Origin of the sequence: Actinomycetospora aurantiaca, assembly GCF_037401875.1 — a bacterium.
GTDB lineage: Bacteria > Actinomycetota > Actinomycetes > Mycobacteriales > Pseudonocardiaceae > Actinomycetospora > Actinomycetospora aurantiaca.
Window position 1 is genome coordinate 1 of record NZ_JBBEGN010000005.1, and the last position, 228065, is coordinate 228065.

A 228065-nucleotide genomic window follows, 5' to 3' on the forward strand; every position below is an offset into this window, starting at 1 on the left:
CCGCGGGGGCGGTGCGGTGGCGTCCGGGCGGCCGGTCCGTCGAGGTCGCGGTGGTGCACCGCCCGCACCACGGCGACTGGAGCCTGCCCAAGGGCAAGGTCGACGACGGGGAGTCGCGGGCGCGGACCGCGGGGCGCGAGATCGCGGCGGAGTCCGGGTTCGCCGCCGTGGGGGGGGGGGGGGGGGGGGGGGGCCCGGGGGCCCCCCCCCGGGGGGGGGGGGGGGGGCGGGGGCCCGGGGGGGGGGGGGGGGGGGGGGGGGCCCCCCCCCCCCCCCCCCCCGCCCCGACCCGTCGTCGGGAACTCCCTAGGGCTGGCCGACCTCGAAGCGGGCGAAGGTGCGGACCTCGACGCCCGCGTCCTTCAGCACCGCGCCGACCGACTTCTTGTCGACCGACACCGAGTCCTGCTCCAGCAGGACGGTGTCCTTGTAGTAGCTGCCCAGGCGACCCTCGACGATCTTGTCGATGATCTTCTCCGGCTTGCCCTCCTCGCGCGCGGTGGCCTCGGCGACGCGGCGCTCCCCGTCGAGGACGTCCGCCGGCACCTCCTCGCGCGTGGTGTAGAGCGGGCGGGCGGCGGCGACCTGCATGGCCGCGCCGCGGGCCGCGTCCTCGTCGGACCCGGTGTAGGCCACCACGACACCGATCGCCGGCGGCAGGTCGGAGCTGCGGCGGTGCAGGTAGGTCGCGGTCGGGCCCTCGAGGGTGACCACGCGGCGGAGCTCGAGCTTCTCGCCGATCCGCGCGGAGAGCGCCTGCACGGCGTCCTCGACGGTGCCGTCACCGAGCTTCGCCGCCTTGAGGGCGTCGATGTCGTTGATCTTCCCGTCGATCGCGACCGCGAGGACGTCGTCACCGAGCTGGACGAAGTCCGCGTTCTTGGCGACGAAGTCGGTCTCGGAGTTCAGCTCGATCATCGAGCCGTCGCGGGCGGCGACGATGCCGTTGGCGGTCGCGCGACCGGCGCGCTTGCCGACGTCCTTGGCGCCCTTGATCCGCAGCGCCTCGATGGCCTTGTCGAAGTCGCCCTCGTTCTCCTCGAGCGCCTTCTTGCAGTCCATCATCCCGGAGCCGGTGGCCTCACGGAGCTTCTTCACGTCGGCGGCGGTGTAGTTCGCCATCGTGTTCCTGTTCCTCAGACGTGGGTGGACGGTTCCCGACGGCGGGTGGGTGGCCCCAGCCGCCGTCGGGAAGGGGGTCAGCGGCTGGCCTGGCCGTTCTCGGGCGTCCGCCCGGCGGACGGCGCGGCGTCGATCGCGTTGTCGTCCTCGCCGCCCGGGGTCTCGGCGACGCCCGCGGTGCGCTCCGGCCGGTCGGGCCCGCCCGGGCTGCGGTTCTGCGTGCCCTGCGTCGACTCGTGCGCGTCGAGGTGCGTCTCGGCCTCCGGGGCGGCGACCGGCGCGTCGCCGGGGGCGTCCGTGGCGGCGTTCGAGGGCAGGCTCTCCGGCGCCGAGGCACCGTCGCCGCCGACCGCGGTGAACTCGCGCTCGACCGCCGCGTCCGCCGCGGGCTCCTCCTCGGTGCCGCTCTGGCGCTGGCCACGGGCGCGGAAGCCCTCGGCGCACGCCTCGGCGACGACCTTGGTGAGCAGGGCGGCGGAGCGGATCGCGTCGTCGTTGCCCGGGATCGGGTAGTCGACCTCGTCCGGGTCGCAGTTCGTGTCGAGGATCGCGACGACCGGGATGTTCAGCTTGCGCGCCTCGCCGACGGCGATGTGCTCCTTCTTGGTGTCCACGATCCACACCGCGCTCGGGACGCGGGCCATGTCGCGGATACCGCCGAGGGTCTTCTCGAGCTTCTCGTGCTCACGGGTGAGCATGAGGATCTCCTTCTTGGTGCGACCCTCGAACCCCCCGCTCTGCTCCATCGCCTCGAGCTCCTTGAGGCGGGTCAGACGCTTGTGCACCGTCTGGAAGTTCGTGAGCATGCCGCCCAGCCAGCGCTGGTTGACGTAGGGCATCCCGACGCGGTCGGCCTGCTCGGAGATGGCCTCCTGGGCCTGCTTCTTCGTGCCGACGAAGAGCACCGTGCCGCCGTGGGCGACGGTCTGCTTCACGAAGTCGTAGGCGCGGTCCACGTAGGACAGCGTCTGCTGCAGGTCGATGATGTAGATGCCGTTGCGCTCGGTGAAGATGAAGCGACGCATCTTGGGGTTCCAGCGCCGGGTCTGGTGTCCGAAGTGGACGCCGGAGTCCAGCAGCTGTCGCATGGTGACGACGGCCATGGTGGCGGTACTACCTCTGTCCTCGTTGCGGTTGCCGCACCGGTCCGGGGTGGATCGGTGCCCTGGTGCCCCGGCCGGCGACCGACTCCCCCGGAGGGGACCGCTCGGTGCACGGGGTGGTGGCTCGCCGCTGGGGCGGGCTCGTCGGGGCACGCGAAGTCGACCCGTCGTCGACGGGCCGCTGGGGGCGAGTCTACGCCGGAGCCCGAAACGGCTGCTCACCGGTGCACCTGCCGGTCCGGGGGACGTCAGCACTGCGGCCATGCTGACACTGGACGTCACAATCGAGCCCCATACGGAATCGGCGGGAGCCGATCGCGCCCGCCGTGCGTCGGTCTCCGTGTGAGAGTCCTCTTCCTGACGGCGGCCCTGCTCCTGCTGACGGTCCCGGCCGTCGCCCGTGCCGAACCGCCCGAGCTGCCGGTGATCCCGGTGGGGGTGTACGGCTGGCCCGTGGCGGGCCTGGAGCGCGGGGCCCCGGCGACCGGTGGGCTGGCGCGACGGTTCGAGGCGCCGCCGACGCCCTACGGCCGGGGCCATCGGGGAGCGGACCTCGCCGCGGAGCCGGGGACACCCGTCGTCGCGGCCGGCCCGGGGACCGTGGTGCACGCCGGGGTGCTCGCCGGGCGGGGCGTGGTGTCGGTGGTGCACGCCGGGGGGCTGCGCACCACGTACGAGCCGGTCACCGCCCGGGTGGCGGTCGGCGAGGTGGTGGCGCGGGGCGCCGTGCTCGGCGTGCTCGATGCCGGGCACGCCGGCTGCGCGGCGACGGCGTGCCTGCACTGGGGTCTGCGGTGGGCCCACCCGCCGGGCGCCGCCCGCGAGCAGTACCTCGACCCGCTGCTCCTGGTCGGGCTGGGCCGCACCCGCCTGTGGCCGACCCGGTGAGGGCCTCGCTCCCGTCCGGCGAGTGCGACGAGGGGCAGGTCCCGAACGCTCGGAACCTGCGCCACGTCGCACTCGGCGCGGGAAGGGCCTACTCGGCGTGCGTCTCCGCCAGGCGGCCCCGCAGGCGCAGCACCGCGCGGGTGTGGAGCTGGCAGACCCGGGACTCGGTGACCCCGAGGACCTTGCCGATCTCGGCGAGCGTCAGGTTCTCGAAGTAGTACAGGCCCACGATCGTCCGGTCCCGCTCGGCGAGCCCGCCGATCGCGTCGGCCAGCAGACGGCGGGTCTCCCGGGTCTCCATGGCCGCGACCGGGTCCTCGGCGTCGGCATCGGGCAGCGAGTCGGCCAGCGACGGCGCACCGGTGCCGGTGCCCCCGCCGGAGGCCTGCGAGCGGCCGGCCGAGACCAGCTCGTCGAGGGCGGCGACGCTCGTCATGGCGATCTGTCCGTACGTCGCCCGGAGCTCGGTGGTCTCCATCCCGAGCTCGTCGGCGATCTCGGAGTCGCTGCAGCTGCGCTGCTCGCGGGTCTCCCGGCGCTCGATCGCCCGCTCGATCTCGCGGGCCCGGGAGCGCACCGAGCGCGGCACCCAGTCCTGGGAGCGCAGCTCGTCGAGGATCGCGCCGCGGATCCGCTGCATCGCGTAGACCTCGAACTTGCGGCCGCGGTCGGGCTCGAAGCGCTCGATCGCGTCCACCAGACCGAAGATGCCGCACTGCACCAGGTCGGCCACGTCGACGTGGCTCGGCAGCCCGGTCCCGACACGGCCGGCGACGTACTTCACCAGCGGCGCGTAGTGCAGCACCAGGCGGTCGCGGACCTCCCGGTCGTCCGGGGTGGCGGCGTAGTCGGCCCACATCTCGGCGATACCGGCCTCGACCAGCGCCTCCTCGTCGCGCACCGACCCGTCGGGCGCCGCGCCGGGGTGGATCGTGGTCGGGCGGGCGCGCACCGCCACGTCGCGGGAGGGGCGGGGAGCGGTGAACACGGACCCGGGGACGGCGCGCGCGGCGGCGCCGACCGTGGCGGCGGCCGGCCGCACCGGCTCAGGCTCGGGGATGCGCGGCGTCATGAACGGCCCTCAGACGGTCGGCGGTCACGTGGGTGTACAGCTGCGTGGTCGCCGGTGAGGCGTGGCCCAGCAGCTCCTGGACGCTTCTCAGGTCCGCTCCCCCTTCGAGCAGGTGGGTCGCGGCCGAGTGGCGCAACCCGTGCGGTGCGATGTCCGGCGCCCCCGGCACCGAGCCCGCCGCGTCGTGGACGACGGCCCGGGCGATCCGCGGGTCGAGACGACCCCCGCGGGCCCCGAGCAGCAGGGCGGGCGGCGAGCCCGCGACGGCGAGGAGCGGGCGCCCGTCCGTGCGCCACGCGTCGAGCGCGGCCACGGCCGGGGTCCCGTAGACGACGGTGCGTTCCTTCGCGCCCTTGCCGAGCACCCGCAGGGTCCGGCGGGCGTCGTCGACGTCGTCGACGTCCAGGCCGCACAGCTCGGAGACCCGGATGCCGGTCGCGTACAGCAGCTCGAGCAGGAGGTGGTCGCGCAGGGCGATCGGGTCCCGCTCGGCCGCGCCGCGCGCCGCGTTGTCCAGCGCGGCCGCGGCCTGGTCGGCGCGGAGGACGGCGGGCAGGGACCGGTGCGCCCGCGGGGACGCGAGGCGGGCACCCGCGTCCGTGGGTGCGTGCCCGGTGCGGGCGGCCCAGGCGGTGAAGGCCCGGACCGACGCCGCGCGTCGCGCGACCGTGGTCCGCCGCGCGGGCCGTCGACCCACGTCGCGGCGAGCGGTGTCCCCGCCGCCGGAGGCAGGTCCGCCGGAGGCAGGTCCGCCGGAGCCGCCCGCCGCCAGCCAGGACCGGAGGGCGGTGAGATCGAGGTCGACGAGCGTGGCGTCCGCGTCCCGGCGGGCGGCGACCCGCGCGACCAGGTGGTGCAGGGCCGCGGTCACGTCGCCGGTGTAGGCGCGCACGGTGTGCTCGGACAGACCGCGCTCGTACCGCAGGTGGGCGGTGAACGCCTCGACGGCACGGGCGAGCGCGGTGGGCAGCTCGCCCGTGTCGCCACCAGCGGAGATCTCGGTTTTCGACACGCTGTGTGACGGATCGTCCGACCCCGCGCCGGGCGCGGAGAGGGCGTCGAGGGCCGCGTCGGGCGGTGCCCCACCGGTCCCCTGGCCCGCGCCCTGGGACGAGAATCTGCCGGTCATCGCGGTCGAGCCTCCGGGTCGACGGGGGGAGCGTCAAGCACCGCCGCGCCCGCGTCGGTGACCGTGCGGGCCGAGCGGGCAACGGTCACACTCGTCGCGCTGTGCAACCGTTCGTCGCACGCTCCGCATCGTCAGACGGCCCGGCTCCACCCCCGGTCGCCGTCCCGCGCGACGAGTCCCGCGGCGAGCAGCTCGGCCAGTGCCGCCGGGACCGCGGACGGCGCGACCCCCGACTCCCGCGCGAGCACCCCGGCCCCGAGCGGCGCGTGCCCGCGCAGCGCTCCGTGCACCCGCACCGCCGCGGCCGAGAGCCCGTCGACCGGGCCGCGCGGGTGGGGCGGCTCGGCCATGGTCCCGCCCGGCCCGTCGGGCCCGTCGGGCCCGTCCGGCCCGTCGGTGATCGGCGCGAGGTCGGCCAGCACGTCGCGGACCGAGCCGACCACGGTCGAGTAGCCGTCCCGGGCGAGGGCGTGGTTGCCCACCGAGAGCGCCGAGGTCACCGGTCCCGGCACCACCAGCACGGGCCGCCCCAGCTCCCGGGCCGCCTTGGCGGTGCGCGCCGCGCCGCTGCGGCGCCCGGACTCCACCAGCAGCGTACCGGTGGCCAGGGCCGCGATCAGGCGGTTGCGCACCAGGAAGCGGTGCCGCGCCGGGACGGCCCCGACCGGGTACTCGCTCACCACCAGCCCGCGATCGGCGATCGCCTCGAGGAGCCGGGCGTGCGCGGCCGGGTAGGCACGCTCGATCCCGCACGCCAGGACGGCCACCGTGACGCCGTCGGCCGCGAGCGCGCCCCGGTGGGCCTCCCCGTCGATACCCAGGGCCGCCCCGGACACGACGGCGAGCCCGGCGTCGACCAGGGAGGCCGACCAGTCGCGGGCGACCCACTGCCCATAGCCGCTCGCCGCGCGGGAGCCCACCACGGCGACGCTGCGCCGGCCCTCCCCCACCAGGTCCGCGGCCGGAGCCGGTCCGCGCACCCACAGCGCGAGCGGCGCCACCCACTCGGCGTGTCCGGGCAGGGCGGCGAAGGCGGCCATCGCCTCGGTCGGCCAGTCCGCGTCCTCCGGGACCAGCAGCCGCCCGCCGAGAGCACGCACGGCCGCCAGGTCGGCGGCGGCGCGGTCGTCGTCGCGGCGTGCGGCGACCTCGGCCCCCACGTGCGGGCCCAGGTCGGCCCCGCGACGGATGCGGGTCGCGGCCTCGACGGGGCCGAGCAGTTCCACCAGGTGCGCGACCGCGGGAGCGGGCGGCTCGGCGACCCGGACGAGGTAGGCCCGCGCGTCCCGGACCTCCTCGGTGACCCCGGGGACCCCGGCGACCCCGGTGGACTCGGTGCTCATGCCACCGCCCCCAGCGCCTTGAGCTCGATCGCGGCGTGCACGTCGGCGTCGTCGGGCCGGTCCCCGCCGCGCAGGTCGCACAGCGTCCACGCCACCCGCAACGCCCGGTCCAGCCCGCGGGCGGTGAGCAGACCCAGGCGCAGCAGGTTGTCCAGCTCGAGCGTCGCCCGGGCCGGCAGCGGCGCGATCCGGCGCAGCGCCGGGCCGGGGACCTCGGCGTTGCTGCGCCACCCCGTGCCCGCCCACCGGGTCCGGGCGCGCTCGCGGGCGGCGAGGACCCGTGCCCGCACGGTCGCGGTGTCCTCGGGCCGCTCGTCGTCCTCCCGGTGCAGGGAGGAGACCGGCTCGAGGGTGACCTGCAGGTCGGTCCGGTCGAGCATCGGCCCGGACAGGCGGCTCTTGTAGCGGTTCACCACCGGTGGCGGACAGGTGCACTGCTCCGACCGGGGCGGGGCACACGGACACGGGTTGCTCGCCATCACCAGCTGGAAGCGCGACGGGTAGCGCACGACGCCGTCCTTGCGCGCCAGCCGGACCTCGCCCTCCTCCAACGGGGTACGAAGGCCGTCGATCAGGTGCGGGCCGAACTCCAGCACCTCGTCCAGGAACAGGACGCCGCGGTGGGCCAGCGACACCGCACCCGGCCGGGCCAGCCCGGAGCCCCCGCCCACCAGGGCCGCGGCGGAGACCCCGTGGTGCGGGGCGACGAACGGCGGCGTCACCGCGAGGTCGCCCTCCGGCGGCAGCGCCCCGGCCAGCGAGCGCACCGCGGCCACCTCCATCGCCTCCGGCACCGACAGGTCCGGCAGCAGCCCGACCAGGCGGCGGGCCAGCATCGTCTTGCCCGACCCCGGCGGACCGACGTAGAGCAGGTGGTGCCCGCCCGCGGCCGCGATCTCCGCGGCCCAGCGCGCCGGGCGCTGCCCCACCACGTCCCCCAGGTCCTCGTACGCCCGCGGACGGTGCAGGGCCTGCCTCCCGGACGGCGTGCGCAGCGGCCGCTCACCGCGCAGCCACGCAAGCACGTCGGCGAGGTGCGCGGCCCCGAAGAGCTCGATCCCCTCGACCAGCGACGCCTCCTCCAGGCAGTCGTCCGGGACGACCGCCCGCCGCACCCCCGCCCGCCGGGCGGCGAGGACGCACGGCAGCACCCCGCGCACGTCGCGGATGCGCCCGTCGAGGGCGAGCTCGCCGAGCAGCACGACGTCCTCGAGCGCCGCCGCCCGCAACCGGCCGTCGGCCGCGAGGACCCCGCACGCCAGGGCGACGTCGTAGCTGGAGCCCTGCTTCGGCAGGGTCGCCGGCGAGAGGGCCAGGGTGATCTTGCGACCCGGCCACCGCTCGCCGCTGTTGACCACCGCGGCCCGCACCCGGTCCCGCGCCTCGGCCAGGGCCGCGTCGGGCAGGCCGACCAGCGACAGCCCCGGCAGCCCGGGCCCGAGGTCGGCCTCGATCTCCACCAGGTCGCCCTCGATCCCGTGCAGTCCGATCGACCACACCCGCGCGAGCCCCATCAGAAGGCTCCCTCGTAGTGCTCGATCCGCGGCTCGTGGCCCGCGACGACCAGCACGGACACCACGTCGAAGCGCACCTCGCACCACCGGGCCCGCGACTCGGCGAGCCACTGGTGGGCCAGCCGCCGGATCCGCGCCGCCTTGGCTCGGCTGACCGCCTCGACCGGCCGGCCGTACCCGGTGCCCGACCGCGTCTTCACCTCGCAGACGACCAACCGGTCGCCGTCGGTGGCGACCACGTCGAGCTCACCCTCGCGCCGCCGCCAGTTCCGCGCGAGCACCACCAGCCCGCGCGCCGTCAGGTGCTCGACCGCGAGGTCCTCCCCCGCCCGTCCGAGCTCGTCCTTCGCCGCCACCGCGCCCGCCCTCCCACCGCATCGCCCCACGACGACCACGGTGGCGACGGCGGGTGGGGCGCGCGAACAGCGAGCGGTGCTCTGGGGACGGCGGACGAGGCTGTGGACGGCCGACTGCGCCGCCCGCCGTCAGCGACGTGGCGGACGGCGCAGGGTCAGCCGCTGAAGGGACCGTCGTCGAGGCGCAGGTCGGGCTTGTCGAGCTCCTCGACGTTGACGTCCTTGAACGTCACCACCCGCACGTTCTTGACGAACCGCGCCGGCCGGTACATGTCCCACACCCACGCGTCGGACATCCGCACCTCGAAGTAGACCTCGCCGTCGGCGTTGCGCACGGCGACGTCCACCGAGTTCGCCAGGTAGAAGCGGCGCTCGGTCTCCACGACGTAGGAGAACTGGCTGACGATGTCGCGGTACTCGCGGTAGAGCGACAGCTCCATGTCGGTCTCGTACTTCTCGAGATCCTCCGCGCTCACGGTGCCTCTCCCCCCTCCGCCTCCGGGTGCTCCTCGAGCACCTCATTCTGACCCACCGTCGACGCGACTGTGAGTCTGCCGTCCGGCACGCCGACGAGGCGAGCCGCCCCGGCGACGTTCACGAAGCTGTAGCGATGATCGGGACTCGGTCCGTGCTCGGCCAGGGCCGCCGTGTGCGTCGGCGTGCAGTAGCCCTTGTGGAGGTCGAAGCCGTACTCCGGCCGCCGCTCGTGCAGCTCGGCCATGAGGTGGTCCCGGGTGGTCTTGGCCAGGATCGACGCCGCGGCGACGCACGCCGCGGCCAGGTCGCCCTTCGGCACCGCGAGGCTCGGGATCCCGAACCCGGTCACCGGGAAGCCGTCGGTGAGCACGTACCCGGGCCGGACGTCCAGGTGGGCGACGGCCCGGCGCATGCCGTCGATGTTCGCCGCGTGCACCCCGCGCCGGTCGACCTCGACCGGGTCGACGAGCACCACGTGGAAGTCCACGGCCCGCCGCCGGATCACGGCCGCGAGCCGCTCCCGCTCGGCCGCGGGCAGCAGCTTGGAGTCCGTGAGCCCCTCGAACCGCTTCGCATCGTTCGGGCGCAGGATGCACGCCGCGACCGCCAGCGGTCCGGCGCAGGCGCCGCGCCCGGCCTCGTCGACCCCGACGACCGGTCCGAGGCCGTGCCGTTCGAGCGCGGACTGCAGCGCCCAGGCCTCGCTCGAGCGCCGCACGATCGCCCGGGGCGGCTGGATGCCGGTGCGGGGTGGGAGGGGCTTGCGCACGCGGCGGGGCGGACGTCCCCCGGAGGGCTGGCCCGTGCTCCGGGAGAGCCCGTCCCCACCGCGGCGGGGACGGGCGGTCGTCACTGCGGTGTCGCCCCGTCCCGCGCGCCGCCGGGATCGGGTCCCGGGCGCGGCGGGGCCGCACTCGTGACGGCGGGTGCGGCTCGTCGCAGGCGGCGTGCGCTGCGGGCCAGCGGCACCGCGAGCAGCGCCCCGGCGACGGCCGCGCCGCCCTCGGGCAGGCCGGTCGGCGACCCGAGCGCCGTGGTCGTCGCCTGCGGGTCGATCGCCGGGACCGTGCGCCACCGGGTGATCGGCAGGACGACGACCCGGGCCTTCCCGATGATGTCGCTCGTCGGCACCGGGCCGTGGAAGCGGGCGTCCGCGGAGTTGTTCCGGTTGTCGCCCATCACCCAGAGCTGGCCCTGCGGGACCTGCACCGGGTCGAACGTGGCCTGCTGGGCGCCGAGGCCGTCCTGGTAGTACAGGTAGGGCTCGTCCAGCGGCCGGCCGTCGACCAGGACGCGGTTCTGCGGGTCGCAGCACGCGACGGTCTGGCCGCCGACGGCGATGACGCGCTTGACGAAGTCCTTCTCGTTCGGCGCGGCCAGCCCCACCAGCGAGAGAGCCTCCTGGAACCCGCGCACCAGCGGGTTGCCCGACGGCTCGGTCTGGCCGACCTCGTCGTTGTCCAGCCAGGCCGGCGGCCCGCGGAACACCACGACGTCGCCGGGGGCGGGATCGGTGAAGCGGTAGCTGACCTTGTCGACGGCCACGCGGTCGTTCGCGCACCCGGTGCAGCCGTGCAGGGTCTGCTCCATCGACGCGGACGGGATGACGTAGATCCGCGCGATGAAGGTCTGGATGACGAACGTCAGCACGATCGCGACGACGACGAGCAGCGGCAGCTCGCGCCAGAACGACCCCTTGCGCTTCTTCTTGCCCGAGGCCTTCCCGGTGTCCTTGTCGCGGCGGCGGCCCGGACCCGACCGGTCGTCCGCGTCCTCGTCGCGCCCGGGGCCGGACGTCGCGCCGGCCCCGCCACGGCGGTGCTTGCCGGTGTTCGGGCCGAGCCCGGTGGTCTCGGTGACCGCGGACTCCGCGTCGGGGTCTGCCGTGGTCGGCGACTCGCCGGTCCGCCCGGGCGGCGGGGTCCCGCCGGCGAGCAGCGGCACGTCCGCGCGGGCGGACGGCTCCTCGGCCACCGGCGGCTGCGTGGCGGTGGGGGTCGGACGCCCGGGGTGCTGCTCGGGCACCGCACCGAAGCGTCCGGACGGCGTGTGGCCGTTCGCGGGCGGCCCGGCCGGTCGCGGGGCGCCGTACCCGTTGGCGACCTGCCCGTTGGCCGGCGGCTGACCGTACGGCGGCGACGGCGGCCGCTGCCCGTACGGCGGGGACGGCGGGTGGGGCCGGGACTGCCCGTGGGGCGGCGACGGCGGGGCCTGCCCGGGCCCGCGACCGAAGGTCGGCGTCGGGCCGGGGTGCCGTCCGTCCCGCGGCGGCCCGGACGGCAGCGCGGTCGGCGGCGGCCACTCGCTGGCCGGCCGTCGGCCGTCGGCCGCGTCCGGGGCGTCGTGGCCGTGGCGGCCCCAGGCCGGGGCACGACGGGCGTCGTCGGGCCGGTCCGTCCGCTCGTCGGCCGCGCCGTGCCGGCCGCCGGCCCGGACCCGCTCCCCCGTCGGCTCGCCGTACGGGTCGTCGCCGGGGTCGGCCTCGGACGGACCGCCCCACCGCGGGTCGACCCCGCCGTGGCGGGGTGCGCGGTACCGGCGACCGGGCTCGTCCGTGGGAGGCACGACGTCAGGTTAGGAGACGGCGCGTCGGCTCAGGACGCCGACGTCGTCTCGCGCTTCTCGCGGATCTTCGCGGCCTTGCCCCGCAGCTCGCGGAGGTAGTAGAGCTTCGCGCGCCGGACGTCACCGCGGGTGACGACCTCGATGTGGTCGATGTTCGGGGTGTGCACCGGGAAGGTGCGCTCGACCCCCACGCCGAAGGAGACCTTACGGACGGTGAACGTCTCGCGGAGGCCGCCGCCGTGCCGCCGGATCACGACGCCCTGGAAGACCTGTACACGAGAGCGTGAACCCTCGATGACCTTGACGTGCACCTTGACGGTGTCACCCGGGCGGAAGTCCGGGATGTCGGAGCGCAGCGAGCGCGCGTCGAGCTCGTCCAGGGCGTTCATGGTCTGTCGTCCTCGCCTGTCGCGGGTCGGCTCCCGGGCACGCGCGATCCCGCGGACGGGAAACGGCGGGCGGGCCCGGGGCGACCGGATGGGTGTCGTCCCTGCCACGGGGCGCCGTCAGCGAAGACGGTCCACGATCCGCGGCAACTCCCCCAGTCTGCCAGACGCTCCCCCGACGCCCCGGAGCCGGGCCTACGTCCCCGGGACCTCGTAGCCCGCGGCCGCCAGCACCTCCCGGTCCCGGCGGTCGAACGCGGCCGCGCCCAGTCGGTCGAGCAGGTCCGGCCGCACCGCCGCGGTCCGCTCCAGCGAGCGGTCCCGCCGCCACCGCGCGACGGCGCCGTGGTCCCCGGAGCGCAGCACCGGCGGGACGTCCAGGTCCCGCCAGGTCTCCGGACGGGTGTAGGCGGGCGCCTCGAGCAGGCCGTCGGAGAACGAGTCCAGCTCGGCCGAGGCCGGGTTGCCCAGCACGCCCGGCACCAGCCGGGACACCGCCTCCACCGCGGCCAGCGCCGCGACCTCCCCGCCCGCCAGCACGTAGTCGCCCAGCGAGAACTCCTCCACGGGCCCGTGCCGCGCCGCGTCGACCGTCACCCGGCCGTCGATGCCCTCGTAGCGCCCGCAGGCGATCGTCAGGCGTGTCGCCGTGGCCCAGCCCGCCACCCGGCGCTGGGTCATCGGCGCACCCGCGGGCGTCGGGACCAGCAGCACCCCCGGATCGTCGGGAACGGCCTCCCGGACCGCGTCGAGCGCCTCCCCCCACACCGTCGGCGTCATGACCATGCCCGGGCCCCCGCCGTACGGGGAGTCGTCGACGGCCTGGTGCACGCCGGTGGCCCAGGCCCGCAGGTCGTGGACGTACAGGTCGATCAGCCCGGCGCGCCGGGCACGTCCCACGATCGCGTCGTCGAGCGGGGCGAGGTGGTCGGGGAAGATCGTGACGACGTCGATGCGCACCCGGGGGATCCTGCCGGTCGGGGCGCGAGGGGGTGGACGGCGGTGTTCTGGACGACGGGTCTCGGCGGACAGCTGGGCGTGCTCGCGCCCCTGGCGATCGCGCTGGTGTTCTCCACGGCGATCGGGATCGAGCGCGAGCTGGCCGCGAAGAGCGCCGGGCTGCGCACCCACGCCCTGGTCGGTGTCGGCTCCGCGGCCTTCATGCTGGTGTCCAAGTACGGGTTCGACGACCTGCTGGCCCTCGACGACGTCTCGCTCGACCCGTCGCGGGTCGCCGCGCAGATCGTCTCCGGCATCGGTTTCATCGGCGGCGGGCTGATCTTCGTGCGTCGCGACGCGGTGCGCGGGCTGACGACGGCGGCCACGGTCTGGGTGGTCTCGGCCGTCGGCATGGCGTGCGGCGCGGGCCTGCCGCTGCTCGGCGCCGGCGGGGTGGCGGCGCACTACCTGGTGACCCGCGGGTTCCGGCCCCTGGCCCGGCTGCTGTCCCGCACCTCGTCGGCCCCGCGCCCGGTCCACGTCGTCTACGCCGACAAGCAGGGAGTGCTCCGCCAGGTCCTCACCACCGCGACCGAGCGGGGCTTCGCCGTCGCGGGCATGACGATCGACCGGGAGGGGACCGACGACGGTTCCGCCGCGGTGACGCTCTCGCTGCTCGGCCGGATCCCGCTGCACCCGCTGACCGGCGAGCTCGCCGAGATCCCCGGGGTGCGCGTGGTGCGTCTGCCCGAGGAGGAGGAACCGGCGGACTGAACGGGTACACGGCGGGCCACCACGATCACGGGAGGCCACCACCATGCCGGAGTCCGTCGCCCGGAAGCTGATCTCCACCCATCTCGTCGACGGGGACATGACCCCCGGCGAGGAGGTGGCGATCCGGATCGACCAGACCCTCACCCAGGACGCGACCGGCACGCTCGTCATGCAGGAGCTGGAGGCCTTCGGCCTCGACCGGGCGCAGACCGAGGTCTCGGTGCAGTACGTCGACCACAACCTGCTGCAGACCGACGAGAAGAACGCCGAGGACCACGCCTACCTGCACTCGGCGTGTCAGCGGTTCGGACTCTGGTACTCCAAGCCCGGCAACGGCGTCTCGCACCCGACGCACATGCAGCGGTTCGGGATCCCGGGGAAGACGATGATCGGCTCGGACTCGCACACGCCGGCCGGCGGGTCGCTGGGGATGCTCGCGATCGGCGTCGGGGGTCTCGAGGTGGCGCTGGCGATCGCGGGCCGACCACTGACGATCCGGATGCCGGAGATCTGGGGCGTGGAGCTCACCGGCGAGCTCCCGCCGTGGTGCTCGGCCAAGGACGTGATCCTGGAGATGCTGCGCCGCCACGGGACCAAGGGCGGCACCAACCGCATCATCGAGTACCACGGCCCCGGCCTGGAGCACCTCAGCGCGATGGACCGGCACGTCATCGCCAACATGGGCGCCGAGCTGGGCGCGACGACGACGGTGTTCCCGGCCGACGACGCCGTCCGCGACTTCCTGCGCGCCGAGGACCGCGAGGACGACTTCGTCGAGCTCCTCCCCGACGACGGGTGCACCTACGACGTCACCGAGTCGATCGACCTCTCCGGGATCGTCCCGCTGATCGCGAAGCCCTCGTCGCCCGGCAACGTCGTCCCCGTCGCCGAGGTCGCCGGCGAGACCGTCGGCCAGGTGGTCATCGGCTCGTCGGCGAACCCCGGCCTGCGCGACTTCGCGATCGCCGCCCGCATGGTCGACGGGCGGCAGACCCACGACGGCGTCAGCTTCGACGTCAACCCGTCGTCACGGGAGATCCTCACCGACCTGACGAAGTGGGGCGGGCTCTTCTCGCTGATCGCGGCGGGCGCCCGCATCCACCAGGCCGGGTGCATGGGGTGCATCGGCATGGGTCAGGCGCCCGCGCCCGGCACGAACTCGCTGCGCACCTTCCCCCGCAACTTCCCGGGCCGCTCCGGCGGCGGCGCCGACGACCACGTCTGGCTCTGCTCGCCCGAGACCGCGGCAGCGAGCGCGCTGACCGGGGTCATCACCGACCCGCGGGAGCTCGCCGAGAAGTTCGGCCTCGAGTGGGGCGACCTCGGGCTCCCGGAGACGGCGTCGGTCAACACCGCGATGCTCACCGAGCCGCCGTCGCCCGAGGACGCCCGGGAGGTCGAGCTGGTCAAGGGGCCGAACATCTCCGGCCTGCCCGAGTTCGACCGGTTCCCCGACTCCTTTGAGGTCCCGGTCCTGCTCAAGGTCGGCGACGACATCTCCACCGACGACATCTCCCCCGCCGGCGCCGCGGCCCTGCCCTTCCGCTCGAACATCCCCGAGCTCGCGCGGTTCGCGTTCGTCCGGATCGACGAGGACTACCCGGACGACGCCGAGGCCGGGAAGGAGACCGGCCACGCGATCGTCGGCGGCGACAACTACGGCCAGGGCTCCTCGCGCGAGCACGCCGCGATCTGCCCGCGCTACCTCGGCCTGCGGGTGGTGATCGCCAAGTCGTTCGCCCGCATCCACTGGCAGAACCTGGCGAACTTCGGGATCCTCGCGCTCGAGTGCGACGACGACACCTACGACGTGATCGACCGGAGCGCCACGCTGTCCTTCTCGGACGTGCACGCGCAGCTGCAGGGCGGCGACGAGGTCCGCGGCGAGGCCGACGGCACCGAGTACACGTTCCGCCACCAGCTCTCGCCGCGGCAGGTCTCGATGGTGCTCGCGGGCGGTCTGATCCGGCAGGTCGCCGAGGAGGAGGCCTGACGGTTCACTCCGGGTCGAGCAGGCCCTCGGGCGGGTCGAGGACGACGCGGCCACCCGCGATGTCGACGGTCGGCACGATCGCGCGGACGAACGGGACCAGCAGCTCACCGTCGGCGCGGTCGATCACGAGCAGCTCGCCGCCCGCCCCGTGGTCGACGGCGGTCACGGTCCCGACGACGGTGCCGTCGGTCAGCTCGGCGCGCAGGCCCTCGAGCTGGTGGTCGTGGAACTCCTCGGGGTCCTCCGGCGTGGACTCGGACGGCGGAGCGGAGAGCACCGCGCGGCGCAGCGCCTCCGCGGCGTCCCGGTCGGCGACCTCCTCGGCCGCCACCAGCAGCCGCCCGGAGTGCCAGCGGGCAGCCCGGACCGTCAGCGACCCGCCCTCGGGAAGGCGGAGGACGGACCCGGGCGCGAAGCGCGCCTCGACGTCGTCGGTGGACGGCTCGACGACGAGCTCGCCGCGCAGCCCGTGCACCTTGACGACCCGTCCGACCACGCGCAGGTCGGACGGGTCGGGAGGAGACGCCATCTAGCGGTCGGTGTCGACGACGTCGACGCGGACCCCGCGCCCGCCCACCCCGCTGATCACGGTGCGCAGGGCGGTCGCGGTGCGGCCGCCGCGGCCGATGACCTTGCCCAGGTCGTCGGGGTGCACCCGCACCTCGAGGGTGCGGCCGCGGCGGTTGGTCACGAGGTCGACGGAGACCTCGTCGGGGTGCGTGACGATGCCGCGCACCAGGTGCTCGAGAGCCTCGGCGAGGTCACTCACCGCCGGCTCACTCAGCCGCTGCGTTGTTGCTGACCTTGGCCAGCTCCTCGTTGAAGCGGGCCTGCTTGTCGACCTTCTCCGGGCGCGCCGCGAGGCGGCTCTCGGTGTGCGGCAGGCCCTTGAACTTCTGCCAGTCGCCGGTCAGCTTCAGCAGGGTGTGCACCGGCTCGGTCGGCTGCGCGCCCACACCCAGCCAGTACTGCGCCCGCTCCGAGTCGATCGAGATCGTGCTCGGGTTGTCCTTCGGGTGGTACTCGCCGATCGTCTCGATGACGCGCCCGTCGCGGCGGTTGCGGGCATCGGCGATCACCACGCGGTAGTGGGGCTCGCGGATCTTGCCCATGCGGGCGAGCTTGATCTTGACGGCCACGGGTCCGGTGTACTCCTCGTTCGCGGTACTGCTCGAGTGCTCGACGTCCCCGCGCGGCGTGGGGTGCCGCGCGTGCGCCGGAGGTCCGACGGTCACGGCCCAGGGAGAGGGTGGCCGTGACGCAACTCCCCGATTCTGCCATGACTGGCGGCGTCGCCGGTCAACGGGTCAGCGCCGCGCGCACCGCCCGCGCGTTCTCGACAGCCTCCGGGGTGTCGCCGTGCAGGCACAGCGAGTCGGCGTGCACCGCGAGCTCGGTGCCGTCGACCGCCACGATCACGCCGTCACGGGCGAGGCGGACCGCCCGCTCGACGACGGCGTCCGTGTCCGGCAGGAGCGCACCGGGCTCGGAACGCGGCACCAGGGTGCCCTCCGGGGTGTAGCCGCGGTCGGCGAAGGCCTCGGCGATCGTCGTCAGGCCCGCCTCCCGGGCGAGCTCCAGCAGCCGTCCGCCGGGCAGCGCCATCACCGGCAGGTCCCCGGCCGCCCGCGCGGCCTCGACCACCGCGCGGGCCTGCGCCTCGTGGTGGACGACGGTGTTGTAGAGCGCCCCGTGCGGCTTGACGTACTCCACCGACCCGAACGCCCGGAGCGCCCCGATCTGGTAGAGGATCTCCGCGGTCAGGGTCTCCGGGTCGACGTCGACGAACCGGCGCCCGAACCCGGCGAGGTCGCGGTAGGAGACCTGCGCCCCGATCCGCACGCCGCGCTCGGCCGCCCGGGCGCACACCCGGCGCATCGTCGGCGCGTCGCCGGCGTGGAACCCGCACGCGACGTTGGCGGAGGTCACGACCTCCAGCAGCGCGTCGTCGTCGGTCAGCGACCACTGCCCGAAGCCCTCGGCGAGGTCGGCGTTGAGGTCCAGCATGCCTAGAGCCTCCTCCCCCGGCGCAGCACCGCCACGGGCCGGCGGAGCGCGCTGGTGTCCGTCCGCGGGTCCTCCGGCACGACGACGACGTCGGCCGGGGCACCGTCCTCGAGCCCGGGCCGCCCCAGCCACGCCCGGGCCGCGCTCGACGCCGCCGCCAGCGCCCGCTCCGTGCCCAGCCCCACCTCGGCGAGCGCCGCGATCTCGTCGACGATCCGGCCGTGGCGGATCCCGCCGCCGGCGTCGGTGCCCGCGTAGACCGGGATCCCGGCGTCGATCGCGGCCGCCACCGTCTCCCGCGAGCGGGCGTACAGCTCCCGCATGTGCGCCCCGTACGCCGGGAACTTCTCGCCGGCGGCGTCGGCGAACGACGGGAAGTTCTCGACGTTGATCAGCGTCGGCACCAGGGCGGTGCCGTGGGAGACCATCATCGCGATCGTCTCGTCGGTCAGCCCGGTCCCGTGCTCGATGCAGTCGATGCCCGCGCCGATCAGCCCGGGCAGGGCGTGCTCGCCGAAGACGTGGGCGGTGACGCGGGCGCCGTGGGCGTGGGCCGCGTCCATGGCCTCGCGCAGCACCTCGTCGGGCCACAGCGGGGTCAGGTCGCCCGCGTCGCGGTCGATCCAGTCGCCGACGAGCTTGACCCACGGGTTGACGGCGGCCTGCTCGGCGACGAGACGGGGCAGCTCGGCGGGGTCCTCGGCGTCGATCGGCAGCCCGCGGATGTAGCGCTTCGGCCGGGCGAGGTGGCGGCCCGCGCGGACGATCTCGGGCATCGCCGGGTCGTCGTCGAGCGGGCGGGTGTCGACCGGCGACCCGCAGTCGCGCACGAGCAGCGCCCCGGACGCCGCGTCGGTGTGCCCCTGGGAACGCGCCTCCTCCAGCTCGACCGGGCCGTCCGGCCCGATCCCGACGTGGCAGTGCGCGTCGACCAGCCCCGGCAGGATCCAGCCGTCGATCCGGTCGGCGTCCGCGACCGGCTCGAGGCCGATCAGGCCGTCCGCGGTGACGTACAGGTCGCGCGGCTCGTCGTCGCCGCTGCCGTCGAGGACCGGTCCGTGGAGGTGGAGGGGCACGCGGCGGAGCCTAGGAGACGCCACCCCGCGTGAGGGGAACCCTCAGGAGGTCGGAGCATCCCGATCCTCCCCTCACGACGGCGCCCGACGACCGGTCGCGCGCTACCGTCGCGCCGTGCATCCGCCGGCCGAGGTGATCGCGACGGCGCTCGAGGCGCAGGCCCCGGCCGACCTCGTCGTCGCGCGCGCGGTGCCGGTGCACTTCCCGGGCGGGCTGGTCCGCACCCCGGCCGTGCTGGTCGCCCGGGCGGCCCAGGAGTCGTACGCACCGGGCACCGTGCTGCTGGCCGTCGAGGTGGAGCCCACCGCCGACGACCGCGCGAGCTCCCCCGCGGTCTACGGCGAGCACGGCGTCCCGCACGTCTGGCGCGTCACCGCGGAGCCGCCGACGATCCGGGTGTTCGCGCTCCGCGACGGCGTCCACCAGCAGGTCGCGGCCTCGGCGCACGTCATCGCGCACGCCCCGTTCCGGTTGGCGGTCGACGTGACGGCGCGCTGAGCCGCCCTACTTGCGGCGCTTCTTCTTGTTGCCCTTCGGGCCCCCGCCGCCGGTCTTCGTGCCCGGGAAGGAGAGCGACGACGGGTCGAAATCCGCCGGCAGGTCGTTCATCCCCGCGAGTCCGGGCGGGAGCTGGTTGAGCCCCGGTGTCTCGTAGGAGCCGACCTGGCGCTGGCCGCCGCTCTCCGTCGCGATGCCCGCGATCGCCGGCATCTGCTTCGGACCGCGCTGGGGCTTGGCGCCGCGGCGCGCCTTCCGGGCGGCGCCCCGCCCGGCCGAGCCGGGCAGCCCGAACTGACCCGCCATCTTCGTCATCATCTTCTTGGCGTCGAAGAAGCGGTCCACGAGCTGGTTGACGTCGGTGACGCCGACGCCGGAGCCGTTCGCGATGCGCAGCCGCCGGGACCCGTTGATCATCTTCGGGTCGGCCCGCTCGGCCGGCGTCATGCCGCGGATGATCGCCTGGATGCGGTCGAGGTGCTTCTCGTCGACCTGGCCGAGCTGGTCCTTCATGTTCGCCGCGCCCGGCAGCATGCCGAGGATGTTGGCGATCGGGCCCATCTTGCGGACCGCCTGCATCTGCTCCAGGAAGTCCTCGAGGGTGAACTCGCCCTCGGACATCTTCTGGGCGGCCTTCTCGGCCTGCCCGGCCTCGAAGGCGGACTCCGCCTGCTCGATGAGCGAGAGGACGTCGCCCATGCCGAGGATGCGCGAGGCCATCCGGTCGGGGTGGAAGACGTCGAACTCGTCCAGGCCCTCGCCGTTGGAGGCGAAGAGGATCGGCTGCCCGGTGACCTCGCGGACCGACAGCGCGGCACCGCCCCGGGCGTCGCCGTCGAGCTTCGTCAGCACCACACCGGAGAAGCCGACGCCGTCGCGGAACGCCTCGGCGGTGTTCACCGCGTCCTGGCCGACCATGGCGTCCAGGACGAAGAGGACCTCGTCCGGCGTCACGGCGTCGCGGATGTCCGCGGCCTGGCGCATCAGCTCCTCGTCGACACCGAGGCGGCCCGCGGTGTCGACCACGAGGACGTCGTACTGGCGGCCCTTCGCGTCCGCGACCGCGCGCCGCGCCACGTCGACCGGGTCGCCCACGCCGTTGCCCGGCTCCGGGGCGAACACCTCGACCCCGGCGCGCTGCCCGACGATCTGCAGCTGGTTGACCGCGTTCGGGCGCTGCAGGTCGCAGGCCGCGAGCATCGGCGTGTGGCCCTGGTTCTTCAGCCAGCGGGCCAGCTTGCCGGCCAGGGTCGTCTTGCCCGAACCCTGCAGACCGGCCAGCATGATCACCGTCGGCGGGTTCTTCGCGAACCGCACCCGCCGCGTCTCGCCGCCGAGGATGCCGACGAGCTCCTCGTTGACGATCTTGACGACCTGCTGGGCCGGGTTGAGCGCCTCGGAGACCTCCGCGCCCTTGGCACGGTCCTTGACCTGCTTGACGAACGCCCGGACCACCGGCAGCGCGACGTCGGCCTCGAGCAGCGCGATGCGGATCTCGCGGCACGTGGTGTCGATGTCGGTCTCGGAGAGCCGGCCCTTGCCGCGCAGGTCCTGCAGGACCGATGTCAGGCGATCGGAGAGGCTGTCGAACACGGCGGGCGTACTCCCGGGGTCTGGCTGGTCGGACCGTCGCGACTCGACGCGCGGGACGGCCCCCGACGAACCTCCAGCCTAACCGGGAGCCCGCCGCCGCTCAGGAACGGACCTGCTCCACGAGGTCCGCGGCGCGGCGCGCCCCGCCCGCCGCGGCCAGCTCGTCGGCCGCCTCCCGGCAGCGGGCCCGGACCGCGTCGGTGTCCAGCGACGCCGCGGCCGCGCGCAGGGCCCCGACGGTGACGGCGTCCCGGTCGACGGTGACCCCGACCCCGGCGGCCTCGAGCTGCTCGGCGTTGCCGAACTGGTCCACCGCCTGCGGGATCGCGATCATCGGGGTCGCCGTGGCGAGACCCTCCGAGCACCCGCCCATCCCGGCGTGGGTGACGAACAGCGACGTGCGCCGCAGGACCGCGAGCTGCGGGATCCAGGCGTGCGCGGTGACACCGTCCGGCAGCTCCCCCAGCTCCGCGGGGTCGATGCGCCGGCCGATCGCGAGCACGGTCCGACGGCCGGCGAAGGCCTCGGCCACGGTGCGCCAGAACGCCGGGTCGGCGGTGTAGGCCGACCCGAGCGACACCAGCACGTCGACGTCGTCGTCCCAGTCGCCCTGGTGCTCGCGGGCGTCCAGGCAGGGACCGACGAACGTGTAGCGGTCCGGGTCGACCTTCTCCGCGTGCGGCTGCAGCAGGCGCGGGATCAGCACGATGGACGAGTCCGGGATCCCCATGAAGGTCTCCGGGGCGAGGTCGACGCCCTCCGCGGCGAGCCAGTCGGCGAAGTCCGCGCGGAACGCCGCGCCCTCCGGCGTCCCGAGGAGGCCTGCCATGCCGGTGTCGTGCTCGAAGCCCTCCCACGCCACCATCGCCGGGGAGAGCTGCACGCACGGGACGCCCCAGCGCCGGCCCAGCACCCGCGCGGCGTAGCCGCCGATGTCGGCCAGGAACACGTCCGGCCGGTCGTGCTCGAGCGCGGCCTCGAGCTGCGGCGTCACGTGCCGGCCCTCGTCCAGGAAGAGCTGCATCCCGACGACGGGGTCGTCCGGCCAGGCCTCGTCGCGGGTCTCGTCGGGCAGCACGGACGTGTGCCGCAGGGGGGTCGCCCCGGAGGACGCGACGAGTTCGGCGAACGGCGCCGGGATCGCGTAATGCACGCGGTGGCCACGGGCGACCAGCTCCGCGATGACGGGCAGGTTCGGGTTGATGTGGCCGTGCGCGCCGGCCCCGACCATGACGATGTGCACGACGCGGCACCGTGCCAGCCCGGGCGGTGCGGTTCGACCGGTTTTCACGGCCGACGCCTCGACCCGTCGAGTGCGACACGGCGCAGGTTCCGGGGCGGCCGGAGCTGCCCCACGTCGCACTCGCCAGTCAGCCGACGTGGAGCAGGCCGTCCAGCATCGTGCGCAGCGGCCCGTCGTCGCCGGCCAGCGAGAGTCGCGACGCGGCGACGTTCTCCTCGGCGTCCATGTCGCGCCACCGGAGGTCGTACCCGGCGTCGCGGGCGAGCTGGGCGACGAACAGCCGCACCGTCCGCCCGTTGCCCTCGCGGAAAGGATGGAGGGCGTTCAGGTTCCCGACGAGGTCCGTGAGGCCGTCGAGGAACTCCCCTCGTCCGCGTCCGCGGAGGTACCCGGCCGCGGCGAGCCGACGGAACACGTCGTGCGCGAACGACTCCAGGTGCTCCGGGGGACAGAACGGCACGCCCTTGTCGATCCCGACGGTCCGCAGCTCCCCCGCCCAGGGGTACACGTCGCCGAAGACCCGGGCGTGGAACGCCCGGAGGTGGGCGAGGTCGTACTCCCCGGGCAGGTGGCCGATGAGCGCGGCGCGGACCGCGGTGTAGTCGGCCTCGGCCTCGTCCAGGGCCGCCTGGTCGTCGATGCCCAACCGGTTGCGCAGGACCCCGGACGCGGGATCGACGTACGGATCGCGCGTCACCGCCGATGGCGGTGGTCGAGCGCCGCGATCGCCTCGTCCTCGCCCATCTCCTCGGTGGCCACCGACTCGAGGACGGCCATCCCTTCCGCGCTCGGCTCCAGGCCCTCCGCCCGCACCGAGGCGACCGCCTCCTCCACCGCCACCCACCGTGGGACCTGCGGCCGGCGCGCGACCCCCCGCAACTCGTCGTACTGCTCGATCGACATCAGCACCGCCTCCGCCCGACGATGCGAGCCGACGAAGACCGGCCCCTCCTCGCGCACGGTCCGGATGGCCTCCGCCAGGCCGGCCCGGAACTCCCGCACGCTCAGGACCTCGGCTCGCTCCATCCCTCGAGCGTACACCGACGTGTACACGTTCGCCGTCAGGACGGGTCCGGGGCGGTGGCCGCGAGAACCGCGGCCTCGATGTCCCGACGGCGGGTCGGGTCGAGCGGGACGACCTGGCCCGTCCCGGGGCTGCCGTGCTCGCCCTCCTCCCCCTCGGGCGAGGCCTCCAGGCAGAACGCGTCGACCACGGACGAGCCCAGCGTCGAGACCCGCGCCCACCGGACGTCCACCGCCTGCGCCTCCAGTGCCGCGGCCACGCGGTGCAGCAGGCCGATCCGGTCCGCGGTGCGCAGCTCCAGCACCACCGCGCCGGTGGCCTCGTCGTCGAACCACAGCACGCGGGTCGCGGCGGAGGAGACCGACCCGGCGCGCGGCGAGTAGTCGCGCTCCTTGGCCGCGAGGCGGGCGGGGAGGTCGAGGGACCCGTTCAGCACCCGCACCAGGTCCTCGCGCAGCAGCGACGCCTCCGGCAGCCGCCCGAAGCGCGGGGAGACCGTGAAGCTGTCCACGGCCACACCGTCGTGCTCGACCAGCACGGCCGCGTGCACCTGCAGCGAGTGCAGCGCCAGCACGCCCGCGGCCCGGCTGAGCAGTCCCGGCCGGTCCGGCGCGGCCACCGTCATGGTGACCGTCGTCAGCTCGGCGGCCGCCTCGACCGACACCTCCGGACGACCGGTCGCAGCGACGCTGCGGGCCAGCTCCAGGCGGTCGTCGGACAGGGGCTCGGGCCCGGGCATGCCATCGCCCGCCATCACCTGCCGGCAGCGGCGGACGAGGTCGCCGAGCAGGGTCGCCCGCCAGGACGTCCAGACCCCGGGCCCGGTGCCGAGCGCGTCGGCCTCGGCCAGGGCGTGCAGGAGCTCGAGCAGCACCGGGTCGGCGTCGAGGGTGTCGACGACGCGCTGGACGGTGGCCGGGTCCTCGGGGTCGCGCCGCTGCGCGGTGTGCGGCAGCAGGAGGTGGTGGCGGACCATCGCGGAGAGGATCGCCACGTCGTTCGGCCACAGGCCCAGGCGCCGCCCGATGTGCCGGGCGAGCTCGGCCCCGACGACCGAGTGGTCGTCGTCGCGACCCTTGCCGATGTCGTGCACCAGCGCGCCGATCAGCAGCAGGTCCGGCCGGGAGACGCGGGTGGTCAGCTCCGCGGCGCGGCGGGTGACCTCGACGAGGTGGCGGTCGACGGTCCAGACGTGCGTGCGGTCGCGCGGCGGCAGGTCGCGCACCGCGCCCCACTCCGGGAACAGCCGTCCCCACAGCCCGGTGCGGTCCAGGGCCTCGATGACGTCGACCATGCCCTCGCCGGAGCCGAGCAGGGCGAGCAGCTCCTCGCGGGCGGCGCGGGGCCAGGGTTCGCGCAGCTCCGGGGCGGCGTCGGCCAGCCGCCGCAGCGTGCCCGCGGCGATCGGGAGCCCGGTGCGGGCGGCGGTCGCGGCCAGGCGCAGGACCAGGGCGGGGTCCCGCGCGACCTGCGCCTCCCGGGCGAGCACCACCTCGCCGCCGTGCTCGACCACGCCCTCGTCGAGCGGGCGGCGGGCGGGGGTGCGCCGCAGCGCCGCGAGGCCGCGCCGCGGGAGGGCCGCCCGGGCCGAGCGCAGGGCCACGTCGGTGGCGTAGACGACGGTGCGGGCGGCGCCGGACAGCGAGCGGGCGAGGTCGTAGCGGTCGGTGACGCCGAGGTCGGGGACCCCGGCGAGCTCGTGCGCGTCCTCGGCCTGCAGCACGTCGCGGGCGCGGCCGGCGCGGCGGTGCAGCTCGGTGCGCAGGTCGAGCATCAGGCCGCGCGCCGAGCGGACGTCGACGGCGGGGCGGTCGACGACCTGGGCGGCAGCCAGGGCGTCGAGGAGCTGGACGTCCCGCAGGCCGCCGCGGCCGTTCTTGAGGTCCGGTTCGACGCGGTGGGCGACCTCGCCGGAGCGCTGCCACCGGGCGCGGGTGGTGTCGACGAGGTCGTCGAAGCGGCCGCGGATGCCGGCCCGCCACGCCTGGCGGGCGGACGACGACAGGCGTTCGGCCAGCTCGGGGTCGCCCGCGATGAGCCGGACCTCGAGCAGCCCGAGCGCGACGCGGAGGTCCTCGGTCGCCACGCCGACCGCCTCGCCCACGGTGCGCACGGAGTGGTCGAGCCCGATCCCGGCGTCCCAGAGCGGGTACCAGAGGGCGTCGGCCAGGCGGGCGACCTCGTCGGCCCGCCCGCGGCCGCGCCCCGTGCCGTCGTGCACGAGGACCAGGTCGAGGTCGGACCACGGGGCGAGCTCGCGGCGCCCGAGGGCGCCGACCGCGACGAGCGCGGTGCCGTTCCCGATCCCGACCGCCGCAGCCCGCGTGGCCAGCCAGAAGTCGTGCAGCTCGACCAGCGCCTCGCGCAGCGCCGTCGGTCCCAGACGGCGGGCGCCGGGCGGCGGGGAGAGCAGGGCGGTGCGGGCGCGGACCAGGTCGACCGCCGCACCCTCGTCGGACTCCCCGGACACCACCAGCGGTGCCTCGTCGTCCCGGCCCGACCCGATTGCGACCATGCCCGTCCTCTCCGGGATCGGTGTCGACCTTGCTCGGATCCGGCGAGCACCGGGCCCGCCGTCCCCGCGGGGACGGCGGGCCCGGTGCCGGACGCCGGACCGGGGGGCTAGAGCGCGTCCGCTCCGCGCTCACCGGTGCGCACGCGCACCACGGTCTCGACCGGGGTCACCCAGACCTTGCCGTCACCGATCTTGCCGGTGCGGGCGGTCTCGGCGATCGCGTCGAGGACCTTCTCCGCGGTGGAGTCGTCCGTGACGACCTCGATGCGGACCTTCGGCACGAAGTCCACCGAGTACTCCGCCCCGCGGTAGACCTCGGTGTGGCCCTTCTGGCGGCCGTAGCCCTGGACCTCACTGACCGTCATACCCAGCACACCCAGCTGCTCGAGCGCGCCCTTCACGTCCTCCAGGACGAACGGCTTGATGATCGCCGTCACCATCTTCACGGGTCAGCCCTCCTGACCGGCCGAGGCCGGCACCTTCGACGTCGCGGCGTCGAGAATCGAACCGTGGCCACCGCTCGAGCGCAGGCCGGAGTAGTCGTAGCTCGACTCCGCGTGCTGCGACTCGTCGATGCCGCTCGACTCGTCCTCGTCGCTCACACGGAACCCGATCGTCGCCTTGATGGCCAGGGCGATGATGGCGGTGACGACGAAGGAGTAGACGAGGACCGCGAGCGCCGCCACCACCTGGATGCCCAGCTGCCCGAAGCCGCCGCCGTAGAACAGGCCGTCCGCGCTCGCCTCGTTGAGCGAGGTGGTGCCGAAGAGGCCGATCAGGATCGTGCCGATCAGACCACCCACCAGGTGCACCGCGACGACGTCGAGCGAGTCGTCGAAGCCGAAGCGGAACTTCAGCCCGACACACAGGGCGCACACCGCGCCGGCGATGACACCGATCGCGAGGCCGCCGAGCGGGTTGACGAAGGCGGCGGCGGGGGTGATGGCGACGAGGCCGGCGACCGCACCCGAGGCGGCGCCGAGGGTGGTCGGCTTCCCGTCGCGGAACTGCTCGACCACGAGCCAGCCGATGACGGCCGCGGCGGTCGCGAGGGTGGTCGTCGTGAACGCGATCGCGGCGTTCTGGTTGGCGCCCAGCGCGGAGCCGGCGTTGAAGCCGTACCAGCCGAACCACAGCAGGCTGGCGCCGAGGAGCACGAAGGGCAGCGAGTGCGGGCGGCCCGGGTCACGCGGCCAGCCGCGGCGCTTGCCGAGCACGATCGCGAGCGCGAGGCCCGCCGCACCGGCGTTGATGTGGACCGCGGTCCCGCCGGCGAAGTCGAGGGCGCCCAGCGTGTTGGCGATCCAGCCGCCGGTCTCGGCGGTCGTGCCGTCGAAGGCGAACACCCAGTGCGCGACCGGGAAGTACACGATCGTCGACCACAGCACGACGAACAGGCCCCAGCTCCAGAACTTCGTCCGCTCCGGCACAGCGCCCGAGATCAGGGCCGGCGTGATGATCGCGAACATCAGCTGGAACATCGCGAACGCGAGGATCGGGATGAAGTCGGGCTCGGTCCCGATCGGCTCGGTGGGCAGGCCGCCCAGTCCGGCGAACTCGAGGCCGCCGAGCAGACCGCCGCCGAGGTCGTTGCCGAACGCCAGCGAGAAGCCGTACAGGCACCACAGCACCGGCACGATCGCCAGGCACATGAAGTTCATCATGAGCATGTTCAGGACGCTCCTCGAGCGGACCATGCCGCCGTAGAAGAACGCGAGCCCTGGGGTCATCAGCATCACCAGCGCGGCGCTGACGAGCACCCACGTGGTACTTCCGGCATTCAACACGGTCCTTCGTCCCTCCTGAGGTCCGCCGTCTCCGGGTGGCGGTCACTGGGAGGAGAGAATGCTGAGGGCGTGTTTCGGGCGGCGTCGCACGGTGTTTCTCCGCAGTTAACAGCACCCCGGACCATGTGACCTTCATGTTGCCGAAGCAGACACCGGCGCCCTCCGTGGCGCCGATCACCCGCCACCGGTGACGTCCGGTGATCGGGGGTCACCGAACCGTGACGCTCCTCGTCACCCGGACGGCCGCGCTCGGGCCTCACTCATCGAGTGCTGCACCAGGCACGTTCCGGAGCGGCCGGACCTGCGTGGTGTCGCACTCGTCCGGCGCGGGGGCCGCATGGTCAGCGCAGCAGGGCGTCCACGAAGGCCCCGGGCTCGAAGGGCGCGAGGTCGTCCGGGCCCTCGCCGAGCCCGACGAGCTTCACCGGCACCCCGAGCTCGCGCTGCACCTGGAAGACGATGCCGCCCTTCGCGGTGCCGTCGAGCTTGGTGAGCACCACACCGGTCACGTCCACGACCTCGCCGAACACCCGGGCCTGCGTCAGCCCGTTCTGGCCGGTCGTGGCGTCCAGGACGAGGAGGACCTCGTCGACCTCCGCCTGCCGGGACACCACGCGCTTGACCTTGCCCAGCTCGTCCATCAGGCCGGTCTTGGTGTGCAGGCGGCCGGCGGTGTCGAGCAGGACCGCGTCGACCCCGGCGTCCGCCCCCCGCTTCACGGCGTCGAACGCGACGCTGGCCGGGTCGGCGCCCTCCGCGCCGCGGACGACCTTCGCACCCGCCCGCTCGCCCCACGTCTGCAGCTGCTCGGCCGCGGCGGCCCGGAACGTGTCGGCGGCGCCGAGCACGATGTCGTGGCCGCCCCCGACGAGCACCCGGGCGAGCTTGCCCGTCGTCGTGGTCTTCCCGGTGCCGTTGACGCCGACGACGAGCACGACGGCGGGGCGGCCGTCGTGGGCCAGCGCGCGCACCGACCGCTCCATGTCCGGCCCGAGCGCCTCGACGAGCACCTCGTGGAGCAGCTCCCGGACCTGCTCGGACGTCCGCACCCCGCGCGACGCGATCCGCTCGCGCAGCTTCCCGACGACCTCCTGGGTGGTCGCCGACCCCAGGTCCGCCATCAGCAGCTGGTCCTCGACCTCCTCCCACGAGTCCTCGTCCAGGTCACCCGCGCCGAGCAGGCCCAGCAGGCCGGTCCCCAGCGTCGACCGGCTCCGGCCCAACCGCCCGCGGAGCCGCTCCAGGCGGCCCTCGGCGGGCGCGATCGGCTCGGCGGGCGCCTCGGGGCCCGTGAGGGCGGCGTCCGGCAGCGTGTCGGTGCTCGACGGCTCGGCGGGCGCCGGCTCGGCGGAGGGCGCCTCGACCGGAGCCGGCGTCAGGGCCTCGGGTGTCTCCGTGGTCTCCGTGGGCGGCTCGGTGACCGGCGGCTCGGTGACCGGGGCTTCCGTGACCGGGGCCTCCGGGGCCTCCGGGGCCTCCGGGGCCTCCGGGGCCTCCGGGGCCTCCGGGGCCTCCGGGGCCTCCGGGGCCTCCGGCTCGCGCGGCTCCGGGGTCGTCGGGGGCGTCGGGGTCGTCGGGGCCGTCGGGCGGGGCGGGGCCTCCGTGCTCGACGGCTCGGCCGGTGCGGGCTCCGCGGACGGCGTCTCGATCGTCGGCGGGGTCGGACCGACCTCCGGGCGCTCCTGCGTCGCCGTGCCACTGCCAGCAGAGAAGGCGAACCCCCCGCCCGCGGCGTAGGTGCCCTTCGACGGCTTCGGCGCCTCGGCCTCCTGCTCGGCCTCCTCCCGCAGGGAGATGCGGCGGCGGCGGGCGAGGACGAGCCCCACGATCAGGACGACCAGGAGCACCACCACGACGACCGCGACGATGATCCCGGTGAGCACCCCCGGGGAGAGCCCGGCGGCGGGCGCCTGGGCGAGCAGGTCCCGGGTCGAGGGGTCGAGGGTGGTCAGCGGCGAACTCACGGCTCCCATCCTGTCAGCCGTGACGGGCCCGGCAGCCCGAGCGGGGCGGATCCCTGACGTCCGGCGTCAGTCGTGTGCCACCGCTGACACCGCCGGGCCGACCACCCGCCCGGGTCGGGGCCTCAGAACAGCAGCGCGAGCAGCGCGGTGACGCCGACCCCGACGACCGCCAGCAGCAGGAGGAGGCCGGCGAGGAGGGCGACCACCCCGCGGGTCGGCTGCGGCACCGGGCCGAGCGTGCCCGCCCCGGGGAGGACGGGGGCGCGGTAGAAGACGTCCACGGTGTGCCCGGCGGCCACCGGCACCGCCTCGACGACCCGGCCCCACCCGGCGCCCCGGTCGACGGCGATCTCCACGCGGTGCCGGCCGGGCGGGAGGGCGATGTCGGTGCGGCCCCATCGCACGGTCAGGGGCAGGTCGTCGACGAGGACCTGCACGGAGCACGTCGCCAGGTGCGGGGCGAGCGCGCTGTGGGAGGTGTCGAGGGCCAGGTGACCGACGACCGGCACCGGCGACGAGGAGGGGCGGCGGGGGCCCCGGGACGGCGCCGCGCGCTGCAGGTGCACGTAGCGCCCGGGCTGGAGCACCGTCATGACCCACCCTCCCCCGGGGGACCGACGTCCCCCTGCCCGACGAGTCGACGGTAGGCCCGGGCGCACCTGGACGGCATTCCCCGAGCGCGTCGTTCGTCGATCACCGACGCGTGACGAGACGATCACACAGTGCGATCATATCGCGACACAGCGTCACGACACGGGCGAGGGGTCCGCACCGGCGAGTGGTCCTGGCGCGTCGGCGCCCCGGAGCCGCTGGGAGACGACCGCCGTGATGCCGTCGCCTCGCATGCTCACGCCGTAGAGCGCGTCCGCGATCTCCATCGTCGGCTTCTGGTGGGTGATGATCACCAGCTGCGAGGAGCGTCGCAGGTCGTCGAGCAGCCCGATCAGCCGCCGGAGGTTCGCGTCGTCCAGCGCGGCCTCGACCTCGTCCATGACGTAGAACGGCGAGGGGCGCGCCCGGAAGATCGCGACCAGCATCGCGACCGCCGTCAGCGACTTCTCCCCGCCGGAGAGCAGCGAGAGCCGCTTGACCTTCTTGCCCGGCGGCCGGGCCTCCACCTCGACCCCGGTGGTCAGCAGGTCGTCCGGGTCGGTGAGCACCAGGCGGCCGTCGCCGCCCGGGAACAGCACCGGGAAGACGACCTCGAACTCCCGCGCCACGTCGGCGAACGCCTCGGCGAACACGTCGAGGATGCGCTGGTCGACGTCGGCCACCACGGAGAGCAGGTCGCGCTTCGAGGCCTTCACGTCCTCGAGCTGGGTCGACAGGAACCGGTACCGCTCCTCGAGGGCCGCGTACTCCTCGAGCGCGAGCGGGTTGACCTTCCCGAGCGTGCCCAGTTCCTTCTCCGCACGGGCCGCGCGGCGCTGCTGCTCGGCGCGGTCGTAGGGCATCGGCGGCGGCATCGACACCTGCTCGCCCCGCTCGCGCGCCGCGGTCACCTCCGCGACCTCCGCCTCGCTGGGCGGGATGCCGGCCTCCGGGCCGTACTCGCGCACCAGGTCGTCGAGGCCCATCCCGAACCGCTCGACGATCGACTCCTCGAGCTGCGCCAGCCGCGTCCGCTGCTCGGCGCGCAGGACCTCGTCGCGGTGCACCGCGTCGGTCAGCCGCTCCAGGGTCTGCTGCAGGCCCCGCATCCGCTCGCGCGCCGCGTCGAACTCGGCCGAGCGCGCCTGCCGGGCCGCCGCGAGACGGTCGCGCGCGGCCGCCGCCGCGGCCACCGACGCGGCGATGCGCTCCACCCCGGCGCGGCCGTGCTCGAGGATCTCCGCCAGCAACCCGGCCTGCCGTTCCCGGTCCCGACGACGGGTCTCGGCCCGCTCCCGCTGCTCGCGCTCGGCCCGCGCGCGGTGGCGCAGCGCCTCCGCCCGGCCGGTCACCGCCCGCGCCCGTTCCTCCGCCGTCCGCAGCGCGAGCCGACCCTCGATCTCGGCGGCGCGGGCGGCCTCCAGGACGGAGGCGGCGGTGTCGCGGGCCGCGACGTCGGACCCGTCGGCATCCTCGGCGGCGTCGGACTCCGCCTGGTCCTCCGCCATCGCCAGGCGCTCGACCAGGTCGTCCAGCTCGGCCCGCCGGTCGTCGCGGGCGGTCTCCACCGTCGCCCGGCGCTCGGTGAGGCGGGCGAGCTCCGCCTCCGCGCCCCGCACCGTCTCCGCGAGCCGCCCGAGCCGGCGGGCGTGCTCGGACCGGCGCGCCTCGTCCTGCGCGCGCCGCGCGTCGGCGGCCCGGCGCCGCTCGGTGTCCGCGCGTCGGGCGTCGTCGCGCACCTGGCGGGCCACCCCGACCTCGGCCCGGGCGGCCGACTCGTTCTGCCGGGCGGCCTCCACCGCCGCCGCCGTCGTCCGCTCCGCGCGCTCCGCTCCCGCGAGCCGGTCCCCCGCCTCGTCGGCCGCGGACTGCATCTCCAGGATCGACCGGTTGCCCGACGGACCGCCGACCGCCCACGCCCCGCCGAGCACGTCGCCGCCGCGCGTGGCCACCTGCAGCTCCGGGTGGTCCGCCAGCACCGCGCGGGCCGCCGCGAGGTCGTCCACGACGACCACACCGGCGAGCAGCCGGGCCACCGCCCCGGCGACCGCGTCGGGCGCCCGCACCAGGTCGGCCGCCCACACCGCGCCGGCCGGCGCCGGCCCGCGCGCATCCACCCGCCCGGCACCCGCCACGACCAGCCCCGCCCGCCCGGCGTCGCTGGCGTGCAGGTGCTCCAGGGCGTCCGCGGCCGCGTCGACCCCGCTGACGACGACCGCGTCCGCGGCGGGCCCGAGGGCCGCGGTGACCGCGGCCTCGTCCCCCGCGCCCACCCGCAGCAGCGCCGCGACCGACCCGAGGACGCCCTCCCGGGTCCCCGCCAGCAGCTCGCCCGCGCCGTCGCGGCGGGTCAGGGTGAGCTCGAGGGCCTCCACCCGCGCCTTCCAGTGCGCGCGGTCGCGCTCGGCGTCGCGGTGCGCCGCGGCCGCCCGGTCGACCTCCGCACGGACCTGCTCGTGGCGCTCGGTGGCGGCGTCGAAGGCGGCCTCCGGGTCGGGCGCGTCGTCCGGGACGGCCCCGCCCGCGACCTCGGCCTCCTCGGGGTCGGCTCCCCCGGCGTCGGGGGCCGCCGCCTCCTCGTCCGCGAGCTCCGCGCGCGCCGCGGCCGCCCGCGCGCTCGTCTCACCGATCGAGGACGCCAGCGTCTCCAGTTCCTCGACCGCGGCCGCGACCCGGCCCCGCTGCGTCTCGACCTGCCCGGAGAGGCGCGCCAGGCCCTCCCGCCGGTCGGCCGCCGCGCGGGAGGCCGCGGCGACGCGACGCTCCGCGGTGCCGAGCGCCTCCTCGGCGTCCTCGCGGCGTGCGGCCGCGTCCTCCAGGGTCTCGCGGGCGAGCGCGACCTCCTCGCCCAGCGCCGCCTCGTGCTCCGCGGCCGCGGCCGCCTGGCGCTCCAGCTCGTCGGGGTCGGGGCCGGCCGTGCGCTCCTCGGCGTCGGTGAGGTGCCGGTGCCGCTCGGCGGCCAGGGCGACCGTGCCGCGCAGTCGCTCGGCGAGCGAGGACAACCGGTGATGGGCCTCCCGGGCCTGCTCGTAGGCGGGCGCATCGGCCTCCAGCGCGGCCTCGAGCCCGGCCACGGCCTCCGACTCGACCGCCAGCGCGCGCTCGGTCTCGTCGCGGCGCCGCCGGGCCTGGTCCTCGTCCGCAGCGTCCCGCGCGATCGTGCCGCGCAGGGTCACCAGGTCGTCCGCGGCGATCCGCAGCCGGGCGTCCCGCAGGTCGGCCTGGATGGTCTGGGCGCGCCGCGCGATCTCCGCCTGGCGGCCGAGGGGCTTGAGCTGGCGCCGCAGCTCGGAGGTGAGATCGCCGAGGCGGGCCAGGTTGGCCTCCATCGCCTCGAGCTTGCGCAGCGCCTTCTCCTTGCGCTTGCGGTGCTTGAGGACGCCGGCCGCCTCCTCGATGAAGGCGCGGCGCTCCTCGGGGCGCGACTGCAGGATCGTGTCCAGCTGCCCCTGCCCGACCAGCACGTGCAGCTCGCGGCCGATCCCGGAGTCGGAGAGCAGCTCCTGGACGTCGAGCAGGCGGCAGGAGCTGCCGTTGATCTCGTACTCCCCGGCGCCGGACCGGAAGACCCGCCGGGTGATCGACACCTCGGTGTAGGAGATCGGCAGGGCCCCGTCGGCGTTGTCGATCGTCAGGGTCACCTCGGCGCGCCCCAGCGGCGCCCGCCCGGAGGTGCCGGCGAAGATGACGTCCTCCATCTTCCCGCCGCGCAGCGCCTTCGCGCCCTGCTCCCCCAGCACCCAGCTGATGGCGTCGACGACGTTGGACTTGCCGGAGCCGTTCGGGCCGACCACGCACGTGATGCCGGGCTCGAAGCGCAGGGTGGTCGACGACGCGAACGACTTGAAGCCCTTCAGCGTCAGGCTCTTCAGGTGCATCGCGAGCCCCTCCCCTCCGACGGGTCGGACGCTACGCGAAGCCCCCGACAACTCGTTTCGAGGGACGGCAGAACCGGACACCCGCGCGCATGGCAACCGCAACGCACTACCTCGAGGTCAACGCTCCGGCCGCGCAGTGCTACCAGTGGTGGCGGCCGCTGACCCACCTCCCGCAGATCATGGACGACGTGCGCTCGGTCGAGCCGAAGAGCGGGTCCGCGGACGTGACCCACTGGGTCGTCGACGGGCCGCTCGGCAAGCAGATCGAGTGGGACGCGAAGATCATCGACGAGGAGACCGACCGCAAGATCGCCTGGAAGTCGCTCGAGGAGAGCAACAACTCGGTCGACACCGGCGGCGCGGTCCGCTTCGACAACCACGGCGACACCACCGGCGTCGAGGTCAGCCTCCACGTCGAGACGCCGGCCGGCGCGCTGGGCGACCTGGGCGCGAAGCTCTTCGCCGACCCGCAGAAGAAGATCGAGAAGGCCCTCCAGGAGTTCAAGCAGCTCATGGAGACCAACTCCGGGCGCTGAGCCTCCCGACGCCGGTCCGTCCCCGCGCGAGGACGGACCGGCGTCGTCCTCCCCGGCCCGCGGGCCCACCCGGTTCGGCGCGTACCGCGGACGGGGGACGGGCATGCGGAGCCCTCACCTCACACCGATCTCACCCCAGGAGACCGAGATGATTGCTCTGCCCACCCAGGCCGCACCCTCGGGCGGCGGCGGCTTCGACGCCCTGCAGTCCCTGCAGAACGCGTTCACGACCCTGCTGAACTACGTCCCGAACGTCATCGGGGCCCTGCTGGTCCTGCTGATCGGCTACATCATCGCCCGGCTCATCCGCGCCGGGATCACGAAGCTCCTCCAGCGCGTCCGCCTGGACCAGCGCCTCACGCACGGCTCCGGCGGCGAGTACGTCGCCCGCTTCAGCCCGGACCAGAGCCCCGCGAAGCTCGTCGGGCTCGTCGTGCAGTGGGTGCTGCTGGTCTTCGTGATCGTCTCGGCCGTCGGGACGCTGAACATCCCCGCCGTCACCGGGTTCGTGAACCTGGTGCTCTCCTACCTGCCGAACGTGCTCGCCGCGCTGCTCATCTTCCTGGTGGCCGCCGCGATCGCCGCCGCCGTCGGCGGGCTGGTGCACCGCACCATGGGCGACACCCCGACCGGGCGGGTCGCCCGCTCCGCCGCGCCGACGCTCGTCATGATCATCGCGGTCTTCATGATCCTGAACCAGCTCGGCATCGCCGAGGTGATCGTGAACGCCACGTTCATCGCCCTCATCGGCGCGCTCGCCCTCGGCGCCGCGCTGGCCTTCGGGCTCGGCGGGCGCGAGGCCGCCGCGGACCTGATCAACTCCGGGTACCGCAAGGCCCAGGAGAACCGCGACCAGGTTCGTGCCGACCTCGACACCGGCTACCGGCGCGGGCAGGCCGACGCCGCCCGGGTCGCCGAGCAGCAGGGGCACACCACCACCGCCCCGGACCCGCAGGCGCCGACGGTCGCGATCACCCCGCAGACCGACGGCAGCCGGTAGGCGCCCGTCCGACGAGCCCGTCGGGAGCCCCAGCGGCTCCCGGCGGGCTCACGCGCGTCGGGGCACCCGCTGGCAGGTCGGGCACCAGAACGACGAGCGGTTCATGAACGCGGACCGCCGGATCGCGGTCCCGCACCGCGGGCACGGCTCGTCCTCGCGGCCGTAGACCGCCAGCGAGCGCTCGAAGTACCCGGACTCCCCGTGCACGTCCACGTAGAGCGCGTCGAACGACGTCCCGCCCTGGGCCAACGCCTCCGTCATGACCTCCGAGGCGGCCAGGAGGACCTTCCGGACGTCGGGTCGGGTCAGGCGCGCGGTCGGGCGCAGCGAGTGCAGGCGGGCGCGCCACAACGCCTCGTCGGCGTAGATGTTGCCGATCCCGGACACGACCGTCTGGTCGAGCAGCGCCCGCTTCAGCTCGGTGCGACGGCGGCGGTACGCCCCGACCGCGGCCTCGAGGTCGAAGGACGGGTCGAGCGGGTCGCGCCCGATGTGCACGACCGGCACGGGCACCCGCTCCCCGTCGCTGTCCGCCGTGTCCACGGCGGTGAGCCCCCCGAAGGTGCGCTGGTCGACGAACCGCAGCTCGGACCGGTCGTCACCGAATCGCAGGCGCACCCGGAGGTGCTTCTCGTCCGGCCGGTCGCCGGGCTGGACGAGCAACTGGCCGCTCATGCCGAGGTGGGCGAGCAGCGCGGTCCCGTCGTCGAGGTCGACCCACAGGAACTTGCCGCGTCGGCGGGCCGCCACGAGCGTGCGGCCGGCGAGCCGCGCGGCCAGTTCGGCGGCTCCCCCGGGCTGGCGGCGCACCGCGCGCGGATGCAACACCTCGACGGAGGTGACGGTGCGTCCCACCGCGTGGTCGGCGACCCCGCGCCGGACCACCTCGACCTCGGGGAGCTCGGGCACTCAGGGTCCGACGGGGCCGTTCAGCGCCTCGTAGGCCGCCTGCGCGGCCTTCTGCTCCGCGTCCTTCTTCGTGCGCCCGGTGCCGACGCCGAGGCCCTCACCGGTGACCACGGCGGTCGCGGTGAACTCCTTGGCGTGGTCCGGACCCTCCTCGGTGATGCGGTACTCCGGGACGCCGCGGCCGGCCGCGGCCGTGAGCTCCTGCAGGCTGGTCTTCCAGTCCAGGCCGGCACCGAGACGCGGGGCCTGGTGGAGCAGGTCGCCGAACAGGCGGGCGACCAGGTCGCGGGCGACGTCGATGCCGTGCTCGAGGTGCACCGCGCCCAGGATCGCCTCGACCGCGTCGCCCAGGATCGAGTCCTTGTCGCGGCCCCCGGTCATCTCCTCGCCGCGGCCCAGGTACATCAGCTCGCCCAGGCCGAGGGTCCGGGCGACGCTCGCCAGCGCGTGCATGTTGACCACGCTCGCGCGCAGCTTCGCGAGCTGGCCCTCGGGCAGCTCCGGGTGCTCGCGGTAGAGCCGCTCGGTGACCGCGATCCCGAGGACCGAGTCCCCGAGGAACTCCAGGCGCTCGTTGGTCGGCAGCCCGCCCTTCTCGTAGGCGTACGAGCGATGCGTCAGGGCGAGGCCGAGGAGCTCGGGATCGACCTCGATCCCGAGCACCCGGCTGAGCCGCTGCGCCGGCGACCCGTCCTGCTCCGTGGCGCCGGCCGCGCTGGCGGCCACCGCGGTCAGGCCGGGGTGACGGCCCGGCGGCCGGCGTACTGGCCGCAGGTGGGGCAGGCGACGTGCGGCGGCTTGGGCTGGCCGCAGGCCTTGTTCTGGCAGGCCACGAGGGTCGGCACGGACGCCTTCCACTGCGAGCGGCGGGCGTGGGTGTTGGCGCGCGACATCCGGCGCTTCGGGACGGCCACGGTAGGTCTCTCTCCTCAGTCTTCTGTGCTGCCGCCGGCGAAACGTTCCTGCAGGGCGGCCCAGCGAGGGTCAATCCTCTCACGCGCACTCCCGGCGGGCACGAAGGCCCATGCCTCCTCGTCCGGCGAGGGCACTCCGGGGCAGTCGTCGCTGCACAGCGGCGCGTTCGGGAGCTCCAGCAGCACGGCGTCGCGGACCGCGGGCTCGAGGTCGATCTTCTCGTCGACGATCCGCGCGACGTCCTCGGCGTCGGTCGTCTCGTCGGTGACCGAGTCGGGGTAGGCGTAGAGCTCGGCGACGTCGACCTCGACGTCGTCGGTGACCTCGCCCAGGCAGCGCGAGCACTCGCCGACCACGTGCGCGCTGACCGTGCCGCTCGCGAGGACGCCCTCGACCACGGACTCGAGGCGCAGGTCGAGGTGGATCGGGTCGCCCGCGGGCACACCGATCACCTCCAGCCCGAAGTCGGCGGGGGCGGGCACGTCGCGGACCCAGGGCTTCATGGTGCCGGGCCGGCGCGAGATCTCGCGCAGGACGTCGACGACCCACGGGCTGGTCGCGTCGGGGACGGGGGTGTGCTTCTCAGTCATCTCATCCGGACCAACGTGCTGCGCGCCGGGACGTGTTCCCGACGACGGGTCTGGCCCGGTCGACCAGCCTACGCGCTGGCCCGCTCGCTCTCCTCACGCGCCGCCGCGCCGACCTGGCCGGTCCGCAGCTGGTGGCGGTGCCGGCCGACGGTGTCGAGCACCGACTCCAGGGTCTCGGTGAACTCGGCGAGCGCGGTGTCGACGTAGTGGTCGCAGTCGGTGCGCGCCCGGTGCGCGTCCTCGGCGGCCCGGTCGAGGATGCGGCCGGCCTCGTCGCGGGCCGCGAGCGTCACCTCGTGCTCGGACACCAGGCGCTGCTGCTCGGTCCGGCCGTCGGTGACCGCGCGGTCGTAGCTCTGGCGCCCCGCCTCGGTCATCCGGTCGGCCTCGGCCGCGGCCCGGTCGGTGAGGTCGGCGTACTCGCGACGACCCCGGGAGACGACGCGCTCGGCCTCGTGCTCGGCCTCGGCGATCATCTGCTGGGCCTGCTCGCGGGCCTCGGTGAGGATGCGGTCGGCCTCGGTCCGCGCCTCCTCCGTCGCGCGCGTGGCCTCCTCGGTCGCGTCGTCGACCAGCTTGTCGCGGTGGTCGAGGACGTCCTGGGCGTCGTCGAGCTCCCCGGGGATGGCCTCGCGGATGTCGTCGAGCAGTTCCAGGACGTCGCCCCGGGGCACGACGCAGCTCGTCGTCATCGGGAGCCCGCGCGCCTCCTCGCAGATCGTCACGAGCTCGTCGAGCGCCTCGAACACCCGGTACACGCCGATCCACCTCCCGCGTCGAAGACCGCCCGCCAGTGTGCGGCGGCCGCTCGCCCGTTCCGCGCATTGCGGCGTGTCGCGGCGTGTCGGGTCGGCCCCCGTCAGCGGGAGCCGAGGCGCTCCTGCAGCGCCGCGTGCACGCTCGCCGTCAGGAAGGCCGAGACGTCCCCACCGCCCCGGGCGACCTCCTTGACCAGCGAGCTGGAGACGAAGGTGTGCTCCGGCGAGGCGGAGAGGAACACCGTGTCGACCCCGGTGAGGTGGCGGTTCATCTGCGCCATCGGGAGCTCGTAGGCGTAGTCGGTGTCCGAGCGCAGGCCCTTCGCGATGACCCCGACGCCCTGGCTGCGGCACCAGTCGACCAGCAGGCCGGAGAAGGCCGCCGTCGAGACGTTCGGCAGGTCGGCGAAGGTGTCCGCCAGCAGCCCGCGGCGCTCGTCGATGGTGAACAGGCCCTGCTTGTTCGGGTTGATCGCCACCGCGACCACCACCTCGTCGAACATCGCCGCCGCCCGGCGCACCACGTCGACGTGGCCGAGGGTGACGGGGTCGAACGAACCGGGGCAGACGGCCTTCATGGTCGAGCTCCGCTTCGCTCCGTCTCCTGCCTCATGATCAGCCGTTATAGCAGGATCCGCCCGTGGACTACGTGCGCGACGACCTGACCGCGCTGTACCCCTGGTTCGGCCTGCGGGTGGCGCACGCCGGCCTCGTCCTGACCCCACCCACCGACGTCGAGCTGCTCGAGCTGGCCGCGCTCGTCGGCGAACCCGGCGGGGTCCTGGCCCCGGGCCAGGAGCACTTCGTCACCTGGCGGACCGGGGACGCGGACGCGGCCCGCGCCTGGCTGGAGCGGTCCTGGGCCTGGCGGCGCGCTCCCGACGACGGGTGGCTGGTCCCGTTCGCGGCCCTGGAGGCCGGGCGGGTGGTCGGGCACGCGACGCTCGGGCGCGGTGCGGGCCCGGGCGAGGCGTGGACGACGTCGTGGGTGGGGCGCGCCGACCAGGGCCGGGGCCTCGGACGGCGGGTGCGGCTGATGCTGCTGGAGCTCGCGTTCGGCCCGCTCGGGGTGACGCGCGCCGTCACCTCCGCCGCCGAGGACAACGGGGCGTCGCTGTGGGTCTCGCAGCGCTGCGGCTACCGCGAGACCGAGCGGCGCCGCCATCCCGACGGGACGCCCGAGGTGCACCTGGCCGTCACGCCCGGCGCGTGGCGGCGGCGCCGGCTCGACGGGGTGGTGGTCGAGGGCGTCGAACCCTTCCTCGCGGCGATCAGCCCAGGGTCGCGGTGATCGAGGGAGGGGCGCCCGGGACGCCGGCGGCGACGCCCCCGTGGTCGTCGGTGCGGTCCGCGACCACCCGGGCCCCGGCGAACGCGGGCCGGGAGAGCCGGTACTCGAACGAGCGCACCTCCCGCCCCTGCCGCCGCGGGACCTCCAGGCACATCAGGGCGAGCAGCGGCCCGTGCACGACGAGTCCGGGGTAGCCCTCGACCCCGGTGACGTACGGGTGGTCGTAGTGGATGCGGTGGGTGTTGTAGGTCAGCGCGGAGAACCGGAAGAGCAGGCGCTCGTCCGGGACGAGGGCGACGGCCTCGTCCGAGGGCGCCGGAGCCTCGCCCGGCTCGTCGAGCGCGATGCCCCGCGCCCGGCCGGGCGGCTGCGAGCGGTACACGACGTCGGACTCCTCGGTGACCAGCACGTCGTCGCCGTCGAAGAACTCGGTGCGCACCGTGACCAGCAGCATGTCGCCCGACCGGCCGTGCTTGGCCTGCGCGCCGACCAGCGACGACCGCCGGGTGTAGGTCCCGCCCACCCGCATCGGCTCCCCGATCCGCAGCCGGCCTCCGGCGACCATGCGGCGCCGGTCCGGGATCGGCGGGAGGAAGTGTCCGTGCAGCGGGTGCCCGTCGTCGCCGAGCTCGTCGGACCGCGGGTGCTCCAGGAAGCCGAACCAGTGCCACATCGGCGGCAGCGGCTCCCCGTCGGCGGCCACGGGGTCGAGGTCGAACATCCCGCTGACCGCCGCCACGGTCCAGGCGGAGGTCCCGCCGGTCGTCGTGATCGGCTCCGGGGCCCATCCCTGCGTCGCGTCGGCGAGGTCCACGGTCGCCGATCATGGCGGCACGGTCCCCGTGCCAGCAATGCGTCACTGCTGTCGCCCAGTGCCAGGGAATCCGGCACCGTCGGCTCAGCGCTTCGGTGCCTTCCCCCGCCACGCGAGCGACTGCGCGTCCAGCGCGCGGACCGTCTCGTCGCCCTCGCGCAGCATCCGCTCCCCCTGCTCGACGGCGTGCGCGAGCTGGTCGGCGTCGAGCTTCCGGAACGCGGCGCCGCGTCCCCGGCCGAGGACGTCGTACCAGCACCCGCCGACCGCATCGTCGAGCAGCACGCGGCCGAAGCAGTGGTCCTCCCGGATCACCCAGCCGTCCCGCCGGGCCGCGGCCGGGAGCTCGTCGCGCACCAGCTCCAGGTACCGGTCCTCGAGGTCGCTCACCCCGACGGCGTACCCAGGTGCAGCGTCGTCTCCCCGTAGACCCGCGGCTCCTCGGGCTCGAGCCCCTCCGGCCAGGTCGGCACCCGTGTCCGGGAGTCCCGTTCCAGCACCACCAGCGCGTCCGGCGCCAGCCACGGCACGAGCAGCGCCAGCACCGTGTCCACCTCGTCCTCGGTGCCGGCGTAGGGCGGATCGACGAACACCAGGTCGACGGTGTCCGTGGGCCGCTTCAGGAAGGTCGGCACGGACGCCCGCCGCACCGCGCCGCCGGTGAGTCCCGTCGCCCGGACGTTGGTCTGGATGAAGCCGCACGCCCGCGGGTCGCGCTCCACGAGCGTGGCGATCAGCGCCCCGCGCGACAGGGCCTCCAGCCCGAGCGCGCCCGACCCCGCGTACAGGTCCAGCACCACCGCGTCCTCCAGGACGCCCCGCGCCGCGAGCAGGGAGAACAGCGCCTCGCGCACCCGGTCCGACGTCGGCCGCACACCGTGCGGCGGCACCTGGATCCGCTGCCCGCCGGCCGTCCCCGCCACGATGCGACTCATCGGGCGATCAGCCTAGGTCTCGAAGCACTGCACCTCGACCGCACCCGGGACGATCACCGCGGACCGGTACACGATGCCGCCCCCGGGCCGCTGGACCCGCTCCCGGGCCACCACGGGCGTGCCCGCGGGCAGGTCCGGCCCGAACGCGAGGTCCACGACCTCCGCCGACGGTGCCGCCGGGGGCATCCCACCCGCGACGAGCCAGTCGGCGGCCGGGGCGCCGGTCGCCCGGAACACCACGAGCCCGTCGATGCCCTGCTCGCGGCGCAGCGGCCCCATCGTCACGTCGGCGGGGACGGCGGGCAGCGCGCAGAAGGACGCCGCCGCGGCCGCCTCCGCCGCCGTCGGGACCGCGCTCACGCCCCGGTCGAGCTCGACGTCCCGCGCGACGAACCGGCCGGCGACGACCGCCGCCGCGACCGTCAGCGCCAGCGCGACCACCCCCGCCGCCACCACGAGGGCCACGACGCTCCGTCTACGCAAGCACCACGACCAGGTCGCCGCCCTCCACCTGCTGCACCGAGCCGATCGCGAGGCGTTGCACCGTTCCCGACGACGGGGCGGTGATGGCCGCCTCCATCTTCATCGCCTCGATGGTGGCCAGGGTGTCGCCCGCCGACACCTGGTCTCCCTCGCCGACCTGCAGGGTCACCACCCCGGCGAACGGCGCGGCCACGTGCGACGGGTCGGAGCGGTCGGCCTTCTCGGCGACCTTGACGTCGGTGTCCACGGCGCGGTCGCGGACCTGGACCGGGCGCAGCTGCCCGTTGAGCGACATCAGCACGGTCCGCATCCCGCGGGCGTCCGGCTCCGAGATCGCCTCCAGCTCGATGAGCAGCTGCACCCCGGGCTCGAGGTCGACCGCGTACTCGGTCTCGGACCGCAGCCCGTAGAAGAACTCCTGGCTGCGCAGCACCGAGGTGTCGCCGTAGGCCGTGCGGTGCTCGCGGAACTCCGCCGTGGGGCCGGGGAAGAGCAGCTCGTTCAGCGTCCCGGCGCGCTCGGCCTCCAGCCCCTTGCGCTGGTCGTCGGTGAGCTCCGCGAGGCCCGGCCGCTCGGTGCGGCCCTCCAGGGCGCGCGTGCGCAGCGGCTCCGGCCACCCACCGGGCGGATCGCCGAGCTCCCCGCGCAGGAAGCCGATCACGGAGTCCGGGATGTCGTAGCGCGACGGGTCCGCCTCGAAGTCGGCCGGGTCGACCCCCGCGCCCACGAAGTGCAGCGCCAGGTCGCCGACCACCTTCGACGACGGGGTGACCTTGACCAGGTGCCCCAGCATCCGGTCGGCCGCGGCGTAGGCGTCCTCGACCTGCTCGAACCGGTCGCCGAGCCCGAGCGCGACCGCCTGCGTGCGCAGGTTCGACAGCTGCCCGCCCGGGATCTCGTGGGTGTAGACCCGGCCGGTCGGCGACGCCAGCCCGGACTCGAACGGCCGGTACACCTTCCGGACGAGCTCCCAGTAGGGCTCGAGCGCGTTGACCGCGTCCAGCGAGAGCCCGGTCTCCCGCGCGCTGTGGTCGGTCGCCGCGACCAGCGCCGACAGCGAGGGCTGCGAGGTGGTCCCGGCCATCGACGCGACCGCGGCGTCCACCGCGTCCACCCCGGCGTCGATCGCGGCCAGCAGCGTCGCGAGCTGCCCGCCGGCCGTGTCGTGGGTGTGGAGGTGGACCGGCAGGTCGAACCGCTCGCGCAGGGCGGTGACCAGCGTGCGCGCCGCCGGCGGGCGCAGCAGGCCCGCCATGTCCTTGATCGCCAGCACGTGCGCCCCCGCCTCGACGATCTGCTCGGCGAGGCGCAGGTAGTAGTCCAGCGTGTACAGCGTCTCCGACGGGTCGGACAGGTCGCTGGTGTAGCAGAGGGCGACCTCGGCGAGCGCCCCGCCGGACCCGCGCACCGCCTCGATCGCGGGCCGCATCTGGGACACGTCGTTCAGCGCGTCGAAGATCCGGAAGACGTCGATCCCCGTGCGGGCGGCCTCGGCGACGAAGGCGTCGGTCACCTCGGTCGGGTACGGCGTGTAGCCCACCGTGTTCCGCCCGCGCAGCAGCATCTGCAGGCACAGGTTCGGCATCGCCTCGCGCAGCCGGGCCAGCCGCTCCCACGGGTCCTCGGCCAGGAACCGCAGCGCCACGTCGTAGGTGGCCCCGCCCCAGCACTCCACCGACAGCAGCTCCGGGGTGGTGCGCGCGACGTGCGGGGCGATCTCCAGCAGGTCCCGGGTCCGCACCCGCGTCGCCAGCAGCGACTGGTGGGCGTCCCGGAAGGTGGTGTCGGTGACCGGCACGGTGGTCTGCTCGCGCAGCCACGCCGCGAACCCCTCCGGGCCCAGCTCGCCGAGACGCTGGCGCGAGCCGTCCGGCGGCGCCACCGTCAGGTCGGCCGCGGGCAGCTTCTCGCGCGGGTCGGCCAGGTCCGGGGGCGTGCCGTGCGGCTTGTTCACCGTCACGTCGGCCAGGTAGGTCATCAGCCGCGTGCCGCGGTCGGCGGGCGCGCGGGCGGCGAGCAGCTCCGGGTGCTCGGCGATGAAGCTCGTGGTGACCCGGCCCTCGCGGAAGTCCGGCTCGTCGAGCAGGGCCATGAGGAACGGGATGTTCGTCGCGACGCCGCGCACCCGGAACTCGGCCAGGGCCCGCCGGGACCGCCGGACCGCCGTCGTGAAGTCCCGTCCGCGACAGGTCACCTTGACCAGCAGCGAGTCGAAGTGCGCGCTGATCTGCGCGCCGGCGAACGCGGTGCCGCCGTCGAGGCGCACGCCCGACCCGGACGCCGAGCGGTACGCCGAGATCATCCCGATGTCCGGCCGGAACTCGTTGGCCGGATCCTCGGTGGTGATCCGGCACTGCAGCGCGAACCCGTGCAGCGCGACCGCGTCCTGCGAGAGCCCGAGGTCGGCCAGGGTCTCCCCCGAGGCGATGCGCATCTGGGCGGCGACGAGGTCGACGTCCGCGACCTCCTCGGTGACCGTGTGCTCCACCTGGATGCGCGGGTTCATCTCGATGAAGTGGTGGTTCCCGTCGGCGTCGAGCAGGAACTCGACCGTCCCGGCGTTCACGTAGCCGATCGCCGTCGCGAACCTGACCGCGTCCGCGCAGATCCGCTCGCGCAGCTCCGGCGACAGGTTCGGGGCCGGCGCGATCTCGACGACCTTCTGGTGCCGCCGCTGCACCGAGCAGTCGCGCTCGAACAGGTGCATGACGTGGCCCTGCGCATCGGCGAGGATCTGCACCTCGATGTGCCGCGGGTCGATCACCGCCTGCTCGAGGATCACCGTCGCGTCCCCGAACGCCGACGACGCCTCGTTCATCGCCGCGGTCAGCGCGTCGCGCAGCGACCGCTCCTCGCGCACCAGCCGCATGCCCCGGCCACCGCCGCCCGCGACCGCCTTGACGAACAGCGGGAACGTCATCCCCGACGCGGCCGCCAGCAGCGTCTCGACGTCGTCGGACGGGTCCGACGAGTCGAGCACCGGCACCCCGGCCTCGCGTGCCGCCGCGACCGCCCGGTGCTTGTTCCCGGCCATCGCCAGCACCCGGGCCGGCGGGCCGATGAAGGTGATGCCGGCGTCGGCGCACGCCGTCGCCAGCTTGGGGTTCTCCGAGAGGAAGCCGTAGCCGGGGTAGATCGCGTCCGCACCGGCCTTCTGCGCGGCCCGGATCATCTCCTCGATCGAGAGGTACGCCCGGACCGGGTGGCCCTCCTCGCCGATCTGGTACGCCTCGTCGGCCTTGAGCCGGTGCTCGGACTGGCGGTCCTCCACCGGGAACACGGCCACCGTCGCCGCGCCCAGCTCGTACGCGGCCCGGAACCCCCGGATCGCGATCTCCCCGCGGTTCGCCACGAGCACCTTGCGGAACATCGACCCGCCCTCCCGATCGCCGCCCCCGGGCGGGTGCGAGCGGGCGCACGCTACCGCGGGGGACCGACGGGCGGCGTGGAACTCGGGCGCGGGCTCCGGTACCAAGGAGAGGAGCGATCCGGCGTTCGACGTGGCGGGAGGTCCCGATGGCAGGCTCCAGCTCCCCACTGCGCCGGTCGGCCGTGCCCTGGCTCTATGCCCTCGCGGTCCTGCTGACCGTGATCTCCCCGCTGGTCTTCCTCGCGGTCTGGGTCGGCGACGGGACGATCGAGGGCCTCGGTCCGGCCGTGGTGGCCACCGTGGCCGACCTCGTGGCCGCCGCGTTCGCGGCGGTCGTCGCCACCGTGCTCGCGGCGCAGCGCGGCGTGCGCCGGGTGCGCTCGGTCGTGCTCGGTCATCCCGACGGCAGGTCCGGGCGGCTGCACGAGCACCGCTCGGCCCGCTGGAGCCTCGCCCGCGACCGCTTCGCCGCCCTCCAGCGCGACTACGCGGCCTTCGAGTCCGACCGCTCGGCCGTCGCCGCCCGCCCGGCGTTGGTCGACGTCTCCGTCCCGGCGACCGCCCGGTTCGTCGAGGCCCTGGGCGACGCGCAGGTGCTGGCGACGCCGACCGAGCCGGGCAGCCCCCGCCGCGAGGAGTTCACCGCGGCCGTCGACACCGCGGTGGCGGCGTGGGACGAGGCCCGCCGGGTGGCCGACGAGCTCGCCGGGCAGCACCCGCATCCCGCCGTGGGCCCGGCCCCGGGCCCGACCCGGCCGCCCCGCGCCGCGGCACCGGTCGACGAGTACGCCGCGGTCGCGGACGCCGTGAAGCAGGCCGCGGCCCGCGGCATGCGGGACCTGCGGGGTCGCCTGAAGGCCTGACGTCCGCGGGCGGCCCGTCGCCCGGACGTCAGCGGTGGCACACGGCTGCCATCGGACGTCAGCGGTGGCACACGGCTGCCATCGGACGTCAGCGATGGCACACGGCTGCCGCCCGGCGAGCTCACGGGCGGGCACCGATCTCCCGGATCGCCGCCGCAGTCTCCCGCGGCCGGTCCTCCTGCAGGTAGTGCCCGGCCCCGGGGACCACGACGACGTCGGCCCCGGGCAGCGTCGCCGCGCTGATGCCGGGCGCGCCGCCCTCGAGGGCGGTCGCGGACACGGCGAGCGGGCGCGGGTCGGCGCGGGTGCGGGCGGCGTCGCGGGCGAGGGCGCGATAACGGCCCATCGCCGCGTCGTAGCGGCCGGGCGCGGAGTAGGCGCGCACGGCGTCGTCGAGGGAGCCGGACGCCTCGACGGCGGGATCGGAGACGAAGGCGGCGAGCACCGCACGCTGCCGGCCCGCCACCGCGGCCGCGAGCTCGCCCCGCGGCGCCGCCGCGAACGCCGCCACGTGGGGCGGGGCCAGCGCCTCCAGCCCGCGCCCGGGTACCCCGCCGCCGGAGAGCACCAGGCGCCGCACCTGGTCGGGGCGCGCCCGCGCCCACGCGTGGGCCGGCATCGCCCCCATGTCGTGCCCGACGACGACGGCGGGCCCCACCCCGAGCGCGTCCACCAGCCCGGCCAGGTCCCCCGCGAGCGTCGCCGCCTCGGGGTCCGGCTCGGGGCCCGGGTCGGAACAGCCGGCCCCGCGGAGGTCGGGGACGACGACGCGGTGGTCCGCGGCGAGATCGAGGGCCACGGCGCGCCAGGTCCGCCACGTCTCCGGGAAGCCGTGCAGCAGCACGACGGCCGGCGCACCGGGCGGACCCCCGACCACCGCGTGCAGGCGCACGACGCCGGTGTCCACCGTGGTGCGGGTCAGCCCGGGGACGTCGCGGCCGCACCGGTCCGCGTCCGCGGACGGGACCGGCACGAGGACGGCGGCCAGGAGCAGCGCGACGACACCGTGACGGATGGGGCCCACGGGACGGGGTGACCGCCGATCGGGCCGTTGACCCACCACCGGCTGCAGCGAGGACACTGCGGGGAGTCACGATGTGATCCGCGTCATTTCACTCGATCGAACCCGAGTGGGGATCCGTTGCGCGGGACACCCTATGCGTGACGGGATCGACCGTCACGAGAGACCTTCGGTGCTCGGAGCTGGGGAGCGTCCGTCCACCGAATCAGGCCCGGGGTTCCCTTTCGGGGAGGGGACCCCGGGCCATTCTCGTCAGTGGGTCAGGTCGCGCCGGGTGGGATCAGACGACGCGCCGCGCGCCGGTCGCCTTGTCCTCGACCTTCGACAGCGACGTGATCTTCACGTCCTCGCCGCTGTTCGGCGCCTCGATCACCTTGCCGTCGCCGACGTACATGACGACGTGGCTGACCGGGCTGTACATGAAGATGAGGTCGCCGGGCTGCAGGTCGTCCATCGAGACCTTCTCGCCGACCTTGGACTGCGCGGCCGAGGTCCGCGGCAGGTCCTTGCCCGCCTTCTCGAACGCGTACTGCATCAGCCCGGAGCAGTCGAAGGAGTTCGGGCCGGTGGCGCCCCACACGTAGGGCTTGCCCAGCCGCGACTTCGCCGCGGAGATCGCGTCCTGCGCCATCTGCTGGCCCGCGGAGAGCTGCGGCTTCGCGGGCGCCGGGGCGGCGGCCGCCGCCTGCCGGGCGCTCGCGGCCACCGTCTTGTACTGCGGGGCCGCGACGGGCGCGGCGGCCGGGGCGACCACCGGCATGACCTGCGTGATCGCGGCGGAGGCCTGGTGGACCGAGGGGACGCTCATGGCGCTCGCGGCCAGGTTCGTCGGGATCGCGACGTCGCCCGTGGCGGGCGGCTCGTCGGCCGACGGGAGCAGGCCGTGCGCGGCGGCGCCGCCGGCGCCGGCGAGGGCGCCGAGCGCGGCCAGCGAGAACCCGGCCGTCCGCGCGGCCCGGGACAGCGGGGCGTGGGGGGCGGCGCGACGGCCGCCGTGCTGGTCTCCGCGGGGTCCGGCGGGGCGGGCTGGCGCGCCGTGGGCGTCGCGGCCGGCCATGGTCCGCGGGATGGGCCCGAGCGAGCCGGTGGTCGCGGCGTCCGGGGCGCGGTGGCGCCCGTCGCGGGCGGCACCGACGGACCCGACCGGCGGGAGAACAGCGGTCATGCGTCGTCTCCACGCCCGACGGTGACCTGTCCGGGGCCTCGCGGCGCGAGTCCCGCTCGGTCGGCCTGCCGCTGGGGAGTGCGGTGGCCGACGATCTCCGTCCCGTCCTGGACGTCGTGCGCTCCGGGGAGGCCGCCGGACGAGAACCGGGCGAAGCGGCCGAGCGCATCGGCACGCTGGTGCGGACCGACCACCGGACCGTAACCGAACCGTGACCCCCGCCGTCCCTGCGGGACGTGCGTGTCGCGCCCGGAGGTCGACCGCGCGCGCCGATCGGTGACCCGTCGGTAGCCGGGCGGTCACCGCGCGGGACCCCGACGAGCGGTCGTCACAGCTTGTCCAGGAACCGTGCTCCCTCGTCCCCGACCACGGCACGCACGAGGCCCGCCAGACGCGGGTGGTGCGCGAGCGTGGGGTCGTCCGCGAGCACGGACCGCGCCACGTCGCGGGCCTCCGTGATCTCCGCGAGGTGGCGGCGGACCGACAGGAAGCGCAACGTCCGGCGGCGGCCGGCCTGCTCGGTGCCCAGCACGTCGCCCTCGCTGCGCAGCTCGAGGTCGAGGTCGGCCATGGCGAAGCCGTCGTGGATCTCCGCGATCCGCTGCAACCGCTCCATCGGCGGGCCCTCGTACTCGGTGACCAGGAAGCACGAGGACGCCGTGTCGCCCCGCCCGACCCGGCCCCGCAGCTGGTGCAGCTGCGAGACGCCGAACCGCTCCGCGTCCAGCACGACGATCACGGTGGCGTTGCCGACGTCCACGCCGACCTCGATCACCGTGGTGGACACCAGCACGTCGACGTCCCCCGCGGCGAAGCGCCGCATCACGTCGTCCTTCTCCTCCGCGGGCAGCCGGCCGTGCAGCACCTCCAGGCGCAGCCCCGCCAGCGGGCCCGCCGCGAGCAGCTCGGCGACCTCGAGCGCGGCGAGCGGCGGGCGGCGCTCGTCGCCGGACGGGCCGGCGTCGGGCTCCTCGTCGTCGGGCGGCCCGTCGTCGCCGATGCGGGGGCAGACGACGTAGGCCTGGTGGCCCGCCTCGACGTCCTCGCGCACCCGCTCCCACACGCGCGCGAGCCACTTCGGCCGGTTGCCGGGCACCGCGTGGGTCGCGATCGGCTTCCGGCCGGCGGGCAGCTCGTCGAGCACGGAGTTCTCGAGGTCGCCGTAGACGGTCAGCGCCACGGTCCGCGGGATCGGGGTCGCCGTCATCACCAGCAGGTGGGGGGCGGTGGGCCCGGGACGGGAGCGCAGCTCGTCGCGCTGGCGGACCCCGAAGCGGTGCTGCTCGTCGACCACGAGCAGCCCGAGGTCGGCGAACCCCACCTCGGCCTGGATCACCGCGTGGGTCCCGACGACGATCCCGGCGGCGCCGGACTGCACGTCGAGCAGCGCCTGCCGACGCTCCTTCGCGCCGAGCGACCCGGTGAGCAGCACGATCCTCGTCGCCTGCTCGCTGGTGTCGAGCTCGACGGGCTCGTCGGCACCCTCGGGGCCGGCACCGAACAGGCCCGCCGGCTCCCCCGCCCGCCCCAGCGGCCCGAGCATCGCGCGCAGCGACCGGGCGTGCTGCGCCGCGAGGACCTCGGTGGGGGCGAGCAGCACCGCCTGCCGCCCGGCGTCGACGACCTGGAGCATCGCCCGCAGCGCGACCACGGTCTTGCCCGAGCCCACGTCGCCCTGCAGCAGCCGGTTGAGCGGCCGGGTGCCGGCGAGGACCTCGGCCAGCTCGTCGCCGACCCGGCGCTGGCCGGCGGTCAGCTCGAACGGCAGGCGGGCGTCGAAGGCGGCCGCGAGCCCGTCGTCGGTGCGCGGGCAGGCCGGGGCGGGGCGGACGGTCGCGTTCGCCCGCTCGCCCTGGAGCGCCAGCTGCAGGCCGAACGCCTCGTCCCACGTGAGCCGGCGCATCGCGGGCTTCGTGTCCTCGAGGTGGGCCGGGAGGTGGATGTCGCGCAGCGCCCGGCCGAGGTCGATCAGCCCGTGCCGCGTGCGGACCTCCTCCGGGATGGGGTCGACCGGGTCGTCGAACACCTCGAGCACCTGGCGCACGGCGGCGAGCAGCTCCCAGGTCTGCACGTCCTTCGTCGCCGGGTACACGGGCGTGATCGGCGGCAGCTTGACCACCTCGTCGTCGACGTCGGCCTCGTCGTCGGGCCCCGCGATGCGCATGGCCCGCGGCGACCCGAGCTGCCAGCGGTCGCGGAACTTCTCGAGCTTCCCGGCGAAGAACGCCCGGCTCCCGGCCGGCATGGTGCGCGCCCGCCACGGCTGGTTGAAGAAGGTCACGGAGAGCTCGAGGCCGCCCGCGGTGACCTCCATCGACGTGATGTGGATCTGCTTGCCGCCGCCGCGCCGGAACTTCCGCTCGCCCCGCGCCGACCGGACCTGCGCGATCACGTTGACGTACTCGCCGACCGTGAGGTCGTCCGGGCCGCGGCTCGCGAGATCCGCGACCGACTCGTAGCGGCGCGGCAGGTGCCGCAGGAGGTCGCCGACGGTGTCCATCTCCAGGTGCTTGCGCAGCACCGCGGCCGAGCGCCCCCCGATGGCCTCGGCGAGGGGGGAGTCCATGTGCACCACGGCCTCAGCGTGCCACCCGGGTCCGACAGTGCCCTCCGGGCTCGGCTACCCTGGAGCCCTGCCACGCGGTGAGGTCGTTCCCGCGTGCTCTGTGTCGGCGAAGTCGAGAGGTGTTCGAAGTGGCTGCGGTCTGCGACGTGTGCGCGAAGGGCCCCGGGTTCGGGAAGTCGGTCTCGCACTCCCACCGCCGGACCAACCGCCGGTGGAACCCGAACGTGCAGACGGTGCACGCCCGCATCGGCGGCGGCAACCGCCAGCGGCTGAACGTCTGCACCTCCTGCCTGAAGGCGGGCAAGGTCAGCCGCGCCTGACGGCTCTCCCCAGGTCTCCCGGGCCCGGTACGCCTCGTGGCGTGCCGGGCCCGACCCGTCTCAGCCGGCGAGGTCGTCGAACTCGCCGTCCCGCACCCCGCGCACGAACGCGTCGACCTCGGCGCGGGTGTAGTGCAGGACCGGGCCCTCCCGGTCGTCGAGGGCCCGCACGAGGAGCCCGCCGTCGGGGTGGCGGGCCGTCTCGAGCCCCGCGACGGACGCGGTCCACCCGCCGTCGTGCGCCGGTTCGGTCATGGGGAGCCCCTCCCGGATCGGGACGAGGGAGCGGACCCGGCGCGGGATCCGCCTCACGCACATGCGTCCGTCCTTGCGTCTGCACCGTACGTAGGTGAAGATCGAACGGTCATCAGGGACGACGACGTGCGACGAGCGGGGGTCACGGTGAGCCGACCGGACTCCACGAGCTCGGGGGCGGCGGAGCCCCGCCTGCCGCGGGCGCCCCGCACCGTCCACCGCCGGGCCGCCGCCGTGCCGATCCGCGTGGTCTCCCGCCGGCTGTCCGCCGACGAGCTCGCGGTGGCCCCGGCCGAGGTCCCCTCGCCGCGCCCGGTCCCCGCGTCGTCCGGGCCGGTGCCGACCGCGAGCGCGGGCGTCCCCGCCACGGGTGCGGTCGCCGTGCTCCAGGATACGCCGCTGCCGTCCCCGGACGTCGTCGGCCTCCCGGTCCCCGCCGGGCGCGAGCTGCCGGTGCTCCGACGGCCGCGACGTCGGACGTTCGCCCAGCTGATGGCCCTGGTCCGGGGCCGTCGGCGCGCCGGGGCCGGGCGGCACCGTCCCGACACGATCCCGAGCCGGGGGTGGAGCATGTTCGCCCCGCACCGCCGGGCCCGCCGCCGCTTCGGCGGCCGTCGCTGACCCGTCAGGGCAGGCGCCAGTCGACGGGCTCGTCGCCCAGCTCCTCGAGGTAGGCGTTCACCCGGCTGAACGGGCGCGAGCCGAAGAAGCCGCCCGCCGCGGACATCGGGCTGGGGTGGGCGGACTCGACCGTCGGCACGTCCTCGCCGAGCAACGGGGTCAACGACCGCGCGTCACGTCCCCAGAGGATCGCGACCAGCGGCTGGTCGATTCGGTCGACCAGGGCGCTGATGGCCTGCTCGGTGACCTTCTCCCAGCCCTTGGTGCGGTGCGAGCCGGGCGCCCCCGGGGCGACCGTGAGGACGCGGTTGAGCAGCAGGACGCCCTGCTCGGTCCACGGCGTCAGGTCCCCGGAGCTCGGCGCGGGGAACCCGAGGTCCTCGCCGTACTCGCGGAAGATGTTCTGCAGGCTCTTCGGCAGCGGGCGCACGTCCGGCGCCACCGAGAACGAGAGGCCCACCGCGTGCCCGGGGGTCGGGTACGGGTCCTGCCCGACGACGAGCACCCGGACCTGGTCGAACGGCTGCTGGAACGCCCGCAGCACGTTCTTGCCGGCCGGCAGGTACGTCCGGCCCTCCGCGACCTCCGCGCGCAGGAAGTCGCCCATGGCGGCCACCGTGTCGGCGACGGGCTCGAGGGCCTGCGCCCACCCGGCCTCCATCGTCTCGGACAGCGGGCGGGCCATCAGGCGTTCCTCCTCGGCACGTCGGCCACGCTAACCGCGCGCGGTCCCGCCACCCGCGTCGGGTCCCGACCCCTCGATGCTCTGCGGAACTTGTCTTCCGCGATACGGAATGATGGGGTGGGCGGCGTGCGGCGGCCGGTCGGGGTGTGCTGGGACGTCGACGGCACCCTGCTCCACGGCGGGCGCGTCGGCGGCGACGTGCTGCGCGACGCGTTCCTCGCCGTCACCGGGCACGAGCCGCCCCGGGTGGCCATGGGCGGCATGACCGACCACCTGGTCGCCGAGGCCTACCGCGACGGCCTGCCCGCGGAGCACGCCGCGGCGCTCCACGACCGGGGCACCGAGTACACCGAGGCCATGGTCGCGGCGATCGCGGACCAGTGGCGGGGCCGGTCCGCGGCCCTCGAGCGGGTCCTGACGGTGCTGCCCGGCGTCCGGGAGGCGGTGGACCGGTTGGCCGCGGAGCCGGGCGTGGACCAGATCGTGCTGACCGGCAACGTCCGGGTGGGCGCCGAGCTGAAGCTGACCGCGGCGGGCCTGCACCCGGGCGCGTTCGACCTCGACCAGGGCGTCTACGGACACCTCCCCGGCCCGCGTGCGGCGCTCGTCCACGCCGCCCGGGAGGCCCTCGAACGCCGCCACGGCCGACCGGTCGGCCTCGTCGTCGTCGGCGACACCCCGCGCGACGTCGAGGCCGCGCACGCGGCGGGCGCCGTCGCGGTCGGCGTCGCCACCGGGTCGTCGTCCGAGGCGGACCTGGCGGCCGCGGGAGCCGACCACGTCCTGACCGACCTGTCCGACCCGGCTCCTCTGGTGGCGGTCGTCCGGGCCACGGGTGAGGATCGCGGAACCACCTCGAGGGAGCGCGTGACGCCATGACAGCCACCACCACCACCGCACCCGTCCTGGCGCGGGAGTTCGCCGCCGTCCTGCCGGAGCACTGCGTGATCACCGACGAGGTCGGCCTGCGCAGCTACGAGTGCGACGGGCTGACCGGGTTCCGCCAGGTCCCCGCCGTCGTGGTGCTGCCGCGCGACACCGACGAGGTCGCGGCGTGCGTGCGGATCTGCGCCCGGCACGGCGTCCCCTTCGTCGCCCGCGGCGCCGGCACCGGCCTGTCCGGGGGCGCGCTCCCGGTCGCGGACGGCGTCGTGATCTCCCTGCAGAAGCTGCGGCGCATCCTCGAGATCGACGTCGAGAACCGCCGCGCGGTCCTCGAGCCGGGCGTGTTCAACCTCGACATCTCGCGGGCCGCGGGACCGCACGGGCTGTACTACGCGCCCGACCCGTCCAGCCAGCAGGTGTGCACCATCGGCGGCAACGTCGCGGAGAACTCCGGCGGCGCGCACTGCCTGAAGTACGGGTTCACCACCAACCACGTCCTCGAGATGGAGGTCGTCCTCGCCGACGGCAGCGTCGTCACCCTCGGCGGGCCGACCGCCGAGCAGGCGGGGCCCGACCTGCGGGGCCTCTTCCTGGGCTCCGAGGGCACGCTCGGCATCTGCACGAAGGTGACCGTGCGGCTGCTGCGCAAGCCCGAGGCGGTGCGCACCGTGCTCGCGGACTTCCCGTCGATCGAGGCCGCCGGGGAGACCGTCGGGGCCATCGTCGAGGCGGCGATCGTGCCCGCGGCGGTGGAGATGATGGACTCGCTGGCGATGGAGGCGGCCGAGGCCGCGGTGGGCGCCGGCTACACCGTCTCCTCGCCCTCGGCGCTGATCATCGAGCTCGACGGCCCCGCCGAGGAGTGCGACGAGCAGTTCGCCGAGATCACGCGGATCTGCGAGGAGCGCGGGGCGACCCGCATCCACGTGGCCGACAGCACCGACGAGCGCGCCCGCGTGTGGAAGGGCCGCAAGGCCGCGTTCGCCGCCGTCGGGCGGATCAGCCCGGACTACATCGTCCAGGACGGCGTCGTCCCGCGGACCCGGCTCGCCGAGGTGCTGTCCCAGATCGCCGCGATGGGCTCCGAGGTCGGGCTGCGGGTGGCGAACGTCTTCCACGCCGGCGACGGCAACCTGCACCCGCTGGTCCTGTACTCGGAGTCCGCGGGCGAGCACGACACCGCCGAGGACCTGTCGAGCCGGATCGCGGAGCTGTGCGTCGAGCTCGGCGGGTCGCTCTCCGGCGAGCACGGCATCGGGGCCGACAAGGCCTGCTCGATGGGCCGCATGTTCACCGACGACGACCTCGCGGTGATGCAGCGCGTGCGCGCCGGCTTCGACCCGGACGGCCTCTGCAACCCGGGCAAGGTGTTCCCGACCCCGCGGCTCTGCGGTGAGCGTCCCGGGCCGTTCCGCCCGCACCCCCTCGAGGAGGCCGGAGTGATCAGCCGACTGTGAGCACCGTGAGCACCGCACCCACCACCCTGCTCGAGCTGCGCGACGCCGTCCGCGACCTCCGCGGTCCCGTCGTCGCCACCGGGGCAGGCACCGCGGCCGACTGGGCCGGGACCGTCGCCGCCGACGCCACCCCGGTGTCCGTCGCCGGTCTGTCCGGCGTGATCACGCACAACCCCGGCGACATGACCGTCGCCGTCGGGGCGGGGACCCCGCTGGCGGACCTGCAGGCCGCGGTCGGCGCCTCCGGGCAGCGGGTCGCCTTCGACGCGCCCCGCGCCGCGCGCGGCGCCACCGTCGGCGGCCTGTTCGCGACGGCGGACGCGGGGCCGCTGGCGCTCGGGTTTGGCTCGCTGCGCGACCTGGTGATCGGCGTGACCGTGGTGCTCGCGGACGGCACGGTCGCGCGGGCCGGGGGCCACGTCATCAAGAACGTCGCGGGCTACGACCTGGCGAAGCTGCTCCACGGGGCGCAGGGCACGTTCGGGGTGCTCGCGGAGATCGTGCTGCGCCTGCACCCGGTGCCGGCGGCGGCGCGGACGGTCGCGCTGCGGGTGCCCGACGTGGCCGGGCTCCCCGCGGCGGGCCGGGCCGTCACCGACACCCCCGTCGAGGCCGCCGCCCTCGAGTGGCACGACGGCCGACTGCTGGCCCTGCTCGAGGGCACCGAGGCCGGGGTGGCCGGGCGCGCGGACCGGCTGGTCGACCTGCTCGGCGACGGCGCCGAGGTGCTCTCCCCGGCGGACGCCGACGCCGCGTGGGCCGCGCACCGCGCCGCGGTCGACGTCCGCCCGGCCGACCGCGCGGTCGTCCGGATCGGGGTCGCCCCGACCCTGCTCGGCGGGCTGCTCACCGACCTGGCCGCCGACGCCGGCGCCGCCGGGATCACCGCGGCGCCCGCGACCGGCGTCGCGACGCTGACGGTCCCGGCCGAGCCGGCGGCCGTCGACGCGGTGCACGCCCGGGTCGCGGCCGCCCGCGGCACGTCGACCCTGCGGGCCCGCCCCGGGGGCGCCGACCTGCCCGCCTGGGGTCCGGCCCCGTCGAGCGCGGTCCTGCTCCGGGCCGTCGCCGCGTCCCTCGACCCCGACCACCGCCTCGGGCGCGGCCGGCTCGCCCCCTGGCTCTCCCCCACCACAGGAGTGTCCGCGTGACCAGTACGCCCACCACCGGCCCCACGGGTCCCGGACCCGACTTCACCTCCCAGCGCGGCGAGAACGCGCCGGGCCCGGAGCGGACCGACGCCCTGGCCGCCGCGACGCACGGCAGCTTCGACGACCACCACCCGCCGGCGCAGGAACTGCTCGACGACTGCGTGCACTGCGGGTTCTGCCTGCCCACGTGCCCCACGTACGCGCTGTGGGGCGAGGAGATGGACTCGCCGCGCGGGCGCATCTACCTCATGGAGATGGCCGAGAAGGGCGAGATCCCGCTCGAGGGCGCGTTCACCACCCACATCGACCGCTGCCTCGGGTGCATGGCGTGCGTGACCGCCTGCCCGTCCGGGGTGCAGTACGACCGCCTGCTGGAGGCCACCCGGCCGCAGATCGAGCGGAACGTGCCGCGCAGCCGCGCGGACCGGCTGTTCCGCGAGGCGATCTTCACGCTGTTCCCGTACCGCCGGCGGCTCCGGGCCGCGTCGCTCGGAGGCGCGCTCTACCAGAAGCTGCGGCCCCGCTCGATGGACCGGCTGCTGGCGAAGCTCCCCCGCCGGTTCGAGCGCCTCGTCGCGATGGAGTCGCTCCTCCCGCCGGTCAGCGTCCGCGACGCGTTCGCCCGCACGCCCGCCGTCACCCCCGCCGTCGGGACCCGGCGGGGGCGGGTCGGGATGCTGGTCGGCTGCGTGCAGGACGTGTTCTTCCACCAGGTCAACCTGGCCACCACCCGGGTCCTCGCCGCCGAGGGCTACGAGGTCGTCGCGCCGCGCGAGCAGGGCTGCTGCGGGGCGCTCGGCCTGCACGCGGGCCGCGAGGAGGAGTCGGTCGCGCGGGCGAAGGCCCTGATCGCGGTGTTCGAGCGGGCCGAGGTCGACGTGATCGCGGTCAACGTCGCCGGCTGCGGCTCGTCGATGAAGGAGTACGGCGAGCTGCTCGCGGACGACCCGGAGTGGAAGGGGCGCGCCGAGGCCTTCTCGGCCAAGGTGCGCGACGTCTCCGAGGTGCTCGCGGACGCCCTCGCCGACTCGCGCGCCCCGCGCCACCGGGTCGACGCGTCCGTCGTCTACCACGACGCCTGCCACCTCGGGCACGCCCAGAAGATCCGGGCGCAGCCGCGGGACGTGCTGCGCTCGATCCCGGGCGTGGAACTCGCCGAGCTCCCGGAGGCCGAGATCTGCTGCGGGTCGGCCGGGATCTACAACATGCTCCAGCCCGAGGCCGCCGGCGACCTGGGGCGGCGCAAGGCCGACAACATCCGCGGGACGGGCGCCGACCTGCTGGTCACCGCCAACCCCGGCTGCCTGCTGCAGATCCGCAAGTACCTCGAGGGCGACCTGCCGATGCTGCACCCGGTGCAGCTGCTGGACGCCTCGATCCGGGGGGTGCGCCCGCCGGGGCTGTAGGCCGCCTCAGCGCCAGTGCCGCCAGCCGGGGTCGCCGGCGCCGCCCCACCGGTCGGCGTCGACGCTCACCCCGGTGCCGAGCAGGCAGGTGCCGAACACGGTCCAGCCCTCCGGGACGACCGACTCGTCCGGGAAGGTCGCCACGAGGGAGTGGTCCTCCCCGCCGGTGAGTGCCCAGCGCAGCGCGTCCCCGCCGAGCGCGGAGGCGACGTCGCGCAGCTTGTCGGCCACCGGCACGAGCGCCGAGCGGACGTCGATGCGGACGCGGGACGCCGCGGCGACGTGTCCGAGGTCGGCGAGCAGGCCGTCGGAGGTGTCGATCATCGCGGTGGCCCCGGCCCGGGCGGCGACGGGTCCCTCGCCGATCGGCGGGCGGGGGGTGCGGTGGGCCGCGACCATCGCGACCGGGGACCGGAAGCCCCGGCGGAGCACCTCCATGCCGGCCGCGGACCAGCCGAGCACCCCCCGGACCGCCACCACGTCGCCGACCCGCGCGCCCGACCGCCGCACCGGGGCCCGGCCCTCGAGGTCGCCCAGGGCGGTGATGGTCACCACGATCTGGTCGGCGGAGACCGTGTCGCCGCCCACGACGCCCACGCCGGCCTCGGACGCCGCGTCCCAGATGCCGGCCGCGAGCCCGTCGACGACCTCGGTCGGGGTGGTCGCGGGGCACGCCAGCGAGAGCAGCAGGCCGGTGGGGACCGCGCCCATGGCGGCCACGTCCGCGAGGTTCGCCGCGACCGCCTTGCGCCCGACCTGCTCGGGCGCCGACCAGTCGAGGCGGAAGTGCACGCCCTGGACCAGGGTGTCCACGGTGGCCACCACCCGACCGTCCGGGGCCGCCACCACGGCCGCGTCGTCGCCCGGGCCGAGCAGCGTCCCCTCCGGCTGCGGACGACCGGCCGTGATGCGGTCGATGACCCCGAACTCACCGAGGTCGGCGACCCGCCCGTCCGCGACGTCAGCTCCGTCTCCCGACCGCTTCACCCGTCTGCTCCCTGCGGTACGTTCCCAGCCGTCGTGTCACCCGTGTGCCCCCACTCGCCTCCCGAGCGGGCACGCCCGCTCCCCGAGGAGGCCCGTTCGTGGTCCAGGCCTACATCCTGATCCAGACCGAGGTGGGCCGCGCCGCCGCGGTCGCGTCGGAGGTGGCCGGGATCGACGGCGTCACGCGCGCGGAGGACGTGACGGGGCCGTACGACGTGATCGTGCACGTGGACCGCAACGACGACGCCGACCTCACGGACGCGGTCACCGCGGTGCAGAAGGTCCCCGGCATCACCCGTACGTTGACCTGCCCGGTCGTCGGCGCCCCCGCCTGACCCGCCGGTGGCCCGCACCCGAGCACCGGAGCTCGACCGCCGCCTCCCCCGCATCCTGCTGGGTGTCGCCCTCGCGCTGCCGGTGCTGCTCGTCGTCGGCGTCCTCGTCGCCTCGCAGGTCCTCGGGCGGCAGACCGACCCCGACCCGGACACCGGTCCCCTGGCGCTCGCGGCCGTGCCCGTGCCCGCGGCCGCGTCGGCCGACTGCGCCCGGCTGCTCTCCGGCCTGCCGCAGGAGATCAACACCGGCGACGGGCTGCTGCCCCGGCGGGTGCTCGCGAGCCCGGTCCCGGCGGGCACCGTCGCCTGGGGCGGGGAGCGGTCGGCATCCGGGCGGGCCGAGGACCAGGCCGTCGTGCTGCGCTGCGGGCTGGCCGCGCCGGTCGAGCTCGGCCCGACCACGCCGCTGCTCGACGTCGACGGCGTCGACTGGCTGCGCATCCCGGGCGCCGGCGCGACGACCTGGGTGACCGCCGACCGCGCGGTCTTCGTCGGGCTCACCCTCCCGGACGGGATCGGCAGCGGCGCGATCCAGGACGTGTCCCGGGGCGTGAAGATCACGCTGGTCAGCCGCGACACGACCCCGGCCCCGACGCCGACCCGCTGAGCCGGGCCGATCAGCGGACCCCGGTGCCGCCGGCGAGCGCGGTCTCGACGAGCGTGGTCAGCAGGGCGGGGTAGTCGACCCCCGTCGTCGCCCACATCCGCGGGTACAGCGACGTCGCGGTGAACCCGGGCATCGTGTTCAGCTCGTTGACCAGCACCCGGCCGTCCTCGGTGACGAAGAAGTCCACCCGCGCGAGGCCGGCGCAGTCCATCGTCCGGAAGACCCGGACCGCCGCGTCGCGGACCGCCTCGGCGAGCGCGTCGTCCAGCTTGGCCGGGACGTCGAGCTCGCAGGTGTCGTCGAGGTACTTGGTGTCGAAGTCGTACCAGCCGGCGTCGCCGGTCAGCCGGATCTCGGCCGGCACGCTCGCCTCGACGCGGCCGTCCGGGAACTGCAGCACCCCGCACTCGACCTCGCGGCCGGCGATCCCGGCCTCGACGAGGACCTTGGGGTCGCTCTCGCGGGCGAACGCGACGGCGGCGGGCACGTCCTCCCAGGCCGTGACCCGGGAGATCCCCACGGACGACCCGGCCCGCGACGGCTTGACGAACACCGGCAGGCCCAGGCGCTCGCGGTCGGCCGGGTCCAGGTCCGCGGCCGTGCGGTCGAGGGCGACCGCGTCGCCCGTCGCCAGCCCGGCGTCGCGCAGGATCCGCTTCGTGACGACCTTGTCCATGGACGCCGCGCTCGCGCACACCCCGGCGCCCACGTAGGGGATCCCGGCGGTCTCCAGGAGCCCCTGGATCTCGCCGTCCTCGCCGGCCGGGCCGTGCAGCACCGGGAAGACCACGTCGACCGTCGCCACCGTCTCGCCGCGGCGGCCGTCGGCGAGGCTGATCAGCTCGCGGCGGGTCGGGTCGGGCAGCAGCGCGACCGGGTCGCCCGCAGCCGCCGTCACACGGGGCAGCTCGCGGCCGTGCAGGCGCCACGGCGTGGTGTCGTCACCGACGGCGAGCCACTGGCCGTCCTCGGTGATCCCGACCGCCACGACGTCGAAGCGCTCGCGGTCGAGGTTGTCCAGCACGCTCCCCGCGGAGACGCAGGAGACGGAGTGCTCCCCGGACCGGCCGCCGAACAGGACCAGCAAGGTCGGTCGGGATCCCATGGCGGCGGAGCCTACGCGGGCGTGACGGGCGCCTCGCCGAGGACGCCCCGGAGCCGGTCGAGGGCGACCTGGAGCCCGGCCCGCGTCGGGGCGGCCCACCCGACGAGGACGCCGTGGCGGGCGGCGGAGGACGGATCGAGGTGGTGGGCGGCCAGCCCGTCCACCCGCACCCCGACCTCGGCCGCCGCGTGTACCGCCGCCCGCTCGGCCGACGCGGACGGCAGCGGCACCACCAGGTGCGCTCCCGCACGGTCGCCGAGCACGTCGTGGTCGGCCGCCCGCACCGCGTCCACCACGAGCGTGCGGCGGACCGCGAGCTCGCGGCGCAGCCGCGTGAGGTGCCGGCCCCACCCGCCGTCGTGGACCCATTCCGCGAGGACCTGCTGTCCGGCCGGGGCGGGTCGCGTGCCCGTGGCGGCGCGCCGGTCGAGCAGGTCCGCGGCGAGCGCGGGCGGGGCGACGAGCCACCCGACGCCGAGCGTCGGCGTCGCGATCTTCCCCGCGGTGCCCAGGTGCACCACGACGTCCGGCGCCAGCGCGGCGAGCAACGGCAGCGGGGCGACGTCGTAGCGCAGCTCGCCGTCGTAGTCGTCCTCGACCACCAGGAACCCCTCGGCCCGGGCGCGCTCGACGAGCGCCGCCCGCCGCGCCGCCAGCAGCCGGCCGCCGAGCGGGTACTGGTGCGCCGGGGTCACGTAGACCAGGTCCAGGCCGGTCGGGAGGCTCCCGACGACGAGTCCGTCCGCGTCCACCGCGAGGCCGGTCACCTCGGCGCCCGCCGCGCGCAGCACGCCGGCGGCGCGCCGGTAGCCCGGGTCCTCGATGCCGGCGCGGACGGGACGCCCGAGCCGCCGCGCGAGGACGGCGACGACCTCGGCGAACCCGCTCGTCGTGCCGGCCGTGGCGAGGACGTCGGCGCCGACGAGCCCGCGGTGGCGCAGCAGGTGCTCGGCGACCGCCTCCCGGAACCTCGACACCCCGGCGTACTCGGGACGCCCCGCCGGGACCAGGTCGCCGGCCCGGCGCCACGCCCGCCGCCAGGACGCCGCGTCGAGGACCTCCAGGCACGGGGCGCCGGGGCGCAGGTCGGTCGACGATGTGGCGTCCCTGTCGTCCGGTGCCAGCAGTGACGCACTGCCGGCACCGGGAGGTGCACTCGGCGCCGCGAGCACGAACGTCCCCGACCCGTGGCGGGCACCGAGCCAGCCCTCGGCGACGAGCTGGTCGTACGCCGCCGCGGCGACGGTCCGGCTCACGCCCAGCTCGCGGGCGAGCGTCCGCGTCGCGGGGACCCGGTCGCCCGCCCGCAACCGGCCGTCCAGGGCGGCCGACCGCATCCCGGCCGCGACCTGGGCCGCCAGCGGCGTGGGCGACTCCCGGTCGATCGCGACGAACACGAGTGGCCTCTCACAACGGCTCGGAAGTGGCTCTCGCAGGATGCCACTCCCGTCGTCATGCTTTCCGCATGCTCTCCCCGACCCCGCGGACCCAGCTGCGTCGCAAGCGCGACCGGCAGCAGACCGACCCCACGAGCCTGCACGCGATCCTGGACGAGGCGCTGGTGTGCCACCTGGGGCTGGTCGACGCGGACGGGGCGCCGCTCGTCCTCCCGACCATGCACGCGCGGGTCGGCGACGTCGTCTACGTCCACGGCTCCAGCGGCGCGGCGAGCCTGGCCGCCGACCGGGAGGTGTGTCTCACGGTCACCCTGCTCGACGGCCTCGTCCTCGCCCGCTCGGTGTTCAGCCACTCGGCCAACTACCGCAGCGCGGTGATCCGCGGGCGGGTCAGGCGCGTCACGGACCCGGACGAGCAGCTCAGCGCGCTGGAGGCGGTCGTCGAGCACCTCACCCCGGGCCAGTGGGACCACGCGCGGCGACCCGACCGGAAGGAGACCGCCGCGACCGCCGTGCTCGCGCTGGACCTGCACGAGGCGAGCGTGAAGGTGCGACAGGGCCCGCCGGGCGACCCCGAACTCGTGGCCGAGGGGGACCGGCGCTGGGCCGGCGTCGTGCCGGTGACGACGGTGCTCGGCGCGCCGGAGACCTGCCCCGCGCTCCCGGCCGACGTCGCGGTGCCGGAGCACGTGCGGGCGTGGAGCGCGTGACGAGCCTCGCTAGCGCGAGACCCGGCTCCGCATCTGCACCGTCGTGCCGTCCGTCCCGCACAGCACGGTGGCGCGGGTGAGGGTGTGCATCAGCGGCAGGCCCCGCCCACGCCAACCGCGCCCGGTGGAGCGGCGCCAGGACCCGTCGTCGGAGACCGTGACCACGAGCTCGCGGCCGCCGGCGAGGGGCGGCGACACCGCGGCCCACAGCCGCATCTGGCCCCGACCGCCCGTCGCGGTGTAGGCGTGGTCGACGACGTTCGCGAGGGCCTCGTACACCGCGAGCGCGAGGTCGTCGGCCGTGTCCGGGTCCGCCCACACGCCGAGCCAGGCGCGGAAGTCGCGGCGCAACGCCGAGGCGTCCGTCCGGCCGGCGGGCGCGCTGCGCTCCAGGAACACCGCCGGGCGGTCGGCGGTCACGCGGGGCGGCGGCCCCATGCGCTGCAGCACGTCCACGGGCTCCGGAGTTCCCGGCCGGGTCGGTGTGAAACCCGTGTCGCCGTCACTCCGGCTTGCGCTCCCGGTTGATCAGCTCGTCGCCGACCTCGCGCGCCGAGACCGACCCGGCGCACACCCGGCGGACCGCGTCCACGATCGGGGTGTCCACGCCGTGGCGGCGGGCCAGCTCCGCGATCGCCTCGCACGACTTCACGCCCTCGGCGACCTGCCCGTGGTTGGCCCGTTCGGCCTCGGCCACCGACAGGCCGTGGCCCAGCGACTCGCCGAAGCGCCGGTTGCGCGAGAGCGGCGAGGAGCAGGTCGCCACCAGGTCGCCCATCCCCGCCAGGCCGGCGAGCGTGATCGCCTGCCCGCCGAGGGCCACCGTCAGGCGGGAGATCTCCGCGAGCCCGCGGGTGATCAGCGACGCGGTCGTGTTGTCGCCGTAGCCCTGCCCGGCGGCCACCCCGCAGGCCAGGGCGATGACGTTCTTGCACGCCCCGCCGAGCTCGCAGCCGATCACGTCGACGTTGGTGTAGGGCTTGAAGTAGCGGGTGGAGCACTCGTGCTGGACCGCGACCGCGCGGTCGTGGTCGGTGCACGCCACGACCGTGGCGGTCGGTTGCTCGGCGGCGATCTCGCCGGCCAGGTTCGGCCCGGAGAGGACCGCGATCCGCTCCGGGTCCACCCGGCCGGCGTCGGCGATCACCTCGCTCATCCGCTTCAGGGTGCCCATCTCGACGCCCTTGGCGAGGCTCACGACGGTCGCGCCGCGCGGGAGCGACCCGGCCCAGTCCTCGAGGTGGCCGCGCAGCTTCTGCGCCGGGATCGCGAGGACGACCGTGGTGACCCCGTCGAGCGCCGCCTGCGCGTCGTGGGTGGCGCGCAGGGCCGCGGGCAGCTTGACGTCGGGCAGGTACTCCGGGTTGACGTGGTCGGTGACGATCGCGTCCGCCACCTCCTCGCGGCGCGCCCAGAGGACGACGTCGGTGCCCGCGTCCGCCAGCACCTTCGCGAAGGTCGTGCCCCACGATCCCGCGCCGAGCACCGCGTAGCGGCTCACCCCGCCTCCTCCGACGGCCGGGCCTCACCCCGGACGTCGGACAGCAACGCGGTGACCGCGTCCATCAGCCGGTCCGTGGTCTCCTTCATCAGCCGGGCGCCGGGTGCGCGGTCACCCGCCCGCGCCCGCAGGTCGTCCAGCTCCACCGGCGAGCCCGCCCGCACCGTGATCGACCGCCCCAGCGGCGAGGGCCGGAACCGCTTGCCGTAGTGGTCGTAGACCTGCAGGGTCCCCCAGTGCACGACCGGGATCACCGGGACGCCGTGCGTCAGCGCCAGCCGCGCCGCACCGGAGCGGGCCGCCATGGGCCAGCCGTCCGGGTCGCGGGTGATCGTCCCCTCCGGGTAGATCACCACCACGCCGTCGTCGTCGAACGCGGCCTCCGCCGCGGCCAGGCTCGACCCGGCGTCGCGCGAGCCGCGGGCGACCGGGATCTGGCGGCTGCCGGCCATGATCCGGCCGAACACCGGCACCCGCCACAGCGAGTCCTTGGCCAGGAACCGCGGGGTGCGCCGCGCCCGGTGCACGAACACCGCGGTGTAGACGGGGTCGAGGTAGGAGACGTGGTTGCACACCAGGAGCGCGGGGCCGGTCGCGGGGACGTTCTCCAGCCCCACCATCCGGCGCCGCGCCAGGAACCACGTCATCGGGTAGAACGCCACCGCCGCGAGGAACACCGCGAGCCCGCCCGGCTCCCGCCGCCGACGCGCCACCTCACGCGGCAGGGGCACCCGCCGCGTCCCGGCTCCGTCCGCGATCGCCACCCGGGCCTCCCTGTCCGCCGTGCCGCACTAGCGGACGCGATCATCCCGCCGGAGATGATCGTCGTCCAGACGATGCGTGGAGCACCGGCCGCCCCAGGGCGCAGGATGGGGGTCATGGCTGATCGCGACGACGGGACCGACCTCGTCGTCCCCGTCAAGGAGCTGCGGCGCGCGAAGACCCGGCTCGCCGCCGCGAGCGCCCGCGCCGCGGACACCGAGCGCGGCCGCCGGGCCGCCCACGCGGACCTGGCCCTCGCCCTGGCCGCCGACACGCTGGCCGCCGTCCTCGCGTCCTCGGTCCGCCGCCTCGTCGTCGTCACCTCCGAGCCGCGCTGGCACGACGACGTCCCGCCCGTCGTCGCCGATCCGCGGCTGGAGCTGGTGGCCGACCCCGGACGCGGGCTGAACGCGGCCGTCCGTGCGGGCGTCGGGCACCTGGACGGCCCGGCGCCGGTGGGCGTGCTGCTCGCGGACCTGCCCGCGCTGCGGCCCGCCGAGCTCGACGAGGCCCTCGCCGCCGGCCGGGCGGCCCTGGAGCGCGCGCCCGCGGCCTTCGTCGCCGACCACACCGGGGAGGGCACGTCGCTGCTGGTCCTGACGCCGGGTTTCGCGCCCCGGTTCGGCCGCGGGTCGGCCGCCGCGCACGCCGCCGCCGGCGCCGAGCCCCTCCGCGGGGCGTGGCCCGGGCTGCGCCACGACGTGGACGTCCCCGCCGACCTCGACGAGGTGCGGGCCCTCGGCGTCGGGTCGGCCACCCGCGCCTGGCCGGGGGTGCCGGGGCTGCCGGCGCTGGCCGGCGGGTGTCGCTGACCGCACGCCGGCACACTCGCCGTCGGCCCGCCCCGCCGTCAGAATGGGCCGGGTGAGCGAATCGTCGGACACCACGCGCGAGGAGGACGGCCCGATCTCGGAGCCGGGCCCTCCCCCACCCGCGCCCGCGCTGCCCGCACGGCCCGGTGACGGCCGGGTGCGCATGCCCCAGGCCCCCGCCGCGGCGACGCCCGCGACCGACGACGACCCCGCGGATCTGCCCGACGACCGCTACGACAACCGCGAGCTGAGCTGGCTGGAGTTCAACGCCCGGGTGCTGGCGCTGGCCGAGGACACCAGCCAGCCACTGCTCGAACGGGCGAAGTTCCTGGCGATCTTCGCCTCGAACCTCGACGAGTTCTACATGGTGCGGGTGGCCGGCCTGAAGCGCCGCGAGGAGACCGGGCTCGCGGTGCGCAGCGCGGACGGGCTGACCCCGCGCGAGCAGCTGGCCCGCATCGCCGCCCGCAACCAGGAGCTCGCGGAGAAGCACGCCAAGATCTGGCAGACCGACGTGGGCCCGGCGCTCGAGGGCGCCGGCGTCCACGTGATCGGGTGGGACCGGGTCAGCCCGGAGGCCCGCGAGCGGCTCTCGGCGTGGTTCGACGCGCAGGTGTTCCCGGTGCTCACGCCGCTGGCCGTCGACCCGGCGCACCCGTTCCCGTACATCTCCAACCAGTCGTTGAACCTCGCGGTCGCGGTCCGCGACCCGCACACCGGCACCGAGCACTTCGCGCGGGTCAAGGTGCCGAACAACGTGCCCCGCCTGGTCCGCGTCGGCCCCGAGCCCGGCGAGGGCGACGACGACGCCTCGGACACGCGGATGGACCAGCGGTGCTGGTTCCTGCCCATCGAGGACCTGATCGCCGAGCACCTCGACCACCTCTTCGAGGGCATGCAGGTCGCCGAGCACCACGTCTTCCGGGTCACCCGCAACGCCGACCTGGACGTCGAGGAGGACCGCGACGAGGACCTGCTCCAGGCCCTGGAGCGGGAGCTGGCGCGCCGCCGGTTCGGCCCGCCGGTGCGCCTGGAGATCACCGGCACGATGAGCGAGCACATGCTCGAACTGCTGCTGCGCGAGCTCGACGTGGACCCGCACGACGTCGTGCAGGTGCCCGGCCTGCTGGACCTGTCGTGCCTGATGGAGCTCCTGGGGCTCGCCCGCCCCGAGCTCAAGGACCCGGTGTTCGTCCCCGCGACGCACCCGGCGTTCTCCGAGGGCGAGACCCCCAAGAGCGTCTTCGCGACCCTGCGCGAGGGCGACGTGATGGTGCACCACCCCTACGACTCGTTCTCGACGAGCGTGCACCGCTTCATCGAGCAGGCCGCGAACGACCCGAAGGTCCTCGCGATCAAGCAGACGCTCTACCGCACCTCGGGCGACTCCCCGATCGTCGAGGCGCTGATCGAGGCGGCCGAGGCGGGCAAGCAGGTCGTGGCCGTCGTCGAGATCAAGGCCCGGTTCGACGAGCGCGCCAACATCAACTGGGCGCGCGCGCTGGAGCGGGCCGGGGTGCACGTGGTGTACGGGCTGGTCGGCCTCAAGACCCACTGCAAGGCCGCGCTCGTGGTCCGCCAGGAGGGCTCCACGATCAAGCGGTACTGCCACCTGGGGACCGGCAACTACAACCCGAAGACCGCGCGGCTCTACGAGGACATCGGGGTGTTCACCGCCGACGAGACGATCGGCGCGGACCTCACGGACCTGTTCAACGTGCTGACCGGCTACGCGCGGCGGCGCAAGTACCGCAAGCTGCTGGTGGCGCCGTACGGGGTGCGTCGCGGCCTGATCGAGCGGATCGACCACGAGCGCAAGCGCGCCCAGAAGGGCAAGAGCGCCGGGATCCGGATCAAGGTCAACGGGCTCGTCGACGAGCAGGTCATCGACGCCCTCTACCGCGCCTCGCTGGCGGGCGTGCCGGTCGACCTCGTCGTGCGCGGCATCTGCGCGCTGCGGGCCGGGGTGCCGGGGCTGTCGGAGAACATCCGGGTGCGTTCGATCCTCGGCCGCTTCCTGGAGCACTCGCGGATCTTCCACTTCGTGGGGGCGGGCGAGTACTACATCGGCAGTGCCGACATCATGCACCGCAACCTCGACCGCCGGGTCGAGGTGCTGGCGCCGGTCACCGACCCGCGGCTGGTCGCCCAGCTCGACGACATCCTCGACTCGGCCACGGCGCCGTCCACGCGGTGCTGGAGCCTCGAGGAGGACGGCTCCTGGACGCCCTGGCCGGTGGCGGCCGGGGAGGGCACCGAGGGGATGCAGGTGTGCGACCACCAGAGCCAGCTGCTGCTGCGCCGGGAGGCCAAGGCGTGACCTCGTCGGTCACCGACGACGAGGCGGTGCCGGTCTCGGTGCACGCCGCGGGGGCGGTGCTGTGGCGTCCGGGCGGCCGGTCCGTCGAGGTCGCGGTGGTGCACCGCCCGCACCACGGCGACTGGAGCCTGCCCAAGGGCAAGGTCGACGACGGGGAGTCGCGGGCGCGCACCGCGGTGCGCGAGATCGCGGAGGAGACCGGGTTCGCCGCCGTGCTGGGGCGGCACCTCACCACGGTGCGCTATCCCGTGGGAGCGGACCGCAAGGTCGTCGACTACTGGGAGGCCCGGGCGGGTTCGGGGTCGTTCACCCCCAACGGCGAGACCGACGAGCTGCGCTGGCTCGCCCCCGACGCGGCCGCGCCGCTACTGACCTACGACTCCGACCGCGAGGTCCTGGGCCGCTTCACCGAGGCGCCGTTCCCGCTGACGACGCTGCTGCTGGTGCGCCACGCGAAGGCGGGCTCGCGGGGCAGCCACGCCGACGACGACCAGCGGCCCCTGGTCGACGAGGGCCGGGAGCAGGCCCGCCGCGTCGGGGACCTGCTCGCCGCCCACGGGGTGACCCGCCTGCACGCGGTCGGGCGAACGCGCTGCGTGCAGACCCTCGAGCCCGCCTCGCACCGGCTCGGCGTCGGGATCGTCACCGACGACGCCTTCGCCGACGAGGCCGTCGCGGCCGACCCGCACCGCGCGCGGGAGCACCTGCTCGACCTCGCCGACCGCGAGGGGGTCACCGCCGTCTGTGCCCAGGGCTACGGCATCCCGGCGCTGGTCCGCGACCTCGCCGCCGACCCCGATTCCGACGCCGGGCCCCGCCCGGACGTGCGCAGCAACCGCCGTCTGGCCGACCCGCCGTCGCGCAAGGGCAGCGTGTGGGTGCTGTCGTTCCACGGCGAGCGCCTGGTGGCCGCGGACTACGTCCGCGACGCGTCCGTCTGAGCGGGTGAATCCGGCCGGATCACTCGTCCGGCCCCGTCGTCAGGTCACGAATCCGTCTCGGTTAGCGTGAGCTACGGCCGTCACCGGATCGGCCCCGCCCTGCGCTCCCCCGTCGACAGGCCCGATCCGGTTCGCTGACCGTGGAGAGTGGGCTTGCGCGCGAAGACACGTCGGTACCGGCAGATCGCCCTCGTGGTCGTGGCTGCTGCCGTGCTGCTCGGCGTCAACGTGCCCCCGGCGTTCTCCTACGTCCAGGAGTGGCAGCACGAACGGCTGATCAACAGCCCCGAGTACAAGGCGCAGTACGGGCACTGGGACACCATCGAGGTCCCGCCCGACAACCGCGTCAACGCGATCCACGCGGTGCTGCTCAACAGCGGCAAGGTCCTCCTCATCGCCGGCTCCGGCAACAAGGAGGACATGTTCGCCACGCGGGCCCTCAAGAGCCTGCTCTACGACCCGACGACGGGTCAGTCGCGGATGATCCCGGTGCCCGACGACATGTTCTGCGGCGGCCAGACCGTGCTGCCCGACGGCCGGGTCCTGTTCGCGGGCGGCACTCAGCGCTACGAGAAGCTCGACGGCGCGGTGACGAACGCCGCGGGCGCGATGCGCGTCAAGAACGAGAACCCGAACGCGCCGCGCCTGATCCCCGCCGGCACCGAGTTCGTCTCCCCCACCGGGCAGAAGTACAAGTCCGAGTACGACGTCAACCTGCCGCCGGCCGCGAAGACCGGCGTCGGCCGGCGGACCCAGGTGACCGCCTCCGAGGAGAAGGTCTTCGTCGAGTCCGAGACCGCGGGTCCGCAGGCGGTCAACGGCAACCGCGACAAGTACACCGTCACCGGCCTCTCGGCCGCGGACTCGAAGAACATCTACGGCATCGGCGAGCCGATGACGCTGGACAAGCAGGACTACCAGGGCACGAACAAGGCGTACACGTTCGACCCGCGCACCGAGGTCTGGACCGAGCTGCCGGACATGAACCAGCCCCGCTGGTACCCGACGCTCACCCCGCTCTCCGACGGCAACGTGCTCACCGTCGCCGGCCTGGACGGCGTCGGGCAGGTGCTCAACGGGCTCTCCGAGGAGTTCAACCCGCGCACCAACACCTGGATCGACCGCCGCGAGGTCCTCAAGCAGTACTTCCCCACCTACCCGGCGCTGTTCGAGACCGAGATCCCGCGGCGGATGGTCTACACCGGCTCGAACGCCGGCTACGGGCCCGCGCAGGAGGGCCGCGTGCCGGGCTTCTGGGACATCGACACCGGGGCGTTCACCCCGATCCCGGGGCTGCGCGAACCGGACCTGATGGAGACCTCCGGCTCGGCGTTCATCGGGCCGGTGCAGGACCAGCGGCTCGTCGTCGTCGGCGGCGGCGGGGTCGGCGAGAGCCCGGTGTCCTCGGCGCGCATCGACTTCCTGGACCTGAAGAACCCGAACCCGAGCTTCACCCCGGGCCCGAACCTCGCCCAGCCGACCCGGTACCCGAACCTGGTCAACCTGCCCGACGACACCACGTTGATCACGAACGGCTCGCTGGACTACCGGGGCAAGGGCGCCACCAACAACCACCTCGCCTACACCCTCGACCCGGCCACGAACGAGCTCCGGCCGATGGCCGACCCGCGGATCGGGCGCGACTACCACACCGAGGCGCTCCTGCTCCCCGACGGCCGGGTGCTCGTGGCCGGCTCGGACCCGCTGTTCGACGACGAGAAGAACACGATCCCGGGCACGTTCGAGCAGCGCATCGAGATCTTCACGCCGCCCTACCTGCAGTCCGGCACGCCGCGCCCGACGATCTCCTCGGCGCCCGGGACGATGACCCGCGGCTCCACGGTGACGATCCCGACGCCGGACGTCGGGCGCATCCAGAAGGCGCGCCTGATGCGCACGGCCTCGGCGACGCACGTGACCACGAGCGACATGCGCGAGGTCGCGCTGGACATGCAGAAGACCCCGGACGGCGTCACCGTGACGGTGCCGCCGCAGGCGACCATCGTGCCGCCCGGGCCCTACATGCTGTTCCTGGTGGACGACCAGGGCGTGCCGAGCGAGGCGAAGATCGTCGATGTGCCGTAGGCATGTAACACTTTCGGGGGCCATGGCACCCGAAAGTGCTCACACGGCTAGGCCACCGTCGGCTTGTACGACGGCCGCGCGCTCTCGTAGGCGTCGATGTCGGCCTCGTGGCGCAGGGTGAGGCCGATGTCGTCGAGGCCCTCGAGCAGGCGCCAGCGGGTGTAGTCGTCGACGGAGAACGGGACGACGAGGTCCTCGGCCGCCACCGTCTTCGCGTGCAGGTCGACCGTGAGCTCCAGGCCCGGCCGGGACTCGATCTTCTTCCACAGCAGCTCGACGTCGGACTGCTCGACGGTGGCCGCGAGCAGGCCGGCCTTCGACGAGTTGCCCTTGAAGATCTCCCCGAACCGGGACGAGATGACGACGCGGAAGCCGTAGTCCATCAGGGCCCACACCGCGTGCTCGCGGGACGACCCGGTGCCGAAGTCCGAGCCCGCGACCAGCACGGAGCCGCGGTCGTACGGCTCCTGGTTGAGCACGAAGGTCGGGTCGGACCGCCAGGAGGCGAACAGCCCGTCCTCGAAGCCCGTGCGGGTGACGCGCTTGAGGTAGACCGCCGGGATGATCTGGTCGGTGTCGACGTTCGACACCCGCAGCGGGGTGCCGATGCCGGTGTGGGTCGAGAACTTCTCCATCGCGATCTCCCTCAGGCCGTCGTCAGGACGGTGGGCGTCAGGTCCTCGGGGGAACTCAGCGTCCCCCGCACGGCGGTGGCGGCGGCCACCAGCGGCGACACCAGGTGGGTGCGGCCGCCCTTGCCCTGCCGGCCCTCGAAGTTGCGGTTCGACGTCGAGGCGCAGCGCTGACCCGGCGAGAGCTGGTCGGGGTTCATGCCGAGACACATCGAGCACCCGGCGTTGCGCCATTCGGCGCCCGCCTCGGTGAACACCACGTCCAGGCCCTCCTCCTCGGCCTGCGCCTTCACCGCCATCGATCCCGGCACGACGAGCATCTGCACCGAGTCGGCGATCCTGTTGCCGCGCAGGACGTCGGCCGCGGCCCGGAAGTCCTCGATGCGGGCGTTGGTGCACGACCCCAGGAACACGACGTCGACCGCGATGTCGCGCAGCTTCGTACCCGGCGTCAGGTCCATGTACTGCAGCGCCTTGCGGGTGGCGGCCGCGTCGTCGTCGTCCATGGTCGCCGGGTCCGGGACCGACTCGCCGAGCGGCAGCCCCTGCCCGGGGTTGGTGCCCCAGGTGACGAACGGGGTCAGCGCGTCCGCGTCGATGTGGACGACCGCGTCGAACTCGGCGTCGTCGTCGGTGCGCAGCTCGCGCCACGCCTGGACCGCCGCGTCCCACTCGGCGCCCTGCGGGGCGTGCGGGCGGCCCTCCAGGTAGGCGAACGTCGTCTCGTCCGGCGCGATCATCCCGGCGCGGCCGCCCGCCTCGATGGACATGTTGCACATCGTCATGCGCGCTTCCATCGACATGTTCCGGACGGCCTCGCCCCGGTACTCGAGCACGTAGCCCGCGCCGCCGCCCGTCCCGATCTGCGAGATGACCTTGAGGATGACGTCCTTGCTGGTCACGCCCGGACGCAGCTCGCCGGAGATCTCGATCGCCATCGTCCGGAACGGCCGCAGCGGCAGCGTCTGGGTGGCCATCACGTGCTCGACCTCGGACGTGCCGATGCCGAACGCGAGCGCACCGAACGCGCCGTGGGTGGACGTGTGCGAGTCGCCGCAGACCACCGTCGTCCCGGGCTGGGTGAGGCCGAGCTCGGGGCCGATCATATGCACGATGCCCTGGTTCGCGTCGCCCATCGGGAAGAGCCGGACACCGAACTCCTCGACGTTCCGCCGCAGCGTCGCCACCTGCGTGGCCGACACCTCGTCGGCGATCGGGGCGAGGATGTCGAGCGTCGGGACGTTGTGGTCCTCGGTGGCGATCGTGAGGTCCGGGCGGCGGAGCGTGCGGCCGTGCAACCGGAGCCCGTCGAACGCCTGCGGGCTGGTCACCTCGTGGACGAGGTGCAGGTCGATGTAGAGCAGGTCGGGCTCCTGACCCTCCCCGTGCCTCACGACGTGCTGGTCCCAGACCTTCTCGGCGAGTGTGCGTCCCATCGATCCCTGCCCGCGGTGGTGGTGTCGTCCCACATCGTGGGACTAAGATGTCGCTCTGTGGGACAGAGTAGCGGAATCGGCGTGCTCGACAAGGCGGTGGGTGTGCTGCGGGCCGCGGCGGTCGCCCCGTGCGGGCTGGGCGAGCTGGTCGAGCGCACCGGCCTGCCCCGGGCCACCGCGCACCGCCTCGCCGTCGGGCTGGAGACCCTCCGGCTGCTCGAGCGCGATCCGGACGGCCGGTGGCGTCCCGGCCCGGCGCTCGCGGAGATGGCCCACGGCCACCACGACCCGTTGCTCACCGCCGCCGAGGAGGTCCTCCCGACGCTGCGCGACCTGACCGGCGAGTCCGTCCAGCTCTACCGCCGCGAGGGCGACTCCCGGGTGTGCGTGGCCGCCGCCGAGCCGGCGTCCGGGCTGCGCGACACGGTGCCTGTGGGGGTACGGCTGCCCCTGAGCGCGGGGTCGGGGGCGAAGGTGCTGATCGCGTGGTCGCCGGAGGCCCCCGGAGCCTTCGACCCGGACCTGCTCGCCGAGGTCCGCCGGCGCGGCTGGGCGCAGAGCGTCGCCGAGCGCGAGGTCGGGGTGGCGAGCGTGTCCGCGCCGGTGCGGGGTCCCGACGGTTCCGTGGTCGCCGCGGTGTCGGTGTCCGGTCCCGTCGACCGCATCGGGCGCAAGCCGGGCTCCCGCTGGGCGAACGACCTGCTCGCCGCCGCTCGGGCGCTGGAGAAGGCGTTGCGCTGACCCCTACCGTGAGGTGGTGAGCGAGCAGATCACGTCGGTGGAGCAGCTCCGTGAGGTCGTCGGGGAGCCGGTGCGGCGCGCCGTCGTCAAGCAGCGGGACCGCCTGGACGAGACCGACCGGGCGTTCATCGCCCGCAGTCCGTTCCAGATGATCGCGACGTCGGACGCGGCCGGCCGCGTGGACGTCTCGCCGAAGGGCGACCCGGCCGGCTCGGTGCACGTCCTGGACGACCGCACGCTCGCGATCCCCGACCGGCCCGGCAACCGACGTGTCGACGGGTTCACGAACATCCTCGAGAACCCGCACGTCGGGCTGATCTTCCTGGTCCCGCGCCGGCACGACACGCTGCGCGTCAACGGCACCGCCCGGCTGGTGCTCGACCCGCCCTACGCCGGGGAGATGCGCCACCGCGGCCACGTGCCGCGGATCGTGCTGGAGGTCGCCGTCGAGGAGGTCTTCACGCACTGCGCGAAGGCGTTCCTGCGCTCGGATCTCTGGAAGCCCGAGGCCTGGCCGGACGACGACCTCCCGAGCATCGCCGAGATGGCGGCCCGCACCACGGACGACATGACCCTCCCCAAGATGGAGGCCTACTACTCCGAGGAGAACACCCGCTCGATCATGTACGGGACGACGCCACCCTGACCCGGCCCCGCCCGCCGGTCAGGAAGACGGCGAGCGCCCGGGCCTCCTCGCCGACGGCCGTGCGGTCGGCCCGGGTGAAGCGACGCAGCGGGATCACCGACAGCACCCCGTCGGCCACGGTCCACGTCGCCGCGACCCGCCCGTCGAGCAGCACGAACCTCGTCCCGGCCACGGAGAGCCCGCGGTGAGCGTCGTCGATGATCCGGCTGCGGTCGTCGTAGCCGAGCACGGCGTTGTCGAACGCCGGCAGGAAGCGCACCGGCGCCGGGGTGTCCGGGTCCGGCCGCGGCGCGTCGGGGAGGTCGAGCAGCTCGCGGCCACGCGCGTCGCGGAAGCTCACGAGCTCGTCGCGCACCGCGTCGACCTCGCCGGGCAGTCCGGCCAGCCCGCTCCAGGCGCGGATGTCCGCCGTCGCGGCGGGCCCGTGAGCCGCCAGATAGCGGCGGACGAGATCCCCCGTTCCCGACGGCGGGTGCGGCTCGGCCCCGAGCCAGCGTGCAAGCGGGGTGAAGAGGGCACCGCCGGTTCGGCCCCACAGGCCGCGGGGCGGCACCTGGACCACCGGCAGCTCCGTGAGGGCCGCGTCGCCGAGCGTCCGCGGGGACGGCCCGGGCCAGCGCTCGGCGAGGGCCTTCCCGACCTCGCCCGCCGTCCGGGGCTCGCCGTCGGCCAGGAGGTCCGCGACGGCGTCCGCGAGCTCGCCGAGGTCGACCTCCGCCAGCTCGCGCCGGTACACGCCGAGCATCCGCTGGGTGAGCATCGCCTGGTGGCGGCCCCGCCAGGCCAGCGCGTCCGTCGCCGTCACCAGGTGCACGGTGCGGCGCATCAGGTGCATGCGCACGACCCGCCGAGCGGTCAGCAGGGCGTCCAGCGTCGCCGGGTCGGCCTCGCGCAACCGTGACCACAGCCCGACGAACGGCTCCTGCGGCTCCTGGGCCTGCAGCCCGCCGAGGTGGGCGACGGCGTCGAGCACGCCGAGGTCGGCGCGCTCGAGGAGGTGCTGGCGCGCGAGCGTCGCCCGGTTCAGCGCCCGGGTGTCGAGGACGGTCACGTCGCCGAGCATCCCGCACGAGGCGGACGGGACGTGACCGCCTCGTCGAGCGGGCCCTCATCGGTCCCCCGACCCGTCGTCGGGATCGATGGGGGTCCGCTCGTCGGTCAGCCGCCCCAGGTGACCTGACGCAGGCCGTGACGGTCCGGCGGGCCGGGCTCGGCGGCACCGGACGGGTCGACCGGGGAGCCGTGGCTCGTCCCGCCCGTCTCCGGGTGCACGTCCTGACCGCCCGACGACGGTTCGGCGCCCTGCTCGAGCTGCTCGCGCCGCGCCCGCATGACCTCGAGGACCGGCAGGCGGTTCCCCATCGACTGCTCGTGGGCGATGAGCTGGTCGAGCTGGTCGAGGTCCAGGGCGCGGATGCGGTCGGCCACCGACCCCAGGGGCAGGTGGTCGAAGTCCGGGATCGGCAGGCTCACGGCGAACTCCTCTCGCGGGAGCCACCGGGGAACCCGCTCGACCCGTCGTCGGAAACGCACATGTGGGCGGAGCCCAGGTGAGCACTTCTCCGTGCTCTGGCACGGAGAAGTGCACACCTGGGCTCCGCTCACATGCCAGGATCGCCCCGTGACCGCCGCCGGGCCCGCCGTCGACGCCCTGACCGCCCGGTTCGTGGCCGCGCTGGGCCGACGCGGGGCGATGGCGGAAGTCATGGCGGTGGCGAGCCTCGGTGGGGCGCCGCAGCTGGTCGACACTGCGCCCGACCTCCCCGTGCTCACCCACCTCGACGACGCCCTCGCGCGGGTCGGCGAGGAGGTCGACGAGCAGCTCCGGGACGCGCTGACCGTCGTCACGCGGCGCGTCGCCTGGACCCGGACCGCCTCCTACGCCGACGACGAGGCCCTGTTCGCGGGCTACGCCCACGCCGCGCTGCGCACCGACGACGACGTGGTGCTCGGGCTCGTCGTCCTCGGCCCGGACGTGCACTACCGGGCCCACCACCACCCCGCCGAGGAGTACTACCTGCCGCTGGGGACGATCGGCTGGGACCACGGCGAGGGGTGGGTCGACGAGCCGGCGGGCGAGCTCGTGCACCACGCGCCGTGGCAACCGCACGCGATGCGCACCGGCGAGCGGCCGGTGCTGCTCGCCTACCTGTGGTTCGACGAGGTCGACACCCCGTCGGCGTTCGTGGAGCCCTGAACGACGAAGCGCCCCGGCCCGCAGGCCGAGGCGCTCTCGTGTGTAGCCCCGAGGGGATTCGAACCCCCGCTACCGCCTTGAGAGGGCGGCGTCCTAGGCCGCTAGACGACGGGGCCCTAGGAGGAACAGCGGCTGGAACTCTACTTGATCGCCCACTCGCTGCTCGCAGCTGGGGTACCAGGACTCGAACCTAGAACAACTGAACCAGAATCAGCCGTGTTGCCAATTACACCATACCCCATGGCTGTCACCCACCGTGACCATCGGTCCCGTTGGCGACGCCCGATACTGTACCGACCGCGTCGACGTGGTTCGAGCACCCCCCACCCGTCCCGGTGTCCGAGCAGGCCGTCATCGGCGGCTGGGTAGGCTGGAGCGGTTCGCACGCCCCCTCCGACGGCTAGGGAAAGCACCACCCGTGAGCGCCCCAGAACACCATTTCGCCCCGCTGTCCTCGAGTGTCGACCTGCCGGCCGTCGAGCAGGAGATTCTCGAGCGGTGGGACAAGCGTGACGTGTTCCGCCGGTCGCTGGAGCAGACCGCGCAGGGCGAGCCGTGGATCTTCTACGAGGGCCCGCCCACCGCGAACGGCACGCCCGGCACCCACCACGTCGAGGCACGCGCGTTCAAGGACCTGTTCCCGCGGTTCCGGACGATGCGCGGCTACCACGTCCCGCGCCGCGCCGGCTGGGACTGCCACGGCCTGCCCGTGGAGCTCGCCGTCGAGAAGGAGCTCGGGTTCACGAGCAAGGGCGACATCGAGCGCTACGGCATCGCCGAGTTCAACGCGGCCTGCCGCGAGTCAGCGCTGCGCAACGTCTCGGCCTTCGCCGCGATGACCGAGCGCATGGGCTACTGGGTGGACCTCGACGAGGCCTACCTGACGATGGCCCCGCGCTACGTCGAGAGCGTCTGGTGGTCGCTCAAGACGATCTTCGACAAGGGCCTGCTCGTCGAGGACCACCGGGTCACGCCGTACTGCCCGCGCGACGAGACGCCGCTCTCCGACCACGAGGTCGCGCTGGGCTACGAGGACGACGTCGACCCGAGCGTCTACGTCCGCTTCCCGTTGACCGACGGCCCGTGGGCGGGCGCGAACCTCCTGGTCTGGACGACGACGCCGTGGACCCTGCCGTCGAACACGGCCGTCGCGGTCGAGCGGTCCGTGGTCTACGTGCGGGTGCGCCACGGGAACGAGGACCTGGTGCTCGCCGAGGACCTCGTCGGCCACGTCCTCGGTGACGACGTCGAGGTGACCGCCCGTCTCACCGGCGCCGAGCTGATCGGCTCGCACTACACGCGGCCGTTCGAACTGCTCGAGGCCGGCCGCTTCGGCGACGCGTTCCGCATCGTCCACGGCGACCACGTCACCACCGACGCCGGGACCGGGCTGGTGCACATGGCGCCCGCGTTCGGCGCGGAGGACCACCATGTCGCGCGCGCCGAGGGCCTGGAGATGGTCAACCCGATCGGTTCGAACGGGCACTTCTACGACGACGTGCCCCTGGTCGGCGGGATGTTCTTCAAGGCGGCCGACCCGACGCTGGTGGCCGACCTCGAGGCCCGCGGCGTGATGTTCCGGGCGGAGCAGTACGAACACTCGTATCCACACTGCTGGCGCTGCCACACGCCGCTGATCTACTACGCACTGCCCAGCTGGTTCATCCGCACGACGGCGGTCCGCGAGCGCCTGCTCGAGGAGAACGAGGCCACGAGCTGGTACCCGCCGCACATCAAGCACGGCCGGTACGGCGCGTGGCTGGAGAACAACGTCGACTGGGCGCTGTCGCGCAAGCGCTACTGGGGCACGCCGCTGCCGATCTGGCGCAACGACGCCGACCCGGCCGAGGTCGTCGTCGTCGGGTCGCTCGCGGAGCTGGGGAGCTGGGCCGGCGAGGACCTGAGCGCGCTCGACCCGCACCGCCCCTACGTCGACGACGTCACCTTCCCCGCCCCGAGCGGGACCGGGACGATGCGGCGCGTGCCCGACGTCATCGACGTCTGGTACGACTCCGGCGCGATGCCGTTCGCCCAGTGGGGCGCGCCGCACCACCACGAGGCCGACTTCGCGCAGGCCTACCCCGCGCAGTACATCTGCGAGGCGATCGACCAGACCCGCGGGTGGTTCTACTCGCTGATGGCGGTCGGGACGCTGGTGTTCGACCGGTCGTCGTACGAGAACGTGGTCTGCCTGGGGCTGCTGCTCGACGAGCAGGGCCGCAAGATGTCCAAGCACCTCGGCAACATCCTCGACCCGTTCGAGCTGTTCGCCACCCACGGCGCCGACGCGGTGCGCTGGCTGATGCTGGCCCAGGGCAACCCGTGGGTCGACCGGCGCGTGGGGCACGAGACGCTGCGCGAGATCGTCCGGAAGGTCCTGCTGACCTACTGGAACACCGCGTCGTTCCTGGTCACCTACGCCAACGCGGCCGGGTGGTCGCCGTCGGCGCCGCGGCCGGAGACCCGCCACGTCATGGACCGGTGGGCGCTCGGCGAGCTGCGGGCGTGCGTCACCGAGGTCACCGCGGCGCTCGAGGACTTCGACTCCTCCCGGGCCGGCCGGGCGATCGTCGCGTTCGTCGACGACCTGTCGAACTGGTACGTGCGCCGCTCGCGCCGCCGCTTCTGGGACGGCGACCCGGCCGCGCTCGCGACGCTGCACGAGTGCGTCGAGACGGTCAGCCGTCTCATGGCCCCGTTCACGCCCTTCGCGACGGACTACCTGTGGACCCTGCTGCAGGGCGAGGGCGGCTCCGGCCTGGCCGAGGGCACGCCGGACTCGGTCCACCTCGCGAGCTGGCCGGTCGTCTCGGGCGTTCCCGACGGCGGGCTCCGGTCGGAGATGGAGCTCGTCCGGCGCGTGGTGGAGCTGGGCCGGTCGACCCGGGCTGCCAGCGGAGTGCGCACCCGCCAGCCGCTCTCGCGCGCCGTCGTCTCCGCCCCGGGCTTCGCCGACCTCGACCCGGACCTGCTCGCCGAGATCGCCGACGAGCTCAACGTGGCGAAGGTCGAGACGGCCGGCTCGGAGCTGGTCGAGCTCGACGTGAAGCCGAACTACCGGGCTTTGGGCAAGCGGTTCGGCAAGCAGACGCCGGCCGTCGCCGACGCCGTGAAGGCCTCGACGGACGCCCCCGTCGATGGAGTCCTGACGGTCGTCGTGGACGGCGAGCCGGTGGCGTTGCAGGGCGACGAGATCGTCGTCAGCGAGACCCCGCGCGAGGGCTGGGCGGTGCGCTCCGAGGGCGGCCTGTCGGTCGGCCTCGACACCGAGCTGACCGACGACCTGCGCGAGGCGGGCCTGCTCCGCGACGTGCTGCGCTTCGTGCAGGACGCCCGCAAGAAGCTCGACTTCGAGGTCTCGGACCGCATCGACCTGTGGTGGACCGCGACGCGGGCCGACACGGCGACGGCCATCCGCCACGGCGCCGACACCGTGGGCACCGAGTGCCTGGCGGTGTCGGTGACCGAGGCCGGCGGCCCCGCGGAGCTGGAGCCGCAGTCCTCCGCGGAGCTCGGCCTCACGGTCTGGGCCCGCGTGGCCTGACGCCGCTCCCACCCGGCCGCCCGTTCCGTACGAACGGGCCGTTCGTCACCTTCTACCGTGACGGACGGCCCGGTCACGTCGGCCGGCGAAGCCCGTCCACGACCGCCCGCACGTAGCCCGCCGCGTCCGCCTCCGTCGGCGCGTCCCCGAGGTGCAGCAGGTGGTGGTAGAGCGGACCGAGCGCGCCGACGAGGACCCGCCGTGGGTCGACCGACCCGTCGACCTCCCCCCGCGCCACGGCCCGTTCGACCACGACCGCGCTGCGCCGGTAGCGGTCGTCCAGGAACCGGTGCAGCGCCTCGCTAGCGCGGGGGAACCGCTCGGCCGCACCCATCAGGGCGCGCACCGACGACTCCGGCGGGCCCACGTACTCCAGCACCTCCCGGGCCAACGCCTCGAGGTCGGCGCGCAGCGAGCCGTGGTCGGGCGGGGTCCAGGCGTCGGCCGCGGCGGCGTCGAAGGTGTCGGCGAGCAGCCCGCCGACGTCGCCCCAGCGCCGGAACACCGTCGCGCGGTGCACGCCCGACCGCGCCGCCACCCCGTCGACCCCCAGTCCCTCGAGCCCGTTCACGGCCAGCTCCTCGACGACGGCCGCCAGGACCTGCTCCCGCACCCGGGCGGTCCGCCCGCCGGGCCTTGACGTCCCACTCGCCACGACGGCACTCTATCGCGACATCAGTCGTATTTGGAGGCCGCATGCCGCGCCGCATCTCCGTCGGTGGGCCCGACGACGGGCCCTACGCCCTGGGCCTCGACGCGACCGGCGCCGTCTGGGCGTCCCTCGTGTACTCCGGCCGCCTGGCGCGCCTCGAGGACGGCACGTCGACGATCGTGGACCTGTACGCGCCCGACTCCCGCCCCTCCCGCTTCGCCACGACGCCCGACGGCAGCCTCTGGTGCACCCGCACCGGCGACCACCGCGTCGACCGTCTCGTCGACGGCACCTGGCACGGCGTGGACACCGGCGCCGGCACCGGGCCCTACGACGTCACCGCCGGGCCCGACGGTGCGGTGTGGTTCACCGCGATCGGGGCCGAGGCGATCGGCCGGATCGACCCGGTGACCGAGGAGGTGGCACTGCACCCGCTCCCGGTCGCCGGCATGCCCGCGATGATCACGACCGGCCCCGACGGCGCCCTGTGGTGCACGCTCAACCGGGTCGGCGCGCTGGCGCGCCTCGACCCGGCGTCGGGAACGATCGATCTCCACCACCTTCCCGACGCCGGGTGCGGCCCGGTCGGGATCGCGGGCGACGCCGGCGGGCTGTGGTTCGTCGAGATCCTCGCCGGACGCGTGCGCCGCCTGACCGCCGACGGCACGCTCACCGAGTACGACCTGCCCGATCGCACCTCCAAGCCGCACGCGGTCGTCACGGCCGGGGGCGGATGCTGGGTCTCGCTGTGGGGATCGAGCGGCCTCGCGCACGTCGCGGACGACGGGACCGTCACCGTGCACGACGTCCTGGAGGCCGACGACCACCCGCACGGGCTCCTCGTGCGCGAGGGCGAGCTGTGGGTCGCGTGCGACAGCGGAAGCGTGATGGTCCTGAATCAGGACTGGTGTGTTGCACGTTCGGAGCGACGTGTGTCACGGTGAGGTCATGAGCCTCCCGCAGATCACCGACCGCGAGACCTGGCTGAAGGCCCGCCGCGAGCTGCTCGTGGCCGAGAAGGAGCACACGCGGGCCCGCGACGCCCTGAACACCCGGCGTCGGGAACTCCCGATGGTGGAGATCACCGAGCAGTACCGCTTCACCGGCGCCGACGGCGAGGTGTCGCTGGCCGACCTGTTCGGCGGGTACCGCCAGCTCACGGTCAACCACGTCATGTTCGACCCGGCCTGGGACGAGATGTGCCCGAGCTGCTCGGCCGGCATCCGCGAGTGGACGCCCGGGGTGCGCGAGCACCTGCGTTCGCGCGACACCGAGCAGGTCTTCGTATCCCGCGCGCCGTACGAGAAGCTCGCCGCCTGGAAGGAGCGCCAGGGCTGGACCATCCCCTGGTACTCGTCGTACGGGTCGAGCTTCAACGCCGACTTCGGCGTCACCGTCGACGTCTCCGGCCCGACGATGTCCTTCAACTACCGCGACGACCCCACCTGGGAGGGCGCCGAGGGCACGCAGGAGATGCCGGGCTTCAGCGCGTTCCTGCGCGTCGACGACCGGATCTTCCACACCTACTCGTCCTACGCCCGGGCCGCGGAGTGGTTCGGCGGCTCGTACGCCTACCTCGACCTCACCGCCCTCGGGCGCCAGGAGGACTGGGAGGAGCCGAAGGGCCGGGCGGACTCGGTGCGCGCGGGAGTCCCGGTGTTCGACTGATGTGCGCTCCGCGCAGGTGAGCACTTGTCCGGGTCCAGGCACGGAGAAGTGCTCACGGGGCGAAGCCACCTACGCGCTGCCCCTGACCACCAACCGCGGCGCGAGTGTCCGGTGCTCGGCCGGGTGGCCGTCGAGCCGGCGGCCCAGCACCTCGACGAGCGTGCGGCCCAGCTCGTACTTGTCGGTGTGCACGGTCGTGAGCGGCGGGTCGACCAGGGCGGCCATCGTGATGTCGTCGTAGCCGACGACGGCGACGTCGCCCGGTACCTGCCGTCCGGCCGCCTTCACCGCCCGCAGCGCGCCGATCGCGAGCAGGTCGTTGAACGCGAAGACGCCCGTGACGTCCGCGTGGCGCCCCAGGAGCTCGCGCAGGCCCGCCGTCCCGCCGGCGACCGTGGGCGGTGCGGTGACCACGGGTCCGCCGGCGGCCTCGAGGAACGCGCGGCGACGCTCCGGCTTGTTCTCGACGGCGCCGTCGAGCATCCCGAGCCGGACGTGCCCGCGCGACGCCAGGTGGTCGGTGGCCAGCCGGGTCCCGGTCAGGAAGTCGGTCCGCACGGTGGCCACGGAGGCATCGGGCGCGGGCCGGTCCGCGACGACCAGGGGCAGCCGCCGGCCCAACGCGGCGAGGGCGGCGTCGTCGAGGGCCTCGAAGAAGCCGATCGCCCCGGCGGCACCGGCGTCGACGATCGCGCGGCCGGCCTCGGCCTCGGCGCCCGCGTCCGCGTCGGTGTTGTGCACGACGACGGCGAGCCCGCGGGCGGCGGCGGCGTCGAAGACCCCGCGGGCGACGGCCGGGAAGAACGGGTTCGCGATGTCGGGCAGCACCAGCGCGACCGTCCCGGCCCGCTGGGTGCGCATGCCGCGGGCGAACGCGGACGGGCGGTAGTCCAGCTCCTCGATGGTGGCGAGGACCTTTCGCCGGGTCGCCTCGCTGATGTCGCCCTTGCCGTTCATCGCGCGGGAGACGGTCTGGCGCGAGACGCCGGCGGCCTTCGCGACGTCGTCGATCGTCACCCGCACCGACCGGGACGCCTCCATGATCACGGAGCCTAGGCGAGGCGAGCGGAGCGACGGGACATCTCAGGCGTCCCGGCGGGCACCGGCGGACGGCGCGACCTCGCGCACGGTCGGCTCCGGCCGCAGTCCCCGGCAGGCCTCCGACACGGGACCGACACGCGTCGAGGGCACCAGCGCGATCACCGACCCGCCGAAGCCGCCGCCCATGATGCGCGCGCCGAGCGCCCCGGCCCCGACGGCCGCGTCGACGATCGCGTCCACCTCGGGCACGGACACCTCGTAGTCGTCGCGCAGCGAGGCGTGCGACGCGGACAGCACCGGCCCGACCTCCTCCGGACGCCCGGCCCGCACCAGGCCGACGACCTCGTGCACCCGCGCCTGCTCGGTGACGACGTGCCGCGCCCGCTTCTTCGGGGCGCCCTCCGGGAGGTTCTCGACGGCGGGCAGGGTCGCGTCGCGCAGGGCTGGCACGCCCAGCGCCTCGGCCGCCGCGACGCACCCCGCTCGGCGGTCGGCGTACCCGCCGTCGGCGAGGTCGTGGCGGACGCGCGAGTCGATCACCAGCACGGCCAGACCGGCCTCCTCGAAGCCCAGCGCGACGTCCTCGGTCGCCATCGACCGGCAGTCCAGCAGCAGCGCCGAGCCCTCCCGGCACAGCAGCGACGCCGCCTGGTCCATGATCCCGACCGGCGCGCCCACCACCTCGTTCTCCGCCCGCCGCCCCGCCTCGGCGAGGGCGACGCGGTCGAGGTCCCGACCGGTCAGCTCGGCGACGGCCAGCGCCACCGCGCTCTCCAGCGCCGCCGAGCTCGACAGCCCGGCACCGAGCGGGACCTCCCCGTGCACCACGAGGTCCCACCCCTGCCCGACGCCGAGCGCCCACAGCGTCCCCACCGGATAGGCGCTCCACCCGGTCGCGGACGCGAGGTCGGCGACGGCGAGCTCGACCGGCTCGGTGCCCGGGTCGTCGGAACGGACGGCCACGCGGTCGTCGTCGCGCCGGGCGGCCGCGACGTACGTCCGCCGGTCGACGGCGAAGGGCAGGACGTGGCCCTCGTTGTGGTCGGTGTGCTCGCCGATGAGGTTGACCCGGCCCGGCGCGGAGAACACGCCCTCGGGGTCGCGGCCGTGAGCTGCGCGGAAGGCCTCGACGGCGCGGTCGGTGCTCACGCCGGCACCGTCGCGCGCTCGGCCGCGTCGCGCAGGCGGGGCCCGGCGACCTCCGGCGCGACGTCGGTCAGGAACGTCCCGCCGAACGTCTCCGAGCCCGCCAGGTACTTGAGCTTCCCACCACCACGGTGCGGCGGGCAGATCTCCAGGTGCAGGTGGCCGAGCGCACGCTCGTCGTCGGGACCGCTCACGGGCGCCGAGTGGACGCCGAGCAGGTAGGACGTCGCGAAGCCGAAGTACTCGTCGTAACCGGCCAGCACGCGGGCGAGGACCCGGGCGAGGTCGTCGCGCGCCTCGCGGTCGAGCTCGGGCAGCGTCCCGACGTGGTCGCGGGCCCAGAGGTCGACCTCGTAGGGGAACCGCGCCCACGGCGGCACGCCGGCGAGGAAGTGCGTGCCCTCGACCACGACCCGCGGGCCACCCTGCTCCTGGTCGACGACGTCGCAGAACACGCACCGCCCGGTGCGGTCGCGGTGCTGCCGGGCTGCGCGCTGCTCGCGGGCGGGGCGCGGCGGGACGTCGGGGTAGGCGTAGATCTGGCCGTGCGGGTGGTGCAGCGTCACCCCGACCGCCTCGCCCTTGTTCTCGAACGGCAGCACGTAGCCGATCTTCTCGTCGGCGGCCAGCGCGGCGAAACGGTGTGCCCACGCGTCGACCAGCAGCCGCACGCGGCGCTCCCCCACCGAGGCGAGCGTCGCCTCGTGGTCGTCGGTGAACACGACCACCTCGCAGTGCCCGTACGCGGGCTCGACCGGCACAAGGTCGGTGCCCTCGAGGTCCGGCGGCGGCGGGTCCGTCGACAGCGACGGGAACCGGTTGTCGAAGACCGCGATCTCGAAGTGCTCGCGCGGGACCTCGGTCGGAGCGCCGCCGGGGTGCGTCGGGCACAGCGGGCAATCGGCCGTGGCCGGCTTGTAGGTCCGGTCCTGACGATGCGTGGCGAAGGTGACCCACTCGTCGTGCGTGGGGTCGTAGCGGCGCTCGCTCACTCCGGACCCGCCGAGAAGTAGGTGATCGACCGGCCGTCGGGAAGGGTCTCCGGCTCGACGACGAGCCCGGGCATGTCGCCGCCACCGGTGTCAGCAATGGTCCGTTGCTGACGTCCAGCGTCAGCAACGGACCATTGCTGACCGTCCTCGCCCGTCATCCGCGGCCGTCCCTTCATGCCCTCTTGACGCCCGACCCGTGCCGGGCCCATGGTGTGCGCCAGCTGACGATAACGTTCACGGGAACCTTCACGGAACCCCGAGACCCGTCCGAGAGGTCGCGATGCTGCGCCTGAACCCGGGATGGCTGGACTACACGCTCCTGGCGCTCTACTTCGTCGTCGTGCTGGGCATCGGCGTGGTCGCGCGCCGCGCCGTGGGCACCAGCGCCGACTTCCTGCTCGCCGGCCGGTCGCTGCCCGCTTGGGTCACCGGCCTGGCGTTCGTCGCCGCCAACCTGGGCGCGACCGAGATCATCGGCATGGCCGCGAACGGCGCCGAGTACGGCGTCGCGACGGTGCACTACTACTGGATCGGCGCCGTCCCGGCCATGGTCTTCCTGGGCATCGTCATGATGCCCTTCTACTACCGCTCGAAGGTCCGGTCGGTGCCGGAGTTCCTGCGGCTGCGCTTCGGCAACTACACGCACGTGCTCAACGCGGTCGTCTTCGCGGTCGCGTCCGTGCTGATCGCGGGGGTGAACCTCTACGCCCTCGCGATCGTGCTGAACGCCCTGCTCGGCTGGCCGGAGTTCCTGGGCATCGTCGTGTCGGCGGCGGTGGTCCTGGTCTACATCGGCTTCGGCGGGCTGGGGTCGGCGATCTACGGCGAGGTGCTGCAGTTCTTCGTCATCCTCGCCGGCCTGATCCCGCTCGCGATCGTCGCCGTGCGCTCCGTCGGCGGCTTCTCCGCGCTGGCCGACCGGGTCACCGCCTCCGCCCTCGGCGAGGAGGGCCTGCACGCCTGGCAGGGCACCGGGGTCGGCGACGTCACGAACCCGATCGGCGCCAACTGGGTCTCGATCGTCCTGGGCCTCGGCTTCGTCCTCTCCTTCGGCTACTGGACGACGAACTTCGCCGAGATCCAGCGTGCGCTCTCGGCCAAGGACCGCAGCGCCTCCCAGCGCACCCCGCTGATCGCGGCCTTCCCGAAGATCCTGATCCCGGCCGTGACGATCATCCCGGGCCTCGTCGCGCTCATCGCCATCCCGAACTTCGGCAACGACGCCGCGGGCGGCCTCGAGTACAACGACGCCATCCCCGCCCTCATCGGCCAGCTGCTCCCCGAGGGCGTCCTCGGCATCGCATTGACCGGCCTGTTCGCCTCGTTCATGGCGGGCGTCGCGGCGAACGTGTCGAGCCTGAACACGGTGGTCACCTACGACCTGCTCCAGCCCTACCTCGCGAAGGGCCGCAGCGACCGGTACTACCTCAACGCGGGCCGCTGGGTCACCGCGGGCGGCGTCGTCATCGCGATCTTCACCGCGCTGCTCGCCGCGGACTTCAACAACATCATGACCTACCTGCAGTCGCTGTTCGGGATCTTCAACGCCCCGATCTTCGCGACGTTCATCCTCGGCATGTTCTGGAAGCGCACCAGCGGCTGGGGCGGGTTCGCGGGCCTGCTCTCCGGTGTCCTCGCCGGCGCGCTGGTGTTCGTCCTCGCCGAGGCGGGCGCGGTCGACTTCGGCTCCGGCATCGCGACGAGCTTCTACCAGGCCGGAGCGGCGTTCCTGGTCGACGTGGTCATCACCGTCGCCGTCTCGCTCGCCACCGCGAAGCCCGAGCCGGAGCGCCTCGCGGGCATCGTCTACGGCGTGCCCGGGGCGGACGGCGTCGTCCCGACGCTGCGCCAGCCCAAGGAGCGCGTCTGGTACCGCAAGCCGGTGCTGCTCGGCGGCCTCGCCCTCGCCCTGACCGTCGTCCTCAACATCGTCTTCGCCTGAGAACCGGAGCCATCGTGAGCGAGCCCATCCAGCCCGGTCGACCGCAGACCGAGGTCGAGACCGGCAGCCGCATGCAGCGACTGTTCGACCTCCGCTACGTCATCGGCGCCCTGCTCGGCGTCTACGGCGTCATCCTCGTCGTCCGCGGGCTGCTCGACGGCCCGGAGGAGCTGGCCCGCGCGGCCGGCCTCTCGATCAACCTCTGGACCGGCGTCGGCCTGCTCGTCGTCGCCGCGATCTTCCTGGCCTGGGGCCTGACCCGGCCCCTGGGCATCGACGTCGAGGAGAACATCGACTGAGCCCCGTTCGGAGACGGCGGGCCCTGCCGCGGCCGCGGCGCGGCGGCCGCGGCAGGACCGGCCGTCGGGAAGATCACCGGGCCCTCATCGGTCGCGGGACATCCCGTCGACCCCGACGGGGGTCCGCTCGTCAGACCTGCGGGCCGACGTCGGGCACCGGGTCCATGCGGGGCGTGCGGCCGTCGAGGTAGGTGATCGGCGGGAGCAGCGTGCGCACGGGACCGTTCGGCGTGCCCACCTCCACGAACCTCCCGCGCTCCTCGTGCTGGGGGTGGCGGAGCACCTCGTCGAGCGTGCGACGGCGGGCGTTGGCGATGCCCGCCTGCTCGAGCCGCTCGACGAACCCGTCGCCGGTGAGGTCACGGAGCACGCCGTCGATCACCGCGTGCAGGTCCGGCCGGTGCTCGATGCGGTCGGAGTTGGTGACGAAGCGGGGGTCGTCGGCGATCGCGGCGTCGCCCAGGACCACCTCGCAGAAGCGCCGCCACTCCCGGTCGTTCTGGATCGAGAGCACGACCTCCTGACCGTCCCCGGTGGCGAACGCGCCGTACGGGGCGATCGCGGCGTGGCTGGTCCCGGCGCGGACCGGCGCCTTCCCGCTGCCCGCGGCGTAGTGCAGCGGGAAGCCCATCCACTCGCTGAGGGCGTCGAACAGGCTGACCTCGAAGGTCGTGCCCTCCCCCGTGCGCTCGCGGTCGTAGAGCGCGGCGAGGATGCCGGAGAACGCGTACATGCCGGCCCCGATGTCGGCGGCCGGGATACCGGCCTTGGCCGGCTGCTCCTCGGTGCCGGTGACCGAGACCAGCCCGGTCTCGGCCTGGATCAGCGCGTCGTAGGCCTTCGCGTCGCGGTAGGGCCCGGTCGAGCCGTACCCCGAGATGCTGCAGTGGATCAGCTCCGGGTGGTCCCGACGGAGGTCCGCGGCGCCCAGCCCGAGACGCTCGGCGGCGCCGGGGGCGAAGTTCTGGACGAAGACGTCCGCGCTCGCGATCAGTTCCCTGACCCGGGTGAGCTGCCCGTCGTCCTTGAGGTCCGCCGTGACCGACTCCTTCGACCGATTCAGCCACACGAAGTGGCTCGACAGCCCGTTGACGGTGGTGTCGTAGTCGCGGGCGAAGTCGCCCCGGCCCGGCCGCTCGACCTTGACGACGCGCGCGCCGAGGTCCGCGAGGTGCCGCGTGGCCAGGGGGGCGGCCACCGCCTGCTCGCAGCTCACGACGAGGATGCCGGCCAACGGGAGCGCGCGGGTCTCGACCATGGGTCCCGATCGTGCCCGTCCCGCCCGGCGTTGTCCCGATCACGCAGTGATCCCGCGTCACGTGAACCGGCCCGACTCGTTCCACGAACGAGTGACACCTGTTCGGACGAGTAGACCGGGAGTCGACGGGATGAAGGGCGCGAGCACGGCCACCGCGCTGGCGGTGGTGTCCACCCTCGGCATCGGCGTCGCACTCTGTTCGCAGGCACCGCCGCCGACCGTCCTCGCCGCGGGTCCGCACCTCGTCGTCGCGGGCGAGGACCACTCGGGTTCCGACGACGGCTCGGGGGACTCCGGCGGGCTGTCCGGGCTGGTCCGCGGGCTGACGGGGCCGTCCTCGGACTCGGACGACTCGTCGGAGTCGCAGGACTCGTCGTCGGAGGATTCGTCGTCGGAGGACTCGGAGAAGTCTGACGACTCGCCGTCGTCGGCGAGCTCGCGGGATTCATCCTCATCGTCGTCGGACTCCCCAGCACGCTCGTCCGGGAAGGTCCTGCGCGAACTCACCGTCACCCCACCGGTGGAGCGCAGTAGCCGGTCGTCGTCCTCCCTGCTCGACACCCCGACCGTCGAGCTGCCGGCGGTCTCGGTGCCGTCGGTCCCGCTCGGCCCGGTCGGCACCCCGCCGGTGACGGTCGGCTCGGCGAGCCTGCCCTCGGTGCGGGTGGCGCCGCAGCAGCCGGCGCCGGTCGACGTCGGCACCCTGCGTCTCCCGGCGGTGTCCGCGGGGTCGACGCAGCTCGGGCCGGTCTCCACGCCCTCGCTGGACGTCGGCGCGACCACGCTCGCGGCGCCGGGCGGGGCCCCGGAGGTCGGCCTGCCCTCGGTCGGTGTCGGGCCGACGCAGGTGGGCCCGGTCTCCGCCCCCTCCGTCGCCCTCGACCCGACCACGCTCTCGACGGCGGGCGCCGCCCCGGCGGTCGGCCTGCCCTCGGTGTCGGTGGGCTCGTCGACGGTGGGCCCCGTGTCGGTGCCGCCGGTCGCCCTCGCCGCGCCGACCCTCCCCCTGCGGCCGGTCTCGCCCCTGACCGCGGCCGTCACGGCCCCGCCCCGGGCGCTGGTCGCCCTCGCCGTGACGTCGGCACCGTCCCTGCTCCCGACCCAGCTGACCGCGCCGCCGTCCGGTGACCAGGGTGTCCTGCGGGTCGCCCACCTGTCCCCGTCGACGGGGGCGGTCGACATGTACGTCAGCGGACCGGATCTCCCGTCGACCAAGGTGGCCTCGGACGTCACCTACCGGACCCTGTCGAACTACCTCACCGCCTCCCCCGGCATCTACACGCTCGCCGCGCGCCCGGCCGGCGCGGACCCGGCGTCCCCGCCCGCGTTGAGCGCGAACGTGGAGGTCGGGGTCCGGAGCGCCCAGACCGCGGCCTTCGTCGACATCGGCCCGAACTCGACCCCGCAGGCCGAGGTCCTCGACGACGGGACCCAACTCGCGAACCCCGGCCGGGCCTACGTCCGCGTCGTCTCCGCCGCGTCCGGGGTCGGCCCGCTGAACGTCACCGCCGAGGGCGGCGGCACGCTGGCCAGCGGCGTCTTCTACGGGACCAGCTCGCCCTACGCCGAGGTCGACGCCCGCTCCTGGACGATGGACGTCACGACGACGTCGGGCGAGACCGCCCGGACCACCCTGCCGGTCACGAGCACGTCGGTGAACACCGTGGTGGTGGCCCGGGACCCGCAGGGCGCGCTCACCGTCACCGCCGTGCCCGATGCGGCACCGCTGTTCGCCCCGGCCGCCGCTCAGTCCCCGGCGCCGGCCGTTCCGGCCGCACCGCAGTCCCCGGCTCCCGCCGCACCGCAGTCCCCGGCACCCGCCGCACCCGCTCCTGCGGCACCCGCCGCTCCGGCTCAGCCGAGTGCCCCGTCGAGCACGCCGACGCCGTCGACCACCACCCCGGCGCCCGCCCCGACACCGAAACCGGCTCCCGCACCCTCCACCCGTCCGACCCCGCAGGGCGGCGTGCCGGCCGGGTTCGGCGGGATGTCGGGCGCGGTCGTCGACCTCCCCGCCCGCCCGGCGGCCCCCACCGAGCCGGAACTCCCGACCTGGGGCGCGCCGACGAGCCCCGTCCGGCCCGCCGGTCTTCTCGTGCCGGACGCGAAGATCGATGCACCCGCCGTCGGGAACCTCGGCCTGGACCGCGACGGCGAGCTGCAGGCGCCGGCCACCCCGCACGACGTCGGGTGGTTCGGGTCGACGCCGGGTGACGCCGGGCCGGCCGTGCTGGTCGGGCACGTCGACTCGTGGCGCGGCCCGGGCGTGTTCTGGAACCTGAAGGATCTCGAGGCAGGCGACCCGATCGACGTGCCGCGCAGCGACGGCACGGTCGCGCGGTTCGCGGTGGACCGGGTGCAGACCGTCGACAAGGACACGTTCCCGACGGAGGCCGTCTACGGCGCCACCGCGGGCCCCTCGCTGCGGCTGATCACCTGTGGCGGCGCGTTCGACCGGTCCGCGCGCTCCTACGAGGACAACGTGATCGTCTACGCGTCCCCGCGCTGACGAGCGAGCACCCTCGGCGGTCCGACACCGCGCCGCACAGCCGGGAGTGCTCGTTGATCACAGGCGTGGCCCACACCGCGCCCGCCCGACTCGCCGAGCGAGCACCCTCGGCGGTCTGACACCGCACTGCACCGCCGAGGGTGCTCGCTGATCAGGGCTGCTCCTAGGGGTGGCCCCCGGGAACTTCGGGGGTTGTCCCCCTCGTTGACCCTTCGTGTTCGCGGCGAGAATGATCTCCGTCGAGGACCTCGGCAGCAATCACCACGAGTGATCAGGAGACCGCCGTGCGCAGCAACCTCTTCGCCCCCGAGAACCAGGAGCAGGAGTCGGCCCAGCCCGGACTGCGCCTGCAGAACTCGAAGATGCTCAAGATCGAGCTCAACGGCGAGGCCATGGCCCGGCAGGGGTCGATGGTGGCCTACCAGGGCGACGTGCGCTTCGAGGCGATGGGCGCCGGCGGCATCGGGAACTTCTTCAAGCAGAAGCTCACCGGCGAGGGCGTCCCGCTGATGAAGGTCAGCGGCCGCGGCGACGTCTTCCTCGCGAACGCCGCCTCCGACGTGCACATCATCGACCTCGAGGGCCCGCAGGACGCGCTGACGATCAACGGCAGGAACGTCCTGGCCTTCGACGCGAGCCTGTCCTACGACATCCAGATGGTCTCCGGCGCGGGGTCCATGGGCGGCGCGGGCCTGTTCAACTGCGTGTTCCGCGGCCAGGGCCGCCTCGCCATCACCTGCAAGGGCTCGCCGGTCGTGCTCACCGTCGACGCGCCGACCTACGCCGACCCCCAGGCCGCGATCGCCTGGTCGGCGGGCCTGCAGGTGGGGGCGCACCGCGCCGAGCAGTTCGGGCTGAAGACGCTCATGGGCCGGACCACCGGTGAGGCCTTCACGTTGGCCTTCGGCGGTCGGGGCTTCGTCATCGTGCAGCCGTCGGAGGAGGTCCCGCTCGACATGCTCGCGGGCGGCGGCAGCGGCCAGGAGGCGGGCGTCGGCGGTGGCGTCGGCGGCGTGCTGAACAACTTCCTGAGGTGAGGCGGAGCCACCTCTTGACCTCAACCTTCCTCGAGGTCGCACCGTCGTCGGCATGACGACCACACGACCACGAACGGACACCGCCGAGCTGTCCCGGCTGGTGTCGCTGATGACCGGCGACGAGAAGCACACCGCCGCGGCCGAGTCGACCCTCGACGTGCTGGCGGTCCTCTACGACCGCGTGCTCCGCGTGGACCCGCGGTACCCCGACGACCCGGTCCGTGACCGGTTCCTGCTCTCCAAGGGCCACGGGCCGATGGCCTTCTACGCGGTGCTCGCCGCGCACGGGTTCCTCGACGAGGCCGAGCTCGCGGGCTGGGCGCGGCCCGGTTCGCGGCTCGGCCTGCACCCCGACCGGGTGCTGGTGCCCGGCGTGGAGATCGGGTCCGGGTCGCTCGGGCACGGCCTGCCGCTCGCCGTCGGGACCGCCCTCGGCCTGCGCATCCGTGGGCAGGAGACGCAGCGCAGCGGAGCTCGACCATCGATGCCGACGACGCCCCGGGTGTTCGTCCTGGTCGGCGACGCCGAGCTCGACGAGGGCTCGAACCACGAGGCCATCGCCTACGCCGGGCGCTCGGGCATGGCGAACCTGACCGCCGTCGTCGTCGACAACGCCTCCGCCACGCACCGCGGGGAGCTCGCCGAGCTGTTCCTCGCCGAGGGCTGGCGCGCGATCACGGTCGACGGCCGCGACCACGACGTCCTCGAGACCGCACTGACCGCCGCCCACGACGACCGGCCGCTCGCGGTCGTCGCCGTCGTGGAGTCGAAGGGATGACCATCATGACGACGGGAATCGCCGCCCCCACCATGCGCGAGGCCTTCCTGCAGGCCGCCGCTGACGCGATCGACGCCGACGACCGCGTCGCCCTGGTCCTCGCCGACATCTCCGCCGGCGCCGGGCCGATCCCGGACCTCGCCGCGCGCCGTCCGCACCAGGTCCTCAACGTCGGCATCCGCGAGCAGCTGATGCTCGGCGTCGCCGGGGGCCTGGCGCTCACCGGGATCCGACCGGTCGTGCACTCCTACGCACCGTTCCTGGTCGAACGCCCCTACGAGCAGCTCAAGCTCGACCTCGGCCACCAGGACGTCGGGGCGGTCCTGGTCTCGATCGGTGGGTCCTACGACCAGCCGGGCATCGGCCGCACGCACGAGGCGCCCGAGGACGTCGCCGTGATCGACACGCTGCCCGGCTGGACGGTGCACGTCCCCGGGCACCCCGAGGAGGCCGACCGACTGTGCGGGAGGCGATCGCCGACGACGGGCGCGTCTACGTGCGGCTCTCGGACGAGACCAACGCCGAGCCGCACCACGGCGACGGGCTGCAGACCGTCCGCGAGGGACCGGGCGGCGTGGTCGTCGCGGTGGGCCCGACGCTGGACCGGGTCCTCGCCGCCGACCGCTTCCGCGACGCGACCGTCCTCTACACCTCGACGGTGCGGCCGTTCGACGCCGCGGGACTGCGCCGCGCCGTCGGCGACGACCCGGCCCCGACGGTGACGATGGTCGAGCCCTACCTGGAGGGCACCTCGACCCGGGTGATCGCCGAGGCGCTGGCCGACCGGCCGCACCGGACGGTCATGATCGGCCACCCGCGCGAGGAGTCACACCGGTACGGCGACCACGAGCTCAGGCTGTGACGAGCGAGCGCACCGTGTCCGGGCCGGCCGCGAGCAGCAGCGTGGGCAGGCGCGGACCGGTGTCCGACCCGACGAGCAGCCGGTAGAGCAGCACGAAGAACCGTCGCTGCGCGGCCTTGAGCTCGTCGGTCGGCGTCGTGTCCAGCGGCAGGCCGGCCTGCAGCTTCGGGACGCCGTAGACCAGCGAGGTGAGGCCGTCGAGCGACCAGTCCTGCTCCAGGCCGTCGAGCAGCAGCCGCAGCGACGCGCGGTCGGTGTCGTCCAACGACGCCAGCAACGCCGTGTCCGGGGCCGCGAGCAGCCGCGTGTGCGCCTCCTCCGGCATGTAGTGCTCCACCCACGCCTCGGCGCGGTCGAGCCGGGGACGCAGGTCGTCGAGCGTGACGGGCTCCTCCGGGTCGCTCGCGACGAGGCCGGTGAGGATCCGGCCCAGCTGCTCGGCGTTCCCGGTGGTCACGTCGACGACGGAGGTGAGGGTGCGGAACGCGACCGGCTGCGGCGTCGTCGGGAGCGCTCGCTCCGCCGTCGCCACCGAGCGGGCGTGCCCGAGCGCCTCGATGGGCGGCGCGGTGCCGCCCGCGACCTTGCGGGACAGCGCGTCCCACTCGTCGTAGAGCCGGGAGAGCTCGGCGTCGAACGCGACCTTGATGGCCTGGTTCGGACGACGGCGGGCGTAGAGCCAGCGCAGCAGCGGCGCCTCGAAGACCTCGAGCGCCGACGACGGCGTGGGCACGCCCCCCTTGGACGACGACATCTTCGCCTGCCCGGAGATGCCGACGAAGGCGTACATCGGCCCGATCGGCTGCCGCCCATCGAAGATCTCGGAGACGAGCAGACCGCCGACCTCGTACGACGAGCCCGGCGAGGAGTGGTCGACCCCGCTCGGCTCGAAGTCGACGCCCTCGTAGGCCCAGCGCATCGGCCAGTCGACCTTCCACACCAGCTTGCCGTGGGTGAACTCGTCGAGCCGCACGGTCTCCGACGACCCGCACGCGCAGGTGAAGGTCATCTCGGTGGTGTCGTCGTCGTAGGCGAGGATCGTGGTGTCGTCCTTGCCGCACGTCGAGCAGAACGGCTTGTAGGGGAAGTACTCCCCGGTCGCGGAGCCCACCGCCTCGTCGTCGGGACCCTCCCTATCGGCGTGCTCCCCTGAATCGTCCGTCGCGGTCTTCCTCGTCCGGAACCGACCGAGCACGGCGTCGATCCGCGAGCGCTCCCGCATCGCGAGCAGCGTCCGGTCGACGTAGGCGCCGGAGGTGTACATCTGCGTCTGCGAGATGCCGCGGAACGGCACGCCGAGCTCGTCGAGCGCGGCGGTCATCGGGGCCTTGAAGTGCTCGGCCCAGTTCTCGTGGGCGCTGCCGCGCGGCGCGGGCACGGCCGTCAGCGGCTTGCCGATGTGCTCGGCCCACGAGTCGTCGATGCCCTCGACACCCTTCGGCACCCGGCGAAAGCGGTCGAAGTCGTCCCACGAGATCAGGTGCTCGCACGGGATCCCGCGGCGGCGGATCTCGTCCGCGACCAGGTGCGGGGTGAGCACCTCGCGCAGGTTGCCCAGGTGGATCGGGCCGGACGGGCTCAGGCCGGACGCACAGACGATCGTCCGTCCGGGCTCGGCCTTGGCGACCACGTCGTCGGCGAGCGTCGCCACCCAGTCCTGGGAGGTCGACTCGGCGGCGTCACCGCCACGCTTGCGGGCCATCAGCGCCGTTCCCCGTCGCTGCGCTCGCCCGTCATCGGTCCCGCACCGGGTTCGTCAGCGTCCCGATCCCCTCGACGGTCACGGACACGGTCTGCCCGTCGACCATGGGCCCGACACCGGCCGGGGTGCCGGTGAGGATCGTGTCGCCGGGCAGCAGCGTCATGACGCGGCTGATGTAGGCGATCTGCTTCTCGATGCCGTGGATCAGCATGCTGGTGCGTGACTTCTGCACGGACGCGCCGTCGAGCGTCGTCTCGATCGCCAGGTCGGACGGGTCGAGCTGCGTCTCGATCCACGGGCCGAGCGGGCAGAACGAGTCGTAGCCCTTCGCGCGCGTCCACTGGCCGTCGCTCGACTGCAGGTCGCGGGCGGTGACGTCGTTGGCGACGGTGTAGCCGAGCACGACGTCCTTCGCGCGCGCCTCGGGCACGTCCCGGCAGGGCTGGCCGATGACGACGGCGAGCTCGCCCTCGTAGTCCACCCGCTGCGAGTCCGCGGGGCGCTGGATCGGCAGGCCCGGCCCGATCACGCTGGTGGAGGGCTTCATGAAGATCAACGGGTTCGCGGGTGCCTCGCCGCCGCCCATCTCCGCGACGTGCTCGGCGTAGTTCTTGCCGATGCAGACCACCTTCGACGGCAGGATCGGCGCGAGCAGCCGGACGTCGGCGAGCGGCCAGGTCTTCCCGGTGAAGGTCGGGTCGCCGAAGGGGTGCTCGGCGATCTCGGCGCACACGTCGCCGCCCTCCGGGCTGCCCCCCGCCGTGGTGGGCGACTGGAGGGCGACGAAGGAGACACCGTCGGGATGGGCGATCCGGGCGAGACGCACGCGACCAGCCTAGTCGCGGGGGACGACGACCTCTCCGGCCGCCACCGGCTCCTCGTCGGCGACGAGCGTCCAGCCCCCGGCCCGCCCGAGCTCGGCGTCGAGGGCCGCCACGCCGCCGCGCGGCACGCCGAGCCACGCGCCCTGGTCCGACCACACCCAGCCCAGCCCGACCTCCGGCAGGGCGCGCGCGACCGCGACGTGCAGCACCGTCGAGAGGTACTTCACGTGGCTCGCCCACCCGAGGTCGAGGGTGGTCCGCCCGACGAGCGTCAGCCGCATCGCCACGCGGGTGTCGCTGACGCGCAGGTCCTCGACGACGATCTCGGTGCCCGTCAGCCGGGCCAGGTCGTCGACGTGCTCGCGCAGGGTGTCCTCGAGCTGCTCGACGTGGCTCTCGTGGAAGGCGAGGGCGCCGAGGTGGTCGTCGGTGTCGAAGTCCTCGTGGTAGTACCCGCCCTCCCACAGGGCGGAGAGGGTGGTGTAGCTCGTCACCGGCTCGCCCGCGTCGGCCACGGCCTCCATCAGGTCGACCGGGCGCGGGGTGCGGGGCCGGAAAAGCCCGGCGCGGTCGAGGATCCCGACGACGCGGGCGAGTTCCGCGCGGCCCTCGGGCGAGAGTTCGGGTGGCGGCCGGACCGGCTGCTGCTGCGGCGTCGGCACGTCGCTCGTGACGGGCGCCCGCCCCGGGACGTAGCCGCCGACCGGCCCGGACTCCTCGGCCTCCCGGGCCCGCCGCGCCGCGCGGTGGTGGCGCACGGCCACCGTCGTGAACCCGATCAGGGCCACGGCGGCGAGCCCGACCAGCGGCCAGGGGTCGTCGAGGCTGCCCGGACCGAACGCGAGGTAGAGGAAGTAGCCCGCGACGACGAGGCCCCCGACGCCCCAGAGCAGGGCGAGGAGGTCGTCCAGCGACCAGCGGCGCACGTCAGGCCGAGGTGCGGGTCCCCGCGGCGCTGGAGACGAGCGCGGCGAGCCGGTCGCCGACGGCGCTCGTCCCGCCCGGGTTCTGGTGGTCGCGCGTGGCGAGGTCGAACGCCACGGCGGCCTCGACGCGGCGGGCCAGTTCGGGCTCGCCGAGGTGGTCGAGCAGCAGCGCGACGGAGAGGACCGCCGCCGTCGGGTCGGCGATGCCCTTGCCGGCGATGTCGGGCGCGCTGCCGTGGACCGGCTCGAACATGCTCGGGTTGGCGCGGCTGACGTCCAGGTTGCCCGACGCCGCGAGCCCGATCCCGCCGGTGACCGCGGCCGCGAGGTCGGTGAGGATGTCGCCGAAGAGGTTGTCGGTGACGATCACGTCGTAGCGCGACGGGTCGGTGACCAGGTGGATCGTCGTCGAGTCCACGTGCTGGTAGTCGACCGAGACCTCGGGGTGCTCGAGCGAGACCTCCTCGACCACGCGGGACCACAGCGAACCGGCGTGCGTGAGGACGTTGGTCTTGTGCACCAGGGTCAGCTTGCGGCGGGGCCGGTTGCTGGCCCGGGTGAACGCGTCGCGCACCACCCGCTCCACGCCGAACGCGGTGTTGATGCTGACCTCGGTCGCGATCTCCTGCGGCGTGTCCTTGCGCAGCAGGCCGCCGGTCCCGGCGTACGGACCCTCGGTGCCCTCGCGGACGACGACGAGGTCGATCTCCGGCTGGGCCGACAGCGGCCCGCGGACGCCCGGGTAGAGCCGCGCCGGGCGCAGGTTGACGTGGTGGTCGAGCTCGAAGCGCAGGCGCAGCAGCAGACCGCGCTCGAGGATGCCGCTCGGGACCGACGGGTCGCCGACCGCGCCGAGCAGGATCGCGTCGTGCTCGCGCAGCTCGGTCAGCACCGACTCCGGGAGCAGCTCGCCGGTCGAGTGCCAGCGGGCGGCGCCGAGGTCGTACTGGGTCGACTCGATCTGCGGCGCGACCTCGGACAGGACCTTCAGGGCCTCGTTGACGACCTCGGGACCGATGCCGTCACCGGGAACCACCGCGAGTCGCATGTCCAGCCTTCCTCCCCCGACGGGCCGACCTCGATGGTGCGACCGACCTCACCTGCGGTGGAGGCTACCGCGCGTGTCGGTCGGACTCCGCACCGGATCACTCCATGGGATGCGTCCGGGGCCCGCGTGCCCTCTTCAGGGGTCAGCCGAACGGGATCGATCGGGTGGTCCGGGCGTCCAGCGCCTGCCCGATCGGGGCGAGCACCTCGGCCGGGACCGCCCGGTCGACGCGCAGCAGCATGACCGAGGAGCCCCGGTCGCGGGTCTGCGAGAGCTGGGCGGCCTCGATGTTGACGTCCGCCTCGCCCAGGCGGGTGCCGACCAGTCCCATCGCGCCGGGCCGGTCGGTGTACTCGAAGAGCAGCACGTGGCCCTCGGCGCGCAGGTCGAACGACCGCCCGTTGATCTCGACGAGCTTCTCCACCTGGTCGGTGCCGGTGAGGGTGCCGGAGACCGTGGTGCGCCCGGCCCGCAGCGTCACCACGCTGCGGTGGTTGGGGCTCTCCGACGCGGTCTCCGTCGTGACGCGCAGACCCCGGTCGGCGGCCAGCGACGGGGCGTTGACGAACGTGACCGGCTCCTCGACGACCTCGCCGAACACCCCGCGCAGCGCCGCGAGCTGGAGGACCGCGACGTCCTCGTGGGCGAGCTCGCCGCGCACCTCCACGGTGACCGCGTCCGGCTGTCCGACGAGCGTGGACAGCAGGGTCCCGAGCTTCTGCGTGATCCCCAGCCACGGCCGGACCTCCTCGCCGACCGCCCCGCCCTGCACGTTGACCGCGTCCGGGACGAAGTCGCCCTGGAGCGCCTTGAGCACCGAGTGGGCCACGTCGGTGCCGGCCCGGTCCTGCGCCTCGGCGGTGGAGGCGCCGAGGTGCGGGGTGGCGGTGACCTGCTCGAGCTCGAACAGCGGGCTCTGCGTCGTCGGCTCGGTGACGTACACGTCGACCCCTGCCCCGGCGACGTGCCCGGAGCGGATCGCCTCGGCGAGGGCCTCCTCATCGACCAGCCCGCCCCGGGCCGCGTTCACGACGATGACGCCGGGCTTGGTCCGGGCCAGCGCCTCCTTGCCGATCAATCCCTGGGTCTCGGGCGTCTTCGGTAGGTGGATCGTCATCATGTCGGCGCGGGCGAGCAGCTCGTCGAGGTCGACCAGCTCGATACCGAGCTGGGCGGCGCGGCTCGCCGGGAGGTACGGGTCGTAGGCGATCACGGTGGTGTCGAACGCCCCGATCCGGGCGGCGACGAGCTGGCCGATCTTCCCCAGCCCGATCACCCCGACCGTCTTGCCCTGGATCTCGACGCCGGAGTACCTGCTGCGGGCCCACTCGCCGCGTCGGAGGCTCGCGTCGGCGGCGGGGATGTGGCGGGCCGTCGCCAGCAGCAGGGCGAGCGCGTGCTCTGCGGCCGAGACGATGTTGCTCGTCGGCGCGTTGACGACCATCACGCCCGCCGCCGTCGCGGCCGGCACGTCGACGTTGTCCAGCCCGACCCCGGCGCGCCCCACGACGGTGAGGTGCCGCTGCGCGGAGAACACCTCGGCGTCGACCTGCGTGGCGCTGCGGACGAGGAGCGCGTCGGCGTCGCGGACGGCCTCGAGCAGGGCGGGGCGGTCCGTCCCGTCGACGTGCCGGACCTCGACCTCGTCCCCGAACACCTCCAGCGCCGACGCGGCGAGCTTCTCGGCCATGAGCACGACGGGCTTCGACATCGGTCTCCCCGGGGTCGGCGGCGCTGCGGACGATCAGTCATCGTGCCCCAGACCACACCGGGACCCAAGGGGCGTCGCCTCCTGACGTCAGCGGTGGCACACGGTTGACGTCCAGTGTCAGCAGGTCGCCACGACGGCTCGCCAGCCCCGTCGTACCGTGCCGCGCCGCGTGTCAGCCGTGGCCCACGGCTGACGTCCAGTGTCAGCAGGTCGCCACGACGATGCGGCCGCACGCAGGATCAGGCCGGGCGCGCGAGGTCCGGGACCCACAGCACCGGCGGAGTCGGCAGTTGCCGCGCGACGGCGATCGCGTCCAGGACGTCGAGCAGCAGCCCGGGCGAGTCGCCACGCATGCGACCGGGCCGCACCCCGTACACGTGCAACCCGGCCGAGCGGTAGGCCCGGTGCTGCCGTTCTGTCTCCACGACCTGGTCGGACGTCATGAAGTGCTGCTCCACCGAGTCGATCGGCAGGACCAGACCGAGTTCGGGCAGGAAGCCGTCGGCGATCCCGAGCAGCGTGCCTTCCGCGCTGATGCGGACGTTCAGCACGATGGTGTGTTCGCGCAGCTGCGGGTGACTGTTCCACCAGCGGACGAAGTCGAACTCGGACGCCGACCGGGCGCCCGCGGACACCGCCCGCAGCACGGTCCGCGGGACTGAACTGCCCTTCCTGCACCCCGCGTCCAGTTCCTCGACCAGGGCCTCGGGCAGGACGAGGCGCCGCTGCACCGGCTCGCTGAGGATGGCGGCCACGTCGGACTCGTCGGTCATGGTGCGCGCCACGTCGAGCAGGCATCGCTCGATCGGCGCGACCGGGAGGCCGTCACGGACCCGCGGCGGCGTCGGGAGCCGGCGGGTGCGCTCGATGCGCACCCTCGGAACGGCGTGGACGCGCATCTCGAACGGGATGAGCACGTGCACGGCGTCCGGGAGCTCGCCGCGCCGGAGGCGGTGCGCACGGGCGGCGTCGAGCCCGGTGAGCACGGCCCGCGCCCCGGCGTAGATCAACGCGGCACGCACGAGCTCCCGGCGCGTCGGCGTCCCGGTGCCGAGCCGAACCGTCGCCGGGGCCATCAGCGTCCACGGTCCGCCCGGTCGGCACCGTCGGTAGATCGTGCCCTCCGGGATACCGAGCTTCATCAGCTCGTGCACGTGGGCGGTGTTGTCGATCGCCACGCTCCGGATCAGCTCCGGATCGATGGCCCAGAAACCTCGTCGCATGGGGCGACTGTCCGGCGGCGGGGAGCCGCCGTGGGAAAGTCGATCGCGGGCTGTGGAGATCCACGGGGCGTATTGCCGGTCGGGACGACTCGCTGCTCCGCCTGCCACGAGCGACGATGGCGGGCGCACCAGTCGGTACGCCCGCCATCGACCGTGGCGACCTGCTGACACTCGACGTCAGCCGTGTGCCACCGCTGACATTCAGGCGGCGACCCTCAGAGGGCCTGCTTCGGGATGAACGGCATGAGGTCGCGGAGCTTCGCGCCGACCTGCTCGATCTGGTGGGCCTTGCCCTCGTCCTCGAGCTTGGTGAAGTTCGGGCGGCCGTTGTCGTCCTCGGCGATCCACTCGCGGGCGAAGGACCCGTCCTGGATCTCGGTGAGCACGCGGCGCATCTCGTCCTTGACCGCGGAGTTGATGATCCGCGGACCCCGGGTGAGGTCGCCGTACTCGGCAGTGTCCGAGCAGGAGTACCGCTGGCCGTAGATGCCCTTCTCCCACATGAGGTCCACGATCAGCTTGAGCTCGTGGAGGCACTCGAAGTAGGCGATCTCGGGCTGGTAGCCGGCCTCGACCAGCGTCTCGAACCCGGCCTGCACCAGCGCCGACGTCCCGCCGCAGAGCACGGCCTGCTCACCGAACAGGTCGGTCTCGGTCTCCTCGGTGAACGTCGTCTTGATGACGCCCGCACGCCCGCCACCGATCGCGCACGCGTACGACAGCGCCAGCGCCTCCGCCGACCCGGACGCGTCCTGCTCCACCGCGATCAGACACGGCACGCCCTTGCCGTCGACGAACTGACGGCGGACGAGGTGGCCCGGGCCCTTCGGGGCGACCATGGCGACGTCGACGTCCGACGGCGGCTTGATCAGGTCGTAGCGGATGTTGAACCCGTGCCCGAAGAAGATCGCGTCGCCGGAGTTCAGGTTCGGCGCGATGTCGTCGGCGTAGATCTGGCGCTGCTTGGTGTCCGGCGCCAGGATCATGATCAGGTCGGCCTCGGCGGCGGCCTCGGACGGCGTGACCACCCGCAGCCCCTCCTCCTCGGCCTTGGCGCGCGACTTCGAGGACTCGGGGAGCCCGATGCGCACGTCGACGCCCGAGTCGCGCAGCGACAGCGAGTGGGCGTGGCCCTGGCTGCCGTACCCGATCACGGCGACCTTGCGGCCCTGGATGATCGAGAGATCGGCATCGGCGTCGTAGAAGATCTCGACACTCATGGGAACTGCGGTTCCTTCCTGACTGACGTACTGAGAAAGACGTACTAGCGGTTCGCGGCGATCGCGCGCGGCCCGCGGGCCAGCGCGACCATCCCCGACTGGACGATCTCGCGGATGCCGTAGGGCTCGAGCATCCGCCGCAGCGCCGAGAGCTTGTCGGCGGTGCCGGTGGCCTCGACGGTGACGGCGTCGGGAGCGACGTCGACCACCTTCGCCCGGAACATCTGCGTCACCTCGAGCACCTGTGAGCGCACGGTGGCGTCGGCACGCACCTTGAGCATGACCAGTTCGCGCTGGACCGAGGTCGTCGGCTCCAGTTCGACGATCTTGATGACGTTCACCAGCTTGTTGAGCTGCTTGGTCACCTGCTCGAGGGGGAACTCGTCGACGCTCACGCAGATGGTCATCCGCGAGATGCCGGCCTCCTCGGTCGGTCCGACGGCGAGCGACTGGATGTTGTAGCCGCGCCGGGAGAACAGACCCGAGATGCGGGCCAGGACACCGGGCTTGTCCTCGACGAGGACCGACAGCGTGTGCGTGCTCATCACTGCTCCCGCTCGATGTCCGTGACGACCTCGTCCGCTCCACCCGACTCGGGGTCGTCGAACAGGGGCCGGATGTCGCGGGCCGCCATGATCTGGTCGTTGCTCGTGCCCGAGGCGATCATCGGCCACACCTGTGCGTCGGCGCCGACGGTGAAGTCGATGACGACGGGGCGGTCGGTGATCTCCATGGCCTGGTTGATCACCCGGTCGACGTCGTCCTTGGACTCGCAGCGCAGGCCCTCGCAGCCCAGCGCCTCGGCGAGCATGACGAAGTCGGGCACGCGGTGCTTGTGCGTGCCGAGCTCGGTGTTGGAGTAGCGCTCCCCGTAGAACAGGGTCTGCCACTGCCGGACCATGCCGAGGTTGCCGTTGTTGATGACGGCGACCTTGATCGGGATGCCCTCGATCGCGCAGGTGGCGAGCTCCTGGTTGGTCATCTGGAAGCAGCCGTCGCCGTCGATGCACCAGACGGTGGTGTCGGGCTGACCGACCTTCGCACCCATCGCCGCGGGCACGCCGTAGCCCATCGTCCCGGCGCCGCCGGAGTTCAGCCAGGTGCGCGGGTTCTCGTAGCGGACGAACTGCGCGGCCCACATCTGGTGCTGGCCGACGCCGGCCGCGTAGATCGCCTCCGGCCCGGCGATCGCCCCGATGCGCTCGATGACGTACTCCGGGGAGAGCGTGCCGTCGGCCGGGTCGTCGTAGCCCAGCGGGAACGTCTCCCGCCAGGAGTTGAGCTGGTTCCACCAGGCCGTGAGGTCCGGGGAGCCGTCCTGCCCGCGCAGCGCGGCGGTCAGCTCGCCGATCACCTCGCGGGCGTCGCCGACGATCGGCACGTCGGCGACCCGGTTCTTGCCGATCTCGGCCGGGTCGATGTCGGCGTGCACGATCTTCGCGCCCGGCGCGAACGTCGAGAGATCGCCGGTCACGCGGTCGTCGAAGCGTGCGCCGAGGGCGACGAGGAGGTCCGCCTTCTGCATGGCCGCGACCGCCGCCACGGTGCCGTGCATGCCCGGCATGCCGAGGTTCTGCGGGTGCGAGTCGGGGAAGGCACCGCGCGCCATCAGGGTCGTGACGACGGGTGCGCCGGTCTCGCGGGCGAGCTCCATCAGCTCCGCGGACGCCTCGGCCTTGATGACGCCGCCACCGACGTAGAGGACCGGGCGCTCCGCCGCGGCGATCAGCCGGGCGGCCTCGCGGATCTGCTTGCCGTGCGGCTTCGTCGTCGGACGGTAGCCGGGCAGGGCCATGTCGACCGGCCACGAGAACGTGGTCTGGGCCTGCAGGACGTCCTTCGGGAGGTCGACCAGCACCGGGCCGGGACGGCCGGTCGAGGCGATGTGGAAGGCCTCGGTGATCGCCCGCGGGATGTCGGCCGGGTCGGTCACCAGCATGTTGTGCTTGGTGATCGGCAGCGTGATGCCGCAGATGTCGGCTTCCTGGAAGGCGTCCGTGCCGATCAGCTTGCGGCCGACCTGGCCCGTGATCGCCACGATCGGCACCGAGTCCAGCATCGCGTCGGCCAGCGGCGTCACTAGGTTGGTGGCCCCGGGACCCGACGTCGCCATGCAGACCCCGACGCGACCGGTCGCCTGCGCGTACCCCGTGGCCGCGTGCCCGGCGCCCTGCTCGTGGCGCACCAGGATGTGGCGCACCAGCGTGGAGTCGTAGAGCGGGTCGTACGCCGGGAGGACGGCGCCGCCGGGAATCCCGAAGACGACCTCGCAGCCCACGGCCTCGAGGGCGCGCACGAGGGACTGCGCCCCGGTCGCGGGGGTCGGCTCGACGCGGGACGGACGGGCCGCGCGGGCCGACGGGGTCGCCTGGCTCGCCGTGTCCTGCTGCTCGCTCGGCGCGCCGGTGCGCGGCGCCGGGCGCGGTCTGGCGGTGGTCATCGGTGATCAGCCTCTGTGGGTGGTCGGACTCCGGACACGAAAAAGCCCTCGCCGCCGAGGGGCGGAGAGGGCAGGCGCGTCAGGTTCTCTATGCGGCGAGCACGACGCTCGTCAGACGCTGACGCGCCCGGCGAGTACGAGAATTCGCTGCATGGCGCAGACGGTAGCACGCGCCCGCCGGGGGTCGGGACCGCCTCCTCGATCACACCCGGCCGCTGTCGGACCCTCCTGGCACCATCGCGGACGTGGCTGACGTGTCCGACGAGAAGCAGGCCCCGGTGTCCGCGCCGCCGGCTCCGGCGACCTTCCGCGCGGTGCCCACGGTCGCCCTCGTGGCCGCCGCCTTCCTCGCGCTGTGCCTCTCGCCGATCGCGTTCCAGGGCGGGGCGTGGTTCCTGCTGTTCGCGATCCCGCTGGCCCTGGCGGTGTGGATCGTGCGCTCCCGCACCCGCGTCGACACCGAGGGGCTGCACGTCCACGGGGTCCTGGGGCGCCGGACGGTCCGGTGGTCGGAGGTGTCGACGCTGCGCCTGCCCGGCAAGGGCTGGGTGCGGGCGGTGCCCACCGAGGGCGCCGAGCTCGAGCTGCGCGGCGTGCGGGTCCGCGATCTCGGCCGGGTCGGCGAGGCCAGCGGCGGCCGCATCTCCGCGCCCACCCCCGCCGAGGCCGAGGCCGCCGCCGAGCACGCCCGGGAGCTGGAGGCCGCCCGCATGCGGATCGCGAGACTGCGCGAGAAGCAGGAGGAGCAGGCCGAGGAACCGACCGACGAGCCGGCACAGGAGCAGGCGGACGAGCAGGCACAGGAGCCGGAAGCCGACCAGCCGGGCGGCCCGGCGCCCCGGGCGTAGCCTCCGGGGGACCCCACCCCGACCTGGAGGACCCCGTGCCGCCGCTCCGTTCCCGCGTCACCACCCAGGGTCGCAACGCCGCCGGCGCCCGCGCCCTGTGGCGGGCCACCGGCATGACCGACGACGACTTCGGCAAGCCGCTGATCGCGATCGCGAACTCCTACACCCAGTTCGTGCCCGGGCACGTGCACCTCAAGGAGATGGGCGAGCTCGTCGCGGGAGCGGTGCGCGAGGCGGGCGGGATCGCGCGCGAGTTCCACACCATCGCCGTCGACGACGGCATCGCCATGGGGCACGGCGGGATGCTGCACTCGCTGCCCAGCCGCGAGGTCATCGCCGACGGCGTCGAGCACATGGTCCAGGGCCACGCGGTCGACGCGCTGGTCTGCATCTCGAACTGCGACAAGATCACGCCGGGCATGCTCAACGCCGCGATGCGGCTGAACATCCCGACCGTCTTCGTCTCCGGCGGGCCGATGGAGGCAGGCAAGGCGGTCGTCGTCGGGGGCGTCGCGCAGGCCCCGACCGACCTCATCACCGCCATCTCGGCCAGCGCCAGCAGCGAGGTCACCGACGAGGGTCTCACCGAGGTCGAGCGCTCGGCCTGCCCGACGTGCGGCTCCTGCTCGGGCATGTTCACCGCGAACTCGATGAACTGCCTGACCGAGGCCCTCGGGCTGAGCCTCCCCGGCAACGGCTCCACGCTCGCCACGCACGCCGCCCGCCGGGACCTCTTCCTGACGGCGGGTCGCACGGTCGTCGAGCTCGCGCGCCGGTTCTACGAGCACGACGACGAGTCGGTCCTGCCGCGGAACGTCGCGAACAAGCACGCGTTCGAGAACGCGATGGCGCTCGACGTCGCGATGGGCGGCTCGACCAACACGGTCCTGCACATCCTCGCCGCCGCCCACGAGGCCGGCCTGGACTTCACCCTCGCCGACATCGACGCCGTCAGCCGTCGCGTGCCGTGCGTCTCCAAGGTCGCCCCGAACTCGAGCTTCCACATGGAGGACGTGCACCGCGCCGGCGGCATCCCCGCGATCCTCGGCGAGCTCGACCGGGGCGGGATGCTCCACCGGGACGTCCACGCGGTGCACGCCGACTCGCTCGAGACGTGGCTCGCCCGCTGGGACGTCCGCGGGGCGCAGCCCGCCCAGGAGGCCGTCGAGCTGTTCCACGCCGCGCCCGGCGGCGTCCGCACCGTCGAGCCGTTCTCGACGACGAACCGCTGGTCCTCGTTGGACACCGACGCCGCGGGCGGCTGCATCCGCGACGTCGCCCACGCCTTCTCCGCCGACGGCGGGCTCGCGGTGCTCACCGGCAACCTCTCCACCGAGGGCGCCGTGATCAAGAGCGCCGGACTCCCCGAGGACGGGCGGCACTTCCAGGGCCCGGCGCGCGTCGTCGACTCCCAGGAGGAGGCCGTCTCGATCATCCTCGCCCGGGAGGTGCAGCCGGGCGACGTCGTCGTCGTGCGCTACGAGGGCCCGGCCGGCGGCCCGGGGATGCAGGAGATGCTGCACCCCACGGCCTTCCTCAAGGGCGCGGGCCTCGGCGCGGTCTGCGCGCTGATCACCGACGGCCGCTTCTCCGGCGGGTCGTCGGGCATCAGCGTCGGGCACATCTCCCCCGAGGCCGCCGCCGGCGGCACGATCGCGCTGATCGAGCAGGGCGACCAGATCCTCATCGACGTCGACACGCGGCGGATCGAGCTGCTCGTCGACGACGACGTCCTCGCCGAGCGCCGCGCGAAGATGGACGCGTCGGAGCGGCCGTGGCAGCCGCGCACCGACCGCGGCCGGAACCTCACCTCGGCGCTGCGGGCGTACGCGAAGCTCGTGACGTCGGGGGCGACCGGCGCGGTCCGCGACCTCTGACCCTCCCCGACAACGGGCCGCGCGGCCCGTCGTCGGGAAAGAGTGTCCACGGTCGGGTGGTCCGACTGTCGCCGGCGACGATCAATGGCGCACGATTCGATCGTGTCCCTCGTGCCGCTCCTCGTCCGGGCCCGCCGCAGCCGCCTCGCGCCGGTGCGCCGGGTCGCCCTGGAGCTCCTCGCCCTCTACGGGATCGACTGGCCGGGCACGGTCGAGGTGGGCCCCGGACTCCGCCTGCGGCACCGGGCGCTCGGCACCGTGGTCCACCCGCACGTGCGCCTCGGCGCCGACGTCACCGTGTTCCACCGCGTCACCCTGGGCCAGCGGACTCCCTGGGAGCCGCAGGCCGCGGACCACCGGCCGCGCGTGATCGTCGAGGACGGGGCGGTGCTGTGCGCCGGGGCCGTGGTGCTCGGGAGCCCGGGCCGCCCGACCGTCGTCGGACGCGACACCGTGGTGGGCGCCAACGCCGTCCTGACCCGGTCCACCGGCGTTGGGGAGATCTGGGCGGGCAACCCCGCCCGGCGGATCGGTCGCCGGGACGAGGCCACGACCGGGTCACCGCCCGGCCGCGATCGGACCGGGGCGCCCGTCCCGATCGGGTGATCCACCCGACGTCGGGTGCACGGTGATCGCAGGATCCCCCGCATGTCCGTCGTCCACCGTCTGATCCGCGCCCGACGCAGCCGCTCGCGGCTGATCCGTCGGGCCGCGCTGGAACTGCTCGCGCTCTACGGCATCGACTGGCACCACTCCATCCAGGTCGGGCCGAACCTGTCGCTGCAGCACCGGGCGATCGGGACGATGGTGCACCCGCACACACGGATCGGCGCCGACGTCACGCTCTACCAGGGCGTGATGCTGGGGCGGGACGTGCCGTGGCTACACCAGCACGACGAGCGCCCGTGCGTGATCGTCGAGGACGGCGCGGTGATCTGCACCGGAGCGGTCGTCGCGGGCAGCCCGGACCGGCCGGTCGTCGTCGGGCGGGACACCGTCGTCGGGGCGAACGCGGTCCTCACCCGCTCGACCGGCGTCGGCGAGGTGTGGGCCGGCAACCCGGCCCGCTGCGTCGCCCGGCGCGACGAGGTCGAGGCCCGGGCGCTGAGCGTCGTCGTCGATCCCCCGCGCACCGCGCGGGCCTGATCAGGCGCGCATCGCGAGCAGCACGGTCAGGGCCGTCCCGACGCCGATGATCGCGCACGCGATCCCGACCGGGGTCTGCGCGCGGTACCAGGGACGCTCGGCGTCGCCGCTGATCCGGCCGGGCCCGGCGAGGACGACGACGGCGGCCAGGGCCGCCCCGAACAGCGGCGCCTCGACCGGTCCGACGGTGCCGGAGATCCACGCGGTTGGCACGGTGACGACGACCGCGACCAGCGCGATCGCGAGCAGCGCCGAGGCCGCGAACGAGGCAAACATCCCGAGCGCCACGAGCAGCCCGGCGACGAGCTGGGCCCAGCCGAGGGCGGTCGCGAGCTCGGCGGGCGGCGCGAAGCCGAGCCCGGCGAGCAGGGTCTGTGTGTGGGCGGTGCCGTCGCCATGACCGCGGGGCAGGTCGAACAGCGTCCGCGCGCCTCCGAGCACCGCGGTGATCCCGAGGACGACCCGCGCGACCAGCAGCCCGACCTCGGTGCCCCACGGACGGACCGCGAGCACCGTCGTCGTCGGCACCGGCTCGTCGACCGTGGACGCGCCCCGCTCCTCGCGCCACGGGAACACCGCGGTGTCGCTCGGGGCGCCCTCGAAGCCGAGGAAGGCCACGTCGCCGCCTTCGACCCGGTCCCGCCGCCACAGACTCACGACGGAGCAGCCTAGGTCGGCCCGTTCGGGTGATCGTGGCGCCGCGCGGAGGGTGCCGCGAGATCCGCGCGGCCGACGCTGGGACAGCGCGAGGCACGAGCGCTGTCGTAGCGAACGGCTCGTCGCGAAAACTCAGTACTGGCCCACGACGAGGTTCGGCGGGTCCTCCCCCGCCACGACCGCCTCGATCTGCGGCACGACCACCCGGTAGGCCCGGTCGAGGTGGCCCGGGACGCTGCCGCCGACGTGCGGGGTGATCAGGAGGTTCGGCGCGCGCCAGAGCGGGTGGTCGGCCGGGAGCGGCTCCGGATCGGTGACGTCGACGGCGGCGCGCAGCCGCTGCGCGGTCAGCTCCGCGAGCAGGGCGTCGGTGTCGACGACGGGCCCGCGGGCGGCGTTGACGAGCAGGGCGCCGTCGGGCATCGCGGCGAGGAAGTCGGCGTCGACCAGCCCGCGCGTGGCGTCGGTGAGCGGGACGAGGAGCACCGTGATGTCGAACCGCCCGAGCAGGTCGGGGAGCTCGTCGACGCCGTGCACACCCTCACGCGCCCGGGTGCCGACCAGGGCGACCGGCCCGACGTCGAAGGGCTCCAGACGACGGCGGGTCTGCTCGGCGAGGTCGCCGGCGCCGACCAGCAGCACGCTCTTGCCGGTGAGCGTGTCGGTGAGGTGCTGGTCCCAGTGCGCCGCCACCTGGTGCCGCACGAACTCCGGGATCTCGCGCAGCACCGCGAGGATCGACGCGAGCACCCACTCGGCGGTGACCCCGCCGTGCGCGCCGCGGCAGTCCGAGAGCGCCACGCCGTCGGGCAGGTACCCGACGAACTTCTCCGCGCCCGCCGAGAGCAGCTGCACCAGGCGCACCCGCGGGCACGCCGCGATCAGCTCCCGCGCAGCGTCCTGGCCCAGGAACCCGGGCACGAACACCTGCGCGTCGGCCGCCTCGGGCGGGAGTCCCTCGACGCCAGCGGACTCGTCGTAGCGGACCGCCCGCACGCCGTCGACGCGGGCGAGCTCGCGTTCCCCCACCTCGTCGGGCACCAGCACGGTCAGCGTGTCCTCGCTCATCGGCTCGGAAGGCTAGACCCCCACGGGTCTCACGGTGGGTTCAGCCGGGCCCGCCTAGGGTGGCGGCGATGTCCCCGCGTCCCGTCGCGCGCGCCCTCGGGCTGGCCGCCGTCCTGCTCGCCCTCGTCGCGGGCTGCGCGCGCTTCCCGGACGCGTCCGACGAGCCGTGGCGCGACAAGCCCGAGATCGGCGCGGAGCGGGCCCCGCAACCGCAGTCACCGTCGCCGTCCGAGCCGCAGGCCCCGTCCGCCCCGCCCGGGGGTGCCGCCGCGCCGCCCGGGGAGTGCGTGGACCCCGACCCGCAGGTGGTCGCCACCTGCCTCGCACCGGTGTCCGCGGTGGTGACCCTGCCCGGCGGGCAGGCGGCCCTGGTCGCGGAGCGCACCACCGGCCGCATCCTGCGGGTCGCCCCGCAGACCGCGCCGGAGGTCGTCGCGACCGTCGCGGTCGACGCCGCGGGCGACGGCGGGCTCACGGGGCTCGTGCTGTCCCCCTCCTACGCCGAGGACCAGCTGCTCTACGCCTACGCGACCACCCCGGCCGGCAACGCGGTCCTCCGGATCGCCCCCGGCGACGTGCCCAAGCCCGTCCTGTCCGGCATCCCGAGCGGGTCCGTGGACAACCGCGGGGCGATCGGGGTGGAGCCGTCGGGGACCCTGCTGGTCGCCACCGGGGACGCGGGGACGACGCCGACGGCGACCTCCCTGGCGGGCAAGCTGCTGCGCATCGACCCGTTCGGCCGGCCCGCCCCCGGCAACCCCGACCCGGCGTCGCCGATCATCGGCTCCGGGCTGCGCTCGCCCGGGGACGCCTGCGCCGACCCGACGTCGAACACGACGTGGGTCACCGACCGCGCGGGCGCCCGGGACGTGCTGCTCGGCATCCGCCCCGGGGCCCCCGCGGGCACCGCGGCGGCCGCTGCCCCGGCCTGGACGTGGCCGGACCGCCCCGGCGTCTCCGGGTGCGCCGCCGGCGGCGGGACGCTGCTGGTCGGGCTGTCCGACGCCCGCGGGCTGTTCGTGCTGAAGCCGACGGCCGAGGGTCGCTTCGTCGGCCCGCCGGAGACCGTCCTGCAGAACACCTACGGCCGGATCTCCGGGGCCGACCTCGCCTCCGACGGCTTCGTGTGGTTCGGCACCGTGAACAAGGACCCGGGGGGCGCACCGGGCGCCACCGACGACCGGGTCGTCCGGATCCGCCCGCCGTCGGGCGGGGGTTCCGGGCCCGACTAGCGCGGCTTGGCCGCCGCCTGGGTCACGTAGCGCTCCACCGCGTCGCGGGCCTCGTAGACCGTCCGCGCGGAGCCGTACCGGTTGGAGTCCAGCGTGGAGTGCGTCCAGCCGCCCGGCGGCACCCGGGTGCCGAGGGTCAGGTAGCCGATCTGGCGGTCCCAGAGGATTTCCGACTCGAATCCGCGCGGATCGTCCCAGCGCCACGAGTAGCCGTGGTCCTCGGACGACTCGAAGACCTCGATCCCGTCGATCTCCATGATTTCTTCCTCCCCGTCGAAGTGAATCGTAGAATCGTCGTGTGACCGTCTACGTGTCTCTCCCGCAGATTCCGCTGACCCTCAAGTTCGAGGAGTCGATGAACGAGGTCGCGGCGCACCTGCAGGAGCTCCTCGAGGGCGCGAAGGTGCACCGCTACCACCTCGACAACGGAGCGATGGTGCTGGTCAACTGGGGTGTCATGGAGGCGATCACGCTCAACGAGGGCCCCCGGACCCTGGAGCTCGACGAGCTCAACCGGGGCCTGCGCACCTCGGTGCAGGCCATCGCGGACGACTGAGCTCCCGGGCATCTCAGCGGTCCCGGGGCAGCAGGGATCCCAGCGGACCGAGATCGAGGTTCAGGTCCGCCGGGGTCAGCCCGAACTGCTCGGTCAATTCGTCCATGGCATCCGAGAGGTGCATCAGCGCGGTCCCGAGGTCCTCTTCCTGTTCCTCGGTGAGGTCCTCGTTCTCCACCCGCCGGATCGCCTGGCGTTCCATGAGCTGGCGGAGCAGCTCGATGATCGTCAGGACGAGCTTCATGAGGTCGCGCCGCACCGCGTCCTTGTCGATCTCGATGCGGTTGGGGTCGTCAGCCATCGCCCACCCGCTCCGACGGCACGGCGAGGGGCACGGTTGGCTCGGCCGGCGAGATCGACGTGATCAGCGCCCGCAGCGACACGCGGACGAGGTCGACGCCCGCGAGGGAGATCGTCAGGTCCCCGGTGAGCACCACCCCACCCGCGAGCAGCCGGTCGAGCAGGTCGACCAGCGCCACCTCGCGGTCGCCGAACAGCGACGTCTCCCGGTGCTCGACGGTCATGCCCCACCCCCGGCGAAGGAGTAGGGCACCCACGGGCCGGTGAGCTCCAGGTCCAGTCGCGTGCCCTCGGCGAGCCGGTCGACCAGGGCCCGGAGGTCCTCCGCCGACGCCCGGTCGACGAGGTAGGCGCCGTTGAGCACCATGCGCTCGGTGCGACCGGTGAGCGACCGGTCCTGGGGCGGGTGGCGCCGCGACTCGATCGCGATCGCGGCCAGGGCGGCATCGACCTCGTCGGCGGCCCGTTCGGCCTCGGTGACGGCCGCGTCGCCCTCGCGCAGCGCCGTGCGTCGGGCCCGCAGGTACGCCGCCCCCGAGGCGGGCCGCTCCGCAGCGGACCCCGACCCGCCCGATGCACCCGACGGACGCATGTACGCCTTGACGCCCCACTCGTCGCGCCCGGTGATCCGGTCCAGCACCGCGGTGAAGCCCTCCCGGCTCTCGCGCAGCACCGAGCGCACCCGGTCGTCGTCGAGGTAGACCGTGGCGAGCGCGAGCGGGGCGATCGCGTGCTCCCGCCCGACCGCCTCGACCACGCCGTGGTGGGCCCGCGCGACCGCGGCCAGCCAGGTGAGGTCCTCCTGCTGGGCGTCGAGGTCCTCGAAGGCCTCCCGCTCGACGTCCGAGACCACCGCCTGCAGTCCTGCCTCGGCCACCAGCCGCAGCTCCCCGCCGCCGACCCCGCCCGACCCGACGTCGGGAAGGGTCCCGAGGTCGCGACCGACCGCGTAGAGGTAGGTGATCATGCCTCCTCCTCCTGCGCGGCGGGCCGCCTGCGGCGTCGGGCGGGCGCCCGGGTGCTCTGGGCCTCCTCGAGGGCCGCGATCCGCTCCCGCAGCCGCTCGTTCTCCTCCTCCAGCTCACCGCGGCCGGAGGAGAGCGTCGGGTCGCGCTCCCACCAGTCGATCCCCATCTCCTTCGCCCGGTCCACGGACGCGACGACGAGACGGAGCTTGATCGTCAACAGCTCGATGTCGAGCAGGTTGATCTGGATGTCCCCGGCGATGACGATGCCCTTGTCGAGCACCCGCTCCAGGATGTCCGCGAGGTCGGTGCCTCCCGGCTGCCGCACGGTCTCCGGGCCCTGACGGCCGTTGGCCGCGGGCATCGAGCCCGTCCACCGGACCGGCTCGTTCATGGGGCCTCCTCTCAGTCGTCGCCGCGTCCGCGGGTGTACCGGGACACCCGCTTGTAGCCGACGAGCTCGCCGTCGGCGTCCATCTCGACCTCGTAGATCGCGAGCAGGTCCGTCGAGTCCGGGATGCGCTTGCTCTCCACGACCTCGAGGCCGACGGTCCACCCGTCCTCGTCCCGCCGCACGGACGTGACGCTCTCCGACTCCTTGCCGGTCATCTCCATGACCTGCTCGGCCGCCCACCGGGCGACCACGCGCGTCGGGACCTTCTTCGGACGACGGGGCTCCGACTCCGGCTCGGGTTCGGGCTCCGGTTCGGGCTCCGGCTCGGGTTCGTGCTCGGGTTCGTCGTCCAGGTCCTCGTCCTCGAGGTCCTCGTCCTCGTCCTCGTCCTTGTCCTCGTCCTCGACGTCGTCCAGGTCCTCGTCGTCCTCGTCGAGGTCGTCCTCGTCGAGGTCGTCCTCCTCGTCGAGGTCGTCCTCGACCTCGTCCTCGGGCTCCGGGTCGGCCTTCCTCGACCGTTCCCGACGGCGGGGTCGCTCCTGATCGGTGGGAGCCTCGACGTCGACCTCCGCCTCGACCTCCGCGTCGACCTCCGCCTCGGCGGCGGCCCGCCGACGGCGGGGCCGTTCCTGGTCCGTCGGGGCGTCCGCCTCGACCTCGACCTCCACCGCGGCCCGACGACGGCGACGGGGCCGCTCGTCGTCGGCCGAGGTCCCCGACCGCCGCCGGCGGCGGCGGTCGGACTCCTCGAGCGGGTTGCGGCGGGAGCGTTGCGTGCCGCTCACGGACCACCCGCTCCGGGCTCGCGACCCGTCAGCCGGGCCAGCAGGACGTCCTGCTGGGCGTCGCGCTCGGACTCGGTGATCTCGCCGCGCTCGAAGGCGTTGTCGAGGTCGTCGATCTGCGCGCGGATGACCGCCGGATCGTGGAGCCGGTGGTCCACCTGCTCCTCGATCCGCTCGGCCACCCACACCACGCCACGCACCGGGGCCAGCGGCAGCAGGAGGAGTTCGGTGAAGAGCCCCACGGCTCAGCCCCCGTCCCCGCCGTGCTGCGCTTCCCCGTCGGGCACGTCGTACTCCGGCAGGAAGTCGAAGCACGCCGTCGGGCCGAACAGGCGCAGTTCGACCCGTCCCGCCCACTCGTCGCCGAGGTCGTCCACGGCCCGTTCGAAGTCCGTGCGGTGGTCCCGGCGCACCAGGAACGCGACGTGCACCGCACCGGTCTCGCCACTGACCTCCTTAACGACGGTCGCCACCGCGAAGCGGGCGAGGGCGTCCACGGTCGCCTGCGCGTCGGACTCCCGAATGGCGTCCATGGCCTGCGAGACCGCCTCGCCGAGCTTGACGCGGTCGTAGTAGGAACTGTCCTCGTCCATCCCGCTGATCCGCTCGCGCAGATCCCGGATCGACGGGTTCTCCTCGACGATGCGGGTCAGCACGACGTCCTGGTCGTAGTCGCCGCGCAGGGAGAACTGCACGAGCTCGGCCATGTCGTCGAGTGCCCGGGCGAAGTAGTCCCGGTGCGGGTCGAGCAGTTCCTCGCGCACCGCGTCGTCATCGGTGAGCACCGCCCCGAACCGCATCGGCAGCACCGGCAGGTCGGTGGCGATCGCGTTCAGCACCCGCTCGTGAGCGAGCAGGTGCTGCCGGGTGCCCAGCGGGCGGTCGACCGCGACGTCACTGATGACGGCGGCGATCGGGCCCGAGCTGACCAGCCCCAGGCCCGACTCCCCGCTGCCGCTGCCGGTGTCGATCCCCTCCAGGCCGTCCGGGATGCGCTTCCCCGACCGGAGGATCCCATAGACGTACGAGCCGATGCGCTCCTCACCGGAGTCCTGCTCCGGCGCCTCGCTCACTGCTCCTGCTTTCGGCTCGAACGGCGCTCCTCGCGGAGCTCGTCCCACTTCTCCTTGCCGGCGTCCAGGACGCCCTTCGTCTTGCCCTTGGCGCCACCCTGCATGGTGTTCTCGGTCATGCTGCCCATGAACTCGCCGAGGTCCTTGCCGCCCTTGGCGTGCAGGTCCAGGCGGTTGGTCGCCTCGGCGAACCGCAGGTAGGTGTCGACGCTCGCGACCACGATGCGGGCGTCGATGGTGATGAGCTCGATCCCGACGAGCGAGACCTTGACGAAGGCGTCGATCACCAGGCCCTTGTCCAGGATGAGATCCAGGACCTCGGCCAGGCCTCCCTGGGGGGCCTTCTGCACCCCACCGCCCTGACGTTGGCTGACGGTCACGTTGCCTCCTTGCACCAACTGGTCCGTGACCCGGGCGCGCTGCTGCACCCGGAGGGGCGTCGAGGGTCAGGCGGGTGCCGGCTGACGGCGGCCGCGTCCGCGACCCCGACCCGAGCGCCGGCGGCCGCCGCCGTCGTCGTCCCCGTCGTCCGCGTCGTCCCCGTCGTCGTCGGAGAGCTCCTCGCCCTCCACGAGGTCGTCGTCCTCGTCCTCGACGACGTCCTCGTCGACGGGCTCGTCCTCGTCGAGCTCGTCCTCGGCCACCTCATCGTCAGCCAACTCGTCCTCGGCCGGCTCGTCCTCGGCCAACTCGTCGTCGGACGGCTCCTCGGAGAACTCGTCGTCGGCGTCGGTCTCGTCGTAGACGTCCTCGCCGTCGTAGTCCTCCTCCTCGGCCGCGCGCTCCTCCTCGAGGGCCTCCTCGTGGGTCTTGACGACCTCGCTGTCGCGGATCTCGCCGCGCCAGCCCTCGATCTGGTCGCGATTCACCAGGGAATCCATCATCACGTGCCGGCAGAAGTGCTTGAACTCGAGCCGCGCCCGTCGGCCGACCGCCCGCCAGATGTTTCCGGTCTTCTCGAAGAATCCCTGCGGGTAGTACTCCATGATGAGCACGATCCGCGTGAGGTTCGGGGCGAGCTCACTGAAGGTGACGATTCCGTCGGCGCGCCCCTTCTGCCCCGAGGACACCCAGAGGATGTGCGAATCCGGAATCTGCTCGACGATCGTGGTCTCCCACGAACGCTTCGACCAGAACACCTTGGCGTGCCACGTGACCTTCTCGTCCGAGGACTGGTCGACGTTCTCGACCTTCTTCATGAAGCTCGGGAAATCGGCGAACTGCGTCCACTGGTCGTAGGCCAGCCGCAGCGGGACCCCGACGTCCTGGGCCTCGAAGATGTTCATGAACTTGAACTTGCCGCGGGCGCCCTTGGCGCCGCCGCCGCCCGACCCGCCGCCGCCCTCGGCGTCGGAGTCGTCGTCATCGTCGTCCGAGCCGCCGAGGCCGGGGATGACGTTGCCGAGGGCGCCGGTCACCCGGTCCTTCAGCGCGCCGGCTCCGGCACTGAGCGCGCCCTTGACCGGGCTCTCGCCCTGCAGCGCGGACGCTCCGCCGCCGAGGGCGCTCGTCAGCCCCACGCCGCCGTTCTCGGCGACGTCGGCCAGCCGATCGGCCAGACCCTCCACCTGGTTCAGCGCGGCCTCACCGAGCTTCCCGACGAGGGCCGAGACCAGCCGTTGGGCCGCGTCCTTCAACTGGTCGGTCGGCAGCGCGTCGGCGATCGACCCGGGGGCGCTCGTCCCGTTGGTGCTGCTCGTCGCGGTCTCAGTCATCGCTGCCCCTCGTCCGTCGGCCCGACGAGGCGGTGGCGCCCGACCGCGAGCGGCCACTCCCCGACGACGTGCGCGACGAGCGGCCCGTGGAGGCCGTCCGCCCGTTGCCCGAGGAGGCCGACTTGGTCGCGGCCCCCGACTTCGACGCCGAGCCCGACCGGGCGGACGTGCCCGACTTCGCCGTCCCGGAACGGCTGCCCGACGACCCCGACGTCGCGGTGGCGCGGACGGCCGGCTTGCTCGTCGACCCGGACCCGCCCGACGGTGCGCGGCGGGCTCGTCGCGGCCGCTCCTGGTCCGTGACGGGAGCGTCGTCGCTCTCCGACCCTGCGTCGTCCTGCGCCACCTCGGCGGCCTCGGCCTCGGTGTCGTCGGCGTCGGCCGGGTCACCGGCGGCGTCGCCGTCCTCGGTCCCGGCGTCGAGCTCGTCGACGTCGTCACCGTCGAGGTCGTCCTCGAGGTCCTCGTCGACCGGCGCCTCGTCGACCACGTCCGGCTCGTCCTGCTCGGCCTGTCGCCGACGGCCGCGCCGCCCGAGACCCTTCGCCGCGCTCCCCGCGGATCCGGCTGCGCCGCTCACGGCCTTGCCGGTGCGGCCGACCGTCTCCCCGACGGCTCCGCCGGCCTCGGTCACCGTGTCACCGACGGCGCCACCGGCCTGGCCGGCCGCCTGACCCGCAGCCTGGGCCGCGCCCGCCGCCGGCTTGCCGAGGTTCTCGACGCGACTCACGAGGCTGTCGGTGAGCGACTCCATGCGTGAGCTCGCGGCGGCCATCGCCGCCTCCTTGCCCACCTCGAGCAGCCGGCCGCGCACGGCGGTGTCGAGGCGCTTGAGCTCCGGCGAGGCGTCCACGAGCTTCGACGCGGCCGCGAGCAGCTGCGTCGGGTCGGTCGGGATCTTCTTCCCGACGAGGGCCCCGCCGAGCATGATCGCGAGCTTCATCTTCTTGGTCCGGCCCAACAGATAGCCGCCCACGACGGCGAGGACCAATTTCGCGCCACCCATCAGCACTTACCCCGCATTCCGATCGGGCGCGTGGGCACGATACCTCGCGCGTCGTCGAGTTCTTTCCCGGACACTCGTCGCCTCCAAACGTCACCCGATCCCCGAGATCCGACCCGGAGGGGGCGGACCCTACAAGTCGTGATCGATTGTGGCGACACCGGCGATGTCCTGCGCAGAATGTTCGGCCGTTCAGACCTGAACCACCTCGGGTAAACCCGGGGACGAAGACCCGGAACGCGTCGGCAATTGCGCGGAAATGGTGGTTCGTTCGGCCGTCGGCAATTCGCGAAAGAATCTCGACACTGAGCCGCTTGCCCCGGAGGCACTGGGCCGAACACGGAGCACGCTCCGGTCTCGACCCGGCAACGTCTTCCATCGTCCGGGAGAGTGGTCCAGGTCACTAGGCTTGTCGGACCTGTCAGGGGCGCGGGACGGCGGTACCGGTCGTCGACCGACCGCCGAGTAGAGGGCGTCCACCTCCGGACGCACCACGGCCCCGTGTCCCTCCCGGGGCAGCGGGGGGATCACGGAGCCGTGGGTTCGGGGAGCGGACGGGCGGGGCGCCGTCACCCCGCCGACCGTGTCGGAGTCGGTCGGGAGGGGTGCGACGTCCGCACCGCCGCACGGTGCCGGACGGGGAGACCCGGCACCCGCCCCGCGTGCGGGCCGGTCGGGGAGGGCCGACCGCCGCGGGGAGGCGGTGGAACTAGGAGAAGGACAGCACGCTGTCCAGCCCGGCGGGCGCCGCCGAGGAGAGCTTGCCGCCCCAGTGCGCGAGGTCGTTGCGGCCGTTGTCCGCGGCGTGCGCCACGTCGTCGCCCATGAGGCCGACCTGCTCGCGGACCTCGTCCGCCGTCAGGCCGTCCTGCGCGGCGGCACTCCAGTTGTGCTTCGCGTGCGTGGCGTCGTTCTTCGCGTGGTCGACCGCGTGCCCGGTGTCGGCGACCATGTCGGCGACGGGCAGCTTCTCGAGCGAGGAGCTCGGCGCGGACTCCTTCAGCGACGCCGCGACGTCCTTCGCCTCGTGCCGCAGCTTCTCGCCGTGCCCCTTCACGGAGTCGGTGTCGAGCTTCTGGGCGCCGTGTGAGAGCTCGTGCGCGCCGTCGGCGAGCGTGCCCTGGACCTCGTGGGCCGTGGGCGCCTCCTGGGCGAACGCCATCGAGGCGGTGCCCCCGGCGACGGCCATGACGGCGGCGGCCGTGAAGGCGCCCCGTCCGGCGAGGCGAGCAGCCTGGGACGCCACGTGGGGAGCGTGGGGAGCGTGATGTGCGCCCATGCGAAGGCCTCCTCCTATCGGTGTATGGGTGTACAGCCGGTCGGCGGATCAAGGACTGACCCGACCGGACTGCCGGCTACGAACCGTTCTTCGCAGACTCCAACGGGTGAGCCTTCGTCCGGTTACGGATCGATCACGACGCGTCGAAAAAGGTTGTCTCCGTCACCGTCGGCAACAGGCCACCACGACCGGTGATCACCACCGGACGAGCGAAGGGCCCCCTCGATCGACCTGGTCGACCGAGGGGGCCCTTCGCTCAGGGGCGGGACGTGCGACGGCTACCCGCCGGCAGCCACGCGCTCCAGCACCAGCGACTGCACCCGGGCGGCGTCGGCCTGTCCCCGGGTCGCCTTCATCACCGCACCCACGATCGCGCCCGCGGCCTTCGTCTTGCCCGCCCGGATCTTCTCCGCGACGGCGGGCTGGGCCGCCAGCGCCTCGTCGACCGCCGCGGTGAGCGCGGAGTCGTCGCTCACGACCGCGAGGCCCCGACCGGCCACGACCTCGTCCGGCGCGCCCTCCCCCGCGAGCACACCGTCGACGACCTGCCGGGCCAGCTTGTTGGTCAGCGTCCCCTCGGCCACCAGCGCGATCACCCGGGCCACGTCCGCGGGCGTGATCGCCAGCTCGGCGAGCTCCACCCCGGCCGTGTTGGCTTGCTGGGTCAGGTACGACACCCACCACGAGCGCGCCGACTCCGCCGGGGCACCCGCCTCGACGGTGTCGGCGACGAGGTCCAGGGCGCCCGCGTTGACGAGGTCGCGCAGCTCCTCGTCGGAGAGCCCCCACTCGGTCTGGATCCGGGCGCGCCGCTCCCACGGCCGCTCCGGCAGTCCGGACCGCAGCTCGTCGATCCACGCGGTGGACGGCACGATCGGGACGAGGTCGGGCTCGGGGAAGAACCGGTAGTCGGCGAAGGTCTCCTTCGGCCGCCCCGCCGAGGTCGTCCCGGACTGCTCGTCGAAGTGCCGCGTCTCCTGCGTGATGGTGCCGCCGGAGAGCAGGACCCCCGCGTGCCGGCCCATCTCGTAGCGCACGGCGCGCTCCACCGAGCGCAGCGAGTTGACGTTCTTGGTCTCGGTGCGCGTCCCGAACTCGGTCGTGCCCCTCGGCATCAGCGACACGTTCGCGTCGCAACGCATGGAGCCCTGGTCCATGCGCACGTCGGAGACGCCCAGGCCCTTGATGACGTCGCGCAGCGCCGACACGTAGGCGCGCGCGATCTCCGGCGCCCGCACGCCCGCCCCGACGATCGGCCGGGTGACGATCTCGATCAGCGGGACGCCCGCCCGGTTGTAGTCGAGCAGGGAGTAGGACGCACCGTGGATGCGGCCCGTCGCGCCGCCCATGTGCAGCGACTTGCCGGTGTCCTCCTCCATGTGCGCCCGCTCGATCTCCACCCGCCACGTCGTCCCGTCGTCGAGCGGCACGTCGAGGTGGCCGTCGAAGACGATCGGGTCGTCGTACTGGGAGATCTGGAAGTTCTTCGGCATGTCCGGGTAGAAGTAGTTCTTCCGGGCGAAGCCGCTGCGCTCGCGGACCTGGCAGTCCAGGGCGAGGCCGATCCGGACGGCGCTCTCGACGGCGCGCGCGTTGACCCGCGGGAGCGACCCGGGCAGGCCCAGGCACACCGGGCAGACGTGCGTGTTCGGCTCGGCGCCGAACTCGTTGCGGCAGCCGCAGAACATCTTCGTCGCGGTGTTCAGCTCCACGTGCACCTCGAGCCCCATGACGGGGTCGAAGCGCTCGCAGACCTCCTCGACGGTGTACGGCGCCGCGTCGACGGTGCTGGTCATGCGTTCTCCAACACGACGGGGTCCGGGATGGTGGCGGCGAAGGGCGTCCCCGACGACGTGTCCCGGGCCAGTTCGTAGGCGGCCGCGACCCGGTAGGCCCGGTCGTCGGCCAGGGCGGGTGCCATGACCTGCAGTCCGACCGGCAGCCCGTCGTCCGCGGAGAGCCCGCACGGCACCGAGATCCCGGCGTTGCCGGCGAGGTTCGCCGGGATGGTGCAGAGGTCGGCCAGGTACATCGCCACCGGGTCGTCCACGCGGTCGCCGATGGGGAACGCGGTCGTGGGGACGGTCGGCGAGACGAGCACGTCGCAGTCCTCGAAGGCGGCCGCGAAGTCGCGCACGATCAGGGTGCGGGCCTTCTGGGCCTTGCCGTAGAGCGCGTCGTACGAGCCGGCCGAGAGGGCGTGCGTCCCGATCATGATCCGGCGCTTGACCTCCGGCCCGAAGCCGGTCTCCCGGGTCAGCGACATGACCTCGTCGGTCGAGCGCGTCCCGTCGTCGCCGACCCGCAGGCCGTAGCGCATCGCGTCGAAGCGGGCCAGGTTCGACGAGGCCTCGCTCGGCGCGATCAGGTAGTAGGCCGGGACGGAGTAGGTGAACGACGGGCAGGACACCTCGACGACCTCGGCCCCGAGGTCCGAGAGCACCCGCACCGCGTCGGTGAACGCCGTGAGCACCCCGGGCTGGTTGCCCTCGCCGGAGAGCTCGGAGACGACCCCCACGCGGACCCCCGCGAGGTCGCCGCGCGCGCCCGCGAGCGCGGCCTCGACGACCGGCGGCAGCGGGGCGTCGATCGAGGTCTGGTCAGCCGGGTCGTGTCCGCCGATCACCTCGTGCAGCATGGCGGCGTCCAGCACGCTGCGGCCGAAGGTGCCGATCTGGTCCAGCGAGGACGAGAAGGCGACCAGCCCGTAGCGCGAGACGGTGCCGTAGGTGGGCTTCACCCCGACCAGGCCGGTGAAGGCGCCGGGCTGACGGATGGAGCCACCGGTGTCCGAGCCGAGCGCGAGCGGCGCCTCGCCCGCGGCCGTGGCCGCGGCGGACCCGCCGCTGGACCCCCCGGACACGCGGGAGGCGTCCCACGGGTTGCGCACCGCGCCGAAGGCGGAGTTCTCGTTGGAGCCGCCCATCGCGAACTCGTCGAGGTTTGTCTTGCCCAGCGGCACGAGCCCGCCCTCGCGCAGCCGCGTCACCACGGTCGCGTCGTAGGGCGGACGCCAGCCCTCGAGGATCCGCGACGCGCACGTGGTCGGCATGTCGGCGGTGGCCATGTTGTCCTTGACCGCCACCGGCACCCCGGCCAGCGGGCCGCGGACGGTGCCGGCGGCGATCTCGTCGTCGACCGCGGCCGCGGCGGCGAGAGCCCCGTCGCGGTCGACGTGCAGGAACGCGTTCAGCGAGCCGTCGACGGCCTCGATGCGGTCCAGGTGCGCCCGGGTGACCTCGACCGAGGAGAGCTCGCGCGCCTGGACGCGGCGCGCGATCTCGGCGGCGGACAGGCGCGTCAGCTCGCTCACTGCGACTCCCCCAGGATGCGCGGCACGCGGAAGCGGCCCTCCTCGGCCTCGGGCGCGCCGGCGAGGGCGGCCTCGCGGGTCAGGCTGGGCGCGGGCTCGTCGGGGCGCAGCACGTTCGTCAGCGGGGCGACGTGGGTGGTGGGCGGCACGTCGTCGGGGATGTCGGAGACGCGGCCCACGGTGTCGAGGATCGCGTCCAGTTGGCCGGAGAACACGTCGAGCTCGTCGTCGGTGACGGCCAGACGGGCCAGGCGGGCCAGGTGCGCGACGTCCGCGCGCGTGATGTCGGACATGATCCTCCGTGTCGGGAGCGGCCGTGGGCCGGAGGTATCCATCCTAGGCGCCGTACGGATCCGCCCTCGACGCGGTTTGCGGCCGCCCCGTCGCCCCGGCGCCGCTGGACTGGCACACTCGCCGCGCCCGGCGACGGCGTCTCGCCGGGCTCGTCGGCGTGCCCGCTCCCCCGACGACCCTCGTCCAGGACGGAGGCGGCGTGACCTACCTGCTGCGCGTGGTGCTCCCCGACCGCCCGGGCACCCTCGGCGCGGTCGCCTCGGCCCTCGGGGTCGAGGGAGCGGACATCCTCAGCGTGGACGTGGTGGAGCGCCACCAGGGCCAGGCGGTCGACGACCTCGTCGTCGACCTGCCCTCGGCGCGCCCGCCGGACGTGCTGATCACCGCGGCGGAGTCGGTGCGCGACGTCGTCGTGGAGTCGGTCCGCCCGTTCTTCGGTCCGCTCGACACCGCCCGCGAGCTCGAGCTGGTGGAGAGCGTCGCCGCGGCCCCCGACGACGGGATCCGGCTGCTCGTCGATGCCGTGCCCCGCATCTTCCGCTCCGCCTGGGCCCTGGTGGTGGAGGCCTCGACCGGCGACGTCTGGAGCGACGGCGGCACCCGCGTCCACCGGGTGGCCGCGAGCTCCGCGGCCCCCGAGACGGAGGCGGAGACGCTGCCGTGGCTCCCGCTGGTCAAGGCCGCGGTGCTCGACCCGTCGGCGGGACACACGGTCCCCTCGGCGTGGACCGACCTGGACACCGAGCTGGCGGCGGCCCCGCTGGGGCGTTCGGACCGCGCGCTCGTGGTGGGACGGCCCGGCGGCCCGGGCTTCCGCCCGTCGGAGCTGGCCCGGCTCTCGCACCTGGCCGGGATCGTCGCCACCATGACGGGGTGAGGGTCGGGTCGCCGTCGCGGGTCCGCGGTGGTCAGCGGCGGTGGTCGGGCCGGCCGCGCAGGCCGAACCCCCCGAGGTTCGAGGCCCAGCCGGCGCGGCGCCGCTCGGCGAGCCGCGGGCTGACGGCCTGCCCGAGGGCGTAGCGCACCAGCTCCTCGTTGCCGGTGGCCAGCCAGGTGCCGTCCGGGCCCTTGAGCGTGTCCTCGAACCCGATGCGCGTGTCGAGGTCGTTGCGGCGCGCGTAGTCGAGCACCGGCCAGGCCCCGCCCTCCTCGCCGTGGAGCAGGATCGGGACGTCCATCGGGCCGAGGGCCTTGAGGATCCGCACCGCCTCGGCGACCGCGGTCTCCGGATCGGTGACGGTGACCTCGGCGAGCACGCGCACGGTGCCGCTGGGTACCCCGGCCAGCTTGAGCTGCACCGCGTCACCGGTGGTCCAGACGCCCAGCTCGATGCCGATCCCGACCTGGTCGAGCGCCTCGCACACGATCTCCCAGCCCCGCTCGTGCACGTTCACCGAGGCGACGTCGGGACGGGCGTGGTGGGGCAGGCGGGCCCACTGCTGCACCAGCTCGGTGCGCTTGAACGGATCGGGCTCCACCCACCGGGCGGTGGTCACCCCGATCTCCATCGACGGCGCGGCCTGCCGGATCGCCGAGACGACCGCACCGATGGGGCCGGGGTCGAGGCTCTCCTGGCCGTCCACGTCGCGCGGGTGCACGTGGAAGCTGGTGACGCCGAGCGCGGCCACGGCCCGGGCGTCCCGCGCCAGGTGCCGGGGGGTCATCGGGACGGCGGGGTAGACGTCGGCCGGGCGGGCTCCGTTCGGGCAGCACTGCAGCACGGCGACGGCACCTCCCTCCCGGGCTCCTCACACGGACGGCCGTTCGGCCCCGACTGCGTACAGTCTTCAACCTCCTGGGCGTCGACGGCAACGTCTGCACGTGCGTCTGCACGCAATTCCCCGGATCCCACCCGGACGCCACAGCGGCGGTCACTCTGCGCCGCAGCCCGGTCTACTCCTCGCCGTCGGCGTCGGGCGGGGTCTGCGCCACCTCCCGCGCGGCGTCCGGCCCCTGCTCCAGGAGCACCCGGAACCCGTCCTCGTCGAGGATCGGGACCTTCGCGGCGACGGCCTTGTCGTACTTCGAGCCGGGCTCGTCGCCGACGACCACGAACGCCGTCTTCTTCGACACCGAGCTCGCCGCCCGCCCGCCGCGGGCGAGGATGGCTTCCTTGGCCTCGTCCCGCGAGAACTCCGGCAACGACCCGGTGACCACCACCGACAGGCCCTCGAGGGTGCGCGGCACCGACTCGTCGACCTCCTCCGCGAGGTCGACCCCCGCGGCCCGCCACTTCTCGACGACCTCGCGGTGCCAGTCGACCGAGAACCACTCGCGTACCGCGGCCGCGATCGTGGGACCGACGCCGTCGACCGCGGCCAGCTCCTCCTCGCTCGCCGCGTCGATCGCCTCCACCGACCGGAAGTGCCGCGCCAGCGCCTGCGCGGCGGTCGGCCCGACGTGCCGGATCGAGAGCCCGACCAGCACCTTCCACAGCGGCCGGTGCTTCGCGGCGTCGAGGTTGGCGAGCAGCTTGCGCCCGTTCGCGGACAGGGCGCCGGCCTTCGTCCGGAACAGCGGCACCTGCTCGAGCTGCTCGACGGTGAGCGCGAACACGTCGCCCTCGTCGTGCAGCACCTCCGAGGCCAGCAGGGCCGTGGCCGCCTCGTAGCCCAGCACCTCGATGTCGAACGCCCCGCGCCCGGCGACGTGGAAGAGGCGCTCCCGCAGCTGGGCGGGGCAGGACCGGGAGTTCGGGCACCGGAGGTCCTTGTCGCCCTCGCGCATCGGCCGCAGCTCGGTGCCGCACTCCGGGCAGTGCGTGGGCATGACGAACGCCCGCTCGCTGCCGTCGCGCGCGTCGACGACCGGCCCGAGCACCTCCGGGATCACGTCGCCCGCCTTGCGGATGATCACCCGGTCGCCGATCAGGACGCCCTTGCGCTCCACCTCGCCGGCGTTGTGCAGGGTGGCCAGTGACACCGTCGACCCCGCGACCAGGACCGGATCCATCTCCGCGAAGGGGGTCACCCGGCCGGTGCGGCCGACGTTCACGCTGATGTTGCGCAGCGTGGTGGTCGCCTGCTCGGGCGGGTACTTGTAGGCGATCGCCCAGCGGGGCGCGCGGGCCGTCGACCCGAGGCGGCGCTGCAGCGCGACGTCGTCGACCTTGACCACCACACCGTCGATCTCGTGCTCGGCGTCGTGCCGGTGCTCGCCCCACCAGCGCGTGTGCTCGATGACGGCGTCGACGCCGTGGAGCACCCGGGTGTGCGTGGAGACCGGCAGGCCCCACGCGGCGAGCGCGTCGTACGCCTGGGACTGCCGCTCCGGGGTGAACCCGCGGCGCTTCCCCAGCCCGTGGCAGATCAGACGCAGCGGCCGCGTGGCGGTCACCCGCGGGTCCTTCTGCCGGAGGCTGCCCGCCGCGGAGTTGCGCGGGTTGGCGAACGGCTGCTTGCCCGCCGCCACCAGGCCGGCGTTCAGCTCCTCGAAGTCCTCCACCCGGAAGAAGACCTCGCCGCGCACCTCCATGAGCTCGGGCACCGGGAACGCGTCGGTGCCGGTCAGCTCGGTGGGCACGTCGGCCAGGGTGCGCATGTTGAGGGTGATGTCCTCACCGGTGCGCCCGTCGCCCCGCGTCAGCGCCCGGGTGAGGTGGCCGCGCTCGTAGAGCAGGTTGACCGCGAGCCCGTCGATCTTGAGCTCGCAGAGGTACTGCAGCTCCTCGGACGGGAAGTCGAGCTCGCGCTGCACCCGCAGCACCCACTCCCGCAGCTCCTCGGGCTCGAAGGCGTTGTCCAGCGAGAGCATCCGCTCGAGGTGGTCCACCGCGACGAAGTCGGTGGAGAACCCGCCGCCGACCCGCTGCGTGGGGCTGGCGGGCGAGACGAGCGAGGGGTGCTGCTCCTCCAGGGCCTGCAGCTCGCCGAAGAGCTCGTCGAACTCCCCGTCGGTGACGATCGGCGCGTCGAGCACGTAGTAGCGGAACTGGTGGTCCGCGACGAGCTCGGCCAGCTCCTTGTGCCGCGCCTGGGCGTCGGCCGGCACGTCCGGGGTGGTCGACACGGGGGTCTCGCTGGTCACGGGGCCGAGAGTAGCGGCGGGGTCCGACACCCACGCCCGCTCAGCGCGTGCGTCCCCTCCTCCGGGTCACCAGGACGACGGCGGGTCGGCGAACGCCGACGCCAGCTCCACCGCGCGGGCCATCGCGGTGCGCGCCCCCGCGGGCGTCGCGCCCGCGAGGCCGCAGGTCGGCGTGACCACGGCCCGGTCGGCGAGCCGCGCCCGGTCGAACCCGAGCCGGTCGGCGAGGTCGAGCGCCGGCCGGGCGAGCCCGGCGAGCCCGGCGGCCCCGGTAGCCCCGGCGGCCGGCCCCTCGCCGAGCGCGGGCACCAGCCCGAGCCAGAGCTCCGTCGGCGCGTCCCACAGGGCGCCGAGCGCGTCCAGCACCGCGGGGGCACGGTCCAGGGCGAGCAGGTCGACCGCCACGGCGTCCACGCCGGTGGCCCCGAGCAGGGCCAGCGGCGGCGTCGGGTGGCAGCAGTGCGCCACGACCTCCACCGCCCCCGCCTCCCGCGCCGCGTCCACCAGCACCGCGAGCCCGGCGCGTGCCTCGGCGCCCGCGATCGACCGGACCGTGCCGTAGCCGCTCGGGGTCGGGAGCGAGCCGGCGAGCACCGCGGGCAGCGTGGGCTCGTCGATCTGCACGACGACGCCCGCCCCGGTGCGGCGCGCGAGCTCGGCGACGTGCCCGCGCAGGCCCTCGGCGAGGCTCGCGGTGAACTCGGCGACCGCCCCGCGGTCGGTCAGGACCCGGTTGCCGCTGCGCAGCTCGACCCCGGCACACAGCGTCCACGGCCCCGCGACCTGCGTCTTCACCCGACGCGGCGCCGCACCGGTCTCGCCGATCGTCGTGTCGAGCGCGTCGACGTCGCGGGCGAGCAGGTCGACCCCGCGGCGGTGCTGGGCCCCCGGCCGCTGCGCCACGCGGTAGCCCGACGGCCGCACCTCCACCGCCAGGTCGACCAGGAGTGCGGCGGCCCGCCCGACCATGTCGGCGCCGACCCCGCGGTCGGGCAGCTCGGCGACGTGCGGGAAGCCCGGCAGCTCCCCGACCACCACCCGGGCCGCCTCGTGGTGGTCGACACCGGGCAGCGACCCGATCCCGGTGGCACGCTCCTCGGGACGCCGGGGCTCCTCGGGGACCTCGGAGACCTCGGGGACCTCGGCCGCCGGAACCGACCCGGCGTCGGGAAGATCGCTCACCGCACCAGGTGTACCAGGGAGGATCGTGGGCGAGCGGGACGGGCGGCTGCTGGGGATCGGCGCCGCGAGCGGCGTCGTCGGCGGGCTGCTCGGCGGCGGCAACGGGGTCCTGACGGTGCCGGCGCTGGCGCAGTACACCTCCCTCTCGCGGCCGGCTGTGCACGGCACGTCGACGCTCGCCGCGACCTGGGTGTGCGCGGCCGGCGCCCTCGTCTACTGGCTCGTCGGCGGCACGATCGACCTGCACGCCGGCGTCGGCATGCTCGTCGGCGGGGCCGTCGGCGGCTTCTACGGCGCGAAGCTGGTGGCCCGCGCCTCGGAGACCCTCCTGCGGGTGCTGCTGATCGGGATCCTGGTGCTCACCGCGGTGAAGCTCTCCCTCGACGCCGCCGGCCTCGACCCGCTCGGCGGCGCCGCCGCGGTGCCCGCCGACCTGTTGGCCACGGGGTGGTTCGTGGCCGTGCTGTCGGTGGTGGTCGGGCTGGTGGTCGGGGCGTGGGCGGGCGCCATGGGTCTCGGGGGCGGGCTGCTGGCCGTCCCCGCCCTCGTGCTGCTCTTCGGCGTCGACCTGCAGACCGCGGCGGGCACGTCGCTGTTCGTGTTCCTGCCGAACTGCCTGGTCGGCGGCCTCTCGCACCATCGGCAGGGCACCGCGGACATCCGGATCGCGAACCTCGTCGGCCTCGCGGCCGCACCGGGCACGGTCGTCGGCGCCCTCCTCGCACTGGCGCTGGACAGCACCGTCCTCGGCGTCGTGTTCGGCACGTTCGCGGCCGTCATGGCGGTGCGCGAGACCGTGCTGCTCGTCCGGCGCCGTCGTCGCCCCGGCCCGGCCGAGGCGTGAGGGGCCGGCCGGCCGCGAGTGCGACACCGCGCAGGTCCCGCGGACCGGGAGCCTGCTTCCTGTCGCACTCGTCGGGACGGCGGACGCGCCGATCCACCCGCCGTCGGCAACCTGGCACGCTGGAGCCGCCATGCTCCACCTCGACGCCTCCACCTGGCGGGCCCGCGCGCAGGCGCACGCCGAGCGCGCCGACGCGCTGACGGCCTCGCACCGGGCGCGGCGGGCACGGCACGAGTCGCACCCCGTCGAGGACTTCCTCTTCACCTACTACCCGACCCGCCCGAACCGGCTGCGCGTGTGGCACCCCGGACCGGGCGTCACGCTGATCGACAGCGACCGCGCCGGATGGAGGCACTACTCCCCCGACGGCAGCCACGTCGACGCTGCGACGATCCGCCCCGCCACGGTCGCCTTCGTCCGCGGCCTGCTCGCCGCGACCGCCTCCCGCGCGCCCCACCTCGGCTGCTTCGGACTGCACGAGTGGGCCATGGTCTACCGGGCGGACGACACGCGGCACGCGGTTCCGCTGCGACTCGGCGGCGCGGGCACCGACGCGGTGGTCGAGAGCCACCGCATCCGGTGCACGCACTTCGACGCCTACCGCTTCTTCACCGCCGAGGCCGCGCCGCGCAACGTCGAGACGCCGACCCGTGAGCGCCAGGTCGACCTGGAGCAGCCGGGGTGCCTGCACGCGACGATGGATCTCTACAAGTGGGCGACGAAGCTCGGGCCGCTCGTGCCCGGCGAGCTGCTGCTGGACTGCTTCGAGCTGGCCCGCGACGTCCGCGTCCTCGACATGCGCGCCTCCCCCTACGACCTCGCCGACCACGGCTACATGCCCGTCCCCATCGAGACGGCGGACGGCAAGGCCGAGTACGCGCAGGCCCAGCAGGAGTTCGCGGACCGGGGTGTCGGCCTCCGCGAACGTCTCCTGGACGTCCTGCCCGATTGCTAGCATTGCTGGCATGGCCACCATCACCGTGCGGGACCTCGACGACGAGGTGCGCTCCCGGCTGCGGGTGCGTGCGGCGGAGAACGGACGCTCCATGGAGGCCGAGGTGCGGGCGATCCTGGAGGAGGCGGTCCGGCCTTCGCGCCTGGAACGACGACGGGCTGCTCTCGCCCGGTTCCGGGCGGCCGCCGAGGCGGCAGGCGGGATGGACGACCTCTTCGATGCGATCCCCCCTCGGGACAGCTATTCCCCGCCTCGAGAGGTCGATCTGGGCCCGTGATCATCCTTGACACCAACGTGCTGTCCGACCTTGCGAAGGTCGACCACAGCCTGCACCTCGCGGACTGGTACGCCACCGAGCCGGGCGAGGTCGTCGTCTCCGCGATCTCGGTCGCGGAGATCGAGATGGGCATCGCTGTCATGCCACGCGGTGCTCGGCGCGACATGAAGGCACGCCACGTGCGGGAGATGCTCGATGACGGCCTGGACGGCGCCGTGATCCCGTTCGACCGAGCGGCGGCGGAGCAGTACGGCGCCGTGGTGGCAGCCCGTCGCCGGGCGGGCCGGCCGATCTCGGTGCCCGACGCCCAGATCGCCGCCATCTGCCGCGCCCGGAACGCCACGCTGGCCACCCGGAACGTCCGGGACTTCGAGCACACCGGCATCACCGTGTTCGACCCGTCGTCGTGAGCCTGTCCGACCTGGTCGCGCGGGCACGGCGGCTGATGCGCGAGGACCGGCGCGCCCTCCTCGGCATCGCCGGCGCCCCGGGGGCGGGCAAGACGACGCTCGCACTCGCGTTGGTCGAGGCGCTCGGGCCGGAGGCGGTGCACGTCCCGATGGACGGGTTCCACCTGGCCGACGTCGAGCTGGAACGGCTCGGGCGCCGCGACCGCAAGGGTGCCCCGGACACGTTCGACGCCGACGGGTACGCCGCCCTGCTCGGCCGGCTGCGCGGTCCCCTATCGGCGTGCTGCCCTGGATCCCTGTCCGGGACCGTCTATGCGCCCGCCTTCGACCGCGAGATCGAGCAACCCATCGCTGGATCGATTCCGGTACCCTCCACGTGCCGGCTGGTCGTCAGCGAGGGGAACTACCTCCTCCTCGACGACCCGGCCTGGCGGGCCGTGCGTGCCCGGTTCGACGAGGTGTGGTTCCACGAGACCGACGAGGTCGCGCGGCGCGAGCGGCTCGTCGGGCGCCACGTACGGTTCGGCAAGACCCGCGACGAGGCCGTCGCGTGGGTCGAGGCCGTCGACGAGCCCAACGCGCGGCTCATCGAGGCCACCCGCTCCCGCGCCGATCTGACGACGGCGTGGGAGGGGCCGACGCGACGGGAGGACGAGGTCGGATGACGGCGAGCGCGGGGGACGACGTGGGCCCCACCGACGAGATCAAGCCCGACGACCTCGACATCGAGACCCTCGGCCCGGCGCGGATCACCTCCCCGCTCTCCCCGCTGCTCGACGCGAGCCGGGGGACCACGGAGCACTACGTCGACTCCGGCGACCGGGTGCTGCTCGACGACACCGCCGCCGGCATCAGGGCGCGCGGGACGTCGCTGGAGGACCTGCCCGGCCTCGAGCCCTGTGGCCCGCGGCGCCAGATCTACTTCGACCCCTCGAAGACGCGGGCGGGGATCGTGACCTGCGGCGGCCTGTGCCCGGGGCTCAACGACGTGATCGCCGGCCTCGTACGCACGTTGACCTACCACTACGGGGTCCGGCGGGTGGTCGGGTTCCGCAACGGCTACCGCGGCTTCGTCTCCGCCTACGGCCACGACGTCGTGGAGCTGACCCCGGAGACGGTGCGCGACTCCCCCGTCGACGGCGGCACCTTCCTCGGCACCTCCCGCGGCCCGCAGGACCCCGAGGAGATCGTCGACTGCCTCGAGCAGATGCACCTCAACGTGCTGTTCGTGATCGGCGGCGACGGCACGATGCGCGGCGCGATGGAGATCGCCCGGGTGATCCGCGAGCGGGGCCTGCGCATCGCGGTCGTCGGGATCCCCAAGACGATCGACAACGACATCCCGTTCATCGACCAGAGCTTCGGGTTCCAGACGGCGTTCGCCGAGGCGAGCGACGCGATCCGCTCCATGACGGTGGAGGCCAAGGCCACCCCCGGAGGGATCGGCCTGGTCAAGCTCATGGGTCGGCACTCGGGCTTCATCGCCTGCTACGCCTCGCTGGTGCGTTCCGACGCCGACGCGGTGCTGATCCCCGAGGTGCCCTTCGAGCTGGACGGCGAGACCGGGCTGCTCGAGCACCTGCGCCGGCGGGTGTCCACGCGCGGGCACGCGGTGGTCGTCGTCGCCGAGGGCGCGGGCCAGGACCTGCTCGACCCGGTCGGGCGCACCGACGCCTCGGGCAACTCCAAGCTCGCGGACGTCGGCCCCTGGCTCAAGGAGCGCATCGAGGACCACTTCGCGACGGCGGGGACGGAGACCTCGGTGCGCTACGTCGACCCGAGCTACCTCATCCGCAGCGTCCCGGCGAACCCGTACGACAGCGTCTACACGGTTCGTCTCTCGCACGCCGCCGTGCACGCCGCGATGTCCGGGCGGACGGCCATGGTGGTCGGGCGGGTGCGGCGCCGGTTCGTGCACATCCCGATGTCGCTCGCCGTCAGCCGCCGCAACCAGGTCGACCCGCACGGCGACCTCTGGATGGCCGTGCTGGAGTCGACCGGGCAGCCCTGGCGCTTCGGTGAGGACTCGGGCGCGCCGACCGGGGCGCCGCACGCCTGACCCGGAGTACCCCCGCCGGTCCGTGACTCCAACCCGAGTTGCAGAACTGGTGGAGAGAGCCGCAGGACCGTCTCCTCGGTGGCCGACCGACCAGGGCGGCACGGAACGGAGGACCACCCTCCGGAACCGACACCACACCGATCGAAGGAGCACCGATGGACCTCCGCACCGACCGTGAGCAGCTCTTCGCGAACCTCGGCCACCCCGACACCATGTCGGCCTTCTTCGAGCGCGTCGCCGACGACGTCGACTGGACCGTCGCGGGGACACATCCCATCGCCGGCCACTACACCGACAAGCGGGCCTTCCTCGAGGCCACCTTCGACCGGCTCCGGCCGCTGATGCGGGATGCGGTCCGCCTCGAACTGCGCAACCTGGTCGTCGACGGGGCGACCGTCGTCGTCGAGCTCCAGGCCATGTCGACCACCCTCGACGGTTCGCCGTACGACTACGTCCTGTGCTGGGTGTGCCGCTTCGACTCGGCAGAGCCCGGCGCCACGGTGGTCGAGGTCCGCGCCTATCTCGACTCCGCCATGGTCACCTGGACCATCACCCGCAACGAGCAGCTCCTCGACCGCAGGCGGGGTGCGTGACAGGGCCGGAGCGACGGGTGGGGTGACCCCCGGCTCTCCCCGGTGCCTTCACAGGTCGGCGAGGCTGTGGCCGGGCAGGCGTGTGCGGGCGCGCTCCATACCGTCTCGACCGACCGAGCCCACGACCCTGTCGAGCAGGTTCTCGGTGACCTCGAGGGTGGGCCACCGCATCCCGCCCCGGACGTGCTGCGCCTCCGCGATCGCGAGGGCGCGGGAGGCGGCCGCCATGTCCCCGCTGAGTGCCAGGCAGTCCGCGAGGAGTTCGGCGACGAGGAAGTTCTCGGTCATCCCCATCGCGGTGCAGTCGGTGACGGCCTGACGGACCCAGCTCAGTGCCTCGTCGAAGCGGCCCGCCGGGAGGAGGAGTTGCACCGCGGAGACGGCGGCGACCCAGCCGGTGTAGTGGTTGCCCGCCGCGGTGGCGTCGCGGTGCAGGTCGACGACACGGACGAGCATGTCGGGGTCCTCGCCGGTGAGGAACGGGGCGATGAAGCCGGCGTGCCGGACCAGGACGTCGAGCTCGGGGCGGCCCGCACCGAGCGAGCGGGTCGCGGCGGCGAGCTCGGCGACCAGTCCGGTGTCCCCGGCCATGAACGCGGGGCCGGTCGCCAGGGTCAGGGCGGCGGTGACCAGGTCCGCGTCGGTCGACAGACCGGCGGCGGCACGGATGCCCTCCTGGAGGGTCTCCCGTCCCGGCTCGTGGTGGCCCTGCGCCATGAGGTTGCTGCCCAGGACGAGGGCGGTGAGCGCCCGATCCGCGGGGTTACCGAGGTGCGGGTCCTCCTCGCAGACCGCCCGGGCCGTGCGGGCCCAGTGCAGCCCCTCGATGGCGCCGGCGCCGAACGTCCAGTACACCGCGAGCCGGCCGGCGATCCGGACTCCTCTCGCGCTCGGGGCGTCGACGAGGGTGCGTTGGAGCGTCGCACGCAGGGCCGGGAGGTTACGGTCGAGCTCGCGGTGCCAGTTCCGGAGTGCCGTCGACCCGAAGGGCGGCTGGCGGTCGACGAGGGCCTCGACCCAGGCGTCCCGACGGGGGGCGTGGTCCTCGCCGAGCGCGGCGGACCGGTGCTGCGCGTGGCTGCGCAACGTCGCGAGCTGGGTGAAGCGGGAGGCGCCCCCGTGCGCGCCGACAGCCGTGAGCATCGAGCGGTGCACCAGTCCGCCGAGCAGGTCGGCCACGTCGTCGTGCTGGGCGAGGGCGGCGGCGAGGTCGGCGGTGAACGGTCCCGGCACCACTCCGAGCGCCCGGTGGAGCGCCGCCTCGGCCTCGGGCAGCGCGCGGTAGCTGCTGTCGATGGCTCCGCGCAGGGATCGGTGGTGTGCGGGGGCCCGACGTCCGGTGTGGCTCAGGCCGCTGGCGTCCGCGCGGACCTGGGTGGCGATCTCGGCCAACGTGAAGAGCCGGGCTCGTCCGGCCGCCAGTTCCAGCGCCAGCGGCAGTCCGTCCACCGCCTCGACGATGCGGGCGGCCGACTCGCGGTCCGCCTGCTCGGAGCCGGTGGCGGCGACTCGTTCGGAGAACAACGCGAGCGCGGGCCCGGGTGCCAGCGGGGCCAGCGGGCGGAGTCGTTCGCCGGGGACCTCGAGCGGCTCCCGGCTCGTGGCGAGCACGGCGGACTCGCCTCCGGTCGCCAGGATGCGGTCGACCAGCTCGGCGACGGCGTCGAGCACGTGCTCGCAGTTGTCGAGGACGACGAGCGTGCGCCGGTCGCGGAGCATGCCGGCGATGTCCGCCGGTCCCGGCGTGGGGAGGCCGAGCGTGGACGACACGAGGTCGGGGACGCGATCCGGAGTCGCGGAGGTCAGGTCGACGAACCAGACGCCGTCGGTGAAGGTCGGTGCGGCGCGCGCGGCGACCTCGAGAGCGAGGCGGGTCTTGCCGCAGCCCGCGGTGCCGACGACGGTGACGAGCGGGTGGCCGGCGACCAGGTGACCCAGCTCGGCCGCCTCCGCCTCCCGCCCGAGGATCGGCGTCCTGACCGTGGGCAGGTGCAGCGCACCGGGCCGGGACACGGGTTCGCGACGTGGCCGTGACCGGGCGGGCGGGGCCGCCGTGTCCTCGGCCAGGAGTGCGGCGTGCAGCCTGCGCAGCTCGGGACCGGGCTCGAGCCCGAGCTCGTCGATGAGGACGGTGCGGGCCTCGGAGTACGTGTGCAGCGCGTCGGCGCGCCGTCCCGCGGCCTGGTAGGCGGTGATGCGATACGCCCACAGTCGTTCTCGCAGCGGGTGGTCCGCGATGGCGCTCTCGAGCTCGACGAGGGCGCGGGCGACGTCGCCCGTGTCCAGGAGTGCACCGATGTGGGTCTCGCGGACCTGGTGGTGCAGTTCGTCCAGGCGCGCCACCGCGGCCGCGGCCCAGGGGGCGTCGGCTGCGGTGCCGTACGGGCGACCGCGCCACATCCGCAGGGCCTCCTCGGTACGCCGGAGGACGCGCTCGGACGCGCCCTGGCCGAGCAGAGCGGCGGCTTCGGTGGCGAGCCGGGCGAACCGCAGTGAGTCGACCTGGTCCGGGCGGGTGATCAGCCGGTAGCCACCGCGCTCGTTCACCACGGTGGTCGAGGCCTGGCCCGACCGTCGCTCCGGCTCCAGCACCCGACGCAGGCGGAGCACGTGCGAGTCGAGGGTGGAGGACGACCGTGAGGTGGTCCGGTCGCCCCAGATCGCATCGGCGAGCGTGTCGGAGCCGACGCGTCGACCCGCGTGGACGGCCAGCAGCGCCAGGGCTGTGGACAACGTGCCGGTCGGCACGGTGCGGGTCTGCCCGTTCTCCTCGACGACGAGGTCACCGAGGTCCCGGATCCGGAGCGCGGTCGTCCTCTCCGCGGTCGCCGTCATCGGTCTCCTCCCCTGCTCACGAGGTGCATCGCGCGCGGTCGGCCGGGTGTGACCACGTCGCCGTCGGACGCGGGCCCGCGCGCAGCACTTGAAGGGAGGTTGAAGGCGACGGCCACATCGTCAGTGTCCTTCCCGAGGAGGAGCCCATGAGCCACGATCCCGTCACCGAGTACACGATCCGGGGCGGCAGCGCCGACGCCGATCGGCTCGCCCGTCAGGCCGAGGTCATGGCGGCCGCGTCGCTGTCGTTCCTCGCGGAGTGCGGCGCGGGCCCCGGAGCCGCCGTGCTCGACGTCGGCTGCGGCGACGGGCAGATCGCGCACGCGCTCGCCCGCCGCGGCGGGGTCGTCGTCGGGATCGACATCGACCCCGACGCCGTCGCCATCGCCCGTCGGACGCGGGACGGGGCGGACTTCCGGGTACAGGACGCTGCCGTGCCCGCGGGTCGGGACGAGTTCGACCTGGCCTGCAGCCGACTCCTGCTCAGCCACCTCGTCGACCCGATGGCCGTGGTGCGCGCGATGTGCGCCGCGGTGCGTCCGGGCGGCGTGGTCGCCGTGGAGGACCTCTTCAGCCCCACGCTCGGCGGCGAACCCCACGTCCCCGCACTGACGGAACTGGCCGAGGTCTACAGCGCCACCGTCCGCAGCCACGGCGGCGACCCCGCCATCGGGCCGCGCCTCGCCACGCACCTGCGTGCCGCAGGGCTCGTCGACGTCACCGAGCACACCGTGGTCAACAGGATGACCGAGCCCCACGAGAAGCGGTTCCTCGTGCAGCTGCTGGACAACATGCGCCCGGCGATCCTGGCGGCCGGCGTGGCCGACGACAGCCGGCTCACCCGGCTGCGCGCGGAGGTCTCCGCCGCCGCAGCACGCCCCGACGTGACGTTCCTGCAGGCCCGGATGCACCAGGTCGCCGGCCGTAGGCCCGGGTTGCAGACCGGTTGAAGTCACCCGGACCACGGTGGTCCCAGCCCGAGAGGAGCCCGGAGATGACCACGTTGAGCATCTGGCGCTACGAGACCGTCGACGGCGCGGAGGGTGCGCTCCGCATCCTGGAACGGCTCCAGCACCGCGGGCGGATCGCCATCGACGACGCCGCGCTCGTCGCGTGGGACGTTGCCGAACGACGTCCCCGCACCTACCAGACCGGCACCGTGGACGGCACGGCCGCGCTCTCCGGGGCGTTCTGGGGTCTCCTGTTCGCCCTGGCGCTCCTGTTGCCCGAGCCCGGCACCAGCGCACCGGACGTCGGCCTCTCCGACGGCCTCCTCCGCCGGCTCCGCGCCCGGATCGGACCCGGCACGTCGGCACTGTTCGTCCTGACCGACCACGACGCCACCGACCGGCTGCGCGTCGCGCTCGCCGACCACGACGTCGAACTGTTCGTCCACCGCCTCGACCCGGCCCAGCAGACCGCCCTCCGGTCCGCGTTCGCCGGCTGACCACTCGACCCAGAGGAGATCGTCATGACCACCCGTGTACTCGTCGTCGGAGCCGGCCCCGTCGGCCTCACCGCCGCCTGCCAGCTCGCCCGACTCGGCGTCGACGTCCGCGTCGTCGAGAAACTCGCCGCACCGACCACCGAATCCCGGGCCGTCGGCGTCCACGCCCGCAGCCTGGAGATGTTCGCGGCACTCGGCGTCCTGCCCCGGTTGGAGGCTCGCGGCCGCCGCATCGCCGCCCTCCAGATGTCCGACGGGCGCACCGGGCACCTCCGGGCCCGCATGGACCTCGCCGACGTCCCGACCCGACACCCCTACGTCCTCGACGTGGCCCAGCCCGACACCGAGGCCGTCCTCACCGAGCGGGCCACCGAACTCGGCGTGAGCATCGAACGCGGGGTCGCGCTGACCGGGCTCACCCAGGACACCCTCGGTGTCGACGTGACCTTCTCGGACGGGCGCACCGACCGGGTGGGCTGGGTCGTCGGCGCGGACGGCGGTCACAGCGCCGTGCGCCGGCTCGTCGGCGAGCAGCTGCACGGATCGTTCCAGGGACAGCACTTCGCGATGGCCGACGTGGACATCGACACCTCACTGAGCCGCGACCTCATCCACATGTTCACCCACCCCGACGGTATGGCGATGGTGTTCCCGCTGGCGGGCCACCGTGCTCGGCTCATGTTCCTGGTCGACGGCACCGACCCGGCCGGACCCACGATGGAGCAGATCCAGGCCCTCGCCGAGACCCGCATGGGCGGCCGGGTCCAGGCGCACCACCCGCGCTGGCTGACCTACTTCGAGGTGCACCACGCGCAGGTCTCCTCCTACCGGCACGGACGGGTCTTCCTCGCGGGCGATGCCGCACACGTCCACAGTCCCGCCGGCGCGCAGGGCATGAACACCGGGGTGCAGGACGCCGCCAACCTGGCATGGAAGCTCGCGCTCGTCGTCCGCGGCGTCGCCGACGAGGCCCTGCTCGACACCTACCAGGCCGAACGACACCCGGTCGGCGCCGCCGTCGTCAGGCAGACGACCGTGCTGACCGACCTCGGCGCGGCGACCGGCCTGCTGGGGCTGCTCCGCGATGCCGTCTACTTCGTGGCCGGACACTCGCGCCGGGTCGCCGCCGCTGCCGCAACGAGGATGGCCGAGATCACCATCGGATACCCCCGAGGGCCGCTGGGTGTCCAGCGAGGTGGCGCGTTGCCAGCGGGTGAGCACTGCCCGGACCCCGCAGAGCTCCGGGACGCCGACGGCACGCCCGTCTCGGTGGAGTCGCTCCTGGCCCGGCCCGGTTTCCTCCTGCTCACCAGGAACAGATCAGCGCAACTCCGGTTGGGCGAGATCGGGACCGTCATCGTTCTCGACTCGGCGACCGACCCACTCGGCCTCGGCGACGGCATGGCGCTCGTCCGGCCGGACGGCTACCTCGGCCTGGTCTCGGCGACGGCCGACCAGGAGGTCGTCGACGGATATCTCGCAGCGAAGATCGGTGACGTGGCACCCGCATCGGTCCGGCGGCCATCGGCGCTCGCCGGCTGACGGTCCGCTTCCGAGGGTGTCCGGTCCACCGTGCTCATGCGCGTTCCTCTTCCGGTGCGGGCGGCGCTCCGCCCGCTGCCGGATCGTTGGGGTGTCCTGCCCGGTCTGCGGGCCACCGCCGCGGCCGCCGTCGTGCTCGGTCTCGCGGTCGCGGTCTCCGATCCGTCCGTCGGCGGCATCGCGTACCTCGGGGTCGCCTGCGCCGTCAGCTTCGTGGGTTCCGGTGGGGCTCGGTCCCGAACGGCGCGGGTCGCGGGTCAGGCCGTCGGGGCCGCCGCGGGCATGGCCCTGGGAGCCCTCGTCCCGGCAACGGCGGGATGGGTGGTGCCGACGGCGGCCGGTGTCGGGTTCGTGGCCGGGGCCCTCGGCCGGATCGGACCCGCCTCCACCGGGGCGGCACTCATGGCCGTCGTCGGCGTGGCCTACGCACAGTTCGACAGGCTTCCGGTGCCGTGGTGGGAGCCCGTCCTCGCGTACCTCCTGGGCAGCACGGTGGTGCTCGCGTTCGCGCTCGCCGAGTCCGCGACTCTCGGTCGGCACGACACCCGTCGGGCCGTCGCAGCGGTGTGGGATGCCGCGGCCGATCTGGTGCTGGCTCCGGACGAGGACTCCGCTCGTCACCGTCTCGCCGAGGCCTGGGCGACCGCGCACGAGGCGGTCGTGGGGTATCGCAGGCGTCCTGCCGGTCGTGCCGACTGGGCGGGCGCGCGGGAAGCGGCCGTCGAAGCGGCGCGCCTCGCGGCCGTGCCGACCGCCGACCTCGCCACCCGCAGCGAGCTCGCCCGGCGGTGGCGTTCCGCGGCGATGGATGCTCGGGACCAGCCGTCGGACGACAGGCCCCCTCGATGGCGATCGGTCGTCCGGCCGGCGCTGGAGCCTGCGGCGCTGTGGTCCGGCGCCCGCGTCGGCGCCTGTGTGGGTGTGGCGACGTGCGTGGCCCTCCTGCTGCACTCCCCTGCCCACGCCTTCTGGATCCCGCTGACGGTCGCGGTGGTCGTGCGACCCGAGTACGGGTCGGTGCTGGTCCGGTCGGTGCACCGGCTCCTCGGGACGGTGGTCGGGGTCGCCGTCGTCGCCGGACTGCTCGAGATGGTGTCCTCGCCGGTCGCGATCGCCGTGGTGGCTGCGCTGTCGCTGGGATCGGCCGCCTTCGGCGCCACCCGCTCGTACGGAGTGGCGGTCGCCGGCATCACCGGGTCGGCGCTGTTCAGCACCGCGCTGACCTCGCCCGCGGGATTCGATCCGTGGGCTCGTCTGGTGGACACGGTGGTCGGCTGTGCGGTCGCCCTCGTGGTGGGGGTGCTCCTCTGGCCGCGACGCGGGCTCCATGACCAGTCCGGGGAATTCGCGCGCGCTACTGTCGCGCTGGCGGAGTACGCCGAGCGGCCCGGTCGGACGACCGCGGACGCGGCCTACCACCGGGCCCACAGGTGGCGCGAGCAACTCGGACGCGATGTCACCGAGCCGGATCCCGCCCGGGCCGCGGCCGACTGGCTGCCCGTCGCACACCGGCTCGAACACGTCGTCGACCTGGTGTCCGCCGAAGCGCGTCCGGACGTCGCGCACCGGCTCCGCGCCCGCCCGGGCACCGCAGCCGAGGCGGGCGCACTCCTCGACCTGATCGCCGAGATGCTGCACACGCGGTGATCCGGTGCACCCGACCCGGACCCTCGATCGCGGCATCCGGTCAGCCGGACAGCACGCCGGCCACCAGGTGCGACGGGGCGGGCGCCGGTGCGCCGGCCCGGAGCCAGGCACAGCACTCGGCGACGTCTGCCGGCTCGTGCAGCGGTCCGACCACGAGTGCCGGACCGGTCGGCCGCCGGTGGGTGTCGCAGGGCTGGACGAGCACGGTCGCGCCGGCCGAGGACGTCCCCGTCGAGCAGCCCTGCAGGCACCCCGACCGCACGAGCACACCGTGCGGGGTCGCTCGGATCGCCGCACGGAGCTCGTCGTCGCACTCGCTCGGAGCGGCCGCGGCATGGGGGCAGTCGGCGACTCCGCACGCCACGACCGTCACGCCCGTCATCGACGCCGCCCGTCCCGAGGGTCGAGCTCCGCTCCGCTGCGACCCCCGTAGCGCCGGTTGAACTTCTCCACCTGGCCGCCGCGCTCGACCGGTCGCGCCGTGCCGGTCCAGACCGGGTGCGACGACGAGGAGATCTCGACGTCGAGCACCGGGTACGTCTCGCCGTCGGTCCACGTGATCGTCGGGAGGTCCCGCGTCCCGACCACCGTGGACCTCGTCAGGAAGGTCTCCCCGCTGGTCTGGTCGCGCACGACGACGGGTCCGTAGGTCGGGTGGATGTCGCTCCTCATGCCTGCTCTCCTCGCTGCTCGCTCGGGACGACCGGCCCCTCGAGCTCGTCGCACGGATCGGTGTGGGTGGTGCCGAAGGGGTCGGGGAACGCACGCCACGCGTCCTCGCCGAGGGCGAGCTCGTCGTCGGTCAGCAGTGCCAGGTCGAGGGCGGCGACGACGTCCGCGGGCTCGGCGTCATGGACCAGCACCACGAGCTGTTGCTCGCGGTCGCCCCAGCGCTCGTCCCACCGCAGCGACGCCGACGCGCGCCGCACCTCGTCGACGTCGTCCCAGGCGAGGGAGTCCGCGAGCCACCGACCGGCCATGCCGATCTGCAGCCCGCCGCCCGCGGACTCGATCCACAGCGCGTGCTCCGGTCGCGACGCCACCCAGACCCGCCCGCGCACCCGCACCGTCCCGGTGAGCAGCACGTCGAACGCCTCGTGCAGGCGCTGCGGGTGGAACGGACGCCGCAGACCCACGTGCAGCAGCGACACCCCGACGTCCCGCGTCAGTGGCGGCTGACCGCGCAGCAACGGGCCGTGCGGGTCGTCCGGGACCCCGCGGCGCGCGTCCGGGTGCAGCTCGGCGAGGACGGGGGTGACGTCGGGGACCTCGGCCGCGCCGGAGGCGTCCAGCCGGCGTGCCTGTGGGGCGAGCCGCGCCAGGACGGCGTCGCGCCGGACCCGCTCCCACGGCTCCGGGCCGCCCACCACGAGCAGCACGTCCGCGAACTCCGCGTGACCCACCACGATCTGCGCGACGGTGCGGTCGTCGTCGTCGGTGAGGGCCAGGCCGCGGTCGGCCAGCGCGTCGTCGGAGCCGGCGTCGTCGAGCCAGCGCTCGCCGTCGAGCACCGCGACGACCCCGACGAGGTCGAGGACGTCGGTGACCGGGCCCTCCCGCCCATCCGGCACGACGTGCGCGAGCGCCTCGCACACCGGTTCGGGCTCCATGCCCGGGTCCAGCAGCAGCACCACGCGCCCGACCCCGTCGTCGTCGGCCAGCTCCAGCAGCAGCGGCAGCAGGTCCTCGCGCAACGTGCAGGAGACACAGCCGTGCGCGAGCTCGAGGGCGGTCGTCGTCCAGCGGCCCTCGTGGTGCACCGCGCGCGTGACGACGCCCTCGCCGAGTCGGCGCAGGTCGTGGACGACGAGCACCGTCCGCGGGTCCGCGGCCGCGGCGGCCTCTCCGGTCGCGAGCACGGCGTCGCGGTCGACCCCGCAGACGATCAGCAACGGGTCCGGCATCAGGGAATCCTCCTCGGTCGGCTAACGTTAATGATAATCGGTATCAACACGATGGAGGAGCAGTGGCCCGCAACGAGGTGAGACCGGTCGTCAAGATGCGCTCGACGGCCGGGACCGGGACGACCTACGTCACCCGCAAGAACCGCCGCAACGACCCCGACCGGCTCGTGCTGCGCAAGTACGACCCGCAGGTCCGGCGGCACGTCGACTTCCGCGAGGAGCGCTGATGGCCGCCGGGCGGGTGGGACGGCCCGCCCGGAAGAAGGCGAACCCGCTGCACCAGCGCGGTCTGACCACGGTCGACTGGAAGGACACGACGCTGCTGCGGACCTTCGTCTCGGACCGGGGCAAGATCCGGTCCCGACGGGTCGCGGGCCTGACCGGGCAGCAGCAGCGCCAGGTCGCCTCCGCGATCAAGACCGCGCGCGAGATGGCGCTGCTCCCCTACACGTCCACGGCCCGATGAGCCGGCGCTGTCAGGTCACCGGGCGAGCCCCCTCATCGGGGAAGAACGTCTCGCACTCGCACGTGCGCACGAACCGCTGGTTCCGGGTCAACGTGCAGCAGAAGCGCTTCTGGCTGCCCTCGGAGAAGCGGTGGGTGCGGCTGCGGTTGTCGCCGAAGGGGATCCGGACGGTCGACCGGGACGGCATCGAGTCGGTGGTGGCCCGGATGCGCGCGGCCGGGGAGAGGATCTGATGGCGAAGCGGAGCAAGATCGTCGCGAACGACCGCCGTCGGGAGATCGTGGCGCGGTTCGCCGCCCGCCGGGCGGAGCTGAAGGAGATCGTGCGGCACCCGTCGTCGTCGGACTCCGCGCGCGCGGCCGCCGTCGCCGAGCTGGCCCGCCAGCCGCGCGACGCGAGCGCGACCCGCGTGCGCAACCGGGACGCGGTCGACGGACGGCCGCGGGGCCACCTGCGGGCGTTCGGGCTGTCGCGCGTGCGGCTCCGCGAGTACGCCCACGCCGGCTACCTGCCCGGTGTCACGAAGTCGAGTTGGTGAGGAGACCGGGATGAAGGTCCGTGCGTCGCTGAAGGCGTTGAAGCAGAAGCCGGGGTCGTCCGTGGTGCGCCGCCACGGCCGGGTCCTGGTGATCAACAAGCAGAACCCGAAGTGGAAGGCGCGTCAGGGCTGAGGATCGGTGACCCGCAGCAGGAGGGCGACGAAGGCGTCGGCCTGCAACTGCCCTCCGCTGCGGGGCTCCGCGCCGCGGGCCTCGTCGTCGGTCCGCAGCTCGTCGCCGACCCTGGCGAGGGCCCGGAGCAGGGCCTCCGCGAGCTCCGGGGCGATGTCGCCGGTCAGCTCGAGGTCCCCGTCGTCCCGACGGCGGGTACGGACGCTCGCCAGCGCCTCGCGCAGCGTCGCCCGCGGTTCCCCGGCGACCTCGTCGATGCTCAGGGTCGTGCTCAGCGCCGTGCCAGCCGCCGCCCGGTGCCCGCGGCCGGCGTGATGCCGTAGTGCTCGAAGATCGCGGGCTCGTCCGAGACCGGCAGCTCGCCGTCGGTGTCGATCGACGGGGCGTCCTTCGCGAGGTCCTTGTCCACGGTGACCTTGACGTGGTCGGGGTGGACCTTAGCCCCGTGCAGCGGCACGAACACGAGGCGCTTGCCCGAGAAGATCCCGGTCGTCACGGTGACGAAGGCGGGCTCGTCGGTGGCGGTGTCGTAGTACACCGCCTCCAGGTCACCGATCTTCGACCCGCTCGGGTCGACGACCTTCTTGCCCAGCCAGTCGCGGATGTTCTCGGCCTCGAAGCCCATGGGCGCCGATCATAGGGTGACTGCTTCCCGACGGCGGGTCGGCGCGGCCGGGGAGGTCGACCGCGGCTCCGGCGGCTCGGACTTCAGTGGCGCCGGGGCACCCTGAGGGCACCTCGTGCCACTGAAGATCGGCGGGACCCGCCGTCAGGACGTCGCGGAGATCGTCGCCGAGCCGAGGACGCGGTCACCTTCGTAGACGACCACCGCCTGCCCGGGCGCCACCCCGCGCAGGGGCGCGCCCAACGTGACCGACAGCCCGTCGTCACGAATCTCGACCGAGGCCGGCGCGACCCCGCCGTGCGCGCGCACCTGCACCGTCACGTCGCTCACCGACCCGCGCGGGCCGTGCCACACCGGCGCCTCGGTCGACAGCGCCACCACGTCCAGCGACTCGACCGGGCCCACCTGCACCTGCCGCGACACCGGCTCGATCCCCAGCACGTACCGCGGCCGGCCGTCGGGGGCGGGGCGGTCGAGGCCGAGCCCGTGCCGCTGCCCGACGGTGAAGTTCTGCACCCCGCCGTGCGACCCCAGGACCGCTCCGGAGACCGCGTCGACGAGGTCCCCCGGCGCCTCGTCGATCCGGGAGGACAGGAACCCCCGGGTGTCGCCGGACGGGATGAAGCAGATGTCGTGGCTGTCCGGCTTCTCCGCGACGACGAGCCCCCGGCGGGCGGCCTCCGCGCGGACCTCGGACTTGGGCGAGTCGCCGAGCGGGAACATCGCGTGCGCGAGCTGGTCCGCCGTGAGCACGCCCAGCACGTACGACTGGTCCTTCTCCGGATCCGCCGCCCGCCGCAGCACCCCGTCGGTCAGGCGCGCGTAGTGCCCCGTCGCGACCGCGTCGAAGCCCAGCGCGGTCGCCCGGTCCAGCACCGCCGTGAACTTGATCTTCTCGTTGCACCGCAGGCACGGGTTCGGGGTGCGTCCGGCGGCGTACTCGGCGACGAACGGCTCGACGACGTCCTCGCGGAACCGCTCGGCCATGTCCCAGACGTAGAACGGGATGTCGAGGACGTCGGCGCAGCGCCGCGCATCGCGGGAGTCCTCCACCGAGCAGCACCCGCGGGCGCCCTCGCGCATCGTCGCGGGCTTCGCCGAGAGCGCGAGGTGCACCCCGACGACGTCGTGGCCGGCGTCCTTCGCCCGTGCGGCCGCGACCGCCGAGTCGACGCCGCCGCTCATGGCCGCGAGCACCCTCATGACCGGGCCATCGCTCCCCGGGCCCGCTCCACCACGGGACCGATGGCGGCGACGGCGGCGTCGACGTCGGCCGGGGTCGACGAGTGCCCCAGGGAGAACCGCAGCGAGCCGCGGGCCGCGGCCTCGTCGACCCCCATCGCGATCAGCACGTGCGACGGCCGGGCGACGCCGGCCGTGCACGCCGAGCCGGTCGAGCACTCGATCTCGTGCGCGTCGAGCAGCATGAGCAGGCTGTCGCCCTCGCAGCCGGGGAACGACAGGTGCGCGTTGCCCGCCAGCCGCGCCGGGCCGCCGTTCACCGCCGGCGCGTCCAGCGCCACCCCGTTCAGCGTGGCGTCCTGGACGACCTCGATCAGCCGGGCCACCAGGTCGTCGCGCAACGCCGCGAGCTCGACGGTGCGCCGCGGCACCGCGTCCACGGCGGCCTCGACCGCCGACGCCAGGGCCACCGTCCCGGCCACGTCGAGCGTCCCGGACCGCACGTCGCGCTCCTGCCCGCCGCCGTGCAGCAGGGGCACGCAGACCGCGTCCCGGCGCAGCAGCAGCGCCCCGACCCCGACCGGCCCGCCGAGCTTGTGCCCGGTCAGCGACAGCGCGTCCGCGCCGGAGGCGGCGAAGTCGACGGGCAGGGAGCCGACGGCCTGCACGGCGTCGGTGTGCAGCGGCACCCCGAACTCGTGGGCCACCTCGGCGAGGGCGCGGACGTCGTTGACCGTCCCGACCTCGTTGTTCGCCCACATCACGCTGACCAGCGCGGTCCGGTCGCCGTGGGCCGCGAGCTCGGTCCGCAGGACCTCGGGGGTCACCCGGCCGACCGCGTCCACCGGCAGCACGACCAGCGTGGCGCCCTCGTGCGAGGCCAGCCACTCCGCGGCGTCCAGGACGGCGTGGTGCTCGACGGCGGAGACGACCACGCGCGTGCACCGCGCGTCGGCGGCCCGGCGCGCCCAGTAGAGGCCCTTGACGGCGAGGTTGTCGCCCTCGGTGCCCCCGGTCGACAGGACGACCTCGGTGGGCAGCGCACCGACGGCCCCGGCGATCGTCTCGCGGGCCTCCTCGACGTCACGCCGCGCGCGACGGCCCGCCGTGTGCAGCGACGAGGGGTTGCCGACGCGGCCGAGCGCCTCGGTGTAGGCGGCGACGGCCACGGGCAGCATCGGCGTGGTGGCCGCGTGGTCGAGGTACGTCATCGTCCGACGAGCGTAATCCCCATCGTGGCGTGCGCACCCGCCGATGTCCGACGAGCCACGGTCCGGGCGTGGCGGTCCCGGACATGCGTGAGGGGAACCCCCGGGCCGCACGAGCGGCCGAGGGTTCCCCTCACGCGGACGGAACGGACGTCAGGCCCGCTTGCCGACCTCCTCGGTCAGCTGCGGGGTGACCGAGAACAGGTCACCCACGATGCCGAAGTCGGCGATCTCGAAGATCGGGGCCTCGGGGTCCTTGTTGACCGCGACGATCGTCTTCGAGGTCTGCATGCCGGCGCGGTGCTGGATCGCCCCGGAGATGCCCAGCGCGATGTAGAGCTGCGGCGACACGGTCTTGCCGGTCTGCCCGACCTGGAACTGGTTCGGGTAGTAGCCGGAGTCGACCGCGGCGCGCGAGGCACCGACGGCGGCGTGCAGCGAGTCGGCGAGACCCTCGACGACGTTGAAGTTGTCGGCCGAACCGACGCCACGGCCACCGGCGACGACGACGGTCGCCTCGGTGAGCTCGGGGCGGTCGCCACCGACGATCGGGGCCCGGTTGGACACCTTCGCGGCCCGCGAGCCGTCGATCGCCGGCAGGTCCACGGTCTCCTGGGTCCCGGCGCCCGCGTTCTCCTCGACCTCGATCGAGCCGGAGCGCCACGAGATGACCGCGGTGTCCGTGGTGACGTGCGACTGCACGGTGAAGGCCCCACCGAAGATCGAGTGGGTGCCCGCGCGCTCGCCGTCGACGTCGACCAGGTCGTTCAGCCAGCCCGAGTTGGTGCGCACCGCGAGGCGGCCCGCGACCTCGCGGCCGTCGGCGCCCGCGGGGATGAGCACCGCGGGGGGCGACACGCGCTCGACCAGTGTCGCGAGCGCGTCGACCTGCGGGGTCGAGAGGTAGTTGACCGCGTCGTCGGACTCGGCGACGTAGACCTTCTCGGCGCCGTGGGCGGCGAGGCCCTCGGCGAGCTTCGCCGCGGTGCCCGGGGTGCCGACGACGACCGCGGACGGCTCGCCGATGCGGCGGGCTGCGGTCAGCATCTCGTAGGTGTTCTTCTTGATCTCGCCGTCGACGTGGTCGACGAGGACGAGTACCTCAGCCATCGGGATTCTCTCCTGTGTCGCTCGTGGACGGGTGCTCAGATGAGCTTCTGGCCGACGAGGAACTCGGCGATCTTCGCGCCGCCGTCGCCCTCGTCCTCGACCTTCTGACCGCCCGACTTCGGCGGGCGCGGGGCGAAGGAGTCGACCTGCACGAGCGAGCCGGCGAGCCCGACCTCGGAGGCGTCGAGGCCCAGGTCGGAGATGCCGATCGTGTTCACCGGCTTCTTCTTGGCCGCCATGATCCCCTTGAACGAGGGGTAGCGCGGCTCGTTGATCTTCTCGCCGACGCTGACGACGGCGGGCAGCGACGCGGTGACGTCGCAGGTGCCCTCGTCGGTCTCGCGCTTCACCGTGGCGTTGCCGTCGGCGACCGTGAGCTCGTTGGCGTGGGTGAGCGACGGCCAGCCGAGCAGCTCGCCGAGCATGCCGGCCATGGCGCCGCTGCGGCCGTCGGTGGCCTCGTTGCCGGCCAGGACCAGGTCGACGTCGCCGACGGTGCCGATGGCCTTGGCCAGGACCTTGGCGGTGGCCACGGCGTCCGAGCCGTGGATCGCCTCGTCGTTGACGTGCACGGCCTTGTCCGCGCCCATCGACAGCGCCTTGCGGATGGCGTCGGTCGCGCGGTCGGGCCCGGCGGTGAGGATGGTGACCTCGGCGTCGCCGCCGGCCTCCTTGATCTTGAGCGCCTCCTCGACGGCGCGCTCGTTGATCTCGTCCAGCACCGCGTCCGACGACGCGCGGTCGAGGGTCTTGTCGCCGTCGGAGAGCGTGCGCTCCGACCAGGTGTCCGGCACCTGCTTGATCAGTACGACGATGTTCATGGGTCCGCTGTGACCTCCTGTGCGCTGCGGCTGACGCTTGCCCGCCCAGTAACTTACCGACGGGTAACAACGCCACTGACCCGACTGTCCCACGTCGTGGCCCCCGCGGCGACGTGGCGTACCCCTCTCATGTTACCCGCGAGTAGGTAGTAGGGAGCTACTGGCGGGTAACTTGGGGGCGATACGGTGAGGGGGACATATCGGATCTGCCTAGGAGATCGCCGTGCCCGGTCTGTTCAGCAAGGTCTCGGAGTTCCTCAAGAGCCCGCAGGGCCGCAAGTACACCGACCAGGCCAAGCGCTACGCCTCGGACCCGAAGAACCGCGCCAAGGCCCAGGAGATGTTCAAGCGCTTCGGCGGGGGCGGCAAGAAGCAGCCCTGACCCCGACGACCGGGCGCCGCCGTCAGTCCCCCCGGCGGTGGCGCCCGCCCGCGTCGCGGACCGGGTGCGGCACGCGCGTCGGCGCGGACGGCGCGGACGGCAGCGCCAGCGGGGCGCGGGCCGGGGCGATCGCCTTCGGCGCCGGCGCCGAGACCCCGGTGCGGAGCAGCCGGACGAGCGCCTCGTACCACTGCACCAGCAGTGCCCAGGGCGACGGCTGCGGCGGGCGGGACTCCCGGCGACGCCGGGTGACGGCCTCCCGGCACGGACGGCACACGTGCGCGGCGACCGCGCCGAGCGGGGCGGGGTCGACCGTCACGCTGCACAGCGCCATCGGGGGCTGCCCGGTGCGGTTGGCGTGCTCGAGCTCGGTGGCCATGACCGCGTGCTCCGAGCGGTCGGCGCGCGACGTCATCGACAGCGGACGGTCACCGGGGACCGGCGGCGGCCAGGAGCCCCATGCGCCGGCCGGCCGATCTCTGACCGCCGATCGCGCGTCGGTTGCCGTTCGGCGCGCATCGGTGGTCATGGGTCCCATTCTGCGGGCACGAAGGGCGACACGACGGATCGAGCGTGCCGCCCGTGCGGGTGAACTTGGTCGCCTCGCCGACGGCCCGCATGCCGAGTGCGACACACGGCAGGTCAGCGGGCCCCGGAAGCTGCCTGATGGAGCACTCGGCGCGACCAGGGCGTCCCGCGACCCGGCAGTGCGGCGTTCCTGGCGCTCACTGCCGGCAGTGACGCACTGCCGGCACCGGGCCGGTGCGCCCGCCGACCCGACGTTGTGGCCTTTGTGACGTCCAGCGTCAGCATGGCCGCACTGCTGACACCCCGGCACACCCCCCCGGCCGCGACCTACCGCGCCGCCTGGGCCAGCGGCGGGACCATCTGGTCGATCGCGGTCGGCAGCGACAGCGGGCTGGAGAAGCCGACGGCGCCCGCGAACAGCGAGGTCTCGGTGCCCAGGAACGCCACGCGGTTCTGGGCGACCACCGGCAGCGAGTTGAACGTCGGGATCGCCCGCGTCGTGGCCTCGTCGGCGCCGAAGACCGCCAGGACGTCCTTGTTCAGCTCGCCGAGCTGCTCGGTGGACAGCGACGCCGTGGTCGGCGGCACGGCGAAGCCGAGGCCGGCGAAGACCTGGGTGCGGAGGTCGTCGGCGCCCAGGGAGTTGGTCTCCCCCGCCGCGGTCAGGTCGACCGCGATCGTCTTCCCGGCGAACTGCGGGTTGGCGGCCTTCGCGTCCGCGAACTTCTGCTCGACGCCCGCGATCGCCTGTTCGGCCCGCCCCGACTCCCCGAGGGCCTGCCCGGTGATCCGGGTCTGCTCCTGCCACGGCACCGCCACGCCGTCCTGCGGGTCGGCGACGGTCGGCGCGATCCGCGAGAGGGCGTCGTAGTCCGAGCGCTCCATGTAGGAGTAGACGCCCAGGATCAGGTCCGGCCGCAGCGAGGCGATCTTCTCGACGTCGAGCTGGTTCGACCCGACGAGCTCCGGCCGCGCGCCGCCCAGCGCCTGCTGCGCCCACGGCCGGTTGGCGGCGTCGAACGACCCGAGGTTCTCGCGCTGGCCGACCGGCACCACGCCGAGCGCCAGGGCGAAGTCGACGTCGTTGTAGCCGACCGTGACCACCCGGACGGGCTTGGTCGGGATGACGGTCTGACCGAACTTGTGGGTGATCGTCACCGGGAAGCCCGGTGCCGGGGCGGCCGCCGGGGCCGGCTCCGACGACCCGCCTCCGCAGGCCGAGAGCACGAGGGCGGCGACGAGGCCGAGGACGAGTGCTGCGACGGGACGCAGACGGCGGGCACGCATGCAGGGCAGGCTCACCTAAGAAGAGACGAAGGTCAACTGTCCGTAACGTCACGGTCACCGGCACGGCGCTCGCGGCGTCCGATCGGCAGGACGAGCGGCGTCCCGGTCACGGCGTCCGGGACGACCTTCGCCTCGAGCCCGAACACCTCCCGCATCGTCGACTCGGTGAGCACCTCGGCGGGCGTGCCGGACACCACGATCCGCCCCTCGCGCATGGCCACGAGCCGGTCGGCGTAGCGAGCCGCGAGGTTCAGGTCGTGCAGCACCATCACCACCGTCCGCCCGCGTTCGCGGTGCAGGCGGTCGACCAGGTCGAGGACGTCGACCTGGTGGGCGAGGTCGAGGAACGTCGTGGGCTCGTCGAGCAGGAGGACGTCCGTGCCCTGCGCGAGTGCCATCGAGATCCACACGCGCTGCCGCTGGCCGCCGGACAGCGTCTCGAGCGGGCGGTCGGCGAACGCGCTCGTGCCGGTCCACTCCAGCGCCTCGGCGACCACCGCCTCGTCGTCGGGACTCCACTGCCGGAACCACCGCTGGTGCGGGTGCCGCCCGCGCGCGACCAGGTCGGCGACGACGAGCCCCTCCGGCGCGACCGGGTCCTGCGGCAGGACGCCGAGCACCGTCGCGACCTGCTTCGACGGGATCCGGTCGATGCGCTCGCCGTCGAGCAGGACGTGCCCGTGACGCGGGGCGAGCAGCCGGGCCATCGCCCGCAGCAGCGTCGACTTGCCGCAGCCGTTCGGGCCGATCACGGCCGTCACGGTGTTCTCGACGACGTCCAGGTCGAGTCCCGGTTCCCCTCCGTCCGAGCTGCCGGCCCCGACGACGAGCTCCTCGCCGTACCCCACCTGCAGGCCGTCGGCGCGCAGCCGGACCCGGGTCGCGTCGCTGGTCACACGGTCCTCCGTCGCGTCCGTCGGACGAGCAGGTAGAGCAGGTACGGGGCGCCGACGACGACCGTCACGACCCCGACGGGCACGGCCTCGCCGAGCACGGTGCGCGCGACCAGGTCGGCGGCCACCACGAGCACGGCACCGCCCAGCGCGGAGCCCACCAGCGGCGGCCGCGAGCCCCCGCTCAGGCGCAGCATGATCTGCGGGACGACCAGGGCGACGAAGCGGATCGGCCCCGCGCAGGCGGTCGCCACGGCGGCCAGCACCACGGCGACCCCGACGACGCCGGCGCGGGCCCGGTCCACCCGGACCCCGAGGCCCCGCGCGGCCTCGTCGCCGAGCTCGAGCGCGGCGAGGCGGAAGGCGAGCACGATCGCGACCGGGAGCCCGATCACGACGACGAGGCCCGCCGGGACCACGTTCTCCCACGAGCGGCTGGCGAGGGACCCGCGCAGCCAGGTGAGCACCTGCCCGGCCTGCAGCACGTTCGCCGAGACCAGCAGGTAGGTCGTCAGTGACACCGACGCCGAGCTGACCCCGATCCCGACCAGGAGCAGCCGGAACCCGTCCAGGCCCTTGCGGTAGGCGAGGGCGTAGACCAGGGCGGCGGCGACCAGCCCGCCGGAGAGCGCGGCCAGGGGCGTCCCGATCGGCGAGACGGCGAGCCCGGCCACCCCCGCGCCGCCGGTGAGCACCACGGAGGCGACCGCGAACAGGCTGGCCCCGTCGGTCACACCCAGGATGTCCGGGCTGGCCAGGGGGTTCCGGACGACGGCCTGCGTCAGTGCCCCCGCGAGCCCCAGCGCGGCCCCGACGAAGATCCCGGTGAGCGTCCGCGGCAGGCGCAGCTCGGTGACGATGTAGGCGTCCGCGGAGTCGCCGCCGCCGAGCAGGATGCGGACGACCTCCGACACGGGGATCGGGAAGTCGCCGCGGCCGAGGTTCACCGCGGCCAGGACGACCAGGGCCACCAGGGCGACGACCGCCACCGCTGCCGGGCGCCGGCGCCACACCGCCGCGAACGGGCCGACCCGCACGCCGCGCCGCGCCGTCGTCACGACCCCGCTCACAGCCGCGCCGGCTTCCGGCGCCGGACGAGCGCGATGAAGAACGGCGCCCCGACGACCGCCAGGACGATGCCGACCTGCAGTTCCCCGGGCCGGACCACCAGCCGGCCGACGACGTCCGCGACCAGCACGAGGACGCCACCGCCGAGGCCCGCGACGGGCAGCAGCCAGCGGTGGTCGGGGCCGGTGAAGTACCGGGCGACGTGCGGCGCGACCAGGCCGACGAAGGAGATCGGGCCGGTGACCGCGACGGCGGACCCGGCGAGCAGCGTGATCGCAGCGATCCCGACCGCGCGGGCCCGGCCCACGTGGCGCCCGAGGCCCCGGGCGGTGTCCTCCCCGAGCGCGAGCACGTTCAGCGCGGGCGCGTTCGCCGCCGCGAGCACGAGGCCTGCCAGGACGAACAGGGCGATCCGCAGCGCCGCGGCGGAGCCGCGGTCGTCGAGGGCGCCCGCCGACCAGAAGCGGTAGGCGTCGAGCGAGGAGGTGTCGCGCAGCACCAGCGCCGCGGTGGTGGCGATGAGCAGCTCGCTGACGGCGACACCGGCCAGGGCGAGGGTGACCGGGGTCGGGCCACCCGAGCGGCTGCCCCCGAGCGAGGCCAGCGCGAACACCAGGCAGCTCGCGAGGGCCGCGCCGGCGAAGGCGAACCACACCGTGCCGTACAGGCTCGTGATGCCCACGAACTGGATCGCGATGACCAGCAGGAACCCGGCCCCGGCGCTGACCCCGAGCAGCCCCGGGTCGGCCAGCGGGTTGCGGGTGTGGCCCTGCATGAGCGCGCCCGCGACCCCGAGCGCGACCCCCACCAGGGCGCCGAGCAGCGTGCGTGGGATCCGGAGGTCGCGCACGATCGCGACCGACTGGTCGGTGCCGCTTCCGGTCAGCCCCGCCCACACCTGCGCGGGGCTGAGCAGGGCCGCGCCCACCGCCACCGAGAGCACGGCCGCGACGAGCAGCGCGATCACCGCGATCCCGACGACGAGCACGGGGCGGCGGGTGCGTGGGAGACGCGGCGCGCTCGGCGGTGCGGCCACCGTGGTCACCGTGTCGTCCTCCTTCTCGCCTGCTCCTGCTGAGGTGAGCCGAACCTAACCGACGCCCTCCTCGCGGGCGCACCGGAGGATGTCCTCCGTGAGCGAGACCCTGCCGCTGACCGGCGAGCGCACCGTCCCCGGCGTCCCGGCGGAGAATTACTGGTTCCGTCGCCACGAGGCCGTGTACCTGGCCCTGCGGGACGACTGCCGGGACGCCGTCGTGCTGGAGGCCGGGGTCGGCGAGGGGTACGGCGCCGCGCTGCTCGCCGGGACGGCGGCGCGGGTCGTCGGGCTGGAGCTCGAGGCCGCGACCGCGGGTCACGTCCACCGCCGCTACGGGCTCGACGTCGTCCGCGCGGACCTGCAGCGCCTCCCGCTGCCCGACGCGTCGGTCGACGTCGTCGTGACCCTGCAGGTCGTCGAGCACCTCTGGGACCAGCCCGGCTTCCTGCGGGAGTGCGCGCGGGTGCTGCGGCCCGGCGGGCGGCTGCACTGCTCGACCCCGAACCGGCTGACGTTCTCCCCCGGCAACGGGCTCGACGACCGACCGCTCAACCCGTTCCACACCCGCGAGCTGGCGGCGTCGGACCTGGACGAGCTGGTCCGGCGGGCCGGGTTCGAGGCCGTGACGATGCGCGGGCTGCACCACGGGGCACGGCTGCTCGAGCGGGACCGGCGCCACGGCGGGTCGATCGTGGACGCGCAGATCGCGCTCGCTCTGTCGGGCGACCCGTGGCCCGACGCCCTGGCCGAGGACGTCGCCGCGGTCACGGTCGACGAGTTCGACCTGCGCACCGACCACGTCGACGCCGCACTCGACCTGCTGGTCAGCGCGGCAGTGCCGGCTTCGGCTTCCCCTCCCACAGCTCGCCGCCGGTGAGCACGTAGACGAACGGCACCACCGGGACGAGCGCGAGGACGCCCCAGACGATCTTCGCGGTGCCGCTGAGCTCGGGGCGGACGATCAGGTTCAGCCAGACCAGGATGACGGCGATCGGGTGCAGGAAGCACACGAGCAGTTCGGCGATCTTCTTCATCACGCGTCCCTTTCCCCGGGGTGCGCCCGACGGTAGCGAGGAACCGCTGCGTTGAGATCGACTACCCGGCGGTAACGTGCGCGGACCGCCGGGAAGGAGGCCGATGGAGGGCACGTTCTGCCTCGTCCTGCACTCCCACCTGCCCTGGCTGGCCCGCCACGGGTCGTGGCCGGTCGGCGAGGACTGGCTCTACCAGGCGTGGGCGCACTCCTACCTGCCCGTCGTGGACGTGCTGCACCGCCTCGCCGACCGGGGCCACCGCGACGTCCTGACCCTCGGCGTCACCCCCGTGCTCGCCGCCCAGCTCGACCACCCGTACACGCTGCGCGCGATGCACGCCTGGCTCGCCGACTGGCAGCTGCGGGCGCACACCGCCCACCGGGCCCTGCCCGACGTCGCCGTCCGCGAGCACCGGGCGGCGACCGCGGCCCTGGCGACGTTCGAGCGCACCTGGCGCCACGGCGCGTCGCCGGTGTTCCGCTCGCTGTCCGACGACGGCGTCGTCGAGCTACTCGGCGGCCCGGCCACCCACCCCTTCGGCCCGCTGCTGCCCGGCCGGGTGCGGCGGTTCCTGCTCGACGGCGGGATGCGCGACACCACCCGCCGGCTCGGCCGCCGACCCGAGGGCATCTGGGCCCCGGAGTGCGGCTACGCGCCGGGCATGGAGCGCGAGTACGCCGCGGCGGGTGTGCGGCGGTTCCTGGTGGACGGTCCGGCCCTGCACGGCGACACTGCCGCGGCGCACCCGGTCGACGGGTCGGACGTCGTCGCGTTCGGCCGCGACCTCGAGGTCACCTACCGCGTGTGGTCACCGCGGGCCGGCTACCCCGGCGGACCCGACTACCGCGACTTCCACACCTTCGACCACGCCTCCGGCTTCAAGCCGTTCCGGGTCACCGGGAAGCGGGTCGCCGAGAAGGCACCCTACGAGCCCGACCGGGCCGCGGCCGCCGTCGCGAAGGACGCGGCCGACTTCGTCGAGACGGTCGTCGCGCGCCTGCGGCAGGTGCGGCAGCGGCGCGGCCGGCCCGGGCTCGTCGTCGCCGCGTACGACACCGAGCTCTACGGCCACTGGTGGCACGAGGGGCCGGCGTTCCTGGAGGCCGTGCTGACCGCGCTGCCCGAGGCCGGGGTGCACGTGACGACGTTGCGCGGCGCGGTCGAGGCCGGCCACGTGGAGGAGCCGGTGGTGCTCCCGCCGTCGTCGTGGGGGTCGGGCAAGGACTGGCGGGTCTGGGACGGAGCGGCGGTGGCCGACATGGTCGCCGACAACACCGACGTCGCGACGCGCCTGCTCGCGGCCGTCGACGGAGTGCCCCGGCCGACCGGGCGCGACGCGACCCTCGACGCCCTCGCGGTGCAGGCGGCGCTGGCGCTGTCGAGCGACTGGGCGTTCATGGTCACCAAGGACTCCGCCGCGCACTACGCCCGCCGCCGCGCCGCCGAGCACCGCGACCGGGTCCGCGAGCTGACCGACCTGCTGCCCGCGGGACGGCACGCGGAGGCGGCGCGGCGGGCTGCGGCGTTCGCCGCCCAGGACGACCTGTTCGGCCACCTCGACGCCCGCGGGCTGATCGGCGCCCGGAGCCGCGAGCTGGTGCGGGCATGAGGATCCTGCTCGTCTCGTGGGAGTACCCGCCGGTGGTCGTCGGGGGGCTGGGGCGGCACGTCGGGGCGCTGGCGACGCAGCTCGCCGCGCAGGGGCACGACGTCGTCGTCCTGACCCGTCAGCCCACCGGCACGGACGCCTCGACCCACCCGACCACGGACACGGTTCTCGAGGGCGTCCGGGTCCTGCGGGTCGCCGAGGACCCGCCGCACCTGGAGTTCGTCCGGGACCTCGTCGCCTGGACCCTCGCCATGAACCACGCCCTGGTCCGCGCCGCGACCGGCCTGCTGCGCGACTGGCACCCCGAGGTGGTCCACGCCCACGACTGGCTCGTCGCGCACGCCGCGATCACCCTGCGCGAGCTGGCGGAGGTGCCGCTGGTCGCGACGATCCACGCCACCGAGGCCGGCCGGCACGGCGGCTGGCTCTCGCAGACGCTGAACCAGCAGGTGCACTCCGCGGAATGGTGGCTCGCGAACGCCGCGGACGCCGTCATCACGTGCTCGCAGGCGATGCGGACCGAGGTCGCCGACCTGTTCGAGATCGACCCGGCCGGGATCACCGTGCTGCACAACGGGATCGACGCGCGCGGCTGGTCCGGGGTCACGGCACCCACCGCGGGAGCGCCGACGCTGGTCACGTTCGGCCGGCTGGAGTGGGAGAAGGGCATCCAGGACGTGATCGCGGCCCTACCGGCGATCCGGCGGGCCCACCCCGGCACGCGGCTGATGATCGCCGGGTCCGGCTCGCACGCGGGCTGGCTCGCGGCCCGGGCGCGCGAGGCCCGGGTGCGGCGGGCCGTCGTCATGCTGGGCCACGTCGACGACGCGTCGCTCACCCGGCTCCTGGGTTCGGCGTCGGCGGTCGTCCTGCCGTCGCGCTACGAGCCGTTCGGCATCGTCGCGCTGGAGGCCGCGGCAGCGGGCGCGCCCCTCGTGGCGTCGCGGGCCGGCGGGCTCGGCGAGGTCGTCCTCGACGGGGTCACCGGGCTCTCGTTCGACCCGGGCGACGTCGCCGGCTGCGCGACGGCCGTGATCGCCGCGCTCGACGACCCCGCCGCTTCCCGACGGCGGGCCGACGCGGCCCGCGCGCGGTTGGACACCGACTTCGCCTGGCCGACGATCGCCGCGGACACGGTCGCGCTCTACCGCGCGACCCGGCGTCGGGACTCCGCCGAGCCGGGCCGCCCGAAGATCCCGGGCGGGAACGTGTTCGGGCGGACCTGAGTCGGCGAGAGGGCCCTCATCGGGCCGCGACCGGGTGGTCGGGCCCGATGGGGGTCCGCTCGTCACTCCCGGGCGGCCTCCGCGGCAGCCCGCGCCGTCTTGCGGGCGATGTCGGCCAGGGCAGCGCGCTCCGCCGCCGCGGCCTCGTAGTCGGCGACCCGGTCGCGGACGACCCGGGCCGGGGCCCCGACGGCGACCGCGTAGTCCGGGACGATGCCCTTGACCACCGCGTGGGCGCCCAGGACGCAGCCCTTCCCCACCGTCGCCCCGCGCAGCACCGACACCTTCGTCCCGATCCACGTCTCCGGGCCGATCCGCACCGGGGACTTGACGATGCCCTGGTCCTTGATGGGCACGTGGATGTCCTCGTAGCGGTGGTCGAAGTCGGTGACGTAGATCCAGTCCGCGAGCAGGGTGGCGTCGCCGAACTCGACGTCGAGATAGCAGTTGATCGTGTTGTCGGCGCCGAACACGGCCTTGTCGCCGATGCGCAGCGACCCCTCGTGGCACCGGATCTTCGTCCGGTCGCCGATGTGCGTGAACCGGCCGATCTCGAGGCGGCCCAGGCCCGGCCGGCACTCCAGCGAGACGTCCTTGCCGAGGAACACCATGCCGCGCAGCACGATGTGCGGCGCGCGCAGCCGCACCTTGAGGATCCGCCAGTAGCGCACCAGGTACCAGGGGGTCCACGCGCGGTGGCGCACGATCCAGCGCAGCGTCGCCAGGGAGACGAGGCGCGCCTGTTCCGGGTCGTCCCGGGTCGCCCAACTGCCCACCGGTGGAGGGTACTGGGGAGGATGTGGCGGTGATTTCGCCCGGGAGACGCAGCGAAGCGGAGCTCGACCATCTGACGGTGACCGTCGTCGGCAGCGTGAACCTGGATCTCGTCGCCCGCGTGGCACGCCTGCCCTCCCCCGGCGAGACGTTGACGGCCCACGGCGTCACCCGCCATCCCGGCGGGAAGGGCGCCAACCAGGCGCTCGCGTGCCGGCGGCTGGGCGCGACGGTGCGGCTGGTCGGCGCGGTGGGTGCGGATCCGCTGGCCGACGAGGCGCTGGCGCTGCTGCGCGCCGAGGGGGTGGAGCTCTCGGCGGTGACGGAGGTCGACGCCCCCACCGGGACGGCGATGATCCAGGTCGACGACGACGGCGAGACCACGATCGTCATCGACGCCGGCGCGAACGGCCTCGTGTCGTTCTCCGACAGCCGGGGCACGGACGTCGTCATGACCGTCCTCGAGGTCCCCGACGACGCCGTCGCCGCCGCGATGGCCGCGCCCGGCTTCACCGTCCTGAACGCCGCCCCGGCCCGGGACGTGCCCGAGGAGGTCCTGCGCACGGTGGACCTCCTGAGCGTCAACGCCGACGAGCACGCCCTGCTCTCGCGGACCGCGGACCTCGACGCGCTCCCCGCCGTCGCCGTCACGCGCGGCGCGCAGGGGGCGTCGCTGTACCGCCACGGGGTCGAGACCGCGACCGCCGAGCCGCCGCCGGTGGAGGCGGTCGACGGCACGGCCGCCGGCGACGCGTTCACGGCCGCGCTCGCCCTGGCGCTGGTCGAGGGCCTTCCCGACGACGAGGCGCTGGCGCGGGCCTGCGCCGTCGGGGCCCTCACCACCACCCGCGTCGGTGCCCAGCCCGCCCTGCCGACCGCATCCGACCTCGACGCCTTCCTGGAGGACCACGCATGACCCCGCTGATCGTCGACACCGACCCCGGCGTCGACGACGCCTTCGCGCTGGCCGTCGCGTGCCGGGCGCCGGAGGTCGACCTGCTCGCCGTCACGACCGTGCACGGCAACGTCGGCGTCGAGCAGACCACCGAGAACGCGCGCCGGCTGCTCGGCACCTTCGAGCGGCCGGACGTGCCGGTCGGTCGCGGCGCGGACCGGCCGCTGGTCCACCTGCTCGACCGGCGCGCCGACGACGTCCACGGCGACGACGGGCTGGGCGGGAAGTCGCTCGACTTCGGCCCGCCGGTGGAGGAGTCGCCGCGGCGGGCGGTGGAGCTGATGATCTCCGCCCTCGAGGCGGCGACGGAGCCGGTGACGATCGCCGCCATCGGGCCGTACACGAACCTCGCGACCCTGCTCTCCGCGCGGCCGGACCTGGAGTCGAGGATCGGCCGGTTCGTGCTGATGGGCGGGTCGATCGCCTACGGCGGGAACGTCACCGCGGCCGCCGAGTTCAACGTGTGGGGCGATCCCGAGGCAGCACGGCGTGTCCTGGCCGGCTCGCGGGTCCCGACGACGCTCGTGCCCCTCGACCTGACGATGCGCGTCACGCTCTCCGACGCCTGGCTGGACGACCTCGCGCAGGCCTCGCCGCTCGGTGCCGCGCTGTCGTCGACCCGGGACGCCTATCTCGCGGTGTACGCGGCCCGGTTCGGAACGCCGGCGATCCCGGTGCACGACGCGGTCGCGGTCCTGGAGGCGATCGTCCCGGGCACGCTGCGGACGATGCCGATGCCGGTGGACGTCGACACCTCGTCCGGTCCCGGCCGCGGCGCGACGATCGGCGACATGCGCGGGTCGGAGGCCGTGGAGCTGGGACGCCCGGTCGACGTGGCGCTGGACGCGGACGCGACCTTCATCCGGGCGGAGCTGCGCCGGCGGCTGATCGCCTGACGGTCACTGCTCCCCGGTGCTCACGTCGTAGTAGCCGACGACGCCCGTGCAGCCGTGGCGGGCGAACTCGGCCTCGTCGTCCAGGCCGGCCGGGTCGACCGCGGCCACGGCCCGCAGGTCCCGGTCGACGAGCGTGTCGAGGGCCCGCCACCGCGCGGTGGGCTCCTCCTCGTCACCGGCGTCGAGGGCCCGCCGGACCACGGCCGCCTGCTCGGCCACCCCCGTCGTCGGGAACGCGCGGGCGGCCAGGTCGGCGGCCCAGAGGACGTCCTCGACGTGGTAGCCCACCCAGCGGCGGCGCCGCGCGATCGGCCCGAGGCTCGGCCACCGCTTGCGAGCGGCCTGCCGGGAGTGCCCGGTCACCGTCGCCAGGTCGGCGAGGCTCGCCCCGAGCCACGCCGCGGTCTCGGCGGCGGCGACCGTCCGGGCGGCGGCCCGTGCCCGCACGGCCGCCTCGTCCTCCAGCGCCGCGTGGACCGCGGCGAGGGCCTCGTGCCGGCGGCGCTGCTCGTTCCCGCGGTCGTCCGGCTTCGGACCGGGGTCGGCGACTGACAACTTCTGGTTCACATGCAGGAGCCTAGCGCTGTGAACCTGGAGTTGTCACGGTCTCGCACACGAAGGCCCGCGCGCCCCGACCCACCCGGGCGAGCACGACGGCCGCCGCGCACGGCCCGGCGAGCTTGAGCTTCGGTCGGAGGCGGTCCGGCTCGACGTCCACGCCTCGCACCAGGATCTCGACCCGCCCCACCTCCCGCCGGCGCAGCGTCTGCCGCAGGGTCTTCTCGCTGAACGGCCCGTGCTCGAGCACGCGGAAGGCCCTCGTTCCCGACGGCGGGCGTGGTCCGGTGAGGTAGGCCAGGTGCGGGTCGAGCTGGGCGAGGCCGTGCCGGGCGGCGTAGTGGCGCACCAGTCCGGCGCGGACGACGGCGCCGTCGGGGTCGACCAGCCACTGGTCGACGTCGGTCACGGGGCAGGTGTCGTCGTCGAGATCGGTCACCTCGTAGCCGCCGCCCGACGACCGCAGCACCGTGGCCCGCCGCCGTGGCCCGCCGCCGGGCACGAGCCCGGCCGACCACAGCGCCGCCTCGCGCACGCCGCCGTCGAGCGACACCAGCTCGACCTCCCGCGCCCACGGCACCAGCGCGAAGTCCAGGCCCGGGGCGGTCGAGACGACGAGGTCGGGACCCGGCAGCGAGGCCGGCGGCGGGGTCATCTCGTCGGGGCGCCGGACGCGGCGGCCCGACGCGGTCCGCCGGGCCGGGTCCGCGACCACCACGGCGTGGCGCGTGACCGGAGCCCGCGCGTCCGCCCGCACCAGCCACGCGCCCGGCACGTTGGCCCGTGCCATCGCCAGGCGCACCGGGTCGAGGTCGGAGCCGACGACGCGGTCGAGCACTCCGGAGAGCGCGGCCACCTCGACGCCGACCGAGCACGTCACGTCGTGCACCACGCGCCCGTCGGCCACCACCGCCGCGAGCCGTCGCGCCCGGTGCTCGGCGACCGGCAGTGCGGTCGCCTGCTCCAGCGCGTCCGCCGTCCACAGCCAGTCGTCCGGCAGACGCCCGGACGCGCGAGAACGCAGCAGCGCCGTCTCCAGCAGGGCCGCCGCGCGCTCCTCCCCCACGAGACGGCGTGCCGCCGCCACGTCGCGCAGCGGGTCCCCGCCGGGGACGAACGCCGCCAGCGCCGCGCGCCCCGCACCCGACGTCAGGAACCCGACGTCGGGGACGGAGAACGCGAACGGCACGTCAGAGCGCGACGGCCGGCGCCGGCTTCACTCCGGTGACCAGCGCGTTGTAGAACAGCCCGCGCGGGACGACCCGCGAGAGCACGTGCTCGTCGAGCCACGACAACCGCTGCCAGGACCGGTAGGCGAACATCGCCCACGGGAACCCGAGCTTCTCCGGCGGGACGGCCGCCTCGAAGGTCCGCACCGGCCAGCCGAACAGGGCCGCGGCGAACTCCTCGGTCACGCACCGCACGTCGACCGCCCCGGCCGCGATCGCGAACCGCTCCAGCCGGGCCGGGTCGAACGTGTGCTGGTCGACGACCGCCTCCAGCGCCGCCGCCCGCGACGACTCGTCCAGCTCCGCCTGCGGCCGCCGCCAGCCCTGCAGCGGGCCCAGCTTCGTCAGGGTGGTCGTGGCCCACCAGGTCGCCTGACCGAGCTTGCGGGCGTACAGGTCGCCGATCGTGGTCGGCTCCCCCGCGAACACGAACCGCCCACCGGGCCTGAGCACGCGGAGGATCTCGCGGAACGCCTGGTCGAGATCCGGGATGTGGTGCAGCACGGCGTGCCCGACGACGAGGTCGACCGACGCGTCCGGCATCGGGATCGTCTCGGCATCGGCGACCTTGCCGTCCACGTCGAGCCCGAGGCCCTCCGCGTTGCGCACGGCCACCTCGACCATGCCCGGGGACAGGTCGGTGACGGTGCCCTTCCGAGCGATCCCGCCCTGCATGAGGTTGAGCAGGAAGAACCCGGTGCCGCTGCCGATCTCGAGGGCGTGCTCGTAGGTCTCGTCGCCCGGGGAGACCGCACGGAAGCGCCCGACGGCGAAGGAGATGCAGCGCTCGTCGTACGAGATCGACCACTTCTCGTCGTACGTGCCCGCCTCCCAGTCGTGGTAGAGGACGTTGGCGAGCTTGGGGTCGTTCCGCGCGGCGTCGACCTCGGCCTGGGTCGGGTGGGCGTTCGGGGCGGCCATCAGCGACCCAGGAACTGGGCCTTGCCGGGCCCGTTCTCGACGAAGCTGCGCATGCCGATGACCTGGTCCTCGGTGCCGAAGAGCGCGGCGAAGACCTCGGACTCGAAGTCCAGGCCGTCGCGCAGGTCCATGCCGAGCCCGCGGTCGATCGCGTTCTTGGCCGCGGCGAGCGCGCGCGTCGGGCCGTTGGCGAACTGCTCGGCCCACGCCCGGGCACGGGTGTAGACCTCGTCCGGCGCCACGACCTCGTCGACGATCCCCAGCTCCAGCGCCTCGGGCATCTTGACGAAGCGCCCGGAGAAGATCAGGTCCTTGGCCTTCGCCGGGCCGATCAGGCGCGCGAGCCGCTGCGTCCCGCCGCCGCCCGGGATGATGCCGAGCAGGATCTCCGGCAGGCCGACCGTGGCGTTGTCGCCCGCGATCCGCCGGTCGCACGAGAGCGCGATCTCGAACCCGCCGCCGAGCGCGTAGCCGGTCAGCGCGCACACCGTGGGCTTCGGGATCTCGGAGACCGCGCCGAAGCCGTGGGAGAGCTCGCGGGAGCGGGCCGCCATCTGGGCGTACGTGAGGTCGGCCATCTCCTTGACGTCCGCGCCGGCCGCGAGGACCTTCTCGCCGCCATAGACGATCACCGCGCGCACGTCCTCGCGCTGCGCCGCCTCGGAGGCGATCTGCGCCAGCTCGATGTTGACCTGCCGGTTCACCGCGTTCATCGGCGGGCGGTCCAGGCGGATGGTGCCGATGCCGCCCTCGACCTCGAGGCGCACGAACTCCGTCACGTCACAGCTCCTTCGATTCGAGTCGGGCCGGAGACTATCGCCGGTACGCCGTGAACCGGCCGCGCCGGCTCAGCAGCTCCAGCGGCTGGTCGAACGCGGCCGACAGGTTCTCCGAGGTCATCACGTCGTCGAGCAGGCCCTGCGCGACGATCCCGCCCTCGCGCAGCAGCATGCCGTGCGTGAACCCCGGCGGGATCTCCTCGACGTGGTGGGTGACCATCACCATCGTCGGGCCGTCCGGGTCCGCGGCCAGCGCGGTCAGGCCGGCCACCAGGTCCTCGCGGCCGCCGAGGTCGAGCCCGGAGGCCGGCTCGTCGAGCAGCAGCAGCTCCGGGTCGGTCATGAGCGCCCGCGCGAGCAGCGTGCGCTGGCGCTCGCCCGACGACAGCGTCCCGAAGGTCCGGTCGGCCAGCGGCAGGGCGCCGAGCACCTCGAGCATCGCCTCCGCACGCCCGTCGTCGACCGCGTCGTAGGTCTCCCGCCACGTCCCGAGCACGCCGTACCCGGCGCTGCGCACCACGTCGCGCACCACCTCGTCGCCGGGCACCCGACCCGACAGCGCCGCCGACGCGAGCCCGATCCGTTCCCGCAGCTCGAACACGTTCACCCGGCCCATCCGCTCGCCGAGCAGGTCGACCGTCCCCACCGTCGGGTGCATCTCGGCGGCCGCCAGCCGCAGCAGCGTGGTCTTCCCGGCGCCGTTCGGGCCGATGACCACCCAGCGCTCGTCGACCTCGACGGTCCAGTCGATCCCCGTCACCAGCGTGTTCCCGCCGCGACGGACCCCGACCCCGCGCAGGCGCACGATCTCGTCGGCGTGCGGGCGGTCGTCGGTGGCGGGAACCGGGTCAGCGCTCACAGTGGCCATCCTCTCCGATCGGGTCGGCGCGAGGACGGATGGGGACGGGTCCGCATCGGGCACCATCACCCCCATGCGCACCACAGCAGAGCGGGGCGTGCAGCTCGGTGACGACGGGGTCCTGTCGGTCGCCGTTCCCGCCACCACCACCGCCGAGGCCGTCGAGGTGTGCCTGCTCGAGGGCACCTGGGAGTCCGGTCGACGGGTCGAGCTCGTTCCCGACGACGGGGGCTGGTGGCGCGGGCAGGTCCCGGACGTCGCCCCCGGCACCGGGTACGGCCTGCGGGTCCACGGTCCGTGGTCACCCGCGAAGGGCCTGCGCACGAACCCCGCGAAGCTGCTCGTCGACCCCTGGGCCCGCCGGGTCGACGGCCGGTTCACCTCGCTCGGGGCCGCCCTGCCGTACGCCGACGGGGACGCCTTCTCCGCGTCCGCGTCCACCACCGACTCGGCCGGCTCCGTGCCCTACGCGCTGGTGCCGGAGTCCGCACCTGCCGTCGGGAAGGAGTTCTCCCGCGTCCCGTGGGCGGACACGGTGATCTACGAGACCCACGTGCGCGACCTCACGATGCGCCACCCCGAGGTCCCCGCCGAGCTGCGCGGCACCTACGGCGGGGTGGCGCACCCGGCCGTGGTCGAGCACCTGATCGGCCTCGGGGTGACGACCGTGGAGCTGCTGCCGGTGTTCGCGAACGCCGCGGAGCCGTCGCTGATGGCCCGGGGCGCGAGCAACCACTGGGGCTACTCGACGCTGGCCTACCTCGCGCCGGAGCCGCGCTACGCCGCCGTCCGGGGCCAGGAGATCGCCGAGTTCCGGGCGATGGTGGACGCCCTGCACGCCGCGGGGCTGGAGCTGATGCTGGACGTGGTGTTCAACCACTCCTGCGAGGGCGGGGTGGACGGGCCGTCGCTGTCGTGGCGGGGGCTGGACGCGCCGTCGTGGTACCAGCTCGGTCCCGAGGGCCGCGACATCGACTTCACCGGCTGCGGCAACACGTTCGACGCCGGGTCCCCGCTGGTCTCCGACCTGGTCCTGGACTGCCTGCGCTACTGGGTCACCGAGATGGGCGTCGACGGCTTCCGCTTCGACCTGGCGTCCACGCTGGGCCGGCCGGGCGGGTCGGGCTTCTCGCGCGACGCGCCGCTGCTCGCCGCGATGGCGGCCGACGACGTGCTCTCCGGGGTGAAGCTGGTCGCGGAGCCGTGGGACGCGACCGGCGAGGGCTACCAGGTCGGCGGCTTCGGCCGGGAGTGGGCGGAGTGGAACGGCCGCTACCGCGACGGCGTGCGCGACTTCTGGCGCGGGCACGGCCCGGTCTCGGAGATCGTGACGCGCCTCGCGGGCTCGTCGGACATCTACTGGCCGCGCCGGGGCCCTGCCTCGTCGGTCAACCTCGTGACGGCGCACGACGGGTTCACCCTGGCCGACCTGGTCTCGTACGACCACAAGCACAACGAGGCCAACGGCGAGGACAACCGCGACGGCACCGACGACAACCGCTCCTGGAACTGCGGCGCCGAGGGACCGTCCGACGACCCGGACGTGCTGGAGCTGCGCGCCCGCCAGGTGCGGAACCTGCTCGCCACCCTCGGGCTCTCCGCCGGCACCCCGATGTTGCTGGGCGGCGACGAGCTGGGGCACACCCAGCACGGGAACAACAACGCCTACTGCCTCGACGACGAGACGTCGTGGCGGGACTGGTCCGGGATCGGGGACCTGTCGGCCTTCGTGGCCCGGGTGTTCGCGCTGCGGCGTGCTGTCCCCGAGCTCCGTCGCGACGACTTCTTCTACGGCCACTCCGACCTGCCCGACGGCGAGGTCCCGGACATCGTGTGGCTCTCCGAGACCTCCCGCGAGCTCGGCGCCGAGGACTGGGGCCACCACCGGGAGACGCTGGTCGTCCGGATCGGGTCGACCTCCCCGGTGCTGCTGGTGCTGCACGCCGGGGCGGGCGACGTCGACATCGAACTGCCCGGGTGGCTCGGCGACACCACGTGGGCCCCCGAGCTCACCTCCGGCACCCCGGACGGCACCCCGTCGTCGGTGGAGTCATCGGAGGCCGGCGCCTCGGTGACCGTCCCGCCGCACACGTTCCTGGTGTTCCGCTCGGTGTAGGCCTCTCGGTCCGGGTCAGTGGCGCCGTGCAGCGGCAGGTGCGCGCGGTGCCACTGACGTCAGAGTCCGGCGCGCTCGGCCAGCGCTTCGCGGACCGTGCGCACGAACTGCTCGGGGCGTTCCTTGAGCTCGTGCCAGTTCGTGCGGATCACCACCCAGCCGGCGAGCACGAGCGCGTTCTGCCGCTCGGAGTCGTGCAGGAAGGCGCGCAGATCGCGGTGGTAGGCCCACCCGTCGACCTCGACGAGGATCCGTCGGTCGACGAAGGCGAGGTCGAGCAGGGCGGGTCCGTGCCGTGGGAGCACGACGCGGTGGTCGGCGACCCACCCCGTGATGCCGGCGCGCCGCAGTGCTCCATGGGCCAACCGTTCGGCCTCCGACCGTGCGCCTCCCGCGGCCAGGGCGAGCAGCGCGGTGCAGACGGCGGCCCCGTACCGACGCCGGCTGCGACCGTGCACCTCCTGGAGCGCGTCGAGAGTCACCAGGCCCTTCTGCAGGACCCGGTCCATGAGCTTCGCCCCGGCGATCAGCCCCAGGGCGGCCACGGCGGCGAGGACGGTGGCGGCACGCTTGGTGACGAACAGTCCGTCGACGGCCACGCGATCCCCGGGAGGCACGGCTCGCCGGAGCACCGTCACCCCGGGTCGTGGACGCGGTTGGTTCCGCTGGGCGACGGCGATCTCCACCTCGGTCGGAGCCACGTCCACCATGCGCCACCAGTAGGCGGCGGACCGGCCGACGAGCGTGGCGTCCGCGCCGAGGGACAGCATCGCGATCCGGATGCGTGCCCGGGGCGTCAACGGGTGGTCGGTCGCGCGCAGCACCCCGTGTGCGGGGCGCTCCCACTCGCCGCGGCGGATTTTCCCGGCGATCGCCGCCCGCGTGTAGCCCGCCCGCTTCGCCTGCTCGACGGTCGCCACGCCGTCCTGGTCCCGCATCTGCGCCCGCAGCCGCGCGGCGCCGGTCTGACTGGTCCTCACACGGGTACCGACGCACCCCGGCCCGCATCGGCTCCCGGTTCCTGGCCGGGCGACCGAAGTCAGTGGCACCGCGCCCACCTGCGGCTGCATCGTGCCACTGACTTCGCCGCGCCTGCGGGCCGCTTCGAGCGATCTCGCCCCGACGACGGGCCCGGGCACCCCGGGACCCGTCGTCGGGAAGGGGATCTACGCCGGGAGGACGACCTTGCCCAGCTCCACCGGGGACGCGAGCAGTTCGTGCGCCGGGAGGACGCGGACGGTGTAGCCCAGCACGCCCGCGTGCGGGAGGGCCACGGTCGCCTCGAAGGTCTGCGTGTCCCCCGCCGAGCCGACCGTCGCCATCGGCGCCACGACCGCCCCGGAGATCTCGTCGGACTCGTCCGCCCGCCCGACGACGGCCTGGACCAGCACGTCGGAGGCGTCCAGGCCGCCGAGGTCCACCGTCGCGCGGACAGTCATGGGCGCGCCGAGCACCGGGGTGTCCGCGGCACCGGAGACGTCGACCTCCGCCACCCGCACCGACGGCCACGACGCGTCCAGGCGGGCGCGGAACTCGGCGAGCTCCTTGGCCCCGGCGTACCCGTCGGTGGCGACGCGCCGGGCGGCGCGTGCCGCGGGGGCGTACCAGTCGGTGACGTAGTCGGTGACCATCCGCGAGGCCTGCACCTTCGGCGACAGGGTCGCGAGGGTGTGGCGGACGAGCGCGGTCCAGCGGTCCGGGACGCCGTCGGCGCCGCGGTCGTAGAACAGCGGCGCGACCTGCGTGGACATCAGGTCGTAGAGGGCGGCGGCCTCGATGTCGTCGCGGCGGTCGGGGTCGTCGACGCCGTCGGCGGTGGGGATCGACCAGCCGTTGCGGCCGTCGTAGAGCTCGTCCCACCAGCCGTCGCGCACCGACAGGTTCAGCCCGCCGTTGAGCGCGGACTTCATGCCGGAGGTCCCGCACGCCTCGAGCGGGCGCAGCGGGTTGTTGAGCCAGACGTCGCAGCCCCAGTAGAGGTAGCGGGCCATCGACATGTCGTAGTCCGGGAGGAACACGATGCGGTGCCGGATGGCCGGGTCGTCGGCGAACCGGACCATCTCCTGGATGAGCCGCTTGCCGGAGTCGTCGGCCGGGTGCGACTTGCCGGCGATCACCAGCTGCACCGGGCGCTCCGGGTCGAGCAGCATCGACCGCAGCCGCTCCTGGTCGCGCAGCATCAGGGTGAGCCGCTTGTAGGTCGGCACGCGGCGGGCGAAGCCGATCGTGAGGACGTTCGGGTCGAACACGCGCTCGGTCCAGCCCAGCTCCGGCTCGGAGGCGCCGCGGTCGAGCCAGGACGCCTTCACCCGCCGTCGCACCTCGGACACCAGGCGCGCCCGCAGCGTGCCGCGGACCTCCCAGAGCAGGGAGTCCGACACCCCGAACAGCTCCGGTCCGGAGCCCGCGGCCGCCGCACCCGCCGTCAGGCCGACCATCTCGCGGGCGGTCCAGGTGGGGCCGTGCACGCCGTTGGTCACCGAGCCGATCGGCACCTCGGGCGCGTCGAACCCGCCCCACAGCGAGGAGAACATCCCGCGGGAGACCTCGCCGTGCAGCTGCGAGACGCCGTTGGAGCGCTGGGCCAGGCGCAGGCCCATGTGCGCCATGTTGAACATCTCCGGGTCGGACTCCCGGCCCAGCGCGAGCACCCGCTCGGTGGGGATGCCCGGCAGCAGGTCGCCGGAGAAGTAGTGCTCGACGAGCCCGATCGGGAACCGGTCGATGCCCGCGGGCACCGGGGTGTGCGTGGTGAACACGGTGCCGGCGCGGACCGCGGCCAGGGCCTGGTCGACGTCGAGCCCGGAGCCGGTCACCAGCTCGCGCATCCGCTCCAGGCCCAGGAAGCCGGCGTGGCCCTCGTTGGTGTGGAAGACCTCGGGCGCCGCGTGGCCGGTGGCGCCGCAGTAGGCGCGGACGGCCCGCACCCCGCCGATCCCGACGAGGATCTCCTGGCGGATGCGGTGCTCGGAGTCGCCGCCGTAGAGCCGGTCGGTGATGTGGCGCAGGTCGGCGTCGTTGTCCTCGATGTCGGCGTCGAGCAGCAGCAGCGGCACGCGCCCGACCGACGCGACCCAGATCCGCGCCCGCAGCACCCGGCCCTCGGGCACGGCCACGTGCACGAGCAGCGGGGCGCCGTCGGAGCCGGTGAGCAGGTGCAGCGGCAGGCCCTGCGGGTCGAGCGCCGGGTACTGCTCCTGCTGCCAGCCGTCCAGCGACAGCGACTGCCGGAAGTAGCCGGACCGGTAGAGCAGCCCGACCGCGATCAGGGGCACCCCGAGGTCGGAGGCCGCCTTGAGGTGGTCGCCGGCGAGGATGCCCAGGCCGCCCGAGTAGTTCGGCAGCACCTCCGAGACGCCGAACTCCATCGAGAAGTAGCCGATCCCGGCGGGCAGCTCCTGCTTGCCCTGGTACCAGCGCGGCTCGCTCAGGTAGGCGCGGAGATCCTCGGCGACCTCCCCCACCCGTGCGACGAACCGCTCGTCGGCGGCGAGCTCGGCGAGCCGGGCCGGGCCCACCTCCCCGAGCAGCCGGACGGGGTCGCCGCCGGTGGACCGCCAGGCCGCCTCGTCGACCGAGGCGAAGAGGTCCTGCGTCGGACCGTGCCAGGTCCAGCGCAGGTTCGTCGCGAGGTCCTGGAGGGGCGCGAGCGCGGCCGGCAACTGGGCACGGACGGAGAAACGACGTAGTGCTCTCACGGGGGGAAGCCTAGGCAAACGCTTCGGACGCGCCGTCATCGCCCATCGCGGCTGGATCGATTCGCTGGCTACCCTGCGTCGCGTGAGCGTGCTGGGGAGATGGTGGGCGTCCGGACGACGTCCCGAGGGCGAGAACGACGAGGCCGGGACGGAGGCGTCCGAGGCGGCGCCACCCCGGCGCAGCGAGCCGTGGAGCGGCCGGTTCCGGGCGATCGTCACCGGCCGTCGGACGGGCGAGTTCCCCGTTCCCGACGGCGGGTCGGGCCCGTCGGGGGCGCCGCAGCCCGAGCCGGCCGAGCCGGCCACCGGCTCCGACGGCGCGGCCGCCGCGGAGGACCTGCCCCCGCGTTACGACCCGCGCGAGCACCCGGCACCCACCCGACGACGCCCGTGGGGCTCGGCCGGGGAGGTGGAGCTCGGCCCGCCGCCGCCCCCGGATGCCGCGGTCAACCCCGGCACCCCGTCCGGCCCGATCCCGGTACCCGGCCGGTCGGACCGCGTCCGGCGCGGTCACGACGGCGGGTCGCTCGAGGCCTCGATCGCCGGCGGGCCGACCGTCCCCTCCACGCCGGTCCCGCCCGCCCCGGCCGCGCCCGCGTGGTCGCGCTCCACCCAGACCGGCGGCTTCCGGGCGGTCGTGCCGCCGTGGCGTCGCCCGGTCGTCCCGCAGGGCGGCCCCGACCCCGCCGGCGACGCGGACGAGTCACCCACCGCGCTCACCCCCCGGCCCGCCGCGGCGAGCGCATCGAAACCGGTCGGTTCGGGTAGGGCGACGGGCATGAGTTCGTCGTCCGCCGATCGGCCGACCACCGAGCACGGGGCCCCGCCCTTCGGCGTCCCGGGCCGCCACGCCCGCACCGACGTCCCGCCCGCCGCCGCCCCCGGGGGGCCGGTCGACGACGATCCCGTCACCACCCCGGCCGCGGACGGCAGCGGCATCGACCTCGGTCGCCGCGGCCCCGCCGACGAGCCGCTCGACGAGCCCGTCACCTCCCCCACCGCCGACGGCTCCGGGTTCGACCTCGGGCGGCGCGGCGCCGACGGCGAGCCCCTCGACGGCCCGGCCGGCGAGCCCCTGGACCTGCCCGCCGACCCCGAGTGGGCGCCGGTCACCGCCGAGAGCGACACCACGCAGGTCCCGGACCCCGCCGACCTGTCTGACGTCGCACTCGACGACACCCCCGACGACAGCCGCGCCGCCGACGAGCCCGTGACCTCTCCGGCCGCCGACGGCTCCGGCCTCGCCCTCGGCGCGGTCGCGGCCGGTGCGGCCGCCGGGACCGCCGCGGCGGTCGGCCGGGACGACGAGCCCGTCGCTGACGCCGAATGGGCGCCGGTCACCGCCGAGAGCGACACCACGCAGGTCCCGGACCCCGCCGGCCTGCCGGACGTCGCACTCGACGAGCCCCCCACCGACACCCCCGCCGACGACACCCCCGCCGTCGAGGAGCCCGAGGTCGTCACCCCGACCACCGCCGAGACCGACCCGGAGCCCGCGCCCGACGAGGTCCCGGCCGAGACGGTCGCCCCGGCGCTCGCGCAGACCGACCCGGTCCCCGCGCCGGCGCCCACACGGACCCCGACCACCGGCGACCTCGCCGCCGAGCGCGCCCGCCTCGCGCAGGGCCGGCTCGGCATCGACGAGGTGACCCCGGAGGTGTCGGGGGGCCGGTTCCCGTCGAAGGCGGTCGTCGGCGAGGTCGTGCCGGTGACGGCGTCGGTCTGGCGGGAGGGCCACGACGCGATCGCCGCGACCCTGGTCTGGCAGCGCTGCGCGGACGTCGACCACGCCGACGCCGAGGCGGTCGCGACCGCCCCCGTCGTCGGGGACGAGCGGTCCGCGCGGATGGTGAGCCTCGGCAAGGACACCGACCGCGCCGCGGGCAGCCTCGTCGCGGACGCCGAGGGCCTGTGGCGGTTCCGCGTGGACGCCTGGAGCGACCCGTGGGCCACCTGGCGGCACGCCGTCGAGGTGAAGGTGGCCGCCGGTCAGGGGGCGGGCGAGCTCGCCAACGACCTGGAGTCCGGCGCGCGCCTGCTCGACCGCGGTGCCGCGCAGATCGAGGAGCGCACGACGGCCGACGAGGTCGGCCACCAGCCGGCCACCGAGGCCACCACCCCGCTGGAGATGCCGCCCTCGGTCACGTTCGCCGCGGAGCTCCGCGCGGCCGCCGCGTCGCTGCGCGAGACCGACCGGCCGCTGGTCGAACGGCTCGCGAAGGCCCTCTCGGAGCCGGTGCAGCACACGATGACCGAGCGCCCCGTGCGCGACCTGGTCACCCGCGGCGCCGACCACCACGTCCTCGTCGAGCGCCCGCGGGCCCTGGACGGCGCCTGGTACGAGTTCTTCCCGCGCTCCACCGGCGGGTGGGACGACGAGGGCCGGCCGGTCCACGGCACGTTCGCCACCTCGCACTCCGAGCTCGAGCGCGCGGCCGCGATGGGTTTCGACGTGGTGTACCTCCCGCCGATCCACCCGATCGGCACGGTCAACCGCAAGGGCCCGAACAACACCCTGACACCGGGTCCGGACGACGTCGGGTCCCCCTGGGCGATCGGGTCCGCCGAGGGCGGGCACGACGCGGTCCACCCGCAGCTGGGCACCATCGACGACTTCGACGCCTTCGTCGCCCGCGCCCACGAGCTGGGCCTGGAGGTCGCGCTCGACTTCGCGCTGCAGTGCGCGCCGGACCACCCGTGGGCCGCGACGCACCCGGAGTGGTTCACGGTGCGTCCCGACGGGACGATCGCGTACGCGGAGAACCCGCCGAAGAAGTACCAGGACATCTACCCGGTCAACTTCGACACCGACCCGGAGGGCATCTACGCCGAGTCGCTGCGGGTCGTCCTGCACTGGCTCGCCCACGGGGTCCGCGTGTTCCGCGTGGACAACCCGCACACCAAGCCGGCCGACTTCTGGTCGTGGCTGATCGCCAAGGTCCACGTGGTCGACCCGGGCGTGGTGTTCCTGGCCGAGGCGTTCACGCGGCCCGCCCGGCTCTTCGGCCTGGCCAAGGCCGGGTTCAGCCAGTCCTACTCGTACTTCACGTGGCGGACCGGCCGCGACGAGATCCGCGAGTTCTTCGAGATGCACCGCGACCGCGTCGACGAGTGCCGCCCGAACTGCTTCGTCAACACCCCGGACATCCTCCACGAGTCGCTGCAGACCGGCGGGCCCGGCATGTTCGCGATCCGGGCCACGCTGGCCTCGATGCTGTCGCCGTCGTGGGGGGTCTACGCCGGATTCGAGCTGTTCGAGTGGCAGCCGGCGAAGGCGGGCAGCGAGGAGTACCTGGACTCGGAGAAGTACCAGCTGCGGCCGCGCGACTTCGACCGCGCGCTCGCCGAGGGCCGCAGCCTGCAGCCGTGGATCACGCGGCTCAACGAGATCCGCCGCGCCCACCCGGCCGTGCGCCAGCTGCGGACGCTGCGGTTCCACGACACCGACAACGACGCGCTGCTCGCCTGGTCGAAGACCGACCCGATCACCGGCGACACGGTGGTCGGCGTGGTCAACCTCAACCCCTTCGGCGCCGAGGAGGGCACGCTGCACCTCGACATGGCGGCGCTCGGCCTCGACCCGTTCGCCCGCTTCGGGGCGTTCGACGAGGTCAGCGGGCAGGTGTTCGACTGGGGCCAGGCCAACTTCGTGCGCCTCGAGCCCTGGCGCGACGTGGCGCACCTGGTGTCGGTGCAGAAGCGGTAGGCCGAGCCGTCCGAGCCGTACGAGCGGGCCGTTCGTCACCTTCTCCCGTGACGAACGGCCCGCTCGTCCGTTCCCGGGACCACCTCGGGGACGCCCCCGGGACGGCGTCGGGGATCTCCCCCATCCGTTGCCCGGCGCGGCGGGTCACGCTCGGGGGCGTGCGCCCGTGGATCCTGCTGCTGATCGGTCTCCTGGCCCTGGCGGCCGCCCCGACCGCGCACGCGGACGAGCCGGCGCGGACCGCCGAGGACGAGGTGCGCGACCACGCGGCGCGGTTCGCGGTCCCGGCGACGGCCGCCGTCGTCGTGCGCCCGGACGGCACCGTCGCGACGGTCCTGCACGGGCGGACCTCCGACGGGCTGCCGACCACCCCGGACACCCGGTTCCGGATCGCGTCGATGAGCAAGGCGTTCACCGCGGTCGCCGTCCTGCGGCTGGCCGACGAGGGCCGCCTGCGGCTGGACCAGCCGGTCTCCGAGCTCCTGCCCGGGTTCTCGACCGCCGCGCCCCGGGGGCGTCCGATCACGGTGCGCGACCTGCTCGCCCACACCTCCGGCCTGGCCGCGGCCGACGTCGACGAGTTCGCGCTCCCGCCACCCGGGTCGGCGCAGGAGGTCGTCGACGGGCTGGCGGGGGTCCCCCCGGCGCGGGAGCCGGGCGTCGCACACGAGTACCTCAACGCCCACTACACCGTGGCGGCCCGCCTCGTCGAGGTCCTCAGCGGGCGGCCGTTCCCCGACCACCTGCGGAACGCCGTCCTCCTGCCCCTCGGGATGACCTCGACGGTCGTCACCGCCCGCTGCGACGACGCCGTCCCGGGCCTGGCGCACGGACACGTGGGCGCGCTGGGCGTCCAGGTGGCGGTCCCGGAGATCCCGGCGTTCTGTCTCGGTGACGCCGGGCTCGTCACGACGGCGGCCGACATGACCCGCTGGCTGCGGTTCCAGCTCGGGGACGGCGCCCCGCTGCTGCGCCCCGACACGCTGCGGGCCTCCCACACCGCGTCCCCGGGTACGGCAGGGCGCTACGGGCTCGGCTGGTCGCTCCGGTCCGGCGAGGACGGTCCGCGGGTCCTGCACGGCGGACTCGTCAGCACGTACACGAGTGCGATCGAGTTCTCGCCCGGCGAGGCGGGCGCCGTCGTCCTCACCGACACCGGCGACGTCACGGGCTCGCCCGGCACCCTGGCGCGCCGCCTGACGACGCTCGCCGGCGGCGGCGCGGTGGGGCCGTGGCCCTCGGAGCCGAAGCTCGTCCTCGACCGGGTGCTCGCGGGGCTCACCGTCGGCGCGGCGGTGGCGCTGGCGGTGGCCGTGGCCCGCGCGCCGCGGCGCGCGGCCGGCCTGCGCGGGCGGCGCCGCCCGGTCTCGTCGCCGCTGCTCGCCGTGGCCGTGGGGATCGCCCTCCTGCCCACGATCTGGGCCCTGTTCTCCGGGCCGAGCCTCACCGGGTGGGTCATGGCGCTCTGGCTGCTGCCCACGGCGGCCGTGCTCGCCGCCGTCCTGGTGCTCGGGGGGACGGCAGCGCTGGCCGCACGGTCGCGTGCCCGCCGGGCACTTTTCCGGGGCGCCGTGCGTTGACCCCCTGAGAACACCTTGGAGGTCCCCGTGCTGCTCCTGCTCGCGTTCCTGGCCTACGTGGCCCTGGAGGTCTGGGTCCTGGTCCTGGTGGGTCAGGCCGTCGGGTTCCTGGGGCTGCTCGGCCTGCTGATCCTCTCCGCGGTGGTCGGCGCCTGGGCCCTGAAGCACGAGGGCCGACGCTCGCTGACCGAGCTCGGCCGGGCCGTGCAGAACCGGCGTCCGGCCGAGGCGCAGGTGGCCGACGGGATGTACGTCGCGCTCGCCGGGGTGCTGCTGGTGGTGCCGGGCATGCTCTCCACGGTCGCGGCCCTGGTCCTGCTGGTGCCGCCGGTGCGCCGGGCGCTCGCGCGGCGGGCGGCGTCCCGCGCGGTGCGGGCGGGCAGTGCCCGGATGACGCCGTCGGTCGTCGTGATCGGCGGACCGGCACCGGCCGGCCGTCGGGAGCCGGACGACGGCGGGTCGCCGATGGTCATCGAGGGCGCCCCGGCCGACCCGGAGCGCGACCGCTGAGGTCGGACCCGACACGGGCCGGTGCGGCGCGGGGGCGGGTCCGCCCACTAGCGTGGCGCGCGATGAACGACGGGACCTCCGACACGCCTCCCGGCACCACGGTCGTCGAACCGGGCCACGAGGTGGTGCAACCGAGCGCCGACGACTTCCGCAGCGCGCGCCAGCTCCCCGTGGAGGAGGGCTGGTACAAGCGCGCGGTCTTCTACGAGGTGCTCGTCCGCGCCTTCGCCGACTCCGACCGCGACGGCTTCGGCGACCTGCGCGGCCTCACCGACAAGCTGGACTACCTCGCGTGGCTCGGCGTCGACTGCCTGTGGCTCCCGCCGTTCTACGACTCCCCGCTGCGCGACGGCGGCTACGACATCCGCGACTACCGCAAGGTGCTGCCGGAGTTCGGCACCGTCGAGGACTTCGTCGAGTTCGTCGACCAGGCGCACGCCCGGGGCATCCGGGTCATCACCGACCTCGTCATGAACCACACCTCGGACCAGCACGTGTGGTTCCAGGAGTCCCGGCGCGACCCCGACGGCCCCTACGGCGACTTCTACGTGTGGTCCGACGACGGGTCGGAGTACGCGGACGCGCGGATCATCTTCGTCGACACCGAGACGTCGAACTGGACCTGGGACTCGGTGCGCGGCCAGTTCTTCTGGCACCGCTTCTTCAGCCACCAGCCCGACCTGAACTTCGACAACCCCGCCGTGTGCGAGGCGATGATCGACGCCCTGCGCTTCTGGCTCGACCTCGGGATCGACGGCTTCCGGCTGGACGCGGTGCCCTACCTCTTCGAGCGCGAGGGCACCAACGGCGAGAACCTGCCGGAGACCCACCAGTTCCTCAAGCGCTGCCGCAAGGTCATCGACGACGAGTACCCGGGCCGGATCCTGCTCGCCGAGGCGAACCAGTGGCCGGCGGACGTCGTGGAGTACTACGGCGACCCCGAGGCCGGCGGCGACGAGTGCCACATGGCGTTCCACTTCCCGCTGATGCCGCGCATCTTCATGGCGGTCCGCCGCGAGTCGCGGTTCCCGATCTCGGAGATCCTGGCGCAGACCCCGGAGATCCCCGAGAGCGCGCAGTGGGGCATCTTCCTGCGCAACCACGACGAGCTGACCCTCGAGATGGTCACCGACGACGAGCGCGACTACATGTACGCGGAGTACGCCAAGGACCCGCGGATGAAGGCCAACATCGGCATCCGCCGCCGGCTGGCCCCGCTGCTCGACAACGACCGCAACCAGCTCGAGCTGTTCACCGCGTTGCTGCTCTCGCTGCCGGGTAGCCCGGTGATCTACTACGGCGACGAGATCGGGATGGGTGACAACATCTGGCTGGGCGACCGCGACGGCGTGCGCAGTCCCATGCAGTGGACGCCCGACCGCAACGCGGGCTTCTCCTCGTGCGACCCGGGCCGGCTCAACCTGCCGATCGTCATGGACCCCGTGTACGGGTACCAGGCGGTCAACGTCGAGGCGCAGTCGAACTCCAGCGCGAGCCTGCTGCACTGGAACCGCCGCATGATCGAGATCCGGCGCCAGCACGCCGCGTTCGGCCTCGGCGACTTCCACGAGCTCGGGGGGTCCAACTCCTCGGTGCTGAGCTACGTCCGCGAGGCCGTCGACGCCGACGGGCACCGGGACGTGGTGCTGTGCGTGAACAACATGTCCCGATTCCCCCAACCCGTGGAGCTCGATTTGATCGCGTGGAAGGACTGGACGCCGACCGAGCTGACCGGAGGCGTTCCCTTCCCCGCCATCGGTGAGCTGCCGTACCTGCTGACGCTGCCGGGGCACGGCTTCTACTGGTTCTCGATCCAGCCGGCGCAGGAGCGGTGATGACCACTCCTCTCCTACTGGACGCCCTGCTGCCCGCCCTGACCGAGTGGCTGCCCGAGCAGCGCTGGTTCGCCGCCAAGGACCGCACGGTCGCGGCCGTGCGCTTCGTCGGCCACCAGGAGATCACCCCGGCCGACGCCGTCCCCGCCGTCGAGCACGCCGTCATCGCGGTGTCGTTCACCGACGGCGGGCCGGAGGAGACCTTCCAGATGCTGCTCGCGACGCGGCCGCGGGTGTCGGGCGACCTCGAGCACGCCGTGATCGGCGCGGTCGGCGACCGGATGGTCTACGACGGCCTGGCCGACGGCGAGGTGAGCCGCCTGCTGCTGTCGATGATCGTCTCCGACACCACGGTGGGCACCCTGCGGTTCGTGCCGGAGCCGGGGGTCGAGGCCCCCGTCGTCGGTCCCGGCCGCCCGCTGCTCGGCGAGCAGTCGAACTCGTCGGTGATCTACGGCGAGCGCGCCATCATGAAGCTGTTCCGGCGCGCGACGCCCGGGCTCAACCCCGACCTGGAGCTGCACCGCGCGCTCGGTCGTGAGCGCTCCGGCGAGGTGGCGCCACTGCTCGGGGCGATCGAGGGCGTGCTGCCCGCGGAGGAAGGGGAGCACGCCGATAGGGGCCCGCTGCCGATGACGGTGGCGATGCTGCAGAGCTACGCGGCGAACTCCGCCGACGGCTGGTCGATGGCCCTGACCAGCGTGCGGGACCTGCTCGCCGAGGGCGACCTGCGTCCCGACGAGGTGGGCGGCGACTTCGCCGGCGAGGCGCAGCGCCTCGGGAAGACCATCGCGAGCGTGCACATCGAGCTCGCCCGCGGCCTCGGCAGCGACCGGCTCGGGTCCGACGGCGTCGCGGCGGTGGCGGACTGGATGCTGGACCGCCTCGACCTGGCCGCGGCGGCGGTCGAGGTGGTGGCCGCCCAGCGCGACGAGATCGCGCGGGTGCTGCAGGGTGTGCGCGCCGCCGACGGCCTGCTCGTCCAGCGCGTGCACGGCGACCTGCACCTCGGCCAGACCCTGCGCACCCCGCGCGGGTGGCTCGCGATCGACTTCGAGGGCGAGCCCTCCCGCCCGCTGCACGACCGGGTCCGGCCGGACTCGCCGCTGCGCGACGTGGCCGCGATGCTGCGCTCGTTCGACTACGCCGCGTTTCACCAGCTCGCGGAGTGGGAGACCGGCGCGGAGGCGCCCGCCTACCTGCAGCGCCGTGCGCAGGAGTGGGCCGACCGCAACCGCTCCGCATTCTGCGACGGCTACGCCGAGATCGCGGGCGCCGACCCGCGCGACCAGCTCGACGTGCTGCGGGCCTACGAGCTGGACAAGGCCGTCTACGAGGTGCTCTACGAGACCCGCAACCGGCCGAACTGGCTGGCCATCCCGCTGCGGTCGATGGCCCGCCTGGTGGGCGACACCGCGGGCGCGTAGCGCCCCGGTTCCCCGACCCCGCGCGCCGGGTAGGAGTACCGGACCCGCCGCCCACGAGCCGTCCCGACCCTGGAGCCCCCGGAAGCCGATGACCCGCCCCACCGCGCCCGACCCGCTGCCCGTCGCCCCGGGCGAGCTCGACGTCCACCTGCTGATGGAGGGCGCCCACCGCGACCCGCACAGCGTGCTGGGCCCGCACCGCCGCCCGCAGAACCCGGGCACCGTCGTCGTCCGGACCCTGCAGCCGGGGGCCGACGAGGTCGACGTCGTGGTCCCCGAGGGGCCGACGGCCGGGCGCTACCCGCTGGGCGCGGTCAACACCTCCGGGCTGTTCGCCGGAGCGGTGCCCGGCCCGCTGCCGCACTACCGGCTGGCGGTGCGCCGCACCGACGAGAGCGGCGGCGACGCGCACGGGGAGACGACCGAGACCGTCGTCGACGACCCCTACCGCTTCTCCCCCGTCATCGGCTCGGTGGACCTGCACCTCATCGGCGAGGGTCGTCACGAGCGGCTCTGGGAGGCGCTCGGCGCCCACTTCCGGCGGTGGCCGACCCCCTCCGGCCCGGTCGAGGGCACGTCGTTCACGGTGTGGGCGCCGAACGCGCGCGGGGTCCGCGTGGTCGGCGACTGGGCGCCGGAGCAGGGCAGCTGGGACGGCGTGGCCACGCCGATGCGCGCGCTGGGCTCCGGGGTGTGGGAGATCTTCCTGCCCGGGGTCGGCGTCGGCGCCCGCTACGGGTTCCGCATCCTCACCCAGCAGAACACCTGGCTGGACAAGGCCGACCCGATGGCGTTCGCGGCCGACCTGCCGCCGACGCCGGCGTCCGTGGTGACCACCTCGACGCACACCTGGACCGACCAGGCCTGGATGACCCGCCGTCGGGAATCGCGGGCGCACGCCGAGCCGATGAGCGTCTACGAGCTCCACGCGGGCTCGTGGCGGCAGGGCCTGACCTACGCCGAGCTCGGCGAGCAGCTCGTCGGCTACCTGACCGAGCAGGGCTTCACCCACGTCGAGCTGCTGCCGGTCGCCGAGCACCCGTTCGGCGGGTCGTGGGGCTACCAGGTCAGCTCGTACTACGCGCCGTCCAGCCGGTTCGGCACGCCGGACGACTTCCGCGCGTTCGTCGACACCCTCCACGCCGCCGGCATCGGCGTGATCGTGGACTGGGTGCCGGCGCACTTCCCGCGGGACGAGTGGGCGCTGGCCCGCTTCGACGGCACGCCCTGCTACGAGCACGGCGACCCGCGCCGGGGCGAGCAGCTCGACTGGGGCACGCTCGTGTTCGACTTCGGGCGCTCCCAGGTCCGCAACTTCCTCGTCGCGAACGCCCTGTACTGGCTCGAGGAGTTCCACGTCGACGGGCTGCGCGTGGACGCGGTCGCCTCGATGCTCTACCTGGACTACTCGCGCACCGAGTGGGTGCCCAACCGCTACGGCGGGCGGGAGAACCTCGAGGCGGTGTCGTTCCTGCAGGAGGTCAACGCCACCGTCTACAAGCACCACCCGGGCGTCGTCACGATCGCCGAGGAGTCCACCGCGTGGCCCGGCGTCACCCGTCCCACCCACCTCGGCGGCCTCGGCTTCGGGATGAAGTGGAACATGGGCTGGATGCACGACACGCTCGACTACGTCATGCGTGACCCCGTGCACCGCGGTTACCACCACAACCAGATGACGTTCTCGCTGACCTACGCCTGGTCGGAGAACTACGTCCTGCCGTTCAGCCACGACGAGGTCGTGCACGGCAAGGGCTCGCTCTGGACCCGGATGCCCGACATGGGCCGCGGCGAGGCCGGGAAGGCCGCCGGGCTGCGCGCCCTGCTGGCCTACATGTGGGCCCACCCCGGCAAGCAGCTGCTGTTCATGGGCCAGGAGTTCGGCCAGGTCCGGGAGTGGTCCGAGGAGCGCTCGCTGGACTGGGAGCTGCTCGACGACCCGCTCCACCGCGGCATCGGGCGCCTCGTGGCCGACCTCAACGCGGTCTACCGGGAGCAGCCCGCCCTGTTCACGGCCGACACCGACCCGGCCGGCTTCTCCTGGATCGACGCGAACGACGCGGTGGGCAACGTGTTCTCGTTCGTCCGGCACGACCCGACGGGCGGCCCGGACGTGGTGTGCGTGGCCAACTTCTCCGGCATCGTGCACGACCGCTACCGCATCGGGATGCCGCAGCCGGGCCGCTGGCGCGAGATCGTCAACACCGACGCGGACCTCTACGGCGGCGACGGGGCCGGCAACTTCGGGTCGGTGTTCGCCGCGTCGGTGGCCCAGCACGGCCGGCCCGCGTCGGCGGAGATGACCCTGCCGGCGTCCGGGGTGCTCTGGCTGGTGCACGAGGAGCCCTGACCCGGATCGTCCGATTCGGCCCCCGCGCGTGACCCGGGTGCCCCACACTGGACGGTGTGCGGATCCGGGTCGTGCTCGCGGTGCTGGCGGTGCTGCTCACGGCGGGGTGCGCGTCGGCGGTCGACGGGCGCGCCTTCGCCGGGCCGCAGGTCAGCGCGGGCCTCGACCCGGTGTTCGTCCGGGACAACGACGGCTCCGACGACGACCGGTTGGCCGCGGCCGTGCTGCGCGACCTCGAGGGCTGGTGGGGCGGGCAGTACCCGCGGATCGCGGACGGGCAGGCGTTCGTGCCGCCGCGGGGCTACTTCTCGGTCGACTCGTCGCGTCCCGGCCCCCCGCCGCCGTGCACGCAGTCGACCGACGAGGTCGAGGGCAACGCTTTCTACTGTCCGCGCGCCGACGTCATCGCCTACGACCGTGCAGCCCTGATCCCCGTGCTGCGCGAGGAGTTCGGCGACTCGGCGGTGGTGGTCGTGCTCGCGCACGAGTTCGGCCACGCGATCCAGCAGCGGCTCTCCGACGTCGTGACGACGAGCGCGAGCCTGGGTTCCGGCGCGCCCACGATCCTGTCCGAGGGGCAGGCCGACTGCTACGCGGGCTCCTTCCTGCGCGCGGTGCGGGACGGGCAGACGCCCGACCTGCGCACCGGCGACGGCGGGATCGACGCCGCGATGAGCGCGCTGATCACCTTCCGCGACCCGGTGGGCACCGACGCCGCGGACGATCGCGCCCACGGCAACGCGTTCGACCGGGTCGCCTCGTTCCAGGACGGCTTCGACGGCGGCGTCGCGACGTGCGCGCAGATGACGCTGGACAACCGGGCGTTCACCCAGCAGGCGTTCGCGACGCTCTCGGACGCCGAGAGCGGCGGCAACCTGCCGCTGCCCGACCTGCTGCGCGCGATGGGCACCGACCTCGACCGCTTCTTCGGCGGCCTCGTCCGCGCCCAGGGCGGCACGTGGACCGCCCCGGCCATCCGGCCCGGCGGCGACGGCTGCGGGCAGGGCGCGGTGGGCCTGTGCGACGGGGTGGTCCGCACGGACGGGGGCGACCTGGACCGCATCCACGACTCGATCGGCGACTACGCCAGCGGCACCCTGCTCGCCTCGCGCTACGCGCTGGCCGCCCTGGCCGCCCTCGACCGCCCGACGACGGGTCCGGCGGCCGGCCGCAGCGCACTGTGCCTGGCCGGGGCGTACACGGCCGACGTCGGGGCGCCCGGCTCGGACTTCAGCCTCTCCCCGGGCGACCTGGACGAGGCCGTCAACCTGCTGCGCCGCGACGACGACGCGGCCTCCGGCACGGACGGGACGGTCGCCGACGCCACCGCCTACGCCCGCATCGCGGACTTCCGGGAGGGTGTCGACGGCGGGCCGCAGCCCTGCCTGGCGCTGCGCTGATCCCCTAGTAGAGCGCCCGGGCCAACGCGCGGCGCGCGGTGGTGACCCGCGGGTCGTCCGGCGCGAACAGCTCGAACAGCGAGACCAGGTGCTCGCGGGCGGCGTCACGGTCGTCGCCGGCGGTCCGCTGCACGGTCTTGACGAGCCGGTCGAACGCGGCCTCGACCTGCCCGCCCGCCAGCTCGGCGTCCGCGGCGGCCTTCTGCGCCGCGACGTCGTCGGGGGCGGCGTCGGCGGCGGCGATCGCGGACGGGTCGGCGGACTCGGCGCGCGCCATGAACCGCACCTGCGACAGCGCGGCCTGCGCCTCGGCGTTGGCGGGCTCGGCGGCGAGGATCTGCTCGTAGGCGGCCACCGCGCCGTCGTAGTCGCCGCGCTCGAGGGCCTCCTCGGCGGCGGTGAAGCGCGGGTCCTCGGGCTCCTCGGCCGGCTCGGCGTCGTCGCCGCCGCCACCGAAGCGGGCCTGCGCCTCGGCGATCCCGGGCATCTGCTCGCCGAGCTGCTCGAGCAGCTGGGTGAAGAACGGCCGCAGCTGGTCCTCGGGGTAGATCCCGGAGAACGACTGCACCGGGCGCTGGGCGACCACGACGTGCACCGTCGGGATCTCCTGCACCTGGAACATCTGCGCGATCCGCTGGTTCGCGCGCAGGTCGACGCGGGCGAGCACCCAGCCGCCCCGGCCCTCGACGGCGAGCTTCTCCAGCGTCGCGGACAGCTCCGCGCAGGCCGGGTCGCCGCTGGCGGTCAGCTCGACGACCACCGGCAGCGTCATCGACCGGTCGAGGACCTCCGCCTGCAGGTTCGCCTCGGTCACCTCGACGGCGACGGAGCCACCGGAGCCGCCGGGGCCGGCGGGCGCGCCGTCGCCGGAGGAGGCGGGGCGCTGCGGGGCGCTGCGCTGCTCGGCGCGGGCCTTCAGACCGGACAGGTCGACGGCCCCGGCCATCGCCGAGGAGAGGGCAGCCGCCTGGGCGGCCTGACGGGGATCGGGGCGTGCCACGGGATCAATCCTGCCAGCTCGACAGATGCTCCTCGACCCGTGCCACCTTCGCGTCCATCTGCCCGGTCCACCCGGGGCGGATGTCGGCCTTGAGCACGAGCGAGACGCGGCTGCCGTAGCGCCCGGCCGCCTCGGTCGCCCGCTTGACCACGTCCATCACCTCGTCCCACTCACCCTCGAGGGACGTGAACATCGACGAGGTCTCGTGGGGCAGCCCGGACTCCCGGACCACCCGCACCGCGGCCGCGACGGCCTCGCTCACGGAGTCGGACTCCCCGCCGGACGGGGCCACGCTGAAGGCGACGATCACCGCCCCATCATCCTGCTAGATTCCCGCCGATGCCCGAGCCGCTGCCGTTCGACCCGATCGCGCGGGCCGCGGACATCTGGTCCGGCCGGATCGGCGACGCGTCCACGATGGCCGCCACCACGAGCGTGTTCCGGGTGCAGCAGATCCTCCAGCAGGCGGTCGACGCCGCGCTGCGCCCGCACGAGCTGACGTTCGCCCGCTACGAGGCGCTCGTGCTGCTCTCGTTCTCCCGGTCGGGTGCGCTGCCGATGAGCCTGATGGGCCAGCGGCTGCAGCTGCACCCGACGTCGATCACCAACATCGTCGACCGCCTCGAGGGCGCGGCCCTGGTCCGCCGCACGCCGCACCCGAGCGACAAGCGCACCACCCTGGTGGAGATCACCGACGCCGGCCGCGACCGGTGCCGCGAGGCCACGGCCGCCGTCACCGAGGTCGAGTTCGGCCTGGTCGGGCTCGCCGCCGACGACGTGACGCGGTTGACCGACCTGCTGGCCAAGGTCCGCCGGGCCGCCGGCGACTTCGCCTGACGCGGTCACCCCACGAGGGCTGCCGTCCGGTGCAGCCGGCCGTCGGCCAGCTCGAGGACGGTGTCCATCCGGTCCAGGCCCTCGGTGCGGTGCGAGAGGAGCAGGACCGTGTGCGGCCCGGCGAGCAGGTCCGCCATGAGGGCCTGCGCCGTGTCGTGGTCGAGACCCTCGGTCGGCTCGTCGAGGATCCACACCGCGGGGTCGGCCAGCACGAGCCGCGCGGCCGCGAGCCGTCGGCGCTCCCCGCCCGAGATGCTCGCCGGGCCGATCACGGTGTCCAGGCCCTCGGCCAGCGACCCGACCCAGCCGTCCAGGTGCACCCGCTCCAGCGCGGCCCGCAGCGCGTCGTCGCCGGCGCTGGGGGCGGCGAGCAGGAGGTTGGCGCGCAGGGACGCGGTGAAGACGTGGTCGTGGTCGCCGAGCAGCCCGACCCGCCGGCGGACGTCGTCGCCCGGCAGGTCGCGGAGGTCGACGCCGTCCACCGTCGCACTTCCCGACGTCGGGTCGAGGAACTTCAGCAGGACGGCCGCCAGGGTCGACTTCCCGGAGCCGGACGCCCCCGTGACGGCCACGCGGGCCCTGGGCGGGAGGTCGAGGTCGACGCCGCGCAGCGCGGGCGCGGCGGGGTCCCAGCCGGCGGTGAGGTCGCGGACCCGGACGTGCGGCCCAGCCCCTGACGTCAGCGGTGGCACACGGCTGACGTCGGGTGTCAGCGGTGGCACACGGCTGCCACCGGCCGTGGCGGCGGCGCGCTCCGAGCGTGGCGACCTGCTGACACTCGACGGCAGCCGTGTGCCACCGCTGACACCGGCGACGCCCGGCTGCGGCTCCGTCGCCGGCGGGCGCACCGCGGCCAGCGCGTCGAGCCGCGCCCGCGCCTGGGCGCCGCGGACGAGGGCGCGGGCGGCCCCGGGCAGGGCGAGGACGGTCGCGGCGAGGGCGGTCGGGAGCAGGACGACGATGCCGACGAGCTCGGGCGGCGCGTCGAGCGACACCGCGGCGAGGGCGGTACCGACCGTGGCGACGCCCAGCCCCAGGTGCGCGGCCCCGTCGAGCAGCCCCTCGTGCACCGCGGCGCTACGGCGGGCCCGGTCGAGGGCGGCCGCGCGGTCCCGCGGCACGGCGAGGACGTCGTCCCGGTCGCGGACCGCGAGCTCCTCGCGGGCGGCCAGGGTCTCCACCACGGCGGACCGGAGCCGGTCGCCCGCCCCGTCCAGCGCCGCCCCGTCACGCCGCGCTGCCAGGGCGGCCAGCACCGGGACCGCGAGCGCCGCCACCCCGAGCCCGACGAGCAGCGCGGGCAGAATGGTCGGCACCGCCGCCCAGGCGACCAGCAGCACGACCGGCACGACGACGGCCGCCACGACCAGCGGCTGCCGACCGCGGACCAGGCCGTCGAGCCGGGTGTCCACGTCGCCGACGGCGCGGGCCAGCAGCTCCCCGCGCCGCCCGGCGACCGCGCCGGGCACCCGGTCGACGAGCACCGCGACCAGACCCCGGCGCCAGCCCGCGACCCGGGACAGCGCGGCGTCGTGGGTGACCAGCCGCTCCAGGTAACGCAGCACGGGCCGCAGGATGGCGGTGGCCCGCACGATCACGACCGCCACCGACAGCGTCAGCACCGGCGGCCGCGCGTCCGCCCGCACGATCAGCCACGTCGACGCGGCCGTCAGCACGAGCCCGGCCAGCACCGACCCGACGCCGAGCAGCACCCCACCCGCCGTCGAGAACCCGCGACGCGAACCGCCGGGCTCCGAGCGAGGGGTCCCTTCGCTCGATCTAGCCGACCGAAGGGGCCCTTCGCTCGCATCGGGAGCCGCCGCCGGGCGCGCCAGCGTCACCACCCGGTCGGCCGCCGCGAGCGCCGCCGGCCGGTGCGCGACCAGCAGCACCGCCGCGCCCCGACGCGCCGCGGCCCGCAGCAGCGCCAGCACCCGCACCTCGGCGTCCGGGTCGAGGTGCGCGGTCGGCTCGTCGAGCAGCACCGTCTGGCGCGGCCGGCCCTCCAGCGCGACCAGCACCCGGGCCAGGGCGAGTCGCTCCCGCTGCCCGGCCGACACCGACCCCGCCTCCTCGGCGAGCGGCGCGTCCACCCCGAACGGCAGGTCCAGCGTCGCGAGCACCGAGGGATCGGTCGTCCCGATCGCCTCGCCGACCGTGCGGGCGTGCGGGAGCGTCGGGCGCTGCGGCAGGTACTGCACGGGCCGGCCCACCTCGACCGTCCCCTCGTCCGCCCGGATCGCCCCCGCCAGCACGCGCAGCAGGGTCGTCTTCCCGGCCCCCGACTCCCCCGCCAGCGCCACGACCTCGCCCGGCGCCACCGTCAGGGCGTCCAGCCGCAGCGCGTCGGTCCGCCGGTGCGGATAGCGGACGACCACCGAGGAGGTGGCTACGCCCTGTGAGTACTTGCGGCGGCTATCGCCACCGGAAGTACTCACGAGGCCGGAGGCCACCTCCGAGGCCCGCGCCACGTCGTGGAACCGCGCGCCCACCTCGCGGATCGGGCGGTACGCCTCCGGGGCCAGCAGGATCGCGACGAGCGCCGGGGCCAGTCCGAGCGATCCGTCGACCACCCGCAGACCGGCCGAGACCGCGACGAGGCCGACCGACACGGTCGCCACCAGGTCCAGCGCGGTCGTCGACAGGAAAGCCACCCGCAGCACCGACGACGTCGCCCGCCGGTGCTCCTCCCCGGTCCGGGCGACCTCGTCGACCTGGCGCCGGGCCCGCCCGAACAGCCGGAGCGTGGCCAGCCCCGAGACGACGTCGAGGACGTGGCCCACCAGGCGCTCCCCGGCCGCCCACTGCGCGGACGCCCGGCGCTGGGTCACCCACCCGATCAGCGCCGCGAACACCGGCAGCAGGGGCAGGGTGAGCAGCACGATCAGCGCCGACGGGCGGTCGGCGACGAACAGCCCGACGAGCACCAGCGGCGGCAGGACCACCGCGAGCACCAGGGCGGGCAGGTAGGAGGTGAACCACGCGCGGAGGTCGTCGATGCCGCCGGCGGCCAGTTCCCGACGACGGGCCGCGCCCGGGTCGCGCCGCTCGGCGTCCGGGTCGCGGGCGTCGAGGAGCCGCTCCCGCTGCGGCTCCACCACGCGGGTCGCGGTCCCGGCGGCCGCCCGGGGGGCCAGGGTCGCGACGGCGGCCCGGACCACGACGGCTCCGACCAGCCACGCGATCTCGGTCGTAGGCCGCCCGCCCCCGACGAGTGAGGCCACCAGCAGACCCGCCGCGACCAGGACGACGGCGTCCGCCACCGCCCCGAGGACCCCGAGCACGACCTGCGCCGCCACCCCGGGCAGCGCCGGCCGCGCGAGGCGCAGCAGCCGCGGGTCGACCGGCCCCCTCGTGCCGGCCATCAGGCCACCCGCTCGCTGGCGACCCGGCGCCGGAACACCCAGTACGAGAACGCCTGGTAGGCCACGACGCCGGGCAGGATCAGCACCGCGCCGATCGTGATCACCGTCAGCGCGTAGGGCGAGGCCGCCGCGCCGGAGATGGTCAGCGACGACGCCGGGTCGAGGGTCGAGGGCAGGACGACGGGGACGTGCGCGGTGAACGCCGCGACCACGGCGCCCACCACCCCGAGCGTCGCCGCCGCGAACGCGGCGCCCTCCGACCGCCACGCGGCGGCCACGGCGGCGGCCACCGCCAGCAGGACGACCACCACGGCGGACCGCAGCGCGGTCCCGCCGGCCGCGACACCCACGCCGGCCGCCACGACCCCCGCCGCCACGGCCGAGGCCACCGCGGCCCGCCGCGCCCGCTCCCGCACCGGGCCCGTCGTCCGCAGCCCGAGGAACGTCGCGCCCTGCACCAGCGCGGCCAGGACCCCGAGCGCGGCCCCGGCGAGGGCGGGGCCCGAGACCAGCGGCGCGAGCGTGCGCTCCAGCCCGGTCCCGACGACGGCGCCGGCCGGGTCGAGCGCCAGGCCGGTCGTCGCGAGGCCGAGGACGGCCCCGAACAGACCCGCCGTCAGGAAGGAGGAGACCGCGAGCGTCACCTCGCAGCGCCGCCGCCAGGCCGGGGTGTCGACCTTGCCGCGGAACTCGATCGCCACCCCGCGCGCGGCGAGGGCGAGCAGCACCAGCACCATCGGGACGTAGAGCCCGGACAGGAGCGCGGCGTACCAGTCCGGGAAGGCCGCGAAGGTGACGCCGATCGCCGCGACCAGCCACACCTCGTTGCCGTCCCAGACCGGGCCGACGGTGCGGATCGCCGCACCGCGCTCGTGGTCGTCCCGGCCGAGGACCGGGGCGAGCATGCCGACGCCGAAGTCGAACCCCTCGAGGGCGGAGAAGAGCACCCAGCACAGGACGACCAGGCCGAACCACGCGATCTCCATGACTCCACGCTCCTAGTAGGTGGGCTCGAGGGCGCGCTCGTCGACCTCGTCGACCTCGTCGGCGCGGGGCTCGGGCAGCAGCGGGTCGGGGTCCCGGCGCGAGACGTGCAGGACCAGCCGCACCCACACCACCGCGAGCACGCCGTAGAACAGCGCGAACCCGGCGAGCGAGGCGACCAGCTCCACCGGGGTGAGGGTGGGCGAGACGCCGTCGCGGGTCTGGAACAGCCCGAACACCAGCCACGGCTGGCGGGCGGTCTCGGTGAAGAGCCATCCGAAGGTCGCGGCGGCGGCCGGCAGCACGGGGAGGACCCAGAGGAAGCGCAGCAGCCAGCGGTCGGCGAACCACGCGGGTTCGAAGTCCCGGCCCCGGCGGGTCCGCCAGAGGACGTACGCGGCGACCGCGGCCGCGAGCACGCCCAGGCCGATCATCAGCCGGAAGGTCCAGTAGGCGACCGGGATCCACGGCGTGTAGTCCCCGGGGCCGAACTGCGCGACGTACTGCGCCTGCAGGTCCTCGATGCCCTGGACGGTCGCGGTCGGGTCGCCGGTGGCGAGGAAGCTCAGCAGCCACGGGACGTCGAGCGACCACGGCTCGTCCCAGCCGGGCAGCTGCACCGCGAACAGGCTGAACGGGGCGTGCGACGTGGTCTCGTAGAGCGCCTCGGCCGCGGCCATCTTCATCGGCTGGACCGCGGTCATCACCTTGCCCAGCACGTCGCCGGTCAGGCTGACCGCGACGCCGCCGACCAGGGTCGTCCAGGCCCCGGCGCGGGCGAGCAGCCGGAACGTCGGCCCGTGGTCCGCGCCGTCGCGCCACCGCCACAGGCCGATCGCCAGCAGCAGCGCGCCGCCGGCCATGAAGGCGCCCGCGATGGTGTGCGGGAACGACGCGACCACGACGGGGTTGGTCAGCAGGGCGGTGAAGCTGCCGAGCACGGCCCGCCCGGTCTCCGGGTCGATCGCCGCGCCGACCGGGTGCTGCATGAAGGCGTTGGCCGCGAGGATCACGTAGGCCGAGATCAGGGTGCCCACCGCGACCACCCAGATCGTCGCGAGGTGCAGCCCGGGCCGCAGCCGGTCGCGGCCGAACCACCACAGGCCCAGGAACGTGGCCTCGAGGAAGAACGCCAGCATCCCCTCGATCGCGAGCGTCGGGCCGAACACGTCGCCGTAGTACTGCGCGAAGGCCGACCACGAGAGACCGAACTGGAACTCCTGGACCAGGCCGGTCACCACCCCCACGGCGAAGGTGGCCATCAGCAGCTTCCCGACGAGCATCGTGGCCCGTCCGTAGCGCTCCTGGCCGGTCCGCCACCACGCCGTCTGCAGCCCCGCCGTCAGGGCCGACAGCGAGATCGACAGCGGCACGAACAGGTAGTGGTAGACGGTGACGACGGCGAACTGCAGGCGTGAGAGCTCCAGTGCGGTCACGACCTCGACCTCCTCGTACCTACGACGACTCGTAGTACCTACGACCGAGGGTAGTACGACGCAGGTCGTTGACACATCGTGTCGCTGGGTACACTCCTCCGCGTGGCCTTGGGAGAGCTCGAACGCGCGGTCATGGCACAGCTGTGGTCGGCCGCCGAGCCGCTCACGGTGCGGGACGTCCACGATCGGCTGGAGCGCGAGCTCGCCTACACGACCGTGATGACCGTCCTGGGCCGACTGGCCAAGAAAGGGCTGGTCAGGCAGGAGCGGGACGGCAAGGCCTACCGCTACGCCGCCGCCTCCAGCCGCGAGCAGATGGCCGCGTCGCTGATGCTGGACGCGCTCGGCGACGTCGGCGAGGACCGCACCGCCGCGCTGGTCGCCTTCGTCGACCGGGTCGGCCCCGAGGAGGCCGACGCGCTGCGCCGCGCCCTCGACACGCCGCCGCACGGCACGCCCTGGCCCGCGGACGGATCACCCGAGTCGTGAGAACCGCCACCCACGCGCCACACTGACGTGCCATGGCGTCGGTGTGGCTGGCGGGGCTCGCCCTCGTGCTCGCCGGGCCCGTGCCCGCGCTCCTGGCACGCGCCCGGTGGACCCGCGCCGTGCCCCGCGCCGCCATCGTGCTCTGGCAGGCGGTCGCCGCGGCCGCCGTCCTCGCGGCGGTGGGCAGCGCCCTCGCCGCCCCGGAGGCGATGCTGCGGGTGCTGACGCACCCCCAGGACCGGACCGGTACCCCGCTGGTCATCGCGGTCGGGGCCGCGGCCCTGCTCGCGGGGCTGATCGTCGTGCGCCTCGTGGGCGTGCTGGTGCTGCTCGCGGTGCGCACCCGCGTCCGCCGCGCGCGGCACCGCGACATGGTCGACCTGCTCGCGCGCGCCGAGCAGGGCGACGCGGTCGGGTCGCTGCGCGCGGGCTCGGTGCTCCGGGTCCTCGACGGTGCGGTGCCCTTCGCGTACTGCGTGCCCGGCCGGGTCGGCCGCGAGGGCCGCGTGGTGGTCACCGGGGGTGCGCTGGAGACGCTGTGCCCCGAGGAGCTGCGCGCGGTCATCGCCCACGAGCAGGCCCACCTCGACGCCCGCCACGACCTCGTGCGCGAGGGCTTCACCGCCCTGCACAAGGCCTTCCCGGTGATCGTGCGCAGCCGCGAGGCCCGCGACGCGGTCGCCCTGCTGCTCGAGATGCTCGCCGACGACGCCGGGCGCCGCCGGCACGGCGACGCCGCCATGGCGGGCGCGCTGGACGCCTTCGCCTCCGGCCGCGCGGGCTACGGCCCCGACGTGGTCGAGCGGCTGGAGCGCATCCGCACCCGCGTGCAGGGCGGGCGCGCCCTCGCCGCCGGGACCTACCTCGCCGCCGTGGCCCTCGTCGTGGTCCCGACCGTCACCATCGTCATCCCCTGGCTGACCGACGCCCTCCCGACCGTCGGCGTCCGCTGAGCCCTCACGGCTCCGGCCGCTCCCCCGGCCAGACCCGCATCGCCCCCCGGCGGCCGCGGTGCGCGCCCCGGCACCGCCGCCCGCGGCGGCACCGCCGCCACCGCCCCGCGTAGTCGGCGCCCTGCAGCAGCGCCATCACCGCGACCACCCACCAGCACCCCATCGCCGTCCCCTCTCACCTGGGGACGGACGGTAGCGTCAACCCCCGTCAGCCTCGCCGGACCCGGCGGCCGCGCGCAGCCGGTCGGCCGCCGCGAAGGGGTCGAGACCACCCTCGGCGACCTCCCCCGCCAGGGCGTCCAGCGCCGCCGACCCGGAGACCGCCCGCAGCTGTGCCCGAAGGTCGGCCAGGGCGATCGCCTCGATCTCCGCCCGCGCCCGGCGCCGTCGCCCCTCGTCGCCCCGGCCGTGGGAGTCCATCCACGCGCGGTGGGCGTCGACGGCGGCGAGCAGGTCGTCGATCCCGCGCCCGGCCGAGGCGACGGTCCGGACGACGGGGGCGCGCCACTGCGGCCCGGTCCCCCGCCGCCCCATCGCCATGGCGTTCTCGATCTCGCGGACCGTCGTGTCGGCCCCCTCGCGGTCGGCCTTGTTCACGCAGAACACGTCCGCGATCTCCAGGATCCCGGCCTTCGTGGCCTGGATGCCGTCGCCCATCCCGGGCGCGAGCAGCACCACGGTGGTGTCCGCGAGGGCGACCACCTCGACCTCCGACTGGCCGACGCCCACGGTCTCGACCAGCACCACGTCGCATCCCGCGGCGTCCAGCACCCGCAGCGCCTGCGGGGCGGCCGCGGAGAGACCCCCGAGATGCCCGCGGGTGGCCATCGACCGGATGAACACGCCGGGGTCGGTCGCGTGGTCGCTCATCCGCACCCGGTCACCCAGCAGCGCCCCGCCCGAGAACGGCGAGCTGGGGTCGACGGCCAGGACCCCGACCCGGCGTCCGGACCGCCGGATCTCGCTCACCAGCGCGGACGTCGTCGTCGACTTGCCCACTCCGGGCGAGCCGGTCAGCCCGACGACCAGCGCGTGCCCCGCGTGGGGGGCGAGGGCGGCGGCGAGGTCGCGGACCGCCGGACCACCGTCCTCCACCATCGAGACGAGCTGGGCGACGGCGCGCGGGGAGCCCTCGCGGGCACGGTCGACGAGATCGGGCAGGTCCGGCACGCCCGGCATCCTGACACCGCCTGCCCGCCCGGAGAGGGTCACCCGTCCGAGGTCGGGGTGGCGGCCGTCACCTGCTTGGCGTCTCGATTCAGTCGCTTACTGTCCCGAGCATGACTGCACAGCTCGACGCAGCGGTCGGCATCGTGGCCGTGGACCACGTCGGCATCGCCGTCCCGGATCTCGACGAGGCCATCGCCTGGTACGCCCGCACGCTCGGCCTCGAGGCCACCCACACCGAGACGAACGAGGAACAGGGTGTCCGCGAGGCGATGCTGCACGCCCCCGGCGACCCGTCGGGCACGGCCGTCCAGCTGCTCGCGCCGTTGACCGAGAAGTCCACGATCGCGAAGTTCATCGACCGCAACGGCCCCGGCCTGCAGCAGGTCGCCTACCGGGTCCGCGACGTCGAGGACACCGCCGCGAAGCTGCGCGAGAAGGGTGTGCGGCTGCTCTACGAACAGGCCCGCCGCGGCACCGCCGACTCGCGCGTGAACTTCGTCCACCCCAAGGACGCCGGTGGCGTCCTCGTCGAGCTGGTCCAGCCCGCGGCCGAGCACTGACCGACGTCACCCTTCTCGTCGTAGCTACCCGTCGGTAGCCTCACCGCCACCCGACACCCCGGAGGCTCTTGACCGTGCACGACATCCGCGAAGCCATCCTCGCCGACGAGCTGGCCGGCATCGGCTCCATGAGCGTCCCCGAGTCCTACCGGGGCATCACGGTGCACGCCGACGAGGCCGAGATGTTCGCCGGGATGCCCGCCCAGGAGAAGGACCCGCGCAAGTCGCTGCACCTCGACGAGGTGCCGACGCCGGAGGTCGCCCCCGGTGAGGCGCTGGTCGCCGTCATGGCCTCGGCGATCAACTACAACACCGTGTGGACCTCGATCTTCGAGCCGGTGTCCACCTTCGGCTTCCTCAAGCGCTACGGCCGGATCTCCGACCTGGCCAAGCGCCACGACCTGCCCTACCACGTGGTGGGCTCCGACCTCGCCGGCGTCGTGCTGAAGGTCGGCGCGGGCGTCCAGATGTGGAAGCCCGGCGACAAGGTCGTCGCGCACTGCCTGTCGGTGGAGCTGGAGAGCCCCGCGGGCCACGACGACACGATGATGGACCCCGAGCAGCGCATCTGGGGCTTCGAGACCAACTTCGGCGGCCTGGCCGACATGGCCCTGGTCAAGACCAACCAGCTGATGCCCAAGCCGGACCACCTCACCTGGGAGGAGGCCGCGTCCCCGGGCCTGGTCAACTCCACGGCCTACCGGCAGCTGGTCAGCCCGCACGGCGCGAACATGACCCAGGGCGACGTCGTCCTGATCTGGGGCGCCTCGGGCGGTCTGGGCTCCTACGCCACGCAGTTCGCCCTCAACGGCGGCGCCACCCCGGTGTGCGTGGTGTCCTCGCCGGCCAAGGCCGAGCTGTGCCGCAAGATGGGCGCGGAGCTGATCATCGACCGGTCGGCCGAGGGCTACAAGTTCTGGTCCGACCCGGAGACCCAGGACCCGCGCGAGTGGAAGCGGTTCGGCTCCAAGATCCGCGAGCTCACCGGCGGCGACGACCCGGACATCGTCTTCGAGCACCCGGGCCGCGAGACCTTCGGCGCGTCGGTCTACGTCGCCAAGCGCGGCGGCACGATCGTCACCTGCGCGTCGACCTCGGGCTTCATGCACCAGTACGACAACCGCTACCTGTGGATGAACCTCAAGCGGATCATCGGCTCGCACTTCGCGAACTACAAGGAGGCCTACCTCGCCAACCGGCTGGTGGCCCAGGGCAAGATCCACCCGACCGTCTCCAAGACCTACGCGCTCGAGGAGACCGGGGAGGCGGCCAACGACGTCCACCACAACTCCCACCAGGGCAAGGTCGGCGTCCTCTGCCTCGCGCCCGAGGAGGGTCTGGGCGTGACGAACCCGGAGCTGCGCGAGCAGCACCTCGAGGGCATCAACCGCTTCCGCGGCGAGTAGTCCCCGGTTCCGCACGAGCGGGCCGTTCGTCACGATCTTCCGTGACGGACGGCCCGTTCGTCCGTTTCCCGGGGCCTTCCCGACGGCGGGGCGGTGCCGGTGACGGGACTCACGCGGCCGTGTGACCGGTGCCGATCCCGGCGGGCGCGGCGTGTCCGCCACCCGACCGTGGCCGTGTCGCACACAGCCCTAGTAACCTGGGGAGATGCCGTCCGGTGACCGTGATCTGCTGCCTCTGGGCACCGGCTTCGACGTGGTCCGTCGGGGCTACGACCGGGGCCAGGTGGAGGAGCACCTCGACCGGGTCGAGGCCGACCTGCGCATCCTCACCGCCGACCGCGACGCGGCGGTGGCCCAGGCCTCCGAGCTCGCCCGCGCGTTGGACCGCACCCGGGCCCACGTCGAGGAGCTGCGCGCCCAGATCGACCGGCTGGCCGCGCCGCCGGACTCGATGGAGGGCCTCTCGGAGCGGCTGCAGCGGATGCTGCGCCTGGCCCAGGACGAGGCCCGCGAGATGCGCTCCTCGGCCGAGCAGGCGGCCCGCCGCACCCGCGAGGAGGCCGACGAGCGCGCCTCCCGCACCATCGCCGAGGCCGACCAGCAGGCCGCCCGTACGATCGCCGAGGCCGACGAGTACGCGCAGGGCACCTCCGACGAGGCCCGCCGTCAGGCCCAGGCGACCCACGACACCGCCGAGGCCGCCGCGCAGGAGACCCGCACCCGCTACGACGCCGGGCTCGCGGACAACGAGCGCCGCCGCGCCGAGATGGAGGACGAGCACCGCGCGCTGATGGACTCCGCGCGCGCCGACGCCGCCCGCATCCGCACCGAGGCCGAGAACGAGCGTCGCCGGCTCGACGAGGAGTCCCGGGCGCGCCGGGCGCAGGTCGAGGAGGACTTCGAGATCGCGATGGCCTCCCGGCGCACCGAGTCGATGCGGGTGCTCGCCCGCAGCGAGGCCGACGCCCGCTCGCGGGCCGAGAAGCAACTGCGGGACGCCTCCGAGGAGGCCCGCCGCCGGCTGCGCGAGGCCGACTCCGAGGTCGCCGAGGTCCGGCGCCTGCGCGCTCGCGTCTCCAACCAGCTCGCGACGCTGCGCGAGTCGCTGGCCGACCTGCCGCGTCTGGACGCGTTCCCGGACGAGATGCCCGACGACGCCACGGCCCCGGTCCCCGCACCGTCCGTCGCCGCCGAGTCGCACGGCACCCGCCGGGACTACGAGACCACGTCGTCGTAGCGCACCTCCGGGGCACCGGGCATCGCGTGCCGTCCGGGCGGCTGCACCTCGTCGTGGGTTCCCGGAGGCCACGGTCCGCCTTATCGCTGTGAATCCCCGCGACGAGACCGCCGCCGCCCCACGGAACACCGCGACGAGGTGGGCCTGGCGCGGCCCGACGCGGCAGTGAAACCCGTCCGGTCGGCTCTTTACATCACGGCAACCTCCGTGATCTCCTCTTGCGAGACGCTGTTTCCCGTCGAGAGATCACCGAGTCGCCGAGGAGCCCCCATGACCGTGATCGACCCCCGGGCCGACGGGTCCCCGACCGGCCTCGCGAGCCCCATGAGTCTCGCCGCCCGCGCCCGCGCCGACGGTGTCCGCTTCCTGCTCGCCCTGTTCGTCGACCTCACCGGCAAGCCGTGCGCGAAGCTCGTGCCGGTCGAGAGCGCGGACGAGCTCGAGCACGAGGGCGTGGGTTTCGCCGGCTACGCGGTCGGCGCCATCGGGCAGCAGCCGTGCGACCCGGACCTCATCGCGATCCCGGACGTGAGCAGCTACACCCCGCTGCCGTGGGTCCGTGAGGGACTGGCCCTCGTGCACTGCGACCCGCACGTCGAGGGCCGGCCCTGGCCGTACGCGCCGCGGGTCCTGCTCAAGGCGATGCTGGCGAAGGCGGCCGGACTCGAGCTGATGGCGGGCGCCGAGGTGGAGTACTTCCTGGTCGCGAAGGACGAGGACGGCACCCTCCGCCCCGCCGACGCCCTCGACGACGGGATCCGCCCCTGCTACGACGCCCGCGGTCTGACGCGGATGTACGACCACCTCACCGCGGTCTCCACCGCCATGAACGCCCTCGGCTGGGGCAACTACGCGAACGACCACGAGGACGCCAACGGCCAGTTCGAGCAGAACTTCGCCTACGCCGACGCGCTGACCACCGCCGACCGCGTCATCACCGCCCGGTACCTCATCACCATGCTCGCCGAGCAGCGCGGCATGACGGCGACGTTCATGCCCAAGCCGTTCGCCGACCGCACCGGGTCGGGCATGCACCTGCACCTGTCGCTCTGGTCCGACGGCTCCTCCCGGTTCCCCGACGACGCGGACGGCCGCGGCCACGGGCTCTCCGAGCTGGCCTACCGCTTCCTCGCCGGCCTGCTCGAGCACGCACCCGGCATGCAGGCGGTCCTCGCCCCGACGGTGAACTCCTACAAGCGCACCGGCGCCACCTCGACCCGCTCGGGCGCCACGTGGTCGCCGCGCCGCGCGACCTGGGGCGGCAACGACCGCACCCACCTCGTCCGCGTCCCGGACGGCCACCGCGTGGAGCTGCGCGGCGGCGACGGCGCGGCCAACCCCTACCTGGCGCTCGCCGTCGCCCTGGCCGCGGGCCTGGACGGCATCGACCGCGAGCTCGAGCCCGACGTCACCCACGAGCGCCCCGAGCTCCCCCCGACGCTGCTGCACGCCGTCGACGCCCTGCGCGCCGACGCCGTCGTCACGGCCGGGCTCGACGCCGCCGGCCCCGGCGTCGCCGAGTACTTCGCCGGGCTCAAGCGCGAGGAGTTCCTCGACTGGCACGGCACCGTCGGCTCCTGGGAGCACGACCGCTACCTCACGGCCTTCTAGGAGAGAAGATGTGCGGAATCGTCGGACTCCACCTGCGCGAGGAGGAGCTGTACCCGCAGCTCGGGCGCCTGCTGGAGTCGATGCTGTGCGGGGTCGTCGAGCGCGGCCCGGACTCCGCGGGGGTCGCGGTCTACGGAGACCACCGCCGGGTGCCCGAGGGCCACGCGGCCGTCTCCGTCCTGCTGCCGCCGGACGCGGACACCACCGACCTGGACGCGCTCGTCACGACGGCGGGTGACACCACGATCGTCGCGGCGCCCGTGCCGCTCGAGACCCTCGTGGCCCGGGTGAAGGAGTCCTTCCCGACGGCGGTCGTGGTCGGGACGGGGCACGACCTGACGGTCTACAAGGGCGTCGGGCACCCCCGCGAGCTCGCGGCGACCTACGGTCTGGTCGACGCCCAGGGTTGGCAGGGCCTCGCGCACACCCGGATGGCCACCGAGTCCGCGGTCGTCCCCGAGGGCTGCCACCCGTTCTCCGTCGGGCCGGACCAGTGCCTGGTGCACAACGGCTCGTTCTCCAACCACGCGTCGATCCGGCGCGAACTGGCCCGCGAGGGCGTCGCGTTCGACTCGGCGAACGACTCCGAGGTCGGCGCCCGGTTCGTCGCGTCCCGCCTGGCGCAGGGCGAGGACCTGGAGAAGGCCCTCCTGGCCCTGCGCGAGACCTTCGACGGCTTCTACACCCTGCTCGTGACCAGCGCGGACGGCTTCGCCGTGGTCCGCGACCCGATCGCCTGCAAGCCCGCGGTGATCGCCGAGACCGACGCCTGGGTGGCGATGGCGTCGGAGTTCCGCGCGCTCGCACCGCTGCCCGGCATCGAGCACGCCCGCCTCTACGAGCCCGAGCCCGGGAGGGTCTACGCATGGAGTCGTTGACGTTCGACCTGGCGGACACGACGGTCCGCGCGCTGAACGCCGAGCTGCACGACCCGTCGGTCAAGAGCTACGAGGTGCTCCACCCCGAGGGCGCGCACGCCGTGGCCGCCGGCATCGACACCGGCATCGCGGTCGACGTGCACGGGCACGTCGGCTACTACTGCGCCGGCATGAACGACGGCGGGACGGTCACCGTGCACGGCAACGCCGCCACCGGGCTGGCCGAGAACATGATGTCCGGGACCGTCCGCATCACCGGCGACGCCTCCCAGTCCGCGGGTGCCACCGCGCACGGCGGCCTGCTCGTCGTCGAGGGCTCCGCGTCCATGCGCTGCGGTATCTCGATGAAGGGCGTGGACATCGTCGTCGGCGGGTCCGTGGGACCGATGAGCGCCTTCATGGCCCAGGCCGGCCGGATGGTCGTCTGCGGCGACGCCGGGGACGGGCTCGGCGACTCGATCTACGAGGCCCGCCTCTACGTCCGCGGCCGGGTCGGCGAGTTGGGCGCGGACTGCGTCGAGAAGGAGATGCGCGACGAGCACCGGGCCGAGCTGGCCGAGCTGCTCGCCGCGGCGGGGCTCGAGCACGACCCGGCGGAGTTCCGGCGGTACGGCTCCGCCCGGCGCCTCTACCACTTCACCAGCGAGCACTCGGGGAGTTACTGATGGCCCTGCGCGAGTCCGCGACCTTCGGCCGGGGCGTCATCGCCGACATCCAGCGGGCGGCCGAGACCGGCGTGTACGACATCCGCGGCTGGGGCGCCAAGCGCGCGGTGCCGCACTTCGACGACCTGCTCTTCCTCGGCGCCTCGATGTCGCGCTACCCCCTCGAGGGGTACCGGGAACGCTGCGACACCGACGTCGTCCTGGGCGACCGCAACGCGCGGTTCCCGCTCCACCTGCAGACGCCGGTGACGATCGCCGGGATGAGCTTCGGGGCCCTGTCGGCCCAGGCCAAGGAGGCGCTGGGACGCGGCGCCTCCGAGGTCGGGACGAGTACGACGACGGGTGACGGCGGCATGACGACCGAGGAGCGCGGCCAGTCCAAGCACCTCGTCTACCAGTACCTGCCGTCGCGATACGGCATGAACCCGGCGAATCTGCGCCAGGCCGACGCCATCGAGGTCGTCCTGGGGCAGGGCGCGAAGCCCGGCGGCGGCGGGATGCTGCTCGGCCAGAAGATCTCCGACCGCGTCGCCGGGATGCGGACGCTCCCCCCGGGGATCGACCAGCGCAGCGCCTGCCGCCACCCGGACTGGACCGGGCCCGACGACCTCGCGATCAAGATCCTCGAGCTGCGCGAGATCACGGACTGGGAGAAGCCGGTCTACGTCAAGGTCGGCGCCACCCGCACCTACTACGACGTCAAGCTCGCGGTCGCGGCCGGCGCGGACGTCGTCGTCGTGGACGGGATGCAGGGCGGGACGGCCGCGACGCAGGACGTGTTCATCGAGCACGTCGGCATCCCCACCCTCGCCGCGATCCCGCAGGCCACGCAGGCCCTGCAGGAGCTCGGGGTGCACCGCCACGGCGTCCAGCTGATCGTCTCCGGGGGCATCCGCAGCGGGGCCGACGTCGCGAAGGCGATGGCCCTGGGTGCCGACGCCGTCGCGATCGGGACCGCGGCGCTGATCGCGCTGGGCGACAACGACCCGCGGTACGCCGCGGAGTACGAGGCGCTCGGGTCCGCGGCCGGCTTCTACGACGACTTCCAGGACGGCTGCGACCCGGCCGGCATCACGACCCAGGACGAGGTGCTCTCCGCCCGGCTCGACCCGGTCGAGGGCGGTCGGCGCCTCGCGAACTACCTGCGGGTCCTGACGATGGAGGCGCAGACCATCGCCCGCGCCTGCGGCAAGGCCCACGTGCGCCACCTCGAGCCGGAGGACCTGGTGGCGCTGACCGTCGAGTCGGCGGCGATGGCGCGGGTGCCGCTGGCGGGGACGACGTGGATTCCGGGGGCGGGAGACGGAGCGCAGCGGAGCTCGACCCGGGGAGGCAACAGCCATGCCTGAGGTGCTGGTCGTCGGCGGCGGCCTGGAGGGCTGCGCCACCGCCTGGGCGCTCACGCAGCGGGGAATCACGGACGTGACCGTCCTCGAGCGCCACACCGTCGGCTCCGGCGGGACCGGGAAGTCCTCCGGCGTCGTCCGCTGCCACTACGGCGTCTCGTCGCTCGCGGCCATGGCGACCCGCAGCCTGGACACCCTGGAGCACGCCGTCGACGTCCTCGGGGAGGAGTCCGGCTTCCACCGCACCGGCTACGTCGTCGGGGTCGGCGAGCAGAACGTGGACGCGCTGCACGCCTCCATGGCCGACCAGCGCGCCGTCGGGGTCCGCACCGAGGACATCGACCGCACCGAGGTCGCGAAGCTCTGGCCGGTCGCCGACCTGGAGCCGTTCGGCGCGTTCGCGTGGGAGGAGCGCGGCGGCTACGGCGACGCCTACCAGACCGCCCAGGCGTTCTCCGCGGCCGCGCGGCGCGCGGGCGCGACCCTGCGCCAGGGCACGGAGGTGACCGCACTCGCCGTCACGAACGGGCGCGTGACGGGCGTGCACCTGGCCGACGGGTCGACGCTCGGGGCGGACGCGGTCGTCCTAGCGGCGGGCCCGTGGTCGGTGCCGCTGCTCGCGGCGCACGGGGTGGACCTCCCGATCACGGTGCACCGCGAGGAGATCGTGCTGATCGACCCGGGCCAGGCGCTCGGGGACGTCCCGGTGTTCTCGGACCTGGTCTCGCTGCAGTACATCCGCCCGGAGGGCTCCGGGGAGCTGTTGTTCGGCAACTCCGACCTCGCGGTCCTGCACCCGGCCGACCCGGACCGGTACTCCAACCAGGCGCGGCCGGAGACGGTGGACCTGGTGGTGGACAAGGTCGGGACCCGCTTCCCCGGCCTCGTCGACGCCTCGATCGCGTCCACGTACGCCGGCTGCTACGACGTGACGCCCGACTTCAACCCGGCCATCTCGCGGGTGGACGGCCTCGACGGCCTCGTCGTCGCCGCGGGGTTCTCCGGGCACGGGTACAAGATCTCGCCCGAGGTGGGGCGGCTCGTGGCCGACCTCGTCGTCGACGGGGAGAGCTCGGTGCCGGAGACGCCGGCGTCGGACTTCCGGCTCTCGCGCTTCGCCGAGGGGGATCTGCTCACCAGCCCGCACCCGTACGTCGGGGCCGGCCAGATGCGGTAGGGGCACTAGCGTGACGGACATGGAGGTCGACCACGGCCCGGCCGCGCGTGAGGTCGAGGGTCCCGACGACGGTGAGGGCCGGCTCGAACGCGCGATCGGCGCCCAGGTGCGCCGGATCCGGCACGACTCCGGGCAGACCCTCGCCGAGATGGCCGCCCGCACCGGGATCTCCAAGGCGATGCTCTCGAAGATCGAGAACGCGCAGATCTCCTGCTCGCTCACCACGCTCGCGCGGCTGGCGTCGGCCCTGGAGGTGCCGGTGACGGCGCTGTTCCGCGATGCCGACACCCCGCGCGAGGCGGTGTTCACCCCGGCCGGCGGCGGGGCCCGGACCGTCGCGCGCGGCACCCGGGTCGGGCACGACTACACCTTGCTCGGCGCACTGCGCGGCCCGCACAAGCGCATGGAGGCCCACCTCGTCACGCTCACCGAGCGCAGCGAGGAGTTCCCGCTGTTCCAGCACCCCGGCACGGAGCTGCTGTTCATGCTGGAGGGCGCGATGGTCTACGGCCACGGCGACGGCTCCTACGAGATGCGCCCCGGCGACGCGCTGCAGCTCGACGGCGAGGGCGCGCACGGGCCGCGCGAGCTCCTGGAGCTGCCGATCCGCTTCCTGTCGGTGGTCGCCTACGGGGACACACCCGGCTGAGGGGTCCGACCCCAGCGATCGATCGCCACGCTCGCCGCGTGGACGTCGTCGCCGACCCGGTGGTCCTCCCGGACGTCGGGCAGGGTCGCGTCCAGGTCCGCGAAGCGCGCCGCGAGCAGGCGTCCGCGGGGCGCGGTCCCGGTGAGCCGCAGCACCCGGACCGCCGCGACGAGCTCGCACGCCAGCACCGTGCGGTAGCTCTCCGCGGAGGCGGCCGTGCTGCGGGCGGCGTGCGGGGTGAAGCTCGCGTGGTCCTCCACACCCCGCGAGATCACCGACGTGCCGACGGTGACCGGGCCCGCGGAGTGGCGCAGCCGGCCGAGCGCGTCGTGCGTGAGGTACTCGAGGATCATCAGGCCGGAGCTGCCCTCGGGCCCGGCGGCGAGGAACGGGGCCAGGCCCGTGAACTCCGGCTCCATCAGGTCGCCGAGCCGGGCGGCCGAGAGCTCCGCGGCGTGGTGCACGGCGGCGCGGACCTGGTCCAGCGCCAGCGCGACGTACGCCGTCGAGAACAGGCCGTGGTGGAACACCCCGCCGCCGGCGACGTCGATCAGCGGGTTCTCCGCGGCCGCGTTCACCTCGATCTCGCACGTGGCCCGCAGCCGGTCGACCGCGTCCAGCGCCGGGCCGTGCACCTGCGGGAACGCCCGCAGCCCGAACGGGTCCTGGATGCGGCGGCCCGGGCTGAGGTCGCCCTCGTGCCACAGCAGCTCCCGCATCCGGGCGGCGGCGCGCACCGAGCCGGGGTGCGGACGGCGGGCGTGGACCTGCTCGGCGAACGCCTCCGGCGACCCCGCGAGCGCGCAGTAGGACAGCGCCGTGACGGTGTGCGCGGAGGCGAGCAGCCGGCTCAGCTCGTCGGTCGCGAGCACGGCCCGGGCCAGCGTGACGGCGTTCGAGGACATGAACGCCAGCGCGTCGCCCGGCTCGAGCGCGACCGCCCGCACGGCCCCGCGCGCCCACGGGACGTGCCCGGTCAGCGCGAGCCCGATCTCGGCGAGGGTGGCGAGGTCGCCCGTGCCGATGGACCCGCCGTCGTGGACCGTCGGGACGGCGCCGGTCCGCAGCGCGGACTCCAGCGCGGAGACGAACCGGGGGTGGATGCCGCTGCCCGCGGCCGCGAGCTGATTGAGCCGGATGAGCATGGCGGCCCGGACGACGGCGGGTTCGAGCAGGTCGCCGACCCCGGCGGCGTGGCTGCGCAGCAGCCGCAGGTCGTGCTCCGCGGTGCCGCTCCCGACGACGGCGTCCCGGTTCGCGCCGACCCCGGTGGTCCGCCCGTACACGGGCCGGGTCGAGCTGGCCGCGCACGCGGTCTCCCACGCGAGGTGGACGGCCTTCATCGCCTCCGGTGCGACCGCGACGGGCACGTCGCCGCTCGCGACGCGCACCACGTCGTCGCAGGCCAGCGTGCTCCCGTCGACGACGAAGGCGTCCGGGTCGGTCATCTCTCCCCCTCGCTCGGGACGCCCCCACGCCAGACCTCCCGCACGAGCGGCACTCCCGGCCGGTAGGCGAGGTGGACGAACGACGGAGCCGCGAGCCGCACCAGGTCCGCGCGGGCACCGGGGACGAGCGACCCGACGTCGGGACGCCGGAGCGCCGCCGCACCCCCCGCCGTCGCCGCGTGCAGCGCCTCGCCCGGGGTCAGCCCCTGGTGCCGCACGGCGAGCGCGAGGCAGAAGGCGATGTTCGACGTGTAGGAGCTCCCCGGGTTGCAGTCGGTGGCGAGCGCGACCGTGGCCCCGGCGTCGAGCAGCCGCCGGCCGTCCGCCCACGCCGTGCGGGTGCTGAACTCGACCCCGGGCAGCAGCGTCGCGACCGTGGGTCCCGCGGCGAGGGCCTCGACGTCGTCGTCGGACAGGTACGTGCAGTGGTCGACCGCGGCCGCTCCGAGGTCCACCGCGAGTCGCACCCCCTCACCCTGCCCGAGCTGGCCCGCGTGCACCCTCATCCCGAGGCCCCGGTCGCGGCCGGCCTCCAGCACGGCGCGGGCCTCGTCCACGTCGAACGCCCCGGCCTCGCAGAACACGTCGACCCAGCGGGCGTGCGGGGCGCACGCGTCCAGCATCGGCCCGCGGACCAGGTCGACGTAGTCCGCGCGGCGGTCGGCGTACTCGGCGGGGACGACGTGCGCGCCGAGGTACGTGATCTCCGGGGTGAACCGGCCGGCGATCTCCAGCGCCCGGCGCTCGTCGTCGACGGTGAGCCCGTAGCCGCTCTTGGTCTCGAAGGTCGTGACGCCGGCCGCGAGCAGTTCCCGGGCCAGGCCCGCGACGCCGGCGGTGAGGGTCTCGTCGGAAGCGGCACGGGTGGCGGCGACCGTGGTGCGGATGCCGCCCGCGGTGTACCGGCGGCCGCTCGCGCGGGCGGCGAACTCCGCCGAGCGCTCCCCCGCGAACACGAGGTGCGCGTGGCTGTCGACGAAGCCGGGGACGACGGCGTCCCCTCCGTGGTCCACGCGGTGGTCGGCGGCCGGGGCGCGCGCCACCGGTCCGACCCAGGCGACCCGGTCGCCGTCGACCACCAGCGCGGCGTCGTGCAGCAGCCCGAGCGGCGACCCGTCGCCGACGGCGGGGTCGTTCGTGACCAGCTCGCCGATCCCGGTGTGCACCACGGTCACGCCGCACGCCCCGACCCGCCGTCGAGCACCGAGGACGTGACGGCGGCCAGCCGGCCGGCGACGTCCGGGACGGTGGTGTGCCGACGGTCCGCGACGACGATGCGGCCGTCGACGACCACGTCCGTGACGTCGGCGGCCCCCGCCGCGAACACCGCGGTCTCGACGGTCGCGCCCCCGCCCGCGGTGCGCACCGACGCCAGGTCCAACGCGACCAGGTCCGCCCGCGCGCCCGGGGCGATCGTCCCGGCGTCGGAGCCGAGGGACCGGTGCCCGTGGCGGGTCGCGCACGCCAGCAGGGTCTCCGCGTCCAGGACACCGCGCTCTCGGCGGGCCAGCCGCTCGTCGAGCTCCACCGCGCGGGCCTCCTCCAGCAGGTCGATCACGGCGTGGCTGTCCGAGCCGAGGGACAGCGGGACGGCCGGCTCCGCGAGCAGGGCGGGCGCGGGGCCGATCCCGTCGCCGAGGTCGCGCTCGGTGGTCGGGCAGAAGCACACGCCGGTGCCCGACGAGCGCAGCGCCTCGACGTCGGACGCGGTGAGGTGGGTGGCGTGCACGGCGGTGGTCCGGGGCCCGAGGACCCCGTGCTCGGCGAGCAGCTCGACCGGGGTCGCGCCGTGCACCGCGCGGCAGGCGTCGACCTCGGCGGTCTGCTCGGCGACGTGGGCGTGCAGCGGCGCTCCCCGGGCTGTTGCCCACTCCACGACCGCGGGCAACTGCGACGGCGGGACGGCCCGGACCGAGTGAACGGCGGCACCCACGACGACGCCGTCGACCCCGGACAGGGCGGCGTGCAGGTCGTCGACCCGCGCGGCCCAGGCGTCCGACGACCCGTCGGAGAACCGCTCCTGGGTCCCGACGACGGGTGCGCCGCTCACGTCCGCGGTCAGATAGCACGTGTCGAGCAGGGTCAGCCGGAGCCCGGCGGTCCGGGCGGCGTCGGCGAGGGCGAGCCCCATCGCGTTCGGGTCGGCGTAGCGCCGGCCGCCGGGCGCGTGGTGCAGGTAGTGGAACTCCCCAACCCCCGTGACCCCGGCCAGCGCCATCTCCGCGAACACGGCGGTGGCGACCTCCCGGTAGAGGTCCGGGGTGAGGCGGTCGGCGGCCCGGTACATCAGCTCGCGCCACGTCCAGAACGACCCGCGGCCCTGCTGCGTGCGCGCCCGGAGCAGCCGGTGGAAGGCGTGCGAGTGCGCGTTCGCGAGGCCGGGGACGACGAGACCGCGCAGCACCGGCGTGCCCGGGGGCCGGGGCACGCCGCCCAAGACCGCCGTGATCCGGCCGCCGGCGACGGTGACGAGCACGTCGCGCTGCACCGGGCCGGCGCCGGTCCACACGTGCTCGCACCACCACGCGCTCACGACGAGGCCCCGTCGCGCAGGACCGCGGTCAGCGCCTCGACCCCGGCCAGGCAGTCGTCCCGCTCGGCGTGCTCGGCCGGCGAGTGCGAGACCCCGGTCGGGTTGCGGACGAACAGCATCGCCGTCGGGACCTCGGTGGCCAGGACACCGGCGTCGTGGCCGGCGGCGGTCGGCAGCACGGGCACGTCGCCGAGGACGGCCCGGAGGCGCTCCCGCGGGCCGTCGGGGAACGCGACGACCGGCGACAGCGACTCGGCCACGACCTCCACCTCGGTGCCCTCGGCCCGGGCGTGCGCGGCGGCGTCGGCGAACAGGTCCGCGGTGAGCGCCCCGAGCACGGCCTCCGACGGGGCCCGGGCATCCAGGACGGCGACGACCTCGGAGGCGATCGCGTTCGCGCCGTTCGGGGTCACCGCGAGCTTCCCGACCGTGGCCACCGCCCCGTGCTGCGTCGCGCGGGCGCGGGCGGCGCCGATCGTGGCCGCACACGGCAGCATCGGGTCGTGCCGGTCGGCGAGCAGGGTGGCCCCGGCGTGGTTGGCCTCGCCGGTGAAGCGCAGCCGCCACCGGCCGTGCGGCCAGATCGAGGACGCGACCGCCACCGGCCGGTCGAGCCGGTCCAGCGCCCGCCCCTGCTCCACGTGCAGCTCGACGAACGTGCCGACGCGGGAGCCCAGCCCGTCGTCACGACCCAGCCCCGCCGGGTCGACCCCGGCGCGGCCGAGCACCTCGGCCAGCGTGCGCCCGTCCGCACCGTGTAGCGCCCGCGCGCGGTCCGGGTCCAGGGCGCCGGTCGACAGCTGCGACCCGACGCACGCGACGCCGAACCGCGCGCCCTCCTCGTCGCCGAAGCAGACGACGCCGATCGGTCGGTGCGGCACGAACCCCTCGGCGCGCAGCGCGTCGACCGCCGCGAACGACGAGACCACCCCGAGCGGGCCGTCGAAGGCGCCGCCGTCGGGCACGGAGTCCAGGTGCGAGCCGGTGACGACGGCGCCCTCCGGGTCCCCGGACCAGCCCGCCGGGAGCCACCACGCCCACAGGTTGCCGTTGCGGTCGCGCTCCACGTCGAGACCGCGTGCCCCGGCCGCACCGGTGAACCACTCCCGCAGGGTCAGGTCGGCGTCGTCCCAGGCGTACCGGCGGTAACCGCCGGTGCCGCGGTGCCGGCCGACGTCGGCGATCTCGGCCCACAGGCCGTCGAAGGTGGTCACCGGTCCTCCATCGGCACGCGGAGCCCGCGCTCGGCGGCGACGGCGCGCGCGTGCGGGTAGCCCGCGTCGGCGTGGCGCAGCACTCCGGTCGCCGGGTCGTTCGTCAGCACCCGCTCCAGCTTGGCCGCCGCGAGCGCCGTGCCGTCGGCGACGCAGACCTGGCCCGCGTGCTGCGAGCGGCCGATCCCGACCCCGCCACCGTGGTGCAACGACACCCACGTGGCTCCGGACGCCGTGCTGACCAGGGCGTTCAGCAGTGGCCAGTCGGCGATCGCGTCCGAGCCGTCGAGCATCGCCTCGGTCTCGCGGTAGGGCGAGGCCACCGACCCGGCGTCCAGGTGGTCGCGGCCGATGACGACCGGTGCGCTCAGCTCGCCGGATGCGACCATCTCGTTGAACCGCAGACCGGCCCGGTGCCGCTCGCCGTACCCGAGCCAGCAGATCCGGGCGGGCAGGCCCTCGAAGGCGACCCGCTCGCCCGCCATCGTGATCCAGCGGCGCAGGGCGTCGTCGTGCGGGAAGAGGTCGAGGACCGCGCGGTCGGTCGCGGCGATGTCGGCCGGGTCGCCGGACAGCGCCGCCCACCGGAACGGGCCGCGACCCTCCTCGAACTGCGGGCGGATGTAGGCCGGGACGAAGCCCGGGAAGGCGAACGCCCGCTCGTACCCGCCGCGCCGGGCCTCGTCGCGCAGCGAGTTGCCGTAGTCGAAGACCTCGGCGCCGCGGTCCGCGAACCCGACCATGGCCTCGATGTGCGTGGCCATCGCCGCCCGGGCCCGCTCCGTGACGCCCTCGGGGTCGGCCTGGGCGGCCGCACGGAGGTCGTCGACCGCCATCCCGACCGGGAGGTAGGCCAGCGGGTCGTGGGCCGAGGTCTGGTCCGTCACGACGTCGATCGGGGCCTCGCGACGCAGCAGCTCCGGCACGACCTCGGCCGCGTTGCCGACCACCCCGATCGACAGCGGCCGCCGCGCATCCCGCGCCTCGACGGCGAGCCGCAGGGCGTGGTCCAGGTCGTCGGCGCGGACGTCCAGGTACCGGTGGGCGATGCGGCGCTCGACGCGGGTCGGGTCGGCCTCCACGCACAGCGCGACGCCGTCGTTCATCGTGACGGCGAGCGGCTGCGCGCCACCCATGCCGCCCAGGCCCGCCGTCAGCGTGATGGTGCCGGCGAGGGTGCCACCGAAGCGCCGGCGGGCCACGGCGGCGAACGTCTCGAAGGTGCCCTGCAGGATCCCCTGGGTGCCGATGTAGATCCACGAGCCCGCGGTCATCTGCCCGTACATCGTCAGCCCGGCGGCCTCGAGGCGGCGGAACTGGGTCCAGTCCGCCCAGTCGCCGACGAGGTTGGCGTTCGCGATCAGCACCCGCGGCGCCCAGGTGTGGGTGCGCAGCACGCCGACCGGCTTGCCGGACTGCACGAGCAGCGTCTCGTCGTCGGCGAGGTCGCGCAGGCACGCGACGATCGCGTCGAAGGCCTCCCAGCTGCGAGCGGCGCGGCCCGTGCCGCCGTAGACCACGAGGTCCTCGGGGTGTTCGGCGACCTCCGGGTCGAGGTTGTTGCACAGCATCCGCAGCACGGCCTCCTGCTGCCAACCGCGGCAGGAGAGCTCGGTGCCGCGCGGGGCCCGCACCGCGGGGCGGGTGGGTGACGAGGTCACGGGACGGTCCTCACGTCAGGGGTCGGGGGCGTGCTCCGAGTGCACCGGATCGCCGTCTCCCGCCCCAGGCCCAGCGGGCTACGGTCGTCTCGAATCCGAGACGTCCGAGGAGGCACCCGTGGGCAGCAGCACCTCTCCCGCCGTCGGGAAGGCGCTGGACGTCCTGCTCCACCTCGCGGGGCGCTCCGGCCCGGTGCCCGGCGCCACGCTGATCCGGGAGCTCGGGATGCCGCGCTCGTCGGCGTACCACCTGCTCGCGGTGCTCACCGAGCGCGGCTTCGTCCTGCACTACCCCGAGGAGCGCGCGTACGGGCTGGGCGTGGCGGCCTTCGAGATCGGCAGCGCGTACCTGCGGCACGCGCCGCTGGAGCAGCTCGGCCGTCCGCTCGCCCGGCGCCTCGCCGCCCGCACCGGCGAGACCGCACACCTCGGCATCCTGCACGGCGCGGACACGCTCTACCTGGTCAAGGAGCGCCCGCCGCGGCAGTCGTTCCCGGTCTCGCTGGTCACCGACGTGGGGGTCCGGCTCCCCGCGTCGCTCACGGCCAACGGGCGGTCGATGCTGGCGCACCTGGCCCCGGCGCAGCTGCGGGCGCTGTTCGCGGCTCCCCTGGTGACCCGGACGGAGTCCGGTCCGACGTCCCTGCCCGAGCTCCGCGAACTGCTCGCCGTCGAACGCGCCCGCGGGTGGGCCCGGGAGGACGGGATGATCACTGCGGGGATGCGGTCGGTCGGCGCGTGCGCGTTCGACCACCACGGCACACCCGTGGCGGCGTTCAGCGTGACGGGTCGCGGCGACCGGGCCACGACCGGGGAGGAGGAGATCGCCGCGGCGACCCGGTCGGCGGCCCGCGCGCTCACCCGGCGGCTGAGCGGGACCGCTCCCGCCGGCTGGTTCGCGTGAACACCTCCGCGATCCACAGCGCCCATCCGACCAGCAGCGGCTGGAAGAACAGCCGGGTGAGGCGCGCACGGTCGTCGTCCAGGCCGAACGCGGACACGCCGTCGAGGTACTGCCACAGGTTGCCCGGGAAGATCGCGACGAAGAACAGCGCGACGACGACCCCCACGACCCGTCGTCGGGAAGCCAGGAGGAGCAGCGCGAGCCCGAGGACGATCTCGACGACCCCCGAGACCAGTACGACGAGGTCCGCGTCGACCGGGAACCACGACGGCACCTGCCCGCGGAACTGCACCTGGAACGGTCCGAGGGGGGTGACCCCGGCCGTCGTCAGGAACGCTCCGAGCAGCCACCGTGCGAGCCGCCGCGGCAGGGACTCGGCCGACCCGCTCATCGCCGCCAGCACCCCGAGTGCCAGTGCCGGCGCTCGTCACCGCCGCCGACCTCGTCGACCGGCCACGCGACGACGTGCGCCGTGCCGGGGCGGATCTCCTGGTTGCACCCCGGGCAGCGGTAGGTCTTCGTCGCGGACGACCCGCTGATCGCCCGCACCGCCCAACGCCGCCCGCCGCGCTCGACGTAGGACAGGGCGCCACCGAACAGCGGACGGGCCTCCCCGCCCGCCATTCGGCGGTTCTTGCGCGACATGGGCGCTACGCCCAGGGGCTCACCGGTAGTCCCGGAACCCGTGCCCGGTCTTGCGGCCGAGCCGGCCCGCCGTCACCAGGTGCTCCAGCAGCGGCGTCGGGGCGAACCCGGGCACGCGGAACTCCTGGTAGAGCGACCGCTCGATGGCGAGCGAGACGTCCAGGCCCACCACGTCGAGCAGCGCGAACGGGCCCATCGGCAGGCCACAGCCGTTCTTCATGGCCGAGTCGATGTCGTCGACGGTCGCGTAGTGCGCGTCGAGCATCGCCACCGAGTCGTTCAGGTACGGGAAGAGCAGCGCGTTGACGATGAAGCCCGCGCGGTCCCCGCAGAGCACCGGCGCCTTCTTGATCCTCGCGCAGAGGTCGCGGACGGTCGCGGTGACGTCCGGCGCGGTGGTGATCGGCGAGACGATCTCCACCAGCTTCATGACGGCGGCCGGGTTGAAGAAGTGCATGCCGACGACGTCGGCCGGGCGCGAGGTCGCCGCGGCGCACTCCACGACCGGCAGCGACGAGGTCGTCGTCGCGAGGATCGTCCCGGGCTTGCAGACCTCGTCGAGCGCGGAGAACGCGGCCTGCTTGACCTCGAGGTCCTCGGCGATCGCCTCGACGACGATGTCGCACTCGGCGAGCCCGGAGAAGTCCACCGTGGTCGTGATGCGCGCGAGCGTCTCGTCGCGCGCGTCCTCGGTCAGCTTGCCCTTGACCACGGCCTTCTCCAGCGACTTGCGCACCGCCGCGACGGCGCCCTCGCCCTTGGACTCCGACCGGCCGCGCACGACGACGTCGTAGCCGGCCTTCGCGAAGACCTCGGCGATGCCGGTGGCCATCGTCCCGGTGCCGACCACGCCGACCCGCGAGATCGGGCGCAGCGTCGCGTCGTCCGACCCGGGCGGCGGCGGGGTCAGCGCGTCCGCCACGACCTGGGACGAGCCCGGCTCGGCGTAGGTGTAGAAGCCGCGCCCGGTCTTCCGGCCGAGCAGGCCCGCCGTGATCATCTGCTTGAGGATCGGCGCCGGCGCGTGCCGCTGGTTGCGCGACTGCCGGTACATCTCCTCGAGGATCTCGTAGGCGGTGTCGAGGCCGATGAGGTCCATCAGCGCCAGCGGGCCCATCGGGTAGCCGCACCCGAACTTCATCGCGGCGTCGAGGTCCTCGCGGCCCGCGTAGTGCGACTCGAACATGCCCACGGCCTGGTTCAGGTACGTGAACAGCAGCTGGTTGGCGATGAAGCCGGCGCGGTCGCCGCAGACCACCGGCGACTTGCCCAGGCGCTCGGCCAGCGCGCGGACGTCGTCGACGACGTCGGGCTCGGTGACGACGGTGCGCACGAGCTCCACCAGCGGCTGCACCGGCGCCGGGTTGAAGAAGTGCATCCCGACGACCTTGCTGGGGCGCTGGGTGCGCACCGACAGCTCGGTGATCGACAGCGACGAGGTGTTCGAGGCGAAGATCGTGTCCGCGGCGCAGACCTTGTCCAGCTCCGCGAACACCTCGCTCTTGAGCTCGAGCCGCTCGGGCACGGCCTCCACGACGAGCGCGACGTCGCCGAGCTCGGACATGTCCGTGGTGACGCGCACGCGCTCGAGCAGGGCCGCCCGGTCCTCTTCGGCGAGCTTCCCGCGGGACACGGCACGCGCGGTGGAGGACTCGATCTGCTCCCTGCCGTGCGCGGCGGCGGCCTCGGTCACCTCGACCGCGACCACCTCGATGCCGCCCTTGGCGAACACCTCGACGATGCCGGCCCCCATCGTGCCGAGACCGACCACACCCACCCGGGCGAACTCGCGCGCCACTGCTGATCCCTCCGTCGTCTGCTGCTGGATCCCGCCGATCGTGGCACGTCGCCGCGCCGGGACACCGGCGCGTGACGTACCCCTCCGGTGGCTTTACCGGTTCCGTCGGTAGATGACCGAGGCGAGCACGGACAGCACCTTCACGACCCACCCGGGCCGGTCGAACGTCATGACGTTGATGCTCTTGAACCGCCGCTCGGAGACCGCGAGCGCCCGCGTGAACTCCCGCAGCCCGTCTCGGCCGTGGATGCGCCCGAAGCCGGAGTCGCCGACCCCGCCGAACGGCAGCGACGGCATCGCCGCGAACGCGATGACGCCGTTGACCGAGACCATGCCGCAGCGCAGCCTGCGCGCCACCTCGTAGCCCCGCTTCTTCGCGAAGACCGACCCGCCGAGGCCGTAGCGCGACGCGTTCGCGCGCTCCACGGCCTCGTCGATGTCACGGACGCGGTTGACCACGACGGTGGGGCCGAAGGTCTCGTCCGTGACCGCGGTCGAGTCCTCGGGCACGTCGGCCAGCACGACCGGGTTGACGTAGGGCGCCCGGACCGACTCCCGGCCCCCGACGACGGCGCGTCCCCCCTTGGAGAGCGCGTCGTCGATCTGGCCGGAGATGATCCCGAGCTGGCTGGGCATCGTGATCGGCCCGTACACCGAGCGCGGCTCGCCGCCCGGCTGCAGCGTCGCCGCGCGCTGGGCCACCTTGTCCAGGAACGCCTCCGCGACCGCGTCGACCACGTAGACCCGCTCCACGCCGATGCACGTCTGGCCGGCGTTGGACATCGCGCCCCACACCGCGGCGGCGGCCGCGTCGTCGAGGTCGGCGTCGTGGTCGACCAGCAGCGCGTCCTTGCCGCCGCACTCGGCGAGGATCGGGGTCAGGCTCTCCGCGCACGTGGCCATGACCTTCTTGGCCGTGGCCGTCGACCCGGTGAAGGCGACCTTGTCCACCCCGGAGCGGCACAGCGCGGCCCCGGTCTCGCCCTCGCCGGTGACCAGCGCGAACAGGCCCTCGCCGTAGCCGTCGGTGCGGTGCAGGACCTCGGCGAACGAGTCGACCAGCCACTTCCCCACGGTCGGGGTCAGCTCGCTGGGCTTGAACACGACCGCGTTCCCCGCCGCGAGCGCATAGGCGATCGAGCCCATCGGCGTGAACACCGGGTAGTTCCACGGCCCGAGCACGCCGATGACGCCGAGCGGCCGGTACTCGATCGTCGCGCGGTGGTTCACCATCAGCGCGCCGGCCTCGAACCGCTTGCGGCCCAGCGCCGCCTTCGCGTGCTTGCCCGCCCAGTGCAGGTGGTCGATGACGAGGACGACCTCGAGCCGCGCGTCGTCCAGCGGCTTGCCGGTCTCGCGGCTCACCAGGGCGGCCAGCTCGTCGGTGCGGTCGATCAGCAGCCGGCGCCACGCCCCGAGGCGGTCCCGCCGTCCGTCGAAGCCCAGGTCCGCCCACCACTGCCCCGCACGCCGCGCGCGGTCCACCACGGCGCGCACCTCGTCCGGCCCCTGCACCGGGTGCGTCGCGATGACGGAGCCGTCCCGCGGGTCGAGCGAGTCGAAGGTCTTCCCGGACGTCGATGCTGCTCCGGCGTCGTTCGAGGGCCGCGCTGCCGTGCTGGTCATGGGGCCGGACGTTACCGGCGGGTACACCTATCTGGCGAGTGCTCCCCGCAGGCGGGTCGCGGTCGCGTCCAGCTCGGTCCGCTCCGCGAGCCGGAACGCGCCGTCGAGCCTCAGGCCGTCGCCGGCGGTGCGCGGCAGGACGTGCAGGTGGACGTGCCAGACCTCCTGCCCCGCCGTCGCACCGTCGGCGAGGAAGACGTTGACCCCGTCGGCGAGGCCGGCCGCCCGGGCCGCGGCGGCCACCCGTGTCCCGACCTCCCACAGCGCGGCGCCCTCGTCGGTGCGGAGGCCGGCGAGATCGGGGACGTGGCGGCGCGGGACGACGAGCGTGTGACCGGCGACCGCGGGCTGCAGGTCGAGGAACGCGACCGGCCCCGACCCGTCGTCGTGGATGATGCTGCTCTCCGCCCGCCCGGCGACGATCGCGCAGAAGACGCACTCCCCGCCCACCTCGGCCGGCAGCACCTGTCGCCTCGGGGTGCGGCGGATCGGGGGCAGGCGCATCAGGTCATGCTCAGAACAGGCGGAACTCGTCGGACTCGATGCCGCGCAGGGCGTCGTAGTCCAGCGTCACGCAGCGGATGCCGCGGTCGGTGGCGAGCACCCGGGCCTGCGGCTTGATCTGCTGCGCGGCGAAGATGCCCTGGACCGGGGCGAGCAGCGGGTCGCGGTTGAGCAGCTCGAGGTAGCGGGTCAGTTGCTCCACGCCGTCGATCTCGCCGCGCCGCTTGATCTCCACCGCCACCGACCCGCCGTCGTGGTCGCGGCAGAGCAGGTCGACCGGGCCGATCGCCGTCGGGTACTCGCGGCGGACGAGCGTCCAGCCGTCCCCGAGGGTGTGCACGTGCTCGGCCAGGAGCTCCTGCAGGTGGGCCTCGACGCCGTCCTTGACCAGGCCGGGATCGAGCCCGAGCTCGTGCGACGAGTCGTGCTGGATCTCCTCCAGGGTGATCGTCAGCGTCTCGTCGGCCTTGTTCCGGACGACCCACGACCCGTCGTCCTCGGTCAGCCAGCACGGTGGACTCATCCAGTTCAGCGGCTTGTAGGCGCGGTCGTCGGCGTGGACGCTCACCGACCCGTCCGCTTTCACCAGCAGCAGGCGCACGGCGCTCGGCAGGTGCGCGGTGAGCCGTCCCGCGTAGTCGACCGTGCAGCGGGCGATGACGAGGCGCACGGCCCCGAGGGTAGAGACCCCCGGTCGTGGATCATCGGGGGGCGTGGAGACCACCAGTTCGCGCGAGATCTACGCCAACCCGTGGATGACGATCCGGGAGGACACCTTCGTCCGGCCCGACGGCGGCGAGGGCCTCTACGGCGTCGTCGACAAGCCGCACTACGCGCTGGTCATCGCCCTGGACGGGGACGCGCAGCGCAGCGGAGCCGGACCGTCGGAGCGCGACCGGATGATGCTGGTCGAGCAATTCCGCTACCCCCTCGGACTGCGTCGCTGGGAGTTCCCGCAGGGCACCGCGCCCGACCGCGCCGTCATGGACCCGGCCGAGCTCGCCGCCCGGGAACTGCGCGAGGAGACCGGGTTGACCGCGCGGTCGTGGCACCCGCTCGGCCTGCTCGACGTCGCACCCGGCCTGTCCTCGCAGCGCGGCCGCGCCTTCCTCGCCACCGACCTCGTCGCCGGCGACCCCGACCGCGAGGAGACCGAGGCGGACATGCGCGCCGCCTGGGTGACGCGCGCGGAGTTCGAGGACCGGGTCCGCGCGGGCGAGATCACCGACGCCCAGTCGATCGCCGCGTACGCGCTCCTCCTGCTCTCCGGACGCTGACCCACGTTCGTCACGCTGCCTCGATCGTCCAGGGGCGGTTGTGTCGGGGGGTGTGCGCGGGGTCGAGAAGATCCGGAGCCGTTCGGAGCAACCTCGGATCGGTACCGCAGGTCCCTGCTGGAACGGGGAACACTGAGGTCATGCCCCTGGTGCGCCTCGGTCCGCTGGCTCTCCCGACACCGTCGGAGGTCCTGTCCTGGACGGCGGAGGTGGCGGGCGTCGGTGCGCGACTGCCCGGCCAGGTCGAGTCGCTGCTCGGCGAGGTGACCCGGCTGCTCGCGACGCTCGACGGCATCGCCCGACGCGTCGACGGCCTCGTCGACCGGGCGGAGGGCATCGTCGTCGAGATCGAGGGCGTCATCGGAGAGGCGCGGACGATCACCGGCGGGGCGAACGAGGTCGTCACCCAAGCACGGACGATTACGACCGGGGCGAACGAGGTCGTCGACGAGGCCCGCACGATCACCCGCGGGGCCAACGAGGTCGTCGGCTCCGCCCGCGAGATCACCGGCGGCGCCAACGACGTCGTCACGCAGGCCCGCGAGATCACCGGCGGCGCAAACGAGGTCGTCACCCAGGCCCGGCAGATCACCGGCGGCGCAAACGAGGTCGTCACCCAGGCCCGCCAGATCACCGGCGGCGCCAACGACGTCGTCACCCAGGCCCGCGAGATCACCGGCGGCGCGAGCGAGGTCGTGGACTCCGCGCGGACGATCACGTCCGGGGCGAGCGAGGTCGTGGACTCGGCGCGGACGATCACGAAGGGCGCCGACGAGGTCATGACCTCCGCCGGCAGCACGAGCCGCAGCGCCCAGGAACTGCTGGACCTCTACCGCCCCATGCTGGAGAAGGCCGCCCCGCTGTCCCAACGCTTCGTCGACGACCTCGCGCCGGAGGAGATCGACGCGGCGATCCGGCTCGTCGACGAGCTCCCGGCCCTGGCCCACCACATGTCGACCGACATCCTCCCGATCCTCGAGACCCTCGACCGGGTCGGTCCGGACCTGCACGAGCTCCTCGACGTCACCAAGGACCTGCGCAACGCCATCGACGGCATCCCGGGGTTCTCGTTCCTCAAGCGCCGCGGCGAGTCCAAGGACGACGACCTCGAGCAGGGGGACTGACCCGCTCCGGCGCCGCCGGCGAGTCCCGAGAGGTCCCTCATCGGGCTCCGAGCAGCCCGTCCGGCCCGATGAGGGCCCTCTCGTCGGCGGGAAGCCTCGCACGCCCCGCTCGGGGTGCCGTCCCGCTCCACCGACGTGCCCGCGACGGCCCCGGAGGCCGCGCCGTCCCGGCCCGCGGTCTCGACCGACGACGCGGGCCGCTACGCCTGCGCGGCCGCCTCCCGGTCGGCGTCCAGCCCGTGCACCTCGCGGATCACGTCGACGAACTCGCCCATGATCCCGGTCAGCGAGTAGCTCTTCGGCGTCACCACGCGGTGCACCCCGAGCCGCTGCAGCTGCTCCGCGTCGGCCGGCGGGATGATCCCGCCCGCCACCACCGGGATGTCGGCGGCATCGGCGCGGGCGAGCCCGTCGAGGACGGCCGGGATCACCTCGAGGTGCGACCCGGACAGGATCGAGAGCCCGACGACGTGCACGCCCTCCTGCACCGCGGCCGCCACGATCTCGGCCGGGGTGAGCCGGATGCCCTGGTAGATGACCTCGAAGCCGGCGTCGCGCGCGCGGACCGCGATCTGCTCGGCGCCGTTGGAGTGTCCGTCCAGCCCCGGCTTGCCGACCAGCATCCGCAGCGCGGACACCCCCAGGTCCGCCGCGGTCCGGCGGACCCGCTCGCGCACCTGCTCGAGCTCGGTCGGCTCGCCGTCCGCGGCCTCCGACCCGGGCGCGCTCGATCCCGACGACGAGGCCGCCGTCACCCCGGTGGGAGCGCGGTAGGAGCCGTACACGCCGCGCAGCGCCCCGGCCCACTCCCCCGTCGTCACGCCCGCCTTCGCGCACGCGAGCGTGGCCGCCATGAGGTTCTCGGAGCCGCCGGCGGCCTCGGTGAGGTGGTCGAGCGCCGCCGTCACCGCCTCGTCGTCACGATCGGCCCGCCAGGCGCGCACCGCCTCGCGGGCCTGCTCCTCGACCTCCTTGTCGACGACGAAGATCGCGTCGGCGCCCTCGGCCTGCAGCGGGCTGGGCTCGGTGGAGGTGAACTTGTTGACCCCGACGACCGTGTCCTCGCCGGACTCCAGGCGCATCCGCCGCGCGGCGAGCGAGCTGACCAGCTGCGACTTCATGTAGCCGGAGTCGACCGCGGCGACCGCGCCGCCCATCTCGGCGACCTTCGCGATCTCCGCGCGGGCGCCCTCGACGATCGACGCCGTCTTGGTCTCGATCACGTGCGAGCCGGCGAACACGTCGTCGTAGTCGAGCAGGTCGGTCTCGTAGGCGAGCACCTGCTGCATGCGCAGCGCCCACTGCTGGTCCCACGGGCGCGGCAGACCGAGCGCCTCGTTCCACGCCGGGAGCTGCACGGCGCGGGCGCGGGCGTCCTTGGAGAGCGTGACGGCGAGCATCTCCAGGACGATCCGCTGGACGTTGTTCTCCGGCTGCGCCTCGGTCAGCCCGAGCGAGTTGACCTGCACGCCGTAGCGGAAGCGGCGCATCTTCTCGTCGGTGACGCCGTAGCGCTCCTGACAGAGCTCGTCCCAGAGCTGGGCGAAGGCCCGCAGCTTGCAGATCTCCTCGATGATGTGCAGCCCGGCGTTGACGAAGAACGAGATGCGGCCGACGACCTTGCCGAAGTCGGACTCGGGGACCTGCCCGGAGTCGCGGACCGCGTCGAGCACCGCGATCGCGGTGGAGATCGTGTAGGCGACCTCCTGCGTCGGCGTGGCCCCGGCCTCCTGCAGGTGGTAGCTGCAGATGTTGATCGGGTTCCACTTCGGCACGTTCGAGACGGTCCACGCGATCATGTCGGTGATCAGCCGGACGCTCGGAGCCGGCGGGAACGCGTAGGTCCCGCGCGAGAGGTACTCCTTGACGATGTCGTTCTGGGTGGTCCCCGCGAGCTTGCTGCGCTCGGCCTGCGGGTCCCGCCCGTCGGCCTCGGCCTGCTCGTCGGCCACGGAGACGTAGAGCGCGAGCAGCCACATCGCGGTCGCGTTGATCGTCATCGAGGTGTTGGCCTCGTGCAGCGGGATCCGGTCGAACAGCGCCCGCATGTCCCCGATGTGCGACACCGGCACGCCGACCTTGCCCACCTCGCCGCGGGCGAGCTCGTCGTCGGGGTCGTACCCGGTCTGCGTCGGCAGGTCGAACGCGACCGAGAGACCCGTCTGCCCCTTGGAGAGGTTCCGCCGGTAGAGCTCGTTGGACGCCTTCGCGGACGAGTGCCCGGCGTAGGTCCGCATGACCCAGGGGCGGTCGCGCGAGTCGTCGGTCGGGTACGGCATCAGGGAACCTCCGAGCAGGGACCGGACCCGTGGAGGTTACCGGCGGGTCGCGGCGACGCTGCACATGCTGCTTTTCACAGGATCGGTCACGATGGAGCCGGGAGGCATCACATGGTGGGTTCGATCGGCGAGATCCTCACGGCCATCGCCGTCGTCATCCTGCTCGCGGGGTTCCTGCGCTACACCTTCGGATCGGGCCCGACGGGCGCGATGCCCAGCGAGGGTGGCGACGTCGGGTTGCTGGAGACGGTCGCGACGGTCCCGACCCGCGAGGCCGCGGAGGTCCTCGCCGGCCGGCTCGCCCGGGAGAAGGTGCGGGCCACGATCGCCCACGGCACCGACGGCTGGGACCTGCTGGTCTTCCCCGGCGACGTCGACGACGCCAAGGTCGTCCTGCGGATGTGACCGGGGCTCACCGCTGCGGCGGTGCGTTCACCCGCTCCACGTCCCCGCCGAGCGCGCGGAGGTTCTCGACGAACAGCGGGTAGCCGCGGTCGATGTGGGCGACGTCCCACACCTCGGTGTCGCCGTCGGCCACGAGCCCGGCGAGCACCAGCCCGGCGCCGGCCCGGATGTCCGAGGCCCACACCGGCGCGCTGGACAGGCGGGCGACCCCCCGCACCACCGCGTGGTGGCCGTCGGTCCGGGCGTCCGCCCCGAGCCGGACCATCTCCTCCACGAAGCGGAAGCGCCCCTCGAAGATGTTCTCGGTGATCATCGAGGTGCCCTCGGACACCGCGGACAGGGCGATCGCCATGGGCTGCAGGTCGGTCGCGAAGCCCGGGTAGGGCAGCGTCACCCAGTCCACCGACTGCGGCCGGCGGCCGTGCCCCGACACCCGGAAGCCCTCCGACACGATCTCGGTGGTCGCTCCGGCCTGGCTGAGCTTGTCCAGGACGAGGTCGAGGTGGTGCGGGTCGACGCCGCGCACGGTCACGTCGCCACCGGTCATCACGGCGGCGAAGGCCCAGGTGGCGCCGACGATGCGGTCCCCGATCACCCGGTGCGTGGTCGGGGTCAGCTCGGCGCCGCCCTGGACCGTGAGGGTGGACGTGCCGCCGCCGGAGATCTTCGCGCCCATCTCCTGCAGCATCCGGACGAGGTCGACGATCTCCGGCTCGCGGGCGGCATTGTCGATGACGGTCGTGCCCTCGGCGAAGACGGCCGCCATGAGGATGTTCTCGGTGGCCCCGACGGACGGGAAGTCCAGCCAGATCTGCGCCCCGCGCAGCCCCTCGTCGCCCGCCTCGGCCACCACGCTGCCGTGCGAGATCTCCGAGCGGGCGCCGAGCAGCCGCAGGCCGGCCTGGTGCATGTCCAGGGGCCGCGAGCCGATCGCGTCCCCGCCCGGCAGAGGCACCACCGCGCGGCGGCAGCGCGCCACCAGGGGGCCCAGCACGCACACCGACGCCCGCAGCCGGGACACCGAGCGGTAGTCCGCCTCCGGGTTCAGCTCGGCCGGCACGTCGATGACCACCGTGTCGCCGTCGACCGAGACCGCACAGCCCAGGCTGCGCAGCACGTCGCCCATCAGCGGCACGTCGAGGATCTGCGGACAGTTCGTGATCGTCGTCCGGCCCTCGGCGAGCAGCGCCGCGGCCATCAGCTTGAGCACGCTGTTCTTGGCGCCGACCACGTCGACGGTGCCCTGCAGGGAACCGGCCGGTCGCACGACGAAGTGCTCGTTCACGCTCCGCGACGCTACCGGCCGGGCTGTGGCGCTCGACGCCCAGGGCGCCGACCTATGCTGCCCCCATGGCCGTGCACCTGACCCGCATCTACACGCGCACCGGCGACGACGGGACCACCGGCCTGTCCGACTTCTCCCGTGTGCCCAAGACGCACCCGCGCCTCGGTGCCTACGCCGACTCCGAGGAGGCCAACGCCGCCATCGGGGTCGCGCTCGCCGTCGGGGACCTGCCGGAACGGGTCGCCGGGCCGCTGCGCCAGATCCAGAACGACCTGTTCGACGTCGGGGCCGACCTCGCCACCCCCGTGACCGAGGACCCGGAGTACCCGCCGCTGCGCGTGACCGAGGCGCAGGTCGAGCGGCTCGAGGGCTGGTGCGACGAGTTCAACGGCGAGCTGGAGAAGCTGAACTCGTTCATCCTGCCCGGCGGCACCCCGGGCGCGGCGTACCTGCACGTGGCGCGGGTGGTGTGCCGGCGGGCGGAGCGGAGCACCTGGGCGGTGCTCGAGGCCGACCCGGAGCGCACCAGCCCGGTCCCGGCCCGCTACCTGAACCGGCTCTCCGACCTGCTGTTCATCCTCGGCCGCGTCGCGAACCCGGGCGGGGACGTGCTGTGGCAGCCGGGCGGGCCGGAGGCGCAGGAGCCCTAGCTCGCCTGGCGGTACCCCGTCGACCGGCCGGGCGGGGTGGACTCCAGCCAGGAGGAGAACCCGGTGAGCACGTCGGCGCCCATCGCGAGCTCGAAGGTGCCGTCGGTCGTGCGGCACCGCAGCACGGTCGAGCCGGGCGCGTGCAGCTCGGTGGGGCGGGGCGGGCGACGGTCGGTGATCTCGACGTCGAAGCGGTCGAGGACGACGTTCGGGCCCGAGCGCAGCCCGCTGACGCGGTACCAGCGGAACTGGTCCCCGCGGTAGCGGGCGATCCCGGAGTGCCAGCCGCGCTGGTCGTCCGCGGCCGAGACCGCGTCGGCCGGCAGCGCGCGCCGGACCGCGACGTCCACGCCGCCGCGGCGCAGCGACTGCAGCCGCCGGAGCGCGACGAGCGCCACCAGGAGCAGGACCCCCGCCACCACGATGAGCACGAGCTCGACCCACATCCCGACGGTCGTCATGCTCGTCCCACGGCGGCGGTGAGGCCCTGCACCCGGTGCGTGTTCCTACTGCTCGACCGACTCGCCCGCGGCCTGGAGCCGGGCCCGGGCCCGGTCGCGCGCGAGGCGCCACTCCTGGTCGTCGGAGTCGCCGATGGCGTTCTCGGCCTCCCGGAGGTCGTCCTTGGCCTGCGCCACGTCGATCTCCGAGGCCAGTTCCGCGAGCTCGGCGAGGACGGTGACCGACTCCGCGGTGACCGACAGGAACCCGCCGAACGCCGCCACGTGGAACGACTCGCCGTCGGTCGGGTCCACCCGGACCACGCCGCTCTCGCGCAGCTGCGCGATCAGCGGCTCGTGGCCGGGCAGGATCCCGATCGACCCCTCGACCGTGCGGGCGGAGACGAAGCTGGCCTCACCGGACCAGATCTTCTTCTCCACGCCGACGACGTCGACCTGCATCTCGGCCACGACTACTCCGAGTACTTCTTGATGTTCGCCTCGACGTCGTCGAGGCCACCGCACATCTGGAAGGCCTGCTCCGGGGCGTTGTCGTACTCGCCCTTGGCGATCTTGTCGAACGCCTCGACGGTGTCCTTGACGTCCACCGTGGAGCCGGGCTCACCGGTGAACTGCTCGGCGGCGTACATGTTCTGGCCGAGGAAACGCTCGATGCGACGGGCGCGACCGACGGTGAGCCGGTCCTCCTCGGAGAGCTCGTCGATACCGAGGATGGCGATGATGTCCTGGAGGTCGTTGTACCGCTGCAGGATGCGGATGACCTCGCGGGCCACGCGGTAGTGCTCCTCGCCGATGTACTGCGCGTCGAGGATCGTCGACGTCGACGTCAGCGGGTCCACCGCGGGGAAGATGCCCTTGGCGAACACGCCACGGGAGAGCTCCGTGGTGGCGTCGAGGTGCGCGAACGTGGTGGCCGGCGCCGGGTCGGTGTAGTCGTCGGCGGGCACGTAGATCGCCTGCATCGAGGTGATCGAGCGGCCGCGGGTCGAGGTGATCCGCTCCTGCAGCTCGCCCATCTCGTCGGCCAGGGTCGGCTGGTAGCCCACGGCCGAGGGCATGCGGCCCAGCAGCGTGGAGACCTCCTGACCCGCCTGGGTGAACCGGAAGATGTTGTCGATGAACAGCAGGACGTCCTGCTCCTGCACGTCGCGGAAGTACTCCGCCATCGTCAGCGCCGACAGGGCGACGCGCATGCGCGTGCCCGGCGGCTCGTCCATCTGCCCGAAGACCAGGGCGGTGTCCTTGAGGACGTTCGCCTCGTCGAGCTCGACCCAGAGGTCGTTGCCCTCACGGGTGCGCTCCCCGACGCCGGCGAACACCGAGGTGCCACCGAAGTTGCGGGCGATGCGCTGGATCATCTCCTGGATCAGCACGGTCTTGCCGACGCCCGCGCCGCCGAACAGGCCGATCTTGCCGCCCTCGACGTAGGGGGTCAGCAGGTCGACGACCTTGAGGCCGGTCCAGAGCACCGAGGTCTTGCCCTCGAGCTGCTCGAACGGGGGCGGCGGCCGGTGGATGCCCCAGTGCTCGGCGTCCTCGGCGTAGCCCGGGTCGTCCATGCAGTCGCCGAGGGCGTTGAACAGGTGGCCCTTGACGACGTCGCCGACCGGCACCGAGATCGGCTTGCCGGTGTCGTGCACCTCGGAGCCGCGGACGACGCCGTCGGTGGGCTGCATGGAGATCGTGCGGACCTGGTTGTCGCCCAGGTGCTGCGCGACCTCGAGGGTGAGGGTCTTCTCCTCGCCGTTCAGCTCCACCGGGAGCTTGAGGGCGTTGAAGAGGTCCGGCACCTCGCCACGCGGGAACTCCACGTCGACGACGGGGCCGAGGATGCGGGTGATCCGGCCGGTGGCACCGGACTGCTGCTCGTCGCGGCCGGACTCGGCCGTGGCGGTGGACTGGGTCATGGTCACTCCCGGGGAATCTGCTGCGTCTGCTCGCTCACTGGGCGAGCGCGTTCGAGCCACCGACGATCTCGCTGATCTCCTGCGTGATCTGGGCCTGCCGTGCCTGGTTGGACTCGCGGACGAGGTTGTCGACGAGATCGTTGGCGTTGTCGGTCGCGGCCTTCATCGCCCGCTGCCGCGCCGCCGATTCGGAAGCTGCGGCGTCGAGCAGCGCGGCGAACACCCGCGCCCGGACGTACTTCGGCAGGAGGCTGTCGAAGAGCACCTCGGGCTCGGGCTCGAAGGAGTACTCCGCGCCCCGACCCTCTCCCTCGCCGTCGTCCGAGGACGACGAGCCCGATCCGGACGACTCCTCGTCGGAGTCCTCGGTGTCCAGCTCCAGCGGCGCGACCTGCAGGGAGATCGCACTCTGGGTCATCATCGAGCGGAACTGGGTGAAGACGATGTGGATCTCGTCGACCCCCGGGATGCCCTCGGCCTCCTTCGGGGCCCGGAACATTGACTTCCGGTCGGTGCCCGAGTCGGCGTGCTCGTCGTCGTCCCAGTCGACGGAGACGTCCTCCTCGCCGCCGGCCAGGAAGGCCGCGGTGAGGTGGTCGGCCGCGTGGGCGGCGTTCGCGTAGTCCGGCACCTCGGAGAAGCCGGTGAACTGGCCGGCCATCTCGCGGTTGCGGAACCGGAAGTACGCGGTGCCCTTGCCGCCGATGACGAAGAGCACCGGGTCCTTGCCCTCGTCCGACAGGGAGCGGATGAGTCGCTCGGTCTCGCGCAGGACGTTCGCGTTGTAGCCGCCGCACAGACCCCGGTCGGAGGTCACGACGACGATGGCGACGCGCTTCGGCTCCTCCCGCGGCGTGAGCAGCGGGTGGTCGCTGGCGCCGGCGCGCGCGGCGGTCTGCAGGACGTGGGTGAACTCGTCGGCGTAGGGCCGCGACGCGGAGACCCGGGCCTGCGCCTTCGAGATGCGCGACGCCGCGACCATCTCCATCGCCTTGGTGATCTGGGCGATGTTCTTGGTCGACCTGATGCGTCGCCTCAGGACGCGGAGGTTGGCTGCCATGCGCCTGCCCTAGCTCTTCGAGTCGGAGGACTCGTCGGAGGAGGAGTCCGAGGACGCCGAGGAGCCCGACGAGTCCGAGCCGGAGTCAGACGAGTCCGAGGAGTTCGACTCCGACGTGTCCTTGTCCTCGGCGCTCGCGAGCTCGCCCGAGCCGCCGTCGTCGGTCGGGTTGTCGCCGTCCTTGGTCTCGAACTGGTTCTTGAACTCGGAGACCGACTTGTTCAGGCGGTCCTCGTTCTCGTCCGAGAGCTGGCCGGTGTCGCGGATCTCCGCGAGCACCCCGCCGTCGCGGCGCACGTGCTCGAGGAACTCCGACTCGAAGCGCGCGACGTCCTCGACCGGGACCGAGTCGAGGTGACCGCGGGTGCCGAGGAAGATGCCGACGACCTCCTCCTCGACCGGGTACGGCTCACCGTTGCCCTGCTTCAGCAGCTCCATCAGGCGCGCGCCGCGGTCGAGCTGGGCCTGCGAGGTGGCGTCGAGGTCGGACCCGAAGGCCGCGAACGACTCCAGCTCGCGGTACTGCGCCAGCTCCACGCGCAGGCGGCCGGCGACCGAGCGCATGGCCTTGATCTGAGCGGAACCACCGACGCGCGACACCGAGTTCCCGACGTTCAGCGCGGGCCGCTGGCCCTGGTTGAACAGGTCGGACTCGAGGAAGCACTGCCCGTCGGTGATCGAGA

221 protein-coding genes, 2 tRNA genes and 3 pseudogenes (1 of these 226 running past the window's edge) are annotated in these 228065 nt (G+C 74.2%); 88 read left to right on the forward strand and 138 right to left on the reverse strand.

What is annotated here, in order from left to right; all coding sequences use genetic code 11:
- Positions 1–11 precede the first annotated feature (11 nt).
- Positions 12–149: pseudogene (locus WCD74_RS12180) on the forward strand (NUDIX domain-containing protein); the annotation flags it as partial.
- Positions 150–306: 157 nt separating this feature from the next.
- Here WCD74_RS12180 and tsf read toward each other — a convergent pair.
- Entirely contained in the window at positions 307–1122 is an 816-nt protein-coding gene (tsf, locus tag WCD74_RS12185; RefSeq protein WP_337695112.1) for a translation elongation factor Ts, read from the reverse strand.
- A 77-nt stretch (positions 1123–1199) separates the two neighbouring features.
- Positions 1200–2225 carry a 30S ribosomal protein S2 gene (gene rpsB / locus WCD74_RS12190; RefSeq protein ID WP_373696067.1) on the reverse strand — a complete coding sequence of 342 codons (1026 nt, stop codon included), beginning with the start codon at positions 2223–2225 and terminating at the stop codon, positions 1200–1202.
- Positions 2226–2567: 342 nt separating this feature from the next.
- Here rpsB and WCD74_RS12195 point away from each other — a divergent pair, with 342 nt between their 5' ends.
- Positions 2568–3113, forward strand: coding sequence for a murein hydrolase activator EnvC family protein (locus WCD74_RS12195; protein ID WP_337695113.1), 546 nt, complete (start codon positions 2568–2570; stop codon positions 3111–3113).
- A gap of 88 nt (positions 3114–3201) precedes the next feature.
- On the opposite strand, the gene WCD74_RS12200 is transcribed toward WCD74_RS12195, so the two are convergent.
- From WCD74_RS12200 to trmD, 10 genes are all read right to left on the reverse strand, one after another.
- Entirely contained in the window at positions 3202–4185 is a 984-nt protein-coding gene (locus tag WCD74_RS12200; protein ID WP_337695114.1) for a FliA/WhiG family RNA polymerase sigma factor, read from the reverse strand.
- The gene (locus tag WCD74_RS12205) at positions 4160–5314 is read right to left on the reverse strand and encodes a tyrosine-type recombinase/integrase (RefSeq protein ID WP_337695115.1); all 1155 of its coding nucleotides are present in this window, start codon (positions 5312–5314) and stop codon (positions 4160–4162) included. Before WCD74_RS12205 ends, WCD74_RS12200 begins: the two co-directional genes overlap by 26 nt.
- Before the next feature lie 131 nt (positions 5315–5445).
- Positions 5446–6657, reverse strand: a complete 1212-nt coding sequence (gene dprA / locus WCD74_RS12210; protein ID WP_337695116.1) for a DNA-processing protein DprA — start codon at positions 6655–6657, stop codon at positions 5446–5448.
- On the reverse strand, positions 6654–8171 hold the full coding sequence (locus tag WCD74_RS12215) for a YifB family Mg chelatase-like AAA ATPase (protein WP_337695117.1): 1518 nt from the start codon (positions 8169–8171) through the stop codon (positions 6654–6656). The genes dprA and WCD74_RS12215 overlap by 4 nt, the downstream gene beginning before the upstream one ends.
- Positions 8171–8527, reverse strand: coding sequence for a YraN family protein (locus WCD74_RS12220; RefSeq protein WP_337695118.1), 357 nt, complete (start codon positions 8525–8527; stop codon positions 8171–8173). The genes WCD74_RS12215 and WCD74_RS12220 overlap by 1 nt, the downstream gene beginning before the upstream one ends.
- Before the next feature lie 155 nt (positions 8528–8682).
- Positions 8683–9003 carry a DUF2469 domain-containing protein gene (locus tag WCD74_RS12225; RefSeq protein ID WP_337695119.1) on the reverse strand — a complete coding sequence of 107 codons (321 nt, stop codon included), beginning with the start codon at positions 9001–9003 and terminating at the stop codon, positions 8683–8685.
- On the reverse strand, positions 9000–9773 hold the full coding sequence (locus tag WCD74_RS12230) for a ribonuclease HII (protein ID WP_337695120.1): 774 nt from the start codon (positions 9771–9773) through the stop codon (positions 9000–9002). The genes WCD74_RS12225 and WCD74_RS12230 overlap by 4 nt, the downstream gene beginning before the upstream one ends.
- 80 nt (positions 9774–9853) lie before the next feature.
- Positions 9854–11569 carry a signal peptidase I gene (gene lepB, locus WCD74_RS12235; RefSeq protein WP_337695121.1) on the reverse strand — a complete coding sequence of 572 codons (1716 nt, stop codon included), beginning with the start codon at positions 11567–11569 and terminating at the stop codon, positions 9854–9856.
- Positions 11570–11598: 29 nt separating this feature from the next.
- Positions 11599–11958 carry a 50S ribosomal protein L19 gene (rplS, locus tag WCD74_RS12240; RefSeq protein WP_018334825.1) on the reverse strand — a complete coding sequence of 120 codons (360 nt, stop codon included), beginning with the start codon at positions 11956–11958 and terminating at the stop codon, positions 11599–11601.
- 192 nt (positions 11959–12150) lie between these two features.
- Positions 12151–12915 carry a tRNA (guanosine(37)-N1)-methyltransferase TrmD gene (gene trmD, locus WCD74_RS12245; protein ID WP_337695122.1) on the reverse strand — a complete coding sequence of 255 codons (765 nt, stop codon included), beginning with the start codon at positions 12913–12915 and terminating at the stop codon, positions 12151–12153.
- A gap of 42 nt (positions 12916–12957) precedes the next feature.
- Between trmD and WCD74_RS12250 the strand changes: the two genes are divergently transcribed.
- Together WCD74_RS12250 and WCD74_RS12255 are read left to right on the forward strand one after the other, a co-directional pair.
- Positions 12958–13668 (forward strand): MgtC/SapB family protein, encoded by a 711-nt coding sequence (locus WCD74_RS12250; RefSeq protein ID WP_337695123.1) that lies wholly within the window; start codon positions 12958–12960, stop codon positions 13666–13668.
- Positions 13669–13711: 43 nt separating this feature from the next.
- Positions 13712–15661, forward strand: a complete 1950-nt coding sequence (locus WCD74_RS12255; RefSeq protein ID WP_337695124.1) for an aconitate hydratase — start codon at positions 13712–13714, stop codon at positions 15659–15661.
- 4 nt (positions 15662–15665) lie between these two features.
- On the opposite strand, the gene rimM is transcribed toward WCD74_RS12255, so the two are convergent.
- The 5 genes and pseudogenes from rimM to WCD74_RS12280 all read right to left on the reverse strand — a co-directional run bounded on the left by rimM (position 15666) and on the right by WCD74_RS12280 (position 18744).
- Positions 15666–16190 (reverse strand): ribosome maturation factor RimM, encoded by a 525-nt coding sequence (gene rimM, locus WCD74_RS12260; RefSeq protein WP_337695125.1) that lies wholly within the window; start codon positions 16188–16190, stop codon positions 15666–15668.
- Positions 16191–16430: an RNA-binding protein gene (locus WCD74_RS12265; RefSeq protein ID WP_018334829.1), complete on the reverse strand. Its 240-nt coding sequence runs from the start codon at positions 16428–16430 to the stop codon at positions 16191–16193.
- Positions 16431–16440: 10 nt separating this feature from the next.
- Positions 16441–16800, reverse strand: a pseudogene (gene rpsP / locus WCD74_RS12270) (30S ribosomal protein S16); the annotation flags it as partial.
- Positions 16801–16960: 160 nt separating this feature from the next.
- Positions 16961–17668, reverse strand: coding sequence for a 5-oxoprolinase subunit PxpA (locus WCD74_RS12275; protein ID WP_337695126.1), 708 nt, complete (start codon positions 17666–17668; stop codon positions 16961–16963).
- A gap of 2 nt (positions 17669–17670) precedes the next feature.
- Positions 17671–18744: an amidohydrolase family protein gene (locus tag WCD74_RS12280; RefSeq protein WP_337695127.1), complete on the reverse strand. Its 1074-nt coding sequence runs from the start codon at positions 18742–18744 to the stop codon at positions 17671–17673.
- A 115-nt stretch (positions 18745–18859) separates the two neighbouring features.
- Between WCD74_RS12280 and WCD74_RS12285 the strand changes: the two genes are divergently transcribed.
- Positions 18860–19243, forward strand: a complete 384-nt coding sequence (locus tag WCD74_RS12285; protein WP_337695128.1) for a Uma2 family endonuclease — start codon at positions 18860–18862, stop codon at positions 19241–19243.
- Between the two features lie 6 nt (positions 19244–19249).
- Here WCD74_RS12285 and ffh read toward each other — a convergent pair whose 3' ends face one another.
- From ffh to smc, 10 genes are all read right to left on the reverse strand, one after another.
- On the reverse strand, positions 19250–20836 hold the full coding sequence (gene ffh, locus WCD74_RS12290; RefSeq protein WP_337695129.1) for a signal recognition particle protein: 1587 nt from the start codon (positions 20834–20836) through the stop codon (positions 19250–19252).
- Between the two features lie 100 nt (positions 20837–20936).
- A complete protein-coding gene (locus WCD74_RS12295) occupies positions 20937–22067 on the reverse strand; it encodes a macrolide family glycosyltransferase (RefSeq protein ID WP_373696081.1) in 1131 nt (376 codons plus the stop codon).
- Between the two features lie 139 nt (positions 22068–22206).
- Positions 22207–22776, reverse strand: a complete 570-nt coding sequence (locus WCD74_RS12300; RefSeq protein ID WP_337695131.1) for a Fic/DOC family protein — start codon at positions 22774–22776, stop codon at positions 22207–22209.
- Positions 22773–23105: a type II toxin-antitoxin system prevent-host-death family antitoxin gene (locus tag WCD74_RS12305; RefSeq protein ID WP_337695132.1), complete on the reverse strand. Its 333-nt coding sequence runs from the start codon at positions 23103–23105 to the stop codon at positions 22773–22775. Before WCD74_RS12305 ends, WCD74_RS12300 begins: the two co-directional genes overlap by 4 nt.
- Before the next feature lie 35 nt (positions 23106–23140).
- Positions 23141–25618, reverse strand: coding sequence for a [protein-PII] uridylyltransferase (locus tag WCD74_RS12310; RefSeq protein WP_337695133.1), 2478 nt, complete (start codon positions 25616–25618; stop codon positions 23141–23143).
- A gap of 107 nt (positions 25619–25725) precedes the next feature.
- The gene (locus WCD74_RS12315) at positions 25726–26064 is read right to left on the reverse strand and encodes a P-II family nitrogen regulator (RefSeq protein ID WP_337695134.1); all 339 of its coding nucleotides are present in this window, start codon (positions 26062–26064) and stop codon (positions 25726–25728) included.
- A gap of 3 nt (positions 26065–26067) precedes the next feature.
- Entirely contained in the window at positions 26068–27405 is a 1338-nt protein-coding gene (locus tag WCD74_RS12320; protein ID WP_337695135.1) for an ammonium transporter, read from the reverse strand.
- A 341-nt stretch (positions 27406–27746) separates the two neighbouring features.
- Positions 27747–29369 (reverse strand): signal recognition particle-docking protein FtsY, encoded by a 1623-nt coding sequence (gene ftsY / locus WCD74_RS12325; protein WP_373696068.1) that lies wholly within the window; start codon positions 29367–29369, stop codon positions 27747–27749.
- Positions 29370–29491: 122 nt separating this feature from the next.
- On the reverse strand, positions 29492–29962 hold the full coding sequence (locus WCD74_RS12330; protein ID WP_337695136.1) for a hypothetical protein: 471 nt from the start codon (positions 29960–29962) through the stop codon (positions 29492–29494).
- Positions 29963–30115: 153 nt separating this feature from the next.
- Positions 30116–33838 (reverse strand): chromosome segregation protein SMC, encoded by a 3723-nt coding sequence (gene smc, locus WCD74_RS12335; RefSeq protein ID WP_337695137.1) that lies wholly within the window; start codon positions 33836–33838, stop codon positions 30116–30118.
- An 89-nt stretch (positions 33839–33927) separates the two neighbouring features.
- Between smc and WCD74_RS12340 the strand changes: the two genes are divergently transcribed.
- A complete protein-coding gene (locus WCD74_RS12340; RefSeq protein WP_337695138.1) occupies positions 33928–34374 on the forward strand; it encodes an SRPBCC family protein in 447 nt (148 codons plus the stop codon).
- Positions 34375–34522: 148 nt separating this feature from the next.
- Positions 34523–35374 (forward strand): mechanosensitive ion channel family protein, encoded by an 852-nt coding sequence (locus WCD74_RS12345; RefSeq protein WP_337695139.1) that lies wholly within the window; start codon positions 34523–34525, stop codon positions 35372–35374.
- Positions 35375–35422: 48 nt separating this feature from the next.
- On the opposite strand, the gene mutM is transcribed toward WCD74_RS12345, so the two are convergent.
- From mutM to coaD, 6 genes are all read right to left on the reverse strand, one after another.
- Positions 35423–36283, reverse strand: a complete 861-nt coding sequence (gene mutM / locus WCD74_RS12350; protein WP_337695140.1) for a bifunctional DNA-formamidopyrimidine glycosylase/DNA-(apurinic or apyrimidinic site) lyase — start codon at positions 36281–36283, stop codon at positions 35423–35425.
- On the reverse strand, positions 36284–37009 hold the full coding sequence (rnc, locus tag WCD74_RS12355) for a ribonuclease III (RefSeq protein ID WP_373696069.1): 726 nt from the start codon (positions 37007–37009) through the stop codon (positions 36284–36286).
- Between the two features lie 5 nt (positions 37010–37014).
- Positions 37015–37197 carry a 50S ribosomal protein L32 gene (rpmF, locus tag WCD74_RS12360; protein WP_179794247.1) on the reverse strand — a complete coding sequence of 61 codons (183 nt, stop codon included), beginning with the start codon at positions 37195–37197 and terminating at the stop codon, positions 37015–37017.
- A gap of 15 nt (positions 37198–37212) precedes the next feature.
- Complete coding sequence (locus WCD74_RS12365) at positions 37213–37788, reverse strand: YceD family protein (RefSeq protein ID WP_337695141.1); 576 nt, start codon at positions 37786–37788, stop codon at positions 37213–37215.
- Between the two features lie 68 nt (positions 37789–37856).
- Complete coding sequence (locus WCD74_RS12370; protein ID WP_337695142.1) at positions 37857–38546, reverse strand: DivIVA domain-containing protein; 690 nt, start codon at positions 38544–38546, stop codon at positions 37857–37859.
- A gap of 101 nt (positions 38547–38647) precedes the next feature.
- Positions 38648–39124 carry a pantetheine-phosphate adenylyltransferase gene (coaD, locus tag WCD74_RS12375; protein WP_337695143.1) on the reverse strand — a complete coding sequence of 159 codons (477 nt, stop codon included), beginning with the start codon at positions 39122–39124 and terminating at the stop codon, positions 38648–38650.
- A 62-nt stretch (positions 39125–39186) separates the two neighbouring features.
- Between coaD and WCD74_RS12380 the strand changes: the two genes are divergently transcribed.
- Positions 39187–39837, forward strand: a complete 651-nt coding sequence (locus tag WCD74_RS12380) for a GNAT family N-acetyltransferase (RefSeq protein ID WP_337695144.1) — start codon at positions 39187–39189, stop codon at positions 39835–39837.
- Here the strand turns inward: WCD74_RS12380 and WCD74_RS12385 are convergent.
- The 5 genes from WCD74_RS12385 to WCD74_RS12405 form a co-directional block, all read right to left on the reverse strand.
- Positions 39818–40651 (reverse strand): HTD2 family dehydratase, encoded by an 834-nt coding sequence (locus tag WCD74_RS12385; RefSeq protein WP_337695145.1) that lies wholly within the window; start codon positions 40649–40651, stop codon positions 39818–39820. The genes WCD74_RS12380 and WCD74_RS12385 overlap by 20 nt on opposite strands.
- Positions 40652–40735: 84 nt before the next feature.
- Positions 40736–41041 carry a hypothetical protein gene (locus WCD74_RS12390; RefSeq protein WP_337695146.1) on the reverse strand — a complete coding sequence of 102 codons (306 nt, stop codon included), beginning with the start codon at positions 41039–41041 and terminating at the stop codon, positions 40736–40738.
- Positions 41038–41586: a 16S rRNA (guanine(966)-N(2))-methyltransferase RsmD gene (gene rsmD / locus WCD74_RS12395; protein WP_337695147.1), complete on the reverse strand. Its 549-nt coding sequence runs from the start codon at positions 41584–41586 to the stop codon at positions 41038–41040. The genes WCD74_RS12390 and rsmD overlap by 4 nt, the downstream gene beginning before the upstream one ends.
- Before the next feature lie 12 nt (positions 41587–41598).
- On the reverse strand, positions 41599–42051 hold the full coding sequence (locus tag WCD74_RS12400; protein WP_337695148.1) for a hypothetical protein: 453 nt from the start codon (positions 42049–42051) through the stop codon (positions 41599–41601).
- A gap of 10 nt (positions 42052–42061) precedes the next feature.
- Positions 42062–45439: a pyruvate carboxylase gene (locus WCD74_RS12405; RefSeq protein WP_337695149.1), complete on the reverse strand. Its 3378-nt coding sequence runs from the start codon at positions 45437–45439 to the stop codon at positions 42062–42064.
- A gap of 146 nt (positions 45440–45585) precedes the next feature.
- Here WCD74_RS12405 and WCD74_RS12410 point away from each other — a divergent pair, with 146 nt between their 5' ends.
- Positions 45586–46302: a hypothetical protein gene (locus WCD74_RS12410; RefSeq protein WP_337695150.1), complete on the forward strand. Its 717-nt coding sequence runs from the start codon at positions 45586–45588 to the stop codon at positions 46300–46302.
- Positions 46303–46423: 121 nt separating this feature from the next.
- On the opposite strand, the gene WCD74_RS12415 is transcribed toward WCD74_RS12410, so the two are convergent.
- The 3 genes from WCD74_RS12415 to WCD74_RS12425 form a co-directional block, all read right to left on the reverse strand.
- A complete protein-coding gene (locus WCD74_RS12415; protein ID WP_337695151.1) occupies positions 46424–47326 on the reverse strand; it encodes an alpha/beta fold hydrolase in 903 nt (300 codons plus the stop codon).
- A 277-nt stretch (positions 47327–47603) separates the two neighbouring features.
- Positions 47604–48488, reverse strand: coding sequence for a C40 family peptidase (locus tag WCD74_RS12420; RefSeq protein WP_337695152.1), 885 nt, complete (start codon positions 48486–48488; stop codon positions 47604–47606).
- Positions 48489–48816: 328 nt separating this feature from the next.
- Positions 48817–51054, reverse strand: coding sequence for an ATP-dependent DNA helicase RecG (locus WCD74_RS12425; protein ID WP_337695153.1), 2238 nt, complete (start codon positions 51052–51054; stop codon positions 48817–48819).
- A 128-nt stretch (positions 51055–51182) separates the two neighbouring features.
- On the opposite strand from WCD74_RS12425, the gene rpmB (WCD74_RS12430) reads away from it, so the two are divergent.
- Positions 51183–51374 (forward strand): 50S ribosomal protein L28, encoded by a 192-nt coding sequence (rpmB, locus tag WCD74_RS12430; protein WP_286053333.1) that lies wholly within the window; start codon positions 51183–51185, stop codon positions 51372–51374.
- Positions 51375–51434: 60 nt separating this feature from the next.
- Here the strand turns inward: rpmB (WCD74_RS12430) and WCD74_RS12435 are convergent, their stop codons facing one another.
- A complete protein-coding gene (locus WCD74_RS12435; RefSeq protein WP_337695154.1) occupies positions 51435–51629 on the reverse strand; it encodes a DUF397 domain-containing protein in 195 nt (64 codons plus the stop codon).
- Between the two features lie 147 nt (positions 51630–51776).
- Here WCD74_RS12435 and WCD74_RS12440 point away from each other — a divergent pair, with 147 nt between their 5' ends.
- Positions 51777–52250 (forward strand): hypothetical protein, encoded by a 474-nt coding sequence (locus WCD74_RS12440; RefSeq protein WP_337695155.1) that lies wholly within the window; start codon positions 51777–51779, stop codon positions 52248–52250.
- Positions 52251–52254: 4 nt separating this feature from the next.
- On the opposite strand, the gene WCD74_RS12445 is transcribed toward WCD74_RS12440, so the two are convergent.
- Positions 52255–52938, reverse strand: coding sequence for a uracil-DNA glycosylase (locus tag WCD74_RS12445; protein ID WP_337695412.1), 684 nt, complete (start codon positions 52936–52938; stop codon positions 52255–52257).
- A gap of 123 nt (positions 52939–53061) precedes the next feature.
- On the opposite strand from WCD74_RS12445, the gene WCD74_RS12450 reads away from it, so the two are divergent.
- From WCD74_RS12450 to WCD74_RS12465, 4 genes are all read left to right on the forward strand, one after another.
- Positions 53062–53814, forward strand: coding sequence for an HAD family hydrolase (locus WCD74_RS12450; RefSeq protein WP_337695156.1), 753 nt, complete (start codon positions 53062–53064; stop codon positions 53812–53814).
- Complete coding sequence (locus WCD74_RS12455; protein ID WP_337695157.1) at positions 53811–55277, forward strand: FAD-binding oxidoreductase; 1467 nt, start codon at positions 53811–53813, stop codon at positions 55275–55277. The genes WCD74_RS12450 and WCD74_RS12455 overlap by 4 nt, the downstream gene beginning before the upstream one ends.
- 5 nt (positions 55278–55282) lie before the next feature.
- On the forward strand, positions 55283–56428 hold the full coding sequence (locus WCD74_RS12460) for an FAD-binding oxidoreductase (RefSeq protein WP_337695158.1): 1146 nt from the start codon (positions 55283–55285) through the stop codon (positions 56426–56428).
- A gap of 92 nt (positions 56429–56520) precedes the next feature.
- Positions 56521–57834 (forward strand): (Fe-S)-binding protein, encoded by a 1314-nt coding sequence (locus WCD74_RS12465; RefSeq protein ID WP_337695413.1) that lies wholly within the window; start codon positions 56521–56523, stop codon positions 57832–57834.
- Positions 57835–57840: 6 nt separating this feature from the next.
- Here WCD74_RS12465 and WCD74_RS12470 read toward each other — a convergent pair whose 3' ends face one another.
- The gene (locus tag WCD74_RS12470) at positions 57841–58821 is read right to left on the reverse strand and encodes a thiamine-phosphate kinase (protein ID WP_337695159.1); all 981 of its coding nucleotides are present in this window, start codon (positions 58819–58821) and stop codon (positions 57841–57843) included.
- A gap of 98 nt (positions 58822–58919) precedes the next feature.
- On the opposite strand from WCD74_RS12470, the gene WCD74_RS12475 reads away from it, so the two are divergent.
- Positions 58920–59156 (forward strand): Lrp/AsnC ligand binding domain-containing protein, encoded by a 237-nt coding sequence (locus tag WCD74_RS12475; protein ID WP_337695160.1) that lies wholly within the window; start codon positions 58920–58922, stop codon positions 59154–59156.
- 7 nt (positions 59157–59163) lie between these two features.
- Complete coding sequence (locus WCD74_RS12480; RefSeq protein WP_337695161.1) at positions 59164–59763, forward strand: DUF3515 domain-containing protein; 600 nt, start codon at positions 59164–59166, stop codon at positions 59761–59763.
- Positions 59764–59773: 10 nt separating this feature from the next.
- Here the strand turns inward: WCD74_RS12480 and WCD74_RS12485 are convergent, their stop codons facing one another.
- Positions 59774–60868, reverse strand: coding sequence for a D-alanine--D-alanine ligase family protein (locus WCD74_RS12485; protein WP_337695162.1), 1095 nt, complete (start codon positions 60866–60868; stop codon positions 59774–59776).
- Positions 60869–60879: 11 nt separating this feature from the next.
- Positions 60880–62265, reverse strand: coding sequence for an aminotransferase-like domain-containing protein (locus tag WCD74_RS12490; RefSeq protein WP_337695163.1), 1386 nt, complete (start codon positions 62263–62265; stop codon positions 60880–60882).
- Between the two features lie 68 nt (positions 62266–62333).
- Between WCD74_RS12490 and WCD74_RS12495 the strand changes: the two genes are divergently transcribed.
- Positions 62334–62975, forward strand: a complete 642-nt coding sequence (locus WCD74_RS12495) for a pyridoxamine 5'-phosphate oxidase family protein (RefSeq protein ID WP_337695164.1) — start codon at positions 62334–62336, stop codon at positions 62973–62975.
- A gap of 9 nt (positions 62976–62984) precedes the next feature.
- Here the strand turns inward: WCD74_RS12495 and WCD74_RS12500 are convergent, their stop codons facing one another.
- From WCD74_RS12500 to WCD74_RS12510, 3 genes are read right to left on the reverse strand one after another with little or no spacing between them, the layout of a single operon-like run.
- The gene (locus tag WCD74_RS12500; RefSeq protein ID WP_337695165.1) at positions 62985–63431 is read right to left on the reverse strand and encodes an ATP-binding protein; all 447 of its coding nucleotides are present in this window, start codon (positions 63429–63431) and stop codon (positions 62985–62987) included.
- A 46-nt stretch (positions 63432–63477) separates the two neighbouring features.
- On the reverse strand, positions 63478–64476 hold the full coding sequence (locus tag WCD74_RS12505; protein ID WP_337695166.1) for an NAD(P)H-dependent glycerol-3-phosphate dehydrogenase: 999 nt from the start codon (positions 64474–64476) through the stop codon (positions 63478–63480).
- A complete protein-coding gene (locus tag WCD74_RS12510) occupies positions 64473–65240 on the reverse strand; it encodes a lysophospholipid acyltransferase family protein (protein ID WP_337695167.1) in 768 nt (255 codons plus the stop codon). The genes WCD74_RS12505 and WCD74_RS12510 overlap by 4 nt, the downstream gene beginning before the upstream one ends.
- A 114-nt stretch (positions 65241–65354) precedes the next feature.
- On the opposite strand from WCD74_RS12510, the gene cofC reads away from it, so the two are divergent.
- From cofC to glxA, 4 genes are all read left to right on the forward strand, one after another.
- Positions 65355–66050: a 2-phospho-L-lactate guanylyltransferase gene (gene cofC, locus WCD74_RS12515; RefSeq protein WP_337695168.1), complete on the forward strand. Its 696-nt coding sequence runs from the start codon at positions 65355–65357 to the stop codon at positions 66048–66050.
- 43 nt (positions 66051–66093) lie between these two features.
- Complete coding sequence (locus WCD74_RS12520; RefSeq protein ID WP_373696070.1) at positions 66094–68370, forward strand: RNA degradosome polyphosphate kinase; 2277 nt, start codon at positions 66094–66096, stop codon at positions 68368–68370.
- On the forward strand, positions 68367–69311 hold the full coding sequence (locus WCD74_RS12525) for an NUDIX hydrolase (RefSeq protein WP_337695169.1): 945 nt from the start codon (positions 68367–68369) through the stop codon (positions 69309–69311). Before WCD74_RS12520 ends, WCD74_RS12525 begins: the two co-directional genes overlap by 4 nt.
- Before the next feature lie 153 nt (positions 69312–69464).
- On the forward strand, positions 69465–71396 hold the full coding sequence (glxA, locus tag WCD74_RS12530; RefSeq protein WP_337695170.1) for a radical copper oxidase GlxA: 1932 nt from the start codon (positions 69465–69467) through the stop codon (positions 71394–71396).
- A 47-nt stretch (positions 71397–71443) separates the two neighbouring features.
- Here the strand turns inward: glxA and leuD are convergent, their stop codons facing one another.
- Both leuD and leuC read right to left on the reverse strand, forming a co-directional pair.
- Positions 71444–72031 carry a 3-isopropylmalate dehydratase small subunit gene (leuD, locus tag WCD74_RS12535; protein ID WP_337695171.1) on the reverse strand — a complete coding sequence of 196 codons (588 nt, stop codon included), beginning with the start codon at positions 72029–72031 and terminating at the stop codon, positions 71444–71446.
- Positions 72032–72042: 11 nt separating this feature from the next.
- Positions 72043–73464 carry a 3-isopropylmalate dehydratase large subunit gene (gene leuC / locus WCD74_RS12540; RefSeq protein ID WP_337695172.1) on the reverse strand — a complete coding sequence of 474 codons (1422 nt, stop codon included), beginning with the start codon at positions 73462–73464 and terminating at the stop codon, positions 72043–72045.
- 57 nt (positions 73465–73521) lie between these two features.
- Here leuC and WCD74_RS12545 point away from each other — a divergent pair, with 57 nt between their 5' ends.
- Together WCD74_RS12545 and WCD74_RS12550 are read left to right on the forward strand one after the other, a co-directional pair.
- The gene (locus WCD74_RS12545) at positions 73522–74205 is read left to right on the forward strand and encodes an IclR family transcriptional regulator (protein ID WP_337695173.1); all 684 of its coding nucleotides are present in this window, start codon (positions 73522–73524) and stop codon (positions 74203–74205) included.
- 13 nt (positions 74206–74218) lie between these two features.
- Positions 74219–74851 (forward strand): pyridoxamine 5'-phosphate oxidase family protein, encoded by a 633-nt coding sequence (locus WCD74_RS12550; RefSeq protein WP_373696071.1) that lies wholly within the window; start codon positions 74219–74221, stop codon positions 74849–74851.
- Here WCD74_RS12550 and WCD74_RS12555 read toward each other — a convergent pair.
- Together WCD74_RS12555 and WCD74_RS12560 are read right to left on the reverse strand one after the other, a co-directional pair.
- Positions 74826–75902 (reverse strand): winged helix DNA-binding domain-containing protein, encoded by a 1077-nt coding sequence (locus WCD74_RS12555; protein WP_373696072.1) that lies wholly within the window; start codon positions 75900–75902, stop codon positions 74826–74828. The genes WCD74_RS12550 and WCD74_RS12555 overlap by 26 nt on opposite strands.
- A gap of 107 nt (positions 75903–76009) precedes the next feature.
- Positions 76010–76324 (reverse strand): DUF8129 domain-containing protein, encoded by a 315-nt coding sequence (locus WCD74_RS12560; RefSeq protein ID WP_337695176.1) that lies wholly within the window; start codon positions 76322–76324, stop codon positions 76010–76012.
- 148 nt (positions 76325–76472) lie between these two features.
- Here WCD74_RS12560 and WCD74_RS12565 point away from each other — a divergent pair, with 148 nt between their 5' ends.
- The gene (locus tag WCD74_RS12565) at positions 76473–77048 is read left to right on the forward strand and encodes a dimethylsulfonioproprionate lyase family protein (protein ID WP_337695177.1); all 576 of its coding nucleotides are present in this window, start codon (positions 76473–76475) and stop codon (positions 77046–77048) included.
- Positions 77049–77091: 43 nt separating this feature from the next.
- Here the strand turns inward: WCD74_RS12565 and WCD74_RS12570 are convergent.
- Positions 77092–77164, reverse strand: a tRNA-Glu gene (locus WCD74_RS12570).
- Between the two features lie 53 nt (positions 77165–77217).
- A tRNA-Gln gene (locus WCD74_RS12575) sits at positions 77218–77289 on the reverse strand.
- Between the two features lie 177 nt (positions 77290–77466).
- On the opposite strand from WCD74_RS12575, the gene ileS reads away from it, so the two are divergent.
- Positions 77467–80592, forward strand: a complete 3126-nt coding sequence (gene ileS, locus WCD74_RS12580) for an isoleucine--tRNA ligase (RefSeq protein ID WP_337695178.1) — start codon at positions 77467–77469, stop codon at positions 80590–80592.
- Between the two features lie 73 nt (positions 80593–80665).
- Here ileS and WCD74_RS12585 read toward each other — a convergent pair whose 3' ends face one another.
- Positions 80666–81247 carry a TetR-like C-terminal domain-containing protein gene (locus tag WCD74_RS12585; RefSeq protein ID WP_337695179.1) on the reverse strand — a complete coding sequence of 194 codons (582 nt, stop codon included), beginning with the start codon at positions 81245–81247 and terminating at the stop codon, positions 80666–80668.
- Between the two features lie 41 nt (positions 81248–81288).
- On the opposite strand from WCD74_RS12585, the gene WCD74_RS12590 reads away from it, so the two are divergent.
- Together WCD74_RS12590 and WCD74_RS12595 are read left to right on the forward strand one after the other, a co-directional pair.
- Positions 81289–82188 (forward strand): Vgb family protein, encoded by a 900-nt coding sequence (locus WCD74_RS12590; RefSeq protein ID WP_337695180.1) that lies wholly within the window; start codon positions 81289–81291, stop codon positions 82186–82188.
- 4 nt (positions 82189–82192) lie between these two features.
- Positions 82193–82912, forward strand: a complete 720-nt coding sequence (locus tag WCD74_RS12595; RefSeq protein WP_337695181.1) for a DUF899 domain-containing protein — start codon at positions 82193–82195, stop codon at positions 82910–82912.
- Positions 82913–82981: 69 nt separating this feature from the next.
- Here WCD74_RS12595 and WCD74_RS12600 read toward each other — a convergent pair whose 3' ends face one another.
- From WCD74_RS12600 to WCD74_RS12615, 4 genes are read right to left on the reverse strand one after another with little or no spacing between them, the layout of a single operon-like run.
- The gene (locus tag WCD74_RS12600; RefSeq protein ID WP_337695182.1) at positions 82982–83953 is read right to left on the reverse strand and encodes a LacI family DNA-binding transcriptional regulator; all 972 of its coding nucleotides are present in this window, start codon (positions 83951–83953) and stop codon (positions 82982–82984) included.
- Between the two features lie 42 nt (positions 83954–83995).
- Positions 83996–85102: a galactokinase gene (galK, locus tag WCD74_RS12605; RefSeq protein WP_337695183.1), complete on the reverse strand. Its 1107-nt coding sequence runs from the start codon at positions 85100–85102 to the stop codon at positions 83996–83998.
- On the reverse strand, positions 85099–86091 hold the full coding sequence (gene galT / locus WCD74_RS12610) for a galactose-1-phosphate uridylyltransferase (protein ID WP_337695184.1): 993 nt from the start codon (positions 86089–86091) through the stop codon (positions 85099–85101). The genes galK and galT overlap by 4 nt, the downstream gene beginning before the upstream one ends.
- Positions 86088–86249, reverse strand: coding sequence for a hypothetical protein (locus WCD74_RS12615; protein WP_337695185.1), 162 nt, complete (start codon positions 86247–86249; stop codon positions 86088–86090). Before WCD74_RS12615 ends, galT begins: the two co-directional genes overlap by 4 nt.
- A 122-nt stretch (positions 86250–86371) precedes the next feature.
- On the opposite strand from WCD74_RS12615, the gene WCD74_RS12620 reads away from it, so the two are divergent.
- Together WCD74_RS12620 and WCD74_RS12625 are read left to right on the forward strand one after the other, a co-directional pair.
- Positions 86372–88033, forward strand: coding sequence for a sodium:solute symporter family protein (locus WCD74_RS12620; protein WP_337695186.1), 1662 nt, complete (start codon positions 86372–86374; stop codon positions 88031–88033).
- Between the two features lie 14 nt (positions 88034–88047).
- Positions 88048–88332, forward strand: coding sequence for a hypothetical protein (locus tag WCD74_RS12625; protein ID WP_337695187.1), 285 nt, complete (start codon positions 88048–88050; stop codon positions 88330–88332).
- A gap of 130 nt (positions 88333–88462) precedes the next feature.
- Here WCD74_RS12625 and WCD74_RS12630 read toward each other — a convergent pair whose 3' ends face one another.
- A complete protein-coding gene (locus tag WCD74_RS12630) occupies positions 88463–89590 on the reverse strand; it encodes a CaiB/BaiF CoA transferase family protein (RefSeq protein WP_337695188.1) in 1128 nt (375 codons plus the stop codon).
- A 130-nt stretch (positions 89591–89720) separates the two neighbouring features.
- Between WCD74_RS12630 and WCD74_RS12635 the strand changes: the two genes are divergently transcribed.
- From WCD74_RS12635 to WCD74_RS12650, 4 genes and pseudogenes are all read left to right on the forward strand, one after another.
- Entirely contained in the window at positions 89721–92099 is a 2379-nt protein-coding gene (locus tag WCD74_RS12635) for a class F sortase (protein WP_337695189.1), read from the forward strand.
- A 284-nt stretch (positions 92100–92383) separates the two neighbouring features.
- Complete coding sequence (locus WCD74_RS12640) at positions 92384–93136, forward strand: AIM24 family protein (protein ID WP_337695190.1); 753 nt, start codon at positions 92384–92386, stop codon at positions 93134–93136.
- 52 nt (positions 93137–93188) lie between these two features.
- Entirely contained in the window at positions 93189–93914 is a 726-nt protein-coding gene (locus WCD74_RS12645; protein ID WP_337695191.1) for a thiamine pyrophosphate-binding protein, read from the forward strand.
- A gap of 5 nt (positions 93915–93919) precedes the next feature.
- Positions 93920–94776: pseudogene (locus tag WCD74_RS12650) on the forward strand (transketolase family protein).
- On the opposite strand, the gene lysS reads toward WCD74_RS12650, so the two are convergent.
- From lysS to WCD74_RS12695, 9 genes are all read right to left on the reverse strand, one after another.
- On the reverse strand, positions 94766–96478 hold the full coding sequence (gene lysS / locus WCD74_RS12655; RefSeq protein ID WP_337695192.1) for a lysine--tRNA ligase: 1713 nt from the start codon (positions 96476–96478) through the stop codon (positions 94766–94768). The pseudogene WCD74_RS12650 and the gene lysS sit on opposite strands and share 11 nt — an antisense overlap.
- A gap of 31 nt (positions 96479–96509) precedes the next feature.
- Positions 96510–97304, reverse strand: coding sequence for a fumarylacetoacetate hydrolase family protein (locus WCD74_RS12660; RefSeq protein WP_337695193.1), 795 nt, complete (start codon positions 97302–97304; stop codon positions 96510–96512).
- Between the two features lie 9 nt (positions 97305–97313).
- The gene (locus tag WCD74_RS12665) at positions 97314–98228 is read right to left on the reverse strand and encodes a hypothetical protein (RefSeq protein WP_337695194.1); all 915 of its coding nucleotides are present in this window, start codon (positions 98226–98228) and stop codon (positions 97314–97316) included.
- Between the two features lies 1 nt (position 98229).
- Positions 98230–99276 (reverse strand): 3-isopropylmalate dehydrogenase, encoded by a 1047-nt coding sequence (locus WCD74_RS12670; protein ID WP_337695195.1) that lies wholly within the window; start codon positions 99274–99276, stop codon positions 98230–98232.
- Positions 99277–99418: 142 nt separating this feature from the next.
- Positions 99419–100987 (reverse strand): phosphoglycerate dehydrogenase, encoded by a 1569-nt coding sequence (serA, locus tag WCD74_RS12675; RefSeq protein ID WP_337695196.1) that lies wholly within the window; start codon positions 100985–100987, stop codon positions 99419–99421.
- 239 nt (positions 100988–101226) lie between these two features.
- Positions 101227–102210: a hypothetical protein gene (locus tag WCD74_RS12680; protein ID WP_337695197.1), complete on the reverse strand. Its 984-nt coding sequence runs from the start codon at positions 102208–102210 to the stop codon at positions 101227–101229.
- A 215-nt stretch (positions 102211–102425) separates the two neighbouring features.
- On the reverse strand, positions 102426–103430 hold the full coding sequence (ilvC, locus tag WCD74_RS12685; protein ID WP_337695198.1) for a ketol-acid reductoisomerase: 1005 nt from the start codon (positions 103428–103430) through the stop codon (positions 102426–102428).
- Between the two features lie 44 nt (positions 103431–103474).
- Positions 103475–103975 (reverse strand): acetolactate synthase small subunit, encoded by a 501-nt coding sequence (gene ilvN / locus WCD74_RS12690; protein WP_337695199.1) that lies wholly within the window; start codon positions 103973–103975, stop codon positions 103475–103477.
- Complete coding sequence (locus tag WCD74_RS12695; RefSeq protein ID WP_337695200.1) at positions 103975–105870, reverse strand: acetolactate synthase large subunit; 1896 nt, start codon at positions 105868–105870, stop codon at positions 103975–103977. Before WCD74_RS12695 ends, ilvN begins: the two co-directional genes overlap by 1 nt.
- A 245-nt stretch (positions 105871–106115) precedes the next feature.
- Between WCD74_RS12695 and WCD74_RS12700 the strand changes: the two genes are divergently transcribed.
- The 4 genes from WCD74_RS12700 to WCD74_RS12715 all read left to right on the forward strand — a co-directional run bounded on the left by WCD74_RS12700 (position 106116) and on the right by WCD74_RS12715 (position 109741).
- The gene (locus WCD74_RS12700) at positions 106116–106718 is read left to right on the forward strand and encodes a PH domain-containing protein (RefSeq protein WP_337695201.1); all 603 of its coding nucleotides are present in this window, start codon (positions 106116–106118) and stop codon (positions 106716–106718) included.
- A 35-nt stretch (positions 106719–106753) separates the two neighbouring features.
- Positions 106754–108595, forward strand: a complete 1842-nt coding sequence (gene ilvD, locus WCD74_RS12705; protein WP_337695202.1) for a dihydroxy-acid dehydratase — start codon at positions 106754–106756, stop codon at positions 108593–108595.
- A gap of 102 nt (positions 108596–108697) precedes the next feature.
- Positions 108698–109201, forward strand: a complete 504-nt coding sequence (locus WCD74_RS12710; protein ID WP_337695203.1) for an LbetaH domain-containing protein — start codon at positions 108698–108700, stop codon at positions 109199–109201.
- Positions 109202–109243: 42 nt separating this feature from the next.
- A complete protein-coding gene (locus WCD74_RS12715) occupies positions 109244–109741 on the forward strand; it encodes an LbetaH domain-containing protein (protein ID WP_337695204.1) in 498 nt (165 codons plus the stop codon).
- Here the strand turns inward: WCD74_RS12715 and WCD74_RS12720 are convergent, their stop codons facing one another.
- Together WCD74_RS12720 and WCD74_RS12725 are read right to left on the reverse strand one after the other, a co-directional pair.
- On the reverse strand, positions 109742–110398 hold the full coding sequence (locus tag WCD74_RS12720; RefSeq protein ID WP_337695205.1) for a DoxX family protein: 657 nt from the start codon (positions 110396–110398) through the stop codon (positions 109742–109744).
- 132 nt (positions 110399–110530) lie between these two features.
- Positions 110531–111466 (reverse strand): 2-hydroxyacid dehydrogenase, encoded by a 936-nt coding sequence (locus WCD74_RS12725; protein WP_337695206.1) that lies wholly within the window; start codon positions 111464–111466, stop codon positions 110531–110533.
- Between the two features lie 68 nt (positions 111467–111534).
- Between WCD74_RS12725 and WCD74_RS12730 the strand changes: the two genes are divergently transcribed.
- Positions 111535–112698, forward strand: a complete 1164-nt coding sequence (locus WCD74_RS12730) for a PQQ-dependent sugar dehydrogenase (protein ID WP_337695207.1) — start codon at positions 111535–111537, stop codon at positions 112696–112698.
- Here WCD74_RS12730 and WCD74_RS12735 read toward each other — a convergent pair.
- Positions 112695–112955, reverse strand: coding sequence for a hypothetical protein (locus WCD74_RS12735; RefSeq protein WP_337695208.1), 261 nt, complete (start codon positions 112953–112955; stop codon positions 112695–112697). The two genes, WCD74_RS12730 and WCD74_RS12735, sit on opposite strands and share 4 nt — an antisense overlap.
- A gap of 41 nt (positions 112956–112996) precedes the next feature.
- On the opposite strand from WCD74_RS12735, the gene WCD74_RS12740 reads away from it, so the two are divergent.
- Positions 112997–113254 carry a hypothetical protein gene (locus tag WCD74_RS12740; protein WP_337695209.1) on the forward strand — a complete coding sequence of 86 codons (258 nt, stop codon included), beginning with the start codon at positions 112997–112999 and terminating at the stop codon, positions 113252–113254.
- A 13-nt stretch (positions 113255–113267) separates the two neighbouring features.
- Here the strand turns inward: WCD74_RS12740 and WCD74_RS12745 are convergent, their stop codons facing one another.
- The 14 genes from WCD74_RS12745 to gatC form a co-directional block, all read right to left on the reverse strand.
- Complete coding sequence (locus WCD74_RS12745) at positions 113268–113555, reverse strand: gas vesicle protein K (RefSeq protein WP_337695210.1); 288 nt, start codon at positions 113553–113555, stop codon at positions 113268–113270.
- A complete protein-coding gene (locus tag WCD74_RS12750; RefSeq protein ID WP_337695211.1) occupies positions 113548–113778 on the reverse strand; it encodes a gas vesicle protein in 231 nt (76 codons plus the stop codon). Before WCD74_RS12750 ends, WCD74_RS12745 begins: the two co-directional genes overlap by 8 nt.
- The gene (locus tag WCD74_RS12755) at positions 113775–114521 is read right to left on the reverse strand and encodes a GvpL/GvpF family gas vesicle protein (RefSeq protein WP_337695212.1); all 747 of its coding nucleotides are present in this window, start codon (positions 114519–114521) and stop codon (positions 113775–113777) included. The genes WCD74_RS12750 and WCD74_RS12755 overlap by 4 nt, the downstream gene beginning before the upstream one ends.
- Complete coding sequence (locus WCD74_RS12760; protein WP_444876342.1) at positions 114518–114913, reverse strand: gas vesicle protein; 396 nt, start codon at positions 114911–114913, stop codon at positions 114518–114520. Before WCD74_RS12760 ends, WCD74_RS12755 begins: the two co-directional genes overlap by 4 nt.
- Before the next feature lie 11 nt (positions 114914–114924).
- On the reverse strand, positions 114925–115698 hold the full coding sequence (locus WCD74_RS12765; protein ID WP_337695213.1) for a gas vesicle protein GvpO: 774 nt from the start codon (positions 115696–115698) through the stop codon (positions 114925–114927).
- Positions 115695–115940: a gas vesicle protein GvpG gene (locus tag WCD74_RS12770; RefSeq protein ID WP_337695214.1), complete on the reverse strand. Its 246-nt coding sequence runs from the start codon at positions 115938–115940 to the stop codon at positions 115695–115697. The genes WCD74_RS12765 and WCD74_RS12770 overlap by 4 nt, the downstream gene beginning before the upstream one ends.
- A gap of 3 nt (positions 115941–115943) precedes the next feature.
- Complete coding sequence (locus WCD74_RS12775) at positions 115944–116771, reverse strand: GvpL/GvpF family gas vesicle protein (RefSeq protein ID WP_337695215.1); 828 nt, start codon at positions 116769–116771, stop codon at positions 115944–115946.
- A complete protein-coding gene (gvpJ, locus tag WCD74_RS12780) occupies positions 116768–117151 on the reverse strand; it encodes a gas vesicle protein GvpJ (protein ID WP_337695216.1) in 384 nt (127 codons plus the stop codon). The genes WCD74_RS12775 and gvpJ overlap by 4 nt, the downstream gene beginning before the upstream one ends.
- Before the next feature lie 66 nt (positions 117152–117217).
- Positions 117218–118486: an SRPBCC family protein gene (locus WCD74_RS12785; RefSeq protein WP_337695217.1), complete on the reverse strand. Its 1269-nt coding sequence runs from the start codon at positions 118484–118486 to the stop codon at positions 117218–117220.
- Positions 118479–119492: a hypothetical protein gene (locus tag WCD74_RS12790; RefSeq protein ID WP_337695218.1), complete on the reverse strand. Its 1014-nt coding sequence runs from the start codon at positions 119490–119492 to the stop codon at positions 118479–118481. Before WCD74_RS12790 ends, WCD74_RS12785 begins: the two co-directional genes overlap by 8 nt.
- 706 nt (positions 119493–120198) lie before the next feature.
- Complete coding sequence (locus tag WCD74_RS12795) at positions 120199–120735, reverse strand: hypothetical protein (RefSeq protein WP_337695219.1); 537 nt, start codon at positions 120733–120735, stop codon at positions 120199–120201.
- 311 nt (positions 120736–121046) lie between these two features.
- On the reverse strand, positions 121047–122564 hold the full coding sequence (gene gatB / locus WCD74_RS12800; protein ID WP_337695220.1) for an Asp-tRNA(Asn)/Glu-tRNA(Gln) amidotransferase subunit GatB: 1518 nt from the start codon (positions 122562–122564) through the stop codon (positions 121047–121049).
- Positions 122561–124081: an Asp-tRNA(Asn)/Glu-tRNA(Gln) amidotransferase subunit GatA gene (gene gatA, locus WCD74_RS12805; RefSeq protein WP_337695221.1), complete on the reverse strand. Its 1521-nt coding sequence runs from the start codon at positions 124079–124081 to the stop codon at positions 122561–122563. The genes gatB and gatA overlap by 4 nt, the downstream gene beginning before the upstream one ends.
- Positions 124078–124374 carry an Asp-tRNA(Asn)/Glu-tRNA(Gln) amidotransferase subunit GatC gene (gene gatC / locus WCD74_RS12810; RefSeq protein WP_337695222.1) on the reverse strand — a complete coding sequence of 99 codons (297 nt, stop codon included), beginning with the start codon at positions 124372–124374 and terminating at the stop codon, positions 124078–124080. Before gatC ends, gatA begins: the two co-directional genes overlap by 4 nt.
- Positions 124375–124574: 200 nt before the next feature.
- On the opposite strand from gatC, the gene WCD74_RS12815 reads away from it, so the two are divergent.
- Positions 124575–125252, forward strand: a complete 678-nt coding sequence (locus WCD74_RS12815) for an ACT domain-containing protein (protein ID WP_337695223.1) — start codon at positions 124575–124577, stop codon at positions 125250–125252.
- A gap of 31 nt (positions 125253–125283) precedes the next feature.
- Here WCD74_RS12815 and WCD74_RS12820 read toward each other — a convergent pair whose 3' ends face one another.
- The 3 genes from WCD74_RS12820 to WCD74_RS12830 form a co-directional block, all read right to left on the reverse strand.
- On the reverse strand, positions 125284–126096 hold the full coding sequence (locus WCD74_RS12820) for a 3-keto-5-aminohexanoate cleavage protein (RefSeq protein ID WP_337695224.1): 813 nt from the start codon (positions 126094–126096) through the stop codon (positions 125284–125286).
- Between the two features lie 172 nt (positions 126097–126268).
- Positions 126269–128401: an NAD-dependent DNA ligase LigA gene (ligA, locus tag WCD74_RS12825; protein WP_337695225.1), complete on the reverse strand. Its 2133-nt coding sequence runs from the start codon at positions 128399–128401 to the stop codon at positions 126269–126271.
- A gap of 66 nt (positions 128402–128467) precedes the next feature.
- Positions 128468–129583, reverse strand: coding sequence for a uroporphyrinogen decarboxylase/cobalamine-independent methonine synthase family protein (locus tag WCD74_RS12830; RefSeq protein WP_373696073.1), 1116 nt, complete (start codon positions 129581–129583; stop codon positions 128468–128470).
- 25 nt (positions 129584–129608) lie between these two features.
- On the opposite strand from WCD74_RS12830, the gene WCD74_RS12835 reads away from it, so the two are divergent.
- The 7 genes from WCD74_RS12835 to WCD74_RS12865 all read left to right on the forward strand — a co-directional run bounded on the left by WCD74_RS12835 (position 129609) and on the right by WCD74_RS12865 (position 134721).
- Entirely contained in the window at positions 129609–130427 is an 819-nt protein-coding gene (locus WCD74_RS12835) for a TSUP family transporter (RefSeq protein WP_337695226.1), read from the forward strand.
- Between the two features lie 130 nt (positions 130428–130557).
- Positions 130558–131382: a 3-methyladenine DNA glycosylase gene (locus WCD74_RS12840; protein ID WP_337695227.1), complete on the forward strand. Its 825-nt coding sequence runs from the start codon at positions 130558–130560 to the stop codon at positions 131380–131382.
- Positions 131383–131392: 10 nt separating this feature from the next.
- Positions 131393–131659: a FitA-like ribbon-helix-helix domain-containing protein gene (locus WCD74_RS12845; RefSeq protein WP_337695228.1), complete on the forward strand. Its 267-nt coding sequence runs from the start codon at positions 131393–131395 to the stop codon at positions 131657–131659.
- Positions 131656–132069, forward strand: a complete 414-nt coding sequence (locus WCD74_RS12850; RefSeq protein WP_337695229.1) for a type II toxin-antitoxin system VapC family toxin — start codon at positions 131656–131658, stop codon at positions 132067–132069. Before WCD74_RS12845 ends, WCD74_RS12850 begins: the two co-directional genes overlap by 4 nt.
- A complete protein-coding gene (locus tag WCD74_RS12855) occupies positions 132066–132734 on the forward strand; it encodes a nucleoside/nucleotide kinase family protein (RefSeq protein ID WP_373696074.1) in 669 nt (222 codons plus the stop codon). The genes WCD74_RS12850 and WCD74_RS12855 overlap by 4 nt, the downstream gene beginning before the upstream one ends.
- Positions 132731–134128, forward strand: a complete 1398-nt coding sequence (locus WCD74_RS12860) for an ATP-dependent 6-phosphofructokinase (protein ID WP_337695230.1) — start codon at positions 132731–132733, stop codon at positions 134126–134128. Before WCD74_RS12855 ends, WCD74_RS12860 begins: the two co-directional genes overlap by 4 nt.
- Positions 134129–134283: 155 nt before the next feature.
- The gene (locus tag WCD74_RS12865; RefSeq protein ID WP_337695231.1) at positions 134284–134721 is read left to right on the forward strand and encodes a nuclear transport factor 2 family protein; all 438 of its coding nucleotides are present in this window, start codon (positions 134284–134286) and stop codon (positions 134719–134721) included.
- Between the two features lie 48 nt (positions 134722–134769).
- Here the strand turns inward: WCD74_RS12865 and WCD74_RS12870 are convergent, their stop codons facing one another.
- The gene (locus tag WCD74_RS12870) at positions 134770–137556 is read right to left on the reverse strand and encodes an AfsR/SARP family transcriptional regulator (protein ID WP_337695232.1); all 2787 of its coding nucleotides are present in this window, start codon (positions 137554–137556) and stop codon (positions 134770–134772) included.
- Between the two features lie 146 nt (positions 137557–137702).
- On the opposite strand from WCD74_RS12870, the gene WCD74_RS12875 reads away from it, so the two are divergent.
- From WCD74_RS12875 to WCD74_RS12890, 4 genes are read left to right on the forward strand one after another with little or no spacing between them, the layout of a single operon-like run.
- Entirely contained in the window at positions 137703–138506 is an 804-nt protein-coding gene (locus WCD74_RS12875; protein ID WP_337695233.1) for a class I SAM-dependent methyltransferase, read from the forward strand.
- 44 nt (positions 138507–138550) lie between these two features.
- Positions 138551–139003 carry a DUF1269 domain-containing protein gene (locus WCD74_RS12880; RefSeq protein ID WP_337695234.1) on the forward strand — a complete coding sequence of 151 codons (453 nt, stop codon included), beginning with the start codon at positions 138551–138553 and terminating at the stop codon, positions 139001–139003.
- Between the two features lie 24 nt (positions 139004–139027).
- Complete coding sequence (locus tag WCD74_RS12885; RefSeq protein ID WP_337695235.1) at positions 139028–140545, forward strand: FAD-dependent monooxygenase; 1518 nt, start codon at positions 139028–139030, stop codon at positions 140543–140545.
- A 36-nt stretch (positions 140546–140581) separates the two neighbouring features.
- On the forward strand, positions 140582–142192 hold the full coding sequence (locus tag WCD74_RS12890; RefSeq protein ID WP_337695236.1) for an FUSC family protein: 1611 nt from the start codon (positions 140582–140584) through the stop codon (positions 142190–142192).
- A 40-nt stretch (positions 142193–142232) separates the two neighbouring features.
- Here the strand turns inward: WCD74_RS12890 and WCD74_RS12895 are convergent, their stop codons facing one another.
- The 3 genes from WCD74_RS12895 to mrf form a co-directional block, all read right to left on the reverse strand.
- Entirely contained in the window at positions 142233–142454 is a 222-nt protein-coding gene (locus WCD74_RS12895; RefSeq protein ID WP_337695237.1) for a hypothetical protein, read from the reverse strand.
- A gap of 116 nt (positions 142455–142570) precedes the next feature.
- Positions 142571–142864 (reverse strand): type B 50S ribosomal protein L31, encoded by a 294-nt coding sequence (locus tag WCD74_RS12900; protein WP_337695238.1) that lies wholly within the window; start codon positions 142862–142864, stop codon positions 142571–142573.
- Positions 142861–144096, reverse strand: coding sequence for a ribosome hibernation factor-recruiting GTPase MRF (mrf, locus tag WCD74_RS12905; protein WP_337695239.1), 1236 nt, complete (start codon positions 144094–144096; stop codon positions 142861–142863). The genes WCD74_RS12900 and mrf overlap by 4 nt, the downstream gene beginning before the upstream one ends.
- 62 nt (positions 144097–144158) lie before the next feature.
- Between mrf and rpmG the strand changes: the two genes are divergently transcribed.
- Genes rpmG through ykgO form a run of 5 tightly spaced genes read left to right on the forward strand, consistent with a single transcriptional unit; the run spans position 144159 to position 145233 of the window.
- On the forward strand, positions 144159–144323 hold the full coding sequence (rpmG, locus tag WCD74_RS12910) for a 50S ribosomal protein L33 (RefSeq protein ID WP_337695240.1): 165 nt from the start codon (positions 144159–144161) through the stop codon (positions 144321–144323).
- Positions 144323–144562 carry a 30S ribosomal protein S18 gene (gene rpsR, locus WCD74_RS12915; RefSeq protein ID WP_337695241.1) on the forward strand — a complete coding sequence of 80 codons (240 nt, stop codon included), beginning with the start codon at positions 144323–144325 and terminating at the stop codon, positions 144560–144562. The genes rpmG and rpsR overlap by 1 nt, the downstream gene beginning before the upstream one ends.
- Positions 144559–144795 (forward strand): 50S ribosomal protein L28, encoded by a 237-nt coding sequence (gene rpmB, locus WCD74_RS12920; protein WP_337695242.1) that lies wholly within the window; start codon positions 144559–144561, stop codon positions 144793–144795. The genes rpsR and rpmB (WCD74_RS12920) overlap by 4 nt, the downstream gene beginning before the upstream one ends.
- The gene (rpsN, locus tag WCD74_RS12925; RefSeq protein WP_337695243.1) at positions 144795–145100 is read left to right on the forward strand and encodes a 30S ribosomal protein S14; all 306 of its coding nucleotides are present in this window, start codon (positions 144795–144797) and stop codon (positions 145098–145100) included. Before rpmB (WCD74_RS12920) ends, rpsN begins: the two co-directional genes overlap by 1 nt.
- A 10-nt stretch (positions 145101–145110) precedes the next feature.
- Positions 145111–145233 (forward strand): type B 50S ribosomal protein L36, encoded by a 123-nt coding sequence (gene ykgO, locus WCD74_RS12930; RefSeq protein WP_230738900.1) that lies wholly within the window; start codon positions 145111–145113, stop codon positions 145231–145233.
- 271 nt (positions 145234–145504) lie between these two features.
- Here the strand turns inward: ykgO and WCD74_RS12935 are convergent, their stop codons facing one another.
- The 5 genes from WCD74_RS12935 to WCD74_RS12955 form a co-directional block, all read right to left on the reverse strand.
- The gene (locus WCD74_RS12935; RefSeq protein ID WP_337695244.1) at positions 145505–145858 is read right to left on the reverse strand and encodes a PRC-barrel domain-containing protein; all 354 of its coding nucleotides are present in this window, start codon (positions 145856–145858) and stop codon (positions 145505–145507) included.
- Positions 145859–146002: 144 nt separating this feature from the next.
- Positions 146003–147061, reverse strand: coding sequence for a tRNA 2-thiouridine(34) synthase MnmA (gene mnmA, locus WCD74_RS12940; protein ID WP_337695245.1), 1059 nt, complete (start codon positions 147059–147061; stop codon positions 146003–146005).
- Complete coding sequence (locus tag WCD74_RS12945; protein WP_337695246.1) at positions 147058–148251, reverse strand: cysteine desulfurase family protein; 1194 nt, start codon at positions 148249–148251, stop codon at positions 147058–147060. The genes mnmA and WCD74_RS12945 overlap by 4 nt, the downstream gene beginning before the upstream one ends.
- Before the next feature lie 150 nt (positions 148252–148401).
- Positions 148402–149358 (reverse strand): electron transfer flavoprotein subunit alpha/FixB family protein, encoded by a 957-nt coding sequence (locus tag WCD74_RS12950; protein ID WP_337695247.1) that lies wholly within the window; start codon positions 149356–149358, stop codon positions 148402–148404.
- Between the two features lie 35 nt (positions 149359–149393).
- The gene (locus WCD74_RS12955; RefSeq protein ID WP_337695248.1) at positions 149394–150179 is read right to left on the reverse strand and encodes an electron transfer flavoprotein subunit beta/FixA family protein; all 786 of its coding nucleotides are present in this window, start codon (positions 150177–150179) and stop codon (positions 149394–149396) included.
- A 223-nt stretch (positions 150180–150402) separates the two neighbouring features.
- On the opposite strand from WCD74_RS12955, the gene WCD74_RS12960 reads away from it, so the two are divergent.
- Positions 150403–150561 carry a hypothetical protein gene (locus WCD74_RS12960; RefSeq protein ID WP_286053407.1) on the forward strand — a complete coding sequence of 53 codons (159 nt, stop codon included), beginning with the start codon at positions 150403–150405 and terminating at the stop codon, positions 150559–150561.
- 22 nt (positions 150562–150583) lie between these two features.
- Here WCD74_RS12960 and WCD74_RS12965 read toward each other — a convergent pair whose 3' ends face one another.
- The 5 genes from WCD74_RS12965 to WCD74_RS12985 form a co-directional block, all read right to left on the reverse strand.
- Positions 150584–150976, reverse strand: coding sequence for a hypothetical protein (locus WCD74_RS12965; protein WP_337695249.1), 393 nt, complete (start codon positions 150974–150976; stop codon positions 150584–150586).
- Positions 150977–151416: 440 nt separating this feature from the next.
- The gene (locus tag WCD74_RS12970) at positions 151417–152376 is read right to left on the reverse strand and encodes an iron-siderophore ABC transporter substrate-binding protein (protein ID WP_337695250.1); all 960 of its coding nucleotides are present in this window, start codon (positions 152374–152376) and stop codon (positions 151417–151419) included.
- A gap of 32 nt (positions 152377–152408) precedes the next feature.
- Complete coding sequence (locus WCD74_RS12975; RefSeq protein ID WP_337695251.1) at positions 152409–153272, reverse strand: ABC transporter ATP-binding protein; 864 nt, start codon at positions 153270–153272, stop codon at positions 152409–152411.
- Positions 153269–154339 carry a FecCD family ABC transporter permease gene (locus tag WCD74_RS12980; RefSeq protein WP_337695252.1) on the reverse strand — a complete coding sequence of 357 codons (1071 nt, stop codon included), beginning with the start codon at positions 154337–154339 and terminating at the stop codon, positions 153269–153271. Before WCD74_RS12980 ends, WCD74_RS12975 begins: the two co-directional genes overlap by 4 nt.
- A complete protein-coding gene (locus tag WCD74_RS12985; protein ID WP_337695253.1) occupies positions 154336–155382 on the reverse strand; it encodes a FecCD family ABC transporter permease in 1047 nt (348 codons plus the stop codon). Before WCD74_RS12985 ends, WCD74_RS12980 begins: the two co-directional genes overlap by 4 nt.
- A gap of 79 nt (positions 155383–155461) precedes the next feature.
- Here WCD74_RS12985 and WCD74_RS12990 point away from each other — a divergent pair, with 79 nt between their 5' ends.
- A complete protein-coding gene (locus WCD74_RS12990; protein WP_337695254.1) occupies positions 155462–156253 on the forward strand; it encodes a class I SAM-dependent methyltransferase in 792 nt (263 codons plus the stop codon).
- On the opposite strand, the gene WCD74_RS12995 is transcribed toward WCD74_RS12990, so the two are convergent.
- Entirely contained in the window at positions 156201–156410 is a 210-nt protein-coding gene (locus WCD74_RS12995) for a hypothetical protein (protein ID WP_337695255.1), read from the reverse strand. The two genes, WCD74_RS12990 and WCD74_RS12995, sit on opposite strands and share 53 nt — an antisense overlap.
- A 103-nt stretch (positions 156411–156513) precedes the next feature.
- Between WCD74_RS12995 and WCD74_RS13000 the strand changes: the two genes are divergently transcribed.
- Together WCD74_RS13000 and WCD74_RS13005 are read left to right on the forward strand one after the other, a co-directional pair.
- Positions 156514–158019: a 1,4-alpha-glucan branching protein domain-containing protein gene (locus WCD74_RS13000; protein ID WP_337695256.1), complete on the forward strand. Its 1506-nt coding sequence runs from the start codon at positions 156514–156516 to the stop codon at positions 158017–158019.
- Positions 158016–159245: a glycosyltransferase family 4 protein gene (locus tag WCD74_RS13005; RefSeq protein ID WP_337695257.1), complete on the forward strand. Its 1230-nt coding sequence runs from the start codon at positions 158016–158018 to the stop codon at positions 159243–159245. The genes WCD74_RS13000 and WCD74_RS13005 overlap by 4 nt, the downstream gene beginning before the upstream one ends.
- 62 nt (positions 159246–159307) lie before the next feature.
- Here WCD74_RS13005 and WCD74_RS13010 read toward each other — a convergent pair whose 3' ends face one another.
- Positions 159308–160021, reverse strand: coding sequence for an acyltransferase (locus WCD74_RS13010; RefSeq protein WP_337695258.1), 714 nt, complete (start codon positions 160019–160021; stop codon positions 159308–159310).
- Positions 160022–160098: 77 nt separating this feature from the next.
- On the opposite strand from WCD74_RS13010, the gene WCD74_RS13015 reads away from it, so the two are divergent.
- Together WCD74_RS13015 and WCD74_RS13020 are read left to right on the forward strand one after the other, a co-directional pair.
- On the forward strand, positions 160099–160935 hold the full coding sequence (locus tag WCD74_RS13015; RefSeq protein WP_337695259.1) for a ribokinase: 837 nt from the start codon (positions 160099–160101) through the stop codon (positions 160933–160935).
- Positions 160932–161870, forward strand: a complete 939-nt coding sequence (locus WCD74_RS13020; protein WP_337695260.1) for a nucleoside hydrolase — start codon at positions 160932–160934, stop codon at positions 161868–161870. Before WCD74_RS13015 ends, WCD74_RS13020 begins: the two co-directional genes overlap by 4 nt.
- Before the next feature lie 3 nt (positions 161871–161873).
- On the opposite strand, the gene WCD74_RS13025 is transcribed toward WCD74_RS13020, so the two are convergent.
- From WCD74_RS13025 to WCD74_RS13045, 5 genes are read right to left on the reverse strand one after another with little or no spacing between them, the layout of a single operon-like run.
- Positions 161874–162437: a hypothetical protein gene (locus tag WCD74_RS13025; protein ID WP_337695261.1), complete on the reverse strand. Its 564-nt coding sequence runs from the start codon at positions 162435–162437 to the stop codon at positions 161874–161876.
- 10 nt (positions 162438–162447) lie between these two features.
- Positions 162448–163617 (reverse strand): class I SAM-dependent methyltransferase, encoded by a 1170-nt coding sequence (locus WCD74_RS13030; RefSeq protein ID WP_337695262.1) that lies wholly within the window; start codon positions 163615–163617, stop codon positions 162448–162450.
- 1 nt (position 163618) lies between these two features.
- Positions 163619–164578: a class I SAM-dependent methyltransferase gene (locus tag WCD74_RS13035; RefSeq protein WP_337695263.1), complete on the reverse strand. Its 960-nt coding sequence runs from the start codon at positions 164576–164578 to the stop codon at positions 163619–163621.
- A complete protein-coding gene (locus tag WCD74_RS13040; protein ID WP_337695264.1) occupies positions 164578–165357 on the reverse strand; it encodes an enoyl-CoA hydratase/isomerase family protein in 780 nt (259 codons plus the stop codon). The genes WCD74_RS13035 and WCD74_RS13040 overlap by 1 nt, the downstream gene beginning before the upstream one ends.
- Before the next feature lie 34 nt (positions 165358–165391).
- Positions 165392–166225, reverse strand: coding sequence for an ABC transporter ATP-binding protein (locus tag WCD74_RS13045; RefSeq protein ID WP_373696075.1), 834 nt, complete (start codon positions 166223–166225; stop codon positions 165392–165394).
- 64 nt (positions 166226–166289) lie between these two features.
- On the opposite strand from WCD74_RS13045, the gene glgX reads away from it, so the two are divergent.
- A complete protein-coding gene (gene glgX / locus WCD74_RS13050) occupies positions 166290–168332 on the forward strand; it encodes a glycogen debranching protein GlgX (protein ID WP_337695266.1) in 2043 nt (680 codons plus the stop codon).
- A 59-nt stretch (positions 168333–168391) separates the two neighbouring features.
- Here the strand turns inward: glgX and WCD74_RS13055 are convergent, their stop codons facing one another.
- Positions 168392–169312, reverse strand: coding sequence for a DUF559 domain-containing protein (locus tag WCD74_RS13055; protein WP_337695267.1), 921 nt, complete (start codon positions 169310–169312; stop codon positions 168392–168394).
- A gap of 186 nt (positions 169313–169498) precedes the next feature.
- Positions 169499–172030 (reverse strand): alpha-glucan family phosphorylase, encoded by a 2532-nt coding sequence (glgP, locus tag WCD74_RS13060; RefSeq protein WP_337695268.1) that lies wholly within the window; start codon positions 172028–172030, stop codon positions 169499–169501.
- A 1636-nt stretch (positions 172031–173666) separates the two neighbouring features.
- On the opposite strand from glgP, the gene WCD74_RS13065 reads away from it, so the two are divergent.
- The 7 genes from WCD74_RS13065 to WCD74_RS13095 all read left to right on the forward strand — a co-directional run bounded on the left by WCD74_RS13065 (position 173667) and on the right by WCD74_RS13095 (position 184838).
- Complete coding sequence (locus tag WCD74_RS13065; protein ID WP_337695418.1) at positions 173667–175736, forward strand: alpha-1,4-glucan--maltose-1-phosphate maltosyltransferase; 2070 nt, start codon at positions 173667–173669, stop codon at positions 175734–175736.
- A gap of 158 nt (positions 175737–175894) precedes the next feature.
- Positions 175895–177316: a serine hydrolase domain-containing protein gene (locus tag WCD74_RS13070; protein WP_337695269.1), complete on the forward strand. Its 1422-nt coding sequence runs from the start codon at positions 175895–175897 to the stop codon at positions 177314–177316.
- A gap of 27 nt (positions 177317–177343) precedes the next feature.
- Positions 177344–177826 (forward strand): FxsA family protein, encoded by a 483-nt coding sequence (locus WCD74_RS13075; RefSeq protein WP_337695270.1) that lies wholly within the window; start codon positions 177344–177346, stop codon positions 177824–177826.
- Positions 177827–177888: 62 nt separating this feature from the next.
- Entirely contained in the window at positions 177889–179661 is a 1773-nt protein-coding gene (gene treS, locus WCD74_RS13080; RefSeq protein ID WP_337695271.1) for a maltose alpha-D-glucosyltransferase, read from the forward strand.
- Positions 179661–181088 carry a maltokinase N-terminal cap-like domain-containing protein gene (locus WCD74_RS13085; protein ID WP_337695272.1) on the forward strand — a complete coding sequence of 476 codons (1428 nt, stop codon included), beginning with the start codon at positions 179661–179663 and terminating at the stop codon, positions 181086–181088. The genes treS and WCD74_RS13085 overlap by 1 nt, the downstream gene beginning before the upstream one ends.
- A gap of 88 nt (positions 181089–181176) precedes the next feature.
- Positions 181177–183438 (forward strand): 1,4-alpha-glucan branching protein GlgB, encoded by a 2262-nt coding sequence (gene glgB, locus WCD74_RS13090; protein ID WP_337695273.1) that lies wholly within the window; start codon positions 181177–181179, stop codon positions 183436–183438.
- A gap of 56 nt (positions 183439–183494) precedes the next feature.
- Positions 183495–184838 carry a neutral zinc metallopeptidase gene (locus tag WCD74_RS13095; RefSeq protein WP_337695274.1) on the forward strand — a complete coding sequence of 448 codons (1344 nt, stop codon included), beginning with the start codon at positions 183495–183497 and terminating at the stop codon, positions 184836–184838.
- Positions 184839–184842: 4 nt separating this feature from the next.
- Here WCD74_RS13095 and WCD74_RS13100 read toward each other — a convergent pair whose 3' ends face one another.
- Together WCD74_RS13100 and WCD74_RS13105 are read right to left on the reverse strand one after the other, a co-directional pair.
- Positions 184843–185784 carry a tetratricopeptide repeat protein gene (locus WCD74_RS13100; RefSeq protein ID WP_337695419.1) on the reverse strand — a complete coding sequence of 314 codons (942 nt, stop codon included), beginning with the start codon at positions 185782–185784 and terminating at the stop codon, positions 184843–184845.
- A 58-nt stretch (positions 185785–185842) separates the two neighbouring features.
- Positions 185843–186148: an MTH1187 family thiamine-binding protein gene (locus WCD74_RS13105; protein ID WP_337695275.1), complete on the reverse strand. Its 306-nt coding sequence runs from the start codon at positions 186146–186148 to the stop codon at positions 185843–185845.
- A gap of 29 nt (positions 186149–186177) precedes the next feature.
- Between WCD74_RS13105 and WCD74_RS13110 the strand changes: the two genes are divergently transcribed.
- Entirely contained in the window at positions 186178–186675 is a 498-nt protein-coding gene (locus WCD74_RS13110) for a MarR family winged helix-turn-helix transcriptional regulator (RefSeq protein WP_337695276.1), read from the forward strand.
- A gap of 5 nt (positions 186676–186680) precedes the next feature.
- Here the strand turns inward: WCD74_RS13110 and cydC are convergent, their stop codons facing one another.
- The 3 genes from cydC to WCD74_RS13125 are packed head-to-tail and all read right to left on the reverse strand — an operon-like array spanning position 186681 to position 192460.
- On the reverse strand, positions 186681–190040 hold the full coding sequence (gene cydC, locus WCD74_RS13115) for a thiol reductant ABC exporter subunit CydC (RefSeq protein ID WP_337695277.1): 3360 nt from the start codon (positions 190038–190040) through the stop codon (positions 186681–186683).
- Positions 190040–191026: a cytochrome d ubiquinol oxidase subunit II gene (gene cydB / locus WCD74_RS13120; RefSeq protein WP_337695278.1), complete on the reverse strand. Its 987-nt coding sequence runs from the start codon at positions 191024–191026 to the stop codon at positions 190040–190042. The genes cydC and cydB overlap by 1 nt, the downstream gene beginning before the upstream one ends.
- A 12-nt stretch (positions 191027–191038) precedes the next feature.
- Positions 191039–192460, reverse strand: coding sequence for a cytochrome ubiquinol oxidase subunit I (locus WCD74_RS13125; protein ID WP_337695279.1), 1422 nt, complete (start codon positions 192458–192460; stop codon positions 191039–191041).
- 102 nt (positions 192461–192562) lie between these two features.
- On the opposite strand from WCD74_RS13125, the gene WCD74_RS13130 reads away from it, so the two are divergent.
- Together WCD74_RS13130 and WCD74_RS13135 are read left to right on the forward strand one after the other, a co-directional pair.
- Positions 192563–192949, forward strand: a complete 387-nt coding sequence (locus WCD74_RS13130) for a BlaI/MecI/CopY family transcriptional regulator (protein ID WP_337695280.1) — start codon at positions 192563–192565, stop codon at positions 192947–192949.
- Positions 192950–192981: 32 nt separating this feature from the next.
- Positions 192982–193902, forward strand: coding sequence for a M56 family metallopeptidase (locus WCD74_RS13135; RefSeq protein ID WP_337695281.1), 921 nt, complete (start codon positions 192982–192984; stop codon positions 193900–193902).
- A 4-nt stretch (positions 193903–193906) separates the two neighbouring features.
- On the opposite strand, the gene WCD74_RS13140 is transcribed toward WCD74_RS13135, so the two are convergent.
- Together WCD74_RS13140 and meaB are read right to left on the reverse strand one after the other, a co-directional pair.
- Positions 193907–194065 carry a hypothetical protein gene (locus WCD74_RS13140; protein WP_337695282.1) on the reverse strand — a complete coding sequence of 53 codons (159 nt, stop codon included), beginning with the start codon at positions 194063–194065 and terminating at the stop codon, positions 193907–193909.
- Between the two features lie 35 nt (positions 194066–194100).
- Positions 194101–195081 (reverse strand): methylmalonyl Co-A mutase-associated GTPase MeaB, encoded by a 981-nt coding sequence (meaB, locus tag WCD74_RS13145; RefSeq protein WP_337695283.1) that lies wholly within the window; start codon positions 195079–195081, stop codon positions 194101–194103.
- A gap of 101 nt (positions 195082–195182) precedes the next feature.
- On the opposite strand from meaB, the gene mce reads away from it, so the two are divergent.
- The 9 genes from mce (at position 195183) to WCD74_RS13190 (ending at position 204601) form a co-directional block, all read left to right on the forward strand.
- A complete protein-coding gene (mce, locus tag WCD74_RS13150) occupies positions 195183–195632 on the forward strand; it encodes a methylmalonyl-CoA epimerase (protein WP_337695284.1) in 450 nt (149 codons plus the stop codon).
- 128 nt (positions 195633–195760) lie between these two features.
- On the forward strand, positions 195761–197038 hold the full coding sequence (gene ccrA, locus WCD74_RS13155; protein ID WP_373696082.1) for a crotonyl-CoA carboxylase/reductase: 1278 nt from the start codon (positions 195761–195763) through the stop codon (positions 197036–197038).
- A 205-nt stretch (positions 197039–197243) separates the two neighbouring features.
- On the forward strand, positions 197244–198275 hold the full coding sequence (locus WCD74_RS13160; protein WP_337695286.1) for a DivIVA domain-containing protein: 1032 nt from the start codon (positions 197244–197246) through the stop codon (positions 198273–198275).
- A gap of 270 nt (positions 198276–198545) precedes the next feature.
- Positions 198546–199886: a type III glutamate--ammonia ligase gene (gene glnT / locus WCD74_RS13165; protein ID WP_337695287.1), complete on the forward strand. Its 1341-nt coding sequence runs from the start codon at positions 198546–198548 to the stop codon at positions 199884–199886.
- Positions 199887–199894: 8 nt separating this feature from the next.
- Positions 199895–200764, forward strand: coding sequence for a class II glutamine amidotransferase domain-containing protein (locus WCD74_RS13170; protein ID WP_337695288.1), 870 nt, complete (start codon positions 199895–199897; stop codon positions 200762–200764).
- The gene (locus WCD74_RS13175; protein WP_337695289.1) at positions 200752–201429 is read left to right on the forward strand and encodes a glutamate synthase; all 678 of its coding nucleotides are present in this window, start codon (positions 200752–200754) and stop codon (positions 201427–201429) included. Before WCD74_RS13170 ends, WCD74_RS13175 begins: the two co-directional genes overlap by 13 nt.
- The gene (locus WCD74_RS13180) at positions 201429–202778 is read left to right on the forward strand and encodes an FMN-binding glutamate synthase family protein (RefSeq protein WP_337695290.1); all 1350 of its coding nucleotides are present in this window, start codon (positions 201429–201431) and stop codon (positions 202776–202778) included. The genes WCD74_RS13175 and WCD74_RS13180 overlap by 1 nt, the downstream gene beginning before the upstream one ends.
- A complete protein-coding gene (locus WCD74_RS13185) occupies positions 202771–203952 on the forward strand; it encodes an NAD(P)/FAD-dependent oxidoreductase (RefSeq protein WP_337695291.1) in 1182 nt (393 codons plus the stop codon). Before WCD74_RS13180 ends, WCD74_RS13185 begins: the two co-directional genes overlap by 8 nt.
- Positions 203953–203971: 19 nt before the next feature.
- On the forward strand, positions 203972–204601 hold the full coding sequence (locus WCD74_RS13190; RefSeq protein ID WP_337695292.1) for a helix-turn-helix domain-containing protein: 630 nt from the start codon (positions 203972–203974) through the stop codon (positions 204599–204601).
- On the opposite strand, the gene WCD74_RS13195 is transcribed toward WCD74_RS13190, so the two are convergent.
- Genes WCD74_RS13195 through hutU form a run of 5 tightly spaced genes read right to left on the reverse strand, consistent with a single transcriptional unit; the run spans position 204580 to position 211457 of the window.
- Positions 204580–206049, reverse strand: coding sequence for an aromatic amino acid ammonia-lyase (locus WCD74_RS13195; protein WP_337695293.1), 1470 nt, complete (start codon positions 206047–206049; stop codon positions 204580–204582). The two genes, WCD74_RS13190 and WCD74_RS13195, sit on opposite strands and share 22 nt — an antisense overlap.
- Complete coding sequence (gene hutI, locus WCD74_RS13200) at positions 206046–207224, reverse strand: imidazolonepropionase (protein ID WP_337695294.1); 1179 nt, start codon at positions 207222–207224, stop codon at positions 206046–206048. The genes WCD74_RS13195 and hutI overlap by 4 nt, the downstream gene beginning before the upstream one ends.
- Positions 207221–208582 (reverse strand): formimidoylglutamate deiminase, encoded by a 1362-nt coding sequence (locus tag WCD74_RS13205; protein WP_337695295.1) that lies wholly within the window; start codon positions 208580–208582, stop codon positions 207221–207223. The genes hutI and WCD74_RS13205 overlap by 4 nt, the downstream gene beginning before the upstream one ends.
- Positions 208579–209796, reverse strand: coding sequence for an allantoate amidohydrolase (locus WCD74_RS13210; protein WP_337695296.1), 1218 nt, complete (start codon positions 209794–209796; stop codon positions 208579–208581). The genes WCD74_RS13205 and WCD74_RS13210 overlap by 4 nt, the downstream gene beginning before the upstream one ends.
- On the reverse strand, positions 209793–211457 hold the full coding sequence (hutU, locus tag WCD74_RS13215; protein ID WP_337695297.1) for a urocanate hydratase: 1665 nt from the start codon (positions 211455–211457) through the stop codon (positions 209793–209795). Before hutU ends, WCD74_RS13210 begins: the two co-directional genes overlap by 4 nt.
- A gap of 118 nt (positions 211458–211575) precedes the next feature.
- Here hutU and WCD74_RS13220 point away from each other — a divergent pair, with 118 nt between their 5' ends.
- Positions 211576–212361, forward strand: a complete 786-nt coding sequence (locus tag WCD74_RS13220) for an IclR family transcriptional regulator (protein WP_337695298.1) — start codon at positions 211576–211578, stop codon at positions 212359–212361.
- Here WCD74_RS13220 and WCD74_RS13225 read toward each other — a convergent pair.
- From WCD74_RS13225 to nucS, 6 genes are all read right to left on the reverse strand, one after another.
- Positions 212315–212752 carry a DoxX family protein gene (locus tag WCD74_RS13225; RefSeq protein ID WP_337695299.1) on the reverse strand — a complete coding sequence of 146 codons (438 nt, stop codon included), beginning with the start codon at positions 212750–212752 and terminating at the stop codon, positions 212315–212317. The two genes, WCD74_RS13220 and WCD74_RS13225, sit on opposite strands and share 47 nt — an antisense overlap.
- Complete coding sequence (locus tag WCD74_RS13230) at positions 212749–213006, reverse strand: Rv1322 family protein (RefSeq protein ID WP_373696076.1); 258 nt, start codon at positions 213004–213006, stop codon at positions 212749–212751. Before WCD74_RS13230 ends, WCD74_RS13225 begins: the two co-directional genes overlap by 4 nt.
- Before the next feature lie 19 nt (positions 213007–213025).
- Positions 213026–214804, reverse strand: coding sequence for a 3-hydroxyacyl-CoA dehydrogenase family protein (locus tag WCD74_RS13235; RefSeq protein WP_337695301.1), 1779 nt, complete (start codon positions 214802–214804; stop codon positions 213026–213028).
- Positions 214805–214897: 93 nt separating this feature from the next.
- A complete protein-coding gene (locus tag WCD74_RS13240) occupies positions 214898–216430 on the reverse strand; it encodes an aldehyde dehydrogenase family protein (RefSeq protein ID WP_337695302.1) in 1533 nt (510 codons plus the stop codon).
- A 27-nt stretch (positions 216431–216457) separates the two neighbouring features.
- Positions 216458–216934 (reverse strand): HIT family protein, encoded by a 477-nt coding sequence (locus WCD74_RS13245; protein WP_337695303.1) that lies wholly within the window; start codon positions 216932–216934, stop codon positions 216458–216460.
- Between the two features lie 10 nt (positions 216935–216944).
- On the reverse strand, positions 216945–217604 hold the full coding sequence (gene nucS, locus WCD74_RS13250) for an endonuclease NucS (protein WP_337695304.1): 660 nt from the start codon (positions 217602–217604) through the stop codon (positions 216945–216947).
- Between the two features lie 43 nt (positions 217605–217647).
- Here nucS and WCD74_RS13255 point away from each other — a divergent pair, with 43 nt between their 5' ends.
- Together WCD74_RS13255 and WCD74_RS13260 are read left to right on the forward strand one after the other, a co-directional pair.
- Entirely contained in the window at positions 217648–218211 is a 564-nt protein-coding gene (locus WCD74_RS13255) for an NUDIX domain-containing protein (RefSeq protein WP_337695305.1), read from the forward strand.
- 140 nt (positions 218212–218351) lie between these two features.
- Complete coding sequence (locus tag WCD74_RS13260; RefSeq protein WP_337695306.1) at positions 218352–219335, forward strand: methyl-accepting chemotaxis protein; 984 nt, start codon at positions 218352–218354, stop codon at positions 219333–219335.
- A 200-nt stretch (positions 219336–219535) separates the two neighbouring features.
- On the opposite strand, the gene WCD74_RS13265 is transcribed toward WCD74_RS13260, so the two are convergent.
- Positions 219536–221614 carry an ethylmalonyl-CoA mutase gene (locus WCD74_RS13265; RefSeq protein WP_337695307.1) on the reverse strand — a complete coding sequence of 693 codons (2079 nt, stop codon included), beginning with the start codon at positions 221612–221614 and terminating at the stop codon, positions 219536–219538.
- A 111-nt stretch (positions 221615–221725) separates the two neighbouring features.
- On the opposite strand from WCD74_RS13265, the gene WCD74_RS13270 reads away from it, so the two are divergent.
- Positions 221726–222019 carry a hypothetical protein gene (locus tag WCD74_RS13270; protein ID WP_337695308.1) on the forward strand — a complete coding sequence of 98 codons (294 nt, stop codon included), beginning with the start codon at positions 221726–221728 and terminating at the stop codon, positions 222017–222019.
- A gap of 7 nt (positions 222020–222026) precedes the next feature.
- On the opposite strand, the gene murA is transcribed toward WCD74_RS13270, so the two are convergent.
- Entirely contained in the window at positions 222027–223304 is a 1278-nt protein-coding gene (gene murA / locus WCD74_RS13275) for a UDP-N-acetylglucosamine 1-carboxyvinyltransferase (protein WP_337695309.1), read from the reverse strand.
- Positions 223305–223369: 65 nt separating this feature from the next.
- Here murA and WCD74_RS13280 point away from each other — a divergent pair, with 65 nt between their 5' ends.
- A complete protein-coding gene (locus tag WCD74_RS13280; protein WP_337695310.1) occupies positions 223370–223954 on the forward strand; it encodes a cob(I)yrinic acid a,c-diamide adenosyltransferase in 585 nt (194 codons plus the stop codon).
- Here WCD74_RS13280 and WCD74_RS13285 read toward each other — a convergent pair.
- The 5 genes in view from WCD74_RS13285 to atpA are tightly spaced (at most 45 nt apart) and all read right to left on the reverse strand, a layout consistent with a single transcriptional unit that may run on beyond the window.
- On the reverse strand, positions 223951–224415 hold the full coding sequence (locus WCD74_RS13285) for a DUF2550 domain-containing protein (RefSeq protein ID WP_337695311.1): 465 nt from the start codon (positions 224413–224415) through the stop codon (positions 223951–223953). The genes WCD74_RS13280 and WCD74_RS13285 overlap by 4 nt on opposite strands.
- Before the next feature lie 45 nt (positions 224416–224460).
- Positions 224461–224865 (reverse strand): F0F1 ATP synthase subunit epsilon, encoded by a 405-nt coding sequence (locus WCD74_RS13290; RefSeq protein WP_337695312.1) that lies wholly within the window; start codon positions 224863–224865, stop codon positions 224461–224463.
- Between the two features lie 2 nt (positions 224866–224867).
- On the reverse strand, positions 224868–226322 hold the full coding sequence (gene atpD / locus WCD74_RS13295; RefSeq protein WP_337695313.1) for a F0F1 ATP synthase subunit beta: 1455 nt from the start codon (positions 226320–226322) through the stop codon (positions 224868–224870).
- A 34-nt stretch (positions 226323–226356) separates the two neighbouring features.
- Positions 226357–227382, reverse strand: a complete 1026-nt coding sequence (locus WCD74_RS13300; RefSeq protein ID WP_337695314.1) for a F0F1 ATP synthase subunit gamma — start codon at positions 227380–227382, stop codon at positions 226357–226359.
- A gap of 9 nt (positions 227383–227391) precedes the next feature.
- Positions 227392–228065, reverse strand: partial view of a F0F1 ATP synthase subunit alpha gene (gene atpA, locus WCD74_RS13305; RefSeq protein WP_373696077.1) — the final stretch only. The gene runs 1036 nt beyond the window's last position; only the last 674 of its 1710 coding nucleotides appear in the window; its start codon lies off the right edge, out of view; its stop codon occupies positions 227392–227394.

Excerpts from the sequence above, each read along its gene's own strand:
- WCD74_RS12630 (WP_337695188.1), bottom strand. The coding sequence starts at position 89,590 with ATGGTCGAGACCCGCGCGCTCCCGTTGGCCGGCATCCTCGTCGTGAGC.
- ykgO (WP_230738900.1), top strand. The coding sequence starts at position 145,111 with ATGAAGGTCCGTGCGTCGCTGAAGGCGTTGAAGCAGAAGCCGGGGTCG.
- WCD74_RS12520 (WP_373696070.1), top strand. The coding sequence starts at position 66,094 with ATGGGCCGGGTGAGCGAATCGTCGGACACCACGCGCGAGGAGGACGGC.
- WCD74_RS13160 (WP_337695286.1), top strand. The coding sequence starts at position 197,244 with ATGCCGTCCGGTGACCGTGATCTGCTGCCTCTGGGCACCGGCTTCGAC.
- WCD74_RS12340 (WP_337695138.1), top strand. The coding sequence starts at position 33,928 with ATGGCAACCGCAACGCACTACCTCGAGGTCAACGCTCCGGCCGCGCAG.
- WCD74_RS12590 (WP_337695180.1), top strand. The coding sequence starts at position 81,289 with ATGCCGCGCCGCATCTCCGTCGGTGGGCCCGACGACGGGCCCTACGCC.
- WCD74_RS13035 (WP_337695263.1), bottom strand. The coding sequence starts at position 164,578 with ATGGCCGCCCCGAACGCCCACCCGACCCAGGCCGAGGTCGACGCCGCG.
- coaD (WP_337695143.1), bottom strand. The coding sequence starts at position 39,124 with ATGAAGGCCGTCTGCCCCGGTTCGTTCGACCCCGTCACCCTCGGCCAC.
- dprA (WP_337695116.1), bottom strand. The coding sequence starts at position 6,657 with ATGAGCACCGAGTCCACCGGGGTCGCCGGGGTCCCCGGGGTCACCGAG.
- WCD74_RS12310 (WP_337695133.1), bottom strand. The coding sequence starts at position 25,618 with ATGGTCGCAATCGGGTCGGGCCGGGACGACGAGGCACCGCTGGTGGTG.
- WCD74_RS13170 (WP_337695288.1), top strand. The coding sequence starts at position 199,895 with ATGTGCGGAATCGTCGGACTCCACCTGCGCGAGGAGGAGCTGTACCCG.
- WCD74_RS12420 (WP_337695152.1), bottom strand. The coding sequence starts at position 48,488 with ATGACCGCTGTTCTCCCGCCGGTCGGGTCCGTCGGTGCCGCCCGCGAC.
- serA (WP_337695196.1), bottom strand. The coding sequence starts at position 100,987 with ATGTCGAAGCCCGTCGTGCTCATGGCCGAGAAGCTCGCCGCGTCGGCG.
- WCD74_RS12410 (WP_337695150.1), top strand. The coding sequence starts at position 45,586 with ATGGCAGGCTCCAGCTCCCCACTGCGCCGGTCGGCCGTGCCCTGGCTC.
- WCD74_RS12275 (WP_337695126.1), bottom strand. The coding sequence starts at position 17,668 with ATGCTGGACCTCAACGCCGACCTCGCCGAGGGCTTCGGGCAGTGGTCG.
- WCD74_RS13000 (WP_337695256.1), top strand. The coding sequence starts at position 156,514 with ATGGAGGGCACGTTCTGCCTCGTCCTGCACTCCCACCTGCCCTGGCTG.
- atpD (WP_337695313.1), bottom strand. The coding sequence starts at position 226,322 with ATGACCCAGTCCACCGCCACGGCCGAGTCCGGCCGCGACGAGCAGCAG.
- WCD74_RS12840 (WP_337695227.1), top strand. The coding sequence starts at position 130,558 with ATGCTCCACCTCGACGCCTCCACCTGGCGGGCCCGCGCGCAGGCGCAC.
- WCD74_RS12435 (WP_337695154.1), bottom strand. The coding sequence starts at position 51,629 with ATGACCGAACCGGCGCACGACGGCGGGTGGACCGCGTCCGTCGCGGGG.
- WCD74_RS12680 (WP_337695197.1), bottom strand. The coding sequence starts at position 102,210 with ATGCGACGAGGTTTCTGGGCCATCGATCCGGAGCTGATCCGGAGCGTG.
- rplS (WP_018334825.1), bottom strand. The coding sequence starts at position 11,958 with ATGAACGCCCTGGACGAGCTCGACGCGCGCTCGCTGCGCTCCGACATC.
- glgB (WP_337695273.1), top strand. The coding sequence starts at position 181,177 with ATGACCCGCCCCACCGCGCCCGACCCGCTGCCCGTCGCCCCGGGCGAG.
- WCD74_RS12750 (WP_337695211.1), bottom strand. The coding sequence starts at position 113,778 with ATGACCGTCGAGCACCGGGAGACGTCGCTGTTCGGCGACCGCGAGGTG.
- WCD74_RS12790 (WP_337695218.1), bottom strand. The coding sequence starts at position 119,492 with ATGGGTGGCGCGAAATTGGTCCTCGCCGTCGTGGGCGGCTATCTGTTG.
- WCD74_RS12785 (WP_337695217.1), bottom strand. The coding sequence starts at position 118,486 with ATGACTGAGACCGCGACGAGCAGCACCAACGGGACGAGCGCCCCCGGG.
- WCD74_RS13140 (WP_337695282.1), bottom strand. The coding sequence starts at position 194,065 with ATGGGGTGCTGGTGGGTGGTCGCGGTGATGGCGCTGCTGCAGGGCGCC.
- WCD74_RS12875 (WP_337695233.1), top strand. The coding sequence starts at position 137,703 with ATGAGCCACGATCCCGTCACCGAGTACACGATCCGGGGCGGCAGCGCC.
- WCD74_RS12670 (WP_337695195.1), bottom strand. The coding sequence starts at position 99,276 with ATGCGACTCGCGGTGGTTCCCGGTGACGGCATCGGTCCCGAGGTCGTC.
- WCD74_RS12950 (WP_337695247.1), bottom strand. The coding sequence starts at position 149,358 with ATGGCTGAGGTACTCGTCCTCGTCGACCACGTCGACGGCGAGATCAAG.
- cydB (WP_337695278.1), bottom strand. The coding sequence starts at position 191,026 with ATGGAGATCGCGTGGTTCGGCCTGGTCGTCCTGTGCTGGGTGCTCTTC.
- gatC (WP_337695222.1), bottom strand. The coding sequence starts at position 124,374 with ATGTCCGACATCACGCGCGCGGACGTCGCGCACCTGGCCCGCCTGGCC.
- WCD74_RS13230 (WP_373696076.1), bottom strand. The coding sequence starts at position 213,006 with ATGTCGCGCAAGAACCGCCGAATGGCGGGCGGGGAGGCCCGTCCGCTG.
- WCD74_RS13100 (WP_337695419.1), bottom strand. The coding sequence starts at position 185,784 with ATGGCCGGGGCCGTCGACCTGTCCGGTCTGAAGGCCCGCGCCGAGCAG.
- WCD74_RS13185 (WP_337695291.1), top strand. The coding sequence starts at position 202,771 with ATGCCTGAGGTGCTGGTCGTCGGCGGCGGCCTGGAGGGCTGCGCCACC.
- WCD74_RS12425 (WP_337695153.1), bottom strand. The coding sequence starts at position 51,054 with ATGGACTCCCCCCTCGCCGAGGCCATCGGGGGGCGCTCGGCCGCGGTG.
- WCD74_RS12725 (WP_337695206.1), bottom strand. The coding sequence starts at position 111,466 with ATGAGCGAGGACACGCTGACCGTGCTGGTGCCCGACGAGGTGGGGGAA.
- WCD74_RS13195 (WP_337695293.1), bottom strand. The coding sequence starts at position 206,049 with ATGACCGACCCGGACGCCTTCGTCGTCGACGGGAGCACGCTGGCCTGC.
- WCD74_RS12365 (WP_337695141.1), bottom strand. The coding sequence starts at position 37,788 with ATGACTGAGAAGCACACCCCCGTCCCCGACGCGACCAGCCCGTGGGTC.
- leuC (WP_337695172.1), bottom strand. The coding sequence starts at position 73,464 with ATGGGACGCACACTCGCCGAGAAGGTCTGGGACCAGCACGTCGTGAGG.
- WCD74_RS12995 (WP_337695255.1), bottom strand. The coding sequence starts at position 156,410 with ATGAAGAAGATCGCCGAACTGCTCGTGTGCTTCCTGCACCCGATCGCC.
- WCD74_RS12760 (WP_444876342.1), bottom strand. The coding sequence starts at position 114,913 with ATGAACGAGCCGGTCCGGTGGACGGGCTCGATGCCCGCGGCCAACGGC.
- WCD74_RS12755 (WP_337695212.1), bottom strand. The coding sequence starts at position 114,521 with ATGATCACCTACCTCTACGCGGTCGGTCGCGACCTCGGGACCCTTCCC.
- WCD74_RS12730 (WP_337695207.1), top strand. The coding sequence starts at position 111,535 with ATGTCCCCGCGTCCCGTCGCGCGCGCCCTCGGGCTGGCCGCCGTCCTG.
- rpsB (WP_373696067.1), bottom strand. The coding sequence starts at position 2,225 with ATGGCCGTCGTCACCATGCGACAGCTGCTGGACTCCGGCGTCCACTTC.
- WCD74_RS12735 (WP_337695208.1), bottom strand. The coding sequence starts at position 112,955 with ATGGAGATCGACGGGATCGAGGTCTTCGAGTCGTCCGAGGACCACGGC.
- WCD74_RS12945 (WP_337695246.1), bottom strand. The coding sequence starts at position 148,251 with ATGACGTACCTCGACCACGCGGCCACCACGCCGATGCTGCCCGTGGCC.
- cofC (WP_337695168.1), top strand. The coding sequence starts at position 65,355 with ATGGCTGATCGCGACGACGGGACCGACCTCGTCGTCCCCGTCAAGGAG.
- WCD74_RS13270 (WP_337695308.1), top strand. The coding sequence starts at position 221,726 with ATGGTGGGTTCGATCGGCGAGATCCTCACGGCCATCGCCGTCGTCATC.
- rpsR (WP_337695241.1), top strand. The coding sequence starts at position 144,323 with ATGGCCGCCGGGCGGGTGGGACGGCCCGCCCGGAAGAAGGCGAACCCG.
- WCD74_RS13300 (WP_337695314.1), bottom strand. The coding sequence starts at position 227,382 with ATGGCAGCCAACCTCCGCGTCCTGAGGCGACGCATCAGGTCGACCAAG.
- leuD (WP_337695171.1), bottom strand. The coding sequence starts at position 72,031 with ATGGAGAAGTTCTCGACCCACACCGGCATCGGCACCCCGCTGCGGGTG.
- WCD74_RS12485 (WP_337695162.1), bottom strand. The coding sequence starts at position 60,868 with ATGGGATCCCGACCGACCTTGCTGGTCCTGTTCGGCGGCCGGTCCGGG.
- WCD74_RS12990 (WP_337695254.1), top strand. The coding sequence starts at position 155,462 with ATGTCCTCCGTGAGCGAGACCCTGCCGCTGACCGGCGAGCGCACCGTC.
- WCD74_RS12860 (WP_337695230.1), top strand. The coding sequence starts at position 132,731 with ATGACGGCGAGCGCGGGGGACGACGTGGGCCCCACCGACGAGATCAAG.
- rimM (WP_337695125.1), bottom strand. The coding sequence starts at position 16,190 with ATGGCGTCTCCTCCCGACCCGTCCGACCTGCGCGTGGTCGGACGGGTC.
- WCD74_RS12870 (WP_337695232.1), bottom strand. The coding sequence starts at position 137,556 with ATGACGGCGACCGCGGAGAGGACGACCGCGCTCCGGATCCGGGACCTC.
- meaB (WP_337695283.1), bottom strand. The coding sequence starts at position 195,081 with ATGCCGGGCGTGCCGGACCTGCCCGATCTCGTCGACCGTGCCCGCGAG.
- WCD74_RS12305 (WP_337695132.1), bottom strand. The coding sequence starts at position 23,105 with ATGGAGCGAGCCGAGGTCCTGAGCGTGCGGGAGTTCCGGGCCGGCCTG.
- WCD74_RS12880 (WP_337695234.1), top strand. The coding sequence starts at position 138,551 with ATGACCACGTTGAGCATCTGGCGCTACGAGACCGTCGACGGCGCGGAG.
- WCD74_RS12405 (WP_337695149.1), bottom strand. The coding sequence starts at position 45,439 with ATGTTCCGCAAGGTGCTCGTGGCGAACCGCGGGGAGATCGCGATCCGG.
- WCD74_RS12215 (WP_337695117.1), bottom strand. The coding sequence starts at position 8,171 with ATGGGGCTCGCGCGGGTGTGGTCGATCGGACTGCACGGGATCGAGGGC.
- WCD74_RS13265 (WP_337695307.1), bottom strand. The coding sequence starts at position 221,614 with ATGCCGTACCCGACCGACGACTCGCGCGACCGCCCCTGGGTCATGCGG.
- WCD74_RS13110 (WP_337695276.1), top strand. The coding sequence starts at position 186,178 with ATGCCCGAGCCGCTGCCGTTCGACCCGATCGCGCGGGCCGCGGACATC.
- WCD74_RS12715 (WP_337695204.1), top strand. The coding sequence starts at position 109,244 with ATGTCCGTCGTCCACCGTCTGATCCGCGCCCGACGCAGCCGCTCGCGG.
- WCD74_RS12455 (WP_337695157.1), top strand. The coding sequence starts at position 53,811 with ATGACAGCCACCACCACCACCGCACCCGTCCTGGCGCGGGAGTTCGCC.
- WCD74_RS12885 (WP_337695235.1), top strand. The coding sequence starts at position 139,028 with ATGACCACCCGTGTACTCGTCGTCGGAGCCGGCCCCGTCGGCCTCACC.
- WCD74_RS13135 (WP_337695281.1), top strand. The coding sequence starts at position 192,982 with ATGGCGTCGGTGTGGCTGGCGGGGCTCGCCCTCGTGCTCGCCGGGCCC.
- WCD74_RS12200 (WP_337695114.1), bottom strand. The coding sequence starts at position 4,185 with ATGACGCCGCGCATCCCCGAGCCTGAGCCGGTGCGGCCGGCCGCCGCC.
- WCD74_RS13020 (WP_337695260.1), top strand. The coding sequence starts at position 160,932 with ATGACCCCGCTGATCGTCGACACCGACCCCGGCGTCGACGACGCCTTC.
- WCD74_RS13175 (WP_337695289.1), top strand. The coding sequence starts at position 200,752 with ATGGAGTCGTTGACGTTCGACCTGGCGGACACGACGGTCCGCGCGCTG.
- WCD74_RS12295 (WP_373696081.1), bottom strand. The coding sequence starts at position 22,067 with ATGGTCGGGGCCGGCGCGCACGGCCACATCAACCCGAACCTGCCCGTC.
- WCD74_RS12695 (WP_337695200.1), bottom strand. The coding sequence starts at position 105,870 with ATGACCACCGCCAGACCGCGCCCGGCGCCGCGCACCGGCGCGCCGAGC.
- WCD74_RS13190 (WP_337695292.1), top strand. The coding sequence starts at position 203,972 with ATGGAGGTCGACCACGGCCCGGCCGCGCGTGAGGTCGAGGGTCCCGAC.
- smc (WP_337695137.1), bottom strand. The coding sequence starts at position 33,838 with ATGCACCTGAAGAGCCTGACGCTGAAGGGCTTCAAGTCGTTCGCGTCG.
- gatB (WP_337695220.1), bottom strand. The coding sequence starts at position 122,564 with ATGACCAGCACCGTCGACGCGGCGCCGTACACCGTCGAGGAGGTCTGC.
- WCD74_RS12935 (WP_337695244.1), bottom strand. The coding sequence starts at position 145,858 with ATGGGCTTCGAGGCCGAGAACATCCGCGACTGGCTGGGCAAGAAGGTC.
- WCD74_RS13180 (WP_337695290.1), top strand. The coding sequence starts at position 201,429 with ATGGCCCTGCGCGAGTCCGCGACCTTCGGCCGGGGCGTCATCGCCGAC.
- rpmB (WP_337695242.1), top strand. The coding sequence starts at position 144,559 with ATGAGCCGGCGCTGTCAGGTCACCGGGCGAGCCCCCTCATCGGGGAAG.
- WCD74_RS12600 (WP_337695182.1), bottom strand. The coding sequence starts at position 83,953 with ATGGAGGCGTCCCGGTCGGTGCGGGTGACGATCGACGACGTCGCGAAG.
- WCD74_RS13245 (WP_337695303.1), bottom strand. The coding sequence starts at position 216,934 with ATGCGCCTGCCCCCGATCCGCCGCACCCCGAGGCGACAGGTGCTGCCG.
- glgX (WP_337695266.1), top strand. The coding sequence starts at position 166,290 with ATGCGCACCACAGCAGAGCGGGGCGTGCAGCTCGGTGACGACGGGGTC.
- WCD74_RS13260 (WP_337695306.1), top strand. The coding sequence starts at position 218,352 with ATGCCCCTGGTGCGCCTCGGTCCGCTGGCTCTCCCGACACCGTCGGAG.
- lysS (WP_337695192.1), bottom strand. The coding sequence starts at position 96,478 with ATGGCCCGCAAGCGTGGCGGTGACGCCGCCGAGTCGACCTCCCAGGAC.
- treS (WP_337695271.1), top strand. The coding sequence starts at position 177,889 with ATGAACGACGGGACCTCCGACACGCCTCCCGGCACCACGGTCGTCGAA.
- cydC (WP_337695277.1), bottom strand. The coding sequence starts at position 190,040 with ATGGCCGGCACGAGGGGGCCGGTCGACCCGCGGCTGCTGCGCCTCGCG.
- WCD74_RS12620 (WP_337695186.1), top strand. The coding sequence starts at position 86,372 with ATGCTGCGCCTGAACCCGGGATGGCTGGACTACACGCTCCTGGCGCTC.
- WCD74_RS13280 (WP_337695310.1), top strand. The coding sequence starts at position 223,370 with ATGGCCGTGCACCTGACCCGCATCTACACGCGCACCGGCGACGACGGG.
- mce (WP_337695284.1), top strand. The coding sequence starts at position 195,183 with ATGACTGCACAGCTCGACGCAGCGGTCGGCATCGTGGCCGTGGACCAC.
- WCD74_RS13045 (WP_373696075.1), bottom strand. The coding sequence starts at position 166,225 with ATGGCCACTGTGAGCGCTGACCCGGTTCCCGCCACCGACGACCGCCCG.
- WCD74_RS12900 (WP_337695238.1), bottom strand. The coding sequence starts at position 142,864 with ATGAGGAGCGACATCCACCCGACCTACGGACCCGTCGTCGTGCGCGAC.
- WCD74_RS13005 (WP_337695257.1), top strand. The coding sequence starts at position 158,016 with ATGAGGATCCTGCTCGTCTCGTGGGAGTACCCGCCGGTGGTCGTCGGG.
- WCD74_RS13240 (WP_337695302.1), bottom strand. The coding sequence starts at position 216,430 with ATGACCAGCACGGCAGCGCGGCCCTCGAACGACGCCGGAGCAGCATCG.
- rpsN (WP_337695243.1), top strand. The coding sequence starts at position 144,795 with ATGGCGAAGCGGAGCAAGATCGTCGCGAACGACCGCCGTCGGGAGATC.
- WCD74_RS12745 (WP_337695210.1), bottom strand. The coding sequence starts at position 113,555 with ATGGCTGACGACCCCAACCGCATCGAGATCGACAAGGACGCGGTGCGG.
- WCD74_RS12595 (WP_337695181.1), top strand. The coding sequence starts at position 82,193 with ATGAGCCTCCCGCAGATCACCGACCGCGAGACCTGGCTGAAGGCCCGC.
- ilvN (WP_337695199.1), bottom strand. The coding sequence starts at position 103,975 with ATGAGCACGCACACGCTGTCGGTCCTCGTCGAGGACAAGCCCGGTGTC.
- WCD74_RS12205 (WP_337695115.1), bottom strand. The coding sequence starts at position 5,314 with ATGACCGGCAGATTCTCGTCCCAGGGCGCGGGCCAGGGGACCGGTGGG.
- glnT (WP_337695287.1), top strand. The coding sequence starts at position 198,546 with ATGACCGTGATCGACCCCCGGGCCGACGGGTCCCCGACCGGCCTCGCG.
- WCD74_RS12495 (WP_337695164.1), top strand. The coding sequence starts at position 62,334 with ATGCTCTCCCCGACCCCGCGGACCCAGCTGCGTCGCAAGCGCGACCGG.
- mnmA (WP_337695245.1), bottom strand. The coding sequence starts at position 147,061 with ATGAGGGTGCTCGCGGCCATGAGCGGCGGCGTCGACTCGGCGGTCGCG.
- WCD74_RS12255 (WP_337695124.1), top strand. The coding sequence starts at position 13,712 with ATGCCGGAGTCCGTCGCCCGGAAGCTGATCTCCACCCATCTCGTCGAC.
- WCD74_RS12845 (WP_337695228.1), top strand. The coding sequence starts at position 131,393 with ATGGCCACCATCACCGTGCGGGACCTCGACGACGAGGTGCGCTCCCGG.
- WCD74_RS12330 (WP_337695136.1), bottom strand. The coding sequence starts at position 29,962 with ATGACGGTGCTCCAGCCCGGGCGCTACGTGCACCTGCAGCGCGCGGCG.
- tsf (WP_337695112.1), bottom strand. The coding sequence starts at position 1,122 with ATGGCGAACTACACCGCCGCCGACGTGAAGAAGCTCCGTGAGGCCACC.
- ilvC (WP_337695198.1), bottom strand. The coding sequence starts at position 103,430 with ATGAGTGTCGAGATCTTCTACGACGCCGATGCCGATCTCTCGATCATC.
- WCD74_RS12890 (WP_337695236.1), top strand. The coding sequence starts at position 140,582 with ATGCGCGTTCCTCTTCCGGTGCGGGCGGCGCTCCGCCCGCTGCCGGAT.
- ccrA (WP_373696082.1), top strand. The coding sequence starts at position 195,761 with ATGAGCGTCCCCGAGTCCTACCGGGGCATCACGGTGCACGCCGACGAG.
- mrf (WP_337695239.1), bottom strand. The coding sequence starts at position 144,096 with ATGCCGGACCCGTTGCTGATCGTCTGCGGGGTCGACCGCGACGCCGTG.
- rsmD (WP_337695147.1), bottom strand. The coding sequence starts at position 41,586 with ATGAGTCGCATCGTGGCGGGGACGGCCGGCGGGCAGCGGATCCAGGTG.
- WCD74_RS12645 (WP_337695191.1), top strand. The coding sequence starts at position 93,189 with ATGACGACCACACGACCACGAACGGACACCGCCGAGCTGTCCCGGCTG.
- WCD74_RS12345 (WP_337695139.1), top strand. The coding sequence starts at position 34,523 with ATGATTGCTCTGCCCACCCAGGCCGCACCCTCGGGCGGCGGCGGCTTC.
- WCD74_RS12865 (WP_337695231.1), top strand. The coding sequence starts at position 134,284 with ATGGACCTCCGCACCGACCGTGAGCAGCTCTTCGCGAACCTCGGCCAC.
- WCD74_RS12970 (WP_337695250.1), bottom strand. The coding sequence starts at position 152,376 with ATGCGTGCCCGCCGTCTGCGTCCCGTCGCAGCACTCGTCCTCGGCCTC.
- WCD74_RS12965 (WP_337695249.1), bottom strand. The coding sequence starts at position 150,976 with ATGACGTCGCGCGCCGACCGCTCGGAGCACGCGGTCATGGCCACCGAG.
- WCD74_RS12615 (WP_337695185.1), bottom strand. The coding sequence starts at position 86,249 with ATGACGGGCGAGGACGGTCAGCAATGGTCCGTTGCTGACGCTGGACGT.
- WCD74_RS12955 (WP_337695248.1), bottom strand. The coding sequence starts at position 150,179 with ATGAACATCGTCGTACTGATCAAGCAGGTGCCGGACACCTGGTCGGAG.
- WCD74_RS13285 (WP_337695311.1), bottom strand. The coding sequence starts at position 224,415 with ATGACGACCGTCGGGATGTGGGTCGAGCTCGTGCTCATCGTGGTGGCG.
- WCD74_RS12635 (WP_337695189.1), top strand. The coding sequence starts at position 89,721 with ATGAAGGGCGCGAGCACGGCCACCGCGCTGGCGGTGGTGTCCACCCTC.
- WCD74_RS13085 (WP_337695272.1), top strand. The coding sequence starts at position 179,661 with ATGACCACTCCTCTCCTACTGGACGCCCTGCTGCCCGCCCTGACCGAG.
- WCD74_RS13225 (WP_337695299.1), bottom strand. The coding sequence starts at position 212,752 with ATGAGCGGGTCGGCCGAGTCCCTGCCGCGGCGGCTCGCACGGTGGCTG.